The sequence below is a fragment of the Pedobacter kyonggii genome (assembly GCF_004310665.1).
Classification (GTDB): domain Bacteria; phylum Bacteroidota; class Bacteroidia; order Sphingobacteriales; family Sphingobacteriaceae; genus Pedobacter; species Pedobacter kyonggii.
The window spans coordinates 57,672-223,729 of the sequence record NZ_SIXF01000007.1 but is presented as its reverse complement, the minus strand read 5'-3'; the positions used below and the strand labels follow the sequence as shown (position 1 = coordinate 223,729).

Here is a 166,058-nt window from a genome sequence, read left to right as displayed (position 1 = left end):
ATTCCCCTGCCAGAGCAGCTTGCAGCACAAAGAATCAGAAAGGCCAAACAGGATAGGGACAGGCGACTGAACCACAGCCAGGACTATTACAGATGGCTGGAGTATACGGTCCTGATAACCAATGTAGGAGAAGAAACCTGGACAGCTGCCCAGGCCGATCAGGCATACCGGGTACGTTGGCAGATAGAGATTGTATTCAAGTCCTGGAAAAGTGGCTTCCACCTACAGCAGTTGCTACATAATGGCTGTACCAATGAAAAACGGATTAGCACGAATATATACCTCCTGTTGATGTTTATGCCTGTTTATGCAAAAAATATTTTTGCCAGTTGTCAGATATGCCAAAGGCTCCGTTAGCTTGATCAAATGTGTAAAGTTCTTTGTATTGAACATGAAAGAGGTAATCGCTACAGGTAGAAAGCAGTTCAGAGATATTATAGATAAGTACTGTAAATATGAAAAAAGAAACCACAGCATTAATTTAAGCCAACTATTTTCAGCTTAACTTGACGCTAATGCGAACATTCGGGACAGCATGACGATCGCCAAGAAATATGTGCTAAAACAAATACTAGTTTACTGATCGAACTGAGGTTACTAGGCAAATTTCTTCTCTTCAGTTTTAAGATAATTGTATCTGTAGTCCATTGGATTTTTTTTCGTAAGCGTTTTGAATTGATGATAGAAGTGAGAAATATTGTTGTAGCCACAGGCATAGCCTACCTCAGTCATATTAAATTCTTCTTCTAATAACAATCTGCATGCATTTCCAATTCTCACTTCCATTAAAAACTGGATATATGTTTTCTTTGTTTTGGATTTAAAGTACCTGCAAAAAGAGTGCTTTCCCATGTTAATTAATGCAGCCACATCTTCCAGCCCTACTTTTTTGTGGTAATTATTAAACGTGTATTCGAATATTGTGTTAATGCGGTTTTGATCAATGCTATTCACTTCAGGGTTAAAGCCATTGGATGATATAATTTCATATTCTTTCGAAGCAGCTATTATTTCCAAAGCGGACAATAAACTGATCAATTTACGGGCAGGCGATTCGTTAAGCATTTCTTCCGCTATTTTGCCAACCTTTCGTCTGGTTGCTCCTTTTAAACGCAAACCCAACTTACTTGTGTTCAGTAGTTTAACAATCGGACTAATTTCAGGAAGATTTAAAAATGCATCACCCCAGGTGTTGTTTTGAAAAAGAATCACGATGGTTTCTCCAACTTTTTCGGTATCGCTTTCCAGATATTTTTGTTCACACCGGAAAGTATGTGGCAGGTTTGATCCAAATAAAAATACATCACCATTTTTAAAAGGACCAACGTGGTCGCCTATCAGGCAGGTACCGTAGGTTCTTTTAACTACCAATAATTCGCATTCGGGATGATAGTGCCATGCACTTAATATCGCATGCCCTATATCCTTATGGATATTAAAGGAATGCTCCGGGTTTGGAGTAGCCTTTTTTAAAGTAGCCTTCATGTTTATAATTGGTTAACTATAGCATGAAATTATAAATTATGTACGATATAATGTATATCTATTACCTATTAATGCTAGTTATATTAACAACGCCAGGTTTTATGATTTGCGGATCAGATTGTTTTTATATCGAAAAAATTATGTAAGTAATTGATAGACAGACATGTTTTATATGTTTTATCATACAACAGCTCATGCCACAAAGAAATATCTATGTTAATATGTTACAATTTTTTGCTGTAATACTGAAATTGCTTTTCATTAAAGTTGTCTTTATTTGCTTGTGTAACATAACTGTTTCGAAACCAAATATAAAAAGAAAGTGATGCTGCTATTCTTCGCAGCTATTTTCTTCAAATAAACTATTCAGCCTGAGCATATTTGCCTTAGTTAAATAGAACAGGGATTGATTAACCAGCAAACCAATATAATCATTATGAGATAGATTTACTTAACATTCAACCACCATACGCAGTCGCTAAACGCTGCGTATGTTCCGAACTGACAGCACCGCCCCTTCTGCGGTTTATTACCAAAAAACAATTCTAACCAAACAACAATTATGAAAAAAAAATTACTTCCACCGGTATTTATTTGTACTGTGTTAACGGTATTCATGCTTTTCGAGTCCGCAAGCGCATCAGTTGGTGGGCTAACAACCGTAATTTTTAGCAAATCTTTAACAACCAAAAAGTTAAAATTAGCGCCGATAGGAATTACAGGTAAAGTTACCGATGAACAGGGTGTTGGTTTACCCGGCGTTAGCGTTGCTGAAAAGGGAACGCGGAATGCTACTATAACCAATTCATCTGGCAGTTATACGATAAGCGTGGCCAATACCAATGCGGTGTTGGTGTTCACATCCATTGGCTATAAGCCCGTAGAGATAACAGTAAGTGCAAAAACCGTTGTTAATGTTTCAATGCTGACGGTTACCAATGCTTTGAATGAGGTTATCGTAACTGCCCTCGGTATAAAGAGGGAAGCAAAAAGCCTGGGCTACTCGGCTCAAAAAGCCGACGTAGAGGCATTACAAACTAACCGCACAACTAACCTTGCCAATTCGCTTGAGGGCCAGATCGCCGGATTGGACGTCTCCCCTCCCGCCGCAGGGCCAGGTGGGAGTACGAAAATTCGCTTGCGTGGACAATCTTCTTTCACCGCAGACAATTCGCCACTAATCGTAATCAATGGCCTGCCAATGTCGCAGGGTGCAAGCAGTAGTAATGGTTACACACAAAATGTAGATCAGGGAGATAACCTGCAAGGCATCAATCAGGATGATATCGAATCGATGACTGTTCTGAAAGGATCTACCGCTGCAGCCTTATATGGTTCGCGTGCCGTTAATGGAGCAATCATTATTACGACAAAGTCGGGAGCTAAAAATAGTGGAATAGGTATTGAGTTCAATTCTAATTTTACTGTAAACCAGGCGCTGGATTATACAGATTTTCAATATGAATACGGGCAAGGTGAGAATAATATCCGTCCCTCATCAGTAGGTACTGCGCAGAGTTCTGGTGCCTGGAGTTTTGGTGTACCATTTGACAATGTGCCAACGTATCAGTTCGACGGCGTTCAGCGTCCGTATGCACCTGTTAAAGACCGGATAAAGACGTTCTTCAGACTTGCACCATCGTGGAGTAATACTGTTGCACTTTCTGGCGGTAATGACAAGGGAAGTTTCCGGGTGTCCCTTTCTAATCAGGATGCTCAGGGCATAATACCAAACAACGATTATCATAAAAAGATTTTTAACGTTGGTATTAATTATAAACTTACTGAAAAATTATCTGCACAATTTTACGTTAACTACGATCACCAGTTTAATAACAATCCGCCACTTATAGGCGTACAGGGAAATGCAATTCCTACCTCAATTTACAGGTTGGCTAACTCCATTTCTTTTGATGTACTCAAGGCAGGTGCAATAGATGCCAACGGAAATGAAACACCTACTTCGAGGTTTGCTACAATTACCAACCCATACTGGATATTAGAGAAGCAATTTCAAAGACAAACAAAAGATCATTTGTTAGGTACCGCTGTGGTACGCTACCAGTTCTTCGATTGGCTATATCTTCAGGGCAGGGCGAATATGGACCTTTTGCAAACTACCTATGAATCGAACACGCCGACTGGTACGCTGGCTGTATCTGCAGCACCAACAGGGTTATATAATGGTAGCTACGGGATAAGCACATCAAATACACGCCAGAATAATTTTGATTTCCTGCTGGGTGGCGGGCATAAGTGGAAAGACTTTTCATTTAATGCAACAGTGGGTGGTAATAACTTTCCTTTAATTACGTCTACATTTAACGAGGCGGTAACCAACTTTTACATCAGAGATTTATATACAATTGGAAACGGTGTTACGGCAAATTCGAGTTATAACCTGACTAAACAAACCGTAAATTCATTGTATGGTACTGCAGAATTTTCCTACAAAGATTTATTATACCTGAATGTTACCGGCCGTACAGACTGGTATTCGGTACTGGCCAGAGATATCGATCATTATTTCTACCCTTCAATTAGCGGAAGTTTCGTTTTTTCGGAATTACTTCCAAAAGCAAAATGGTTAAATTTTGGAAAGCTTAGAGTTGCTGTTGCAGAAACCGGAAGCGCCCAGGGAGTTGGTGCCTACAATGCATTAACATTTTTGCTAGCTCAGAATTCATTCAATGGGCTTCCCTTAGGCAGTATAAACGGAACAGCTTCACCAAATACCCAGATTAAGCCTTTTGGCGTAAATGAAAAAGAAATTGGTATTGAGTTACGCATGTTCAACAACAGAGTGAATCTGGACGTAGCTGCTTACGATAAAAAAACAACTAATCAAGCCGTTCCGATAAGCCTGTCTGCAGCAACCGGATATGCCACCACGCTGGTTAACTTAGGTGGTTTAAACAATAAAGGATTAGAATTTAACCTGGAATTAGTACCTATCCAGAACAAAAACTTTACCTGGAAAACGGCTTTTAATTCTGCTTTCAACTCTTCAAAAGTATTATCATTAGCAAACAACCAATCGCAATTAGTAGTCGGTAGTCCTGAATTTTTTGGGTCTATTGTTCATGTGGTAGGTTTACCACTTAACCAGATTGTAGGCTCCACTTACAAGCGCGATGCTTCCGGAAATATCGTATTATCGGGAGGCAAGCCCGTAGCCAGTGATAAACCGGTAAATTTTGGTAGTGGCCTTCCTAAAGCAACAGGGGGCTGGCTAAATACGTTGAATTACAAAGGCTTCACCTTTATTGCCCATATTGATTATAAAGCGGGTGGTAAAGTACTCTCAAGCACAAGTTTAAACTTATTAAGAGAAGGTTTATCAAAAGAGTCCTTACCTGGCCGTGAAGGTGGCGTAATTTTTCCTGGCGTAAACGCTACTGACGGATTACCAAATACCACCGCTGTAAACGCAGAGGATTTTTACGCAAATTATCGTTCAACGAATATCTTGGATCCATTTATTTACAGCTCGAGCTTTGTTAAATTAAGAAGCCTTTCGTTGGGATACGACTTGTCTAAATTTATCAATAAAAAATATGTGAAAAGCTTAGTGCTATCGGCCGTATGTCGTAATGTATTGATCATCAAAAAATATACGCCCAACATTGATCCCGAAGCAATAGCCTCAAGCGGAGATAACCTAACCGGTTATGAGCAGGCATCACTGCCAACAACACGCACTTACGGATTTAACTTAAACGTAAAATTCTAATTCTATAAACAATATATGAAAAATTTAATCAGAATTATAGCCATCGCAATCTGGATTCCAGTAATTTCCAGTTGCAATAAAGGGTTTGATAAATTGAATATTAATCCAAATAATCCAACAGAACTTGATGCGGCGTTCTTGTTTACGAGTGCACAATTTGGAACGCATGGAGCCACGATGGAAACCGAGCCAACCATTGTGCAGCAATTTGTAAATCCGTTTTCGGGAATCACCTCGGCGTTTAATTTTAACCAGCTGAATCAAACTTATACTTCGTCAAAATGGAATGCTGAGTATACGGGAACAAATACTGGCGCAACAAGTTCTTCAGGCCCTGTTCAATTACTTGTGCAGATATTAAGCCAGCTAAAAGGCAATGCAGCAAGAACAAATTTATATAACGAAGCCAGAATCTGGAAAGCTTATCAATTTATGATGCTGGTAGACACTTACGGAAACGTACCCTATAGTGAAGCCGGACAAGCCTATTTATCAAATGTGCTTACCCCTAAATATGATAATCAGGCAGCGATTTACACCGACCTGATTAAAGAAGTTACTGAGGCAACGGCAGCTTTAGATCCGGCAAAGGATATCGTAAAGGCTGATGTGTTTTACGGTGGCAATATTGCCCAGTGGAAAAGATTGGGTTATTCCTTATTACTTCGATTGGGCATGAGGTATAGTAAAATAGATCCGGGCAAAGCGCAGGCTATTGTGCAAGCGGCAGTAGCGGGTGGTGTAATGACATCAAATGCCGACAACTGTTATCTGAAATACAATACCACTTACGTTAATCCCGTGAGCCAGACGATTACTGCGATAGCGAATACTTATTATTTAGCGGCTCCCTTTGTAGATCAACTCAAAAATAGTGGCGATCCGCGATTGAAGTTTATATCCGGCAAATACGCAAACCCTTTAGCGGCACCTACAAGCGTACCAGATACCATATCCGCAAATCAGTTCGGACTTCCTATAGGCTATAGCAGTGCTACTTTATCAACTGCTCCTGGATTTAGAGGTGCTAACGGCTCGGGTTTTAATTATTCGCAGGTTAATTATAGTATTTTCGGTAGTTTAACCGCTCCGCAATTTTTTATCACTCACGCTCAAACGCAACTACTGCTGGCAGAGGCCGCTTTTAGAGGCTGGATACCGGGTGGTAGTACACCTGATGTTTATTATGCTAATGGCATTCGTGCGGCAATGGACCAATGGACAACCTATAATGCGGCAGCCATTATTCCTTTAGCTACGCAAAATGCATTTATTAATAATCCCGTTAATGCTTATAATGCGGCAAATGCACTAAACCTCATTAATACGCAATATTGGGTGGCTTCCTGGGGCAATGGTACCGAGGCATTTGCTAACTTCAGGAGGAGCGGTTTTCCAGCCTTATCGCCCAATACCATCGCAGGACAAAATATAACCGGTGGTTTTGTCCGCCGCTTTGTTTATCCAACGCTTGAGCTTTCTGCAAATGCAACGAATTACCAGGCAGCGGTTGCAGACAATGGTGGGCCAGATAATATGGACACACGCGTTTTTTGGGATAAATAGAAAAAATGCCGGACACAGTTATGGGTAACATTCTTATTAATTTTATCCATATCCTGTATGCTCTACTAATTATTTTGTAATTTACTTTCAGTATAAATCTAACCTAAATTAAATGTTAAACCGTAGAAATTTCCTCAACTACGCTGCAACTGCAGTAGGAACCACTGCCCTGCTTTCTGCCTTAGACAATCCTGCCTATGCCCTTTTCAGTAAGACTTTTGGCGCAAACGACCAAATCAATATTGGTGTAATCGGAATCAAAGGCATGGGATGGTCCGACCTCAAAGCGGCCCTCAAAGTACCGGGCGTAAACCTGATCGCCCTGTGCGACAGTGATGCCAATGTGCTTGATGAAAGGATGGCCGAATTAAAGTCGATGAATGTTGACGCCGCAAAAGTAAAAAGATATAAAGATTATCGTGCGCTGCTCGATAATAAAGATGTCGACGCCGTAATTATCGGCACACCCGATCACTGGCATGCCCTGATGATGATCCATGCAGTACAGGCAGGTAAAGATGTATATGTAGAAAAGCCGGTTGGCAACTCTATTGTCGAATGCAGTACCATGGTTAAAGCACAGGAAAAATACAATAAGGTGGTGCAGGCAGGTCAATGGCAGCGCAGTCAGCAACATTTTAAAGATGCTGTCGATTTCGTAAAGAGCGGCCAGCTGGGAAATATCAGAACGGTAAAAGTATGGTGTTACCAGGGCTGGATGAAACCTGCTCCCATAGTGCCTGATACCTTACCTCCTGCAGGCGTTGATTATGCCATGTGGCTTGGGCCGGCGAATAAAAGAGCATTCAATGCCAGCAGATATCACTTCAATTTCCGCTGGTTCTGGGATTATGCCGGTGGGTTAATGACCGACTGGGGCGTGCATTTATTGGATTATGGCTTGCTGGGCATGAATTCGCCTGTACCAAAAACCATATCAGCATTGGGTGGCCGCTTCGCCTATCCCGATCTGTATGAAGAAACGCCTGATACGCTGACTACTTTATATGAGTTTGACAAGTTCAATATGGTATGGGATTCTGCCATGGGCATTGATAACGGCTCTTATAACCGCAACCATGGCATTGCCTATATCGGCAACAACGGCACGCTGATCCTCAACAGGCAAGGCTGGGAAGTTATTGAAGAAAAGGTAAGCGGCAATAAAGTGAGCAAGCCCTTTGTTAAATCTTCAGATAATGGACTGGACAATCATATGGTCAATTTCTTTAGTGTGGTCAGGTCCAGAAAAAAAGAAGAACTGAACTGCTCCATACAAGATGCCGCGCATGTAGCTACCGTTGCCCAAATGGGAAATCTTGCCTTCAGAAGCGGACAAAAATTATCATGGGACAATGCCAAACATCAGTTTACAGACCAGCAGGTAAACGATAAATACCTATTGGCCCAGTACCACAACGGTTACAGCTTACCCAAAGTTTAACGTTATAGTTTAAACAGATCAGGAGGTATTTCCCTCCGGGATCACATCAAAAGACTATCAAAATGTATCAAACCCTGCAATCGCACGATTAGCAGGGTTTTTGCTTTTAGGGAATTGCCAAAAATTGGTGAGTATAAACAGTGGTTATTTTCATAATTCTTTGTACACAATCCTCACCTGATTTACCTCATCTTCTTTTTTGAATATCCTCAATTTCGATTTGTATGAGATTTCCAAAGTCTCCTCACCTAACCACTTGAAATTTATTGCATTTGAATCTAGCTTTACAGCGTTGTGGTCAGAATCTACGATAAAAACATTGCCTGATTCGGTCTCGGTCAATTCGAAGCCTGGATTTTCCACAAATACATGTAATGAATTGTCTGTAGTTGCATTTCCACTGTTTATAAATACCATAGCCTTTTTTGTTTTTTTATGATTATAAACATTCTTTAAAAGTGTTGAAGGACTATCCTCGAACAATGGAAAGCAAGAAGCTAGGAAAACCACCAGAATCAGAATGGTTACCCTTTTCGTTATTCTGAATAACATAAAATATGGATTTGTGCAATATAGTTGGCTTAAATATAGATCTGAGTTATACGGTTTATAGATTGCCTAATTTTTTAAAATCGTCTTAACATATTTTCTGACATCCTGCTCTTCGGGACTAAAAAAACTAATCCCGCTTGTATGGGCATCATCTGAAATCATAAAGGTATAACCGATGCGCCGCCTGTTTCCAGACTTCCTCGTATGTTTGGATTCTATAAAGCTAAAACTTCCAATGCTGTGCAACCTCGAGCCGACAAAATAAGTGGAATCATTTACGTCAGCTCGTGAGCTTGATTTTTTTCGTTCATCATCAATTTGAATGTACATCATAATAGTATCTATCTTTACATACGAAACCTTTTCTGTGAAGAGAATAAACTTATATGGATTTATCGTATCAATCAGCATTTTAACATTTTTCTTCCTCTGGATTAAGCCTAATAATTCATCTTTAAACCCTTGATCTTCTTTATGGTTTAGTATTCTATTGAGCCTTTCTTTATTCACTGGACTGTATGTACCAGGAAGTTTGATGCTTGCTCCTAGCGTCTCCAAATTATATTCCTGAAAATTATCTTTTTCTACGCAACTCTGAAAAAAATAAGAATAGTATTGAAATGAGTAGGTATTGGTAATATTTCATCTTTAAAAAATTTCAATTACCCAAAAAACGAAGTCCCACAAAAAGCCCGTATATGAGCAACAAGATAGCCAGCGGAATCCATACATTTCTAGCCCTAAAGTCCAAATCTCCAAAATGATGTTTCCAGAAAAAAATCGAGAGTACGAGACCACCCATCATGTTCGGTAGAAGAAATGTGAGAACGAAATTGTCAGTATATCTATGTGCTAATTTAAAAAGAACAATATTCCAGATTACACAGAACCCTACCACAGGTGCTATTTGCTTTCGATTATCTATTTCCGAAAGATTTTGGGAATAAATGATGCCGCCAAAGATAGTTGAAAGTAAAATTGAAAAAATTAAGATTGTTGCCTGATTATAAAGTTTCGGTCTTTCTTCATAGGTGTCTTCAGTCATAATGAGAGCATTAATAGTTGAGATTAAAATGTCTGTGCAACTTACAAAATTTTCCGACTGTCCAAAAATGTTATCTTATTAGGCAGTTTCTACTAACTTGAGTTGATACTCCCATTCTCTGATTAAATCCGAATGATTCTCTAGTTCTTCATTTGTCAAATTTGCATCGGCTTCACTCAGCTTGAAATCTATTGTATGAGTCATATAGGTGCTGATATTAAAAATATGACTCTTATCTTTATCTGATAGATACTCAAGCAACTCGCAAACCACACAAGAAGTGTTAAGGGCATAGCTGCTATCAAAATCTCCAAAGTCATCCATATCTGGGATATTTGGATCTAGTTTATCGAGATAAAATTTAATATCTGAATGATTTACCATAGTTCCTTTACCGACACGACAAAATTCTATACACTCCTTAAGTAAATTAGCATCACCCCAGTTATGATTTTCCGAAAACGATGTATATTCTGGTTGTAGTCGCTCACAAATATCTAAAGCAAAATCTATAAGCACAGTTGGACTGGATCCAGTCACCTTATGTTCAAGCAGTTTAATAAATTCAAGTTGTGTCATAATTTGCCTTAATCAAAATTGTATCTAAACGTACTATATTTTCCTTTGTGCACATAGAGTTTATAATCGTCCCTAAATTTATTCTTGAGTAAAGATTTTATCACTTCGTCTTTATGGCTATAGTACCTTTTATTTAGAAAACCAACAGTTCTTATATTTGGATGGTCGAGGATTGGCTGGAGATTTCCATCTAAAATATTGGTATTAACGAAACGGAAATCGATAAGTTCTGGGAAGTTTTTTAAAAATTGAAGATTATCGACTGGTGCGCAAGCGTTCAGACACAAGACTTTGATTTTTTTTAGTGAAAGTAGCTCTTTGGTAAAATGGAACTTTTTACTTTGGTTAATATGTAAAAATTCCAAGCTTTCTTTTATTGCACCTAAACCGATATCATTTTCAAGCTTTGTGCAATAGTGCAGCTCCAGTCTTTTTAAATTTCCATACTTTTCGATCCCAATAAGGTTTTTGACGTTAGCAGAATTTAGTTCAAGGTATAACAGCTTGTCTGATTCTGAAAGATTTCCAAAAGAATTCAGCTTTTCTTTTAGATGCCATATTATCGCATATTTACAATTTGCCAAATCGCCATTCTCTGTTCCCTTCAATGCTTCTTTAAAATCTTTTCTGAATATGTTGCTCTGGTTAAATGCTGAAAACTGAACGAAGTTCACATCCTAGCGATATCACAGAAATCCTCCAACGAAAGTTGGAGGATTTTTTTGTTAAAAGGATTTTACTATGCTAAAATCCCGAACAGCCGTTTATTACCCCTTTTCCCAGGCTGCTCCGACACAGCTATACACCAACAATACCTTTAGATAACTTTCTATTTACCTCTTATTGAGCTATTGTTAACCCATTGATCTAAAGCGAGGCAAATCTTTGACCTACCTAATCTACAACAGGGCTTACAACTCAACCGAAGCAATGTGCAAGTAAGTACCACACAAGCCTGGCCGGAAGGTGGCCTAAACGTGGGGTAAACGTGGCGTAAAGGTGGATTTTGGAATATTTTTTTTGGGAGATTTTTAATCGGATGGATTGATTTGGGTTATCATCCCTTTTTGGTTATCCTAATATAGTAAAATTATGATTGTCTGGAATGGAATGATCAAAATTAAGAGGCAAATAGTATCTTGTTTTTTAATAAACGCGGAACGTTATCTCTTGCTTGCGCAAAATACTTTGCATGAAGTGCGGAAATCGCTCATGCAAAGCAAAATATAGTTTTACTTATTTTTTTACGCGCTTGAAATTATGCCCAGGCTTTTCTTAAAAAACGTAACCAGTTGCCATGCATCAGGTTCTCCACATCAGTATCGGTATAGCCTCTTTTCTTAAATAAAGCTGGTATTTTTTGTAGGTCTGCAATGGTTTCCAGGTCGTAAGGGCATTGTTCTTTTCCAAAAGCACCATCTAAATCAGAGCCGATTCCGACATGATTGGTGTTTCCGGCCAGCTGGCAAATATGGTCAATATGATCGATCATCACCTCTAGGTTACAGTTCATTGTTTCTGGTTTGGAGATCCCCCTCTCCCAGCCCGGAACCATCATCCAGGCATCCAGCGCGCCACCAATTACGGCGTCTCTTTTGATCAGTTCTTTTATCTGCTCATCACTGTACTGGCGGTTATGGTTCACTAGGCTCCGGCAGTTATTATGCGATGCCCAGACAGGGCCACCGAAGCGGCTCAATGCATCCCAAAAACTGTCATCACAAAGGTGTGTGGCATCGAGAATCACCTTTAGCCGCTCCATTTCTTTCAATAACTCGCGACCAATTGCAGTCATTTTGCCTGTTGCATTGGTACCCTGCGCATAACGTCCGGGTCCGTAATGCGCTGGACCAACGGCCCTCAGGCCATTTTGCCAGGCTTTTTCTAAATGGCCAATCGTTACAAGAGAATCAGCCCCTTCCAAACTCAAAATATAACCCACAGGCTTTTTATCGTTAACACGTCCATCATTCCACAATTCGAGGTGTTGCTCAAGGCTTTCCAGATTGTTCACCTGGAGCATTTCACCGGCATCTTCCATCGCTTTATACCAGGCCAGCTGACCCTGTGTTTGCGCCCAGGCTTGTTCAGGCGAATGCCAGCCCGATAAGTGATTATCAGGCGCAACATAACGGGCAATCTGCGTGGCCACAACCAAACCGACATTACCCTTACGCAGTTCAGGGAGTGAAACTGTTCCATGACTGCGATCGGGCTTATCTGTTAATCCGGCTTCCCTTTTATTGATATCGGCGATATTTTTGGTCAGATCGCGATTCCACTCCAGGGCATTCATACTTAAATCTAAATGGGCATCTATGATAAACATGGCTATGATTAAATGGTGATTTTTCTTTTCCTGGAGATGATATTCCAGTATTTTAGTGATTGATCAGAGGCCAAACAAAGCGCTTTTTCATGCAGGGCAACTGTCGGGCAAATGTGATAGGGCAAGCCATACAGCATGTCGCCCACCTTATAATTGACAGGATTTTCTGCTTTTAAAACCAAATGTTCTTCGCTCTGACTTTGAACTTCGAGCTGCGGCGCATTCAGGAAGAATACCCGGTTTTTCAACTCTTTTTCAGCCGCAACGGCTTTATGCCCTAAATCTGTACAGATTAAATCTTCTGTAGGTTTAGATACGATGCGGCTGATCACGAGCGCAGCCGTATTAAATTGCTGTTCGGCGAAAGCGTCCTGGTAGCCTTTGTCCCATAAAATGAAAGTGCCGGGGCTACAATCAAAATCTGTATGCCTGGCATATACCGGAAATGTTGGTGTTCCACCGGCGATAACCGCTAAATCCTCAATTCCTAAAGCTGCTAAAGTTTCTTTTAAATGATGAAGCTGAGCAATAATAGGTGCTGCTTTTTCGTAGCGAATAGCAATAGATGAATCATGAATGTGGCCATCATAAGCATGTAAGCCTTTTACATTGATGTGAGGAAGGCTAAGTAATGCTGCAACCAAACCGTGAGCCAGTTCAGGCAGAACTCCTGTCCTGTTCATGCCGACGTTTAAATCGATATACACCTTAACCACTTTATTTTCCGAAACCGCCATATCAGAGATTGAGCTAGCGGTTTCAATATTATCAAGCAAACAGCTGAAACTGGTGCCTGAATATTGATCTATGAGTTTAAAAAAACGATTAATGTTTTCGCCAACCGGCTGGTAGGCCAATAAAACATCCTTTGCTTTAGCTAAGCCAAGCATTTCAGCTTCGGCGATGGTTGCGCATTTAAATTTATGAATACCGGCATCGATTAGCATATTGGTAATTTCCAAACATTTATGCGTTTTAACGTGCGGCCGAAGTCTGCCGACATCATTGACCATGCCTTTCAGTATACCAATGTTTTCACGGATTCTTGTTTCGTAAAAAACAAGCGCAGGTGTTTCCAGCGTCTCCTCATTCGGGATTAAGTACCAGTCTTGCTGTTGCATCATTAAAAAAGTTCGAACAAGGCTTCAATTTCTACAGGAATATTATCTGGCAAAGAGCCAAAACCAACAGCGCTTCTTACACCAATGCCATTTTCCTCACCCCAAACTTTTGCAAAAAGCTCACTGCAACCGTTAATAATATAGGGATGTTTTTCAAACTCAGGTGTACAATTTACCATGCCTAAAACCTTAATTACCCGTTTAACTTTGTTTAAACTACCGATATTTGTTTTGATGGTTGAAAGCATCGTTAAGCCTACTTGCAAAGCAGCAGTCCTACCTTCTTCCTGAGATAAATCAGAACCGATCCGTCCAATGATTAATGATTTATCATCCTGAACCGGACCATGGCCGCTTAGGTAAAGGTATTTTCCATCAACTAAACAAGGTTTGTAAACGCCAAGTGGTGCGGGTGCGGGCGGTAAATTAAGTTTCAGTTGTTCAAAGCGTTCGTCGGGGGTTAAATTTTCCATATGATGTATTTGTTATTTTTAAGCGATGATTATTTTAAGCAAAAGTACACCCAAAAGGCCTGCAATGCCAACAATAGATTCCATTAAAGCCCAGGATTTGAATGTATCTTTCAAAGTTAAACCGAAATATTCTTTAAACATCCAGAATCCGGCATCGTTAACATGAGAAAACATTAAGCTCCCGGCACCAACCGCTAAAACCATCAGGTTGGGATTGGTATGCGTATGCTCCATTAAAGGGACAATAATACCAGCCGTGGTTAAACCGGCAACTGTTGCCGAACCCACACAAAACCTGATGATTGCAGCAATCATCCAGGCGAGAAACAATGGCTCAGCTTCAACATGCTGCAAATAAGCGGCAATTTGATTACTTACACCGCTCTCTGTTAAAACCTGCTTTAAAGCTCCGGAGCCTGCAATGATCAAAAGAATTAAGGCGATATCTTTAATGGCATCAGCATAAATATGCATGATCTCCGTGATTTTTTTTCCCTGTGTGATGCCCAATAACCAGGTGGCAACAATCAATACAATGAGCATCACAACAGATGGATTTCCGGCAAATAAAATATAAGGCAGGATAATGGAATCGGGCCTTAAAAGCATGGGAACGAAGGAGGCAACTGCCAGTAATAACACAGGAAGTAAAGCCGTAAAAAAGCTTTTAAATCCACCCGGGAGTTGTTCGTCTGTTAATTCTTTTGGGCTGAAAGAAGCCAATGGATTTGCAGGGATTGCTTTGAGCGTACGGGCGAAAATGGGGCCGCCTAGTATGATTGCAGGAATTGCAACAGCTAGGCCATAAAATAGTGTCAAACCCATATCGGCCTGGAATTGAATCACTAATGCCGCTGGAGAAGGATGCGGCGGCAAGAATCCATGTGTTACGGATAAGGCGGCTAACATGGGCAAACCGATATACAACGCAGGCAATTTATAACGGTAAACTACGGAGAATATCAAAGGAACCATCAGCACGAAGCCTATACCGTAATACAAAGGAATGCCAATTAAAAAGCCGGTTAAAACCATAGCCCATTGAATGTATTTTTTACCGAAAATGCTCATGCTCACTTGAGCGATCTTTTGCGCTGCACCACTTTCGGCCACCAGTTTACCAAGCATTGCCCCTGCCGTAATGATAATGGCTAAGGAACCTAAAACATCGCCCATGCCTTTTTCAATACTCGATGGGATTTTTGAAGGTGGTAGACCTAAAGCCAGGCCTGTAAGAAAAGATACCGCTAAAAAGGCTAAAAAAGCATTGATCTTAAATACGGAAATCAGTACAATTAATAATGCAATGCAAATAAAAACAATTAGTATAGTCATTTAATTTACGATAATTTCATCAACCATTAACCAGGCTTTTGTGCCTGCACCATAAAAACCGTCAGGGATAATCCCAATATTGGCGGCCTTAATCCGGATGTATCTCCCGCTTACCGGATTAATTTGATGCAACACTTTATTGATTCCTTCAAACGAAAATTTTGTTTGTTTTGCCACTTCTTTGAAATTAACTTGATCTGCCGAAATCTCGATAATAATTTCTTTTGGAGGATGCATTTTTTGCCATTGATAGTTAACACGTTTAAACCAATTTCACTAATCTGGTTTGCCAAAACAACTATTTTTCAGAAAAGATATAATCGATGGGTAAACTATCTGCTACATTTCTCCATCCCCAATAGCCAGAAAAATAAACCGATTGTGGATCGACCAAAACACCATTTGAAGAGAACACACATTTATCAACAAGTAACTTAATTTGTGATAGCTGCGAATTAGTAAATTGAAGATTTTTTTTTATTTCTGGACTAAGCGTACTTACATATCCTGGTTCTTCATCGCGCTTTGTATAAACCACATACATAATGTCTTTACTCGTTATAGATTTGAGCTCATTTTCAGACTTATGCAGCAATGTATCTACCAAGACCGTTTTGGTGATTAGCGTTGGTAGATACATTGGTTTACTTTTTAATTTTAACCAATAGCTCAATGAATCATTTTCATTAACATTAATTAAACCTGTTTTTTTTTGTTGCTTTAACAGTAATCTGGTTATGTTGGCTTTCACTACACTATCAGATGGCCTTTTGGAGTTGGTCTGATTTACAAGTTTCAAAATCAAAAAACCTTCGCTATCTATATTCTTCTTATACAATGCGCTGAAGAAATGCATGGGTGAGCCTTGGTAAGCACTACGCCTATTTTGAGCCCAACGTTGCCGAGCCTTATCCGATCCTTTTAAATCTTCAAAATAAACCGAACCTTTGTAAGATACTTTACCGGCCCCCTCTTCATATTCAAAAGATTCCAGTAGATAATTTAGTTTATAGCCCAGTGCATCATTTTCGATAATTAAAAAATCAGAAGCATAAACCTTTAAATTGTTATCTTTTTGATTTCGAACAAAATCCAGAACAGCAGGGTTTTTTATCTTACAAAACTTCGCATTGGGAGAAGTTCCAATAAACAAACTTATAAAACGCTCTAAATCTTTGTTTCTATATGGATTGGCCTTAATAGTCACATCTGCCAGCGCGATGCTTTTCTCTTGTAATTTAACATTAACAATTAAATCTACATCTTTCACAAAAACCTTCTTAGTTAATGTTTTATAGCCGATCGACTTAATTATGACATCATACTCACCAGCATTTAGTCTTAACAAAAACTGCCCATTATTATCGGTTACAGTTGCATTTTTACTTCCGCTTACATATATCGAGGCTCCTGGCAAGGGGCTGCCATTCAGTTCGCTTACCTTTCCGCTTAGGTTAAAAGTTTGTTGCGCATAAGAACATAAGTTTGCAACTGTTAATACTATAAGTACAAATACAGGTTTAAATAATTTCGATGGCATCTGAAAGTTATGTTTTGAAAATATTAATATATTGAAAAAATCGTATTTTAGAGTTTTAGAAAAAACCTATGAAATCTAAAATTACGCATTCTCTTATTATATCTGCTTTTATCATTTTACTTTTTGCCTTCAAAAATGGGAATGATCCTTTATTAAGTCTTTTAAGTAAGTTAGAAACGTTTACTTCAGCATATGCGCAGGAAAAAATCTACATTCAATCAGATAAGCCCTACTATACCGCTGGCGACAATATTTGGCTAAAAGCATATGTACTTAATACAAAAACACTAGCACCCACAAAAATTAGTAAAATTCTATACGTTGAATTAATCGACGAAAATGATGTGATTAAAAACCAGATTAAGCTATCAATGAATGATGGTGTTTCATGGGGGGATTTTAAGCTACCTGATACGCTGGTAGAAGGAAATTATCGCTTAAGGGCATATACTAGATATATGCGAAATTTTTCTCCAGATTTCTTCTTTGACAAAACGATAAAGATTGGCAATAGTTGGTCGAACAAAGTTTTTATAAATACCGCATTCAAGTTTATTGGAGGCAATAACATCGATGCTACCATCCATTTCAAAGATAAAAACGATCTTCCCTACCGCAACAAAAATATCAGTTATGATGTTTTTGTTGATCATAAATCTATCCTGAAAACACGAACAAAAACGGACTCAGATGGCAACGCTACGTTAAATTTTTCATCACCAACAGGAACGGATAAAACAGGAAAAATTGTTACCACAATTAACTTAAACGGACAAGAAAAAATAAACAAAACGATCCCAATAGTTTCATTTTCAAACAATTCTGATGTTCAGTTTTTTCCAGAGGGAGGCACACTTGTACAAGGTCAACCGCAAAGATTAGCGATAAAAGTATGTGGATCGAATGGTCGTGGTATTGATATTACTGGTAAAATTCTAGACGAAAAAGGCTTAACGATAAGTGATTTCAAAACAGATATTTTAGGTATGGGGAGTTTTAACACAGATTTAAAGGCTGGAACGAGATATACCGCAAAAATTAAGTTTGCAGATGGTTCAGAAAAAGATGTTGCTTTACCAGTTGTAGCCACTTCGGGGCTTACCTTAACGGTTAATAATGCCGACGAGAGCAAAGTTGCTGTAAGGCTGACAGCGAGCTCCGATTTAATTAATGGAGATGAGGTGAGAATTGTTGGTCAACAGGCAGGTAATTTACGGTTTGCCTTCAATGCAAAACTGAATAGTCAAACCATTATCAAAAGTATTCCAAAAGAAAAATTCACAACTGGTATTGCACAAATCACTGTTTTTTCTGCAGATAACGAGCCATTAGCCGAACGTTTAATTTTTGTAAACAATGAATCAAGTTTATTGAAACTAAAGGTAAATAAGGAAAAACTTTCAAAGACTATTAGCGGAAAATCAGAAATCAGCTTGGTAGCAGACAAAACCAACAGTAACTTAACTGGAAGTTTTTCGGTATCAGTTACCAATCTGAATATCGTTAAGCCAGATCTAGATAACGAAAGTAATATCTTAACATCATTATTATTTACAGGAGATTTATCAGGCTATATCGAAAATCCAAATCATTATTTTTTAAACAACGATGAGCAAACAAAAAGAGCGCTTGATAACTTGATGATGACTCAGGGTTGGCGCCGTTTTAATTGGAAAAACATTCTAAAAGACGAGAAACTGCCATTAACTTTCCAAGCAGAAACATCATCCTCTGTTTCGGGGACAGTGGTTAGAGGCAAAAAACCAGTACAAGGCGCTGCTGTTATCTTAATGTCAAAAAACGGTGGCGACATCGTTAGGGATACAATTACTGGTGAAGATGGAAAATTTCGGTTCGACAACTTAACCTTTGTGGATAGCACACAGTTTTTGGTTCAGGCAAGCCCATTAAAGAAAGGCAGTTTTTTAGAATTAAAAATTGATACATCCGATAACCAAATGGTAACGAAAAATAAAAATACTGCGGATATCGATATCAATGTAAATTCAAGCTTAATGAAATATATTAAAGCGAGTGATAATTATTTTAATGAAATGAATCGTCTGGGTCTACTGGAAAAATCAATCAAACTTAAGGATGTAAATATCAGCGCGGAAAGAATACGTAAGGCTGTTCAATTTTCGAGCAATTATAATGGACCTGGAAACGCTGATCAGGTTCTTACGGCTGATGATTTACCACCGTATTATTCGACATTAAGCCAATCGCTGGGGAATATGTTGCGGGGTGTGCGGATAATACGCGGGCGGGCGTATCGTAACCCGGGTATGCCGAATTTAGGAAAAGATGATGGTACAGGATCTCTTGGGATATACTATAATGGAACCAGACTGGCTGATGGAAACTTAGATGTTATCAATCCTATGGATGTACAATCAATCGAAGTATTACTAAGTATTTCAAAGTTGGTTATTTACGGTTCGTTAAGAGATCCAGGAATAATCATCATCACCGCAAAAAGAGGTTTGGGTTATTCGGCAAAAAAAGTAAAAGATTTAAGTTTTGATCATTTCACTATAAAGCCAAAAGGTTTATACCACTCGAGAGTGTTTTATTCTCCAAAATATCAAGTACAGACGAATGAAATAGCCAGCGACTCAAGAAGTACCATTTATTGGAATCCAAACATACAACCCGATGATGAAGGAGTTGCCAGAATCAAGTTTGATAATGCCGCTTTTAAGGGAGATTACCGGGTTGTTATTGAAGGTTTCAATAATACAGGGCAGCTGGCTAGAGAAAGCTTTACTTACCATATTGAAAACAATCGCTGACGGTCAAAAGTTAGAAACCCGTTATCAATAGCTAAGTCATTCTTTTAAAAATATAACTTATATCGGCATAGATTCGTAAATTCCTTGATAGCCCTATAACTACCTTTGGGGCGGCATTGCAGTCATGATCATCGGAATCTAAGACAAAAAGCTGCATATCTGTCCCGCAAAGTTGTTAATGTTCAAACATTTCCGGCTTTATAGACATTTTATCCTCCATCCTGCCCGAAGCGTTGCCCAGAGCATCCCTGTATGAATACAAAATATTAATAATTAAGGCGATTTGGCAATTGGTATGGAAAGAATGATGATCAGCCTTTCATTCTTTTTCAGGTCTAAAGCAGGATCCCAGCCCGGTCCTTTAAAAAAAGTATAGCTTTTTTGTCCGTTCTGATCAAACGAAATACGCTCTATGGCCGTTACCCGATCTGGAATATGGGCACCAAACCAATCCGGATCAGCCTTTCCTTTCCAGGTGACCAGATAAAGTACCGATCCGGCAGCATAATATGCGCCATCCCTTAAACGTTTTGCGGCAATGCTGTTGCCGTAAAGTGTCGACATTGTTTTTGCTTTTGGCTGTAGACTAACAGCCATTGGCGTCATTTCCAAGGGATTTTCAGGAAGTCTGGAAATGCTTGTTATCGAAGCTGCGTTATTGATCCGATCAGTTGCGTTTGGCTTACAGCCCGTCATCAACAATATAATAAGGGGAAATGCCCCTGCGGTGAATGTTAATCTCATTTTATTTTTTGTTTAAATCCCTAATATCAAGCGGTCTGGTAAATACATAATCGTTATCACGTTCCGGCCTGTGGCAGCTAATACATTCGGAATCAAATTTCACCGTTTTACCATAGGGCAACAGGTTTTCCCCTTTCCAGCGTGCCCAGCCCCAGCCTTTTGTACCGGCATAACGCTTAACATCTTTAATCATAAACTCCACCTGCACAAACTGGCCTGCATAAACGCTCCCATCTTTGCCTTGCTGCTGTTTCCACGCGGTTTTGGCAAAAATGGTTCCATCCGGAAATGGGTTTGTTTTTCCTTCGTGTATGGCTTCAACCGCTATCGGGTTACCAAAAATGATGCGGATGGTGCCATTGTCGAAACGCTCTGTCGTACTTATTGCTTTCCAGTTGCGGTAATTGGGCAGGTAAGCAATTCCGTTTGGCGTTTTTTTCACTTCCATAATAGATGGTTTCTCTGCTCCCATCGAATTGCTTTCTATACTGGCGGGTTTACTTACAGCATTATTTAACAAGTAATTTCTAATCAGATCTATATCTTTCTGATCCAACTTTGCCGCAGGGTGCAAAGCGGTATAACTGCTTAAAGGCATTTCTTTTGAAAGCATCCCGTTTAAGGCAAAATACAACATGGCATTGCGTTGGGGGCTAGCGAGCGAGTCCCACTGCGAAAAATCAAGCGCTTTCCTGCCATCCCGGATGTGCGAGGCCACCAAAAAATTCGCCGGCGTAAGCCGGTCGAACCAACGCCAACTGGTTTGGGAAGAGTGGCAATCGAAACAGGACGTTTCCAGTACCTTTGCCACTTCTTCAGGTACACCTGCCAGCCCTTTAACCGGCTGTGTTTTTACTGAACTTAGTTCTTCGGGCCTGATCAGTTGGGCCAGCAACACCAGGCTGAGGATGCCGAGTATGATTTTGAATTTGAGTTTCATGGATTATTTTTTTAATCTGCTCAAAATTAGCCTTCAAAGCACCTAACATAACATTACAATCCTATAAAAGGGATAAATTTAGCCTTGAAGGCGAATAAACCGCTTTGAATAGTCCGATCTTTTTAAGACCTTGACCCCTAAAATCCAGCTAAATTAGTCTGGCGATTTTTAACCAAGCCCTATGTTAAAAGGAAGATTGCACCTGCTACTTTTTGTTACTGTAAGTATTACGGTAATGCTGATCAGTTACTTTTCTTTCCGTTACCTTTATAACAGTGCTGCCGAAAAGTTATGGGCCAGCAAAATGGAATCGGGCGCAAGGGAAAGCAGGGAAATCGGCCGCTTGCTCGAACAACAGCTGCAAAGCGGACTTGCGCCGCAAAAGGTGATCCGCAACCTGCAGCAAAGCATAGAAAATACCGATACCCAGGGCGAGTTTATCTGTATGTATGATAAAAATGGTATCGAACTTTGTCACCCCAACCCGGCGCTCATCGGCCAGAAAATAGCGGAGGGCAATTCTATACTTCAGTCCCGAAATGGATCAATACCTTTTAATGAAGCCATTGCGCAACAGAAAAGCCTGGGCGGTACAAGAAGTTTCCCAGAAGCTAAAAACAGGCGTTCAGAGATTGTAAATATTTATCCGGTTAAGGGCAGCGACTGGGTTGTGGCGGCACATGCCAATATCGAAGTACTACAGGCTGAACTATCGGGTCTTTACACACAGTTTGTGATTTGTTTTTTTACCACCGCGGTCATTATCATCGGCAGCTGTTTAATGCTCATCAGGCAGATTTATGGCCGGTATGAAAGATCGGTTTCCTTAGAGATCAGCACCTTAAATGAAAAAGTGAACACTTTGGGCAGCTTAAATGAACAGTTGGCCAGATTGCAACAGGAAAATGCTGCAGCTCCATTAAATCCAGATAAGGAAACTGCCCGGAAACGGATGATCACGTATTTAAAAGACGAACTGATTCACCTTGACATCACTGAAATAGCCTTTTTCTTTTTCGATGGTGCTGCTGTCAACATCATCACGCACAATAGCAAAAGGTACGCTACCGCATTAAGCCTTGATGAGCTAATGAAGCAGCTTGATGGAGAGCTCTTTTACCGTGCAAACAGGCAGTTTATCATCAGCCTTAACGCGATCAGAACCATTTATATCTATGGCAAAAACCAACTGAAAATTGTGGTCTCGCCAGAGCCTGATGAGGTTATATTGATTAGTAAAAACAAGGTGTCGGAATTTAAAAAATGGCTTGACAGGTAATTTTCAATAAAAAACAAATCAATACATTTAACTAACTTATAATGATTAGATTACAAGATTAATTACCCTTAAGCTTTTCTATAGCTTCAGGTGTTACCGGAGTAAAAAGATTCACCAGATTGCCATCAGGGTCTCTTAATAATAAAGATTGATTGCCCCAGGGCATGATGGTAGGTTCTTGTACGATTGCGCTTTTTAAGGAATCAGCTAATTGTTCGAAACGTTGCTGCACATCATCAACCCTGAATTCGATAATCATGCTACGGTTCTGTGCAGCTTGGGCAACACTGTCGCCACCAAAAAATTGTAAAGTGCGTATGCTCCCAAAGGCCAGGGTTGCGCTTGTGGTTTTTAATTCGGCAAAATCAGGCGTGTATCTGGTTGCTTTTAAACCTGTTACCTGTTCGTAAAAATTGATAAGTGTTTCAACCTGGGCTGTAATAATGCGGGTGGATATTAAATTCATTGCTAATTATTTTAATTGTGCAACGAAGGTATCGGGTGCTCATGACAGCGGTTTGTCAGGGCTGGTATTTTTTTTATTTTTCCTGTACAGATTCCTGAAAAATGAGCTGACGGCAAGCGGTAGGCTACCGCATTAAGCCTTGATGAGCGAATGAAACAGCTTGATGGAGAGATCTTTTACCGCAAACAGGTATTTTGTCATCAGCCTTAACGTTATCGAAACGATTTATATCGATGGCGAAAACCAACTGAAAATTGTGGTCCCGCCAGAGCCGGATGAGGGAGATTGATCAGTAAAAACAAGGGGGCCGAATTTAAATAATGACTTGATTAGGTGATTTTTGAATGGAAAAGAAATACATTTATGCATTTAATTAACTCATAATGAATGTATTACGTGATAACTAACACATTCATTATCCGCATCTAGCTATAAACTTTACCTGGACGGTATACAATGTAATTATTGTAGTTATTTCAACTCTGTTTTGATTATTCCGGCAAAGGTTGCCGCCCAGATTGCTCCATCTGCGCCCTTTGTAATCCGCTCGATATTGACACTGGTAACGTTAGAATTTTCGGTGGTATATATTTCGGTCTTTTTGCTTTCAATGTCGTACCTGATAATACCAACATTGTTCTGGCTGAGCCATAAGGTATTTTTTTCTTCATCGAAGAAAAAATCGTTGATACTGTTGCCGGCAAACATTGTCGGGTTATCGTTCCACAGGCGCTCCCATTTTCCCTCCGGCGAAAGCATATACACTCCTGCCGCCGCACCTTTTTCATTATACAGCGAAAACCAAAGGTTACCTTTTTTATCTTCCCACATCTTGGAAATGTGGGCTTTCGATAATGGTGAAGACTTATCGTTTAAGGCAGTGGTTTTGCCTTTTTCAATAACGACGTTGCCCTCGAAAGTACCGATCCAGGTGCGGTCTTTGCTGTCCACAAACACTCCCAGAACCCTATCAGATGGCAACTTCGAGTTCTTTTTATTTATCACGTTCCATTTGCTTCCGTCAAAACTGGCTACTCCATCCCAAGAGGTGAAAAGAATATTCCCCTTAGGGGCCACTACGATCTTTCTCGCCCAGTTAATGGGCGAGTTCACTGAATCGAATTTAGTCCAAACACGGTTATCATAGCAATAAACACCATAGCCGATTACGAACCATTTATTATCCTTTTGATCAACCGCCAGGTCACGGACCGGCTCCGTTTGGGCCTTATTGTACTTCGTTGCAGAGATAATGGTATTTCCAGCATTAAAGTGCTGCCATTTGCCGTCTGATATTTTCACAACTCCGTTATCCGTTCCGATCCAGATATTGCCCTTCAAATCAGCTGCCACAGCCCTGCTCATATCCCAGGGCAGTTCTGAGTTACCCTGTGTAAATACTTTCCAGCGCTCGCTAAGCGCTGCCCGTTCACTTCCCTTCTGGTCGGGAGTACCGGTGGCTTTCATATTTGATTGGTTAGTAAAGTTGAATGTTCTGCGTTTGGCCCGAAATTTCCCATCTACGAATTCCATGATGAGCGATACCGAGCTGTTTTCCTTTTTCGTACCATCTATTGCAGGCGTCCAGTTTTCAGTAGCATTGACTGATTGCCTGATGCCGAGTTCAGCTGAACCCATGTTGGTTTTGTTATCGATGCTTAACAGGCAGGGCTTGCCTTCCTGATCGACCAGGATTTGCATTTCCAGCGTACCTTTGAGCGTTACAAGTTTTTTTTCGCCGATACCATGCAGGATATTCTGGAACACTGTCTTTGGCGGCTGCGCCTGTGGGTTTCCGCAATCCAGGCAGAATTCGGATAGTTTGCAGTCTTCAAACTTTTCAGGGTAAAGGCTCTGTGCGTTCAGAAGGATTGAAAACAGGCTTAAGGCCATAACTAACAGGGTCTTTTTCACGATAATTTTATTTTTTGTTTTATTCTAAGTTTAATGGCATTGGAGTATGCACGTGGTTTTCTCAAACCGCTTTGCTGCAAGATCTGCTTCTTTGATCCATAAATACAGTCTGCCGCTGTCTCCCATATATAATCGTTTTCCTCATGGTTATCGATCTATAGCAACAGCCGACAATCCTTGGCATTGGGTTTTAGTTGAGCGTACTGGATAAATAGATCATGAAAGATATACCATTCGTTTGATTACTCAAAATTATTTGCTGCTAGGTTTATCAGAAGGCATAAACCAAAATACAATGATCAACCTGCATCGCATCTCACCGTTTCCGTTTCAGCAAGTTCGAAGGTAAGGTTCACCGAACGTCCATCAAGCGGTCTGGTACAGTGTTTAACCATTGCAGGAATGGTAAATAGCTGTCCCGGTTTCAGCTCAACCCTGCGGTCCTCAAGATCAATTAATAAAGTGCCTTCAATGGCCATAAAGGTTTCATCACTATTTGGATGATAGTGCCAGTAAAAGGGCTCCGTCATTACCCCAACCCTTACAACATGGTCATTAAAGAGGGAAAGCGGAATATTTTTGTAGCTGCTTACGCCGGCGGTTTCCTGCTCAACATCAATCACAGTAAGCTGAGGTATGGTCCTGATCATTTTTTATTTTAGCCTTAAAATTACATATTTTCTAACTTAAACTATATTAATATGTGATTGCATCTTTAGTACCGGAGTCATCACTGACAGATAGATAGCTGGACACCCGGCGCGCATAATGCATATTATACCCGCTGTTCCGATTTATACAATTTATTCCATAAAGCATCGGTTAGCTTTGTGAAATTCCTTAATTTTAAATTGTAACCAAATTTTTATGGAAAAGAACCAATTGATCAGAATGGATAATATGGGCATTGTTGTGGCATCGCTTGACAATGCAATCTCTTTTTTCACCGAAATCGGACTGAAACTTGAAGGCCGTGCAACAATCGAGGGAGAATGGGCAGGTAAGGTTACTGGGCTGGGTAACCAGCACGTGGAAGTGGCCATGATGGTTACCCCCGACGGCCATAGCCGACTTGAAATTTCACAGTTTCTTAGTCCGGTTACCATTTCAGACCACCGCGAAGCACCGGTTAATTCCCTTGGCTACCTGCGTGTAATGTTTACGGTTTCGGATATCGACGAGTTGTTGCCAAGACTGCAAAAACACGGCGCTACACTTGTTGGTGAAGTTGTTCAATATGAAGACGTTTACAAACTTTGCTACATCAGGGGATCAGAAGGTCTTCTAATCGGGCTTGCGCAGGAGCTTCACAAAAAATGACGAAATTGATAACCCATGGCCTCTTTAAAAGGAAAGCGCATCGGGTCGATCCTTACAGCGACCACACGGCAAGCTCATAACCATCCGGATCAAGGAACTGGAACCTGCGTCCGCCAGGGAAAGCGAAGATTTCTTTTGAAATCATGCCGCCTGCATTAATTACGTTTGTTCTCGTCCCTTCTAAATCCTGTGAATAAAGTACAACCAGGATGCTTCCTTTCAACGGTTCTCCAATAGTAAAACCTCCATCTATAAAATCACCTTCAAAAGCGGTATATTCAGGCCCGAAATCGGTAAAAACCCATCCAAAAGCCGCTGTATAAAATGTTTTGACCTTTTCAAGGTCGCGTGAAAGAAATTCAAGGTACTGCACCTGCTGGTGCTTTAACTTCTGCGGAGTATTGCTCATAAATATGTTTGCTTGATAAGCAAAAATACCTATAAATGGGCTTGCCTCCCAAAAAATATTGTTTTGGTTTCAAGATGCTTTATAGTCATTGGTACAGACAGCCCTCGCCTGTACCTTTAACCATCTCGTCTTATGCTTTCAGGCTCATGCCCCCGTCCATTACGATTTCTGCCCCTGTAATATAAGTGGCAGCATCACCACAAAAGAAGGTAACCATTTTGGCCACATCCTCAGATTTTCCGATTTTGCCGAGCGGAATACGGCCGATCAGCCACTGGTTAATGCCTGCTAACTGTTCTTCGCTCAGTCCTATTTTGTTCATGATTTCTGTAGCGATAGGGCCTGGACTCACACTGTTCACCCGGATCTGGCGCGGTGCAAGCTCTACTGCTGCAATACGCATCACCGAGTTCAGTGCTGCTTTGCTTGAAGCGTAAATTGAGCTGTTTGCCCCGTCCATGTGTGCAGTATTCGAAGAAAGGAATACCACAGAACCACCATCATTCAGCAATGGGATAAATTTGCTCAAAGTAAAGTAGGCACCTTTAAAATTAACACCAAAAATGTTATCAAAACTTTTTTCAGTGGCATCCGCAATGCTGCTCTGCACCACTACACCCGCATTGATAAACAGGATGTCAATTTTACCAAAGATTGTTCCTATCTCACTCGCCAACCCTTCAATTGCGGTGATCTGGCTCTGATCTGCTACCAATCCTATCACACCAAGGTCTGAAGCAGCCTTTTCAACGGCATCTTTTCTCCTTCCGGTAATAATCACCTCTGCGCCCAGTGCTTTTAATTCTTTTGCCGTGGCATAACCGATGCCGCTATTTCCGCCGGTTATCAGCGCTTTTTTTCCTGTTAAATTGTTCATGATAAAAAAATAAATTTTATACCTCCAAAAATACGGCTGTATTGGTATACTTTTGTAGTCAGTATAACAGAGTATACCAATTATGGAAATAGAAAAAACAATCCAGGTTGCGACAGAAGTGCTATCCAATCCACGCAACCAAAAAGAAGAGGTACAGGCTTTACAGGATACGCTTTATGTGCTCGGGGGCAAATGGAAACTGCCGATCATCAATTCCATCTGTAACGGCAATAAAAGATTCCGGGATATTGAAAGAAGCATTCCGGGAATTACCACGCGGATGCTGAGTAAGGAATTAAAGGAAATGACGGCAAACCAGCTGATCAAAAGAACAGTGGTAGATGATACTCCTGTAAGTATTGAATATACTTCCACTGAATACTGCCAGTCTTTTGGTGGTATCATCCTGGAAATGATCAGGTGGGGCAAAAGCCACAGGCAACGCTTGAAGGGAACTGCTGATTAGGTAAATGGCTAACAATTTTTATTGATGTAAAGTTCCGTGATCTTAAAAGAACGGGGCTAAGCAAATCTATCTTTGTCTTAGCCAAATTGACCAAGAGAAAATTATCTTATTGAGATCAATTTTATCGGGCCGGATGAAAATTGTATTTTTCCAAAAAACGGCAGATCAATTAAGCACAGCTTAATGCACCAAACACCCTATAAGTAACATATGAATAAAGCATTTCTAATTCTTCTTTTAACTTTTTTTACGGCAGTAGTTTTTGGACAGAAAAACAGGCCAAATGAAAGCGATAAAAGTAAAGCCTTTGTTTTAGGGCGAATAGACGAAATCCAATCAAAAGAACTGGCTGAGAAAAGAATCCTGAACATTTACCTTCCTGAAGGTTATCAACAAAACGATACCGCAAAGTATCCGGTAATTTATTTGCTTGATGGTTCTGCCGATGAAGATTTCATCCATATTGTAGGGCTCGTACAGTTTAACAGTTTCGAATGGGTAAATCAGGTACCTAAATCAATTGTGGTGGGCATTGCCACTGTAGATCGGAAACGGGATTTTACTTTCCCTACCTCCATCGAGGGTGACAAAAAAAGATATCCTACAACAGGCCATTCGGATAAATTTATTTCGTTCATCGAAAAAGAGCTTCAACCCTATATTCAGGCAAAATATAAAACGGATGCGAACAAAACCCTTATTGGTCAATCTTTAGGCGGTTTGCTGGCTACTGAAATCCTAATTAAAAAACCTACGCTTTTTAATAAATACATTATTATCAGTCCCAGTTTATGGTGGGACAATGCTTCGTTGTTAAATCAGGATTCCGAAATAAAGGAAAATACTTTTAAGCAACAAACAGATGTTTACATTGCTGTTGGTAAAGAAGGCCTAGCGCCAACTGAAATACCCAGGGTGATGGAAGTGGATGCAAATTTATTGACCGAAAAAATAAAAGGTTTCAAAAACAAAAATGTAAAAGCATATTTTGATTTTTTACCACAGGAGAACCATGCAACGATTATGCATCAGGCAGTGTCCAATTCTTTTAAATTCCTATACCCCGTAGTGAAAAAAGAATAGGGTTTAAAAAGATATCCAACACTGGTGGATACAAAAACCGATATACAAATTTATGCTACTAAAACGTTAAAATGAAGGTTTTTGATTAAAAAAGTAATAAAATTTTTTAATTCAAAAAAATAAACGTTAATTAGACATTTATTTATTGTTATGAGCACAGCAAACTATGTAATTGGAGTGGATTACGGGACAGATTCTGTCCGGTCAGTTCTAGTCGATACCGCAAACGGAAAGGAAATAGCATCGTCTGTTTTTCTTTATCCAAGATGGCAGAAAGGTTTATATTGTAAACCGGCTGTTAATCAGTTCCGCCAGCATCCGTTAGATTATATTGAAGGTTTAACACACACTATAAAAGATTGTTTAACAAAAGCAGGTGGTGCCGATATTGCACATCTTGTAAAAGGAATTTCGGTTGATACAACCGGATCAAGTCCGGTGGCTGTTGATGCAACGGGTACTCCCCTTGCCCTGACCAAAGGTTTTGAAGAAAATCCAAATGCCATGTTTGTGCTTTGGAAAGACCATACCTCAGTTAAAGAAGCTGCAGAAATTAATGAACACGCTACTAAATTTAGTACCAATTACCTTAAATATGTAGGTGGCATTTATTCATCAGAATGGTTCTGGTCTAAATTATTGCACATATTAAGAGTCGATTCGACTATTAAAAAAGGTGCGGCATCGTGGGTAGAACATTGCGACTGGGTTCCGTTTTTGCTTTGTGGTGGAAACGACATTACAACAATGAAACGTAGCCGTTGTGCCGCCGGGCATAAAGCACTTTGGGCAGAAGAGTTTAACGGCTTGCCTCCTGAAGATTTCTTTAACAGTCTTGATCCGCTTTTAGCAGGCTTTAGAGATAAATTATTCACCGATACCTATACTTCTGATATTTCTGCGGGAACATTGAGCGAAGAATGGGCAACCAAACTGGGCTTAAGTACAGATGTAGTAGTGGGTGTTGGTGCATTTGATGCACACATGGGTGCGGTTGGGGGACAGATTGAACCTTACTACCTGAGTAAAGTAATGGGTACGAGTACCTGCGATATTCTGGTTGCACCCAATCAGGATTTACATGGAAAATTGATTAATGGGATTTGTGGACAGGTTAATGGCTCGGTAATTCCAGGTATGGCAGGTTTAGAAGCCGGTCAATCTGCTTTCGGTGATGTTTATGCCTGGTTCAAGAATTTAATCAGCTGGCCATTAAATCATTTACTTACTGAATCTGATGTAATTGATGAGGCTACAGCTACTGCATTAAAGGCAGAGCTCGAAGGAAAAATAATCGCTAAGTTAAGCAACGAGGCTGCAGCTTTACCAGAGGGCGACTACGCTGAACTCGCTATCGATTGGTTAAATGGCCGTAGAACGCCAGATGCAAATCAGGAACTTAAAGGTGCTATAACCGGTTTAGGTTTAGGAACCGATGCACCACGGTTTTTCCGTGCCTTAGCTGCTGCCACCTGTTTTGGTGCGAAAGCCATTGTAGATCGTTTTAAAGAGCAAGGCGTTCCGGTAAAAGGGATTATCGGTATTGGTGGTGTAGCAAAAAAATCAGCTTATATTATGCAAATGATGGCAGATGTTTTGGAAATGCCCATCAGAATCCATCGTTTTGAACATACCTGTGCATTAGGTGCGGCGATGTTCGCTGCTGTAGCGGCTGGTGTTTATCCAAATATCGAAGCAGCAATGGCGGCTATGGGAACAGGCTTTGAGAAAGAATACAAGCCGAATATTAAAAAACAAAAACTTTACCGCCAGCATTACCAACAATATTTGGGGCTAGGCCGATACCTGGAAAAATACAATAAAAAAGATGTAAAACCTTACTTATCATGAGCAACTATCAAGATATAAAAGAGCAGGCTTACCAGGCCAACATGCAGTTGCCCAAATTGGGACTGGTACTTTTTACCTTCGGCAATGTGAGTGCTGCAGACCGGTCGAAAGGTGTTTTTGCCATTAAACCAAGCGGTGTACCCTACGAAGATCTGTCGCCGGAGAAAATGGTCATTGTAGATTTTGACGGAAATACTGTTGAAGGAAGTTTACGCCCCTCGTCTGATACCAAAACCCATGCGGTTTTATATAAACACTGGGCAGAAATTGGCGGGATTGTGCATACGCATTCTACTTACGGCACAGCTTGGGCACAGGCGCAAAGGGCAATTCCAATTTTCGGAACTACCCATGCCGACCATTTAACAGTAGATATTCCATGTGCACCCCCAATGGCTGATGAAATGATCAGAGGAAATTATGAGTATGAAACGGGTTTTCAGATCATGAACCATTTTGAAAGTTTGGGTTTAAGTTATAAAGAAGTTGAGATGATTTTGGTGGGTAACCACGCTCCTTTTACCTGGGGAAAAACAGCGGAGAAAGCGGTTTATAATAGCGCCGTTTTAGAAACGGTGGCACAAATGGCTTTGTTCACAGAACAGATCAATCCGCAGGCCCCAAAGCTGAAAGATTCGTTAATAGAGAAACATTACGAGCGTAAACATGGTGATGGTGCTTATTATGGGCAGAAGTGAGTTTAGCGCTGGGAGTTTTGAGTTTGGTTGCATAAATTGAATTAAGGGTTTTGGAAAGCAATTGTAGTGGTGCTTGGGGAACTAAAGCCCCGCCATTCGCTATAGTCCCGATGAAGAATCGGGAGCTGCCGCTGCTGTCGGGTTTAACCTAATAAGGTTTACCTAAGTAACCTAAACCTGATTGGAGTGGGCATGAACCCAACCGCAGGTGGCTGAATAAAACGGAAAGCAGGACTACCCTAACCGATGAAATACGGAACCTTGCTTTTCAAAAAAAGAATATGGATAATGTTCTGTGAGGACACAGACCATGGCATTAAATAAATTAAAAATAACATAAATAGTAATGATTGATTTAAAAAAATTACAAGTTTGGTTTATTACAGGTACGCAACATTTGTACGGTGAAGAAACCTTAAAACAAGTAGCGGAGCACGCTCAACAAGTGGCCGATTCGTTAAACCAGAACGGAAGTATTTCTGTTTCGGTAGTGTACAAGCCGATTGTAAAAACAACCGAAGAGATTTTCGAAACCTTGCAACAAGCCAACATCGATGAGAACTGTATCGGCGTAATTACCTGGATGCACACCTTCTCTCCTGCTAAAATGTGGATCAGAGGCTTAAATGTTTTGCAGAAACCATTATTGCACTTACATACGCAGTTTAACCGCGACATTCCATGGAATACCATTGATATGGATTTCATGAACCTGAATCAAAGTGCACATGGCGACCGTGAATTTGGTTTCATGGTTTCGCGCATGCGTAAAGACCGTAAAGTAGTTGTTGGGCATTGGCAGGATGAAGAAGTAGCTAAACAGATCGATACCTGGTGCAGGGCTGCTGCCGGATGGCACGATTGGCAAGGCGCCAAATTTGCCCGTTTTGGCGATAATATGCGTTATGTTGCGGTTACCGATGGCGATAAGGTAGAAGCCGAAATGAAATTTGGTTTCGCGGTAAATACTTATGGTATAGGTGATTTAGTAGCGGTAATTAATGGAATAAGTGAGGAGTCTATTCAAGCGTTAGTAAAAGAATACGAAGCGACTTACGAGATGACTGCTGATTTAAAAGTTGGCGGCGCCAGACATTCATCTGTTTACGAAGCGGCTAAAATTGAACTGGGTTTAAGAAAATTCCTGGAAGACGGAGGTTTTAAAGGTTTCTCTGATACTTTTGAAGATCTACACGGTATGATCCAGCTACCAGGAATTGCTGCACAACGTTTAATGGCCGATGGTTATGGCTTTGCTGGTGAAGGTGATTGGAAAACGGCAGCTTTGGTACGTGCCTGTAAAGTAATGGGTGCTGGTTTAGTGGGTGGAAATGCGTTTATGGAAGATTATACGTATCATTTCGATCCGGCAAACTCGATGGTTTTAGGCTCGCACATGCTCGAGGTTGATGCTTCATTGGCGAGTGGTAAAGCGAGTTTAGAGGTTCACCCTCTAGGTATTGGCGGCAAAGCAGATCCTGCACGTTTGGTTTTTAACGTTGCTGGTGGCGATGCTTTAAATGCATCTTTAATCGATATGGGCAACCGTTTCCGTTTATTGGTGAACGAAGTAAAAGCTGTTGAAGCTGAACATGATTTACCAAACTTACCGGTAGCCCGTGTATTGTGGAAACCCCTACCTGATATGAAAACAGGTTGCGCAGCATGGATTTATGCTGGTGGTGCCCACCACACCGCTTACAGCCAGAATTTAACTACCGAGCATTTATTGGATTTTGCGAATATTGCCGGCTTAGAATATGTAAATATTGGTGCCGATACCAAAATCAATCAATTCAGGAATGAATTGCATTGGAATGAGGTTTTTTATAAATAATTTGGATAATTAACGCTCAATCGAAAAGCCGATAATCTTATGGTTATCGGCTTTTTTATGTGATTATCATTCTGTGATTGTCATCCCCTTTGGTCTTCCTCCTGAACTTGTTTCAGGATCTTTGAAAATGAATATTATGTATAATGGATGCTGGACTAAATTCAGCATGACGCCCCCAGTAAAAGTATGGCTAAAGTTTATTTCCTACACTAACCATTGCTTTAATCACCCCATTCTTTGGATCTAACCAGGTTTCAAACTCATCTTTGACTTCCTCAAATTTAACTTGATGCGTAATATAGTTGGTAGGATTAACCAAACCAGCTTTCATTGATTTGATTACATGTTCAAAATCTTCAATAGTGGCATTTCTACTGCTCATTAATGTCGATTCGCGCTTGTGAAATTCAGGATGGTTAAAAATTAAATCTCCTTTCTGCAAGCCGATTAAAACGAACCTTGCTCCATGTGCCATATAGTTTATAGCATTGTTAATGGCCTTCTGATTACCTGTAGCATCGATTACAACCGTTGGCATATCACCATTGGTAATATCGCTAAGTTGTTGCACAACATCAGGTGAAAGCGCATTAACCACATGTGCTACCTTTAATTTATCCTTACAGAATGCCAGGCGGTCTTGGTTAATATCTAATGCGATTACGTTGGCCCCGGCAATTCTGGCGAATTCCATTGTGCCTAAACCAATTGGCCCGGCACCAATAACAAGAACAAATTCTCCAGGTTGAACATCTGCCCTACGGACCCCATGTGCACCGATAGCTAAAGGTTCAACTAAAGCGAGTTCATCATAACTCAAACCCTCGCCATGTAAAAGCGTTCTCGATGGAACCTGCAAATATTCGCGCATTCCACCATCAACATGTACACCACAAACCTGCATTTTAACACAGCAGTTTGGTTTGTTCATTCGGCAGGCAATGCATTCGCCACAATTAAAATACGGGATAAAAGTAACAGCCTCTCCTATTTTGAAACTGTTGGCTCCATCGGCTTCAACCAATTCGCCAGATAACTCGTGACCTAAAACTCTTGGGTAGTTAAAGAAAGGTTGGGTACCTTCAAAGGCATGTAAATCGGTTCCACAGATACCGATTCTTTTAATTTTTATAATGGCATGGTCTTTTTTAAGCTCAGGTTTTTCTGTTTCTGAATATTCGAAAGTTCCAGGTGTAGTACAGGTAAGGGTTTTCATTTTTAATGAAGGTTAATCGTATAAATTGGTTAATCGGTTAACTGTAATTTGCAAACTAAAAACTGTCAACTGAACTAGGCGTTCGCCAAAGCTCTGTCTAAATGAACATAACCGCCATCAACATGGATAATCTGTCCGGTGGTATGACTTGATTTGTTAGACATTAAAAAAGCTGTCATGTTTGCAATTTCTTCTGCAGTTGTCATTCTGTTTTCCAATGGAATTTTTGAAGTGATTTCTTTTAGTTTTTCTTCTGCATTATCCAAAGTCTCTATCCAGGTTTCGTAAGCAGGTGTCCAGCATTCGGCAACCACTACAGCATTTACACGGATGCCATATTTTAATAATTCAACAGCCCACTCGCGGGTTAATGCATTTCTACCACCATTTGCGGCAGCATAAGCCGAGGTATTTCCCTGCCCGGTTTCTGCTGTTTTTGAAGTGATGTTTACAATAGCACCTTTGCTTTTAATCAATTCTGGCAAGGCATGGTGTGCCATTAGATAATAATGCACTACGTTTTTATGTAATGAAGCCATAAAGTCTTTATAATTTCCACTTTCTAAACCTACTCCATCGTTAACGCCGGCGTTATTTACTAAACCATCAATCCTTCCAAATTTAGCAACGATTTCTTTAACTACTTTTTCGCAATCATCTGGATTGGAAAGCTCTGCAACAAATTGTTCTGCTTGTTTGCCTTGTGCAACAATTTCATCAACTACTTTTTGGTTATCTGCTGCTTTTCTACCTACGATTATGGCAATTGCATTTTCCTTAGCAAATACTTCTGCAATGCTTCTACCGATGCCTTTTGCAGCACCGGTAATGATAATAACTTTTTCTTTTAATTGTAAATCCATGTTTCTTTTTAAAATATTTTAAAGCGTTCGTCATGCTGAATTAAGTTCAGTATCTATCTTGTTGTTCAGATCCTGAAACAAGTTCAGGAAGACGATACCATTTATTTAATCATATTAATTACATCTGCTTTCCTTGATTCCGGAAATACCTTTAAATCTATTAATTTTCCATCTTTTAAAGTGCCTTCAACGGTGGTTTGATAAGGCGCATAGAGCTTGAAATGTACATCCCACTCTTTAGGCCATGCAGGGTAAAGATAAATCTTTTTTCCGTCTACCTGCATCAGCATTTCCTGTAAACCGATCATACCGGAGCCGCCCCAATTATGGTCTGGCGTCCAGTCAAAGCCTGGTCCCCAGAATGCCGGGAATCTCCTTCCCGAGTCTTTTAACTTTGCGTTGGTTAATTTTGCAGCATCTTCAGTTAAACCTAATCTTGCTGCAAAAATATTATCCTGTTTCCAGCCTATATAACTGCGGAATTTCAATACATCAGTATCGTATTTAAAGGTATTGATAGCGGTGTCTAAACCAGGTTTACCAATTCCATAAATGCCCCATGGATAGACAGGATACAACTGCGGACTTTCGGTATTGTTAATGCGCTCCCAAAGTTTTGCCGGAGCAATCGTGGTGCGACCGTCAAATGCCCTAAAACTGATGGGTGGAATGGTTTTTAGCATGGTTTCCCATTCCGATTTTTGCTTTTCAGATAAATTGGGACGCTCCAGAAGTCTTTCCAAAACGGTTTTTAGTGCAATAATGGTTGAGGTGGAATTGTAGGCCATTTTATAGGTTTCGGCAGCAGACCCAGGATACAGAACTAAATGTCCATCGGCATCTAAAGCTTTCGCACCACGTTGTTTGGCTAAATAAGTGTAGTGCTCTTTGAAAAAGGTAAGTGAACTTTCAATCAATGGAAGATATTTTTCGATGTTATTGCCATTATACCTTTCTGTTTCCAAAATCATCATACAAAATTCTAAAACAGTATCCCACTCATATTCTAACCAGGCATTGTGTTCCATGCCTTTGTTAAAATCGGCAGGACGTTTCCAACCATATTCTGCTGGATTTGGTAATCCGAAATTTTCCAATTGCTCTGTAAAACTGGCGCCATTGTGCCCCCAGGCAGATTGGGTTCTGATTTCAGCATTTTTCAACAAATCCAGATAGAAATCGAACTGAGGTTTCATCATTTCAAAGTCGCCGCTTTTTAACATCGGCCAATAGACTAAACGTTGGTTTTGTGCGGTGTGCGTTCCTCCTCCCCAGTTCCTGAAATCGGGTGTATATTTCAGTGCCGTATCAGTAAGTTGTGGATCGAAGGTAAATAAACCGCCATTAAATTTCGTGGGGTATTTGCCAAAGGCATTGCAACCCAACATATACCTGAACAGCTGATAATTTTTAGCCGATTGATTGGCTGATTCATCTTTCGAATTGATGTAAATGAAACTCTTTTCAAAGTAATCATTCCACCATTTTATACTGGATTTATGATTGTTGTTGATTTTTAATGAAGTTAACTGTTTTTCCCAATCAGAAATTGATTCTGTTGTAGCCGTATTTAAAGTAATGGTAATGTTGGTAGAATTTGAAGGTTTTTTACTTTTCAGCGTCCAGGCTTTAAAAGGCGTATTTAAATAGATGCCTTCACAATTCCCTACCGGAAACAGGTTATCGCCCTGCATTGAGCCACCGAAAATCAGGTTTTTTAGCGGATTGAACAATTCGGCCTTTCTATCATCAAGACCTTGCTGTTTCACCGTAATATCGAATACAGTTTCGGGTTTATTTTGATGGTAAAATTGAATGGCATTGTTTTTAAACGCAATTTCATCTTTAAAGGTTTTTACAATGCCCTTAGGTGCCCATTTATACGAATTTTGGTTGTTCTCTTTGCCCTTTGTAATGCGGTCTTCAAAGCGCCAGCTTTCGTAACTGGCTTCTGTTAAGGTATTTTGGCTGGATTTAATGTCTAAATGAATAACAGGATTAAAAACATCTACCCAAACATTGATTTTTGTATTTAATTTACCATTTGAACCTGAGATCTGCGCGTAACCATCTTTTAAAATCAGTTCTTGTTTAAATGATTTCCCCTGGAAAGGGTTTGGGGATAATTTGAGTTTTACACGACCAAGTTTAAGTAAGGTATTGTTTTCGTCGAAGGTACCGCTTTTGGATAGATAGAGGTAAACATTACCATTTTCTACCCAGAGGTTAAGGCTGATATCGCCGCCACCTACAGGCATGGATGCTGATGAATTAAGGCTTTGAGTATTCCAAACAACGTTATTTGAGGCTTTTTCTTGCGAAAAAGCATCTGAGGTGAGGAAGCACAAAGAAACGGAGCACACCAAGAAAAGGTTGAGGTTTTTTGACCATGTAAGAACATTTAAGTTGCTAAATGAAATACTTAGTGTGCTTTGTGCCTTTGTGGTTAATGTTTTTTGGACTGTGGTATTTGACCACCTAAGGAAGCTGAGGATACCTAAGGCATGGTTCAAAAACTTTGACCATATAAGATATATAAGAACATTTAAGTTTCTAAAAGAAATACTTTGTGTGCTTTCTGCCTTTGTGGTTAATGTTTTTTGGCTTGTGGTATTTGACCACCTAAGGAAGCTGAGGATACCTAAGGCATGGTTCAAAAACTTTGACCATATAAGATATATAAGAACATTTAAGTTTCTAAAAGAAATACTTTGTGTGCTTTCTGCCTTTGTGGTTAATGTTTTTTGGACTGTGGTATTTGACCACCTAAGGAAGCTGAGGATACCTGAGGCATGGTTCAAAAACTTTGACCATATAAGATATATAAGAACATTTAAGTTTCTAAAAGAAATACTTTGTGTGCTTTCTGCCTTTGTGGTTAATGTTTTTTGGACTGTGGTATTTGACCACCTAAGGAAGCTGAGGATACCTGAGGCGTGGTTCAAAAACTTTGACCATATAAGATATATAAGAACATTTAAGTTTCTAAAAGAAATACTTTGTGTGCTTTCTGCCTTTGTGGTTAATGTTTTTTGGCTTGTGGTATTTGACCACCTAAGGAAGCTGAGGATACCTAAGGCGTGGTTCAAAAACTTTGACCATATAAGACATATTAGGGCATTTGAGGCCCTAAATGAAATACTTTGTGCTTTTAGTGTCTTCGTGGTAAAATTCATTTTATAATTATTAATTCTCCCAATCATCTGTACGGAATGAGGAAACGGGTAAGCCATCGTTCCCAAATAAATCGCCGGTTACAAAATCTTTGAAAGCGTAGCGAATGGCTGCAGGTGCTTTAACTTCGGGAGCAGAAACCGTTATGCTGCTTCCTTTTATAGCCGCTTTTGCTGGATAAAATTTCTTATCGGCGCCAGCAATTTCGAATAAAGATAGTTCTTTACCAAAAGCAGTTAACCCGTTTGATACATTTTGAAACTTGATCACAGCAGTATTCTTTTCGACAGTAAATGATTCGTAATTAGGGCTTAATGCACCAAAACCTTTTATACCATAAGTTTGAGACAAGGCCAGATAAGCCAAACGGGTTCCGCCCTGTTTTTTGTTTGCTGGATGGATTGACTTTTCCTCGCCGATATCCATTAAAACTGCCATCCCCGAATTTGGAATTTTAGTTAGGGATTTACGTTGTGCATCCCGTAAAAAGGCCGAGTTAAATTTCCCACCAACATGATAAGGCGGCAATTGGGCATAGTTGTATGGCGCGATTTGCGCATAATAGAAAGGAAAATCGCCATTATCCCAATTTTTTCTCCAGGAAGAAACCATCGCAGGGAATAAATCCTCGTAGCGGTCTGGACGTTCATAATTTGATTCGCCCTGATACCAAATGGCACCTTTTATGCCATAACCGATTACAGGAGAAAGCATGCCATTGTATAACGTTGTGGGCGTTCTGCTTACTTCTTTTATACTGTCGGTTTTTGAGGGGATTTTAACCTCGGGGAATGCTTTTAAATCCTCGGGCGACATCCAAGCCTCAATTGTAGAACCGCCATAACTATCGTTGATGATCCCGATAGGAACATTTAACATTTCGTTTAATAAGGAACCAAAGTAATAAGCGGTTGCGCTAAAATTGGCAACGGTTTCTGGCGCAGCTAATTTCCATTGCGAAGCCTTGCTGTTTTCTTGTCGTTCGGTGATGGAAGAACGCGGAACAGTGTAAAGCCTGATGTTTTTATTGGTAGATTTTAGAATGACCTCATTGGAACCAATTATCGGCTGACTTTTAAAACCTTTCATGGGCATTTCCATGTTTGATTGGCCACCACAGAACCAAACTTCACCAATTAGAATATCGGTCAGGACAAGTTTTTCACCATCATTTAATTCAATATGATATGGGCCTCCGGCTGATGGAGTCTCAATTTTTATTTTCCATTTACCGGCCTGATCAGTAATAACGGTATAGTGCTGTTTGTTCCAGGAGGTATTGATTTTTACCTTGGTAGCGGGTTTGGCCCAGCCCCATATGGCAACATTGCTTTGTTGTTGTAACACCATGTGATCGGTAAAAATCGACGCAGGCTTTACCATGGCTGATGCGATGAGGCAACATGCGAAGTTTAGGAATATGAAGAGTTTTAGTTTCATTTTTGTTTTTTCTGCTTTAAAAATATTCGTCATTCCCGCGCAGGCGGGAATCTTAATGCAACCTACAGCCCCTACCAAGGCATTAGGATTATCTCCGATGAGCACTTCGTGGTTCCCAATCAAGTTGGGAATGACACCCCCTATTACATTATCTACTCACCGGCAGCCATACCGACATTTCTGAATGCCCTCTGTTTCCCCATGCAAAGTATGGCACCAGTTTAATTTCTGTTGTTGTATTTTTATCTTCAATCGGCCTGTACAACACATTTTTCCAATTGTTTGTCGTTACTATTTTTGCATTTCCTACTAAACTCATCATTGCGGCACCATCGATATTAATTGGCTGGACCTCAAATTTGGTTGAAGCCGGAATAAAAGCATTAAAAATACTTTTGCCGGGTAAATCTGTCGATTCCAGGCAGTAAACAATTGGTCCGCGTTTTACCGCTACCTGGTTCCTGTTTTCTTCAACCAAAGGATTAGCTTCAATCAAAGTGGCATCCATAGGGAGGTTTAATTCTATTATATCGCCTTTTCTCCAAACGCGACTGATTTCTGCATAAGTTCCGGAAACGGCTTTAAGATTTTCAGTTTTTCCATTGATTGTGACCTGTGCGTCATGTGTCCACGAAGGGATTCTCAAAAATAGTGAATAAGCTTTATTCCCTATTTCCTTAATGCTGATTTTGATCTTCCCATCCCAGGGATAATTGGTTTCTTGCGACAAAGAAATTTTCTGACCATTACTTAAAGTAGTATTGAGGTTATTGCCGCCAAATAAATTAAACCACAATCCTTTATCTGAAGTACTGTAGGCATAATCACTAACTTCTACAATCGTTCTGACTACGTTTGGTGGACAGCAATTGGATAATGCGATATAAGGCACCCTATCTTTCGACCAGCGTTGTTTAAAAGGTAAATCGTCTGACTGTGCCAAAGGATTGGTGTATAAAAAGTTTTTTCCATCCAAACTGATTCCAGATAGAACGCTATTGTGCAAAGCCAGTTCCATTACATCAGCATATTTGGCATCACCGGTAATCTGCAACATGCGCCAGTTCCAAAGTACGTTACCAATGTTGGCGCAGGTTTCGTTATGCGCAGTAAAATTGGGCAATTGAAAATCACGACCGAAAGCCTGGTGGATTTTCTGCACATCGGCCGGATTATAGGATGTGCCATCGGGCGAAGTTCCATCATAAAGCGAGCCACAGCCGCCCGTAATGTACATTTTGTGCTGATTGACATCATCCCACATTAAATTCAATGTTTTTAAAAGAGAATCCTTACCTGTTTCAGCATATAAATCTGCTACCCCGGCATACAAGTAATTAGCCCTTACAGCATGCCCCATGGCTTTCGTTTGCTGCAAAAATGGGATACGATCCTGGTTGTCGTCCGTTCCGTCATTAATTTTACCTTTTATGGCAATTAAATGCTGTGCCAGTTCTAAATACCGGGGATCTTTCGTAGTGCGGTACATTTCTACCACGCCCATATAATGCGATGGACAAATGGCATTTCGTGCCAATGTTGGTGAAGCAGATTTATAGAAATTATACAGATAATCTGTCGCTTTTTTAGCAATGTTGAGCAAAGTAGTTTTTCCAGTTGCACGGTAATGGATGCAGCCAGCTGTCATTAAATGGCCTATATTATACGATTCAAAGCTCAACCTATCCTGAAACTGGTTTTTAGAGCCCGTTTTGCGCTGCTCAATCATTGCTTTGGTATAGATGTAGCCATCGTCGCGTTGCGATTTACCGATTACCACAATGGCTATATCCATCATTTCGTTCAGTTTTGGGTTTTTGGTTGAAGCATATAAAACAGCTACAGCCTCCAAAGTTTTATAATAATCGCCATCATGGAAAGATGGACCAGCATGAGAGCCTGTATCTAAACCTGCTGCAATTTTGAAATTTTCAAAAGCATGACTGATCTTCGGATCGTTATAAATGGCCCACATATTGGGTACCATCGTTTCGGTGGCCACTTTAAAGCGGTCGGCCCAAAATCCTTTTGTCCAGGTTACATCCGCCATATTGATGCTGTGCAATTTCGCATAAGGCGAATTTGACGTATTAACCAAAGGTTTGTCTTGTGCTTTAGCGCTTAACGTTAGAAAAAGCGTTACACAAATAATTACCTGAAGTCGTAAAGTCTGCAGGACAAAATTTTTGGTTATATGGGGTAGCTTTTTCATTATTTTTTAGTTTTTAAACTGCAAATGTTTCTTGTTATTAATCTAATTTATTGCCAAAAGTCCTTAGATTCTGAAGGGTAGGTAATGGCCTGATCATTATTTTCTTTGTATTTTTCTTTAAGATTTTTTCGGAACCCAATAACATTGTAGTTTCCGTTCTCACTCCTGTTAAGAGATTAAATACAGTCTCGGTTGTCGAATTTTTCCCATCATAAACTACACTAGAGACTTTAATCAACTGAAAAGTTCCATTTTTGTAGCTGAATTTATACGCTAAGCGAACATCATTTTTTTCAGTGTTCATTAATAAAAATCCGTTTTCAATAAAAAAATAAGGGATTTGATTTTTAGTATGTACACCATTTACATATTGGGGTTCAATTACATCAGTTGAAGAGAAAACCAATTTAAATTTCTTATTTGGCTGTAAAAAAAATATTTGTAACCTTAATGGAACCGCTGTATCTATCGTATCCATCATAATTACGGTTTTGTCGATCAAACCATCTTTATTTAAATCGCCCTTTTCTAACCTGATCTGGACATTAAAATTATCCTTTACTTTCTTTTGTTGAGCGTAAACAATAGTTTGGGTAAAAGCCAGAATTAATACAATTATTTTTTTCATTTATTTTGAAATATTAAATTTCCATTTACTCTTCCACTTGTATCACTACTGGCCCTAATAATCCTGCAGGATTTAAAGCTTTACCTTCCAACCGGAAAGGTGCAGTTGTTTTGGTAATTCTTTTATTTTCTGGCAATTTGTTATCGCCTATTAAACGGTTAGCCCAGGTATTTGTCACTTCGATGGTAATTTGGTTCTCGCCTTTTTTAATGGCCTTACTGATTTCTAAACGGTGCGGAGCAGTCCACAATGTACCGCAGTTTATTCCATTGATTTTTACTTCGGCAATACTGGAGAATTCGCCTAAATCAAGCCAGATTTTATTTTTAAGATCTCCGTTGAAGGTGAAGTTTTTGCTATAGGTTGCAGTTCCAGAATAATATTTAACCAAGCTATCGTCATTTAATGTCCAATCGGTTAAGTTGTTAAAAATGACAGGTTTTGATGGGCCAGCATAAGCAGGATCGAATTTGGCCTGCCATGATCTGGAAATATCTATATCTGTCTTTTTAACTTTTTTTCCTTTTGCGTCTCTTAATTCCTTCTCTGCGCTTTCCGAATAGAAAGAATAAACACCTGGCGTATCTAAAATCACAAAGATTGATTGATTTGGATACATCGTTAAATTTAAACTTGTTCCGGCAATAGTATTGTTGACCCTATGAAGTGTAAACCAGGTATTACTCACCGCATCGTAAGTTTTTACTGTTTTTTTGCCGTTCCTTAAAGTTAAGTAAACTTCTCTTTTTCTATTTTCCTGATTAGTAATAAAATAAATCTCCTTTTCTCCATCAATTCTGTGTGCATAACCTATACCCTTTGCATAACTTCTACCTGCCTTATTATCTATTTCATCGTTCACATCGAAATCTCTTTCCAAACCCAGGGCATCAAAAGTTTCCCCATAAAATGGTGCTTTAAAAACTGGGCCTAAACCTAACTTTTTCTTATAAACTGGTCGACCATTATTTTTATAAGACTCGAAATTTCCTTCCCAGATTTCTTCTACAATTCTATCAAAAGCAGTTTTGTTAACTTGTTTTAATCCAGATTGATACAATGGCTTATCTCCAATAATTACTTTAGCGCCAGCCTTGATTAATGCTGAGAGTTTTTTAACCGTAGAATAACTCATATACTGATAATTAGGGTTCATCTTCATATTACCCGGTATCACCAAAATTTTGTAAGTTGCGTTACGCTCAAAAACTACATTACCATCTTTTACCATTGCTGTACTTAGTACATCCGGATTAAAACTATCATAAGCATAACCCCGCAATGGGTTTACCCAATTTTCAGGATCAGCCATATTTGCAGAGTGGGTTACACCGGCAGGGATTTGCCTTAAAGGTTCACCAACATTTGCAAGTCTTTTCTGCTCTGCTTCTACTACAGCTGCGCCAAAAATGCCGGGTAAGGTTTCAACCAAACGATCAGGCAATATGGAACGGCGTGGCAATTCCTCACCGGTAAAAACGGCGATATCTACAACAGGTTTTCCTTGTTGTAACAGGTTTTGCGTTCTTTCTGCATAATCTACCCATGCTTTACCAGCCTTCCACCAGGTTTGATCGCGTTGGAAATATAGGCCAACACCATCTAAGGTCATTCCAGGTTTCCGATCTGTCCAGGGATTATGTGTAAAAACGTGATAGACGAGTTTATTGATCCCGAGGGCATAATTACGATCCTGTAAAGTTTTCATATTGGCTGGACTTTCGTTCCAGTCCATTCTGACTGTTGTAAAAGCCTCGGCCTGGATAATGTTTTTACCATAAATATGTGCTCCAGAAATAGCATCCAACATATCATTTGGTTTGTCATGCGTAGGGCTATTTAACCAAAATTCGCCCATGGGCACATCAACCGTTTTGTAATGCATCAATCCGTCACTCATCATCGTTGGTGCAATACTTTCAGCAGTAAAAGTTACGCCCTGATCCTTTGCCAGTTTTGCAAGCGTTTTATAAAACTGATCTACCACCAATTCTGAAATCGTTTTTCTAACATCGTAAAGGAAATTTTCTGACACGGATACATTCTCTACAGGTAATCCGGTCATGATGGGTAAATAAGGTGTTAAATCGTAACCTCTACGCTTTAAAAACTCTGCTTTGAATACTGGCGACCAATTCTGGCTGCCACATTCCCAACTGTCTACATGGAAAACACTTAAAACTTTCTTGGCTATTTCTGGTCCGCCATGTTTTAAAGCTTCACCATACCAATTGTCGAACTGTAATTTTACTGCTTCCGGATTAAATTTATCACATTCCAATCCTTTTCCACCGCCACCTGTTGCATTGGTATGCCCGGTTGAAGTATGACCAATCCGTAAAATTGTCCAATTGCCTTTCGGTGCTTTCCAGTTTAAGGTTCCATCTGGATTTAATTTATCCGTTAGGTTAATGATCTTATTCAAGGGCACACAAAGTTTTTTGGCAATTTCTGCTTCAGAGCTTCTCTTACTGATCCGCCAAACAGAACCGTTTTTGCCTTCGAACTGGTTGAGCTGTGCTTCGGAAGATAATTCGAGGTTTACGAGTTTTAATGATGGCTTCCATTTGGCTGCATCCAGATCCTCTGAACCTGGTTCTGATCCCTTTTTATCATAAATAAACCTGAAAAACTTAGCAGTGGTAGGCACAATGGAATGGGTAACATCTTCATCGGTATCCTGCCAGCCATGACGGGGCGCTTCCAACCTACCTACTGATCGGAAATTTTTTCCATCATCACTTACCTCGATAGCCAAACGTTGTGCCTGATAGTTATTTCCGCTTACTTTAATGGTCACCGTTCTGCAGGTGAAAGGTTTTTCAAATTCGTATTGAATGTAGCATGGTTCATTTGAACCAAAGTTTTTCTTATTACCTGGCTGAACGAGACCAGTGGCATCAGCACCATTGCTTGCTGTAATTTTTGGGACAACCGTTCTTGTTGAAATGCCTTCACCAATTGTTGAAGGGTACGCGTAAACGGCAATATCTTTATAATAATTTTCTTTTGATTCTGGTTGAGGTAAATTGATCTTAGTAGCTGTATTTCTGATGTTTATTTTAGACCAAACTACTTTCTGCATCGATAATTCAGGTGTTATCCAAGGGCCACCCGCTAAAGCAAAACCATCACTTACATGCATACCCAGTTTTAGGTTTAAACGTTTGGCCTCACTCATGGCAAATTCAACCATTTGCCACCATTCGGGTGTTAGTTGAACTGCAGGTGGCGAATAAACAGGTGTTTTATCTGGCCCTTGAATGCTCATTAAATAAGCACCCGAGATGCCGTTTGATTTCATGGCTTCCAGGTCGGCTGTGATGCCGGCTTTCGAAACCGCACCTTTAACCCAATACCAAAATACCCAAGGTTTTGCACTTTTATTCTGTTGCGCTAAAAGGTTCGCTGAAAAGCCAAAGCAAAACAACAGCATGAATATTAAAACCTTGCTAAACCTAAATTTCATTTTTTTTTATTTTATAAATACAAAAGGTAGCTTTCAACCCGCGAAACAATCTTTATTCGAGAATAGATTGCTTCGTAGTACCTCCTCGCATCCGATAGCTATCGGATGATGTTAAATTTTATTTGTGTGCAATTTTATAACCCCGTAAGCCGAAATAAAGGACGAAAACAAAACAAACCAAAGGGATGCTATAACCGACCTGAATATTGTCACCATACATATCGATTAAACTACCCATTCCAAATGGTAAAATTGCGCCACCCACAATCGACATGATCAACCATGAAGAGCCCGGTTTAGTATCATCACCTATACCATCGATTCCTAATGCAAAAATGGTTGGAAACATAACCGACATAAAGAATCCGACAGCACCTAAAGCATAAACCACATAAGAACCTTTCCCTAAAATGGCAACTAAACACAATAAAATAGAGATTACCGCATAAATAGCGAGCAGTTTATTTGATGATACAAAATGCAAAATCGCAGTTCCTGCGAAACGGCCTACCGTAAATAAAAGGCCATAAATAGCTAAGTAAGACGCCGCTGTTTTTTCATCAAATCCCCCGCCTTGTTGAGCCATTCTAATGAAAAAGCTGGTTACACAAACTTGTGCACCAACATAGAAAAATTGAGCTACAACTGCCCATCTTAAGTGTTTATGGCGTAATGCACCAAAAAAACTGCCCTTAGCTTCTCCATCAATACTTTTTGTTTTAATTTCCGGAAGGTGGATAAAGTAAAATACAGCAGCTATTATCAATAAAACGATGCCAAGGGAAATGTATGGTGTTTTAACTGATGCTGCCTCTTCTAAGAAATAACTGTTTCTACCAGCCTCCGTCATGGCCGCTAATTCATCTTTGGTGTGCGATTTCCCTGAAAGGATAAACAGTCCGCCAATCATGGGTGCCACCATTGCGGCCAATCCGTTGAAAGATGCAGCAAGGTTTAATCTACTTGTTGCTTTTACAGGATCGCCCAATACAGCAGCATAAGGATTAGCAGAAGTTTCGAGCATGGTTAAACCACAACCGATAATGAAAAGCGCAATCAAAAATGTAATGTATGATAAGTTATTGGCGGCAGGAACAAATAAAAATGCACCAAAGGCAAAGGCCAACAAACCTGATATCATAGTTGCTTTATAACCCCACTTTTTCAAAATCATTCCGGCTGGAATAGCCATTAAAAAATAGGCAAAGAAAACAGAAGTATCAATCAACGTAGATTGTCTGTTATTGAGGTCACATGCTTTCTTTAGGTGCGGAATCAGGATGGAATCGAGGTTATGTGCCATTCCCCAAAGAAAAAATAAGCTGATTACGAGTATAAACGGTAATAGATACTTCTTTCCTGACGACGGATCGCCCTCAGTTACAAATTCTGGCTGTGTGTTGTGGTTCATTATATTTGGTTTTTTTTGTTTGAATTGGCAAAAAAGATTGCCGCGTCGTTCCTTCTCGCAATGACGATTTTATCTTACTTTTTCTTCACCACCAAAAGATGGTCGCAGACTAGAACAACCTCTCCGTGCTGGTTAACGATTTCTACATGCTCGGTTACGGTGCCATATTCGGGTCTTTTGCTCTCTCCTTTTTCAGAGATCGTGATTTCAGAATGAATGGTATCGCCAATGAAAACCGGTTTTACGAACCGCAATTTATCATAACCTTTGCTCATGGCTTCAGGGTTAATTTCTGAAGCTGTTAAACCGATCCCAATGCTAAAAATCATGGTTCCATGAGCAATTCTTTGTTTGAACGGTTGTGTTGCACACCATTCGGCATCCATGTGGTGGGGGAAGAAATCGCCGGTATGACCTGCATGAACTACAAAATCGGTTTCGGTTATGGTACGACCTAAGGTTACACGTTTATCCTGTAATTGATAATCTTCAAAAAATGTTGATTTGAAATACATCTTATTATTTTTTAATTTTTCTTTGTCTTAGCCAGACGGGCTCTTTTCTTTTGACTGCAAAAGAAACAAAACGCCCAGCTTAAAATTTATTCATTTGTATTATAGTTTTCAGCTGCATTCATGAGGGCTTCGCCGTTTTCTTTTAAAGAAACTGCGTTGGCCTTGACAATGCGTTCCGAAAAATTTGTTAGGCTGGATTTAAGTGGAACGGTTTTTAGTGCTTTGGCCTTTCAAACTGCAAATAGCATCCGTTCATATATTGTCCGATTCCTAAATCATATTACATCTACTCGCTTATTCCCTGCCTCACAATAAGGATTTAATTATTTAATCGTTCCTTAATCTTTACGCCACCAATATCACTCGATTGGTAGGCACTTTCTACCACAGCCATGGTTTGAATCACATCCTCTACACTGGTATGTAAAACATCGCTTGAACCTTCATTATAACGCATCAAACTGGCCATTGTACCAATAAATGCTTCTGGAAACCAGGAACCATCTAATTTAACAGCCTGCCATTCAGGAGTTTTTCCGTCTTCTACAATACAGTATTCAAAAACATCGGGTACCCCATGCGGATAATCCATCAACAGGCCAATTTTAGCAACTATTGCGCCTTTGGTTCCCTCCCATTTAATATAACTTTCCTGATGATTTGGACCAAAATCGTGATCGTGATTGGTGTTAATTACTGCATGCATCGTATCTCCATAATCGAATAAAATCGTAGAACGAGATGATGACAAACTTTTCGCCGGATGTTTTAAGGTTTTTGCTAAAATACTCTCAGGATTACCCAAAAATGAACGGATCAAATCGACATAATGAATGCTGTGGTATTGAATTTCTAAACGTGGATGAATAATTACATGCGGAAAAATCTCCCAAGGCGTTTTAATCGTTACGCGGACTTCCATATCATATAATTCGCCGATTAAACCTTTATCAATGATGTATTTTGCCGCACTTACAAATGGCGCAAAACGTAATTGAAAGTTTATAGCTGCTTTTAAATTTTTGGTTCTGCAGAGTTCGAGGATTTCTCTTGCCTGTGTAAAATCATCGCCCATGGGTTTTTGAATTAACACCGCACTTCCATCGGGCAACTGCTTTAATGTTTCGATGTATTGCTCAGGCATGATCGTTAAATCGTAAACTGCATTGGTTGGTGCCAATTTTACAGCTTCGGCCACTGAATTGTATACGTTTGGAATTCCAAAAGCATCAGCCAATTTCTGTGCCCGCTCTTTTGTGCGATTTACAATGCCATGTACTTCAAAACCAGCAATTTTATACGCTGGAAGATGTGCATCTGCCACTATCCCGCCTGCACCAATAATAATGATAGGTTGCTTGGTCTGTGGTAGTTCAGGTTTATATTTGATATCAATACTCATTTGTCAATTTCATTAATCTGGCTCTGTGCACGCTGGATGAGCGCTTCAGTAGCATCGTCGGTATTGATGGCCTGTAGAACCATTTGGTCGATGATGGCGGCAATAGCAGCCCAATTTTGTTTCTGTGGCAACATATTGGCCACCTCGTGCAACTGTTCTAATTTATGGTAATAAGGAATAGCCTGGTTGATCTCTTCATCTTTCCAGGTCGATATCCTGCACCCGATCCCTCCTCCTAACGTGAGCTGTTTATCCTGTTCTGCAGCCAGTGCAAAGCGGAGAAAATCATAGGCAACTCCCTTATTTCTACTACCCTTTGCAATGGTGTAAAGCCAATATACATTTAACGAAGCTGATTTTTTACCTGGATCGGATGGCAATCGTTCCACATCAATTTTTCCTCTCACCTTAGAATCCGAATCTACTTCGCACATGGCTGCAAAACCGAACCAATTGATCATCATGGCGGCTTCACCTTGTGAAAAGGCTATTCCTGCGGCTACGGATTCGAAGGCTGCAGATTTCGGGTGAACAGCAGTTTTATCATTAACGATTTTACGGTAAAAGTTTAAACCATCAATGGCTGCCTGGGTATTGATCTGGATAAAACCATTTTTATCAACCAGTGTACCGCCCCTCGTCCATAATTGCAATGCAAAATCGAAAACGGTATTGTGGCCATCGGGATAACAGGCGAAAATACTGCCATATAAATTTTGTTCAGGACGGTTAAAAAAGCGGGCAATCTGATGAAAATCTTCCCAGGTTTTGGGTATTGCTAAGGCTTTTCCGTATTGCGTCAAGTAATTAGCTTTTTCGGTGTCGTTTTCGAACAGATCCTTGCGGTAAATAAAACATTCAGGTCCATCATGAAATGGTAAGCCCACCACTTCCCAGCCGAAGCGCTGTAGGCCTAAAAGCGATTTGCTCCATCCCCTCGGGAAATCGTCGGGTTTGTTTTTGTTGATGTATGGATTTAAAACTTCGAAATCTTTGCCTGAATAGCCTTCCAAAACCCAATCGGTACTGATGTGCGCAATATCAAAATCGCCTTTTGCCAAACCTTTTTGAGTGATGGTACTGTCGTAAAGTTCGTGTAGGTCCATTACCACCATTTCCAACTTTAGTATACAGCCCGAACGGATACAATATTGCTCCCAGAATTTCTGCATGGCAGCTTCAAATGGCGCAAATTTACGAACGGCTATCCTGAAAGTTTCTACTTGGTTATGCATTTGCAATGGTATGCTGTGTTATAAATTCTTTGATAATTTTTTCATTATCCTGTCCTAATTTTGGCGAACCAATTGCTGAAGTCAATAATTCTCCATCAATACGGATCGGGCATCTGGTGGTTTCGTATTTGTAACCATCAATCATTTCCACTTCCTGAACCATTTTCAACACCTTAAAACCCTCGTGGGCTATTAAAGCATTCCAGTTTAATACATCTGCACACCAAATATCGACAGGTTCTAAAATGGAAAGCCATTTTTCGGTAGTCGACGATAAAAGATGATCGGCCAAAATGGTCTTAATCTCATCACGTTTATCGAATGCCTCGGAGATTTCAATGTAATCTTCCAATTTCTCGCAGCCAAGTAAATTTCCCAACTGTGGAATTGAACCCATCGCCAGGGCTAAATATCCGTTTTCTGTTTGATATATCCCATAAGGAGCCCCTAAATATGCATTTGCATTGTTCTTTTTAGAACGTTGGGGCAAAGATCCGCCATCGTTCATAAAAGTAGTGATGGTTTCAAACTGGAAATCGTAAGCGGATTCCATCATGCTGATCTGTACAAAACCACCTTCGTTTTTTAATGCTTTTCGGTATAAACAGGCCAGGATACCCTGCGCCAGGTGCGCGCCTGCTAACATATCTACAATGGATAAACCCATTGCTACAGGGCCACTATCGGCATTCCCGGTTAAAGCGGTTAAGCCGGTAACCGATTGTAAAAGTAAATCCTGTCCGGGTTTGTTTTTCCATTCCGTGTTGTTGCCATAGCCTGAAATTTCGCCATAAATTAGGGTTGGATTTAAAGCGGTAACGGATTGATAATCGAAACCCAAGCGCTCCATTACCCCTGGTCGGAAATTATGGATCATTACATCTGCTTTTTTAAGCAGTTCGCGTACCATTTCACAATCTTCTTCGCGTTTTAAATCAACTTCAAAACTTTCTTTATTCCTGTTAATGGCATGAAAAACAGATGATTCGCCATTCATAATCAGATTCGAGGTATAAAGCGTACGGCAAATGTCGCCTACACCCAAACGCTCAATTTTGATTACACGCGCACCCATATCGGCCAGGCGCAAACTTGCTGATGGCCCCGATAGGAACTGGCTGAAATCGATAACTAAATAATCTTCAAGCGGTAGCATAATTTGTTTATTTATTCTTAACTCGGCATGCTGAATTTATTTCAGCATCTTTCTTGCTAGATAGACCCTGAAATAAATTCAGGGTGACGCACACTCTAACTCAACTCAAACTCGCTGTTAATCTCAGTCGTATCAAAACCAAGTTTTGGTGCTGCTTTAGAAGCAAATAACTTTTCATTATCCAATCTAATCGGGCTTACAGTTGTCTTCATTTTTTTGCCTTCATCCAAATCCAGTTCCTGTTCAATCTGTAGGCTTTTATAGGTATTCAATGCTGTAGCGGTTTGATAATTTAATACTTCTGCGCACCAAATACCATGACCTTCCAAAAGATCGACCCAATGTTTTGTATCTTCTTTTTTAAAGGTTTCGGCCAGGCGGACAATTAATTTATCGCGGTTTTGGAATGCCGAACCTGCCTCTACATACAGATCGGTAATATCGCAATTGATGATCGCGCAGATATTTGGCAGGTTGCCCATGGCCATGGCAATATAACCATCGTTGGTTTCGTACATGCCATAAGGAGCGCTTAAATAAGCGTGTGCACTGCCTTTTGCTCCGCTTCTATCGGGCAATTTTCCACCGTCGTTTAAGTAGGTGGTTAATACTTCAAACTGTACATCTAAAATGGATTCAAGCAAACTCACCTCAACCAGCACACTTTTATTGGTTTTTGCCCTTTTGATCAAAGCAGCCATAATACCTTGCGCCAAATGATTTCCGCACATAATATCCGAAACTGAAAGTCCGAAAGGAACTGGTCCGTCTACATCAACACCTGATAAAAATGTTAATCCAGAAACGGATTGCACCAATAAATCCTGACCCGGTTTGTTTTTCCATGGGCCTTCACTTCCATATCCGGTTACCATCCCGTAAACAATTTTTGGATTGATTTTTTGAACGTTTTCATAATCCAGACCAATTTTCTCCATCACACCAGGACGGAAATTATGCGTCATTACATCGGCTCTGCTGATTAATTTTTTAAGTCTTTCTAAATCTTCCGGTTTTTTTAAATCGGCGGTATAACTTTCTTTATTCCGGTTGATGGTGTGAAAAAGCAGGCTGTCTTCATCCACAAAAAGATTCTTGATGGATAAAGACCTGCAGGCATCGCCTGTTTTTGGTCGTTCGATTTTAATCACGCGGGCACCCAAATCGGCCAGTTTCAAACCAGCCGATGGTCCTGCCAAAAATTGACAAAACTCTAAAACCAGAAGTCCTTCAAGCGGTCTGTTCATGATAACACTAAACTTTTAGATTGCTGATATAATTTGTTCATAGCTGATAAAACCTGAATCTCATCTCCACCATTTATTAAATAATCGCGCACCACATCGCCTGCATGGTCTTGAAAATACATCGAACCATGGTAACGTGGACGGAGAAAAGCTCTTTGCAAAGCCGGTAAAGTATTCAGAAAATAATACTGACTCTGGCGGTTGACTTCTTCGTTTTTCCATGCGGCCAAATGCCCTGGCTGACCACCACTCTCAAAAAACAAGGTAGACTGACAGGCGGGTGAACCTACAAATTCTACATATTTTGCAGCAATCTCCAGTGCTTCGCATTTAGCAGAAATGGCTAAACCTGTTCCACCCAGTGTACTACGTAGATTGGTTTTACCATCTAAAGAAATCATATCGTGGAAATGCAGGGTTTTGCGTGCATAACCGTTACGCGAGTAGTTTGAATACCCATAAGCAAACGGGCAGTAAGCAATTTCATCGGTTAAAGTCATCGCCTCATAAACCTGGATCGGGTTTCTATCGAAGTTTGCTTTATCTATTTTCGAGGCCAGTTCACGGTACATTTGCAAAGCCCTAACACCAATTTCCTTAGAAACCACCTGCTCATCACCTTGACAAGGATCTTCACCCAAAGAGCAGCAAATGGTATAAAAATTCATTAAAACATCGATGGGAATACCTGCAAAAGCAATCAAACCATTATCGGCAAGTGCCAATAGATCTTCGAATGATTTAGGTAATTCTAAACCCTTTTCGGCAAGTAAATCTGGTCTTGAAGCTGCTATAGGAGTTGCCGCATCTATCGGTAAAGCCCACAGATGTTCATCATAGAAATAACTTTCATAAGATTGACCTACTGAATTTTCTTCCTGATCTTTTAGATAATCTTCAGAAAGATAAAGATCCAAAGGCACGATTGATTTTGTTTTCGCTGCAAAACCTGCCCATGGATGATCGATTACCAACAGATCAAATCGTTCTGCCAACTCCTGGATAGAGAAATCGGCAAATTGCTGCAAACTCCTTTTCTCCCAGGTGATGTTTACATTTGGGTACAATTCAGAAAAACGCTGTGCCGTAGCCACCATCGGCAAAAGTCCGCGGCTATGGTTCCAGGTTATTCCTTTTAAATTTATCGTCTTTTCCACTATATTTTTATCTAATGGCTGGTGTCTCCACCGACCATGTTCTTATTTTAATTTTTTCGGTCGGTGAGACACCAACCGATAGATTCATTTCTTTTATTCTATTTACCTGTTTTTATAATTATTGATGATGATGCTAAACCAGCTGATGAAGCTGTTAATTTTATGGTTCCGGTTTTTTCTGTTGATTGAAGAATGGCTAAACATAAACCATGGAAAGCTTTACGGTAACTGGCTTTAAAAGGTTCTAAACTTGCCTGAAACCCATTATCAACACCTGCAATAAAACCAACACCTTCAACCTGAAAATCAACCAGATTATCTGCATTTGGGACTACGCTGCCAGCAGCGTCTAAAACGCGAACGGTTACAAAAGATAAATCCTTACCATCAGCTTTAATGTTTTTTCTATCAGCGATTAATTCAATTTTTGCCGGATCTCTTGCGGTTTTCACTTCACGTACTAAAACATCTTTGCCACTTTTACGGGATACTGCTTTTAAAGCTCCAGGTTCAAAAGGTACATTCCAGTGCACATGTAAATCATCGCCCTGTTTTGATTTTTTTCCTAGTGATTTTCCATTCAGGTACAATTCTACTTCATCAGCATTATTGTAATACGCCCAAACTTCGACCGATTTTCCTTGTTTCCAGTTCCAATGAGGCAGCAGGTGTAACACAGGTTTATTTGTCCACTCGCTCTGGTACATGTAATAGGAATCTTTCGGAAAACCTGCTAGATCAACAATTCCAAAGTATGAGCTTCTTGCTGGCCACGGATAAGGTAAAGGCTCACCCAGGTAATCGAAACCTGTCCAAACAAATAAACCAGAAACATGATCGTATTTTTTTGCTGCTGCCCAGGTTTCTTCGTGTGTAGAACCCCAATAGGCTGAAACATTGTCGTAGGCAGATGCCGACCACTCGTTATTTCCCTCCGTAAATTTCGTTTTTCCATCTTTTGGCCAACGACGGATGGTATCGGCAGTATCATAAAAACCTCTGGTTTCTAAAGCGGAAGTGGTTTCTGTAGCCAAAAACTTAACGCCAGGATAATTTTTAGGGAAATCTTTATACAGTTTATGGTTGTAGTTTAATCCATAAACATCTAATGCGTTGGCCTGATAGATGAAGTTCTTTTCGGCTTTTGTTTCTGTTAAAGCAGAGACTACAGGCCGGGTTTTATCTAAATTTTTAACGATGCCAACCAATTCTTTTGTAAGTGCGATGCCTGTACTATCAAACTGTTCGCGGATTTCGTTGCCGATGCTCCAAAGGATAACGGATGGGTGGTTACGATCGCGTTTAATCATTTCTTCGAGATCTCTTTTGTGCCAGGCTGGAAAATCGAGGTGATAGTCGTTTTTGGTTTTCTTTTTCACCCACATATCGAAAGCCTCATCCATAACCAGGAAACCCATTTTATCGCATAGATCTAAAAATTCAGGTGCAGGTGGGTTATGGGCTGTACGGATGGCGTTTACCCCCATTGCTTTCATAATTTCGAGCTGACGTTCCATTGCCCTTATATTCACGGCAGCACCCAGGGCACCTAAATCGTGATGCAAACAAACGCCTAAAATTTTCATTGGTTTTCCGTTTAATGAAAAGCCTTTAGCTGCATCGAAATTGAATTCACGAACCCCAAAAGGTGTTGTATATTGATCAATAATCTTTCCATCAGCTTGTGCAATTTCTACCACCAACTTGTACATTGTAGGATAATCAACAGACCATAGTTTAGGGTTAGCTATTCCAAGACCATTTATTGCCATTGTTGTAGAATTTTCGCTTGTATTGAGCGGCCATTCCTTTTTTTGCAGTTGGACATTTTTATCATCCAAAATGGTCGTTAGAATTTTATAAGCACCTTTTGTGCTGAATTTATTTTCAACCTCGATTTCCGCATTTACTGAAGCGATACTTTCACCAGGTTTTAATTTTCTGCTTTCGTTACTTTGACCTTTATCGCCACTGATTATAAAGGTTTTTACAAAAGTGCCATTGCGTTTGATTGAAACCTTTGCTGCAGATGTAAGCCATACATTTCTGTAAATCCCTGAACCTGAATACCAACGTGAATCGGGTTGTGCTGAGTTATCTACCTTAACTGCAATGATATTTTTCCCAGCTTTTAAGAATTTGCTGATCTCGTAAGAAAAAGAGCTGTAGCCGTAAGGCCTTTTGCCCAAGTATTGACCATTGATCCAAACTTCACTGTTTTTATACACACCATCGAATTCGATAGTGATTAATCTATCCTTAAAATTGGCAGGAGCTGTAAATTCTTTTCTGTACCAGCCAATGCCTGTTGGTAAACCACCACCTTCAGGTTTTGCAGGGTTTTTCTCGTCGAATTTCCCCTCAATGCTCCAATCGTGCGGTAAAGTGAGTTTTCTCCATTTAAGATCGTTATATGCTGGGGATTTTGCATTTGGTTCGTCCCCTAAAAAGAATTTCCAATCTTTGTTAAAGCTGGTTCTGGTGCGGGGTTCGGGCGTAATCTTATCTCGATTGGTCGTCATTGCGAGGCACGAAGCAATCTTACTACTATGGATTGGCTGTTCTTTCGCATTAGGATTGCTTTCCCGAAAAGTCGGGACAGGCAGCGCCTCGCAATGACGGGATGCCCACAAACCCAGTGTCAGAAAAATTACAACTTTAAAATTAGCTAGCCTCTTCATGTTAATTCTTTGTTTCACTTACAAAATTCACTTTACTCTTACCCAAATCTTTCGATGTAGCCACAGCAATTCCACGCTGATCTAGTTTATTAACCGCACAATAAAAATGATACACCGTGCCTTTATATTTTAGGACGAAAGATTTATGCGCGTATAACTCATCGTATTTTTCTGATGATTCAATCAGGTTATCGCCTGTCCAGTCGGTCCAGTTTACCATGTCGTTTGAAGCAGCAAAGCGGTTAAACGAACCTTTTCTATCCTGCCAGAAAGCACCGAAGTAAAACATTACCCAGGTTCCGTTAATGTTTTGGATTACAGCATCTCCTGTAATGCCAACAGGATGATGAACCACAGGATTTTTATTAAAGCGCTGCCAATGAAGCATATCATCAGAAACTGCCATGCCGATCCGTTCGTACCAGCGTGTTTTTTTATTGTTTGCCAAAGAATCGCCGACAGCATTGTAATACATTACAAAACGATGTCTTGTTAATTTTTGTTTATCTTCAATTACTGTACTTTTAAAAAGTTTGTTCCGGTTTTCCCACCAACGTACATCTGTATCACCCGAAGTTAAAACAGGTTTGTCTAACCTATTCCATTCTTGAACCATTGATGGATCTTTTGTGGTATAAGCCATTCCGATAGATAAGGGTTCCACTTCATATCCTTTTTCTTTACCGCCGAAATATGACATCCAATATTTGCCATCGAATTTATTTACACCATACTTTCCACCCCATTTGGTATCCAACAAAGCGTTGTAACCTGCTTTTTGGTTATCATCCCAATGGCCAGCATCTGCAAACGACATCAATTTGCCCTGATTTTCCCAATGCAATAAATCTTTACTTTTTGCCAGCCAGGTCTCGTAACCACGACCACTAAAAATAAGGTAGGTCATGTACCAAAACTTCCCTTTACGGAAAACTGTTGGACAATCCATTTTATGCTGATTATCTTCAGGAACCATTATTAAACCATATTTATAAGGCGTTTTTACTTCCTGATAAATCTTTTCCATGGTTTCGGCTGAAACAGGATTCGTGGTTTGCGCATTCAATTTTAATGCACTTACAAAAAGGAAAAATGCGATGATTATCTTTTTCATTTGTACTTCAAATTAAACTTATAATATCCTGATCCTACTGCAACCTTAGCTTTCCCGGCTTCTATGCCTGCATCTGTAAACGTTGAATTGTATTCTTCGGAGATTTCATATTTTGGCAAAACAGGAAAGTAAATTGTTGCTTTTGTATTTACCGGGATATTCACCTCCAGTGTAAAAGTTCGATCAGTTTTTTCCCATTTGCAAGAAATTTTGCCATAAGGAGAATTGTAACACACATCAGCTGAGGTTAAATCGCCCACCACTTCCGGTTCGATTTTAATATGGCTAAAAGCTACTGAATTTTCTGGCTGACGGATGCCGCCAACACCACTATACAGCCATTCCATTAAGTGCCCGAGCATAAAATGATTGTTGGATACGGTTGGCAAAGCGGCCCATGATTCGGTTAAAGCCGTTGCGCCTTTGGCCAGCTGCATGCCATAACCAGGTACATCCGAACGGTTGTTCATATCAAAAATCACATCCGATTTACCGGCATCTTCTAAAACGCGCAACACATAACGATAACCTATATCGCCTGCTGTTAAACTGTTTTTACGATCTCTGATATCTTTAACCAAATTCTCGATTACTGCATTTTTATGCTTTTCTTCAACCAGTTCCATATAAACCGCCATTGCATTTGCAGTTTGAGAGCCTGTTGCATACTGTTTGCTTTTTGCATCGAAGAATTTATGGTTAAAAGCATTTTTCACTTCAAGGGCAAGTTTAGCATAGGCCATTGCATCAGCCTTTTTGCCCAGAAGTGTGGCCGTTTTTTCTAAGATTTTTAAATCATAATAATAAATGGCTGTACCTGTAACGCCCATTGGCGTTAACTGAGAAACGCCGGGCGGTTTTGGCCCCAGATCATACCAATCGCCTAAACCTTGCGATAAAATATGGTTATTTGCTTTGCTGCCCAAATAATTAATGTAACGCTGCATCATCGGGTAATAATCAACCATAGCTTGTTTATCGCCATACCACTGATATAAATACCATGGCATTAAAATGCCACTGCTGCCCCATTCAGGCGAATCGCGGAACATATCGCCACCCCATTCAAATTTTACATATTCTGGCGCAATTTCGGGAATCAAACCACTAGCCAATTGCGAGTTTTTCATGTCTTGCAATGCCTTTTTGAAAAGCGGCGCTGCATTGTAATTGTACCGTACAGAGCTGCCCATTAAATGCAGCTCTTCTAACCAGCCCAATTTTTCACGATGTGGGCAATCAGTAAAAACACTCACCATGTTGCTTTTAATTGCCCAATCGATCAGGCTGAAAGTTTTATTGAACAACTCGTTAGACGATGAAAACTTACCTACCTGCTCAGCAGCATTTCGGATATGCAAAGCTTTTAAATTTTCTATTACTGATCTGTTAGATGGATTTTCTTTGCCACTTGGAACTGCTCCTTTAACCTGCAGGTACCGAAAGCCTGTATAAAAGAATTTAGGACGCCAGGTTTCCAAACCATCGCCTTTTAAAATGTAGGTAAAATAAGATGGGCTGCCGATATTTTTTTGTGTTACCGAACCATCAGCTTTTAATAGTTCAGCTGGGGTAATGCGGACCGTATCTCCTTTTTTTCCTCGGATTTTCAATTCGATAATTGCAGCTAAATTCTGTTCCATATCATAAACCCATTCGCCATTGGCAAGCGGATTAATATTTTGAGGTGAAAAGTTCTCGAAAATCTTTACAGGTTCTTCTTTCTGTGCATTTAATTCCGGACCTTCAACCAATAACGACGATTTCCATTTGCGATCGTTAAAACCTGCTAAATTCCAGCCTTTTTGCTCGAGGTTCGCATTGTAATCTTCACCACCATAAATGCTTGAAAAAGTTATGGGCGATGGCGCGGTTTTCCAACTTTGGTTACTGATAACATTAGCCGAAGTTCCATCTGTATATTCGATCAACAGCCTGCAGATCATTTTCGGATAACCATAAGCTACTTTTAATTTTCTATACCTTTCTTTAACAGGAGGAATATAATAAAAACCATTGCCCAACATCATTCCGATTACATTTTCACCTTTCTTAAGCTGTTTAGTTAAATCATAAGTCAGGTACAAGGCCTCTTTATCATACTTCGTCCAGCCGGGTGCTAAAAAGTCATCACCAACTTTCGCTCCGTTTAAACTCATTTCAAAATGGCCTAAACCAGAAATAAAAGCTGTGGCTTTTTTAATTGTCTTGGTTACCGTAAAACCTTTGCGGAACATTGGCAGGATGTTATTGCCCATTAATTTGTCTTTTTTGCCATCCGTTGGCAGACTATTTATATTAGAATCTGCCAGTTTTTCGTAGGCAATCCATTTTGCACCTTTCCAATCGGCTGTGTTGAGCAATCCCATTTGCCAAAAGGCCGAAGCGCTCCAGGCAGATTTATTCCCGAAATTATCCCAAACACGGACTTTCCAATAATAGGTTTTGCCTGATAATAACTTTTTACCTTTATATTTAACCTGTAATGATTGGCCAGACTTTACTTTTTTGGTGTCCCAAACATCCCCAATATTTTTATTTAAATTGCTTAAACTGCTAGAAACTATGATTTGATAGCTTGTTTGCATGATATTGTGTTTAGCAGATTGCAGTTTCCAGCTCAAACCCGGCGAAAGAACATCAATGCCAATAGGATTATTCCGATACGCACAATCCAATTGGGCAACCTTAATATCTTGCGCAAAAAGCGGAATGCTTAACAGATAAAGCCAAGAAAATATTACAAGTTTGCTCATTCACTATTGCACACCGTTTCGGATGTTTTGGTTAGGTTTATAAATGGTCATCAGCGATAAATTTTTTCAGAAATAAATTCTCAATTCTATAGAATTAAGCCTTATAAATTTATTAACTTTAAAATGCGATCACTAATTCAAATATAAATGTTTTTTTTAAATATGAAAACATATATTCGTATTTAAATTACACAAAATCTTCTCTTGGATAAATAAGAAAGCATTTTGTATGTTTGAAATTGTAAAAAATACGATACAGCCAAATTTAAACCCGCATGAACGAAAAAGAATCGAAGTACCAAGCCCCTGCTTTGGATAAAGGACTTGATATATTGGAGTATTTATCAGCACAATCTATCCCATTGTCTCAAACTGAAATTGCTATTGGTATTGAGAAAACGCCAAACGAAATTTACAGGATGTTGATGAGTCTGGAAAGTCGTGGCTATATTTTACGTGATGAAGTTTCAGGCAAGTATAGACTATCGTTAAAGCTTTTTTACCTCTCGCACAGGCACTCGCCTATTGATGAGCTGCGTAAAGCTGCCCAGTTTCCATTAGAGGAACTGGCAAACAGTATCCGTCAATCTTGCCACTTGAGTATTTTGTACATGAACCAGGTAATGGTGATTATTCATGCGAAAAGTCCGGGGCCGATTGCGCTTTCTATTGAAGAAGGAAATTTGTTTCCATTGCCTTTAACTGCATCAGGTAAGGTTTTACTGGCTTATATGCCCGAGGCTGAGCGTAGCACAACACTAAAAAACAATTCCATTTTTAAGAAATATCCTAAAGTCCAGCAAGAAGATTTTCTGACTTCATTGGAAGATATTCAGCAAACGGGTTCGTATTTCAAAAATAGTGATTCTGTTTCGGGTGTTACCGATCTTTCGGTACCAATTGGTATTAATGGGAATAATGGAATTATCGCCTGTTTAACCATTTCAATGTTAAATGCTATAAATGTAGATCAGGCGATTGAAAATGATGTGATCCTTGCCGAGGCCTATAAATGTGTTAAAAAGATAGAACAGCGGATTGGGGTTTAACCCCAACCCCCTAAAAGGGGGCTTTGACTTTCTAATCGTTAATATAACTGCTAACTGCAATTGCCAACTGATTTGGGCGTTACCCAAGCTACGCAAGGGTCGGGCTTTTCTGGGCTGCGCTTCGCTCCGGTACCGATGAAAACCTGTGAAACAAGCAAGCATACCGTAATTAGATAAAAACAGATGCTTAATCGGTACTGAACCCTTACAATCCCTAACGCGAAGCTACTGTATCATGATATTTCGCTTAATTGCTTGCGCTCGTTTCCCAACGAGTGCGTAAATAACTTTACGATTTATATCGTTTGTAAACGACAAGCTATTCAATTCGCCTTTTCAAACCTATCAGGTTTTTGAAACCTGATAGGTTTAGGTCCTTTTATTACCCCGAATACTTCACGCTATAATTCTTGCCTTTTTCAATTGTAATTTCATACGAACCTTTCGATACTTCTCTCACTTCAGCCCCTTTTACAACTGGTCTGGTTTTGCTTTTTACCTTTAGTTTACCTATACCTGTTGGAGAAGAAACTTTGATTTCTTGTTTGCTGCAATACACCGAAATATCACCATTCGCTGTTGGGACTTTGCCCTCCATCCAGGCTAAGCCACCCAAATTAGGTTCGATAGTATAGGTTTCGTAGCCTGGTGTTGTAGGTTGTACACCTAGATAATATTTTCCTAATAAATAAATCGGACTTGCACCCCAGGCGTGGCAAAGGCTTTTTCCAAACGGACGTCCGTACATCGCCAAGTGTTCGGTTCCCTTTTTATCCGGGTTATATTCCTCCCAAAAAGAGGTTGCACCCAATTTTAACATGCCGCCCCAATAATTTTTCATTTCCTTTAATACATAAGGTTGTTCGCCCATGGCACATAATGCTTCAAGCTCATAAAAACGCATGTAAGGTGTGGTAATTTTGGCTACTTTATCGTTTAAGAGTACATTTTCTTTAACGGCTAACTTTTGTTCCGGGCTAAAATAATCGAAGAAAATGCCGAACATGTTGGCATATCGGGTTACATTATCCGTTTGTTTATCGTCAATCCGGCTGTGAACCAAGGCGCTTTTTTGCTGATTCCAATAAAGTTCAAAAATCTTAGCTTTCAGCACTTTTGCTTGCTGATCATATTTTACAGCGCCCTCCGTATCATTCGCCAATTTAGCACATAAAGCCATGGTTTCTAAACTTCTGGCATATAATAACTGCTCGAAACTTACTTCACCATCCTTACTCAGTTTATCTGCCCAATCGATAAAAATCCAGTCACCAGGCATCCATTCTAACAAGCCGTTTTTATTCTTTCTTCCATCGATATAAGTCATTAGCGACTGCATCCGCGGGTAAATATCCTGTACGAACTTCTGGTCGCCGGTAAATTTATAATAATCATATATCCCTAAAAACCAATAGAAAGAATAATCCATAATGGTATTGATGTGCGCTGTTACGGGATCTTTTCCACGCTGAGCCAATAAAGTTCTTTTAACGGTTGGTGCGTCAAAAAACGAGTAGTAGTTCATCAAATAGCTTTGATAAGCATCGCCACTCCACACCCAGCGATCGCGTTTTATGCCATCGATAAAGAACTCGCGGGTATTTAAATGAAAGGTATATTTGGCTACATCGTAAATTTTGTTTAGCTCCTCATCCGAAGATTTAAAACTTCCCCTTTCTGTTACAGGCGCATATTCGTACAACATGGAAACAGAATCGGCTGATACCGAACCTTCAGATTGATAATTTACATATCTAAAGGCCTTTGAAAGTGGCATAATCGAATCTTTTTTCTGATAGCGGTCAATGTAGAGATAATCTAAGGTTTCACATTTATCGGTTGATAAGGCCTCTTCTTTCGATTCTCCATAATAAATACTCAGTCTTCCCTTTCCCTTTAAACCATGTACCTTTATAAAACCGAAGGTCTCTTTTCCAAAATCAGAAACTGAACCATTGTTTATTTTTTCTGTTTTAACAGCCGATTGTGCAACAACAGGCAATTTAAACTGTGATGGCAATTTAGTTGGATCAGTTAAGTTCCATGAGCCTGCTGAAACAAAGGTAGTTCCCGATTTATCAGATGTTTTTCCACTCGCATCGATCCATTCTTTATCCTCGAAAGTAGTGAGCCAGGTTTCATCAGAAACTACCGTTTTACCCTGAACAAAAATCGCCGGAACATGTGCCTGGTTGTACACCTTCAAGCTCAATTTGTGTTTCCCCGCTGGAATTTGAATGCTTTTCGGAAAACCGGCAATGGCCTGACCATCGATTTTAACGTTGTAAGTACCTTCTACAAACAACTTAACCTCTTCAGATTGAGCAAGATTAAATTCTTTATGAAAATCGACCAAAACATAATGACTATCCATTTTCCAGAAGACAGGAAAAAAAGCCCCTCTTTCGGTTCTTCGGTTTTGCATTACATTGCTCATGTAAATATCTAAATCGCCAGGGTACCAGATCCAAGTTGCCTTTTGCGCGAAAAGTTGTGCTGCCAAGCAGGTAAAAATGGCAATTAGGATAAGTTTTTTTAAGTTTTTCATAATTATAATTCAGTCGTCATTCCCGCGCAGGCGGGAATCTTAATGGGCAAATGCTTTACGATTCCCAATCAAGTTGGGAATGACGATCCTTCTAATTTTAATGCCCGTTAAAAAATATATAAAGTGCAACCATTACGATTGCAAGTGCTATCCACGAAATCCAAACTGTTCTTGCTGGTTTTTCTATACTGGCCTGGTGTTCTTCATTAACCGTGTAAATACTTGGTGATCTATCCAGTAAAGAAATCAAAATCGCGATGATCATTAATCCTGCGAAAATGAAAAACGATAACATCAGGTAATGTGGCCAGAAAGTGTATTTATCCGATGGTAAAATCCAGAGATAAGTTACACCAACGCTCAAGCTTAAAATTGAGCCGATTGAAAGTGTAAAATTCACGGCTTTCCTTGTGGTTCTTTTCCAGAAAACGGTAAGTAAAAACACAACCGACAGCGGCGGCGCAATAAAGCCCAAAACCGATTGAAAAACATCAAATAAATTCAATCCTTTAATGTTATCGATGGCCAAAACCACTATAACCGCAAAAATACATCCTGCAACAACTGCCCATCGGCCAATGCGGATAATCTGTTTATTACTCGCCTGTGGGTTTATTTTCTTTACATAAATATCCATCGTAAAAACGGTACTCAATGAATTTAAAGAGGAGCCAATTGTTCCCACTAAAACCGCAATCAGCACAACGATTACCAGGCCATTCATGCCGGGCGGGAATAAATTGGTTACCATAGTCATATAAGCTTCGTTCGGATCTTTTAAACCAGGAAAAAGTACGTAACAAAGGATTCCTGTTCCAATAAATAATGGTAGGGAAAGGATTTTTAACCAACCGATAAAACTCACGCCCAATTGCCCTTGTTTTAAGTTTTTAGCCCCCAGAACAGATTGAACCATCGATTGATCGGTACAGAAAAAGGCTACAGCTGCAACTGGATAGCCCAATAAAATGGCATACCATGGATATTTTGGATCGCTGGCGGGCTGGATTAAATTCCAGAAATGATGCGGTGTTTTTTGATATAGAGCAGAAAGTCCACCAACTTTATTCAGTCCCAAAAGCATGAGCGATAAGGAGACAGCAATCAATAAAATCATTTGAAAAACATTTACTTTGGCAATGGCCTTTAAACCGCCGAAAAAGGTAAACAGCCCGGCAAAAGCGACCAATACGGTAACCGATTGCCACATGGGTATACCTAAAATTTGGCGGACCAAAAAACCTCCTGCAAATAAACCGAGCGATAACCATGAGATTAAAATCTTAACCAGCGCATACCAGGCGAGGATGTTTTGTGTAGAATCGCCATAACGGTTGCCCATAAACTCGGGCATGGTACTCACTTTAGCGGCAAGGTATTTAGGTGCGAAAACAATAGCCAGCAAGAATAAAAAGATAAAGGCATACCAATCGAAATTAACGGCTACGATGCCGGTGCTATAGCCAATACTTGCAAAAGCCAATAACATCGACGGACCTACATTGGTACCCCACATATTGAAACCGATGCTGCTCCAGTTTAAGGATTTATTGGCCAAAAATAAGGTCTCATCATTGTTCTTCTTTTTAGAGAAACTAGCGCGATACCCGATAATTATGAGGATAACGAGGTATGCGATGACAATGATGTAATCTAAATTGGTTAATCGTTCTACAATGTTTCCCATTGGTTTATTTGGTTAGTTTGGTTGTATTATTTGATAGTTTTTAGCCACAGATGGACACGGATAGACACAGATTTTCATGATCTTGTCACGAGTGGTTCGTGGAGACACAACCATGGCGCATTATGTTTCGTGTTTTCTGTGTCTCCGTGGCAAACAATTACAATCCTATCGATTCCCTTGTAATTTGATTAGCTTTCAAAATTTCATCAACTTTTACTGGCAAACCTGTTTCTAGAGATTGATCCATCGCCTGTAATAATGCAACGGTTCCGATGCCTTCTTTTAAATCAGGGTATGCGGTAAAATTATTGTTGATGCTATCTGCAAAATACTCCAGGTAGTTTTGATATTCCCCCGCGTGATGGCTTTGTCCTTCGAAACGGAAATAGTGCTTTAAAGTAGAATCGCCCCAGGTGATGATCTTTTCTTCGCCGGTTTTGGTTGTAACAGAATATCGTAGTTCATGGTAGTCGGCCTGGCTTGCACCTTCTGTTCCACGCAGGATACAGCTCATTCCACTATCACGGCTTGCGGGTTGTGTTGGGCCAGTATAAGCGCCGCTAACTCTCGCAATTCTTCCATCTTTTGCTTTAAAGATAAAGTGCATGGTGTCCTGATTTTTCAGTCCGGCTTTTAAACCATTGCTACTTAACATGCCATAACCCATAACGTCTTCAATATCAGGCATGTACCACCTGATAAAATCAACAGGGTGGCTTAAGCCGCCATACAGCCATTTGAATGATTGTTTTAACGACCAACCTTTTTCTAGAAACCAGCGATGATCGGCATGGTAATGACTTTCGATAGTGATCAGTTCTCCGATTAAACCTGCATCAAAATCTTTCTTCTGGCGCATGGCGGGTTCAAAAAAACGAGAGCTTTGCCCTACGAAAATCTTTTTTCTTGATTTCTTTGCTAACTCCAACAGCTCATTGGCTTGAGTTAAATCATCGATAAATGGTTTGGTACACACAACATGCTTTCCGTGTTCAAGTGCCAGTTTAATATGTTCAAAATGCAGATGATCCGGTGTGTAAATCGCAATCATATCGATTTTGTCGCTGGTTAACATATCCTCGTAGTTCGTAGTCCAGTTTTGAAAATCAAATTCTAAAGCCCGTTCTTCGCAAAGCTTTTTATTGGCATCGCAAATCTGGATAAGCTTAAACTTTTTGCTTGCCAATGATGCAGAAATGGTACTTCTGCCCTCTCCTAAACCTAAAATCCCTAATCTTAACATGATATTATTTTTATAAGCGTTATTGTTTCAGTTCGTCATTGCGAGGTACGAAGCAATCCTAATGCACCCCACAGGTAGCGATAGTTGTAAGATTGCTTCGTCGTGCCTCCTCGCAATGACGATTTTCTTTTATCTATTCTATCGGTTTAAAGAAAACCCAAACTTCTTCGGGTTTTGTTCCCTCAATTCCTTCCTGGTATTTTTTCATGATGGCATTCCACTCATCAACTCTTGGGTTGTTCTCAGTGGTTTTTGGATTCAGTTCATCTAAACTTTTTCCTTTAGGAATACTGATGATCAGCATTAACTGTCTATCGTTTTTAAAGATGGCTAACCGTTGAAATTCCGCCTTACAGAATCCTTTCGATATCTCTGGCCACTTTTCGAACTGTGTTTTGTGATAGGCCAAATATTCTTTCTGGAGTTTTTCATCTTTCACCAAATTGGCTGATAAAATGATGTTATCCCATTCTGCTACTGGTTTATCGCCACAATTATTTTCTCTGTTGAAGTCGTAAAACAGATTGTCGTACAATTTAATTTCTGCCGCATTTAAGCGTTTTAAAGTTTGCTGCAAACTCTCTACTTTTAAACTTGAAGTATAAATGACCAATCGATTTTCCCATTTATAAATTGAACCTGGCAGGAGGTTATTTTCTTTAGCAAAAGTTTTTAAGGCATTGTTACCTGGCAGATTACCCGTTTTAAAAACCAATTCGAATACAACAGATTGATCTACAGCCTGATTGATACCTCTTTTTGAATAATTGGTTTTCTCTTTCAATAAATATTGAAAAGGCTTTTCTAAACCCGCACTTTGCTTGATATGATCGGCAACTTTTGGTCCGTTGCTTTCCCATAAATTGTCTGGTCCGTTGGCATTTTGAAGATACTTTTCACTTGGCGTCCAGTTGTTTTTAATGGTGAAGTATGAAGAACCTTCATCTGTATAAAGATAAAACCAATGATCAGGCAGGTGCGAATATGGTGCTTTGTAAATGCTATCGACTACATTATCGGTAATGAATGATCCGGGCTGAGCAGATAGTGTATAAATTCCCGCCACATCGTACATGTGTTTTCCGTAGTGATGGATTTTATTGCCGCTGATGGTATTGTTTTCCATCGCATTTCGTGTTTTCGTCCAGCCCCAACCCATGCTGATGCCCGAATAAGACACATCGCTAATTTCGTTATGCAGAATTTTAATCCCCCGAACATAACCTGTGCCTATACCAACAGCGCCCCAGTCTTCGTTGGTTACATCGGTAATCAGGTTGTTCTCGATTTTATTGTTCGTCGAAATTTCCCTTTGATCTGTGGGATTGTAAGGCAAATGCACTTCGGTCGCTTCATCAGAGAAAGTTCCGATTAAAATGGCTGAACCACCAATATCCTTAAATAAGTTACCTTTGATTTCGTTCTCAGCAGTCCCTTTTTTATAATCCAAAGCTGTTGATGCTAGGTGTTGGAACTGGCAAGATTGAAAGGTTGTATTGTTTGCATAACTCACTTCAACTGCAGCAGCCGGACGACCAACCCAGGCCTGATTTTCTAGCGTAGGTTTATCTGGTGTCCCGGCTTTTTCGAGTTTATAAGCATCGAGCATATACATGCCTGCCTGATGAGGAACATGACCTTGTTTTGAAGGTCTCAACCAAGTGGAGTGCTGAAAGGAAATACCTTTGAAATTTACATAAGAAACCGGTTGATCAATTGTTCCTTCGATTTTAACCAGGTTTTCTAAAGCTGGAGCAATTACTTCAGTATTTAGCATATTTTCTGCTGCTTTGGGCCAATAATAAAGCTTGTGGTGCTGTAAATCTTCAAACCATTCTCCAGGTTCATTCAAAAACTGGATCGCATTGCTTAAATAAAAAGCAGAATTCCCTGTTTTGTCTGAAATCCATGGTGCTGGCCAGGGATGCTCGGATTGGATCCTGCTTTCGGGCTGCATAAAAGAAAGTTCTGCAGCATTACCTATAATTTTAACCGACTTTACACGAAGATTTGCAATGGCCCACCATTGGTGGATCAGCATTTCCATTCCTTTGATATTGGCTAAACTGATGTTTTTTTGAAGTGGAATTTTACAGGTTTGTTTTTCGCTATCCCATGATAAAATCCTCCCCATTTCTTCTCCATTATAGTTTTTTGCGCGAACGGCCTTATTGCCATTCACCCATAGCTGTCTGAATTGTAGGTCGCTACTATCAAAATTCGGGATATCCGTAACCCAAACTTTTCCGATAGATTCTTTTGGCAGGCCAACAATTGTTCGATTTAACTTTTTCCAGTTTTTTATCTGAATGCCTCCACTCAAAATAACTTTTTCGTTAGGTGCGCAAATAATTGTCGTCGGACTATCTTTTGTGCCTGAATCTTCAGGTAGAAGAACTACGGGCTCGTGCAATTGATAAAAACCCTTGCCGATAATAATCCGGATTCCGTTTTTAACTGAACTATCGTTTAAGCGCCTCAGTTCGCGGGCTTTTCTAATAGCAGAATGTAAAGTGGCAAAGGGCTTTTCCTTGGTTCCTACATTAGTATCAGCGCCTTTTATAGATACGTAAATATCTATTGCGCTTACTTTTAGGTGCAATAAACTTAGTGTTAGTAAGATTATCGAACACATTTTTAAATTCAGGTAATTTGTTGGATAATATTTCGCTCGATTGGTCTGTGAGGACACAGACCAAGGAGGGAGAATTAAAAATGGTTTAATTTGTTTGGTTCGTGGAAACACGAACCAAGGCGTAGATACACCGCCACGGTACGTGTCTCCACGAACCGTTAACGTGTAAAAACCATAAATTCTTCTCAAAAAGTATTTCATTATATTTATACTATTTCGGTTGAAAAACAGATTTCAGGTAGCTGGTATTGGCGCTGAAATTATATTTTACATTTGTTGGCTGTTTGGCATCCCGGCTTCTCTCTATCACTAGCCATCCTTTCCAACCCATATCATCAAGTGTTTCTTTTACTTTATTGAGGTCGATCCTCGGATCGTTCTGTAACCAAACACCATCTTCATTGGTGGCATGGATCTGAACGATGTTCTTTTTGCCTAAAATTCTCAGCTCCTGGTGTAAATCTCTTCCATTTTTTATAACATTCGAGAAATTGAAGTAACTTTTAACATGCTTGCAATCAATATCTTTTAACAATTGTAATTCACCTTTTGCATCTAAAGCACTTTCAATTCCAATTGTAATTCCCGCTTTGGCGGCCATTTTTCCAGCTACTTTTAACCTTTCTACAATCGGTTCGCGCAGTTCGGGGTTTTTAACCAAATCACCTTGAATACCCAAAGGCAGAAAAACTACTTTAATATGCATGGCTTTAGCAGTATCTAAACAATCCTGGATCAATCTTTGATAAGTTGGTCGCTTGGCAAATGATTGCGCATAAAATCCGGTCATCGCCAAGGAACAGATTTCAAGGTTTAATTCTTTTGCCTTATCCATATACTCCTGCCTGATTTTTGGATCGGCTAATTTGTTGTCAAATGTTTCTCGATTACCCAGGCCGCCCATGTCAATTTCCAATCCGTCAGCACCGATTTCTTTTGCGAGTGGCAAAGCACTGATTTTCTGCCGTTTTAAAATCATTAAATCAATCACGGCAACTTTATAATTGTTCTTTTTCTCTGCTGCCAAAAGCAATTGATTGGGAATCATTAAACTGCCTGTTAGCAGCGCTACATTACCAATAAAAGACCTTCTGTCTTGATGCTCCATATCCACTATTTGCTTTTGTTTAACGGGAATAATTTTTCCAGATTTTCAAATCCCATCACTGCATTTTTAGGTAGTTCTTCGCCTTTATCGCCAAAAACGTAAAGGGCATTTTCCTTTTCGATGGTTACCTTACTTTCATTGTATTTACCAGTTTTATCTTTAACTGCAGCACCATTTAGTTTAAAGTTTCTGATCAGGAAGTCGTAAAGTGCAATACGTTTATTAATGCCAAAATCATGTTTTTCATCAGGAAGGTGAACATTCTGTACCTTATCTTTCACACCATAATAGCTGTACATTTTTTGTAGATAAGGAAAATCGTGTTCAGGTGTGTGTGCCGTCCAGTCGCTACCATCTGACACCAATAATTGTGGCCTTGGAGCGGCCATTGCAGCCAATTCAACATTATCTGTTCCACCTCCGCACTGATGGATTGGCATTCCGCTTTCGCATGGGCAGCCACCATAAAAGTAAGATGACATCGCTACAACAGGAGCACTTAGTTTAATCCTGTCATCCATGGCGGTCATTAAAATAGAATGACTTCCTGCACCCGAACCTCCACTGATGCCAATTCTGGCTGTATCGGTTTCTTTTAGCGCACTGAAGTAGTCTAAAATCCTGATTCCGCCCAAAGTCTGAACGGTTTGCGCCAAACTTTTGCGGTGATCTTCGTATTTAAACTGGAGCATCGATTCGCCCCAGGCAAATAAGTCGTAGCTAAAAGCCATAGCGCCCATTCTGGCAATCATTGCACAGCGAATCTGGCAATCGGGCCTAAAACGCTGCTTTTCCCAGTGCCCGTCCGGACTTAGCACCAATGGGATTTTTCCTTTAAAATGTAATGGTTTATATAGAGAGCCGTTAATCCAAACACCGGGTAGAATCTCTAGTGCAATGTTTTCTACAGAATACCCGTCAAAAATCCTTTTCGCTGTGATAATCGGTTTTGAATTTGGTTTGGCAGGCAATGGTGACAATAATAAGGCTTGATATAACTCGGGCTTTATTTCTGCCTTTCGTTTTTCCCAGCTGGCCTGGTCGTGGTATTTTGTTGCCAAGCTATCTAGATAGGCCCATCCATCCTGAACTTCCCAACGGTAATATTCGTATTCTTTCAATTTGTAAACACCTGGCTTTTCTTTGTTTACTTTCATATCTAAAGGTGCAAGTACATTCGATATTGTTTCATCAACGTTAGCACGAAAGCGCCATTCTGCATAGTTCACCCATTTGTCTTTTACCTGCGGTTCGGAATATTTGATTTGTACCTTGAAGCGTGTTTGGATCTCTTTCAAAACATCAATAAGTGGTTTTTTATAGAGGTTATCGCTGTTTTGGGTTTGGGCGGAGAGATTATTTACAGAGGATATATAGGCAATAAATAATATAGCAAAATATCTAAGCACCCTACCCGTCATTGCGAGTGCTGATTTTTCATCAGCCGAAGCGATCTTTCTTGACAGGATAGATTGCCACATCGTGCCTCCTCGCAACAACCTCGAAATGACGTATCTCATTGAATCTATCATCTTAACCCTCCTCATTTTTAGTTTCAGTAATTACCGGAGCCATATAACCTTTCAGTTTTGGCCAGATCCCATTTTTGATTTTCTTTAGTTTTAGCTTCGATGGATCTACCACCACATGTTTAATTTTTTCTCTTCTCCAGGTGTAAATAAAGTGTAACATACCATCAGCGGTTTGGATCACTGCCGGATAAGAATATTGGCTAATGGGCGAATCTTCTAAAATCAATGCGGCCGACCATTTTTTTCCGTCTTTTGAAACCGAAACATTTAATGGGGTACGTGGCCCTTTGGCTAAATCGCCCGGAGGCAAAACATGGTTGTAAACCAGTACATGACGGCCATCTTTCATGGTTACTGCATCTGTACCGGAGTTATTGTTTGGTAATGATGTTTTGGTTAATGCCGACCATGTTTTGCCGTTATCTTCAGACCAGGATTCTACAATGGCACGGTTGGCGGTTCTGGCCAATAGCTGCAATTTTCCATTTCCATGTTGTAAAATGCTCGGTTGAATGGCTTTGATTCCATTTTCGGGCAATGGGCCTATTGTTCTCCAGGTTTTACCATTATCCTTGGTTACCTCGAAGTGGATTTTCCAACCATCGCCTTCTTTGCTTGATGGTGCAAAAAGGTTTCCATTGCTTAACAAAACAGGTTTATTTTTTACAGGGCCGATATAACCATAGGGCAATTTTGTAGCATCCGACCAGGTTTTACCGCCATCTTTTGAGGTTCTCATCATGCCCCACCATTCTGATGGTTTTGGCCCGATTTTATAAAATAACAGTAAATCTCCACCAGGAACCTGATATAAAACCGGATTCCAAGTGGGTAATCTTTTACCATCAGGTTGGATACCGTTAGCAACCGAAACCGGTGCAAGCCATTTTCCATCAACAAAACGGCTGATGTAGATTTCTACGTCTGGATTTCGTTCTTTGGTTCCTCCAAAAAACGAGGCCACTAAACCTGTTTGCGTTTCTGCTATTGTTGCGGAGTGGCAGGATGGAAATGGTGCTTTATCGTATAGGAATTCTTGCTTAACGATACCCGTTTGCCATTTTTCTACCTGGGCGTTGGCACAAATGGTGAACGCAAAAATTAGATTGATGGTGATGTATATTTTTTTTGATATCATAATGTTTTTGTTAATCAACTATTTATAAACGGTCGTCATTCTCAGCTTGACTGGGGGATCTTAATGCGTTTACTATTCATTGTTTGCTTTAAGATTCGCGCCTGCGCGGGAATGACGTGAGGCAGGAAAATTGCCTACTGCTTTTGTTTTGCTGCTTTCTCTTCTTTTATCTTTTTAGTATAAGCACTGTAAAGCGCTCTCCAACTGCGACCGTTGTTATTTAACATCTGCTCCGATTTCGTTTTGTACATTTCGAAAATGGCCGAAATCTGTTTCATGTTTTTATAATCGACAGCTTGTTCCCTGGCTTGTTTCAAAAAAGCTAAAATCTTCGCTTCTTCATCAGCAGTTAAATCTGGAACAATTGCTTTGTAACCTTTCATTGTGAATTCAACCTTTCCGATGGTGTATTTGTCTAAAATGGTTTCTACCTGCTCTGGTGTTAAATTCTTTTTCAATCCATCCATAAGCGATTGATGAACGGTTGACGGCATAGCAGAATCAGCAATGATCTGTTTGTCTAAATCACTTAGTTTATTGCCCGTAACAGGGTTTATTCCGTCAGGAACGGTTGATGATGGATGATCGTTATGCCAATCTCTAATTGCGGTTAAATGAACTGCAATTACATTTTCGACAGCAGATTTTTTTGTTCTGTCGGTTAAATTTAGTGCAGAAGTCCATTCTTTTGCTCTCGTCAGGATTTCTTCTGGCACAGCAATATCTTTGGTTTGGCTGAATGCATTTACTGAGGTAATCAGTAAGGTGAGTAGCATAAATGATTTAAAAAACTTTCTCATAATTGTATTTTAATTATTGTTTCGGTTCGTGAAGACACATATCGAGGCTTATATACAGTAATCCTTTCTCGCCATGGTTCGTGTCACCACGAACCATTATTTTATTTCCGCTCCACCACAAAAGCATAATCGCCAGAGCCAAGCTCATAAACTGCCCTGTTATTATCCATTTTTATAAATTTTAAATCTTTTATAGAATTATTTTTTTCTAAAACTTCATTTTTATTATTTGCAGGAATGTAAACCAACGCCGTTGTATTTGCTGGGATGGTAATGTCCCAATTAAACTGATTGGCCGTTTTGCTATAACTGCTTTTGATTAACCCATAAACCGAATTGTAACTTGCGTTTACTGAGCTTAAACCATTAATCATTTCAGGTTTCATGATGATCTTTTTAAAAGCAGCCTCTTCAGATTTTATACCAGCCAGATTTTCGTAATACCAGATCAGCAGATCGCCTAGCATCATCACATGGTTCTGCGAATTCATTTTCGGATCGGCCGTATTGCCATTCCATAATTCCCAAATAGTTGTTGCACCATTATCAACCATGTAACCCCAGCTAGGATAAGATTTTTGCGTAGCCACGGTGTAAGCTAAATCTGGTCGGCCATAATCGTTTAAACAGCGCATTAGCCACTGAATACCTACCAAACCATTACTTAAATGGCCTTTATTGGTCACTTCAACAGTATAAGTAATATTTTTAAAAACCTGATCTATTTTGTTCTGTGGAACCATTCCGAAATAAAGCGGAATGATGTTATCCGTTAAGGCATTAGCAGCATAATAACCTTTATCGTTATAATATTTTTGGTTAAAAGCATCTTTGATTTTATTCCCCAAAAGTTCATATGCTTTTACATCTTCATCGTTGCCGCTTACCTTAGCAAATTGAATCATCAACTGCGTGAAATGATAATAATAAGCCGTTGAGATTAATTCAGAAGGATATTTTTTGTCTGCACTTTTACCCCGGCCAAACTCGATAGTAATGGGTGGCATACACCAATCGCCGTAACTATCTTTGGTCAAAATGTGATCTTTCATGTAGCGGTCTTGCATGTAGGCCAGCCACTTTTTCATTGCCGGATAATTATCGCGAACGGCAGAAATATCGCCGGTTTGTTTATATAACATTTCGGTAACCAAAAGCATTGCTCCTGGCCAGGTCATATTATCGCTGTAATACCTCCAGAAAGCAGGTGCCACATCAGGAATAGCACCATCTTCCTTTTGCGAGTTTCTGATGTCCTGTAACCATTTGGCATAAAAGCGTCCGTTATCAAAAAGAAAACTTTCTCCGTAAGCCACAGCGCCTCTATCTCCTAACCAAGGCATCCGCTCGTTGCGTTGAGGGCAATCAACCGGAATCCCCTTATAACTTCCGGCGATGCCCCACCAAGCATTTTTGAAGAGCTGATTGGTTAAAGCATCTGAGGTTTCGAAAGTTCCAACTGTTTTAATGTTATCATAAATCATTTTGCCAAGAAAATCATTCACTGATGGTTGGTAAGTATATCCTGAAAGTTCTACGTATCTAAATCCGCGGTAAGCAAAGGTAGGCTCCCAGGTTTCTAACTCGCCTCCTCTTAAAGTGTATAAATCGGTGCATTTCGCATTGCGAAGATTTGCCGTAAAAAGTTCGCCATTGTTTTGAAGTGATTCGGCAAAACGCATTTTGATTTGTTTGCCCTTTACGCCTTTTACCTTGATCTGCAACCAACCCACCATGTTTTGACCCATATCCAAAATATACCGGCCACCAGAAAGTTTAGTAATTAAAACGGGTTTAAGCGTATTCATCACTTTCATGTTTTCGTTCATCTGGGCTTCAATGGTTCCTGTTGGTTCTTGTACAAATTCTGCTTTTGCCCACCTGCTATCGTCAAAACCTACCTTATTCCAGCCCGCTGCTTCTTTTGTAGCATCGTATTCTTCACCATCATATTCGTTATTCGTTCTGATTGGCCCATCTGCTGTGCCTTTCCAACTATCGTCGGTATCAATATTTGCTGTTGTTCCATCAGTGTAAACAATGTTGATATTCATCAGCATTTTCGGAAAACCAAATGTTTTTATTTTATAAGGCTTTTCATTTTGACGCATAGCGAAGAAACGGCCATTTCCGAGTATCATGCCAACTGCATTTTTACCATTCTGAAGATAACTGGTTACATCGTAAGTATTATATTTTACGTTTTTAGAGTAATCTGTAGGCGATGGAGATAAAACATCATTTCCAACTTTTTTGCCGTTGATATAGAGCTCATACAAACCTAAACCTATGATAGATGCGGTGGCTGATCTTACAGTTTTCGAACTCTGAAATTCTTTTCTGAAATACCGGGCTGATAAACGAGAATCGGTTTTAATGTTATCCCATGGGAAAGCCCTGTCAAAACCAATCCAGCCTTTTGGCCAATCTTTGTAGTACAGCAGACCCATCGAAAAATAGTTGTTAGCAGACCATTCGCTTTGCCCAACATTAGTCCACACTTTAACTTTCCAATAGGCTTTCATCCGGCTTTTAAGCACTTTTCCGTTGTAAGATACATGAATAGATTCTGGTGAGTTAATCTTTCCTGAATCCCACAAATCCCCATCATTAGCATTTAATTTCTCTGGCGAAGAAGACACCAAAATCTGGTAAGCCGTTTGCATTACATTTCTTTCATTTGAGATGATATGCCATGCCAACCGGGGTTTCGAAACATCAATACCCAAAGGGTTCTCGAGCATTTCGCAGGTGGTATTCTGCAACGAGACTTGCGCTATCACTTTTGAAAAGGATAGGAACCAAATGCTGATGATCGCTATGTAGATTTTAATGTTCATTACGCTTCGTATATGATTACACAGATTGTTGGATTGCACAGATTAATTGATTACACTGACTCAGTTATTATTTATTTGTTCCCGCTGATTTCGAAGATTTACGCAGACCAATAATTTCTCATCTGCGTAAATCCGCGCTATCTGCGGGCTATTCTTTCTTCTTTAAAGATATTCGTCATTGCGAAGCTGGGCCTGCGCGAGCTGAAGCAATCTTTTTGTTAAGTTATTATATTTCATTTCATTAATAAGATTGCTTCGTCGTGCCTCCTCGCAATGACGATGTATTGGTTGAAAAATCAAAATACAAGGTCATATTTAGTGCCCTACCTGGGGCTTTATCAAAATCGTAATAAATATTCTTCATACCCATCGGGCCTGTAGTTTCTGGCTTTTGTGTTTTTGTGCCAATTGCCGAAATTGCGTTCATAAATGAAATATCACCATTTGGAAATGTCGGACTCATGTTATCATATTCTGTATCTTTTGATTTTTTCGGTGTAAACAACCTTAAGAACACATCTTCCCTATCTGTAACTACCTTAAACGATTGTTGTTTGCCAATAAACTCACACCAATACATGTTTGAATAATAGCCTTTAAATTCAGGGTATTGCCAAGGTGCTTCACCAGTTGCTGAATTGTTATAATCCTTTTTCCAAATGCCAAACTGTGTGCCTTTCATTCGGTTTTTCCAAACGCGGTATGGCCCGTTTCCTTTATATTCAACTGCTTTGATTTCTGATTCAGGATAAGAGAAGTTCAGTCCTACGAAAGTGGTAAAGTAATCTGATGGAAAATATTGCACTTCCATTTTTAACCAGCCTGATGGGTAAATCGTCCATTGTAGAGTATTCCAACTTTCTTTTTTATCAAATTTGGATGAAATAATTAAATTCTCTCCATCCATTTTTTGTGTGAAGTTTTTGAAATTATTTACACCTTCCTGCAAAATCGGTCCGTTTGAAAATGGGATGATACCACTTGCATTCTTTGCTTGTTGCAGTAAACCTGTTATTTTATCGAATGTTAAATTTACGCCGTTGGCAGAAACCTGATAAACTTTCGCATCCTCTTTAATATTTACCTTTGAAGAACCTGTTTTTACAACAATTTTCTCTGCATCATTTTTAGGCAGTGTTATCGGAAAACTCCAGGTAAACAATTCCTTGCCATCGGGTGCATTGGCGGTCAGATAAAGTGCATCAAAGCTCCTCCAGTCGCCTGGAAGATTAATCTTTAACTTTCCTTTTTCGAAAGGTTTGATATTTGGAGCGTCTGCTTTACCCGATTTGAATGCTGCATCCGTTCCTGCTTTTAATTTCTTTAATTTCCAGTTGAATGTACATTGATTGAGATTGGTAAATGCATAACGGTTTTCTAATATAAACGAACCATCAAAACCAGCTGTCATTTCTCTTTTCTCTACAAAAACAGGGCTCCAGACTTCTTTAATGGTAAAGAAACTACCTTCTTTTTCGTGGTAAGGTCCAACAATTCCGTCAGGACCATGATTTCCATCGGTATCTAATTCGCCATTTTTATCGGTACGCACGACAGCCTGATCGGCAAAATCCCAAAGGAAACCACCTGCAGAAAGTGGATTCTTCCACATGGCATTCCAGTAATCTTCAATGCCTGCACCATGACCGCCATCCCACATGCCATGCAGAAATTCGGTCGGCATTAGAATATTGTGTCCGTGATCGTAATTGCCGATTCCGTAGTTAAATTCGCGGTAATGGGTGGTTTCGAAACCTCTAAAAACTTCCCAAGGGTGGATTAATGGACGTTTTTGAATATCTTCTTCAGCAAAAAGATGATCAAGTTCGCGGTTATGCCCGCCTTCATTTCCATTTGCCCAAAAGATAATTGATGGATGATTTTCATCATTCAACATCATTTCTTTCATCAATTTTGTTCCCGTAGGCGTATCATAAGTACCATGCCAGCCTGCCAATTCATCCATTACGAATAAGCCGAGCGAATCACAAACGTCTAAGAAATGTCCATCTGGTGGATAATGCGACATCCGAACGGCATTCATGTTCATTTCTTTCATTAACAGCACATCGGCTATGCTGATTTTTTTACTCGTAGTACGGCCTGATAATGGATAAAAAGAGTGGCGGTTTACGCCTTTGAATTTCATTTTCACCCCATTTACATATACACCATCGCGTTCTTTTACTTCTACCGTTCTGAAACCTATCTTTTTAGAAAGCTGATGGATTTCTTTGCCATTTTTAACTAAAGTGAATGTTGCAGTGTAAAGATTTGGAAATTCTGACGACCATAATGCTGGGTTAGAAAACTGATGATTGAACTGTATGTTTTTATTTCCTCTTTTTATTGAAGTCGTAAATCGATCTCCAAAACGTTTTCCATCTTTTCCTAAAAGCTCTACTTCAACCTTATCCGCATCACCTGCATAACTCAATTGAGCATTTAAATTGCCATCAGCTTTAGCATCAATCTGAATCCGATCGATATGCGTTTGCGGTAAAGATTCCAGGTAAACTGGTCTGAAAATGCCACCAAAAATCCAGAAATCTGCTTTGCGTTCGGCTTCATTAACCGATTGATTAGCTGAATGTTTGGATACTTTTACCTCAAGTAGATTATCGCTACTAAGTTTTACCAATCTAGAAATATCGTATCTAAACACATAAAACGAACCCTGATGTATTTCTCCGGCAGATTTACCATTGATTTTAACCTCGGTATCGGTCATCGATCCCTCGAAAACAATATTGATTTTCCGGTTTTTCCAATCTGTAGGAACCTTAAATATATACTTATAAAGTCCTTGTTCTTTACCTTTATTTTCTTCTTTATTGAAACCATAATTATATTTCCCAAAACCTTGTAATTCCCAGTTTGATGGCACTGGAATGGTGGTCCATTTGCCCGAATTTGCGCCAGCTGTACAGAAGAAATCCCAGTTAACGGTATTGTCGTTTCCAGTTCCTGATAGGTATAATTTCTCCGTTTGCTGTGCTTTTAGGGAGCAAAACATAGTTGTTAAACACAAGAAAAGTATAAATCTGCGTTTCATTAATTGGTTTTAAATTGTTTTGTTAATGGATTATCGGTTCTGAAAGGTAATGCAGGTAAAGCATTACTATAAAAATTTCCTGATGGATTTTCTGTCCAGTTATAACGCACAGCAACTGGTTCGGTAATTTCTTTTGAAGAAACCACCACTTTATCGTCTTTTACGATAGCTTCAGCATTTACGAATTTACCGTCTTTCCCCGCGATTGTAAATCCTAAAATAGGTTTATTGTTTAATTCCAGGTATGTAAAATGGAGCAATGCTTTTCCGTTTTTAAAGGATGCAGACTGGTAAATCGGCCCAGAAAAAGGTATGTCTTTGTTGTATGTTTTTGCCAGCGCCAAAAGCGATAATCTTTTACCTACTTCCCACTTATAAGTTGGATGTAAATCTCCCCCATTATCGTTTAAATCTGATGTAGAAATCATCCCCGTATTGGGCAAACGTAATAGCTGTTGTTGCGCCTCCCAAAAAGTTGGTTCCGTTTCGGCAGTTAATACAACCTTATCGCTTTTTTGTTTACTATAATCGAAAGGCGCAATCTGAACATAATAAAACGGCAGATCTTTTTCTTTCCATGCTTTTCTCCAGCTATTGATCAGCACTTTCATTTTGTAAGCGTAGCTAATTTTCTCGTTCAGAAAACAATTGGTTTCGCCTTGATACCAAAGAAATCCGCGGATTTTAAATTGCGTTAAAGGCTCGATCATGGTCGGATAAAATTTACCGGGATCATTATTTACTTTTTGGTTTTTGAAGTAATCCTCCTGCGCAAATGCATTTTCTGCTATCCAAGGTTCAATGGCGCTGCCTGGAATGGCCGAAGAGATCATGCCTACGGGAATACCTAATTTTTCCTGAATTTCTTTCGCAAAGAAATAACCTACGGCCGAGAAAGCACGTAAAGCGGAATCTTGTGCTACAGACCAGCTTTTGTGGATCGAATCGGGTTTGTTTAATGTTTTACGGTTAACCAGGAAAATCCTGATCTGACTGTTTTTTGCCTTCGCAACCTCATCAGAAGGAAAGCCCAACTTTTCGTTTTTCGGCTTAGGAATTTTAGCCAGTTTGCGCATCGCATATTCCATATTGGATTGACCTGAACACACCCAAACCTCGCCAACCAGAATATTAGTTAGTATAATTTCATTTGAGCCTATGATAGACATCGTTTGCGGCTTTGCTGATGTTTTGAGTGGAGCTAAAACAAGAAGCCATTTTCCATTTTTATCTGTTATCGTCTGTTTTTTTTGTCCGGCAAAAGTGACTTCAACTTTCTCATCCGGAGATGCAAAACCCCAGATATTGATGGGTTTATCCCGTTGTAAAACCATATTGCTCGATAAGATCTGAGGCAAGAGGATTTTTGCGTTGGTGGAGAGGGAGAAAAGAGAAAGTAGAATTATTAGTGTCGTCATTCCCGCGCAGGCGGGGATCTTAAAGCCAATAGCATTACGATTATCTCTGATAAGCACTTCGTGGTTCCCAATCAAGTTGAGAATGACGCTGCGCTTTATAAATGCCCTAGTAAATCCAAACTGCTTTCTCATCTAAAATCCCTCCGTTTTTAAATACTTAATTGAATAAACAGCTTCTTTTTTTTCTGATTCTCCAGCATTTTTTAGATCATAGGTTTGATCAGCAGGTGTATCTACATCAGGGAAACGACGAACATCGCCAGTGCGGAAAACAATTCTGGAAACATCAGCAACAGGTTGGAAAGCCAAACTGGTTAATGCATCTTTTCCATTGACAGTAATGGTGTAAAATCGGGTAAACGCATCTAATTTCAACTTGATATCATAATTTTTCCCTGCCTCGTATTTCATGAAATTTTTATACCGTGCACCAGCTTTTGCGCTTAAAACTCCTGCAGTATCAAAAGTTAACCGAACGGTAGCAGCTCCTTTAGCATCCTGCAATTCGATTTCCAGTAAACCGAAATCATTTTGCTTTGGCGTAACCGAAAACGAAGCAATAATTTTTCTGGATGCAGGAAACAATCTTTCGGCTTTCGCATAGTCGAACGGATCTTTATCTTTTAAAACCAAAGTACCGTTATCGACTTTAACAGGCGCCCAAAGCGGACTGTATATATTCCACATTTCGAGTGCTTTATCAGCTGATATTTTACCAAAATCATCATTTACATGTTGTGTGGCCTTATCATTAACGGGTATCGGAGCTGAGGAAACCCATATATCTTCTTTATTCATGCTGTAGGTTACCCATAACTTCCCATCCGCGGGTTTTCCGTTCCCTTCTTCAATACCACGAACATACTGCGGACCGTAAGATTTGTAATTGCCTCCATAACGCATTGGCGTAATTTCACCATGTACCAGTAAAAGGTTGGTATAATCGAGCCCATTTTGGCTTGTTGAAATGGCTAAAGGCCACCTATACTCTGATGGATTATAAACCGTCGCGTAGTTACCATCAGCAGTTTTTTGTCCCCATATTTTGGCATTGCTGTTTACAAAACCCGGTGCACGCGAAGCGTTTTCAGGCCAACTTTTACCGTTATCATTGCTGATTGCTGTTAAGGCGTTTTTCCATAACCCAACCACTCTTCCATCAGGTAAATGATAGTAGCTGAATGCTTTATATTGTTTCTGTAAAGTGATCAATGGATCTTTTCTGTCCGCCTCTTCATTCCATTGCTGGGTCATTAATTTATTAGCTAATAACTCGTTACAAGCCTCAATAAAAGCTTTACTTTTACTTCTCGTATACAATGGATATTTGGTGTTTTTCTCCGAATAACCCGGATTGTAATGGATGAAATAAATTGGGCCATATTTTCCATCAGCCTGAATTTCTCTTACAGCCCTGCCAATTCCATGACCATCGTTCGGGTCGTCTTTAGCATCAAAACTGATGGCGTAAAAACCTAAAACCAGGAACACGTTTTTAGTAGAAACATAAAAGCCCATGCGTTGATGCATCACAGCATCTAAATCTTTCGCTACATCAGTTCTACCCTCTTTTGTGGTTCCATCAGGAATCCTGTAAATCGGAAAAACAACATCTGGTTTAGTCCAGGTGTAGCCATCTTCTGAGGACTGTAATAATGTTTGTCCTGGTGGGATGCTTTCACCAACTTTATCGCTCAAATATTCGATGTAAAATTTGTTGTTCCAATAAGCCAACATCGGCGCATGGTTATAAGTCCAACCAAAGTTTTCGGCCAATTCTGGGTGTTCTCTGTTTGCCCTGAAAGTTTGGATACTGTGTACGCCCATCACCGGCGAAAGCTGGCCATGATGATAATCTGCGTTTACCAAGGTTTTGCCTGTATAACGCACTGTATCCTGCGCCTGCGAGGTTGACCCTGCAAATGCCAATGGTAAGCTTAAACAAAGTATTTTAAATATTTTCATGTTATTATGTTCTTTCTTTTCGTTCGTCACTCTGAATTTATTTCAGAGTCTTTATGACCTTTCCAATAGATGCTGAAATAAATTCAGCATGACGACCGTATTAAAAACTTATCTATCATTCTTCAATCTCTCAATCACTTTCCTTTTCACTTTTATAATTGTTCCATGTTTATGTCCTTCGGGGATTGAAACCTCCGCAGTTACATCTTTAAAAGACTTAAAATCGACTGTTTTATAAGCTGAATAAATCTTTTGTCCGTAGGCATCAAAATAAATCAACCAATCCTTTCCAGCTTTTACAACCGTTGGTCCCTCCGTTAATTTCGGACTAAAAGTGTCAGAAACATTTTCATAAGGACCTAAAACATCCATTGCAAAAGCAACTTTTAAATTCCTATTTGGGCGGGTATTATCTTTTAAAACCAGTACATAGTCTTTGATTGCCCGTTTCACAATAACTGCATCAATTACACTAAAACCAGGGTCGAGAAACAGTTTTGGCTTTGAGAAAGTCTCAAAATCTTTGGTTGTAATACTATACATCCTGTGGTTATTCTCCTCTTCTTCTATTCCTTTAGCAAAGTGGAACGGTATTGTTGAAGCCCAGATGATTATATATTCTTTTTTCTCGTTATCATAAAAAATTTCCGGTGCCCAGACATTTACCGTTTTTGGCTCACTTTCCATTGCCGGAAGAAACTTTTGCGCACTCCAGTTGATCAGGTCTTTCGAACTTGCGTAACCGAAACCTTTATCGCCTTTCCAACTACAGGTCCAGACCAAATGAAAGGTTCCATCCGGGCCTTGGACAATTGATGGATCGCGTAAAACTTTCTGCGTTCCAACTGTTGGTTTTAGGAAAGTTTTATTCAAATCTGTCCAGTGATAGGCGTCATAGCTGTATAAAAGCCTTAAACCTTCGTTTGCTGGCTCATGGAAAGAAGTAAATATATAAGCCTGTTTTGTGCAGGATGCTAAGCCACAAAGCAGCAGGCCAATTATAGCTAAGCGAAATGATGATATGGAATTGGGTTTAAACACTGTTTTTATTCTTTCGTTATTTTTATTCATTAGTGATCGTCATTCCCGCGCAGGCGGGAATCTTAATACACAAACAATAGCCAAAGCATTACGATTCCCAATCAAGTTGGGAATGACGACCTAACTATTTATATCTCCTCCAACACTAACACCCAATCATTACCATTTGCAGGTTCGCCTGGTGGGTTAAATTCTTTTATTCCTTTATTTTCAAATTCTCCAATTGGCGTAATTTTTCCTGTTCTTGGATCAAACCATGATGCTTTTACTTCATCACCATCGATTTTGCCCATCTGAACACTAAAATTGTGCCCCGTATAGGTGTACAACATCGCAAAGTCTTCACCTCTTGTGGCAAGAATCCGATCGTACTTTTCGCCGTTTTTACCTGCAACCAAAGTCTGGTCGGGTACGCGGTCGAAATAGGAATGGGATAACATCAGATCTTTTAAATATTGCATTTGTTTTGCACCCGGAGCATTTATAGCCGTTATCCATTGGTCTTTAGGACCATAAGCAGGCTTTAAATCTGTTTTTTTATACATCTGCATCACCGAATTATGGCCATAAGTGTAGCCAAAAGCACCCGCAAAAACCGACCAGTAACCATATCTTCTTACATCACTATCTGTCCAACGTGGTTGGAGAGTATCGTGCAAACCTTGAGGAATATCCTCATAAGAAGGCTCACCATCAATTGTCGGCTTAGTTGGTTTCAGTTTATAATCGGCTTCAATGTATTTCCAGTTATCTTCTCCATAATGTAATTTCTCATTTTTAGAGGTATCCTGATCATATCGGCGGTGACCAGATTGAACCATATCAAAATCGCACCATTTTTCATTATGAAACCATTGTGATGAGGCTGTTCTTCCCCTAGGGTGAAAAGTAATAAGGTGATTGGGATCATTTGCCCTTAAAGTTTCGCCAATGGTGTTCCAAACTTCTTTTTTATCGCTGCCTTTAATATCGCCACCATTGAGCCAGATTATATTCCATTTCTCTTTATAACGTTTCGCCAAAAACTCAGAATAAGCTTTTGCTTGCTCCTTTTTAACTTTTCCAGCTTTAACATTTGTACCCCAAACAGGCACTAATGCCATATAGAGGCCTTTTTCTGCTGCCTGATCAACGATATAATCAACATGGTCCCAATAATCATAAGCCAAAGAATCTTTTGGGTTATTGCCCGGTGTAAGCATCGGCTTTGAAACATCTGCATGTACAACTGAGGAATCCAGATACACATTTCTTGATGGAACATCATGTAATAACATCACCTGGATTACATTAAAACCTTTTTGTTTGCGGTCTTCGAGGTAAGTATTTGCCTCTTCTCTTGTTAACCTGCCAAACAATAGCCAGCCAGTGTCGCCAAGCCAGAAGAATGGTTTACCATCACCGGTGGTTAAATATCTTCCATTCTCTGAAACCAAGAGACTTTTATCACCAAAATGCGGTTTTTTCTTACAGCCAAAAGCTAAGCAAGAAACCACAACAAGCAGAAATATTTTAGATTTAATGTTCATGTTAAATTTTATTGATGATGATGACTTCGTCTCCTGATGCAACCTTCTCTAACTTAGCAGTAGCGCCGGCATTAATTCTCTCTTCTTTAAGCACCTTCCCTGTTCTGGAGTTGAGCACTTTTACATTGAATTTTCCAGATACTTTGCTCAAATCGAGATTGATGGCATTAGCAGAGGCGTTATACAAAATATAAGCTTTGCCCGGGTTTTCTAAACCATATTGTTTTGCAGATTTATCTGCAGGTAAAAAGGGTTTCATCGAAGATGCCGCAGTTAAAATTGAAGCATCAATTCCATCGACATTGGAGAGCGAACCTCCTGCCATTAAAATAGCCCATCCGAAACTGTCAAAACTATCTCCTGAGTAAATCACTGCCTTATCAGGGAATTTGTTTTTATATTCAGATACAGCGTGGTAAATTTCTTCAAAAGAGGTTTTTTTAGGTTTTAACAAACGTGCATGCTGACGGGGTGCCAAACTTAAGCCACCTTGTGGTGCGTAGGCGGTTCCATCGGCCTGGTAATGCCAGTACCTGATATCAATCAGGTCGACAACAACAGCACGGTTTGGATCTGCTAAAATGGCATCCTGCACATCTTTAGTTACACTTAAGCCGATAATCGGATGTTTACCTGTTTCTTTTTCCCATTCCTTTATGGTGTCGATCCAGAACTGAACAAAGTGCAACGGACCAGTAAATTCGGCACCAATTAATTGGATAACGCCTGTGTTTCCATCAAAATTCTCTAAACATTTTCGGATATAAGCTTTATGGATCGCCTTGCGGTGTTCGTTGCTGATATCGTAAAACTGCTCGGCCATAAAAATACGCTTGTCGCCAGCATATGGTACAGGTTCAGGGAAACCTGTGTTGTTTATGTTGTTTGCGGTACGCCAAGGAAAATCGGCATAATGCGCCCCGGCCTCGATAATGTTGTGTTGAAAATAGTTCTCGTGGATTAAAACCAAGCCTTTTTGATCAGCCAGATTAGCAAATTGCTTTAACCTATCCCAATACCAAAGGTTGTATTTGGTAATGTCATATTTGCTCAAACCATCCCAGGCTTTATCTTGTCCGCTACGAGCGAAAGGCAATTCATAAAAAGGTGCCCAAACTTCGCCATCCATACGGCGGATGCGCTCATGGTCATCTCTTCTTCTATCGTACCAAAGGCCATAATTGTGATCTAGCACTTTAACCTGACCGTTTTTCATGGCATCGGTCATTGAATCCAGATCATCTGTTAAACCATTACCGGAACGACCGGGAACGAAACGTGTGATATGGAACTTGGTATTTTTTAGTCCATGCGGACGGGCACTTCCGTTCCACCAGGGCACATCCTGACGACCGCCGAGAACGATTTCGCTGCCACGAACCAACCAACCATTTTTGATGCCCATCGCATCTGCAAGAACAGGTTGAACAACTTTATCTAAGCCGATCTTATCAATGTTTTTTGCCGAACCGGCATCTGACGGGATTTTATTCCTGTCAGATGCCGCATCAATATATTCTGAAACGGTTAAGGCAGGTTTGTAAGCCAATTTGGTTAGTTTTAATGCTACATCTACAGGCGGACTGCTTGATGCTTCCGTTTCAACAGGTAACACAAAATTCCTGTTATCCACCTCACTTCCCAATCTATCTTTTAGTTGGGCATAATATAAACTTCGTGGCTGGATCTGTTCGTTCGACATATCCCAATAACCGTTTCCGGCGAATTGAGACCAGGTTCCAAAAGCCCAGTTTTGAGCTGTTGGCGGCTGAAAATTATCAACCCTTGCGGCACTACATTGCCAGAATACACTGTTTGCAGCACTCCAGCCTGCACCTTGTCCATCTTGTCCGCGGTTTAAATAACTTAAAGCTTGTCCGTCGATGTTTACGATATCAAATAAAACGCCCGATGCCCAGCTATCAATTGCGCCGCTAAAACTGAAAGGCAAATAAGACTGACACTGCACAAAAACATTGGGGCCTGGAGCGCAAAAGCCAACAGCAAAATCATGGTAACCATATTCTGAGTATAACCTTTGGAAAAGTGTTTGCTGACCAGTAGTTAAAAAGGTAAAACGGCGCTCACCACCGATTTCGGAAATTGGGGTTAACGATTTACAATCTTCAACAGTAATCCTTTTTGAAGTTTCTAAAACATTTACTGCAGAACCTGCAAAATGCTCAAAAACCACCTGACGAACCCAGGCATCTTGTACGTTTTCTAAACAGATAGCTGTCCAACGGTGATACTCGTCTTTAATATTTTCTTTATGATAATCTGATTCGATTTTCAGGTTTTCAACGCCAGATTGCGCAATTCTTCCATCCCATTTATATTTTGAAACCGTTGCGCCACCATATTTAGCATCTAAAGCTGTTGTAATTGGCACATCGAAAGTTATTGTATTGCCGTTTACGGCGATAATTTTTCTATCCCAATGAATATCTCTTGTTCCTGTTTTCCAGCCCAAAGCACTTTCTCCACCACCAAATTCGACCGTTTTAAGGGTTTCGATCCATTCTTTGGTTGAAGGCCTGTTAATGAGGATCTGATCACCCACTTTAAATCCATTGGCATTAGCCAGCGTAATTTTATTTGCATTAACGGGTACATAAGTATCAGTAACCACGATTGCCTGTTCTTCTATCCTATTTTTGTTGCCTAAAATCCTGATTACACCAATCCGGTCTAAACCCGTTGCAAAAATCTTAGTGCCATTTTCGTCCATTCCACTTCCGCGGAGCACCACACCAGATGCCGACAACCTTAATGTTCCGGTAACTTCGTAAGTTCCTTTTTCTAATAAAACGGCGCCACGTAATCCATCTTTACCTAGGGGTAATTTCGAAACATAATTAATTGCTGACTGAATCCTTAAGGTGGCATCGCCCTTTGAAACAGGAACAACTACCTTAATTGTTGCATTTGGAATGGCTTTTTCGCCTGCCATGTAACCAGCATAGGAAAAATCGGGTATCCGGTTGCCCTCCGCATCAGATGTATAAGCCATTTTGCCATCCTTCCCTTTGAAGATAGGTTTTGGCGGCGCTACCGGTTTTGTTTTTTGGGCAAATGAAAAGTTAGTGGCTAAAAGCGCCATTACCAAAATCGGTAAGGTTTTTAGTTGTATGGTTTTTAATATATGGTTAGTTTTTGGCATTGATATTTTTTTAATCAACTTTCTACAAACACGCGTCACCCTGAATTCATTTTACTGCGTAGCTTTCCGCTTCGCTACAGGTCAGGGTCTTTATTGCAAGATAGATGCTGAAATAAATTCAGCATGACGACAGCCGAAAAGCAAAATTGCTATACGACTGCCAAGCCTTTTCGCTTTCAACTTTGGTCTTTCTCCTTTCTTAAGGTCTCACTTTATTGATATCCACCAAACTATTCAAATAAACTTCGATATTGGCATAGCCTGATTTCGAAATTTTTGAGGCATCCTTAGCGTCTTTAGGGTTTAATCCATTTTTTGTTTCCCAGGCATCTGGCATACCATCGTTATCGGTATCTACATAAGGTTTTCCTTTATATTCAGGATACCCGCCCACTTGTGCAATATCGGAAATGATTCCCTTTTTGTATGAATCAGCAGGTAAGCGGCGTTTTACATAACTTTGTTGAGCTGGAAGTTTCCCATCCTCAACATGATCAATTTTACCAGTGGTTACCTGCCGGATGATGCGTTGATCAATAGCATCTCTAACCGGTAAAGATGCACCGGCATTGGCCAAAACATAATCATAAGCTTTTTTGGTATCAATGATGGAAATTTTCGCCATTGGCAAAGGTTTATCCACTTTCATCGAATCTAACAACTTTTGCTTATCTCTTTTGCTTTCAGGCTGAACGCCACCATCCCAATTGTTGTTGGTTACTTTTTCGTTTCCTTCTATAATATTTCCGGTTATATAAGCCTTGCCAAATTCGTTGGCAAACTTTTTATCTCTACCCGATTCAGGTTTTAAGATACGATAAGAAATCGGTTCTCCTGCAGGTGTAATCGGTCCTGGTTTATAATAGTTGTTGATGAAACTATAAAATGAAGCATTATCGCCACCATCAGCACTTCTGTTCCACCAGTTAAAAATCACATTATTGGCAAAACCAAAATCACCATACATCCCAACAGATGGATTCCGGCTGATATTTGATGCCCAAAGGTTACGCATGAAAGTTGAATTCAAACCACCAATTGTACTTCCAAAAGCATGGTTATAGGTATCTAAAGCTTCAGAAAAGATCGAATTCTGTATGGTAACGTTTACCGTAGGCAATTTTACAGGTTTGGAACCGTCTTTTGGATCGTAAACATGGCGATAAATCGACATGTTTTCATCCAACCCCCAACTTGCCGAAACGTGATCGATGATGATGTTTCCGACAGGATTTCCGCCAATGGCATCATCCCTACGGGTAACATCGGTTGCTCCCCGACGGAAACGCATATAACGGATCACTACATCGTGAGTATTGATCCAAACCGATTCGCCAGCTACACAGATCCCATCGCCAGGTGCGCTTTGACCAGCAATGGTAATATAAGGTGCACGGATAATCAGTGGCGTTTTTAATTTGATAATCCCCGAAACATTAAAAACAATAATTCTGGCACCACCTTGCTCGCAGGCCTCGCGTAAAGTTCCGCTGCCTGAATCTTCGAGACTGGTTATCACGTAAACTTTTCCACCGCGGCCACCAAAAGAATAAGCACCACCACCTTCAGCACCCGGAAAGGCCACTGTTTTAGCCTGCGGCAAATCGCCTGGTTTTGCTGCCCATGGAATATAAGGTTTACCATGTTTGGCTTCTTCATCTACAATGTGTTTTACTTTTAAAAATTGCAGTTCAGATTTTTCTTCAATACTTTTTAAAAGCGAATCGGCTTTATTTTCCATAGCCTCCGGGATTACCGGATATTGTGCAAAAGCTACATTTCCAATGCCACAAAGCGCTATTATGCCAAAAATTGAATTCCAGGTACGCATATTAGTTAGGCTTAACAATTGAGACCGGAACAACACTATTTAAATATACTTCGATGTTCGCATAACCACTTTTTGTAATTTTAGCAGCATCAGATGCATCCTTAGGGTTTAAACCATTTTTAAGCTCGTAAGCATCAGGCATGCCATCATCATCACTGTCTTTATATGGTGTGCCTTTATATTCTGGGTAACCTCCAACCTGAGAAACTTCTGTAATGATGCCTTGCTTGTAAGAATCGCCAGGCAACCTGCGGTGTTCGAATTGAAAAGCAGATGGTTTAGCATCAGGATGTACTTCGATTTTACCTGTGGCAACCTGTTTAATTACACGTGTATCAACCGGATCTCTTTTTGGTAAAGTGGCACCAGCATTTGCCAATACATATTCTTTAGCTTTTAAAGTAGGGATAATGCTAATCTTAGGCATTGGAAACGGGTTCTTAGCTTTCATTGCAGCAAAATATTTACTTGCTTCATCGAAAGACATTAAATTTCCTTTTTTATCTTCTAATTGAACACCTCCATCCCAGTTATTTCTGGTTACTTTTTCATTACCGTCGATGATATTTCCAGCAACATAAGCCCTACCAAAAACAACATAAGGTAATTTACTGCGGCCAGATTCTGGTTTTAAAATGCGGTAACTGATCGGATCTTTTAGTTCTGTAACCGGACCTGGTTTGTAAAAGTTGTTGATGATATTGTATTGTGCGGTATAATCTCCTCCATCTGTAGAGCGGTTGTTCCAGTTAAAAACCACGTTATTGGCGAAGTTAAATATGCCGTTCCAGCCGATTGATGGGTTACGGGCGCCATTATCAGCCCAAAGGTTACGAACAAAGGCACAGTTTTCTCCGCCTAAGGTACTACCGAAAGCATGGTTCCAATAATCTAATGCCTCAGAGAAAATAGAGTTTTGTATCGTGATGTTAACCGTTCCCAATTTTTCTTCGGTTTTGCCGGTACTATCATTGTACATGTGGCGGTACATCGACATGTTTTCATCCAATCCCCAGCTTGCCGAAACGTGATCGATCATAATGTTACCTACTGGATTTCCACCAATGGCATCATCGCGACGGCCAACAAAGGTTTCCCCCCTCCTAAAACGCATAAAACGTATAATCACATCATGCGTATTTAACCAAACCGATTCGCCAGCTACGCAAACACCGTCACCGGGTGCGGTTTGACCTGCAATAGTGATATAAGGTGCACGGATAATAAGCGGGGTTTTTAATCTGATGATCCCTGAAACATTAAATACCACAATCCTTGCACCACCTTGCTCACAGGCATCGCGCAAAGAACCAGGTCCCTTATCATTTAGATTCTTAACTACAATAACCCTACCGCCGTGGCCACCAAAGCTATAGGCACCACCGCCTTCTGCACCCGGAAAAGCCAATAAATCTGATTGTGGTAAGTCAGTTGGTCTACCCGCCCAAGGAATATATGGCTTGCCTTGAGCTGCCTCTTTTGCAATAATAGGCTTTGCTTTCTCCCAGGCAATATCAGATTGGTGATAGGCTTCTTTCATCATCGAATCGGATGATTTTTTAATATTGGCAGGAATATTTGGATATTGGGCAAACGTATAATTTGCGGAGAGTATTAATGCTGTTGTTAGCAACAGATTTAAAATGTTCTTTTTCATTTGTGTTGTTAGTTGGGAAGAGAAAGAAATTACGAAATATTTTTAATTAGCAGAAAAATCTAATCGCTGATATTCAAAATCGTGGCTCATTTCTTTGTCTATCCTTGTAAATAATTTTGGTTAGAAAGTATATTATCTTTCAAATTTGCATGCAAAAAGCAGCTGTTTAATGTATAATTTTGGCTATCTATTGTATCATCTTATCAATTAACAAAAATGCCTGTAACAAATTAAATTCATTCTCGCAGCCATGTTACAAGATAGGAATAAAATTCATATATAAATGTAACATTCTTAAATAAAAAAAAAGGAAACAAATTAATGTTCCCTTTTTCAAACCAAACATAAAAAAACCAAAGCGGTGAGCAAACCGCTCCGAAGATCTTCTGTAATTACTTTAATGGATCGAATGCTCCACCCCAGGTGTTGTTTTGCTGGAGATTGATATTGTTTTGAATCGATGCGGTTGGTATGCCAAAGAAGTATACGCCAGCTTGATAAGCAATATCATAAGTATCGAGAGTTTTTGTTGTAACTGTAAAATTGGTGGTATAAAAAGCATCCAAATTGATTGCAGCAGCTGCATCTCTTGTGCCTAATATATAATCAGTACCTGTCCCCGTATTTTTTAGTGCAATGTTAATTGCCAGCCTTCTTTTACCGTTTAAGGTTGTTTCCAGTAATTTTCTTCTTCTTAAATCCCAGAAGCGTTTTCCCTCAAAAGCAAGTTCAATTCTTCTTTCTCGCATAATTGCAGTTACCAGTTGAGCGCCGCTCATTCCGGCGGTTAAACCATAAAGCCCATCAGTTCCAGCCTCAATACCTGCACGTTTTCTAATCGCGATGAGGTTGGCATAAGCCTCCTGGCTCTGTCCGGTATTACCAATCTCAGCTGCACATTCGGCTAAATTCAACAATACTTCAGCGTAACGGATTTCGATCCAATCGGTACCTGCATACATAAAATTGCTTGTTGTTAAAGCCGGATCAATGGCTTTTCTTAAGTAAAAACCGCTGGATGTTGCCTGCGATTCTGTACTAAGCGTGGTCGATCCTTTTGTATAATTATAAGTCCATAAACGATAGTTGGGATTGGCATTTAATGGCCAATTAGCTCCATTATAAGCTATTGTCTGATCAAACCTCGGATCGCGGTCTTTGTAAAAAGTAGCCAAGCTGTATGGATATTTGGTAGAAGTGCCTGCATCTTTACCATCTTTCATCGGGAAAGCCAAGGCCATATCGTATGTTGGTAAATTAGAACCACCCGAAGTCCCAATGTACCTTGGTACAGTTGCATTAGGATAGGTGTTATTGTTTTGAGCCAAATCGGTTGTAGCCATATTATATTGGGTAGTTAAAACTGCCTCAGGGTTACGAGGGGTACTTCCTCCATTGCTTCCCTCCGTTGTCCACATGGTAACATCAAATTTTGAATATAAACCAAAACCATTGGCTGAAAGATTTTCAACCGCTAAAACATTGGCATCATAAGCTGCTTTCCATCTTGTTTGATCGTTTGTAGGATTAAACTCCGGACTTGCCCAATACATCAATACCTTGCCTTTGTAAGCTAATGCTGCGCCTTTAGTAATGCGGCCATAATCTGCATTACTCGGCCATTTGGTTGGCAGATATTTTATGCAGGTATCTAAATCTTTAGCAATTTGCGCAAAAGTTTCGGAAGTACTACTTCTTGGTAATAACGCAGCTTTTTTCGCCTCTTCGCCTACCGCATCCAATGGGGTAAGTACAATAGGCACACCCCCATAAAGCTTAACCAGTTCGAAATACCTAAATGCCCGCCAGAATGTGGCTTGTGCATTAAAACGCTTTTTTGTTCCTGGTGCAAGGGTACCATTATTAATGTCTCTAATGAACATATTAATAGACCTGATTTTTACATAATTACCAGCAGTATTCAAATTCCCCAGATCGGTAACAGATTCGATGGTCGCTGTGCCTTTTACAAATACGTTATCTCCGTATTGCTCATCAGACAATGAATTTACCGAACTGCTTAAACCGCCTACATTACCAAACCATGATGGCTGATTTTGGCCATAAATATAATTCATGCTTAAGGTTGCAGTAACGGAATCATTATAAATTTGTTCAGCAACAAAGTTGCCCAAATCTTGCTTTTCCAATACTTTTTTACAATTGCTGAATAGCATTGTAAGTGAGGCAGAAATTGTGATTAATATGATTAATTTTTTCATCAGAATATAGTTTTTTAATGGTTATGAAGCTATAATGAGCATATTTATCAGGCTTTGTGAGCGGTATGCTCATGATGGTTTCATGATATTTCTTGTAATTATAAGCCAACATTTATACCAAAAGAAATTGTTCTTAATGTTGGATAAGTACCAACCGGAGAAAGAAAATCTCTATAGTTATCTGGAAATGGATTAATGAACTGAACTGGGTTAGTAGCCTGTGCAAATAACCTAATGCTATTTATACCTACCCTCTGTGTTAATTTAGCTGGGATTGAATAACTTAAATTCGCATTTGTAATTCCCAATTGAGTGGCTGATACCAACCAGAAATCACTTTCTTCGAATGCACTGGTAAAATAAGGGTTAGGGTAAGCAGCACTGGTGTTTGTTTTGGTCCAATGATCGGCCCAATACGCTGCCCTATTTCCATAAACTGATGCACTTGTTCCGCTCGGTTTTAAGCCACCAATGCTGGTGTAACCTCCCCACGCCAAACCTCCAACTACGTTAAGACTAAGGCCTTTATAACCCACATTAAAGTTTAAACCCAAATAATTATGGTTAGTTTGACGGTTAGTAACATATTGTTTATCAGCAACAGTAATTACACCATCGCCATTTACATCTTCGTAATTAATCATGCCTGGCTGCAAAATGTTATCTAATATTTTAACTTTTTTAGGGTCATTTCCTACAGATGATCCATTTATACGTTGCGCAATAATGGCATTAGCCTCATCTTGTGTCCTGATAATACCTAAAGATTTGTATCCAAAATAACCAGGATCGTTTGATTGGCCGGTTAAGTCTTCAAGCGTACCGATTTTTCCCGATGCCAAATCATACCTGATATATTTATTATCATTCCAGGTGTAGAATGGAGAGAAACTATAGCTTAAATTTTCACCAATTTTATCTTTCCATGTTAAACTAAGCTCGTAGCCAAAAGTGTTTACAATACCAAAGTTTTCTGTCGGAACCGCTGCGCCGATAACAGCTGGTACAGAAGAAGATAGCGTGGTTAACATATCGTAATTATGGCTCCAGAAATATTCTGCTGTTGCGGTAAGTCTATTTTTCAAGAAAGCCATGTCTACCCCATAATTGGTTTTTAACGAGTGATCCCAAACAACATTCTCATTCGGAATAGCAATATTTGTTTTAACACCGATGGTTCTATCGCCATTATTAAAAACCGCTCCACCGTTATTACCTGTACCCACGTTGTAAGATACCAGGTATTGATAAGGTTTGGTATTATCTGTACCTGTTAAACCTACTGAAACCCTAAACTTTAGAAAATCCATGAATTTAACATGATCTTTAAAGAATTTCTCTTGTGATGCTACCCATCCGGCAGAAGCCGCCGGGAAATTACCCCAGTTGCGACCTGGAGCAAACCTGGAACTGCCATCTCTACGATAAACCAATTGTAAAAGATATTTATTATCGTAATCGTAATTTATACGCGAAATAAGCGATTGGAAACCAAACTGATTAACCAAACCTACCTGATTTGAACTTTGTGTACCAACTGCAAATGTTTGGTAAGGTAATGCACCGGTAACCAAACCTTCAACCATAGCCGATACCCCTTCCTGATCTGATTCTCTTTGCTCTAACAAAGCTGTTGCAGATATACTGTGTTTACCAAAAGTACGGTCGTAAGTAAAACCACCATTTAACTGATAAGATTCGCTGAATATCGGGTTCAAACGTATTCTATCACCATTTCTAATAGAGGAAACCGATAATAAAGCACCACCTGGGATATGGCTGTTTAAACCTAAACCGGCATATTTGTAATAGTTAAATGTAGTACCAAATTGCTTTCCATTGCTGGCATTTATATTTTTATTTGCTGTAAACGTAGCTGTTAAGCCTTTTACGCCTGGTATTTGATAGGTTATTTTACCTAACATATTCATTACGTAAGCTTTAGTACTGGTAAAATTATCTGTATTCTGTATTAAGAAAAAGTTTACATTCTCTAAACCACCACCAGCATTTGTGCCCAGTAATACCGGGTTACCATTAATAAAATACTCAGACCAAGGGTTAACATTCTGCAGGGTTGCCACATCATTATCTAAACTCTCACTGGTACCGTTCAGTTTGTAAAAGTAACTTTTCGACTGACTAACATCGGTACTAATTGATGCAGAAACGGTTAATCCCTTGCCTAATTTAGCATCGATACTTGCTCTTAAGCCATATTTGCTAGAGTTAACACCTTTAAAGTTCGAATTCTGGGTAATATAATCGCCACCTACAAAATAAGTAACCTTATCAGTACCACCACTTATATTTAATGTCTGGCGATACATATTCGAAGTTTGAAATGCAGATTTTAACCAGTTGTTGTTATGGCTTTCAAAATATTCCAATTCATCTGGTGTATACCATAAAGGTTCTTTGGTGGTTGTAACACCATCCACAACTTTAAATCCATCGGCAGGGTTTATATAGGAATTTTTTCTTTCCACACCAGCTGTAACCTGCTGATAAACGTTTGCATCTAGATAATCATTTACAAAATTACCAAGCTGTAAACCACTCATCATGTTGGGCAGTTTAGTGGCATCAGAAAAACCAACCGACGAGCTGAAATTAATTTTTGGCGCACCGGTTTTACCTCTTTTAGTACGTACTATAATTACTCCGTTTGCACCAGAAACCCCAAAAATTGCTGCTTCAGCATCTTTTAGTACAGAAACGCTTTCTACCACATTCTGATCTAAGAGATCGAAATCGGCCTGTGTTCTGATAATATCATCAATTACAAATATCGGGTTTGTACCCTGCCCACCGTCTTTGGCAAATGCAACGGGATTTCGGATGGTAATCGTTGTTCCCTGCCCTGGTCTTTGTGTGCCACCAGAAATGTTAAGGTTGGGTGCCGTTCCTCTTAAGGCTGCACTTAAAGTTAACGCTGGTACATCTTCTACCTTTTTAATATCGGCTGTTGATACTGAACCTGTTAAAGTAACTTTTTTTTGTGTACCATAACCTACAACCACAACATCATCTAAATTTTGGTTATCAGAAACCAGTTTTACATTGATTGTTGTTTGTGTGCCTACTGGGATGGTTTGTCGGGCATAGCCGATGTATGAAAACACAAGCACATCGCTGTTTGATTTTACCTGTATGGTGTAAATCCCATCTGAGTTTGTACTCACATTGCTTGGAACACCTTTTAGACTTACGTTTACTCCAGGAATTCCTCGTCCATCTGCCTGATCTACAACTTTACCCGTAATCTTTCGGTCCTGAGCAAAAAGAATTGTGCTTGCCAATAGCATAAAAAGCAAGGACAAAGAAATTTTGCGTAACAATTTTAAGTTCATCTTATTATTTGGTTAGTTTTTAATTCTATTGTTGAGGACTTGCACATCCTTAATCAAAGATCTTATTGCGCTAAATTTTAAACTTTATGTATGGAGAGGCTTAATGAATTAGTTTTTTTCTGTTAAATATTATTTTATCTGGCGCTATAAACTGAAGCAGGGCTGAAAAGCTTTCCAGAAAAAAAATGAAAATGTTATGCGGTGATTTGGCTCATTATTTTATTTAATTTCGATAATTATTTTGGTTAGAAAGTATATTATATTTCAAAATTGCACGTAAAAAATCTCTATTTTATGTATAATTTTCTCCAGCTATTGTACTATATTATCATTCAATAAAAATCCTTCCAGCAAATTAAATTGATTACAATAACTGATATACAAGGTAGATATTAAATTCATATATAAATATAATATTTAAATAAAAAGTATTTGAATTTTGAGTTTCAGCCTGTTTTAAACTTAAAAACGTTATTAAAACGCTTATTTTAAAGTTTTGGTAAAAGAATATTTACAAACGAAAAAGGGGCAAAATAAATGCCCCTTTGAATTTTGATCTTAAAAATTGCGAGTTAAATAAAAAAAAGGAAGCAATCGCTGCTCCCTTTTTTCAAACCAAATATATGGCGGTACTAGCCGCCGAGAAAGGCATTTATCGTTGAATTTTTACACTGACATTAATAAATGGTCTTTTCTGTAAATCGGAAGTAACTGCATTTATATATAACATACCGTATTTGCCTTCCGGAGTAAGAAAAAACACCGCATTACCTGCCGCCAAACCGTTAGCTGGAGCGGTTTGAGTAGTTTCGTTAAAAGTAATTGCCCTCGCTTTAGCCAAAGTCTCTATAGAAGAGCCCGAAATTGCGGTAGTCAGAAATGCATTGGCTTGTCCGGTAACTGGCTGACTAAATTTAGTGGTTCTTTTAGGACTAAAGCCGCTAATATCATAAACTGTTAATGGATTAGTAGCAACACTTGGGGAGAATAAATTAACGACCCAAGTTGGTGTTTGAGCTGTTGAATTGGAACCAGGTTTTCTATATATACCAAAATCTATCTTTGCAGCATTAGCTGATGCATTTGTGTAACTAAAACTTGTAGCATCATTAAGTGAGAAAAAGCTTGGTAAAGATTTTGCAACGGTATCTGGTAAATAAATATCTCTATTGGCATAAATCATAAAACTTGGATTTACGTCAACTGTTACTTTTTTGTATCCATCACCAATGAATACCCCCTTTTCATTCAATGCACAGATACGATAGCTTTGTTTACCATCACGAAGCGCAGCTGCAGGAAAAGCGGTATTTGGAAGTTTAATAATTGCTGAAAAACTTCTGCGTTTGGTAGGATCTGAAATTGCGATCGTATACCGTGTAGCCTGAGCTGTACCTGCAGAAACCTCAAATACATAAGAGTACATATCTTCTTTAGCAGAGTTTATGGTAAAATCAATCCATACTTCTTCTTTGTCGTTAATTACTTTATAATCGGTAACACAACGGGGATCGCTATTGTTGTAGGTTACGGTAACATCTTCGAACATGTTAAATATGTTCGCTGATTCTTTTTTACAAGAAGCGAAAAGAATCAAGCATAACCCGATGAGTAACTTATTAATATATCTAGTTTTCATTATTTTAATTTTTAGTCAGATCAACTGAAACATTTATGCTTTAAATACTAATCAAGTGGGTCAAACGTACCACCAGCCCATCCAATTGTTGGAAGGATTTTGTTACCGAAACTCACAAAATCATTATGGAAGGTATAGAAGTAATGAAACTCTGGTACGTTATATGGTAAATACGTTGTGTTTGTTATTACAACATTTTTAAAATACTTGGTATAAGTTGCTTTATCATTAATGTTTAAAGTTTCTCTGAACAATGTTGTACCTCCAGGAACTGTTGGATCTTCTAATACTTTTTTATCTTTCTGGTCTGATCCGGATGGAGGATTTACCAACTGGACTTCCAGTTTAGACATATTCCCAGTTAGTAAGTGCATAGTGCGAGATCTTCTCAAATCTGCATTGCGTTTATTTTCGAAAGCGAATTCAATTTGTCTTTCACCAAGGATTAAATTACGCAATTGTGGCGTGCTTCCTGCCAACGCTAGTCCGTAATCAGAATCACCTGCTACTACTCCTGCTCTTTGACGAATTTGTCTCACTAAATCTTTTGCACCTGCGATATTTCCTGTTTCGTTCATACAATCAGCATAATTCAACATTACCTCTGCAAATCTAAGTTCGATCCAATCCATGCCACTTCCGCCACCAACAGAACTACTGTAAGTAGAAGCGCTTGCGGTTAATGTAGGCGTAGAAAAACGCTTTACATATACAGCTACTCCACTGCTCTCTCCAACTGCAAGATTGTAAGTCCACTGTTTTCTATTTGCGTTTCCACTCAATGGATACACCGATCCGTTTGTAGCAAAAGTAGCTTCAAATCTTGGATCTCTATTTTGCCAGAACATGGTTGCATCATACGGAAAAGCCGTAGATGTATTAAAAGGCTTACCATCTCTCATTGGATAGGCATTCAACATTTTTGTAGTAGGTACAAAATAAGTATTTGGAAAGCCAGTACTTCCACCTTCTGAGGCTGGCCTAACACGCACTTCGGTATTATTTCCTCTATTAGGTACTGTATTTGAATAGGTTCTTACCAGGATTGCCTCAGTGTTTCCACTTTCTACACGGAAAATGTCTAAATAATTTGGCATTAACTTTTTTCCGGCCGAAACACACATGTCATAAGCTTCCTTGTTGGCAGTTAAAGCGTCAGCCCATCTCGAAGCCTGATAAGGATGTTTTGCATCATTTGTTGGATTAAATTGAGGACTTGCCCAATACAATAACACTTTTGCTTTTAAACATGTGGCAATCAATTTAGTGATTTTACCTCTTCCGTCGGCATCACCTGGATTAAAGCCTTCTAAAAGGATTATTGCGTTATTTAAATCACTTAATATTGCCGCAAAACACTCTTTAGCCGGCCTTCTACCTTCATCGTAAATACTATCACCACCTTGCGGCGTTAATGGAAGCGGAACACCACCATAAACTTTAACCAACTCGAAATAGGTTATCGCCCTAAGTGCATAATATTGCCCCAGCAATTCATTTTTTTTAGGGGTAAGCATTGTACTGTTAGGAAGATTGGCAATGGCATCATTACATCTGGCAATGTCCCAATATTTATTCTGACCTGGGTTACCGCCATAGGTATTACCGGTATACCTGACATCGTTATTTCCCAACACACCTTGTAGTCCAAGTGTAGCTTTTGCGTTTGCATCACCATCAGGAAAATAGTTCTCATCACTTGCATAGTGAACACCATAACGATCAGGAGTTAGCTGCAATGGAAATTGATACATAGCTACATCATACACCCTGTTAAGATGTAATTGTACAGAGCCCTCATTATCCCATATCGCCTGATCGATACCGCCTGTATCTGGTAATAAGAAAAACTCATCTTTATTTACACATGCTGGTAAACATGCGGCAATAGTTAAAATAACTGCTGCCCTTTTTATATTGTTTTTTATGTAATTAATCATTGCTCTAAAAATTATAAGTTAACACTCAATCCTAAAGATATCGTTCTCAACATTGGATAATCCCATGCACTTGAAGTATAAGGATCTTTATAAGGCAGAGGATTTACAATAGTCCAAAGATTATTTCCTGTTAGTAGAATACGGGCACCGCCAATTCCTAATTTATTTGCGAAAGCAGTAGGTGCTTTATAGCTTAAAGTCATGGTATTGATACGGATCATCGTTCCATCAACAGCCCAAAAATCAGAGTTTATTCCTAATGATGGATCATCAAACCTTGGATATTTACCATTCATTGGATTTTCTAATGTCCAGCGATCTGTCCAGATATCCAGCGTATTTCTGGTTTTTGAAGGAGCTGTTCTCGCCCGGCTATCGTAGAAAATTTTACCACCAAATCGTGCATTGATATTAGTGTTTAAACTGAAGTTTTTATAAGTTAAATTCAACGAGATACCAGAAGAAAAAAATGCATTGGTATTGTTATATAAAGGCGCTAAATCGCTATCAGAGATTACACCATCGGCATTGGTGTCTTCATAATACAACCACCCGGCTTGTGGAATTTTATCATAAATTCTGTAGTTTGGATATTTTGCCATCCAGGCATCAACTTCGCCCTGAGTTCTGAACATGCCCAGGTTAGTTAAACCGTAATTGCTGGTATTGTACTTGCGTGGATCAGTACCGAACAATTGTAAGTTAGGGAATGTATTATTAATTAAGTTCCCAGCTGTATAAAGAATTCTGTCTGTAACGGAGTTACCATAAGAGAAGTTCATGCTCGCACTAAGATTCCAATCTGTTGCAAGCTTCGCTTTGTACCCAATACTGAACTCAGAACCCCAGTTATAATGTTGCCTGTAATTTAACACTGGTGCCTGCGTGCCAAAATATTGTGGGTATTGATTATTTGCACCCAATTCGAAACCATCATAAGTATAGTTTTGGAACGCCTCAATACTAATATCAAGCTTGTTGTTAAACATTGAAGTTTCTAAACCAACGTTGATTGTTCTTTTCTTTTCCCAGGTAATATCAGGATTAGCCAAACGTGAACGGTTTAAACTGTTTGAATTGGCATTTCCAAAGATGTATCCATTGGTTACATCAATCTGGAATCTATCTTGCCATAAACGAACCCCAACCCTGTCATCACCAGTAATACCAACATTTGCTTTTAATTTTAAGAAATTGATAAAACTAAGTGCATTGCTGTTTTTAAAGAAATTTTCCTGACTCACTACCCATCCAATCCCAATATTTGGCGAGACACCCCAACGGTTCCCTAATGCAAAGTTAGACGATGCGTCGATACGGGCAATACCTTCAAGAAGATATTTCTTATCAAAATCATAACTAAAACGAGCAAAACCAGAACGTTTAGAAACTGCTGTTCTATCTAGGTTTGATGCCACTAATGTGTTGATGTCATAAGCCCAAAACTGGTCTACCCCTGGGATTAGCTGATTTGTATAACGAACAGTTGAATTTTGTGTATTACCTTCACTTTGCTCCGCACCAGCTAAAATACCAAAAGTGTGTTTTCCAATAGTTTTATTGTATTGAAGCGTTAGAAAAAACTGGTAGCTATTATTATCACTTAGGCCAGGCGTGAAACTTGAATTCGTTGCACTCGTTGGTTGAAAAGTAGGTGCGGTAGCCGTTGGTAATTGATTGGTAAATAATTCTTGGTTGTTCCCTCTTTTCACAAAGTTGTACAGCGTAAAAGGTGCTACATATTGCGTGTTTTTTGATGACCCACTTGATTGCGAAACTTGTCCACGAATGACAAGCCCTTTCAAAAAGGTTGGTTCGTAAGTTAATGAGGCATTGATACGGTATGATTTATTTGAACCGTTATTATAATAACCAGACTCAGAAATGGCCAACGGATTAATATTACTAGAGTTAACTCCGTTAACGTTATAGTTCACATATTTACCGTCTATACTAATTGGAACCCATCTTGGAATTGTGATAAGTCTTTCAAAAAAGGGCGCATCATTATCCTGGGTATTATGGTGTAGTTCTTTAGTGCCATAATCAACATTAAAATTCACATCAGCTTTTAAGCCGTTCGCTACTGTTGCAACCACGCCGCTTCTGAATGAATACTTATTAAACTTCATCCCTGCATAGTTTCCATTTTCACCCTGGTAACTTCCTCCTGCAAAAAAGGTAATTTTATCACTCCCACCAGAAATACCGATATTATGTCTTTGTGTGGTAGCCGCTTGCCAAACTTCATCGTACCAGCTTTTATAATCCAACGTTTTGATATATTCCAAATCTTCTGGAGCAAAGTAGTCTGATGCAGCAGCACCTTGAGAACGGAACGTATCATTTAATAATAATGCATGATCATATCCAGATAACATCTTTGGCACCTTAATCGCGTCAGAAATGCCTAGATAACCATTGTAAGTGATACTTGGTTTACCTATTCTTCCTTTTTTTGTAGTAACCAAAATAACACCTTTAGCACCAGCAGCACCATAAATTGCAGCAGAAGCATCTTTTAAAAATGTTAAATTTTCAATCATAGAGGCATCGATATTATCGAAAGCTTCTCTGGTAACGGTAATATTATCTACAACATAAAGTGGTTCATCTGTGGTACCAGCCGCGGCAGTGGTAGTAGTAGAATTTCTAATATTTAAAGTAATTGGCGAACCTGGTCTGCCTGATGATTGACTCACGCCGACACCAGCAATTCTATTTCTCAATGCGCCTGCTAAGTTAGGTGCAGGAACATCTTGAATTTCAGCACCACTAATAGTTGCTACAGCACCAAGAATTTCTGATTTTTTCTTGGTTCCGTAACCAATAACCACCACATCATCTAATGCTGTATTGTCTTCTACAAAGTTTACGGTGATGTTCGTTTTTCCAGCTAAAGGAACAATTTGACGAGCGTAGCCGATGAATGAAAATACCAGGGCGTCAGTGGCCGGATCGGCAATCAGTGCAAATTCTCCTTTATCGTTGGTGCTTACATTATTGGTTTTACCACGTATCCCAACAGTTACACCGGGAACGGGCTGCCCATCTTTTTTGTCGACCACTTTACCGGTGATCTGCTTTTGTTGGGCAAAAACAGCGGTACATGTGATTAGCATGAGCACTAAAACCCATGAGGTTTTTCGTAAAAATTTTGAGTTCATATTTGTTATTTGGTTAGTTTTTTTTACTAATTCATCTAATTGATATCGGCTAAACTTTGGGTTTAATCAATTTCTCTTAGCATAATAAACCTGCAATTGCTTTATACAGTTTATTCAATAGTGTTTCCGGTTAAGGATGGGTTTGTTTGTTATTCTCTTTTTACAGCTTGCTAGTTAGGCAAAAGAATTAGACAGCGTTATTTTAAAAATCTATCTAACATTAATTGTCTTTGTAACGGCTCATATTTCTGTTTTTGGATTAAATAATTATTGGTTAGAAAGTATATTTTAACTTTGCAATAGTGAAATAAAATCCATTTTTTAGACTAAATATAAAGGATTACTATATAATCTTATCAAGACAAAAGCAACCTTCTCGCTATAAGCTATTTAGTGATTTAATTCACACTACAATATAAGTATAAATTCATATATAAATGAAATATTCTTGAATAAAAAAGTTAAAAAAATATTGGAGTGTTTAAACACGCTCCATTAGCACCCCTAGTTTGTTTTTGCTTTTGCTTTTCTACGCTTCTCCCACGCTATTCCTTCCTTTTTTAAATCATATCCGGCAGCCGATAGGTAATTATTTATTCTGCCTTTATATTTTCCAAACCAGGCATGTTTTTTATCTGACGATTCTGCATCCATAGCATGCTCTCTTGCTTCTGTTAACCAGATCAGGATTTGTTTTTTTTGATCTTCGGTTAAAGTTAAAATTTGTTCCTGATACGCCTTGTAAGTAATCGGCAGTACATTGTAGGTCATGCCATTTTTAACCAGCTCAACCTGTTCATTGGTAAGTTGCGCAGAAAGTTTGCTGATGTATTTTTTATGCAGTTTAACTAATGATGCTTCTACCATACGGCTATCTTTAGCAAGAGCCGAATCGCGCGCCACTTTATTGTCTTTGTTTTTTTCTTTAATTGCTTTAACACGAATGTCGCGTGCGGCATAGATATCGTTTAAATTGCTATATTGATTTCTGATGATTATCGTTACCTTTTCTGTTTTCTTCGGATCGGTAATACCCAGGTTGGTTACGATTTTAGCTGAGCGTTCGGTAATCATTTTAGTATAAGCTTCCTTATCCGCATTGTTCTGGGCTAAAATTGCGGTAACACTAGAGAAAGTTAACAGCAAAGCTAAAATTGATGATTTCATGTCTTTATATTTAAATTGTATTTGTTTTTTTTAGATTCACATCTCCACAAAAATGCACTTTTAAGCCAAGTTCATCCATGGCAGCTGCTTTAATGCGGCAAGCTTCTTGTGCCCCCGCTTCATAATTAGTATAAACCACCTGAATGTGGTTGGCTTTATGTCTGGCCATCAACTGATCGCGGCTTACACCTTTTAAAATGGCATGCATAATTGGCCATTCGGGTGTTGTTCCGTTCCAACGTTTTTTGGTTTCTTCCTCAGGCAAAGCTACTACTTCCCCAACGCCCAAATCGCAATGTAATTCATTATCCATTACATAAACACGGCTCCAAACAATGAAACCTGGTTTACTGATGCCTTTTAACGATCCACCGCCTAAACGGAAATACATAGCTGGCTGCCTATCGCTGCTTGCTCCGGCATAACCATCAATAAAATGTGCAGGTGGCGCAGCACCAGAGATTAAAAATAGCCAAACAAAACCGTCTACGGCGTCATTTTTATAATATTCACCCCAACGGATATCGTGTAGGGTGTTTTCTCCGGTCATGCCTAATTCTTTCCAAAGATTGTAGGTTATCAGGGCATCTAAACCGGCACATTCGTCTACCTCGTTAAAATGTGGTAAAGCACGTTTTGGGTAAAGCTCTTTACCATCTACAGAAGATACCGGCGGACGGTCTTCATTATTTAATAAACCCTCTACTAAATCGCTCGCAACGGTTAAATCTTTTAATCCTTGTTGATATTGGATTCCAATAGTATCACAGCTAAAATTATCCGCAATCCTAAGAGCAGCAATGTACATTTTGCATTGTTCAAGTGTTTGCCTTTTGGTTAACTGTGTCTCCTCGTCAGTTCCCCAGTTAAAGGTCATTCCTTTTTGCAAAAGCCAGTCTAAAACGGCCTCTGCTTCGCCATTGGTAACCTGCAGCATACCTGCATATAATGCGGATTGACTTAGGCGCTCTTTAAAGAAACCGGTTTTGTGCAGCAGTTCGTCGGGAATGATAGCATTGTACATACCCATGCAGCCTTCATCAAACACGCCCATGATCACTTTTCGCTCTTTTAAGCTTTTGGCAAAAGTTCTTCCTTTCTTGTCGTCGCTTAGTGGGATCTTACTTAAGGCAAAACTTTTTACATGACTTTGATCGTAACTGACCTTGCCGGTTGTGAGCCATTCTTGCAGACCATCGGTAAAAAATTCATCCGTAAAATTTTCACTCCATAAAGTACTATAAAGTATAGCTGCCTTGGTTAAACAACCGTTCAGATTTAACATACCTACCAAACCAGGCCATTGTCCGCTCCAGTTGGCTACGGTTAATATTGGTCCGCGATGTGTGGTAAGCCCTGCAAGTACATGATGTGAGTATTGCCAAACACTTTCTGCTACTATTAAAGGCTGGTCAGGATCAATATTTCTAAAGATATCCATACCCATTCTTTGCGAATCGATAAAGCCGTGTTTTTTTGTTGAATTATAAGGATGCGCACGTTTAACTTTCCAGCCGAATTGTTCGATGGCTAAAGTTAATTTTCGCTCCATTTCGACTTGAGCAGCCCAACAATTTTGATTTGCTGAAAGCCGTAAATCGCCACTTGAAACCAGTAGAATTTCTCCTTGTTTACCCTGTCTCATAATTTATTAATAAACAAATAATTTATATAAAAATAATTTGTCAGCTTATATTTGGGTTATGCCTTTACGGCTATGTACAAAACTCAACAATGAAAAACACTATTTCCTGATAGTTTTTATCAAATTAATATAGGATGTTATCATTAAACTCGTTAACTTTAAACCGCTGCGGCATAATTTGTAGAATATTGTAATACAGTCCTAACCAAATATTTATTAGTTACATGAAACCTCATTTTCATAAAGTTCCAATTACCTTACAAAGTTCTTTTAGTATCCGCCACGATATTAAACCCGATTTTGGGAATATCTGGCACTACCATCCCGAGCTAGAATTGCATTATGTAATCAAAGGAGAGGGCGTTCGTTTTATTGGCGATAACATCAGCAATTTTGTGCCTGATGAGATGGTGCTTTTAGGGGAAAATCTGCCTCATACCTGGCGTTGTAAAGATGAGTACTTTCAAAATAACCCCGATCTTACCACTGAAGCAATGGTGATTCATTTCTTGCCCGATTGTTTGGGGAAATACATGCTTACTTTACCTGAAGCTTATCTTATCCCTAAATTGTTCGAAAAAGCAAAAAGCGGAATGGTAATTAAAGGGAAAGCTAAAGATAAACTGGTTGATTTAATGCGGGCTGCTGTGGATGCAACCAATTTAGACCGGATCATTATATTATTGTCTATCCTAAAAACATTGGCAGAAACGGATGAATTTTCGACAATTGTAACGAGCAAAAACACATTCTATCAAAGCAATGAGTCTGAAACACTCCGAATCAATAAAATCTGTAATTATACCCTGAGTAACTATAAAAAGGATATTACATTGGAAGAAGTGGCTTCATTAAGTAATTTAAGCGTAACTTCTTTCTGCAGGTATTTTAAACTCATGACGAAGAAGACTTTTTATGATTTTCTGATCGAAATTCGGGTGAGCCATGCCTGTCGTTTTTTAATTGAAAACAAGCTACCAACTGAAATGATCTGCTTTGATTGTGGTTTTAATAATGTGTCTAATTTCTACCGGCACTTTAAAAAAGTTACGGGGATGACGCCTTTAGACTATAAAAGGAAGTATTTGAATTAGATTTAAACCTATAAGGTCTGGCAAAATAGATCCTGAAACAAGTTCAGGATGACGATTGCGCCGCTATATAAAAACCTTAATATTCAAATTATTGCGAAGCAAAGTATAATCATCAAACAATGTTTCTACTTCTTTTACTATGCTTGGCGTAAACGAGCCAACATTTCTGCGGGTAAAAGTCGAGATATTAAGCCCTCGCTTTTGCAGGAAATATTTCGACACTACCGGATAAACATTATGCATTACATCCATGTTATCGATTAAAAACTGTTGTACCACCTGCACTTCATCTTTAAAAGCTTCATCATTGTAATGGTCGCAGAGCCATACAATTAATTCTGGGAAATAGTTCCCTTGAATGCAAGATAAGCCTGAAGCTCCGGCTTTTAAAGATTCCACCGCATGTACGATATATGCATCGTATAGCCCAAAAGTCTTACCTGCTGTCAGTTTCAGTTTTTCTTTAATCTGACTAAGGTCCAGGCAGGTATCTTTATGATAAATCACTCTTCCCGTAGATACAAAATCGGCTAGTTGTTGTGGTTTTAATACTCTTTTATAAGGCACCGGACATTCGTAAAAACCTAACGGAATTTTATCTGTCAGGTCTAAAAGATTGAATACTCTTTCGTTAAAAACCTCATCTGTTTCATTTTCTTCGGCAAGTAAACTGGTAATCGCAATTACAGCCTCCACTCCTGCATCGCTCACTTCCTTCACAAAATCGGCCTGGTCGGAAATGGCGCCACCAAAAGTTCCGGTGGCTACCACAGGCACGGCGCCGTTAACAACTTTAATCACATGTTTTATGGCCTGAATCCGTTCTTTGCCAGTTAATTCGAACATTTCGCTCGACAGACAATTGGCAAATAAACCTGATGATCCCGCCTGTAAATAAATCTCTGTAAGCTGTGTAAGTGCTGGGTAATCGATGTTCCCGTTGCTTAAAAAAGGCGTAAGCATTACCGGGATGAACCCTTTTTGTGAGTTTTCCATTATATTCTGATATGGTAAATTGTTCTATATAATTGCCTGATAAAACCAGAATGGCTTTTAATGGGCTGTTTTAGTTTTTCTATTTTTAATTTTCGTCAGGAAAAGTCCTGCTAAAAAAATGGTTAAAGTGCCGATCACGATAATCATGTTTTTATGTAAAGGATTTCTAAAAACTTCATATTCCGGAGGAAGAAGTGAAGAAAATGTCATCCATATAATTACGGCAATGCCGATTATTGTTGCTGTTATGGCTTCGTGGTTTTTAGTTTGCCTACTGATGATACCCAAAAGGAATAGTCCTAGCATTCCTGCCGCAAAAATGCCTGATAATTCCCACCATACATCTAAAATACTTTTTACGCCAATCATGGCAATACCAGCAATCATACCCAATAAACCAAAGCCAATGGTGGCCAAATGTAACAGTGATAAATTCTGTTTTTCGGTAATACCAGGTTTAAAATATCTTTTATAAATATCAACCGAAAATACTGTTGCCGAAGCATTCATCCCTGAACTTATGGTGCTCATTGCTGCAGATAAAATGGCAGAAACAATTAAACCAACCAAGCCGATCGGAATTTTGGTGACCATGAAATGTGGCATAATTTTATCGCCATAGTCTGATGGCTGTAATGCTTGCTGTACCTTCAATACCTCTGCTGCCGAAGTATGTAGGGGCAAACGCTCTAAAGCCACCTGATGTTTTATCGACTGTACCAGATCTGGATTGATTTCATAATAGGCATACAAGCAAGATCCTATAATAAAAAAGAGCAATGATGCTGGGATGTACAACCAAACACACAGCCAGATCGATTTCGAAGCCGCTTTACTTGATGATGCCGTATGATAACGCTGGATGTAGTTTTGGTCCATTCCGAAGTTATTCAGGTTGATAAAAAAACCATAGAGCAACACCACCCAAAACGACGATCCTACAAAATCGAGCTTAAAACTGCCCAAACTAAATTTATTGGCCGATTTCCCGATCTCTACAATCTTAGAAACTCCTCCTGGCATATTCGAAATGATTAAATACAGAATAAGCAAGGCGCCAAAAGTTTTCACTACAGCTTGTACCACTTCTGTCCATATTACCGCTTCAATTCCTCCTAAAACGGTATAAACAATGATACAAATGCCCATTACGATCATAATCATTTGCATGGAATAGCCTGTAAGTGCTTGTAAGCTCAGGGCAATTCCAAAAAATATCGATCCCATTCTGGCCAGTTGCGTTAACAAGAAACATACTACCGCATATACCCTTGCCCATGCTCCAAAACGTTTTTCTAAATGGGTATAGGCTGATATTTCGCCTGTATTCCGGTAAAAAGGAACAAAATATTTTGAAGCGATCCATGCTGCTAATGGCATCGAAATGCTGAATACAAAAGCATTCCAATTGCTACCAAAAGCCTTACCGGGCACACCTAAAAAAGTATTGCTACTTAAAAATGTTGCATAAATTGATAAACCTATCGCCCATCCGGGGATCAGGCCCGAAGCTTTTGTAAATTGCTCGGAGTTTTTATTTTTCCTCGAAAAATAAACCCCAACTAATATCATTCCAACAAGATAAATGAAGATTATTGCAAGATCGACTACAGGAAGTCCTTTCATTATTTGTTGGCTCGTTTATTAATTTGGTTAAAACAAATATGCATGACTAAATATCAACATTAATATAAGATTTTGGCTACATATTGTACCATCTTATCTTATTGAACATCTAAAGCATCAACTGCCAGTCCTTTGGTTTCTGTGGCAATCAATTTGAGTTTATAAGTCCCGGCATTAATCATGCTCCCAGTATTGGTACTGAGGTAGTTCCATTTTCCGGTTTTAGTTGGTGCAAATTCAACCATTTCTGTTTTCATTAATATTCCATCTGCCGATAAAAACTCGAGTTTCCCTTTCAAAAGCTGCTCTGATGGATTATGGTATTTTAGGGTTAAAGAATAGGTATCGGCCACGCCAACTGATAGCTGCCAGGTTAAGCTCCCTTGGCTAGCTTCACTAAAAATTACACGCTGTTTATCCATTAAAATTGCTTTCACAACCTCCTTTCCTTCTAAAATACCATCAGTAGCTTTATAAGTAGTGGTGGTTTTTAAATCGTAAGCGGGTTGTAAATGTGTAACCGGCAATACAAAAACAGTGGCTATTCTACTGTCAAAAATTATTCTTTCATTGGGAACCAGCCTTTTTCGATAAAGATTGAATATTTCATCCTTACTATTGGTCAATGAGGTTTTGGTGTCTTCGAATCCCTGGGGCACACTGCTATTGATATTCAGCGCCACAAACGTATCTACAGTATCAGTTGCGGTAAATTCAATACTTTCCTGCCCGCGTAACGCCTTTAGCCACTCGACACCATATAAATTTGAAGGCAGATCAGTAAAGGTTAAATTTTCACCTTTAAACTGTTCATCTCCAATATCCAACCAATCGCATAGTGCTGCATTTTTAATTTTGCTCAAAAGTGATTTGCTTGATGGTGCAGCTTGGATGTTTTGATTTAGACCTGAAATAGCAATGGCCGAAATCACGGCCTGACCAACTTTTACTTCTGGGAAATTGATGTCCAAAAAGCCACCTTTAACAGTCGTTTTAATCGTTTTCTTTAATAAGGTATTACTTCCTGCTTCCTTCCAGATATCTAGATCTTTAATTACAGTTTTACCATTAAATGCTACATCAAATAAGCGCATTTCTTTAGCATCAAAACCTCCTCCAATACCCAGCCAGGGTTCTATAAAATAAAGTTCAACCAGATATTCACCGTCCCGAAGTGGAAAATGGTATTTCAACTGGTCTCTGCCATATCTAAAAGTTTGAAAAAGCTTCCAATCTTTGGTGCCATCTATAGGTTGAAAGGTACGACGCTGACTGGCAAAAAAAGTTGGAATACCCGTAAACCCTGCTGTCCATGAGGTTGAACCAAAGTTATCAGGAGCACTTAAATTTCGATCGGCAGACCATTGATTGCCATTGGTATCAATATAATCGCCACCACCACAATTTACACGGTACACATATTTATATCCCTGCGCCGGAACAGTTAACTTTTTATCGCTTATCAACGCATTAAAATTTGGACTTTGAGATAAATTCTGCAACACGATTTTATCTTTGGCAACAGCTTTTCCATTTACATAACCTACGGCATACAATACATTATACTGTATATTCAGTTTATTCCATTGGAAATGTGTGCCTATTGCACCACGTTTTCTTTTGCCCAAAGATTTGCCGTTTACATCATTAAACAGTTCTACTTCATCGCAGTTAGAATACACCACAATACTGTCATTTATACCTGGTTTGTTCCAACGGTTAGGCCAGGTATGCGAAACAATATACACCATAGCTTCAGTTTGTTTTGGCGCATAATTTGCCCTGAACATATAAAATACATCAGTCGGTTCTTCCCAAGGTGTAAACATGCCCTTGTAATTTACCGGGCCTACCCGATCCAGATCTCGCAATCCTTCTCCCCCTTGCACCCTGCCCGGATTATCGTGCGAACTGTACAACCAGAAAAAATGACCAGCCGTTTTATCTTTTACCGATTCAGCCAGGCGCACCTTGGTTTCCATTAAATCGGTCATTTTGTTCTCCGTGTAACCTTTTCCATTGGCATCTGTATCATGAAGATCAATGGTTCGCCAGGCACCGTATTCGCCAACCAAAACCTGCCTTTGAAGATCTTCTCCATAAGTTAACGGATTACCACCATAGGTGCCGGTCCAGTTTTGGGGAACATCCCAATCCGTTCCTTTTCCACCATTACAAGTGGTAACTTTTCTTTGTGATGAAGCTGTCGGATCTAGTTTTCTAATCAGTTCGGTACATTCCTTCGCGAAATCTTCAGGCAAAGTACTTTCGTTTTCTAAACCCCATAAAACAACTGCCGGGCTGTTTCTGCGTTCTTTTACCCAATGTGTTAAAAGTGATTTGAAGTTCTTCCTAAATTCAGGCGTATCGTACCAGATATGAGCAGCCATTTGGGTCCAGCATAAAATTCCTTCTTTATCCCAATAATCAGAATACAATAAGTTATGTGGTTGGTGTGCGTCACGAAAAGCATTAAAACCTGCTGCTTTAATTTGCCTAACTCTTGAACTTATCTGTTCGTTGCTAAAAGCATGACTCTGCCCGATTAGATGCTCATATTCGGCAATCCCGTTAATAAAAACCGGTTTTCCGTTTAACAGAAACTGTTTCTGGTTCGCTTGTTCTCCAATGGGCCAACTTACCCAACGGATGCCATAGGGCGTTTTTAGTTCGTCTACAATTTTTCCATTCTCTATGATGGTAGTTTGTAAAGTATAGAGATATGGATTTTCTAAAGACCAAAGTTTAGGATTGATGATTTTATCGGTCTGCTGATCGATCTGAATTTCTTTTCCGGCAGGAACAACAAGAGATTTTTTCAGTTCTTTAATCTTTTTTCCGTTCAGATCTAACAATCTGTTTACTAGGCTTACATTTTTATGCTTTAAACTATAATTTTTAATACTTGTACTCAGGTTTAAAATGGCAGATTGTGCTGAAATTTTATTATCGTTCCAAATGTGAATACCAAATGGTTCAACTCGGATATCATTAGTCACAATTAAATGTACCGGACGGAAAATCCCCATAGGCTGCGAACCTTCTGAAAAACCGCGTTCTGTAGCGCAACCTCCATCGACCCAAGGTAAATCCTGGATATTTGCAGGATGATCTGCCCTTACCGCCAGCACATTTTCCTGATTATTTAATTTGATGGCTGGGGTAACATCCAAAGTAAAAGTTGTTCTGCCTCCGGCATGATAGCCTACTTTTTTGCCATTTAACCAAATCGTGGCATAAGAACCTACACCTTCAAAATAAAGAAAAAACCGTTTTCCGGCATTAATTTCGTTGGTTTTAAATGTTTTGCGGTACCAGGCAAAACCATGTTTATTGCCATGAAGTTTCCTTTGATAGCCTTCGTACTGATCCCAATTATGCGGAACATTTACTTTTTTCCAGTTTAAGGTTTTATAGCTGGCTAACTGAAAACCATCAAAAGCATTGCTGTTTTTTTCGTCGGCAATACTGAGCCAATTGGAATTTAATAAAACGTCTTTCCTGGTTTGGTTTTGTGCATAAAGGGAACCCCCTCCATAAAAATTGATAAAGAATAACAGTAATAAACACAACCGTTTAAATTGAATTCTTTTTGGTTCGTGGAGACACGAACCAAGGCACCTAGCCAAGGTACGTGTCCCCACGTACCTCTTCGGGAAATTTCGCGCGGATATGTTCAGGCAAATCTGGCGTGTTTTAATCCAGGCTAAAACTGACGAAATCTTCTCCCGCTCAGTCCTTTTTGATTTCGTAAGTTGATTCATCGCGCTTTCAGCTCCCCATTCAGTTTATAGCTTTCTCCAGCTGTAGTTTCGATATTGATGTTGTTCTTTTTGTAACGGATTTTACAGTTTCCTCCTCTTTTAGATTTTATGGTAAGTGAGGTTAGTAAACCTTTATCCCAGGTTAAATCCAGTTCGAAACCTCCTCGGGCCAGAAGTCCTTTAATTTCTCCGCTTGGAATAGCTGCTGGCAAAGCTGGTAAAATATCCAGATAGCCCTGATGACTCTGCACAATCATTTCAGCGATTCCAGCTGCACCACCAAAGTTTCCATCTATCTGGAAAGGCGGGTGTGCATCAAAAAGATTCACATAAGAACCTGCGCCATTATTCGCTGGTTTCATTAACATTTTAACCAGTTTCATGGCATGATCGCCATCTTTAAACCTTGCCCAGAAATTGATTTTCCACGCCAAACTCCAGCCAGTAGCATCATCTCCACGGTATAATAAAGACTGTTTTGCAGCTTTCATCATTTTTTCATTGTCATCCCATGTAATATCATTTCCAGGGTAAACGCCCCACAAATGGGAAACATGACGGTGTTTATTGGTGGTATCATCTACATCTGTTAACCATTCCTGTAACTGTCCATATTTGCCTATCTGATTTGGTGCTAGCTGTTTAACTTTTTCAGCTAGCGATTTTCTGAATTCGGCATCTACATTGAGCGTTTCGGCTGCTACTATGCAATTTCTGAAAAGCGATCTGATAATCTGGTGGTCCATTGTTGGGCCAGCCACTAAACCACCATTTTCTGGTGAGTTAGATGGAGTACTGATTAACCAACCAGTTTTTGGATCTTTCACTAAAAAATCTTCGAAAAACAATGCAGCCTGTTTCATTAAAGGATAGGCTTCGCTTTCCAGAAACTTACGATCTTTACTAAACTGGTAGTGCTCCCACAAATGCTGGCTTAACCAGCCACCTCCACTTACCCAAATGCCATGATTTGAGGCATTGATTGGCGCTGTTCCATTCCACAAATCGGTATTGTGGTGTAAAACCCAACCACGGGCATTGTAATATGCCTTTGCAGTTTCAGCACCAGTTTTAGATAAGCCTTTAATTTTACTAAAAAGTGGTTCGTTTAGTGCCGATAAATTTAGAATTTCAGTTGGCCAATAGTTCATTTCTAGGTTAATATTGGTGGTGTACTTGCTTCCCCATGGTGGTGTAAGCAAATCGTTCCAAATCCCTTGAAGATTGGCTGGCTGAGTACCTGGCCTAGAGCTCGAAATCAACAAATATCTTCCATACTGCATATATAAAGCTGCAAAAGCAGGATCGTTGGCAGTTGCAAATTTTGTTAGTCTTTCATCAGTAGAATGGTTTTCATTATCCGATCGACCAAAATCAACACTAAAGGTGTTGTAATAGCTTTGGTATTCTTTAATGTGCTTCTGTTTAATTTCGGTGTACGCTTTACCTTTTAAACTATTGAGTGCTTTAATATTGGCCGTTGCAGGGTTTCCTGAAATATCCTGCGCATTGATAAAATTCGTTCCAGCTGTTAAATAAAGTGTTACTTCATCTGCCTGATTGATCCTGATTTTGCCATTCATCACCTTCACAGACCCGTTTTTGATTAAAGCTGTTAATCGGCTTTCTCCCTTAATTGCACCATCTTTTACCTGAACCGATAAAGTAATTACGTTGTTGGCCAACGTTTTTACCGATGATTTTCGGTGCGCACTGGAAAGTGCTGCATCGAAACTGATGGATGCTTTTTTATCGGCCGTTAAATGGATTACAATAGCCTGATTGGGCTGACTTGCAAAATACTCTCGCTGATAATTTACACCATTTAAGGTATAACTGGTTTTGGCAACAGCAGTACTGATATCCAAAGATCGTTTGTAATTGGTAACAATTGATTTTGTTTGTTTGAAATATAAGTTTAAATCGCCAAAAGGTTGATAACTTGCCTGGTATTGCGGAACAGCAGGTGGATTTTCATCCTGGATTTTATATTTCCAATCTTTTACAAGCGAAATACCCTGATCCATACTACCTCCAACCGGATAGATCCCGATCTTTTTCGAAGTGTCTTTATAACCTACTAAACCACCTTTATCGAAATAATTAAGTACCTGGATAGCAATTATATTTTTGCCTTTTTTAATCAATTTTGCAGGAATAGTATATTTTCTTGGCTCCGTACTATCGGTATTACCGACCAATTGACCGTTTATGTAAGTGAAATCCTGATCACGGATGCGATTAAGGTCGAGTACAAGATCTTTTCCTGCCCAATTTTCGGGCATATCAAAAGTGGTTCTGAACCAAACGGCGCCATCTAAATTGGCTAAGCCTACCGTTTCCCAACCTTCATAGGCAGGTACTTTTATAATTTTCCAAAGCTGATCATCAAAATTTGTTAGCGCAGGGTTTCCTTGAATACCTTTTCCTGCTTTCATCTCATTTACCCAAACTTTTCTATCGCCGGAACTACTTTGCAAGCCCATAAAATGTTCTTGTGCTAAGGTTTCAGCAGCTGCCTGTTTTCCTTCAAAAAGTAGTTTTCTGATCTCAGGAAGATATTGGTAAGCGCCTCTCCGGTTATAATCCCTTGGTTTGCCCGTCCAAACGGTTTCCTCGTTAAATTGGATATGATCTACAGCCGTTCCGGCGAAAATCATGGCGCCCAATCTACCGTTTCCGATTGGCAAGGCATCCGTCCACTTTTCGGCAGCCTTATTGTACCATAAAGTATGGTTATTTTCTTGTGCAAAGCTGCTAAAATGAGCTGTCAATATTAAAAATGATGTACTTAATAAAAGTTTAAACCCCATATTATTGTCCTTTATCGCCTGAAATAATTTCGATGTTACTGTTTACTTCTTTTTCTTTCTTAACGGCATCTTTCATCCGTCTAAAATTATTATTTCCTAAGAATATATTTTTAGTCTCCGCTCCGTTTAATTTCAAATAGGTAACAGTTCCTTTAACCGGAAAGGCATTATACAGAAACAGATCAGATACATTAGTGATATCAATTACAGCCGCATTGGCATGAGGTTTATTACTTTTTAAACCATCAACAATTAAATTATTCACCTTTAATGCCTTTATCGATGCACCTAATTCGGTATTTACCGTTACGTTATGAAACTCAATATTACTGGAATTTTGAATAGAAAAACCAGTTTTAGCATCCATATTAATATCACTGAAGGTAATATTATCGATAGGCATTTCTTCTAAACCATTTAAATAACCTGCCTGGTTAACCTGACCAGTGATATTGCTGAAATGGATATTTCTAAAAATCGGTGTACGTTCGGAAACAGCTTCTATATTTGTTTTTGCATACTGCATATCGAGCACAATCGCCTGATCTTTAATGTTTTTCATGACAATATTGCTTACTCTGATCTCCTCAACAACACCGCCCCTGCCACGGGCTGTTTTAATGCGGATCCCTCTATCTGTTCCATCGAAGACACAGTTCGAGATGGCTATTTTACGTACATCTCCCGACATTTCACTGCCAATAACCACTCCACCATGACCTGATAACATGGTACAATTGGTAATCACATAATTTTCTGCAGGAACAGCCATTTTTCTGCCTGGTGCATCTTTGCCCGATTTGATCGTGATACAATCATCTCCTACACTGATGTGGCAATCTGAAATGTGCACATTTTTACAAGATTCAGGATTAATACCGTCTGTATTCGGCGAATGGGGATTGTTGATGGTAACGGCATGAACCTTAACATTTTCACAAAACTCTGGATTTACGGTCCAAAAAGGCGAATTACGGATGGTTATCCCATCGATCAGCACATTTTTACAGAACATCGGTTGTATAAACGGTGGACGAAGAAAGCCACGTTTCATCTGCTTAGGATCATCTGGAAGGATAATATCCTTATTTAAACCATCAAAAGTAGTTTGCCATTTAGAACGTGGTTGTCCCTCTTTATAACCTTCTACAAAATCCCACCATTTTTTACCATGTCCATCAATAATCCCCCTACCAATAATGGAGATATTCTCTACTTTATAGGCGTAAAATAATGGCGAAAAACTGGTTACATCAACACCTTCGTAACGACTTTTTACCATAGGTAAATAATCATCAAAATTATCGCTGAAATGTAATTCGGCACCGGCATCAATTAATATAGTGATGTTGCTTTTTAAATGGATGGCGCCAGTTAGGTATTTTCCCGCAGGAAAATAAACTGTTCCGCCACCCGCTTTTGATGCCGCTTCTATCGCATTTTTGATTGCTGTTGTAGCCAGCTTGCTGCTGTCGTTTTTCGCACCGTATTTAATTACGTTGTAATAAGACTGGGCATTTGTAGTTAAGACGATGCCAAAAGCAAGTATGAAAATTAAAACTTTAATGATGTTGATGGAATATTTCATTTGGTTATATTTTATTGTCAAGCCTTGTTTCGTGTCTTCACGAAACAAGATTTAAGTTTCGGTCTGTGAGGACACAGACCGAGGATTTTATGTTTGAAAGATTGCTTCACTCTCGCCGCATTTCAACGCTTCAGTTCGCAATGACGATCATGCTTGCGCTCGTTTCCGAACGAGTGCAAAATACTGTTGCGATTTTATCTTTAAACAATTAATTCATCTGCACTTTTAAAGGCTTCAGATCTTTCCCTTTATAAATCTCTTTTCCATTTACAAGCACGATTAATCCTTTGCCCTTATTATATTTTTTTCCGGTTTTATCCCACAAAATAGTCAGTGTTTTATGGTGATACGAAACTTGATCTAACATGAACCAATCCCACTGATTTTTAGGAATTAATGGAAAAATTTCGAGCACATTATCCTGACGTGGCTTTAAGCCAATTAGATCATTAATAATTAAATCATTAAATGTAGAGTGATTGTAAAAACTGCTCCTTGGATTATCACCTTTTAGCCATTCTCCGGTTTTTTCATCCTGATACTCGCCTATGTAAGGTTTTCCGTTTTTAACATGAGAAGCGGCATACTGGTGTAACTCCTGATAAAAGACTCTGGCATTCATTTTACCGTGTTTTTTATAATTCGCGAGCAGATTTGCCAATCCTTTTAAAGTTTGCGAACTGGCAAAAGGCCAAAGCGCACCATCCCATTCGCAGCTATGTCCTGTTCCTCTTGTTCTAAATGTTGGATTTCTTCTTTCAGCCGTGGTTAAGCCCCAGGGTGCTTTAAATCCAGCAGTATCAAGCAGCTGATCCCAGGCTTTTGCATAATTTGACTGATCATCAGGCAGGTTAAATTCCCAAGGTGTAAAACCGATGGCTTCTCTAACATCAGATGAACCTCCTTTGGCTTTTCTTGTTTCAAAAAACAGAGAAGAAGCATTCCACAAACTATCCTGAACCAGTTTTTTAAGCACAATTGCTTTGTTTTTATACTTACTCGCAAGCGCTCCATCATCTAAAAGTGTGGCAATTTTATTTAAAGCCATGGCGTTGCCATACATGTAACTGTTTATGGTTGGTCGTTGGTTCTGGTCTTTACGTGAACCACTGATCGACTCTTCCATGCCATCCTTAACATCATGTTGCCAGAAAAGACCGTTTTTAAGCTGCCTTTCAGCTTCCCATTTGGCGTAATCTTTATCCAATGCAGGCAAAATTTCCTTCAAAAATTCTTGATCGGGCTGTACCAGGTAATTCTGATAAACGGCATCATCAACCCAGCTGCTAAATTGATGGAAACGTTGTTTCGTTTGGCCAACATCGGCATGGTAAAGCCAGAATTTGATATAATCTTTTAAATAACTATTGTCCTTTAGCCACCTGCCTTCGTAAATATGATGACCTAATGCGCAGCTGATGGAATTGTATTTTCCGGCATGTTTAACCGGTTCGATAAATTCGGTAAAAATAAATCCTTCAGGAGTTTTAACCAGGTGTTTGCGGTAAGTCCACCAGCGGTAGTAGTAGTTTTGCTCCAGTACCGAATCGGGGCATTCAAATAAAGGTGCCTGCTCCGCTAACCATGTAAAGGCTTCGGCATTGGGTACATGGTTTTTAACCGCCTCGGTGTCGATAGAATTAAAATAGGTAACATATTTTTTCAGCTTTTCAGTACCCAGAATTGATTTCTGCTGCGCAAAGCCTGTGATTGTCAACACCGAAAATGCTGCTATTGCAATTAAATTTCTTGTATTCATCATTATTCAAATAACCAATCAATGTCTTTTCCTCTACCATCTAAACCTGCATTAAAAATCCGCAGTTCCTGTTTGTCATCAATAAACCCTAAAACCAGGCAGGCCCCTTTACCTAAATTTAAAGTATGTGTTCCTGCAGGGAAAGAATAAGCATGAACATTTACCGGTGGAAAACCATAAGGCACCAACGCATTCGATATCTTGATTTCAGACTGACCGTAGTTATTGGCACTTGCATCTGTTTCTAGTTGTGGGGGAGCTAGATATTGAGGATCTTTCTGATTAAAAAAGCCTATCAGCAATTTTACAGGTGCTTTGGTCCTGAATTTAATTTCGGTCCCAATTTTAATTTGCTTTTCCTTTGCCAGTTTAATCCCCTTTAAACCCACCAAATGCGCTGCAACTTCTTTAATCTTAATTGCAGTATCTGCGAAAAGCGTTGCATCTTTGGCTATCACATAGCTTTCTGTTTCATTTAAGACTTTAACATCAGCACTTTTATAAGGCACAATTGCAGCAACAGTTCCTTGTTTTATTGATTTCAGAGAATCGATACTTCTTTTAAAATGGTCAAGTTCTTTGGTGAAAACCGGTAGCATCTCTTTCCAATGGATAAAGGTTTTATCTACACCACGCATCGGGATTTTCCGCTGTTTGGTTTGCATGCTATTGGCATACAGGTAACTGTGTTCAGTCAATTTAACCAGTTTAGCATAATGATCTACACTTTTTTGGAGAAAAGGCAATGCCTGCTCTAAATCAGCTACCTGATTCGAATTTTTATACCGCAGTATCCACAGGGCTGCTTTAACTTTTTCAGCATAAAAATTAGCCATTTCATCATAACAATAGATATCATTTCTAAGTCGCTTAAATTCTGCAGTATCTTTCGTTACAATGGGTGCAGCCTCATTAATAGATTGAATGGCTTTTTTGCCATGTTCAACCACTTCGCGCGCCACCTGAACTGGGGTTTCTCCGATATGGCCTTGTTTCTTCCACTCTTTTTCGGCGTATTCAATAATCATTTCGCCTTCTGGCGCTTCCGATTCGTACATTAACGTAAACAACCCATAACGGAACGGATTAATGAGCTGAGTCATCAACATGCCTAACGTCAGTGTTTGTCTGTTACCATCGGTAATGCCATACCTGCGCAAAAGTTTAGGCGATATTTCGCCCGATTCTTCGTAGGCATTCAGAATAGCTTTACCCCCAGTTAAATTAGTACCATATTTGTTGGCCAGTTCTTTTCCCCAATAGTTAATTTCTCCACTACGGTCTCTTTGCGAATTCCACGAATATCTTGCCCATTCCTTGTACCAGATCCAATCGCGGTCTACTTCCAATAACCTTCCTTTTACCTCATCAGCCGAATAAGGCCAATCCCAATAGCTGGCCTGAGGATATAAATGCAAACCTTTTGCACCATAAATCTTGTTCATCGCCTGAACTGATTTCTGGATAAAGTCTGCCGAACCATAACGAAACGGCTCTAGATTAGCTAAAATATGTACGTTAGAGATGTTGATAGTTCCAATAGCGGCTAATTTCCTGTTTAACTCGGCCCATGCCCCGCGAGGGGTATAAGTAGTTAAAGCCTCACCATTAAATTTATTTTCGGTATATAGGTTTTTATAAAAGGGCAGCGCTGCTTTCATCACACTTGGTGCGTCTGTATCATGTGCACGCAATACAATCGGAGGTTCTTCCTTAATGCCAGCGGCTTTTAATCCATCTTTAACACCGGGGATAATCGTTTTGGTAAACCAATCGATATCATCCTGACCAACACCTTCCATTGCCTCGCCTAATGCCACCATTAAACCTACATTGGGATATTTCTCGACAAATGAGGCGATCGATTTACGGGTATAATCGGCAATTAAAGGAATAATCGGACGGTTCCGATCTTGTGTTTTTAAGCCGTGTTTATCGGCAAATGGTTTTGGAATAATAATATTGTAAAACATCTGGATCACCCAAATACCACGTTTATCGGCTTCCTTCGTTAAAAACTGGAAAATTTCTTCATTCCTTTTTAAAGTAGCATCATTTACCTCTACCGCGTAAGGATAATCCTTTAAGCGTAGCAGCGACGAAAAAGGGTGCCCATTCCATAGATAAAGCGAGTTATAGCGGTTTTCGACCATCATATCCAGGTACTTAATCCATAAAGCCTTATCGTAAAGCCATGGGAAAGTTTCTGGGGTATAAGGATATTCGTAAACATCATGGCCTGGCAGATAATCTGGTTTCTGCAGACCAATACAGGTACCTCTCAGCACCATTTCAGGCTGATCAGAAAATGCCAGCTGCGTAGGCAATTTACCACTGCCCTTGATTTGATCTGCGAGTTCTATACAGCCATATAAAGCACCAGATGCGTCGTTGCCGATTACATAAAGCGCCCCGTTTTTCCCCGTATAAATATGAAAGCCCTCTTTTTTAGTCGTTAAAATCTTATTTTTAATCTCTGCCGGAAGGTTATTGACAAAAAGTTTATCCGAAAACACACCAATTGCAATAACATTGTTATTTGCAGCAAGTTTATCCTTTAGTTCGATTTTGGTCGAATAATTCAGCTTAGTTAAGGCTTTTGATAACTTTTCGGCACCAAAACGCACACGAACATGATTTTCCGTAGAAACTACAATTGTTTTCGGTGCCCGAACACTGGCATTAGAAAATGATATCGATAGAAAATAACAGGAAATAAAAATCAGAAAATTTCTCATTCAAATTGGCTCTAATAACAAAACCTATTTTAACAGGTTTTTTATGTAATATTTGGTTAATACTATATTTAAATATAAAGATATTATTCAAATATAAGTAATAATACCGAATGGCTTTGTAAAATTTATGCAAGGTAAGGCTATTAGAATATCCAGAATGGCGTATGACAATATCTGTTAATATTTAGACAAGAAGATAAAATTTTTAATCAACAATATTTATTTTATTTGTATTCGTATTCTAATCAATTATAATTTATAATCATATACATGTTTTCACTAAAAAACAAAAAAGCCGTAGTTACAGGCGGGGGAAGCGGCATAGGAAAAGCTATTGCAACCATTTTAGCCAAACAAGGTGCTGAGGTTCACATCATCGAATTAGGAACAGAACACGCCCAGGATACTTTAGATGAAATTAAAACAAATGGCGGACAGGCTTTCAGTTACGGCTGTGATGTTTCAGATCATAATGCGGTTCACGAAGTTTTTAAACAGATCGGAAATATCAATATCCTGATTAATAACGCCGGTATTGCACATATTGGCAAAGCTGATACTACAGATGAAGCTGATTTTGACCGTATTATGCGCGTAAACGTGAAAGGCGTTTATAACTGTTTGCATGCAGCCATTCCACAGATCCGTTTATCTGGCGGAGGTGTAATTATCAATATGGCCTCAATTGCCGCGCTAATTGGTCTTCCAGATCGTTTCGTTTATAGCGCCGCGAAAGGTGCGGTAAAAGCAATCACTATGAGCGTAGCGAAAGATTATATTGGCGAAAACATCAGGTGTAACTCCATTTCACCAGCACGGGTTCATACACCCTTCGTGGATGGCTTTTTACAGAAAAACTATCCGGATAACATCCCTGAAATGTTCGAAAAACTTTCTAAATCACAACCTATCGGCAGAATGGCGAGACCAGAAGAAGTTGGTGCCCTGGCTTTATACCTATGTAGCGATGAGGCCTCATTTATTACAGGTTGCGATTACCCAATTGACGGTGGATTTACTACCTTAAACAATTAATAAATATTTTCAAATACAATAAAGAATTTTATAATGAAATTAATACGATTTGGCGAAGCCGGAGCTGAAAAACCTGGGGTAATTATAAACGATAATTATTTCGATGTTTCTGCATTGGTTAAAGATTATAATGAAGATTTTTTTGGTAGTGATGGTTTAGATAAATTAAAGGCTGCTATTGCATCGGCTGATTTACCACAGGTTGATAAAGGTGTACGCCTCGGCCCTGCTTTGGCCCGTCCTTCAAAAATAATCTGTGTGGGCTTAAACTATAAAGACCACGCGGCAGAAACCAATGCTCCTATCCCATCAGAACCCATTTTGTTTTTCAAAGCTACCTCAGCCATTGTTGGACCTAACGATGATCTGATCATTCCAAAAAACAGTAAAAAAACCGATTGGGAAGTTGAATTAGCGATTGTAATCGGCAAAAAAGCAAGTTATGTTGCAGAAGAAAACGCTTTAGACCACATTGCTGGTTATGTTTTGCATAACGATTATAGTGAGCGCGAGTTCCAGATCGAAAGAAACGGACAATGGGTAAAAGGAAAAAGCTGCGATACTTTCGCGCCTATCGGACCATTTATCGCCACTCAGGATGAAATTGCCGATGTGCACAATCTTCGCCTTTGGTTAACGGTGAACGGAAAAACCTTGCAAGATGGCAATACCTCAAACCTGATTTTTAATGTTCCGTTTATGATTGCCTACATCAGTCAGTTTATGACGCTTTTACCAGGTGATGTAATTACGACTGGAACGCCTGCTGGTGTAGGTTTAGGTCAAAAACCTGAACCTTGGTATTTAAAAGCCGGTGATGTGGTAGAATTGGGTATTGATGGCTTAGGCTCGAGCAAGCAAACTGTTAAAGCCTACAGTGGGAATTAATATGAAAAGATACTGTTTAACACTCGATCTTGTAAATGATGAAAAGCTGATAGAAGCGTATAAGCAGTACCATCAATCGGTTTGGCCCGAGATTAAAGAAAGCATTACTTCTTCTGGCATTGATGATCTGGAAATCTATTTATTAGGAAACAGGCTGTTTATGATTATGGAAGTGAATGAAAGCTTTTCTTTTGAGGAAAAATCGAAAGCCGACTTGGCTAATCCAAAAGTGCAGGAATGGGAAAATCTGATGTGGAAATTTCAGCAGGCAATACCAGGTTCGAAACCAGGAGAAAAATGGATCTTAATGGATCAGATATTTAAACTTTAATTGCTTTTTTTATGATTGATACACACGTACATTTTTGGAATTTCGATCCGGTTAGAGATAGCTGGATAAATGAAGATATGTTTGCCATCCGTAATGATTTTTCTCCGAAAGATCTTATAGCCGTATATAACGATCTTCAAATTACGGGATGTATTGCTGTGCAGGCCAGCCAATCGGAAGAGGAAAACCATTTCTTGTTATCGCTGGCAGAACAAAATGAAATTGTAAAGGGAATTGTGGGATGGGTAGATTTACTCGATCCAAATTTAGACGGGCGTTTAACTTACTGGAGTAATTTTAAGAAGATTAAGGGTTGGCGACATGTTTTACAAGCTGAAAATGCCGATTTTATCCTGAACAAAAAGTTTATTGCAGGCATTAATCTTTTAAAAAAATACAGTTACACTTACGATTTATTGTGTTACCACAATCAGTTAGCTGATATCACCAAAATGGTTGATCAGATCCCCGACCAACCATTTGTATTAGACCATTGCGGCAAACCGGATGTGAAAAGCCAGGATTTGAAATCATGGTCTGCAAATATTAAAACCTTAGCTTCAAATCCAAATGTAAGCTGCAAAGTTTCTGGCTTATTGGCCGAGGCTGATTGGAAAAACTGGACTGAAAAAGAGCTTTTTAACTGTTTTGATGTGGTGTTTGAACATTTTGGTACAGAAAGAATCATGTACGGCAGTGATTGGCCGGTAATGCTGATCAGTCGCCCATACGAGGATTGGTTTAATTTAGTTTATAAGTATGCGGAACAATTTTCATCAGCAGAACAGAAATTGATTTTTAATGATAATGCGAAGGCATTTTACAAGGTATAGTTTTATAAACGCGCTAACGCTCATTTCCAACGAGCGTTGAATATTTTATCGTTTATAACGATATAATCGTTTTGCTATTTATGCACTCGTTTGGAAACGAGCGCAAACAAATTCCAACATAAAACGATAAATAGAAAATAGCAGATAGAGCAGGATGGAAAATATAATATAAAATATTAGTTTTCGCTTTCTAAAATAGAATCTGACCATCACAATATTTAAATATGAGTAAAAAAATTACATTCCCTTACAATCCTCAATTCCCTTCTGTAGCCGACTTAAGAAAAAGGGCAAAATCAAGGATTCCTAAATTTGCTTTTGACTATCTGGAGGGTGGTTGTAATGAAGGTCTTAATTTATCGAGAAACGAGAGCGACTTCGATAATATTTACCTTAAACCGAATTACTTACGTGTTGGTGGAGATATCGACATGTCGGTCGAATTATTTGGCCGTCGTTACAGCGCTCCATTTGGGGTATCTCCTATTGGTTTGCAAGGTTTGATGTGGCCTAATGCACCCGAAATTTTAGCTAAGGCTGCCGCTAAAGCCGATATTCCTTATACCTTAAGCACCGTATCTACCAGTAGTATCGAACGAATTGCCGAAGTATCTGAAGGAAAAGCATGGTTTCAATTGTACCACCCTACGGAGAATAGCTTGAGAGATGATATCTTAAATCGCTTAAAAGCTGTTGAATGCCCGGTATTAGTTGTTCTGGTAGATGTGCCTGCATTTGGTTTACGATATAAAGAAATTAAGAGTGGTTTATCCATTCCACCAAAAATGTCAATCAATAATATTCTACAGGCTTTTGCCCGTCCGCTATGGGGCATTAAAACCCTACAACATGGAATTCCATCGTTTGCTACCTTAAAGCCTTACATGGAAAAAGGAATGGACATGTCGCAACTGGGACAGTTCATGAACAAAACATTTACCGGTAAGGTTGATATTGAAAAGGTTTCTGCCATTCGTAATCTTTGGAAAGGACCTTTAGTACTGAAGGGAATCGCGACTGATGAAGATATGCAGGCTGCTATCCAAATTGGTGCCGATGGTGTGATTGTTTCCAATCACGGCGGCAGACAAATCGATGCAGGTGAATCCTCAATCAATTCACTGATCAAATTGGCGAACAATCCACTATACAAATCAAAATTAAAGATCATGTTAGATGGTGGTATCCGTTCAGGCGTCGATTTAGCAAGAGCGCATGCCGTTGGATCTGAATTCAACTTTATGGGCCGGCCTTTTATGTATGGAGTTGGCGCCTTAGGTAATGAAGGAGGCGATCATACCATCAATATGTTCAAAACTCATTTATACCAGATCATGCAACAATTAACCATTGAGAAAATTACGCAATTTCCTGATCGGTTATTAAACCCTTAAAGCCGAATAGCAAATAAAATAAACAAAAAAAGCAAGACTTCTAGTCTTGCTTTTTTTGTTTGAAATCTAATAAATGATCTTAGTCAATTTTCTGAAGCATTGTTATTTCAAAAACTTATAAGTAGTACTCGTTTTATAAGTTTCTCCTGGCTTAAGCACTGTCGATGCAAAATTTGCATGATTTGGCGCATCAGGAAAATGTTGTGTTTCTAAGCAAAAAGCAGAACGGTGTGGATATGATTTACCACCTTTACCGTCTTTATCAGCACCTGTTAAGAAATTGCCACTATAAAACTGTAAGCCCGGTTCAACAGTATAAACTTCCATTGTTATTCCTGTAACCGGACTTTTAACGGTTGCAATAGCCGTTTTGCCATCATGGTGGGTCAATACAAAATTATGATCGTAACCTTTGCCGAACTTTAACTGCTGATCATTTTCATCGATCGATTTTCCGATGGTTTTCGCTTTGTTAAAATCAAATGCTGTTCCAGCTACAGGAGTTAATTTACCTGTGGGAATAAGCGTAGAATCTACTGGTGTGTAGGCATTTGCATCAATCGTTAATTCATGGTCCAAAATCGTGTTGTTTCCCTCACCATTTAGGTTGAAATAAGCATGATTGGTTAAATTTACAACAGTCGTTTTATCTGTCGTAGCTAAATAATCAATCTGTAAAGCATTATCATCAGTTAAGGTATAAGTTACCTTCACATCTAATTTTCCTGGATAACCTGCTTCGCCATCATTTGAGACATAGCTCAACTCCAATTTTTGTCCATCTAATTGTTTAGCATCCCAAACTTTCGAGAAAAAACCATCGGTACCACCGTGCAGGGTATTAACACCATCGTTAAGCTGTAAAGTATATTCTTTTCCTTCCAGCGTAAATTTACCTTTACCAATGCGGTTTCCATATCTACCAATTAAGGCACCAAAAAATGGCTCACCTCTTTTGCGATAAGTCCCCACACTATCATAGCCTAAAACTACATCAGTTAACTTGTTGTTTTTATCTGGAACTAAAAGCGATACGACCCTACCTCCGTAATTGGTAATAGAAACCGAAGCGCCCTGCTTATTTTTTAAAGTATAAAGTTTCACACTTTTACCATCAATAGTTGTGGTGTATTTTGACGAATCAGTTTGCTCGGTTGTTTGTGTCCCTTTATCTGATTTTTGGTTACAGGAAGTAAAAGCTACAGCTAAACACAATGTAGCGAAGGGCAAAGCCTTAAGAATTTTTTTTTTCATGGATTAAAAATTTGAGGAAGCAGACCTGCAATTGCACACAAAATCAGAAACGGCTTCATATTGATTTATTTTTGGTTAAGGCTAATGTAGGAAAAAATTATTAACGTTAAAGTAACGATTATACTTATTTTTTCATAATATCGGTGAGGATTCTCAACAGTAAAAAAAATCACATAATTTAGCAGCCATATGCATAATTTAAATTTCAAGCCAAAGGCTTTTCTTTTTGATTTGAACGGCACTATGATTAACGATATGGAATACCATACCTTAGCCTGGTACAGCATCATGACAGAAGATTTAGGTGCCCAACTTGATTACGAAAAGGTGAAAAAGGAAATGTATGGTAAAAACCACGAAGTTTTAGAACGCGTTTTCGGAAAAGATAAATTTAACGCCGAGGAAATTGAACGTCTTTCTATTGATAAAGAAAAGCGTTATCAGGAAGGCTACATGCCGCATTTAGCGCTGATTGAAGGACTGGATCCTTTTTTGGAACGCACAAAAGAGGCCAACATTCCAATGGCGATCGGATCTGCTGCGATACCTTTTAATATAGATTTTGTAGTAGATGGATTGCATATCCGTCGTTATCTGGATGCAATAGTGAGTGCAGATGATGTAAAAACAAGCAAACCAGACCCCGAAACTTTTTTAAAGGCAGCGGCAGCATTAAATATTGCACCGGCAGATTGCCTGGTTTTCGAAGATGCACCAAAGGGTGTAGAATCGGCTTTAAATGCAGGTATGCCTTGTATTGTATTAACCACAACACATACTATCGAAGAATTTGAAGGTTATCCGAATATCTTGGGTTATATTACAGATTATAACGATGCTAAATTAAATACGCTATTTTAACATGGGAAAATATTTAAATCAAAAACCTGTTCTTGTTGCAGTAGACTGCATTATTTTTGGTTATGACGGCGATCAGCTAAAACTTTTGGTAATAAAAAGGGCAATAGAACCCGTAAAAGATAAGTGGAGTTTGATGGGTGGTTTTATCGGTGAACATGAAGATCTTGATGGTGCAGCCAAAAGAATTTTATTGGAATTAACAGGATTGCACGATGTTTACCTGGAGCAACTTCATGCTTATGGTAGTCCGGATCGCGATCCTATCGAACGTACGGTTTCAGTAGTCTACTTTGCACTTATTGATATTAATAAATACAGTAAACAGATCAATGATCAGTACCATGCCGAGTGGTTTAAACTAAAAGAAGTTCCCGAATTAATTTTCGACCACGATATGATGGTTAAGGCCGCGATGGATAAAATCCGTTATCAGGCAGCTCTCCACCCTATTTTATTTGAACTTTTGCCAAAACGTTTTACCATACCGCAGTTGCAGGCTTTATACGAGCAGGTTTACGATTCGCCGATAGATAACCGGAACTTTATCCGCAAGATTACAGCCAGTGGATTGTTAATTAAACAAGCCGACAAGGACAAATCAAGTTCGCGCCGAGGGGCCTTTTATTTTAAACTGGATAAAAACAAACACAAGGCGCAATTTCAGTCTTTTCTCAATTTTATCCCAAAAGCGAGTGAATAGGCAATGATTTGAGAAAATGTTGCTCCATTTAAAATAAATTTTAAAATTCTTTCAGGGCTTACAAAATTTAAAATCAACCAGTTAGAAGCGCCAATTTTACATGAACTAAAAAACAATAAAAACATTTTCAAAAAATATTTGCAAGAAAAGGATAAATCCCTATATTTGCACCTCCTTAAACAAAGGGAAATGATTCCGTAGCTCAGCTGGTAGAGCATTACACTTTTAATGTAGTGGTCCTGGGTTCGAATCCCAGCGGGATCACAAGAAACAATATCAAAGAGTAATAAAACCCTGCAAATCAAATGATTGCAGGGTTTTTGCTTTTACGGGTTATACCAAAATATGCACGAAATCGCATATAAAATGTGCGTCATTCGGTGCGTCGTTCTTTATAATATCAAACTCCCCTAATTCGTATTAATGCATTGATAATCAACTAGTTTAATAGATGAACATCTTGTATGAATGAAACTGCAAAGCTATTTTTGTTTAACCTTAATGTTATCGTTATGAAAACTAATTTTAGCGTGCTTTTCTTCTTGAAAAAGCCAAAAAACTACACAAAAGGGGCTGTTTACTTTATCTTTTTAAGAATTACAGTAGACGGGGTTGGTGCGGAAATGTCAACAAGCAGGAATTGCGAACCGGAACGATGGAATGCAAAAGCCGGAAAAGTCATTGGTACAAAGGAAGATGTCAAAACCCTGAATGCATATCTGGAAAACATAAAAGCGGAAGTTTATGCAGCACATAGCCAGCTAAGTGTGGACGGAGCCGAAATAACGGCAGATAGTATAAAATGCAAATTCCTTGGCAAAGAAGAAAAGGCACACACCATACTGGAAGCCATAAAACTCCACAATACCAAGATGAAGGCATTGGTGGATAAAGAAGAATATGCACCCGGAACTCTTAGAAGATTTGAGGTGCTGGAAAGGCATGTAGCGGATTATGTTACCGCTAAATATGGCAGAGCGGACTTTAACTTAAAACGCATAGACCACGAGTTTATTGACGGCTTTGACTTCTACCTGCATACGGTGAAGGAAAACGACACCAATACCGCAAACAAACACATTAAAAATCTCAAAAAGATCGTTAGCATCTGCCGCAGATATAAATGGATCAGCACTGATCCCTTCTTTGGCCATACGCTAAAATCTAAACCTGTGCATCGGGAATTTCTGACTGCTGATGAATTGCAGAAGATTACTGAAAAGCAGTTCACTACCGCAAGGTTATCGCAGGTACGTGACTTTTTTCTGTTCAGTTGTTATACCGGACTTTCCTATGCGGATGTTCAAAAACTTAAACTTGCAGACATTGGTATTGGGGTAGATGGAGAACGTTGGATATTTACCTACCGGAAAAAAACAGATACAAGGGCAGCAATACCCCTGCTGCCAATAGTGGCAAGCATACTTGATAAGTACAAAGATCACCCATATTGCCTCCATAACAACAGGGCTTTACCAATTTCGAGCAATCAAAAGATGAACGAATATTTGGTTGAAATTGCGGCGCTTTCAGGCGTTAATAAAACGTTGGGTAACAGGATAGCCAAACGGACTTTTGGGACTACGGTAACTTTATTGAATGGCGTACCCATCGAAAGCGTGTCTAAAATGCTTGGACATACCAATGTACGCACCACACAACTATATGCTAAGGTACTGGACACCAAAGTAAGTGAAGATATGGCCCCGCTTATGGAAAAATTTGTTTCCCGTTACCAGCTGGTTAATAAAGTCCCAGAATCTAAAATAAGCGCAGACACATCCATTTTAAGGAAGAAGTGCACTCCGGTTTCAAAAATGACCGAAGCCGTAATATTTTAAATTGGTATGATCAATTGGTTATTTCGGTACGGTTTATCTAGGTTGAACAATGACTTTCTATTATTTTCAAATGGATTCTTAGGGGTCTACTTTTTTGTTGCATAAGGTGTTGCTTTCCAGAGTTTACAAATTCAAAAGGATAACTTGCTTTGGGGAGGTAAAAATCATTAAAATAAACCCCTATTCATAAAAACAGGGGTTTATTTATCGAGACACAATCAACAGCTACACTTTTTATTAGAATCGAACAACGAATGCGCTTAAAAACAGCACTAATGAAATTTTAAGTATAACCCCTAGTTATTCTTATCCTGACTATATAAAAAAGTTACTCCGAAACAGTATGTTTATATCCGATTATTGGTTCTCTTTCACTACCACGCTATCGTCAATGGGAGTCCTATAAGGAACGAATTGTACTTTATTCGTTCTATATTTATTACCTGGTAATACTTCTGTAATATACAGGTCATACTTATTATCAAGATAACGATTGTGTTCTGCTGAAATATCCATTAATTCTTTGAAGCTTATATAAGGATGATCTGGCTTTTTCGATACGATTTCTTCTTTCTTGTCTCCCTTTTTATTGATGTATGAAAATACTGTGTAGCTTTTATAGGGGGGAGTACACTTGCAAAAGAATGTAAAGTGGTGTTCGAAAAAACTTATCGTTTCAATTTTTAACAATCGATTAGGCGGAGATATATTTATTGTGTCTGCTAAAAAATAAATTTTCTTATTCATGCTTTGGGAAAATGCCTCAAAGATTATAGTTGATAAGATGGCGATAAAAAACAATTTCTTTTTCATGGTATTAAGGGCAAGTGGTAGGCAACTTTTTATTAGCAGGAACATTTTTTAGATTTGCTAAATTAAAAGTATTTAATTCAGCATCGGTAATTCCATACTTTGTTTTAATATTGTTAAAAGATGTGATTAGCATACCCTTGTAAATTTCGTATACATTTACTCCATTTACAATCGGAGACTGTGGGGCTGGGCCAGGATTGTTCAAACCAAATAATGCGGCCATTTGGTATTCTTTATTCGTATATGCGGTACCGTTGACGGCCTTCAATATCCCCCAGAAATTCTCGAAATATTCTTCTAAAAATATGGAATGGTCGTTGAAATTCCCACCTCCTTGGGCCGAACTCTTGGCAACCCTTTCAAAATTAACAATATTAATCGCCCATGTCGAATATCTAGTTGTATCCACAGGGAAGCCATACTGACCAGCCTTGATATAATAATTAGCATATGCATGACCAGTTTCATGGATTGCTGTTGCCTGCAATAAGAGCTGTGAAGCATTGGTCATAGCCGCGGTATTAAACCTAATAGTCGAGCTCGTTCCTGCATATTCTCCCGTTGTTCCTAAACTATAATTAGTTGTGCCAACTCCGTAATCCTGTACCGAAAAATCATATTTCAAATTTGGTAAACCCTGCATGCCAAGTGTTGTGCCGTTTGGCAATTGGATTTTCTGAAAAGGTTGAACTAGCTTTCCGTATGTCTGATTGCCTTCCAATTTGTTTAGAACTTCCTTTACCATGCATGGATAATGTTTCAAAAGGGAGTCTTGTTTCACCTCTATGGTTGGTATACTTTCCCCTCCACTGCCCCCAGTTCCGCCACCGCCCGGTGCAGCTGGTCCGCTACCCCCTCCGCAAATGGTATGTCCAACATAAAGGCTATAGACATTTTCACAATACGTATAATACCCGCCGATGTCGTAGCAATCCACCCCAATTACTTCGTATATGGGTGTTTCTATACAAGCATCAGGTAAGGCTTGCATTATTTTGCCACTACCGGACTGATGATTTATGGAAGCTAGCTTATTAGGCAATTTTACGCCACCGATCGATATGGCATTGGTCATTTTGCCATCAAGATTATGATACACTATCGTGCCTGTAAAATTGGGTTCCTTTTTTAAGAAGGTATTCTGTTCTGGGTTCGAAGAGCTGGCAAGATATTCATCACTACTAATAATGGTCATGAAATAGCCCTCAGTAGCCGTTGACGTTTTTATGAACAAGAGTCTTGTAAAGCTTTTTTTTATGTTGACCTTTTTTCCTTCAACAGGTGCTTCCGTGTTGAATTTAAATATACCCTCGGTTGTTACCGGCACTTCTATAATGGTACTGTCTGAAGATTGGTAAGATTTAGCATTTGTCCAGTCAATACTAAGTGAATGATCAACAATACCTGGGACTGCCTTGGTAGATACAAGCCCTAATGAGGAGATTTTATTGGAATTTGGTTGCCGGAAAAGTGATGTAGTCAAAGTCCTGTTGGATGTTTGACTGGAAAACCAGGCTTTTATACCAGAAATAGTTTCTGCATTCTGGAGTTTTTGCTGATTATCTTTTTTACAAGCTGCTATAATAAGCAGGATCATTAGGCAACATAATCCAATTACCTTTAATGGCATTGATAGAGCGTTGATTTTTATCATCATTGATTTAGATTGTTTTAAGTTAATTAATATTAGAGAGGATGATTGAACGAATGTAATTCCATAATTTGATAAAACAAAATATAATCAGACGAAATTGTAAATAATTAATGTATTAAATTGTCATGATATTACATATTGCTTTAATGATAAGCAATGAGCTGAGACGGTGTAATTTAAAGTGTGGTATATAGAATAAATCATATTTTTCCACTCAACACGCTATGTCACAATTGGTCAAAGCTCGGGCACTATATTCCTTGATTTCTCATTTGTAGCTTCTCCTAAGCCTCTTAAGTAATTAAGCGTTACAATCTAATGTTTTAAGTGTTCTAATATTGCTGTATTATGTTTAAATATTTTGTTATGTTATAAATCATACAAAATAAGTATCTAAAAGGATACAAAGTTTGATTGGCGGTAATCAGATTAAACTTAGTCGTTAGGGTTTTGCTCTTAACCATTATGTATTAAGTAATCATCATTAAAATGGTTCTGATGTTAAAGTGAAGATATTTAAATCAGCTTCAGTAGAGCGGGTCATTCTTTTAACCAATTTCTGTTTCAATACTCTGGGTTAAACCAAAGAAATGAGGAAATCGGTCATAGTTGTTTAATTTCGCAAATACTTGACTATTAGTGGGGGTTCCGCTAAAAGTGGTTCTTCGTCACTTTTGGTGAAAGTATATTAAAAAACTACACATTATTTGTTAGCCCCTGCTTCTTTTTAAAGGTTACACCAACTTTTTCTAGCAAGTTGTACACTTGTGCTTTCTGATACGCTAACCCGTATTCCTGTTTAATCCATTTTGCTAAGGTTGGTCCAGTCCACCTGTTTGATTCAAGCCCATAGTCTGAGGGGATCTGTTTTAGGACAACTGTTTTTATTGTTTCGAGCTGTTCATTCGACAATGCGCTATGTCGTCCTCTTCCTTTCTTGTCCTTTAGTCCTTCTATGCCTTCATTCTCAAAACGATGCACCCAGTTGGTTATCTGTTTAAAACTTATATTATGAAGTTCAGACAGCTTTCTGCTGGAATGTCCCAATGCAACCAGGTAAACAATATTAAGCCTTGCTCCAACTGTGTAAGCTTCATTCTTGTTTAAGATTTTCTTTATTTCATCAGCTTCTGCACGCTGAATCTTCAATACTGATTTCCCCACGGTAGCTTTTTTTTAAGACCAACAAATATACGTGTAAATATGTGTAATTTTATAATATACTTTTTACTATGATATCGCAATTTATACTTCCTACAAATGTGCAGCTTCGAGCTGACTCAATCCATTCGGAACCAGGAATACTATATATTGATACCTCTGTATGTCAAACCTGTTCAATTTGCCCTGTTTGTAATAAAAAGAGCAGTAAAATTCATAGTCGGTATTCCAGGACTCTTTTGGATTTACCTATTTCCGGCCATTTGTCAAAAGTTCAACTTAAAGCTAGAAAATATTTCTGTGATAACCCTGAATGCCCCAGGAAAGTCTTTACCGAACGGTTTGATTGTGAAATAAAACCATACTACAGAAGGATGATCCGATCGAATGATCTTCTCGCCAGAATGGCCCTTGAGCTTGGCGGGAATACAGGAGCAGCTATTAGCCGCTACGCCGGTGTACCTGTAAGCCCGTCCACAATATTAAGAGTGGTAAAGCGTTTGGATATCCAACCTAAAAAACTAACGTCAGGCGTTATTGGCGTAGATGACTGGGCATTTAAAAAAGGAAAAACTTACGGAACGGTCATCGTTGATTTAGCGAAAAAGGAAGTTGTAGATCTGTTGCCGGACCGGGAATCGGCTACTTTATCCGAATGGCTGAAACAACACCCCGAGATAAAAACGGTTTCAAGAGATAGATACGGTCCATATGCATTAGGTATAAAGACAGGAGCGCCTGATGCCAGTCAGGTTGCAGACCGCTTTCACCTGCTTATGAATCTCGGGAATGCGACTAAAAGGATATTTCAATCGAAGGGAAAAGAACTCAGGGAGGCATTTACACTTTATAATCAGCCGAAAAATAAGCCTGCTAAGACCGAATCAGCAGTTCAAAATATGCTACAGATTACAGAAGATATTTTAACAACTGCCAATATCAGTATTGACAAGCTGCACAAGTTCGAAAAAGTCAAAGATCTTTATAGTAAGGGTAGCAGTATAAGACAGATTGCCAAGACTGTAAAATTAACCCGTACAACCGTGAGAAAATACACGATGATGGAAAAGCTGGTTAAAAGACAGGCACATACCACAACTAATCTGGACGCCTTTATTGGTTTTTTGATGCAGGAAGAAAATAGAGTAAAAACTTACCGGGAATTGCATAAAACAACTGTTGAGATGGGTTTTAACGGGAAGTACACCCAGTTTTGCAATAAAATGAATGAGCTTAAGAATACGCAACCAGCTCTTAGACCGAAATCCACAGGTCCAATACTGGTAAAAACCTGGTCTCCCACCAGATTATCACTTATGCTATAAATGGAGCCCTGTGAACTAAAAAGAGCTGATGACAAAGATTTTCTAAAGCTTCTATTTGAAAAATACCCACAAATGAAGAAAATGGAAAAGTTAGTTAAAGGCTTTAAAAACCTATTTAAGACTAAAAAAGATGGCACGCTGAAAACCTGGATTGAAGAGGTGTTTGAATCTGATTGCGGTTTGAACAATTTTGCAAAAAACCTTTTAAAAGATTATGATGCAGTAAATAATGCAGTGATAACCAATATAAGTAATGGGCAGGTTGAAGGGCAGGTCAATCGTATTAAAACAATTAAAAGAAAGATGTACGGCAAGGCAGGGTTTCAGCTGCTAAGAAAAATGGTACTTGCAAAATCAGCATAATTCACCAAAAGTGACGGAGAGCCACTTTTTAGCGAAATCCCCAATAACTTGCACCAGTTGTTATTTAAATATTGTCCAAATGTAGAAATCATTGCCCAAGCTGGCTCAGCTATTGAAGCTCTTAATTTAATTAGGGAATTAAACCCAGATTTACTTTTTCTGGACATAGAAATGGGAGAACTTTCTGGGTTCGACTTGTTAAAATTATTAAATGGACAGCAAAATTTTGAAGTTATTTTTGTTACTGCTTTTGACAAATATGGAATACAGGCCGTTAAAGCATGCGCTATAGATTATCTGCTTAAACCCATTAATATTTTGGAACTGAGCAATGCAGTTGAAAAAGCGGCAATGCAAATTAATCCTAAAAAAGAGAATGAAAGGTTAAAGGAGTTAGTTGCCAATATAGATAGAGGAGATGATGAGCAGAGAATTGCTATCCCCCTATCAGATAAAATAGAGTTTTTAGCTATCAATAAAATCATCAGGCTCGAGGCTGAGGGTAATTACACGCATATTTACTTGGACAATAAAAAACAATACCTGGTATGTAAAACATTAAAGGAATATCAGGAATTGCTTGAAACTCATAATTTCATTAGAACACACCAGTCTCACCTGATCAACTTCCGCAAAATCTCTGCTTATGTAAAAACTGACGGTGGATACATTGCCATGGAGGATGGTAGTCAGGCTCCAATATCCAGACAAAAAAAAGATGAGGTTTTACTCAGGATCATGAAATGAAAATTTTAAACTTAGCCTAATGTTTATACCTTTAAACTAATCTTACTAAGATTGTCTATTACGATTAGCACGTTATTCTTCTAAACTATTCATGCTTCTGTCAATTCTTTTGCGTTGAGGTTTTATTTAGTACCAATTTCTACCTTACCACCATTTTTAAAAAGATCGTGGGAGATAAAATATCCGTTATTTGCTTTCCCGTTAACTTTAATGTTGGTGATTCCCCTTCCCTTCCCAGGTTTGGTTATCGTTAACAATTTTCCTGTACTGGTTTTCCACTTTACTTCATCAAAAAGTGGAGCAGTAACCAAATATTCGGCATCAGTTGCCGAGAATGGATACAATCCTAAAGAACTGAATACATACCAGGCCGACATTTCACCAGCATCATCCATTCCTGAAAGCGCCAAACCATCGCTCCCTATACCATATAGCTCATTTAAGATTTTGTCGATAATTTTTTGTGATTTTTCTGGTTTTCCAATAAGCGTATAAGCAAAAGGAGCTTCATGATCGGGCTGATTTCCCTGGCAGTACTGGCCAATCATGGTTTCAACATTCCGTGCTATATACTTCGGGTTCCAAGGCACAGTAAATAGAGAATCTAATTTGGATTCGAATCCTTTTGCACCACCATACAGTTCGATTAAACCTTTCATATCGTGTGGGGCATAAAACGAAACCTGCCAGGCATTGGCTTCCCTGTACATATATTCGTAATAAGGGTATTGTGGATTAAAGGGCTTAATCCACTCGCCATTCTCTAATCTGCCCCTCATAAAGCGCGTACCTGGATCGAACATGTTTTTATAGTTTTTCGATCTCGCCATCAAGGTACGGTAATTGCTGCTATCACCTAGTTTTTTGGCGATCTGGGCCAGCGAATAATCATCGTAAGCGTATTCCAATGTTTTAGAAACGCCCGCCTTGGCTTTAGTTTCGACATGCGGATTTTTAACATCGGGATCTGAAATATAACCCTTCTCGATATATTCTTTCACAAACGGACGGGCGCCACCATCTACATTGGCATTACGTAATAAAATCTGATAAGTACCCTTGATATCGAAATCATCTATTCCCCTCAAATAAGCGCCTGCTATAGAAGATGCGCCATGGTCGCCATGAAAAAACGTTGGGATGAAACCTGTTTTATCGCCAACCTCTTTCATCGATTTAATTACATCCAGGGTAACCTTAGGCGTAATTAAACCCAGCAGTACATCCTTATTGCGATAAGTATCCCAAAGTGAAGGTTCGGTATAATAGTCAAAATTACCCTTAACAACGTTGTGCTTAGCATCTTTAAATTCTCCGTTTACATCACTCCGCAAAGCCGGCCATAAAAAAGAGCGGTACAAACAAGAATATAACATTTGCTTCTGTTTTTCGGTACCACCCTTTACTTGTATCGTAGATAAAAGTGTTTCCCATTTTGCTGTCGCTTCATTACGGATCTCCGAAAAAGTCTTGTTGCCAATCTCTTTTTCCAGGTTTTCTTTGGCGTTAGCTGTACTTACAAATGATAAACCGATTTTAAGTTCTACAGGCGCTGTACCATCATCAGCCAGGTGCATAATTGCATAGCCTGAGCGTTTACCTACATCAATCTGATCAAGTTTTTCGATCTTGGCATTTACCGTTGCGTAGAAGTAAATATTCTCCCCTCCCTGAAAGCCTTGTATAGCAGAAGTACCAGCTTGCTCGATATTCCATGTAGAAACCCTGCTATTGGCCTTTCCCATGTCGAAAAGAATCTGTCTGTTAGTAGGATTCTTATAGTCATATTGATGAAATCCACACCTCAAAGTTGAAGTAAGCTTTACATTTATCTCATAATCATTTAGATAAGCCTGATAAAAACCTGGTGCTGAACTTTCATTTTTGTGCGAAAATTTAGATCCGAACTTACCATTAGCATTTGATAGTGGTAGAATTGGAATATTGCACAGGTTCCAGTGCCCTTTATTGGTGTGTGCAAAGCCATAAATGGTATCATCTTCATATTCGTAGCCAGCTCCAGATCCAAATTCGGTAATCGGACTTAACTGCACCATAGCATTGGGTAATGAGCTACCTGGAAAAGTTAAACCCGCCCATGATCGCCAGCCCTGTGGCAACTCATAACCTAAAATTTTAGGATCGGTTAAGGGCGCTGTGCCGATAAAAGTATTTACATACTTGGTAAAAGATGTTTTGGATTGACTTTGAGCAGTATATACGCTTGTAAGGCTCAAAAACAAAATTAAGGTTAGCAATTTGGTTAGTGATTTCATTTTACATAAAACGTTTTAGTGTGTTGTATCAAATATAGAAAATCTATTAAAATCCAATCTAAAATATCATAATAGTTACCAACCAAAATTTCGCTGGTGCAAATGATCGCATGCTTAAATAATTGAATAGTATGCCAATAATCGATATGTATTCGCCTGCTTGGCCAATAGCACAATCGTTTGATTATCTATATATTTGAATACACACTAATCAAATAATCAACATGTTTTTTAATTGCAAGCAAGCTATTCTCTGCACGCTAATCTCATTTTTAGCTTTTAGCTTTTTCACATCAGCTTTCGCTCAAAAGAAAGAAAAACCATCTTTATTGCTTTGGGACGATAAACCTGCAAAGAACTGGATGACAGAAGCCTACCCCATTGGTAATGGTCGCATTGGCGGTATGATTTTCGGCGATGTAAACCAAGAACATATTCAGTTTAATGATAACACGCTCTGGACAGGAGATGAAAATGATCGGGGCATGTACCAGGCTTTTGGCGATATATTTATTGATTTCAATAATAAAGATCAAAATTTCAGTAATTACACACGAAAAATAAATCTAACTGATGCGGTCCATTCCATCAGTTACACTCAAAATGGGACCGCCTATAAACGTGAATATTTCTGCAGCTTTCCGGATAAAGTAATGGTTTTAAGGTTAACTTCTGATCAAAAAAAATCATACTCAGGCACGGTTAGACTTAAAAACGCACATCAGGGCAATATAACCGTAAATGGAAATACCATCCAGTTTACTGGTAAGTTATCCAACGGAATGCCTTATCAGGCCACTGCTTTGGTTAAAATCGAAAATGGTAGTAGCCATGCAGTTAAAGACAACGATGGCGAAAAATTAAAAATAGAAAATGCCGATGCCATAACCATCCTCTTTACCGCTGCTACTAATTATATTAACAAACGTAGCCAAAATTGGAAGGGAGAAGAACCTGCTTCTAAGATAGACCGCATACTGAAACAAGCAGTTACAAAATCATATTCAAATCTGTTAAAAGCACATGTTCAGGATTACCAGCAATTATTTAACCGTTTGGCGATTAATTTAGGTGAGCATGATATTAAAAACAACAGTTTACCAACTTATCAAAGACTTATCAATTATAAAAAAACTCCTGATCCTGACTTAGAAGCATTAATCTTTCAATACGGAAGATACCTCCTGATCAGTTCATCACGACCTGGAGGTTTACCAGCCAACCTGCAAGGTCTATGGAACGAAAGCAATACTCCGCCTTGGGGCAGCGATTATCATTCTAACATCAACATCCAGATGAATTATTGGCTGGCTGAGCCGACTAATCTTTCTGAATGTCAGATCCCATATCTAGATTACATTAACAGCATGCGAGAAGTGAGTGCTGTAGCTACACGCAAACAATATCCAAATACTCGTGGCTGGACCGTAAAAACTGAAAATAATATTTTCGGTGGAATGAGTTTTTTATGGAACACGCCTGGTAGCGCATGGTATGCACAAGCACTGTGGGAGCATTACGCTTTTACGAAAGACAAAGATTATTTAAAGAATTTTGCTTACCCAATTATCAAAGAAATCTCCGAGTTTTGGGACGACCACTTAAAAAGAAGGCCAGATGGTACTTTGTTGTCACCGTTAGGCTGGTCGCCAGAGCATGGGCCAACTGAAGATGGCGTAACGCACGATCAGCAAATTGTGTACGATTTATTCACCAATTATATAGAAGCAGCCGAAGTTTTAGGCATTGATGGTGAATACAAAAAACACATTGCAGACCTTAAAGCACACTTATTAAAGCCTAAAATTGGCAAATGGGGCCAATTGCAGGAATGGGAAACCGACCGTGATGATCCCAAAGATCAACATAGACACATTTCTCATCTGTTTGGCCTGCATCCAGGGAGAGAAATCAGCACCATTAAAACACCAGAACTTGCCAAAGCCGCAAGGGTAACTTTAACGGCCCGTGGCGACGAATCAACAGGATGGTCTATGGCTTGGAAGATTAACTTTTGGGCCAGACTACAGGATGGAAATCATGCCTACAAAATATTACAGAACTTCATTACGCCAGTAGGTGGCTCAGGTACCGATTACAATAAAGGTGGTGGCATTTACACCAATCTTTTCTGTGCACATCCACCCTTCCAGATTGATGGAAATTTTGGTTATACTGCAGGCGTTTCAGAAATGCTCTTACAAAGCCAGGCTGGTGAATTGCAATTTTTACCTGCCCTGCCCGATCAATGGTCAACAGGAAGTATTCAAGGTATAAGAGCCAGGGGTAACTTCGAAATTACCGATCTGCAGTGGAAAGATGGTAAAATTATAAAGCTGTCGATCAAATCGTTATCAGGCGAAGATTGTATTGTTAGATCTCCTAATGCGTTGAAAACTAAGCTCAAAGGTATAAACAAAGAAAAATCAGGAAGTGACTTTAAATACAGTTTTAAAACACAAGCTGGAAAAGTATATAGTTTTGAAGGATAGTATAGTCGTCATTGCGAGAAGGCTTTTTCAGCCGACGAAGCAATCTTAAAACGATCGCCACCAGCATGCGCTTTAAGGTTGCTTCTGGTGTTATAATGATGTTTATGTAAAAAACTGATAATCAGTGTATTTTTTTTACCATCTAAGACATTTAAGGGCCCTATAAGCTTACATGTTCTTCTATTTCTTATATGGTGAAGACCGAAATTTGCTGTTTTATATAATCTCTTTAAATCTGTGTTCCTTTCTGCGCCATCAGCGGAAACAATTGATAGATGATTTATGTATTGCCCGCAGATCTAAAAAGATTAGAAACTCGTATCAAGCAGAGTTGATGGTACGAGTGGATGTAGATTTAAGATAGGTTTTGCTTCATTGAGCCTATAAACGTCATCCCAATTTTTTTCAGGTAGAGGCCCTGATGAGTACAGCAATGACGTCCCTTTTATTAAATCTTTCGTTTGTTGCTCACCAAGTCACTTCATTCCAAACATTTCAGTGCTAACATTCGTTTAATCGTAAATAGACCCTGTTATGAGCACATCCGATAAACTATTAACCGAACATAACGCTAAAGTTGTTGTACTAGATTTCATCAATGCCTTAAACACCGAAAACTTTGAAATGGCCAGAGCACAACTGCATGACGATATGTCTTTTAAAGGCGTTATGGGTGAAAGAAACGGCGCAGATATTTACATCGAAGACATGAAGAAAATGAAATTCAAATACGATGTTAAAAAAGTATTTTTAAATTTTGAGGATGTTTGTTTGTGGTACGACATAAACATGGGGAAAAGCACTATCTATGCCTGTGGCTGGTACCAATTAGCCAACGAAAAGATTAAATCGTTCCAGGTGATTTTTGATCCGAGACCAATTTTATAATCAGCAAACCTGTTTGAGTTTCTTTACGATTATGTAACTGATTTCCAACCGAAAAAGAAACATTAAAAACTCATCCGTTTCACTGATTTCAATACTTTTAACGGTGCCAGATTGGCCCTTTCCATTTGTTATAACCTCTCCTACCTTAATTTCTAAAAGTGTAGACGTAGGCAAATTATCATTTATTATAGTCATTTTTTTAAAGGTATTGCAGTGTGAATATTTTTTTTTAAACGTAGAAGATACCTTATTGTTCCATTAGGGGGTATTGGCAATTTCTGATGCAATGTATGGAAGGGTAAAACGAAACCGTATTGATTATGAATTGAACTGATACCAAAATCAGTCATTAACAACAATCAATACGGTCGGTTATATTAAGCTTTTAATAAAGCTGGTTTTTCGTGGTAGGTTCTCCAAAGTAACTCACCAAATAAGGTGTTAGACCAGGCAAACCAAGCTCTTGTAAAGTTTGCAGGGTTATCTTTATTGAAAGACTCGTGCATGAAACCTTTACCAGCGTGTGTTTTGCGTAACATTTCGATACAGGCTTTAATCTCGGCATCATCTTTCGAGGTTAGGGCACGCATGGTGATACTCATTGGCCAGATCATATCCTGACCAGCGTGTGGCCCACCAATTCCCTCGGCAGCTGTACCTTTAAAGAAATATGGATTGTCTTTGGAAAGGGCGAATTTTCTTGTGTTCTGATAGATCGGATCTTCAATTTTCATTGCGCCTAAATAAGGTAAACCCAACAAGCTTGGCACATTAGAATCGTCCATCAGATACGAACTTCCAAAACCATCTACCTCAAAGGCATAAATTTTACCATATTTTGGATGATTAACGATAGCGTGTTTTTGTAGCGCCGCACTCACTTCATCAGCCAGGTTTAACAAACCGCTTTCCAAAGCCTGGTCATGCTGTAAAGCTTTAATCATTTCTGCTGCCTGTTTTAAGCTCGATACCGCAAAAAAGTTAGAAGGAACCAGAAATGGGAAAATGGTAGCATCATCACTCGGACGGAAAGCAGAACAGATTAATCCGACTGGATTTACCGGAAAACCATAACCAGCCATCGGTAATGAATCGGTAGGTTGGGTAGTTTCGCGCTGAAAATGATATGGCCCTTTATCCGTTTTTCGTTGTTGTTCTTTAAATGTTTTTAATGTAGCTTCAATTCCTTTTTTCCAATTGGTATCAAAAGGTGTTTTATCACCTGTTTTTTTCCAGTAATGGTAAGCCAGGCGGATCGGATAACATAAAGAATCTATTTCCCATTTACGCTCGTGTACACCAGGCTGCATGGCAGTTTTATCGGTTTTCCACTCACCTACCTTTGTGGCATCGCCATAAAAAGCATTTGCATAAGGATCTTTTAAAACACATTTTGTTTGGTGGATAATTACACCCGCTATTAATTTTTTAAGTGCTTCATCTTCGTTTACGAACTGAAGGTATGGCCAAACCTGTGCTGAGCTATCTCGCAACCACATCGCATCAATATCACCGGTAATAACATAAGTATCTGGTCTGCCCTCTTTTTCTGAATGATAAACCGTAGTATCTAAAGTATTGGGGAAACAGTTTTCGAACAACCAGGCCAATTCGGGGTTTTTAACGTTTGCCTGGAAAGTTTTAATTGCGGCATCTACAGCTTTACTTTGAAAGTGTCGTTTTGCAGCAGCTACACGTACCACAGGGAATTCTGGCGCGAGATTAGCGGCAAAAGACAATTTCGATGCGACAACTCCTGCCCCTAACAAGCCTGTGTTTTGTATAAATGTTCTTCTTTTCATTATGATGTGTTATGATATTTTGGTTTAAATTCTACTAAACGAAATCTATACTTTATCGATTATGATAAATAGTAGTGGTAAGATTTTATTCGGTTAGCGCTTAACAAATATTATGATAATTTTTCGAACATCAAAATCATTATCGTCAATTAAACTATTCCTAAATCGATTTTCTTATGCATTATACTGAAATAGACTCAGATCACATTTTTGATGTGCCTAAAGGTAATAATTATGCCTGCAAAAATAATTTTGAATGAGTATATTTAAATAACCAAACCTATTCTTATGAATGCTGATAACATTACCCTATCTAAACGTATTTTATCTATTGATATACTCCGCGGATTAGTGATGATCATTATGGCGCTGGATCATACGAGAGATTTCTTTCATGTTGGCGCCATGACCGGCGATCCGCTAAATCCAGATACTACTACAGGAATGTTGTTTTTTACCCGTTGGATTACGCATTTCTGTGCACCAACCTTTGTTTTCTTATCAGGATTATCGGCCTATTTATCGGCACAGAACAAAACAGCAGCTCAGGCAAGTTCATTTTTATTAAAACGGGGTGTATGGTTAATCCTGATAGAAATTATTGTGATCACATTCGGGTTAACTTTTAATCCAACCTATAATTTTATTATTCTTCAGGTAATCTGGGCTATAGGCACCAGTATGATATTCCTAGGATTGGCCAGTCGTATTTCTTATAAAACTGTGCTGATAACCGGCCTGATATTGGTTTTTGGCCATAATCTTTTCAATTTATTCCCTGCTCCAGCAGATTCAAATGGTGGCTTGATTTTAAAAATATTTTTCACGGCATCAGGAACCGTTATGCCGCTCTCTGCCAATCATTTTGTCGGTGTATTTTATGCCATCCTCCCATGGACGGGTGTAATGTTTATAGGTTATGGAATTGGAGCCTGGTATAAAAAAGGTTACGCTGCCGACCGCCGACAACGCAATTTACTAATTGTAGGTCTGCTCACCATCTTTGTATTTATCTCTCTGAGGTTGATCAATCTATATGGCGATCCTGTTCCGCGGAAAGAACATCACGATTTCTTTAAGAACCTGCTTACTTTTTTTAACGTAAACAAATATCCGCCATCTTTACAGTATATCGCGATGACTTTAGGCCCGGCCATGCTATTTTTGGCTTTTACAGAAAACCTGAGCAACCGGTTTACCAGGATAGCCTCTGTATATGGTGCTGTTCCCTTCTTCTATTATGTCCTGCACTTTTATCTGTTGCACACCCTCTTAATCGTTGTATTTTTTGCCACAGGGCACAGTACCAAAGAAATTGTACAGGTTCCATTTTGGTTTAGGCCTGCAGCCTTTGGCTTTAGTTTACCAATAGTGTATTTAATATGGCTTTGTGCAGTAGCCGCTTTGTATCTTCCTTGCAGGTGGTTTAAACGATATAAGGAAACACACCGGCAATGGTGGTTAAGCTATGTTTAGCCTTTTTTCCATTTTATACCACAGCCAACAGCTTTAGTTGATGCAATTGCAGGCTTTTTACCGATGGATAGTTCGTTAACTGCATTTTTAACATACTCCACTTTTGTACTGTTTGCTTCTTCTGGATCGTTATCTATAGCACCAATGTACTCAACCACATTTCCTTTGTCGGTTTTGTTCAGCACAAAAACATGTGGCGTTCTGGTAGCGCCAAACTGTTTGGTTACCACATGATCGGGATCTAACAGATAAGGGAAACTGAATTTCTTTTCTGAGGCCAGTGCCTGCATTTTTTGGAAACTTTCGTCCGGAACGGCTCCGGCATCGTTTGGATTAATAGCCACAACAGGATAACCCTTTGCCGCGTAAGTTGCATTTAAAGCCCGAGATACGGTCTTGATAAGCTTTTGCCACGGGGCAAGTGTTACAGGTAAAAACAACAATATAACCCTTTGCATCCTTGTAATCGGCCAGGGCCACGATTTTGTTATTTACGTTTTTCAATGAGAAATCTTTTACTACATCCCCCACTTTATAACCTTCAGTCTGGGCAAATGCGAATCCTGAGATTAGCATAAAAGCCATTAAAATCAATCTTTTCATAACGATCTATTTTAAGTTTAACAAAGTATTTTTCAGTTCAGTTTCTGTAAATTCTTTCTCATAAAAACGTCGGGCTTTCTTGTTCACAAATAATGTAGCAGGAATAGCGCCCGACCATTTTTTGTCGATCCGTTCAATATACTGTTGCTGATCGGGTTCGTTTAAAAGAAATACTTCGGCATTAATTTTATTGTTCAACACAAATGGAATCACTTCCTTTTGCAATTTTGACTTGAAATCCAAACTCACCAAAAGCACCTTAACAGGCTTTTTTAAATTGGCTAAACGTAATTTCTCGAAATTCGGCAATTCAGCCACACATGGCGAACACCAGGTAGCCCAAAAATTGATTACATAAGTCGTATCTTTTCCATTGGCAATGCGTTTATCCAACTCATCCAATTTGAGTAGTTTCGCCTGAGCATCAACCGAATAAGTAATTAAAGATAAGCAGATTATAAAAAATATACGCATAAATGAATAACGAAATTTGGTGGGGATTGTTTTATCATTATTTGTCATTCTGAATGCAGTGAAGAATGACAGTAAGAAACTAATTCACCGATCCCGATTTAACCAATACACGTTGATAAGCAGGAAGCGTTAAATCATCAACAATTACGCCCCTGGTAGTGCTGGCATGAACAAAAAAACCATTATTGAGGTATACGCCCACATGATCTACATCATTTCCGCCAAAAGAGAAAAACACCAGATCTCCCTCCTTTAAATTATCTATATTTTTACGCTTCACCACATTGGCTTGCTCGCGTGAAATACGCGGAAGTGTAACCCCGTAAATTTCTTTCTCCAATAAAAAGGCAAAACCAGAACAATCAATACCGTCTTTATCTAAACCTCCGAAACGGTATTTTACACCTGTCCAATCGGTAATGAAACGATAGAGTGGTTTGCTCTGTAAATTTGCCATGGCATCAGCCGCTTTGGAAGCTTTAGTGTCACTTTTAACCGTATACTTTCGGGTACCGCATGATGCAAGGAATATCAAAAGTGCTATTAAATAAAAAACATTTCTTTTGAGGTGGAAGGTAAAAGGCATAAGGTTTAAGGTAAGCTGCATAAATATGATATTAATGTATTAGAGATTAAAGATGTTTTGTCCTTAAACCTCTAACCTTTCTTAATTCTTAATCAATCGTTGTATTTCATCCAGTTTCAATAAAGCTTCAACAGGCGTTAATGCATTTACATCCAAATTATTCAATGTATCGCGGATTTTAACCAGAACAGGATCATCAATAGCGAACATCTGTAACTGATAAGCCTGGTTCTGCACTTTTTTAATGCTGTCTTTTATACTTTGCCCCTCTGTACGGTCTATTTCCAGTTTTTTCAATATCTCGTTAGCACGACCAATTAATTTTGTTGGCATACCGGCCATTTTTGCAACGTGTATACCAAAACTATGTTCACTGCCCCCGGGAACCAGCTTCCGTAAAAAGATTACCTTATTGGTCATTTCTTTTACAGACACATTAAAGTTTTTAATTCTCGGCATGGTATTGGCCAGCTCATTTAACTCATGGTAGTGGGTGGCAAATAAGGTTTTTGGTCTGGCAGTTGGATGTTGATGCAAAAACTCTGCAATGGCCCAGGCAATTGAAATACCATCGTAGGTACTCGTTCCTCGGCCAATCTCATCGAGTAAGATTAAACTGTCATCCGAAATGTTGTTCAAAATACTGGCCGTCTCATTCATTTCGACCATAAACGTACTTTCTCCTGAAGAAATATTGTCAGATGCTCCTACCCGGGTAAAAATCTTATCTACAATACCAACCTCAGCATCTTTTGCAGGAACGAAGGAACCCATTTGTGCCATCAGTACAATCAGCGCAGTTTGCCTTAAAATGGCCGACTTACCCGCCATGTTGGGACCAGTAATCATAATAATCTGCTGACTTTCCGTGTCGAGATATACATCATTGGTAATGTATTCCTCCCCAACGGGCAGTTGTTTCTCAATTACCGGGTGGCGGCCACCTTTAATATCGAGCACTTTATTTTCGGTAACTTTTGGCTTGTTATAATGGTTTTTGGCCGCTAACTGTGCGAAACACAGTAAACAATCCAGCTGCGCAATTAAAAACGAATCAAGTTGGATGGGTTTGATGTAACTGGCTGTTTCGTACATCAGTTCGTTGTACAAACGGATTTCGATAGCCTGTATCTTCTCTTCCGCCCCTAAAATCTGATCTTCGTATTCTTTAAGCTCTGGCGTAATGTAACGTTCGGCATTTACAAGTGTTTGTTTACGGATCCAGCCCGCTGGAACTTTATCTTTATGGGTATGGGTAACTTCTAAATAATAACCAAAAACGTTATTGAAGGCAATTTTTAACGATGGTATTCCCGTTGCCTCTGCTTCACGTTTTTGGATCTGCACCAGATAATCTTTACCACCAAAAGCTATTTTACGCAAACGGTCTAAATCTTCATCAATTCCATCTGCAATTACATTCCCTTTAATCAGCAAAGCTGGTGGTTCGGGCTGTAATTCCCTTTCAATTCTCTCCCTAATGGCCAAACATGGATTTAACTGATCTGCTATTTTAATCAGAAAAGGGTTTTTAGAATCGGCAGCCAGTTTTTTAACCGCCTCAATATGGTAAAGTGCACGTTTTAAAGCAACCAATTCTCTCGGACCAACGCGTTGAAGGCCTACTTTAGAAATGAGTCGTTCTAAATCGCCAATCTGTTTTATGTTATTTAGAAATTCGCCTTGTAATTCTTCATGTTTTACAAAATATTCCACCATTCCAAGTCGCTCCTGGATTGGTTTCAATTCTTTTAATGGCATAATGATCCACTTCTGCAACAAACGTGCACCCATTGGCGTACAGGTATGATCCAAAATATCGAACAGGGTTACGGCGTTGTCGTTAGGCGAATTCACCAATTCCAGGTTTCGGATCGTGAAACGGTCTAACCACATGTAACGGTCTTCCTCAATACGGCCGATAGAGCTGATGTGTTGTAGATTACGGTGCTCAGTTTCGCCCAAATAGTGTAGAATAACACCTGCTGCAACAATTCCGCTCTGCAAACGCTCTACTCCAAAACCTTTTAACGAAGAAACCTCAAAGTGTTTCATCAGGGTTTCGTTCCCGAAATCAGTGGTAAAAGGCCATTCGTCTAAACCAAAAGTATAAAAACGGTCGCCGAAGTGCTCGGTAAATGCCTGTCGTTTCGATTTCTGGAAAATAACTTCTGTTGGCTTAAAGCCTTGCAAAAGTTTATCGATATAATCGCTGTTGCCCTGTGCAATTAAAAATTCACCTGTCGATATATCTAAAAATGAAACGCCTAGTTGTGTTTTATCAAAAAAAACACAGGCCAGGAAATTGTTCGATTTTTGGTTTACAATATTATCACCGTAAGCTACTCCGGGCGTAACCAATTCTGTTACACCACGTTTAACAATGGTTTTTGTGGTTTTAGGGTCTTCCAGCTGATCGCAAATGGCTACGCGTTGCCCCGCCCGAACGAGTTTGGATAAATAATTATCTAATGAGTGATGCGGAAAACCAGCCAGTTCTAAAGCACCGCCATTAGGCCCAGTACCTCTTCTGGTTAATACGATGCCTAATATCTGTGCCGTTTTAATGGCATCTTCGCCAAAGGTTTCATAAAAATCGCCAACCCTAAATAGTAAAAGTGCGCCCGGATACTTCGCTTTAATCGCGTTGTATTGCTGCATTAACGGGGTTTCTTTATTCGTGTCTTTAGCCAAAACTGAAATTAATTTACAAAAGCCATAAAGATAACACGAATAAGCATTTTACAGCTGTTTTGTTGAAAAGTTAAAAGATTGTTAGTTTGTTTAGCCGCTTAAATCTTTAAATCTGCTATTTGAGAGGCATCCCAGTTAACCAGTTTATACAATTTAAACAGTTCACCACTATTTGGAAATGAAGGGTTCTGTGCATTTCGGGGCATACAGTCCTGCTATCCACTTTACTTCGTTACACTCGTGCTCGTTCCTATCAGGTTTATGAGCAAGGGTCTGTTTTAACCTTGTTGCATAAGAGTGTTCTTCCTTCGGCTAATCAGTTTATGCAATTTATGTAGTTAACCATTATTCTTAAAACGTTTCTCGGAGTTGTGTGTTACATTAATATAAATTTATACCTAATATTTTAATTATGACGATCCAACTGAATACCGACAAAAACTTAACCATACACCAAGAATACGACGAAAAAATCCAGACACAGTTAAATGAAGGCTTGAGCAGATACAGCGATCTAATTACGCGCTTAGAGGTTCATCTCTCTGATGAAAACGGCAGCAAAGATGGCTTAGATGATAAAAGATGTTTGTTGGAGGCCAGAATAACTGGAAAAGAACCTATAGCCGTTACCAATATGGGTAACACCTACGACTTGGCCATTTCAGGCGCTTTAACGAAATTAAAAAGTACACTCGAAAAAGTGGCCGGAAAAATGAAAGCGCACTAGATTTCTTTAGCGTGGACGTCATTCCCGCCTGCGCGGGAATCTTAAAGCAATCATAGCAATGCATTAAGATTCCCAATCAAGTTGGGAATGACGATTTTATTTATATACTTACTTTTTCCAGTTCTTCAATATATCCCAAAAACAGATTTAATGCTTTTTTTCTATCATCGGTAACCTCAAATTGAAGTTTGTGGTAAAGGTAATCTTCCAGGTCGAAATTCGGCACTTCCTGTAGCTCCTGCAAAACTTCTTTTCTATGCGCTAAGCCAAATTTTAAAGCGGCATTAAATTCAGCCTTAAATTCTTGTGAGATTTCTTTGTTGGCCACCCAGGCAGCATACATAAAGGGTAATCCGGTAAAGTTTTTCCACTCTTCGCCCATGTCGTAAGCATATGCGAAGTCTTCTTTTTTACCAAAGGTTCTATCACCGATTAAAACAAAAGCATCGGTTTTTGCAGCAGGGTCGGTAGTAAACTCCACTTCTTTTTTCCAATGGAACTTAAGCAATACTTTGGCTAAATTGTTCGAAGTACGCGAGTGGGTATCCAGTCTTACCGTTTTAATTTCCTGGGCAGGAACTTCACTAAAAATGAATACAGAATTTACACCTCCATCACTTCCAATACAATAATCGGCTACAATATTGGCATTTGGAACCAAGGGAATAGCTGCTACAGGCATTAAACCGATATCAACCTGACCGTTAATTACTTTAGCTGCGCAATCTGAAGGGATATCTAAACTTAAATCAATTTTATTTATAATGTCCGAATGTTCTAATCCGTATATAAAAGCTTTGGTATTGGTATAGGCAACAGCCGATATTTTAATCTTATTCAAGGTGTTATGTTAAATCTTTTATTATCACTCGCCATGGTGCGTGTCCTCACGAACCATTATATAAATCGCAATTTATTACTATCAGATCCTGAAACAAATCCGATAGCTATCGAATCAGGATGACGAATTATATTGGGATTATCCAATTACTAAACCGTCTAAATGAACGGCACTATTAAATTCAAGAACAGTAAATTTTCCATCTTCGAATCCCATTTTATAAAGCACCGTATTTTGATGAGGAAACTCGGTCATTTCGCTCAGCGGTTTGCCCAACAATAAACACAAGAAAACGCGCATTGCTCTACCATGCATGCAAAGTAAAACTGTTTTTTCTTCAGGTTTGCTCATCAAAACTTCCATCGGTTGTTTTAAGCGTTCGTAAACATCCTGAACGCTCTCGCCACCCTCGAAATGTGCTGTGTAATCACCATCCTGCCAGCTTTGCAGCATATCACGGAAAGCATCACGTGCATCTTCTGTATTCGGTTTCCCTTCCCAAACGCCCCAGGCCAATTCATCTAAACCCGAAAGCTTTTCCCAGGGTAATCCCGAATCAATAAACTTCTGAACAGTTTGCCAGGTACGTTTTAAATCCGAAGTGTAAATCTTATCAAAAGGGACATTTTTATAGGTTTGGTAAAACGCTTCTGCCTGCACCCTGCCTAAATCATTTAAGTCAGAATTTATACCTCTGCCCTGTACTATGCCTTGTCTGTTAAGTTCCGTTTCGCCGTGGCGTATGATGTATATTTCCTTCATCAATAATGATTGAATTTTGAATGATTGAGTTATTGGTTGTTTAATTATTGAATGATTGCGTTTTGAATGATCGAATACTGAGTTGCCTATCACATTCACTCAATCTCTCATTCTTTCATTCAATTATTAATTCACTACCGGTAGCTTATAATATTGAGGTTTCTTTTCTTCTTCGAAAACTACATGTTCGAAATCGGTAACCACATTATATAAAGTATCGCGCTCTATTGCTTTTCTCCCCACTTGTTTAATCAGATTCACCAGCTCTTTGGTGCTCATTGCAGGCGTTTGCTCTTCTGCACCGGCCATTGAGTATATTTTAGTAGTATCATCTAAAGTACCGTCAATATCATCAACACCATAATTTAAGGATAACTGAGCTGTTTCGCGGCTGATCATTGCCCAATAAGCTTTTATATGATCGAAGTTGTCCATGTAAATACGGGCGATGGCGTAATTCCTTAAGTCTTCAATCACTGAAGTTTCAGGCACATTACTCATCTGATTATGTTGATTTCTGAATTTTAGCGGAATAAAAGTCTGGAAACCACCTGTGCGATCCTGCAATTCACGTAATTTCTCCATATGATCTACCCGGTGCCAATATTTTTCGATATGACCATAAAGCATGGTGGCATTACTGCGCATACCGAGTTTGTGCCATTCCTCGTGTATATCTAACCATTGCTGACCAGTACATTTATCTTTAGCAATCTGTTCTCTGATTTCAGGGTGAAAAATCTCTGCCCCTCCACCCGGTATTGATTCTAGTCCGGCCTCTTTCATCAAACGCATACCTGTTGCATAATCGATTTTGGCTTTCTTAAAGATATAGTGGTACTCCACAGGGGTTAATGCTTTCACATGTAAATCGGGGCGGTGCTGTTTAATAGCCGAAAATAAAGCAGAATAAAAGGCAACATCATATTGAGGCAGTACCCCACCTACAATATGTACCTCCGTTACAGGTTCACCATCATATTTTTTAACGATATCGAGCATTTGCTCCATCGTTAAGGCCCAGCCTTCTTCTTTTTGTTTGATTAAACGGGAGTACGAGCAAAATTTGCAGTCATAAACGCAAAGATTGGTAGGTTCTAAATGGAAGTTCCGGTTAAAATAAGTTTTATCACCGTGTTTTTGTTCGCGGATAAAATTTGCCAGAACACCTAGGTAACCCAGTTCTGCATATTCGTACAAGTGAACGCCTTCCTCAAAGGTAATCCGTTCTCCGTGAAGGACTTTGTGCGCTATGTTTTGTAATTCAGTTGATAAATTGGTATCAGCTAATATTTTTTCAACTTGCTCAGTTGTATTCATTCCTGATTTATTTTGTACAAAAATACAATAATGAGGCGATTTGAAAATCATTTTCTTGTAACAAACATCGATTTTTAGCTATAGGCTCCTTTAATCAAACCACAGATCAGGACAGATAAACACAGATTTTGATTGGGTATCCAGTTAAAAACTCACTTAAGCATAATAATATCAGCCACGGAAACACGGAAGGCACGGAAAAACACCTTATAAATAGGTATTTCTGTTGCTAAACAAGGTAATTTACATCTGAATGATCTGTGTTAAAACCAAATAACAGTTTTAGGTGCTGTCCATAGAAATAAACGCTAAACCTCCGTGTAAATCTGTGCTTCCCTGGCAAATATCTCCAATAACAAAAAAGCACCTCTTTTCAGAAGTGCTTTATATGTTTTTCACAGGTTGATACTTTTATCTAACTATCTTGCTGCAGGTACAAATGTTAAAACGATGTTAGCAGTTTTGCCACCAAATTCGATAGGTGATTTCAAGATCATTTGTGTACTAGAAAGCTCAGTTAATACTAAACGGTAACCTTCTGTTACATTTTTAGCTTTATCGCCTTCAAATATTTTCTTAAACTGGAAAGTTTGATCTTTAGGTGCTGCCGACCAGAAGATAGTCTGCATTACCGAACCACAAGTACTTGATGCTGGTAAAGTGTAAGAACCATTACCGCTATTGGTTAAGTTCCATGTACTTCCCTGGAAACATTTGTAAGATTTCTCTCCAAATAAGCCTTGAACAGCGCCATCAGGTAATCCTTCTAAAGCTACATTACTCACTACCCATTCGCGAACAACTGTACCTCTGCTACCTGTTACACCTGCAGTTACTCTTTTTGCAGTATTACAACTTTGTAACATTACTAAAGTAGAACATGCTATTGCGATAGCTATAAATAATCTTTTCATTTTTGTTTAATTTAATTTCGTCAAACTTGTTACATAAATCTTGCCAAAACCATTACGAACCTTAAATTAGCGCCAAATTATTAAATTGCATCCCGATATTATTTCGATCAAAATCAATTATCATGAAACCCGAAACCCTTGCTATTCACGCTTCTAATCTTGTAAAAAGCATTACTGGCGATGTTACTCTACCTATTAATCTATCAACAACTTTTTTTCGCGACGAAGATGGAGGTTATCCCGGTGGGCACATGTATAGCAGGGTAAGCAATCCAAACCGGTCTGCTTTAGAAAACACTGTAGCCAAATTAGAATATGGCGAAGATGCTGCTGCTTTTTCTTCGGGCAATACCTGTGGTATGGTTTTGTTCCAGGCCTTGAAACCTGGTAGCCACATTATTGCGCCTGATGATATGTATTGGGGTATAAAAAAACAATTACTGACTATCTTTAATGATAGTTTGGAATTTGATTTTGTTGATCAGACCGATTTAAAGCTGATCCAATCGAGCATCAAACCAAACACCAAATTGATCTGGATCGAAACCCCATCTAACCCATTATTAAAGATTACCGATATCGAAGAAATTGCCAAAATAGCTAAAGCTAAAAACATTACAATGGCCTGCGACAGTACCTTTGCTTCGCCTATTTTACAAAACCCGATTTTACTGGGTGCTGATATTGTAATGCATAGCAGTACCAAATACCTGGGTGGTCATAGTGATGTACTTGGCGGGATTCTGGTAACAGCAAAAAAAGATGTGTTATGGGAGAAAATTAAAAACATTCAGCAAACGGGTGGTGCGGTTCCTTCTCCCTTTGATTGTTTTTTGTTAACCAGAAGCATTAAAACACTGGCTTACCGCATGAAAGGCCACTGTGAAAATGGAAAAATTATCGCTGACTATTTAAACCAACATCCAAATGTTGAAGCTGTTTTTTATCCTGGCTTGGAAAGTCACCCACAGCACGAAATTGCAAAGAAACAAATGAAAGATTTTGGTGGGATGATGTCGTTTTTGGTTAAAGGAGGTGTTGAAGCGGCCCACAAAGTGGTAAATAAAGTTCAGTTATTTGCGCAGGCGACCAGTTTAGGTGGTGTAGAAAGTTTAATTGAGCACCGTTATTCGATTGAGGGCCCTGATAGTAAAACGCCAAAAAATTTACTTCGTATTTCTGTAGGCTTAGAGCATGTAGACGATATTATCGCCGATTTAGCGCAGGCGCTGGGTTAAAAAGAATTGTCATTGCGAGAAGGCTTTTTCAGCCGACGAAACCTGAATGCAGGAGCTACCATAAGACACATCTATCCGGTCTTGGTTTTTAGGCATTTTTGCTAGCTCTCGTTAACAAACCAATGGCCTTACCGAAGAACGCCGTCAATCCCAAGGGCCGGACGAATCAAAAAAACAGTTGTAGATTAGCCCAAATAGCACTTCCAAACCTAAAACGCAGTGGTTTTGTGGTCATAATCATTCATCCAAATTTTCTTAGAATTTTGACCACAAAACGAAGTGCCGCTGTTTTTTTGATTGCGGGGGATTGTGCCAAAGCCCCCTTGCTGGATTGGCATAGCGCTTTGGGTACTTTGGCGCTCCAAAGTACCATGCCCACGCGGCATAGAGCGGAAAAAGCAATCTTTATGTGTAAATATTAGTTTTTCAGAATAAGATCATTAATAGCAGGAAAGATGCTGAAATAAATTCAGCATGACGATCGCTACTAGCCTGCGCTTTAAGATTGCTTCGTCGTTCCTCCTCGCAATGACGAATATTTGTTTTGAAATCTATTTAGGATTACAAATCGTAGTCAACTTCAACGAATAATTTGCCTCCAGAGGCTCATTAGTCTGCGCTAAACGTTGCGAACCTGTATTGGCTGGGCAGGCAATGTCACCAGCAGCATCGTATATTAATTTTGTACCACCGGCCAATAATTCTTTTGGCACGTAAACCTGTACCTTGGTGATCGAATAACCAGAAGGAAAATAACGCACATAATAACCATCAGGGTGTTTGGTCCAGATACCACTTGGCACATCGCTTCTTGGTGGCGCCATACCCGCTATAATAGCATATTTCTCCATGTCGGCATAAGTATAATTTCCAGACGAAACTAGTTGACGGATATTATTTTCTGCTTCAAAAACAGCCCTCACTCCTGATGGTAACTGGTCTTTAGCCTTTTCCATTACATCGAAAGGCAAAACACCTAAAGCACCACCTTCTAATTGTGTAAGTTGTTTTGGTGTTAACAATTTAATGGCAGTTACTTTAACCTGTCCATTAAAATCAGCAAATTTTGTTCTGGCAATGATTGTCCAGAGTAATGCCTGAATATCGTGTTGGTCTACATCAGGATGCTTTTCTGCACTTTTGAGTATAGAAACCACAATTTCTTCTTTAGGGCCTAAAACCGGCGCGAACATATAACCATCACCCTTTGATGGGGCAAAAGTTCCGGCTTTTAGACAATAACTTTTATTGGTCATTTCGTAAAGCCCCTCGCAAAGCACAAAACCACCATCTGGATTTTTAGGCAGTAAGTACAAGGGCTGGGCTTTTAAATTTAATGAATTAATAAAATCAGGCAGCTTTTCGCCTTCTCTATTTACGTCTTCAAAATTAGTGGTAATGGCAGCAGGTTGTTTTAAAAACTTGTCTACACCTAAAGCTTTAGCGCCCTGGGCAGTGCCCACTTTTAATAATTTATCTTTTAAGCCTCCGAACTGAGCGCTTACATTATTTAAACAAGCGATAGTAAACAACAGGCCTAAACATAGGGATTTTGTATTTTTCATCATAATTAATTTAGATAGGTACCACAAACTTAGAATTTTAAGCGTTAATTCAGTATTAAAATTTCAGATTGTCATCGCATCATAAAAATACGCAATTCATTTTCAATGAGTTAATGTAAATTCAAAATTTTATTTTGTGGATTAAAATTAAATTCAGACATTTGGAATATTATTTGGCAGATAGCTAAATAAAAGTCAATCTTCACGGATTGATTTATAAAGAAGTGGCGAGAGACTGGCTCGATGACCCACTGGCAACCCTCAGAAAGAGAAGGTGCCAATTCCTGACCGGATAACATGGTGTTATTTGGAGATATAAATTAGAACTGATGAAAACATTAAATCTTCAATCGCTAAGCGAGCCCAGTGCAAACCTTAAAAAGGTAGAACAAGCTTCTATTTCTTTTATTTGTTGCGATATGCGTGCGTTTACTTGTATGTGCTGTTGCATACAGTAATTTAAAAATCTTCCTTTTTTGTTTCTTTCAAATTGGAAGGTCCCGGGAAACCGGGATACGCCCTGCTAGGTTTTAGGATTATCCTAATTTCTGCTATCTAATCACATCAACTAAAAAATAGAAATTATGTCAACATCATATAAATTTGAAACTTTACAACTGCACGCTGGCCAGGAAATAGATCCAACAACAGGTTCAAGGGCTGTTCCCATTTACCAAACCACTTCTTATGGATTTAAAAATGCCGAACATGGGGCTAATTTATTTGCATTAAAAGAGTTTGGCAACATTTACACCAGGATTATGAATCCCACTAACGATGTTTTCGAAAAACGTATTGCAGCTTTAGAAGGTGGTGTAGCTGCTTTGGCTGTCGCATCGGGGCAAGCCGCTCAATTTATAGCGCTAAATAACATATTGGAGGCTGGTGATAGCATCGTTTCTTCATCTCACATTTACGGCGGAACCTATAATCAATTCAAAGTAGCTTTTAAGCGCTTGGGTATTCATGTCGATTTTGCAAATCCAGATGTACCTGAAGAATTTGAAAGCAAAATAACCGATAAAACAAAAGCAATATTTTTGGAAACCATTGGCAACCCGGCATTTAGTGTGCCTGATTTCGAAAAAATTGCCGCAATTGCAAAAAAATATGATCTACCATTAGTGGTCGACAATACTTTTGGTGCAGGAGGTTATTTGTTTAAACCATTGGAACATGGCGCCAACATTGTTGTAGAATCTGCAACGAAATGGATCGGCGGGCATGGAACAAGTATTGGCGGGGTTATCGTTGACGGTGGAAATTACAACTGGGGCAATGGTAAGTTTCCTCAATTCTCTGAGCCTTCAGAAGGTTATCATGGTTTGGTTTTCAGCGACGTTTTTGGTATTGGCGGACCATTTGGTAACATCCAGTTTATCATCCGTGCCCGTGTAGAAGGGCTAAGAGATCTGGGACCTGCCCTATCGCCTTTCAATTCTTTTCTTTTATTACAAGGATTAGAAACTTTATCACTCCGCGTTCAACGCCATGTAGATAATGCATTAGAATTAGCAACCTGGTTAGAAAACCACCCATTAGTTAAAGAAGTTCAGTACCCTGGTTTAGCTAGCAGCAAGTATAACAACCTGGCTAAAAAATATTTAAGCAATGGTTTTGGCGCAGTTTTATCTTTCGAATTAGCTGGAAGCAAAGAAAATGCAAAACAGGTAATTGATAACTTAAAACTGGTATCGCACCTGGCAAATGTGGGTGATGCAAAAACACTGATCATTCAGCCTTCTGCCACAACACACCAGCAATTAAGCGAAACAGAACAATTAGCAGCTGGTGTAAAACCGAACGCGCTAAGGGTTTCTGTAGGCATTGAGCATATTGATGATATTAAAGCCGATTTCGAACAAGCATTTGCAACCATTAATGCTGCAGTTCCAGCAGAGAATTTACAGGCCTAAACCAACCCCTTAGGGGCTTTTAACAACAACATTACAAAATGTATAACAGTAAAAACGACAATGTAAAATCCACTTCGGGGAATTTTGCGTCAACATATAGTTATAATAAACAGTTCAAATTAGAGAACGGAAAAAAAATCCGTAACCTGCAAGTTGCTTATCAAACTTATGGCAAATTAAATGCAAATAAAGATAATGTGATTTGGGTTTGCCATGCACTTACCGCCAATGCTGATGTTTTTGAATGGTGGGAAGGTTTGTTCGGTGAAAATGCCTTGTTCAATCCGGAAGAGCATTATATCGTTTGCGCTAATGTTTTAGGCTCACATTACGGCAGCACAAATCCATTAAGTACTAACCCCATAACAGGCTTACCTTATTACCTTTCTTTTCCGCAGTTTACTATCCGCGATTTAGTATCGGCACACCAGTTATTGGCTTCGCATTTAGGTATTGATTATATTAAATTATTAATCGGAGGTTCTTTAGGCGGGCAACAAGCTGTTGAGTGGAGCATTTCGGAGCCGAATAAAATTGAAAACCTGATCTTGATTGCCACTAATGCAGCGCATTCTCCATGGGGAATTGCTTTTAACGAAAGTCAGCGTTTGGCCATTACTACCGATAGAACTTTTTATGCCAACCAGCCCAACGGTGGCAGCAAAGGTTTAAAAACAGCCCGTAGCATTGCACTTTTAAGTTATAGAACCTACAGTGCTTACGGCAGTACACAGGTAGAAAGCGTAAACGATAAAACCGACAATTTCAGATCCTCTTCCTATCAGAATTATCAAGGAGAAAAACTGATTAACCGTTTTAATGCCTACAGTTATTATTATTTAACCAAAGCAATGGACAGTCACAATGTGGGCCGTAACCGCAAAAGCATTGCCGATGCACTAAAATTAATTACGGCAAATACTTTGGTAATCGGGATAGAAAATGACGTTTTGTTTCCTTTATCGGAGCAAAAATACCTGGCCGATCATATCCTAGGAGCAGAATTTAGTGCCTTGCACTCAGATTATGGTCACGATGGATTTTTAATCGAAACTGATGCTTTAACTAATGTAATTGGAAACTTCATCAAAGAAAGCCGGAATAAAAAAATTATCAAATTACAGCACACTGCTTAAGGTGAAAGACCAAAGCTAAAAGACTAAAGAATTAAAGTAAAAAAACAGACATAGACGAGTATATCAGAATCTGTGGCTAGAAACAACAAAAACAGGTAATATCGGTGTAATCCATCTATCTGTGTAATCACAAAAATAACAATGAGTAAGAATTTAAAAATCGGTTTATTTGGTTTCGGTGTTGTAGGACAAGGCTTATTGGATATTATCCAAAGCCAGAACCTGAACCTGGAGATCATTAAAATTGCAATAAAAGACCCAAGAAAGAAGCGTACCCTTAATAAAGATCTGTTTACTACTGATCGCAACGAAATACTGAACAATACAGAGATCAATACAATTGTAGAATTAATTAATGATGCCGATGCTGCTTACGAAATTGTAACTACTGCATTAAAAAACGGTAAAAATGTAGTTTCTGCCAATAAAAAAATGATCGCAACGCATTTAAAAGAGCTGGTAGATTTACAACAAGAACATGGTACTTCTTTATTGTACGAAGGAGCCGTTTGTGGCAGTATTCCAATTATCCGTAACCTGGAAGAATATTACGACAATGAATTATTCCATGCTTTGAGTGGAATTTTTAATGGCTCATCTAATTACATCTTATCTAAAATATTTAACGAGAACCAAAGTTACGATGCTGCACTAAAAGAAGCACAGGAATTAGGTTTCGCAGAAACTGACCCGATTTTGGATGTGGGAGGTTACGATCCGAAATATAAACTGGCTATTGCCACAGCACACGCATATGGTTTATTTGTAAATCCAGATGCCATTTTAAACATTGGCATACAGAACCTTTCTAACCACGACATTAAATATGCACGTGAGAAAAATTTTAAAATCAAATTGGTTCCTACGGCACGTAAAGTGAATACAAAAGATATCGTAACTTATGTACTACCGAAGCTGGTAGCTAAGGATGATTTCCTTTACAACGTAGAAAACGAGTACAATGCAGTTGCAGTTCAGGCGGCTTTTGCTGATAAACAGTTTTTCTATGGTAAAGGTGCTGGAGGCCACCCTACGGGTGCTGCTGTACTTTCTGACATTGCTGCCCTGCGTTACGATTACCGTTACGAGTACAAAAAATACCACTCAGAAAATGGCGTAAAACATACCGAAGAAATTTTATTGGAGATTTACCTACGTTATGCGGATGAAGATCTGATTACACTGTTGGAATTTGACAATATCAGCGAACGTTATGCTGCAAGCAGTTATAAATATGTGGTTGGAACAGTTAAACTAGAAAGTTTAATTAAGAACCGCGACTTGCTTTTGGATGAATCTGTTTTTGTGGCTTACACAGGCAGACAGATATACAAACAAGAGCAATTGAGTGAAAATGTATTTGCCCAGGAATTGGCAAGCCTATAATTTATTTTTAAGGTTAATTTTTTTATTTGTTTTGTTGTTAAGCACAAAGGCCGGAGCGAGTCCGGCCTTTTGCGTTAATTACTTTACCTTAATGTATTTTTCGATAATCACCCGGTCTACCCCTGCTTTTTCTACCTTCTCAATGCCTTTCTGAATCAAAGTATCTTTATGGATAGCGAGTTTAAACTTAAAAGTTTTACCTTCCCAATCTTTGTTTTTATAGTATTCTAAATGCTCGGTATAATCATCTTTATCCAGTACAAAACTTCCTCCACCAGCATCAAAACTGCTGGTATCTTTAGGATTAAGGCTATGTTTTAAAAATGCAAAATGTGTATTATTAAACATCTTGATCATTTTCAGCTCGCCAGAATAATCTGTTGTTTGGCTAGTTCCATTTTCGATGGTTGTAGCCGATAATAATTGCCAGGTACCTTGAATATCAAGGTCTGAAC

At 39.1% G+C, this 166,058-nt stretch carries 117 protein-coding genes, 1 tRNA gene, 2 pseudogenes and 1 riboswitch (1 of these 121 only partly in view); of the genes and pseudogenes, 35 read left to right on the top strand and 85 right to left on the bottom strand.

Going from position 1 to position 166,058, the window contains the following annotated elements; genetic code table 11:
• On the top strand, positions 1-357 hold a 357-nt coding region (locus EYS08_RS10255), incomplete at its 5' end, for a transposase (protein ID WP_165456419.1).
• A 240-nt stretch (positions 358-597) separates the two neighbouring features.
• On the opposite strand, the gene EYS08_RS10250 is transcribed toward EYS08_RS10255, so the two are convergent.
• Positions 598-1,485 (bottom strand): AraC family transcriptional regulator, encoded by an 888-nt coding sequence (locus EYS08_RS10250; RefSeq protein ID WP_131029941.1) that lies wholly within the window; start codon positions 1,483-1,485, stop codon positions 598-600.
• A gap of 562 nt (positions 1,486-2,047) precedes the next feature.
• On the opposite strand from EYS08_RS10250, the gene EYS08_RS10245 reads away from it, so the two are divergent.
• The 3 genes from EYS08_RS10245 (at position 2,048) to EYS08_RS10235 (ending at position 8,228) form a co-directional block, all read left to right on the top strand.
• Positions 2,048-5,218, top strand: a complete 3,171-nt coding sequence (locus tag EYS08_RS10245) for a SusC/RagA family TonB-linked outer membrane protein (RefSeq protein ID WP_131029940.1) — start codon at positions 2,048-2,050, stop codon at positions 5,216-5,218.
• 15 nt (positions 5,219-5,233) lie between these two features.
• On the top strand, positions 5,234-6,784 hold the full coding sequence (locus EYS08_RS10240; protein WP_131029939.1) for a SusD/RagB family nutrient-binding outer membrane lipoprotein: 1,551 nt from the start codon (positions 5,234-5,236) through the stop codon (positions 6,782-6,784).
• Positions 6,785-6,896: 112 nt separating this feature from the next.
• Entirely contained in the window at positions 6,897-8,228 is a 1,332-nt protein-coding gene (locus tag EYS08_RS10235; protein ID WP_131029938.1) for a Gfo/Idh/MocA family protein, read from the top strand.
• Between the two features lie 150 nt (positions 8,229-8,378).
• Here the strand turns inward: EYS08_RS10235 and EYS08_RS10230 are convergent, their stop codons facing one another.
• The 11 genes and pseudogenes from EYS08_RS10230 to EYS08_RS10180 form a co-directional block, all read right to left on the bottom strand.
• A complete protein-coding gene (locus tag EYS08_RS10230; protein ID WP_131029937.1) occupies positions 8,379-8,780 on the bottom strand; it encodes a hypothetical protein in 402 nt (133 codons plus the stop codon).
• A gap of 66 nt (positions 8,781-8,846) precedes the next feature.
• Positions 8,847-9,338 (bottom strand): hypothetical protein, encoded by a 492-nt coding sequence (locus EYS08_RS10225; RefSeq protein ID WP_131029936.1) that lies wholly within the window; start codon positions 9,336-9,338, stop codon positions 8,847-8,849.
• Positions 9,339-9,438: 100 nt separating this feature from the next.
• Positions 9,439-9,825, bottom strand: coding sequence for a hypothetical protein (locus EYS08_RS10220; protein WP_131029935.1), 387 nt, complete (start codon positions 9,823-9,825; stop codon positions 9,439-9,441).
• 78 nt (positions 9,826-9,903) lie between these two features.
• The gene (locus EYS08_RS10215; protein ID WP_131029934.1) at positions 9,904-10,404 is read right to left on the bottom strand and encodes a DUF416 family protein; all 501 of its coding nucleotides are present in this window, start codon (positions 10,402-10,404) and stop codon (positions 9,904-9,906) included.
• An 8-nt stretch (positions 10,405-10,412) separates the two neighbouring features.
• Positions 10,413-11,012 (bottom strand): hypothetical protein, encoded by a 600-nt coding sequence (locus tag EYS08_RS10210; RefSeq protein ID WP_244215923.1) that lies wholly within the window; start codon positions 11,010-11,012, stop codon positions 10,413-10,415.
• A 650-nt stretch (positions 11,013-11,662) separates the two neighbouring features.
• Positions 11,663-12,733: a dipeptidase gene (locus tag EYS08_RS10205; RefSeq protein WP_131029932.1), complete on the bottom strand. Its 1,071-nt coding sequence runs from the start codon at positions 12,731-12,733 to the stop codon at positions 11,663-11,665.
• Between the two features lie 8 nt (positions 12,734-12,741).
• Positions 12,742-13,857: a D-TA family PLP-dependent enzyme gene (locus EYS08_RS10200; RefSeq protein WP_208745836.1), complete on the bottom strand. Its 1,116-nt coding sequence runs from the start codon at positions 13,855-13,857 to the stop codon at positions 12,742-12,744.
• Positions 13,857-14,327, bottom strand: a complete 471-nt coding sequence (locus tag EYS08_RS10195) for a RidA family protein (RefSeq protein ID WP_131029931.1) — start codon at positions 14,325-14,327, stop codon at positions 13,857-13,859. Before EYS08_RS10195 ends, EYS08_RS10200 begins: the two co-directional genes overlap by 1 nt.
• Before the next feature lie 18 nt (positions 14,328-14,345).
• On the bottom strand, positions 14,346-15,662 hold the full coding sequence (locus tag EYS08_RS10190) for a gluconate:H+ symporter (protein ID WP_131029930.1): 1,317 nt from the start codon (positions 15,660-15,662) through the stop codon (positions 14,346-14,348).
• A pseudogene (locus EYS08_RS10185) lies at positions 15,663-15,917 on the bottom strand (beta-hexosaminidase); the annotation flags it as partial. It abuts the gene before it with no gap.
• A gap of 43 nt (positions 15,918-15,960) precedes the next feature.
• Complete coding sequence (locus tag EYS08_RS10180) at positions 15,961-17,202, bottom strand: carboxypeptidase-like regulatory domain-containing protein (protein ID WP_131029928.1); 1,242 nt, start codon at positions 17,200-17,202, stop codon at positions 15,961-15,963.
• 68 nt (positions 17,203-17,270) lie between these two features.
• On the opposite strand from EYS08_RS10180, the gene EYS08_RS10175 reads away from it, so the two are divergent.
• Entirely contained in the window at positions 17,271-19,997 is a 2,727-nt protein-coding gene (locus EYS08_RS10175) for a TonB-dependent receptor (protein ID WP_244215922.1), read from the top strand.
• A gap of 273 nt (positions 19,998-20,270) precedes the next feature.
• Here the strand turns inward: EYS08_RS10175 and EYS08_RS10170 are convergent, their stop codons facing one another.
• Together EYS08_RS10170 and EYS08_RS10165 are read right to left on the bottom strand one after the other, a co-directional pair.
• On the bottom strand, positions 20,271-20,741 hold the full coding sequence (locus EYS08_RS10170; protein WP_131029927.1) for a hypothetical protein: 471 nt from the start codon (positions 20,739-20,741) through the stop codon (positions 20,271-20,273).
• Between the two features lies 1 nt (position 20,742).
• Positions 20,743-21,681 (bottom strand): cytochrome P460 family protein, encoded by a 939-nt coding sequence (locus tag EYS08_RS10165; RefSeq protein WP_131029926.1) that lies wholly within the window; start codon positions 21,679-21,681, stop codon positions 20,743-20,745.
• A gap of 181 nt (positions 21,682-21,862) precedes the next feature.
• Between EYS08_RS10165 and EYS08_RS10160 the strand changes: the two genes are divergently transcribed.
• A complete protein-coding gene (locus tag EYS08_RS10160) occupies positions 21,863-22,960 on the top strand; it encodes a LytTR family transcriptional regulator DNA-binding domain-containing protein (RefSeq protein WP_131029925.1) in 1,098 nt (365 codons plus the stop codon).
• 58 nt (positions 22,961-23,018) lie between these two features.
• Here the strand turns inward: EYS08_RS10160 and EYS08_RS10155 are convergent, their stop codons facing one another.
• From EYS08_RS10155 to EYS08_RS10140, 4 genes are all read right to left on the bottom strand, one after another.
• A complete protein-coding gene (locus EYS08_RS10155; protein WP_131029924.1) occupies positions 23,019-23,426 on the bottom strand; it encodes a VOC family protein in 408 nt (135 codons plus the stop codon).
• Between the two features lie 471 nt (positions 23,427-23,897).
• Positions 23,898-25,340: a ligand-binding sensor domain-containing protein gene (locus EYS08_RS10150; protein WP_131029923.1), complete on the bottom strand. Its 1,443-nt coding sequence runs from the start codon at positions 25,338-25,340 to the stop codon at positions 23,898-23,900.
• 30 nt (positions 25,341-25,370) lie between these two features.
• Positions 25,371-25,466 carry a DUF1963 domain-containing protein gene (locus EYS08_RS26650; RefSeq protein WP_131029922.1) on the bottom strand — a complete coding sequence of 32 codons (96 nt, stop codon included), beginning with the start codon at positions 25,464-25,466 and terminating at the stop codon, positions 25,371-25,373.
• 173 nt (positions 25,467-25,639) lie between these two features.
• On the bottom strand, positions 25,640-25,990 hold the full coding sequence (locus tag EYS08_RS10140) for a cupin domain-containing protein (RefSeq protein ID WP_131029921.1): 351 nt from the start codon (positions 25,988-25,990) through the stop codon (positions 25,640-25,642).
• A gap of 217 nt (positions 25,991-26,207) precedes the next feature.
• Here EYS08_RS10140 and EYS08_RS10135 point away from each other — a divergent pair, with 217 nt between their 5' ends.
• Positions 26,208-26,660 (top strand): VOC family protein, encoded by a 453-nt coding sequence (locus EYS08_RS10135; RefSeq protein WP_131029920.1) that lies wholly within the window; start codon positions 26,208-26,210, stop codon positions 26,658-26,660.
• 52 nt (positions 26,661-26,712) lie between these two features.
• Here the strand turns inward: EYS08_RS10135 and EYS08_RS10130 are convergent, their stop codons facing one another.
• Positions 26,713-27,069 carry a VOC family protein gene (locus EYS08_RS10130; RefSeq protein ID WP_131029919.1) on the bottom strand — a complete coding sequence of 119 codons (357 nt, stop codon included), beginning with the start codon at positions 27,067-27,069 and terminating at the stop codon, positions 26,713-26,715.
• A 130-nt stretch (positions 27,070-27,199) separates the two neighbouring features.
• Complete coding sequence (locus EYS08_RS10125; protein WP_131029918.1) at positions 27,200-27,946, bottom strand: SDR family oxidoreductase; 747 nt, start codon at positions 27,944-27,946, stop codon at positions 27,200-27,202.
• An 82-nt stretch (positions 27,947-28,028) separates the two neighbouring features.
• On the opposite strand from EYS08_RS10125, the gene EYS08_RS10120 reads away from it, so the two are divergent.
• The 5 genes from EYS08_RS10120 (at position 28,029) to araA (ending at position 33,881) form a co-directional block, all read left to right on the top strand.
• Entirely contained in the window at positions 28,029-28,412 is a 384-nt protein-coding gene (locus EYS08_RS10120) for a winged helix-turn-helix transcriptional regulator (RefSeq protein WP_131029917.1), read from the top strand.
• Positions 28,413-28,622: 210 nt separating this feature from the next.
• Positions 28,623-29,495, top strand: coding sequence for an alpha/beta hydrolase (locus EYS08_RS10115; RefSeq protein ID WP_131029916.1), 873 nt, complete (start codon positions 28,623-28,625; stop codon positions 29,493-29,495).
• 150 nt (positions 29,496-29,645) lie between these two features.
• Positions 29,646-31,346 (top strand): ribulokinase, encoded by a 1,701-nt coding sequence (locus EYS08_RS10110; protein WP_131029915.1) that lies wholly within the window; start codon positions 29,646-29,648, stop codon positions 31,344-31,346.
• Positions 31,343-32,044, top strand: coding sequence for an L-ribulose-5-phosphate 4-epimerase (locus tag EYS08_RS10105; RefSeq protein WP_131029914.1), 702 nt, complete (start codon positions 31,343-31,345; stop codon positions 32,042-32,044). The genes EYS08_RS10110 and EYS08_RS10105 overlap by 4 nt, the downstream gene beginning before the upstream one ends.
• 346 nt (positions 32,045-32,390) lie before the next feature.
• Positions 32,391-33,881: an L-arabinose isomerase gene (gene araA, locus EYS08_RS10100; RefSeq protein ID WP_131029913.1), complete on the top strand. Its 1,491-nt coding sequence runs from the start codon at positions 32,391-32,393 to the stop codon at positions 33,879-33,881.
• Positions 33,882-34,071: 190 nt separating this feature from the next.
• Here the strand turns inward: araA and EYS08_RS10095 are convergent, their stop codons facing one another.
• The 3 genes from EYS08_RS10095 to EYS08_RS10085 all read right to left on the bottom strand — a co-directional run bounded on the left by EYS08_RS10095 (position 34,072) and on the right by EYS08_RS10085 (position 38,323).
• Entirely contained in the window at positions 34,072-35,097 is a 1,026-nt protein-coding gene (locus EYS08_RS10095; RefSeq protein ID WP_131029912.1) for a zinc-binding alcohol dehydrogenase family protein, read from the bottom strand.
• A gap of 74 nt (positions 35,098-35,171) precedes the next feature.
• Positions 35,172-35,960 (bottom strand): SDR family oxidoreductase, encoded by a 789-nt coding sequence (locus EYS08_RS10090; RefSeq protein ID WP_131029911.1) that lies wholly within the window; start codon positions 35,958-35,960, stop codon positions 35,172-35,174.
• Positions 35,961-36,061: 101 nt separating this feature from the next.
• Complete coding sequence (locus EYS08_RS10085) at positions 36,062-38,323, bottom strand: DUF5703 domain-containing protein (RefSeq protein WP_262711728.1); 2,262 nt, start codon at positions 38,321-38,323, stop codon at positions 36,062-36,064.
• On the opposite strand from EYS08_RS10085, the gene EYS08_RS10080 reads away from it, so the two are divergent.
• Positions 38,295-39,143, top strand: a complete 849-nt coding sequence (locus EYS08_RS10080) for a hypothetical protein (protein WP_165456414.1) — start codon at positions 38,295-38,297, stop codon at positions 39,141-39,143. The genes EYS08_RS10085 and EYS08_RS10080 overlap by 29 nt on opposite strands.
• Before the next feature lie 3 nt (positions 39,144-39,146).
• Here EYS08_RS10080 and EYS08_RS10075 read toward each other — a convergent pair whose 3' ends face one another.
• The 14 genes from EYS08_RS10075 to EYS08_RS10010 form a co-directional block, all read right to left on the bottom strand.
• A complete protein-coding gene (locus EYS08_RS10075) occupies positions 39,147-40,574 on the bottom strand; it encodes a sialate O-acetylesterase (RefSeq protein ID WP_131029909.1) in 1,428 nt (475 codons plus the stop codon).
• Positions 40,575-40,722: 148 nt separating this feature from the next.
• On the bottom strand, positions 40,723-42,786 hold the full coding sequence (locus EYS08_RS10070; protein WP_208745835.1) for an aceric acid hydrolase: 2,064 nt from the start codon (positions 42,784-42,786) through the stop codon (positions 40,723-40,725).
• Positions 42,787-42,823: 37 nt separating this feature from the next.
• Positions 42,824-43,414 carry a hypothetical protein gene (locus EYS08_RS10065; RefSeq protein ID WP_131029908.1) on the bottom strand — a complete coding sequence of 197 codons (591 nt, stop codon included), beginning with the start codon at positions 43,412-43,414 and terminating at the stop codon, positions 42,824-42,826.
• Positions 43,415-43,439: 25 nt separating this feature from the next.
• Positions 43,440-46,883, bottom strand: coding sequence for a glycosyl hydrolase (locus tag EYS08_RS10060; protein WP_131029907.1), 3,444 nt, complete (start codon positions 46,881-46,883; stop codon positions 43,440-43,442).
• Positions 46,884-47,001: 118 nt separating this feature from the next.
• The gene (gene fucP / locus EYS08_RS10055) at positions 47,002-48,294 is read right to left on the bottom strand and encodes an L-fucose:H+ symporter permease (protein ID WP_131029906.1); all 1,293 of its coding nucleotides are present in this window, start codon (positions 48,292-48,294) and stop codon (positions 47,002-47,004) included.
• 74 nt (positions 48,295-48,368) lie between these two features.
• Positions 48,369-48,809 carry a MaoC/PaaZ C-terminal domain-containing protein gene (locus tag EYS08_RS10050; RefSeq protein WP_131029905.1) on the bottom strand — a complete coding sequence of 147 codons (441 nt, stop codon included), beginning with the start codon at positions 48,807-48,809 and terminating at the stop codon, positions 48,369-48,371.
• 319 nt (positions 48,810-49,128) lie between these two features.
• On the bottom strand, positions 49,129-50,211 hold the full coding sequence (locus tag EYS08_RS10045) for a Gfo/Idh/MocA family protein (protein ID WP_131029904.1): 1,083 nt from the start codon (positions 50,209-50,211) through the stop codon (positions 49,129-49,131).
• Positions 50,208-51,446, bottom strand: coding sequence for an extracellular solute-binding protein (locus EYS08_RS10040; RefSeq protein WP_131029903.1), 1,239 nt, complete (start codon positions 51,444-51,446; stop codon positions 50,208-50,210). The genes EYS08_RS10045 and EYS08_RS10040 overlap by 4 nt, the downstream gene beginning before the upstream one ends.
• Positions 51,439-52,602 (bottom strand): CaiB/BaiF CoA transferase family protein, encoded by a 1,164-nt coding sequence (locus EYS08_RS10035; protein WP_131029902.1) that lies wholly within the window; start codon positions 52,600-52,602, stop codon positions 51,439-51,441. The genes EYS08_RS10040 and EYS08_RS10035 overlap by 8 nt, the downstream gene beginning before the upstream one ends.
• Before the next feature lie 95 nt (positions 52,603-52,697).
• Positions 52,698-53,849: a CaiB/BaiF CoA transferase family protein gene (locus tag EYS08_RS10030; protein ID WP_131029901.1), complete on the bottom strand. Its 1,152-nt coding sequence runs from the start codon at positions 53,847-53,849 to the stop codon at positions 52,698-52,700.
• Positions 53,846-55,006, bottom strand: a complete 1,161-nt coding sequence (locus EYS08_RS10025) for an ABC transporter substrate-binding protein (protein ID WP_131029900.1) — start codon at positions 55,004-55,006, stop codon at positions 53,846-53,848. The genes EYS08_RS10030 and EYS08_RS10025 overlap by 4 nt, the downstream gene beginning before the upstream one ends.
• 98 nt (positions 55,007-55,104) lie before the next feature.
• Positions 55,105-57,687: a glycoside hydrolase family 2 TIM barrel-domain containing protein gene (locus tag EYS08_RS10020; RefSeq protein WP_244215920.1), complete on the bottom strand. Its 2,583-nt coding sequence runs from the start codon at positions 57,685-57,687 to the stop codon at positions 55,105-55,107.
• Between the two features lies 1 nt (position 57,688).
• Entirely contained in the window at positions 57,689-58,801 is a 1,113-nt protein-coding gene (locus EYS08_RS10015) for a glycoside hydrolase family protein (protein ID WP_131029899.1), read from the bottom strand.
• Entirely contained in the window at positions 58,798-61,557 is a 2,760-nt protein-coding gene (locus EYS08_RS10010) for a family 78 glycoside hydrolase catalytic domain (RefSeq protein WP_131029898.1), read from the bottom strand. Before EYS08_RS10010 ends, EYS08_RS10015 begins: the two co-directional genes overlap by 4 nt.
• A gap of 275 nt (positions 61,558-61,832) precedes the next feature.
• Between EYS08_RS10010 and EYS08_RS10005 the strand changes: the two genes are divergently transcribed.
• The gene (locus EYS08_RS10005; protein WP_131029897.1) at positions 61,833-62,606 is read left to right on the top strand and encodes an IclR family transcriptional regulator; all 774 of its coding nucleotides are present in this window, start codon (positions 61,833-61,835) and stop codon (positions 62,604-62,606) included.
• Between the two features lie 382 nt (positions 62,607-62,988).
• On the opposite strand, the gene EYS08_RS10000 is transcribed toward EYS08_RS10005, so the two are convergent.
• From EYS08_RS10000 to EYS08_RS09885, 24 genes are all read right to left on the bottom strand, one after another.
• Positions 62,989-65,154 (bottom strand): alpha-L-rhamnosidase-related protein, encoded by a 2,166-nt coding sequence (locus EYS08_RS10000; protein WP_131029896.1) that lies wholly within the window; start codon positions 65,152-65,154, stop codon positions 62,989-62,991.
• Between the two features lie 97 nt (positions 65,155-65,251).
• Complete coding sequence (locus EYS08_RS09995) at positions 65,252-66,841, bottom strand: sodium:solute symporter family transporter (RefSeq protein ID WP_131029895.1); 1,590 nt, start codon at positions 66,839-66,841, stop codon at positions 65,252-65,254.
• Positions 66,842-66,998: 157 nt separating this feature from the next.
• Positions 66,999-68,084: a Gfo/Idh/MocA family protein gene (locus EYS08_RS09990; protein ID WP_131029894.1), complete on the bottom strand. Its 1,086-nt coding sequence runs from the start codon at positions 68,082-68,084 to the stop codon at positions 66,999-67,001.
• Positions 68,085-68,217: 133 nt separating this feature from the next.
• On the bottom strand, positions 68,218-70,920 hold the full coding sequence (locus tag EYS08_RS09985) for an L-rhamnose mutarotase (protein ID WP_244215919.1): 2,703 nt from the start codon (positions 70,918-70,920) through the stop codon (positions 68,218-68,220).
• Positions 70,921-70,930: 10 nt separating this feature from the next.
• Positions 70,931-71,827, bottom strand: coding sequence for a sugar phosphate isomerase/epimerase family protein (locus EYS08_RS09980; RefSeq protein ID WP_131029893.1), 897 nt, complete (start codon positions 71,825-71,827; stop codon positions 70,931-70,933).
• Between the two features lie 5 nt (positions 71,828-71,832).
• A complete protein-coding gene (locus EYS08_RS09975; RefSeq protein WP_244215918.1) occupies positions 71,833-73,347 on the bottom strand; it encodes an acetylxylan esterase in 1,515 nt (504 codons plus the stop codon).
• Positions 73,348-73,360: 13 nt separating this feature from the next.
• Entirely contained in the window at positions 73,361-74,497 is a 1,137-nt protein-coding gene (locus EYS08_RS09970; protein ID WP_131029892.1) for a sialidase family protein, read from the bottom strand.
• A gap of 134 nt (positions 74,498-74,631) precedes the next feature.
• Positions 74,632-75,297, bottom strand: a complete 666-nt coding sequence (locus tag EYS08_RS09965) for a DUF3826 domain-containing protein (RefSeq protein ID WP_131029891.1) — start codon at positions 75,295-75,297, stop codon at positions 74,632-74,634.
• A gap of 101 nt (positions 75,298-75,398) precedes the next feature.
• The gene (locus EYS08_RS09960) at positions 75,399-78,137 is read right to left on the bottom strand and encodes an alpha-L-rhamnosidase (protein ID WP_165456418.1); all 2,739 of its coding nucleotides are present in this window, start codon (positions 78,135-78,137) and stop codon (positions 75,399-75,401) included.
• A gap of 241 nt (positions 78,138-78,378) precedes the next feature.
• Positions 78,379-81,192 carry a glycoside hydrolase family 2 protein gene (locus EYS08_RS09955; protein ID WP_131029890.1) on the bottom strand — a complete coding sequence of 938 codons (2,814 nt, stop codon included), beginning with the start codon at positions 81,190-81,192 and terminating at the stop codon, positions 78,379-78,381.
• Positions 81,192-82,526 (bottom strand): sialate O-acetylesterase, encoded by a 1,335-nt coding sequence (locus EYS08_RS09950; protein WP_131029949.1) that lies wholly within the window; start codon positions 82,524-82,526, stop codon positions 81,192-81,194. Before EYS08_RS09950 ends, EYS08_RS09955 begins: the two co-directional genes overlap by 1 nt.
• A gap of 216 nt (positions 82,527-82,742) precedes the next feature.
• Complete coding sequence (locus EYS08_RS09945) at positions 82,743-84,575, bottom strand: sialidase/neuraminidase family protein (RefSeq protein WP_131029889.1); 1,833 nt, start codon at positions 84,573-84,575, stop codon at positions 82,743-82,745.
• Positions 84,576-84,683: 108 nt separating this feature from the next.
• Entirely contained in the window at positions 84,684-85,646 is a 963-nt protein-coding gene (locus tag EYS08_RS09940) for a glycoside hydrolase family 43 protein (RefSeq protein ID WP_131029888.1), read from the bottom strand.
• 98 nt (positions 85,647-85,744) lie between these two features.
• Positions 85,745-87,145, bottom strand: a complete 1,401-nt coding sequence (locus EYS08_RS09935; RefSeq protein WP_131029887.1) for a glycoside hydrolase family 140 protein — start codon at positions 87,143-87,145, stop codon at positions 85,745-85,747.
• Between the two features lies 1 nt (position 87,146).
• Positions 87,147-90,308, bottom strand: coding sequence for a DUF6298 domain-containing protein (locus tag EYS08_RS09930; protein ID WP_131029886.1), 3,162 nt, complete (start codon positions 90,306-90,308; stop codon positions 87,147-87,149).
• A 199-nt stretch (positions 90,309-90,507) separates the two neighbouring features.
• Complete coding sequence (locus EYS08_RS09925) at positions 90,508-92,139, bottom strand: polysaccharide lyase (protein WP_131029885.1); 1,632 nt, start codon at positions 92,137-92,139, stop codon at positions 90,508-90,510.
• 1 nt (position 92,140) lies between these two features.
• A complete protein-coding gene (locus EYS08_RS09920) occupies positions 92,141-93,796 on the bottom strand; it encodes a pectate lyase family protein (RefSeq protein ID WP_131029884.1) in 1,656 nt (551 codons plus the stop codon).
• Positions 93,797-94,188: 392 nt separating this feature from the next.
• Positions 94,189-96,018 (bottom strand): RagB/SusD family nutrient uptake outer membrane protein, encoded by a 1,830-nt coding sequence (locus EYS08_RS09915; RefSeq protein ID WP_131029883.1) that lies wholly within the window; start codon positions 96,016-96,018, stop codon positions 94,189-94,191.
• Between the two features lie 98 nt (positions 96,019-96,116).
• Positions 96,117-99,371: a SusC/RagA family TonB-linked outer membrane protein gene (locus EYS08_RS09910; RefSeq protein WP_131029882.1), complete on the bottom strand. Its 3,255-nt coding sequence runs from the start codon at positions 99,369-99,371 to the stop codon at positions 96,117-96,119.
• Positions 99,372-100,023: 652 nt separating this feature from the next.
• Positions 100,024-101,010, bottom strand: a complete 987-nt coding sequence (locus EYS08_RS09905) for a hypothetical protein (RefSeq protein ID WP_131029881.1) — start codon at positions 101,008-101,010, stop codon at positions 100,024-100,026.
• A gap of 47 nt (positions 101,011-101,057) precedes the next feature.
• A complete protein-coding gene (locus tag EYS08_RS09900; protein ID WP_131029880.1) occupies positions 101,058-102,950 on the bottom strand; it encodes a RagB/SusD family nutrient uptake outer membrane protein in 1,893 nt (630 codons plus the stop codon).
• A gap of 11 nt (positions 102,951-102,961) precedes the next feature.
• Positions 102,962-106,117 carry a SusC/RagA family TonB-linked outer membrane protein gene (locus EYS08_RS09895; RefSeq protein WP_131029879.1) on the bottom strand — a complete coding sequence of 1,052 codons (3,156 nt, stop codon included), beginning with the start codon at positions 106,115-106,117 and terminating at the stop codon, positions 102,962-102,964.
• 504 nt (positions 106,118-106,621) lie between these two features.
• A complete protein-coding gene (locus EYS08_RS09890) occupies positions 106,622-107,284 on the bottom strand; it encodes a DUF3826 domain-containing protein (RefSeq protein ID WP_131029878.1) in 663 nt (220 codons plus the stop codon).
• Positions 107,285-107,294: 10 nt separating this feature from the next.
• A complete protein-coding gene (locus tag EYS08_RS09885) occupies positions 107,295-108,929 on the bottom strand; it encodes a fucose isomerase (protein ID WP_131029877.1) in 1,635 nt (544 codons plus the stop codon).
• A gap of 224 nt (positions 108,930-109,153) precedes the next feature.
• Between EYS08_RS09885 and EYS08_RS09880 the strand changes: the two genes are divergently transcribed.
• On the top strand, positions 109,154-110,023 hold the full coding sequence (locus EYS08_RS09880) for an AraC family transcriptional regulator (protein WP_057935132.1): 870 nt from the start codon (positions 109,154-109,156) through the stop codon (positions 110,021-110,023).
• A gap of 63 nt (positions 110,024-110,086) precedes the next feature.
• Here EYS08_RS09880 and EYS08_RS09875 read toward each other — a convergent pair whose 3' ends face one another.
• The 7 genes from EYS08_RS09875 to EYS08_RS09845 all read right to left on the bottom strand — a co-directional run bounded on the left by EYS08_RS09875 (position 110,087) and on the right by EYS08_RS09845 (position 125,307).
• Positions 110,087-111,019, bottom strand: coding sequence for a dihydrodipicolinate synthase family protein (locus EYS08_RS09875; RefSeq protein WP_131029876.1), 933 nt, complete (start codon positions 111,017-111,019; stop codon positions 110,087-110,089).
• Between the two features lie 57 nt (positions 111,020-111,076).
• Positions 111,077-112,645, bottom strand: a complete 1,569-nt coding sequence (locus tag EYS08_RS09870) for a sodium:solute symporter (RefSeq protein ID WP_131029875.1) — start codon at positions 112,643-112,645, stop codon at positions 111,077-111,079.
• Positions 112,646-112,743: 98 nt separating this feature from the next.
• Positions 112,744-116,217: a malectin domain-containing carbohydrate-binding protein gene (locus EYS08_RS09865; RefSeq protein ID WP_244215917.1), complete on the bottom strand. Its 3,474-nt coding sequence runs from the start codon at positions 116,215-116,217 to the stop codon at positions 112,744-112,746.
• 188 nt (positions 116,218-116,405) lie between these two features.
• Positions 116,406-119,222: a glycoside hydrolase family 95 protein gene (locus EYS08_RS09860; protein WP_131029873.1), complete on the bottom strand. Its 2,817-nt coding sequence runs from the start codon at positions 119,220-119,222 to the stop codon at positions 116,406-116,408.
• 1 nt (position 119,223) lies between these two features.
• A complete protein-coding gene (locus EYS08_RS09855) occupies positions 119,224-120,810 on the bottom strand; it encodes a glycoside hydrolase family 28 protein (protein ID WP_131029872.1) in 1,587 nt (528 codons plus the stop codon).
• A 208-nt stretch (positions 120,811-121,018) separates the two neighbouring features.
• Positions 121,019-122,572, bottom strand: coding sequence for an MGH1-like glycoside hydrolase domain-containing protein (locus EYS08_RS09850; protein ID WP_131029871.1), 1,554 nt, complete (start codon positions 122,570-122,572; stop codon positions 121,019-121,021).
• Complete coding sequence (locus EYS08_RS09845) at positions 122,572-125,307, bottom strand: alpha-d-galacturonidase (RefSeq protein WP_131029870.1); 2,736 nt, start codon at positions 125,305-125,307, stop codon at positions 122,572-122,574. The genes EYS08_RS09850 and EYS08_RS09845 overlap by 1 nt, the downstream gene beginning before the upstream one ends.
• A gap of 270 nt (positions 125,308-125,577) precedes the next feature.
• Between EYS08_RS09845 and EYS08_RS09840 the strand changes: the two genes are divergently transcribed.
• From EYS08_RS09840 to EYS08_RS09820, 5 genes are all read left to right on the top strand, one after another.
• On the top strand, positions 125,578-126,342 hold the full coding sequence (locus EYS08_RS09840; protein WP_131029869.1) for an SDR family NAD(P)-dependent oxidoreductase: 765 nt from the start codon (positions 125,578-125,580) through the stop codon (positions 126,340-126,342).
• A gap of 33 nt (positions 126,343-126,375) precedes the next feature.
• The gene (locus EYS08_RS09835; protein WP_131029868.1) at positions 126,376-127,230 is read left to right on the top strand and encodes a fumarylacetoacetate hydrolase family protein; all 855 of its coding nucleotides are present in this window, start codon (positions 126,376-126,378) and stop codon (positions 127,228-127,230) included.
• Between the two features lies 1 nt (position 127,231).
• Positions 127,232-127,561 (top strand): L-rhamnose mutarotase, encoded by a 330-nt coding sequence (locus tag EYS08_RS09830; RefSeq protein WP_131029867.1) that lies wholly within the window; start codon positions 127,232-127,234, stop codon positions 127,559-127,561.
• 11 nt (positions 127,562-127,572) lie between these two features.
• Positions 127,573-128,394 carry an amidohydrolase family protein gene (locus EYS08_RS09825; RefSeq protein ID WP_131029866.1) on the top strand — a complete coding sequence of 274 codons (822 nt, stop codon included), beginning with the start codon at positions 127,573-127,575 and terminating at the stop codon, positions 128,392-128,394.
• A gap of 224 nt (positions 128,395-128,618) precedes the next feature.
• Positions 128,619-129,788 (top strand): alpha-hydroxy acid oxidase, encoded by a 1,170-nt coding sequence (locus EYS08_RS09820; protein WP_131029865.1) that lies wholly within the window; start codon positions 128,619-128,621, stop codon positions 129,786-129,788.
• A gap of 102 nt (positions 129,789-129,890) precedes the next feature.
• Here the strand turns inward: EYS08_RS09820 and EYS08_RS09815 are convergent, their stop codons facing one another.
• Entirely contained in the window at positions 129,891-131,042 is a 1,152-nt protein-coding gene (locus tag EYS08_RS09815) for an aldose epimerase family protein (protein WP_131029864.1), read from the bottom strand.
• 189 nt (positions 131,043-131,231) lie between these two features.
• Between EYS08_RS09815 and EYS08_RS09810 the strand changes: the two genes are divergently transcribed.
• The 4 genes from EYS08_RS09810 to EYS08_RS09795 all read left to right on the top strand — a co-directional run bounded on the left by EYS08_RS09810 (position 131,232) and on the right by EYS08_RS09795 (position 134,444).
• Positions 131,232-131,903 carry an HAD family hydrolase gene (locus EYS08_RS09810; protein WP_131029863.1) on the top strand — a complete coding sequence of 224 codons (672 nt, stop codon included), beginning with the start codon at positions 131,232-131,234 and terminating at the stop codon, positions 131,901-131,903.
• A gap of 1 nt (position 131,904) precedes the next feature.
• On the top strand, positions 131,905-132,603 hold the full coding sequence (locus tag EYS08_RS09805) for an NUDIX hydrolase (protein ID WP_131029862.1): 699 nt from the start codon (positions 131,905-131,907) through the stop codon (positions 132,601-132,603).
• Between the two features lie 191 nt (positions 132,604-132,794).
• Positions 132,795-132,867: transfer RNA gene (locus EYS08_RS09800), tRNA-Lys, on the top strand.
• 248 nt (positions 132,868-133,115) lie between these two features.
• Positions 133,116-134,444 carry a site-specific integrase gene (locus EYS08_RS09795; RefSeq protein WP_131029861.1) on the top strand — a complete coding sequence of 443 codons (1,329 nt, stop codon included), beginning with the start codon at positions 133,116-133,118 and terminating at the stop codon, positions 134,442-134,444.
• A 357-nt stretch (positions 134,445-134,801) separates the two neighbouring features.
• Here the strand turns inward: EYS08_RS09795 and EYS08_RS09790 are convergent, their stop codons facing one another.
• From EYS08_RS09790 to EYS08_RS09780, 3 genes are all read right to left on the bottom strand, one after another.
• Positions 134,802-135,257 (bottom strand): hypothetical protein, encoded by a 456-nt coding sequence (locus EYS08_RS09790; RefSeq protein ID WP_131029860.1) that lies wholly within the window; start codon positions 135,255-135,257, stop codon positions 134,802-134,804.
• Positions 135,258-135,261: 4 nt separating this feature from the next.
• Positions 135,262-136,914 (bottom strand): hypothetical protein, encoded by a 1,653-nt coding sequence (locus tag EYS08_RS09785; protein WP_131029859.1) that lies wholly within the window; start codon positions 136,912-136,914, stop codon positions 135,262-135,264.
• 693 nt (positions 136,915-137,607) lie between these two features.
• Positions 137,608-138,075, bottom strand: a complete 468-nt coding sequence (locus EYS08_RS09780) for a helix-turn-helix domain-containing protein (RefSeq protein WP_131029858.1) — start codon at positions 138,073-138,075, stop codon at positions 137,608-137,610.
• A 68-nt stretch (positions 138,076-138,143) separates the two neighbouring features.
• On the opposite strand from EYS08_RS09780, the gene EYS08_RS09775 reads away from it, so the two are divergent.
• The 3 genes from EYS08_RS09775 to EYS08_RS09765 all read left to right on the top strand — a co-directional run bounded on the left by EYS08_RS09775 (position 138,144) and on the right by EYS08_RS09765 (position 140,507).
• A complete protein-coding gene (locus EYS08_RS09775; RefSeq protein WP_131029857.1) occupies positions 138,144-139,397 on the top strand; it encodes an ISL3 family transposase in 1,254 nt (417 codons plus the stop codon).
• A 72-nt stretch (positions 139,398-139,469) separates the two neighbouring features.
• On the top strand, positions 139,470-139,760 hold the full coding sequence (locus EYS08_RS09770) for a transposase (protein WP_165456417.1): 291 nt from the start codon (positions 139,470-139,472) through the stop codon (positions 139,758-139,760).
• A gap of 57 nt (positions 139,761-139,817) precedes the next feature.
• Positions 139,818-140,507: a LytR/AlgR family response regulator transcription factor gene (locus EYS08_RS09765; protein WP_244215916.1), complete on the top strand. Its 690-nt coding sequence runs from the start codon at positions 139,818-139,820 to the stop codon at positions 140,505-140,507.
• A gap of 122 nt (positions 140,508-140,629) precedes the next feature.
• Here the strand turns inward: EYS08_RS09765 and EYS08_RS09760 are convergent, their stop codons facing one another.
• Entirely contained in the window at positions 140,630-142,783 is a 2,154-nt protein-coding gene (locus EYS08_RS09760) for a GH92 family glycosyl hydrolase (RefSeq protein ID WP_131029854.1), read from the bottom strand.
• A gap of 224 nt (positions 142,784-143,007) precedes the next feature.
• Between EYS08_RS09760 and EYS08_RS09755 the strand changes: the two genes are divergently transcribed.
• A complete protein-coding gene (locus EYS08_RS09755) occupies positions 143,008-145,275 on the top strand; it encodes a glycoside hydrolase family 95 protein (protein ID WP_131029853.1) in 2,268 nt (755 codons plus the stop codon).
• Between the two features lie 534 nt (positions 145,276-145,809).
• Entirely contained in the window at positions 145,810-146,163 is a 354-nt protein-coding gene (locus tag EYS08_RS09750) for a nuclear transport factor 2-like protein (RefSeq protein WP_131029852.1), read from the top strand.
• Between the two features lie 377 nt (positions 146,164-146,540).
• Here EYS08_RS09750 and EYS08_RS09745 read toward each other — a convergent pair whose 3' ends face one another.
• Complete coding sequence (locus tag EYS08_RS09745; protein WP_131029851.1) at positions 146,541-147,965, bottom strand: glycoside hydrolase family 125 protein; 1,425 nt, start codon at positions 147,963-147,965, stop codon at positions 146,541-146,543.
• 288 nt (positions 147,966-148,253) lie between these two features.
• Between EYS08_RS09745 and EYS08_RS09740 the strand changes: the two genes are divergently transcribed.
• Positions 148,254-149,441: a DUF1624 domain-containing protein gene (locus EYS08_RS09740; protein ID WP_131029850.1), complete on the top strand. Its 1,188-nt coding sequence runs from the start codon at positions 148,254-148,256 to the stop codon at positions 149,439-149,441.
• On the opposite strand, the gene EYS08_RS09735 is transcribed toward EYS08_RS09740, so the two are convergent.
• The 5 genes and pseudogenes from EYS08_RS09735 to mutS all read right to left on the bottom strand — a co-directional run bounded on the left by EYS08_RS09735 (position 149,438) and on the right by mutS (position 153,798).
• Complete coding sequence (locus tag EYS08_RS09735) at positions 149,438-149,899, bottom strand: redoxin family protein (RefSeq protein WP_244215915.1); 462 nt, start codon at positions 149,897-149,899, stop codon at positions 149,438-149,440. The genes EYS08_RS09740 and EYS08_RS09735 overlap by 4 nt on opposite strands.
• Positions 149,900-149,930: 31 nt before the next feature.
• A pseudogene (locus EYS08_RS26455) lies at positions 149,931-150,017 on the bottom strand (thioredoxin family protein); the annotation flags it as partial.
• 33 nt (positions 150,018-150,050) lie between these two features.
• Positions 150,051-150,518 (bottom strand): TlpA disulfide reductase family protein, encoded by a 468-nt coding sequence (locus EYS08_RS09730; protein ID WP_131029849.1) that lies wholly within the window; start codon positions 150,516-150,518, stop codon positions 150,051-150,053.
• Positions 150,519-150,597: 79 nt separating this feature from the next.
• Positions 150,598-151,125 carry a C40 family peptidase gene (locus tag EYS08_RS09725; protein ID WP_244215914.1) on the bottom strand — a complete coding sequence of 176 codons (528 nt, stop codon included), beginning with the start codon at positions 151,123-151,125 and terminating at the stop codon, positions 150,598-150,600.
• A gap of 60 nt (positions 151,126-151,185) precedes the next feature.
• Entirely contained in the window at positions 151,186-153,798 is a 2,613-nt protein-coding gene (gene mutS, locus EYS08_RS09720) for a DNA mismatch repair protein MutS (RefSeq protein WP_036669212.1), read from the bottom strand.
• Between the two features lie 412 nt (positions 153,799-154,210).
• Here mutS and EYS08_RS09715 point away from each other — a divergent pair, with 412 nt between their 5' ends.
• A complete protein-coding gene (locus tag EYS08_RS09715) occupies positions 154,211-154,525 on the top strand; it encodes an HPF/RaiA family ribosome-associated protein (protein ID WP_131029848.1) in 315 nt (104 codons plus the stop codon).
• Positions 154,526-154,625: 100 nt separating this feature from the next.
• Here EYS08_RS09715 and EYS08_RS09710 read toward each other — a convergent pair whose 3' ends face one another.
• The 4 genes from EYS08_RS09710 to EYS08_RS09695 form a co-directional block, all read right to left on the bottom strand.
• The gene (locus EYS08_RS09710) at positions 154,626-155,366 is read right to left on the bottom strand and encodes a menaquinone biosynthetic enzyme MqnA/MqnD family protein (protein WP_131029847.1); all 741 of its coding nucleotides are present in this window, start codon (positions 155,364-155,366) and stop codon (positions 154,626-154,628) included.
• 138 nt (positions 155,367-155,504) lie between these two features.
• Positions 155,505-156,128, bottom strand: a complete 624-nt coding sequence (locus tag EYS08_RS09705; RefSeq protein WP_131029846.1) for a histidine phosphatase family protein — start codon at positions 156,126-156,128, stop codon at positions 155,505-155,507.
• Positions 156,129-156,254: 126 nt separating this feature from the next.
• Positions 156,255-157,448 (bottom strand): aminofutalosine synthase MqnE, encoded by a 1,194-nt coding sequence (mqnE, locus tag EYS08_RS09700; protein ID WP_131029845.1) that lies wholly within the window; start codon positions 157,446-157,448, stop codon positions 156,255-156,257.
• Between the two features lie 419 nt (positions 157,449-157,867).
• A complete protein-coding gene (locus EYS08_RS09695; protein WP_244215913.1) occupies positions 157,868-158,362 on the bottom strand; it encodes a hypothetical protein in 495 nt (164 codons plus the stop codon).
• Positions 158,363-158,484: 122 nt separating this feature from the next.
• Here EYS08_RS09695 and EYS08_RS09690 point away from each other — a divergent pair, with 122 nt between their 5' ends.
• Positions 158,485-159,600: a trans-sulfuration enzyme family protein gene (locus EYS08_RS09690; RefSeq protein ID WP_131029844.1), complete on the top strand. Its 1,116-nt coding sequence runs from the start codon at positions 158,485-158,487 to the stop codon at positions 159,598-159,600.
• 551 nt (positions 159,601-160,151) lie between these two features.
• On the opposite strand, the gene EYS08_RS09685 is transcribed toward EYS08_RS09690, so the two are convergent.
• Positions 160,152-161,165, bottom strand: a complete 1,014-nt coding sequence (locus tag EYS08_RS09685) for a hypothetical protein (RefSeq protein ID WP_131029843.1) — start codon at positions 161,163-161,165, stop codon at positions 160,152-160,154.
• 211 nt (positions 161,166-161,376) lie between these two features.
• A riboswitch (SAM riboswitch) is annotated at positions 161,377-161,487 on the top strand.
• 262 nt (positions 161,488-161,749) lie between these two features.
• Here EYS08_RS09685 and EYS08_RS09680 point away from each other — a divergent pair.
• From EYS08_RS09680 to EYS08_RS09670, 3 genes are all read left to right on the top strand, one after another.
• Positions 161,750-163,081 carry an O-acetylhomoserine aminocarboxypropyltransferase/cysteine synthase family protein gene (locus EYS08_RS09680; protein ID WP_131029842.1) on the top strand — a complete coding sequence of 444 codons (1,332 nt, stop codon included), beginning with the start codon at positions 161,750-161,752 and terminating at the stop codon, positions 163,079-163,081.
• 38 nt (positions 163,082-163,119) lie between these two features.
• Positions 163,120-164,217 carry a homoserine O-acetyltransferase family protein gene (locus tag EYS08_RS09675; RefSeq protein WP_131029841.1) on the top strand — a complete coding sequence of 366 codons (1,098 nt, stop codon included), beginning with the start codon at positions 163,120-163,122 and terminating at the stop codon, positions 164,215-164,217.
• 141 nt (positions 164,218-164,358) lie between these two features.
• The gene (locus tag EYS08_RS09670; protein ID WP_131029840.1) at positions 164,359-165,603 is read left to right on the top strand and encodes a homoserine dehydrogenase; all 1,245 of its coding nucleotides are present in this window, start codon (positions 164,359-164,361) and stop codon (positions 165,601-165,603) included.
• A gap of 78 nt (positions 165,604-165,681) precedes the next feature.
• Here EYS08_RS09670 and EYS08_RS09665 read toward each other — a convergent pair whose 3' ends face one another.
• Positions 165,682-166,058: the 3' portion of a hypothetical protein gene (locus EYS08_RS09665; protein ID WP_131029839.1), read on the bottom strand. The gene runs 73 nt beyond the window's last position; only the last 377 of its 450 coding nucleotides appear in the window; its start codon lies off the right edge, out of view — the gene reads right to left on this strand; it ends in the stop codon at positions 165,682-165,684.

What these genes read in the sequence shown, in the direction of transcription:
- EYS08_RS10250 (WP_131029941.1), bottom strand. Translation starts at nt 1,485, where the DNA reads ATGAAGGCTACTTTAAAAAAGGCTACTCCAAACCCGGAGCATTCCTTT.
- EYS08_RS10245 (WP_131029940.1), top strand. Translation starts at nt 2,048, where the DNA reads ATGAAAAAAAAATTACTTCCACCGGTATTTATTTGTACTGTGTTAACG.
- EYS08_RS10240 (WP_131029939.1), top strand. Translation starts at nt 5,234, where the DNA reads ATGAAAAATTTAATCAGAATTATAGCCATCGCAATCTGGATTCCAGTA.
- EYS08_RS10235 (WP_131029938.1), top strand. Translation starts at nt 6,897, where the DNA reads ATGTTAAACCGTAGAAATTTCCTCAACTACGCTGCAACTGCAGTAGGA.
- EYS08_RS10230 (WP_131029937.1), bottom strand. Translation starts at nt 8,780, where the DNA reads ATGTTATTCAGAATAACGAAAAGGGTAACCATTCTGATTCTGGTGGTT.
- EYS08_RS10220 (WP_131029935.1), bottom strand. Translation starts at nt 9,825, where the DNA reads ATGACTGAAGACACCTATGAAGAAAGACCGAAACTTTATAATCAGGCA.
- EYS08_RS10215 (WP_131029934.1), bottom strand. Translation starts at nt 10,404, where the DNA reads ATGACACAACTTGAATTTATTAAACTGCTTGAACATAAGGTGACTGGA.
- EYS08_RS10205 (WP_131029932.1), bottom strand. Translation starts at nt 12,733, where the DNA reads ATGTTTATCATAGATGCCCATTTAGATTTAAGTATGAATGCCCTGGAG.
- EYS08_RS10200 (WP_208745836.1), bottom strand. Translation starts at nt 13,857, where the DNA reads ATGATGCAACAGCAAGACTGGTACTTAATCCCGAATGAGGAGACGCTG.
- EYS08_RS10195 (WP_131029931.1), bottom strand. Translation starts at nt 14,327, where the DNA reads ATGGAAAATTTAACCCCCGACGAACGCTTTGAACAACTGAAACTTAAT.
- EYS08_RS10190 (WP_131029930.1), bottom strand. Translation starts at nt 15,662, where the DNA reads ATGACTATACTAATTGTTTTTATTTGCATTGCATTATTAATTGTACTG.
- EYS08_RS10180 (WP_131029928.1), bottom strand. Translation starts at nt 17,202, where the DNA reads ATGCCATCGAAATTATTTAAACCTGTATTTGTACTTATAGTATTAACA.
- EYS08_RS10175 (WP_244215922.1), top strand. Translation starts at nt 17,271, where the DNA reads ATGAAATCTAAAATTACGCATTCTCTTATTATATCTGCTTTTATCATT.
- EYS08_RS10170 (WP_131029927.1), bottom strand. Translation starts at nt 20,741, where the DNA reads ATGAGATTAACATTCACCGCAGGGGCATTTCCCCTTATTATATTGTTG.
- EYS08_RS10165 (WP_131029926.1), bottom strand. Translation starts at nt 21,681, where the DNA reads ATGAAACTCAAATTCAAAATCATACTCGGCATCCTCAGCCTGGTGTTG.
- EYS08_RS10160 (WP_131029925.1), top strand. Translation starts at nt 21,863, where the DNA reads ATGTTAAAAGGAAGATTGCACCTGCTACTTTTTGTTACTGTAAGTATT.
- EYS08_RS10155 (WP_131029924.1), bottom strand. Translation starts at nt 23,426, where the DNA reads ATGAATTTAATATCCACCCGCATTATTACAGCCCAGGTTGAAACACTT.
- EYS08_RS26650 (WP_131029922.1), bottom strand. Translation starts at nt 25,466, where the DNA reads ATGGGAGACAGCGGCAGACTGTATTTATGGATCAAAGAAGCAGATCTT.
- EYS08_RS10140 (WP_131029921.1), bottom strand. Translation starts at nt 25,990, where the DNA reads ATGATCAGGACCATACCTCAGCTTACTGTGATTGATGTTGAGCAGGAA.
- EYS08_RS10135 (WP_131029920.1), top strand. Translation starts at nt 26,208, where the DNA reads ATGGAAAAGAACCAATTGATCAGAATGGATAATATGGGCATTGTTGTG.
- EYS08_RS10130 (WP_131029919.1), bottom strand. Translation starts at nt 27,069, where the DNA reads ATGAGCAATACTCCGCAGAAGTTAAAGCACCAGCAGGTGCAGTACCTT.
- EYS08_RS10125 (WP_131029918.1), bottom strand. Translation starts at nt 27,946, where the DNA reads ATGAACAATTTAACAGGAAAAAAAGCGCTGATAACCGGCGGAAATAGC.
- EYS08_RS10120 (WP_131029917.1), top strand. Translation starts at nt 28,029, where the DNA reads ATGGAAATAGAAAAAACAATCCAGGTTGCGACAGAAGTGCTATCCAAT.
- EYS08_RS10115 (WP_131029916.1), top strand. Translation starts at nt 28,623, where the DNA reads ATGAATAAAGCATTTCTAATTCTTCTTTTAACTTTTTTTACGGCAGTA.
- EYS08_RS10110 (WP_131029915.1), top strand. Translation starts at nt 29,646, where the DNA reads ATGAGCACAGCAAACTATGTAATTGGAGTGGATTACGGGACAGATTCT.
- EYS08_RS10105 (WP_131029914.1), top strand. Translation starts at nt 31,343, where the DNA reads ATGAGCAACTATCAAGATATAAAAGAGCAGGCTTACCAGGCCAACATG.
- araA (WP_131029913.1), top strand. Translation starts at nt 32,391, where the DNA reads ATGATTGATTTAAAAAAATTACAAGTTTGGTTTATTACAGGTACGCAA.
- EYS08_RS10095 (WP_131029912.1), bottom strand. Translation starts at nt 35,097, where the DNA reads ATGAAAACCCTTACCTGTACTACACCTGGAACTTTCGAATATTCAGAA.
- EYS08_RS10090 (WP_131029911.1), bottom strand. Translation starts at nt 35,960, where the DNA reads ATGGATTTACAATTAAAAGAAAAAGTTATTATCATTACCGGTGCTGCA.
- EYS08_RS10075 (WP_131029909.1), bottom strand. Translation starts at nt 40,574, where the DNA reads ATGAAACTAAAACTCTTCATATTCCTAAACTTCGCATGTTGCCTCATC.
- EYS08_RS10070 (WP_208745835.1), bottom strand. Translation starts at nt 42,786, where the DNA reads ATGAAAAAGCTACCCCATATAACCAAAAATTTTGTCCTGCAGACTTTA.
- EYS08_RS10065 (WP_131029908.1), bottom strand. Translation starts at nt 43,414, where the DNA reads ATGAAAAAAATAATTGTATTAATTCTGGCTTTTACCCAAACTATTGTT.
- EYS08_RS10060 (WP_131029907.1), bottom strand. Translation starts at nt 46,883, where the DNA reads ATGAAATTTAGGTTTAGCAAGGTTTTAATATTCATGCTGTTGTTTTGC.
- fucP (WP_131029906.1), bottom strand. Translation starts at nt 48,294, where the DNA reads ATGAACCACAACACACAGCCAGAATTTGTAACTGAGGGCGATCCGTCG.
- EYS08_RS10050 (WP_131029905.1), bottom strand. Translation starts at nt 48,809, where the DNA reads ATGTATTTCAAATCAACATTTTTTGAAGATTATCAATTACAGGATAAA.
- EYS08_RS10045 (WP_131029904.1), bottom strand. Translation starts at nt 50,211, where the DNA reads ATGAGTATTGATATCAAATATAAACCTGAACTACCACAGACCAAGCAA.
- EYS08_RS10040 (WP_131029903.1), bottom strand. Translation starts at nt 51,446, where the DNA reads ATGCATAACCAAGTAGAAACTTTCAGGATAGCCGTTCGTAAATTTGCG.
- EYS08_RS10035 (WP_131029902.1), bottom strand. Translation starts at nt 52,602, where the DNA reads ATGCTACCGCTTGAAGATTATTTAGTTATCGATTTCAGCCAGTTCCTA.
- EYS08_RS10030 (WP_131029901.1), bottom strand. Translation starts at nt 53,849, where the DNA reads ATGAACAGACCGCTTGAAGGACTTCTGGTTTTAGAGTTTTGTCAATTT.
- EYS08_RS10020 (WP_244215920.1), bottom strand. Translation starts at nt 57,687, where the DNA reads ATGAAGAGGCTAGCTAATTTTAAAGTTGTAATTTTTCTGACACTGGGT.
- EYS08_RS10015 (WP_131029899.1), bottom strand. Translation starts at nt 58,801, where the DNA reads ATGAAAAAGATAATCATCGCATTTTTCCTTTTTGTAAGTGCATTAAAA.
- EYS08_RS10010 (WP_131029898.1), bottom strand. Translation starts at nt 61,557, where the DNA reads ATGAGCAAACTTGTAATATTTTCTTGGCTTTATCTGTTAAGCATTCCG.
- EYS08_RS10005 (WP_131029897.1), top strand. Translation starts at nt 61,833, where the DNA reads ATGAACGAAAAAGAATCGAAGTACCAAGCCCCTGCTTTGGATAAAGGA.
- EYS08_RS10000 (WP_131029896.1), bottom strand. Translation starts at nt 65,154, where the DNA reads ATGAAAAACTTAAAAAAACTTATCCTAATTGCCATTTTTACCTGCTTG.
- EYS08_RS09995 (WP_131029895.1), bottom strand. Translation starts at nt 66,841, where the DNA reads ATGGGAAACATTGTAGAACGATTAACCAATTTAGATTACATCATTGTC.
- EYS08_RS09990 (WP_131029894.1), bottom strand. Translation starts at nt 68,084, where the DNA reads ATGTTAAGATTAGGGATTTTAGGTTTAGGAGAGGGCAGAAGTACCATT.
- EYS08_RS09985 (WP_244215919.1), bottom strand. Translation starts at nt 70,920, where the DNA reads ATGAAATACTTTTTGAGAAGAATTTATGGTTTTTACACGTTAACGGTT.
- EYS08_RS09980 (WP_131029893.1), bottom strand. Translation starts at nt 71,827, where the DNA reads ATGGAGCATCAAGACAGAAGGTCTTTTATTGGTAATGTAGCGCTGCTA.
- EYS08_RS09975 (WP_244215918.1), bottom strand. Translation starts at nt 73,347, where the DNA reads ATGAGATACGTCATTTCGAGGTTGTTGCGAGGAGGCACGATGTGGCAA.
- EYS08_RS09970 (WP_131029892.1), bottom strand. Translation starts at nt 74,497, where the DNA reads ATGATATCAAAAAAAATATACATCACCATCAATCTAATTTTTGCGTTC.
- EYS08_RS09965 (WP_131029891.1), bottom strand. Translation starts at nt 75,297, where the DNA reads ATGAGAAAGTTTTTTAAATCATTTATGCTACTCACCTTACTGATTACC.
- EYS08_RS09960 (WP_165456418.1), bottom strand. Translation starts at nt 78,137, where the DNA reads ATGAACATTAAAATCTACATAGCGATCATCAGCATTTGGTTCCTATCC.
- EYS08_RS09955 (WP_131029890.1), bottom strand. Translation starts at nt 81,192, where the DNA reads ATGAAACGCAGATTTATACTTTTCTTGTGTTTAACAACTATGTTTTGC.
- EYS08_RS09950 (WP_131029949.1), bottom strand. Translation starts at nt 82,526, where the DNA reads ATGGTTTTACAACGGGATAAACCCATCAATATCTGGGGTTTTGCATCT.
- EYS08_RS09945 (WP_131029889.1), bottom strand. Translation starts at nt 84,575, where the DNA reads ATGAAAATATTTAAAATACTTTGTTTAAGCTTACCATTGGCATTTGCA.
- EYS08_RS09940 (WP_131029888.1), bottom strand. Translation starts at nt 85,646, where the DNA reads ATGAATAAAAATAACGAAAGAATAAAAACAGTGTTTAAACCCAATTCC.
- EYS08_RS09935 (WP_131029887.1), bottom strand. Translation starts at nt 87,145, where the DNA reads ATGAACATTAAATCTAAAATATTTCTGCTTGTTGTGGTTTCTTGCTTA.
- EYS08_RS09930 (WP_131029886.1), bottom strand. Translation starts at nt 90,308, where the DNA reads ATGCCAAAAACTAACCATATATTAAAAACCATACAACTAAAAACCTTA.
- EYS08_RS09925 (WP_131029885.1), bottom strand. Translation starts at nt 92,139, where the DNA reads ATGCGTACCTGGAATTCAATTTTTGGCATAATAGCGCTTTGTGGCATT.
- EYS08_RS09920 (WP_131029884.1), bottom strand. Translation starts at nt 93,796, where the DNA reads ATGAAAAAGAACATTTTAAATCTGTTGCTAACAACAGCATTAATACTC.
- EYS08_RS09915 (WP_131029883.1), bottom strand. Translation starts at nt 96,018, where the DNA reads ATGAAAAAATTAATCATATTAATCACAATTTCTGCCTCACTTACAATG.
- EYS08_RS09910 (WP_131029882.1), bottom strand. Translation starts at nt 99,371, where the DNA reads ATGAACTTAAAATTGTTACGCAAAATTTCTTTGTCCTTGCTTTTTATG.
- EYS08_RS09905 (WP_131029881.1), bottom strand. Translation starts at nt 101,010, where the DNA reads ATGAAAACTAGATATATTAATAAGTTACTCATCGGGTTATGCTTGATT.
- EYS08_RS09900 (WP_131029880.1), bottom strand. Translation starts at nt 102,950, where the DNA reads ATGATTAATTACATAAAAAACAATATAAAAAGGGCAGCAGTTATTTTA.
- EYS08_RS09895 (WP_131029879.1), bottom strand. Translation starts at nt 106,117, where the DNA reads ATGAACTCAAAATTTTTACGAAAAACCTCATGGGTTTTAGTGCTCATG.
- EYS08_RS09890 (WP_131029878.1), bottom strand. Translation starts at nt 107,284, where the DNA reads ATGAAATCATCAATTTTAGCTTTGCTGTTAACTTTCTCTAGTGTTACC.
- EYS08_RS09885 (WP_131029877.1), bottom strand. Translation starts at nt 108,929, where the DNA reads ATGAGACAGGGTAAACAAGGAGAAATTCTACTGGTTTCAAGTGGCGAT.
- EYS08_RS09880 (WP_057935132.1), top strand. Translation starts at nt 109,154, where the DNA reads ATGAAACCTCATTTTCATAAAGTTCCAATTACCTTACAAAGTTCTTTT.
- EYS08_RS09875 (WP_131029876.1), bottom strand. Translation starts at nt 111,019, where the DNA reads ATGGAAAACTCACAAAAAGGGTTCATCCCGGTAATGCTTACGCCTTTT.
- EYS08_RS09870 (WP_131029875.1), bottom strand. Translation starts at nt 112,645, where the DNA reads ATGAAAGGACTTCCTGTAGTCGATCTTGCAATAATCTTCATTTATCTT.
- EYS08_RS09860 (WP_131029873.1), bottom strand. Translation starts at nt 119,222, where the DNA reads ATGGGGTTTAAACTTTTATTAAGTACATCATTTTTAATATTGACAGCT.
- EYS08_RS09855 (WP_131029872.1), bottom strand. Translation starts at nt 120,810, where the DNA reads ATGAAATATTCCATCAACATCATTAAAGTTTTAATTTTCATACTTGCT.
- EYS08_RS09850 (WP_131029871.1), bottom strand. Translation starts at nt 122,572, where the DNA reads ATGATGAATACAAGAAATTTAATTGCAATAGCAGCATTTTCGGTGTTG.
- EYS08_RS09845 (WP_131029870.1), bottom strand. Translation starts at nt 125,307, where the DNA reads ATGAGAAATTTTCTGATTTTTATTTCCTGTTATTTTCTATCGATATCA.
- EYS08_RS09840 (WP_131029869.1), top strand. Translation starts at nt 125,578, where the DNA reads ATGTTTTCACTAAAAAACAAAAAAGCCGTAGTTACAGGCGGGGGAAGC.
- EYS08_RS09835 (WP_131029868.1), top strand. Translation starts at nt 126,376, where the DNA reads ATGAAATTAATACGATTTGGCGAAGCCGGAGCTGAAAAACCTGGGGTA.
- EYS08_RS09830 (WP_131029867.1), top strand. Translation starts at nt 127,232, where the DNA reads ATGAAAAGATACTGTTTAACACTCGATCTTGTAAATGATGAAAAGCTG.
- EYS08_RS09825 (WP_131029866.1), top strand. Translation starts at nt 127,573, where the DNA reads ATGATTGATACACACGTACATTTTTGGAATTTCGATCCGGTTAGAGAT.
- EYS08_RS09820 (WP_131029865.1), top strand. Translation starts at nt 128,619, where the DNA reads ATGAGTAAAAAAATTACATTCCCTTACAATCCTCAATTCCCTTCTGTA.
- EYS08_RS09815 (WP_131029864.1), bottom strand. Translation starts at nt 131,042, where the DNA reads ATGAAAAAAAAAATTCTTAAGGCTTTGCCCTTCGCTACATTGTGTTTA.
- EYS08_RS09810 (WP_131029863.1), top strand. Translation starts at nt 131,232, where the DNA reads ATGCATAATTTAAATTTCAAGCCAAAGGCTTTTCTTTTTGATTTGAAC.
- EYS08_RS09805 (WP_131029862.1), top strand. Translation starts at nt 131,905, where the DNA reads ATGGGAAAATATTTAAATCAAAAACCTGTTCTTGTTGCAGTAGACTGC.
- EYS08_RS09795 (WP_131029861.1), top strand. Translation starts at nt 133,116, where the DNA reads ATGAAAACTAATTTTAGCGTGCTTTTCTTCTTGAAAAAGCCAAAAAAC.
- EYS08_RS09790 (WP_131029860.1), bottom strand. Translation starts at nt 135,257, where the DNA reads ATGAAAAAGAAATTGTTTTTTATCGCCATCTTATCAACTATAATCTTT.
- EYS08_RS09785 (WP_131029859.1), bottom strand. Translation starts at nt 136,914, where the DNA reads ATGATGATAAAAATCAACGCTCTATCAATGCCATTAAAGGTAATTGGA.
- EYS08_RS09775 (WP_131029857.1), top strand. Translation starts at nt 138,144, where the DNA reads ATGATATCGCAATTTATACTTCCTACAAATGTGCAGCTTCGAGCTGAC.
- EYS08_RS09770 (WP_165456417.1), top strand. Translation starts at nt 139,470, where the DNA reads ATGAAGAAAATGGAAAAGTTAGTTAAAGGCTTTAAAAACCTATTTAAG.
- EYS08_RS09760 (WP_131029854.1), bottom strand. Translation starts at nt 142,783, where the DNA reads ATGAAATCACTAACCAAATTGCTAACCTTAATTTTGTTTTTGAGCCTT.
- EYS08_RS09755 (WP_131029853.1), top strand. Translation starts at nt 143,008, where the DNA reads ATGTTTTTTAATTGCAAGCAAGCTATTCTCTGCACGCTAATCTCATTT.
- EYS08_RS09750 (WP_131029852.1), top strand. Translation starts at nt 145,810, where the DNA reads ATGAGCACATCCGATAAACTATTAACCGAACATAACGCTAAAGTTGTT.
- EYS08_RS09745 (WP_131029851.1), bottom strand. Translation starts at nt 147,965, where the DNA reads ATGAAAAGAAGAACATTTATACAAAACACAGGCTTGTTAGGGGCAGGA.
- EYS08_RS09740 (WP_131029850.1), top strand. Translation starts at nt 148,254, where the DNA reads ATGAATGCTGATAACATTACCCTATCTAAACGTATTTTATCTATTGAT.
- EYS08_RS09735 (WP_244215915.1), bottom strand. Translation starts at nt 149,899, where the DNA reads ATGCAAAGGGTTATATTGTTGTTTTTACCTGTAACACTTGCCCCGTGG.
- EYS08_RS09730 (WP_131029849.1), bottom strand. Translation starts at nt 150,518, where the DNA reads ATGCGTATATTTTTTATAATCTGCTTATCTTTAATTACTTATTCGGTT.
- EYS08_RS09725 (WP_244215914.1), bottom strand. Translation starts at nt 151,125, where the DNA reads ATGCAGCTTACCTTAAACCTTATGCCTTTTACCTTCCACCTCAAAAGA.
- EYS08_RS09715 (WP_131029848.1), top strand. Translation starts at nt 154,211, where the DNA reads ATGACGATCCAACTGAATACCGACAAAAACTTAACCATACACCAAGAA.
- EYS08_RS09705 (WP_131029846.1), bottom strand. Translation starts at nt 156,128, where the DNA reads ATGAAGGAAATATACATCATACGCCACGGCGAAACGGAACTTAACAGA.
- mqnE (WP_131029845.1), bottom strand. Translation starts at nt 157,448, where the DNA reads ATGAATACAACTGAGCAAGTTGAAAAAATATTAGCTGATACCAATTTA.
- EYS08_RS09695 (WP_244215913.1), bottom strand. Translation starts at nt 158,362, where the DNA reads ATGAAAAGATTATTTATAGCTATCGCAATAGCATGTTCTACTTTAGTA.
- EYS08_RS09690 (WP_131029844.1), top strand. Translation starts at nt 158,485, where the DNA reads ATGAAACCCGAAACCCTTGCTATTCACGCTTCTAATCTTGTAAAAAGC.
- EYS08_RS09685 (WP_131029843.1), bottom strand. Translation starts at nt 161,165, where the DNA reads ATGAAAAATACAAAATCCCTATGTTTAGGCCTGTTGTTTACTATCGCT.
- EYS08_RS09680 (WP_131029842.1), top strand. Translation starts at nt 161,750, where the DNA reads ATGTCAACATCATATAAATTTGAAACTTTACAACTGCACGCTGGCCAG.
- EYS08_RS09675 (WP_131029841.1), top strand. Translation starts at nt 163,120, where the DNA reads ATGTATAACAGTAAAAACGACAATGTAAAATCCACTTCGGGGAATTTT.
- EYS08_RS09670 (WP_131029840.1), top strand. Translation starts at nt 164,359, where the DNA reads ATGAGTAAGAATTTAAAAATCGGTTTATTTGGTTTCGGTGTTGTAGGA.